Source organism: Devosia faecipullorum, assembly GCF_015158295.1.
Classification (GTDB): domain Bacteria; phylum Pseudomonadota; class Alphaproteobacteria; order Rhizobiales; family Devosiaceae; genus Devosia; species Devosia faecipullorum.
Map to the genome: position 1 here is coordinate 589,625 of NZ_JACDXV010000002.1, position 163,880 is coordinate 753,504.

The 163,880-nt window shown below is 62.7% G+C and carries 158 protein-coding genes, 2 tRNA genes, 1 other RNA gene, 2 pseudogenes and 1 riboswitch (1 of these 164 cut by a window edge); of the genes and pseudogenes, 66 read left to right on the plus strand and 97 right to left on the minus strand.

All coding sequences use genetic code 11. The annotated features are described in order from the left end of the window. Nucleotides 1-13 carry the 3' portion of a SlyX family protein gene (locus tag H0482_RS08520; protein WP_193729592.1) on the plus strand. Its footprint begins 200 nt before the window's first position, so the window shows 13 of its 213 coding nt (coding positions 201-213); its start codon lies off the left edge, out of view; its stop codon occupies nucleotides 11-13. A gap of 42 nt (nucleotides 14-55) precedes the next feature. On the opposite strand, the gene H0482_RS08525 is transcribed toward H0482_RS08520, so the two are convergent. The 9 genes from H0482_RS08525 to H0482_RS08565 form a co-directional block, all read right to left on the minus strand. Next, on the minus strand, nucleotides 56-1,618 hold the full coding sequence (locus tag H0482_RS08525) for a hypothetical protein (RefSeq protein ID WP_193729593.1): 1,563 nt from the start codon (nucleotides 1,616-1,618) through the stop codon (nucleotides 56-58). Nucleotides 1,619-1,671: 53 nt separating this feature from the next. Next, nucleotides 1,672-2,280, minus strand: a complete 609-nt coding sequence (locus H0482_RS08530; protein WP_193729594.1) for a LysE family translocator — start codon at nucleotides 2,278-2,280, stop codon at nucleotides 1,672-1,674. 36 nt (nucleotides 2,281-2,316) lie between these two features. Next, a complete protein-coding gene (locus H0482_RS08535) occupies nucleotides 2,317-3,720 on the minus strand; it encodes an NAD(P)(+) transhydrogenase (Re/Si-specific) subunit beta (RefSeq protein WP_193729775.1) in 1,404 nt (467 codons plus the stop codon). 10 nt (nucleotides 3,721-3,730) lie between these two features. Then, complete coding sequence (locus tag H0482_RS08540; protein ID WP_193729595.1) at nucleotides 3,731-4,039, minus strand: proton-translocating transhydrogenase family protein; 309 nt, start codon at nucleotides 4,037-4,039, stop codon at nucleotides 3,731-3,733. Nucleotide 4,040: 1 nt separating this feature from the next. Further along, entirely contained in the window at nucleotides 4,041-5,420 is a 1,380-nt protein-coding gene (locus tag H0482_RS08545) for a Re/Si-specific NAD(P)(+) transhydrogenase subunit alpha (protein ID WP_193729596.1), read from the minus strand. A gap of 67 nt (nucleotides 5,421-5,487) precedes the next feature. Next, complete coding sequence (locus H0482_RS08550; protein WP_193729597.1) at nucleotides 5,488-5,652, minus strand: aa3-type cytochrome c oxidase subunit IV; 165 nt, start codon at nucleotides 5,650-5,652, stop codon at nucleotides 5,488-5,490. Nucleotides 5,653-5,703: 51 nt separating this feature from the next. Beyond that, nucleotides 5,704-7,506: a M3 family oligoendopeptidase gene (locus tag H0482_RS08555; RefSeq protein WP_193729598.1), complete on the minus strand. Its 1,803-nt coding sequence runs from the start codon at nucleotides 7,504-7,506 to the stop codon at nucleotides 5,704-5,706. Nucleotides 7,507-7,618: 112 nt separating this feature from the next. After that, nucleotides 7,619-8,377: a sulfite exporter TauE/SafE family protein gene (locus tag H0482_RS08560; protein WP_193729599.1), complete on the minus strand. Its 759-nt coding sequence runs from the start codon at nucleotides 8,375-8,377 to the stop codon at nucleotides 7,619-7,621. A gap of 285 nt (nucleotides 8,378-8,662) precedes the next feature. Further along, nucleotides 8,663-10,471, minus strand: a complete 1,809-nt coding sequence (locus tag H0482_RS08565) for an ABC transporter ATP-binding protein (protein ID WP_193729600.1) — start codon at nucleotides 10,469-10,471, stop codon at nucleotides 8,663-8,665. A 210-nt stretch (nucleotides 10,472-10,681) separates the two neighbouring features. On the opposite strand from H0482_RS08565, the gene rpmE reads away from it, so the two are divergent. Next, on the plus strand, nucleotides 10,682-10,903 hold the full coding sequence (gene rpmE / locus H0482_RS08570) for a 50S ribosomal protein L31 (RefSeq protein ID WP_193729601.1): 222 nt from the start codon (nucleotides 10,682-10,684) through the stop codon (nucleotides 10,901-10,903). A 122-nt stretch (nucleotides 10,904-11,025) separates the two neighbouring features. On the opposite strand, the gene rcdA is transcribed toward rpmE, so the two are convergent. Then, nucleotides 11,026-11,550, minus strand: coding sequence for a protease adaptor protein RcdA (gene rcdA / locus H0482_RS08575; RefSeq protein WP_330998237.1), 525 nt, complete (start codon nucleotides 11,548-11,550; stop codon nucleotides 11,026-11,028). 316 nt (nucleotides 11,551-11,866) lie between these two features. Beyond that, a complete protein-coding gene (locus H0482_RS08580) occupies nucleotides 11,867-12,049 on the minus strand; it encodes a DUF1192 domain-containing protein (protein ID WP_193729602.1) in 183 nt (60 codons plus the stop codon). A 79-nt stretch (nucleotides 12,050-12,128) separates the two neighbouring features. Here H0482_RS08580 and H0482_RS08585 point away from each other — a divergent pair, with 79 nt between their 5' ends. Together H0482_RS08585 and H0482_RS08590 are read left to right on the plus strand one after the other, a co-directional pair. Beyond that, entirely contained in the window at nucleotides 12,129-13,151 is a 1,023-nt protein-coding gene (locus H0482_RS08585) for an NAD(P)H-quinone oxidoreductase (RefSeq protein WP_193729603.1), read from the plus strand. A gap of 116 nt (nucleotides 13,152-13,267) precedes the next feature. Beyond that, nucleotides 13,268-14,002 carry a DUF1013 domain-containing protein gene (locus H0482_RS08590; protein ID WP_193729604.1) on the plus strand — a complete coding sequence of 245 codons (735 nt, stop codon included), beginning with the start codon at nucleotides 13,268-13,270 and terminating at the stop codon, nucleotides 14,000-14,002. Nucleotides 14,003-14,249: 247 nt separating this feature from the next. Here H0482_RS08590 and H0482_RS08595 read toward each other — a convergent pair whose 3' ends face one another. Next, nucleotides 14,250-14,939 (minus strand): thiamine diphosphokinase, encoded by a 690-nt coding sequence (locus H0482_RS08595; RefSeq protein WP_193729605.1) that lies wholly within the window; start codon nucleotides 14,937-14,939, stop codon nucleotides 14,250-14,252. A 27-nt stretch (nucleotides 14,940-14,966) separates the two neighbouring features. After that, nucleotides 14,967-15,065, plus strand: a riboswitch (TPP riboswitch). Nucleotides 15,066-15,134: 69 nt separating this feature from the next. Between H0482_RS08595 and H0482_RS08600 the strand changes: the two genes are divergently transcribed. The 3 genes from H0482_RS08600 to H0482_RS08610 all read left to right on the plus strand — a co-directional run bounded on the left by H0482_RS08600 (nucleotide 15,135) and on the right by H0482_RS08610 (nucleotide 18,557). After that, nucleotides 15,135-16,139, plus strand: a complete 1,005-nt coding sequence (locus tag H0482_RS08600) for a thiamine ABC transporter substrate-binding protein (protein WP_193729606.1) — start codon at nucleotides 15,135-15,137, stop codon at nucleotides 16,137-16,139. Between the two features lie 206 nt (nucleotides 16,140-16,345). Continuing rightward, the gene (locus H0482_RS08605) at nucleotides 16,346-17,938 is read left to right on the plus strand and encodes an ABC transporter permease family protein (RefSeq protein ID WP_193729607.1); all 1,593 of its coding nucleotides are present in this window, start codon (nucleotides 16,346-16,348) and stop codon (nucleotides 17,936-17,938) included. After that, the gene (locus tag H0482_RS08610; protein ID WP_193729608.1) at nucleotides 17,922-18,557 is read left to right on the plus strand and encodes an ATP-binding cassette domain-containing protein; all 636 of its coding nucleotides are present in this window, start codon (nucleotides 17,922-17,924) and stop codon (nucleotides 18,555-18,557) included. The genes H0482_RS08605 and H0482_RS08610 overlap by 17 nt, the downstream gene beginning before the upstream one ends. 15 nt (nucleotides 18,558-18,572) lie before the next feature. Here H0482_RS08610 and H0482_RS08615 read toward each other — a convergent pair whose 3' ends face one another. Continuing rightward, on the minus strand, nucleotides 18,573-20,501 hold the full coding sequence (locus H0482_RS08615; RefSeq protein ID WP_193729609.1) for a hypothetical protein: 1,929 nt from the start codon (nucleotides 20,499-20,501) through the stop codon (nucleotides 18,573-18,575). Nucleotides 20,502-20,549: 48 nt separating this feature from the next. After that, on the minus strand, nucleotides 20,550-21,839 hold the full coding sequence (locus H0482_RS08620; protein ID WP_193729610.1) for an adenylosuccinate synthase: 1,290 nt from the start codon (nucleotides 21,837-21,839) through the stop codon (nucleotides 20,550-20,552). Nucleotides 21,840-21,993: 154 nt separating this feature from the next. Between H0482_RS08620 and H0482_RS08625 the strand changes: the two genes are divergently transcribed. Further along, on the plus strand, nucleotides 21,994-22,935 hold the full coding sequence (locus H0482_RS08625; RefSeq protein ID WP_193729611.1) for a DMT family transporter: 942 nt from the start codon (nucleotides 21,994-21,996) through the stop codon (nucleotides 22,933-22,935). 48 nt (nucleotides 22,936-22,983) lie between these two features. On the opposite strand, the gene serA is transcribed toward H0482_RS08625, so the two are convergent. From serA to H0482_RS08650, 5 genes are all read right to left on the minus strand, one after another. Beyond that, nucleotides 22,984-24,567, minus strand: a complete 1,584-nt coding sequence (serA, locus tag H0482_RS08630) for a phosphoglycerate dehydrogenase (RefSeq protein WP_193729612.1) — start codon at nucleotides 24,565-24,567, stop codon at nucleotides 22,984-22,986. Between the two features lie 146 nt (nucleotides 24,568-24,713). Beyond that, nucleotides 24,714-25,889, minus strand: coding sequence for a phosphoserine transaminase (locus H0482_RS08635; protein ID WP_193729613.1), 1,176 nt, complete (start codon nucleotides 25,887-25,889; stop codon nucleotides 24,714-24,716). A gap of 113 nt (nucleotides 25,890-26,002) precedes the next feature. Continuing rightward, the gene (locus H0482_RS08640; protein ID WP_193729614.1) at nucleotides 26,003-26,563 is read right to left on the minus strand and encodes a biotin transporter BioY; all 561 of its coding nucleotides are present in this window, start codon (nucleotides 26,561-26,563) and stop codon (nucleotides 26,003-26,005) included. 12 nt (nucleotides 26,564-26,575) lie between these two features. Then, on the minus strand, nucleotides 26,576-27,184 hold the full coding sequence (locus H0482_RS08645; protein WP_230989513.1) for an energy-coupling factor transporter transmembrane component T family protein: 609 nt from the start codon (nucleotides 27,182-27,184) through the stop codon (nucleotides 26,576-26,578). Between the two features lie 2 nt (nucleotides 27,185-27,186). Further along, a complete protein-coding gene (locus tag H0482_RS08650) occupies nucleotides 27,187-27,864 on the minus strand; it encodes an energy-coupling factor ABC transporter ATP-binding protein (RefSeq protein WP_193729616.1) in 678 nt (225 codons plus the stop codon). On the opposite strand from H0482_RS08650, the gene H0482_RS08655 reads away from it, so the two are divergent. After that, entirely contained in the window at nucleotides 27,857-28,000 is a 144-nt protein-coding gene (locus H0482_RS08655) for a hypothetical protein (protein ID WP_193729617.1), read from the plus strand. The two genes, H0482_RS08650 and H0482_RS08655, sit on opposite strands and share 8 nt — an antisense overlap. Before the next feature lie 46 nt (nucleotides 28,001-28,046). After that, nucleotides 28,047-29,348, plus strand: coding sequence for a PQQ-dependent sugar dehydrogenase (locus tag H0482_RS08660; RefSeq protein WP_193729618.1), 1,302 nt, complete (start codon nucleotides 28,047-28,049; stop codon nucleotides 29,346-29,348). Between the two features lie 87 nt (nucleotides 29,349-29,435). On the opposite strand, the gene H0482_RS08665 is transcribed toward H0482_RS08660, so the two are convergent. The 5 genes from H0482_RS08665 to H0482_RS08685 all read right to left on the minus strand — a co-directional run bounded on the left by H0482_RS08665 (nucleotide 29,436) and on the right by H0482_RS08685 (nucleotide 36,130). Then, complete coding sequence (locus H0482_RS08665) at nucleotides 29,436-30,167, minus strand: outer membrane beta-barrel protein (protein ID WP_193729619.1); 732 nt, start codon at nucleotides 30,165-30,167, stop codon at nucleotides 29,436-29,438. Between the two features lie 230 nt (nucleotides 30,168-30,397). Next, nucleotides 30,398-31,741, minus strand: coding sequence for a phosphoglucosamine mutase (gene glmM, locus H0482_RS08670; RefSeq protein ID WP_193729620.1), 1,344 nt, complete (start codon nucleotides 31,739-31,741; stop codon nucleotides 30,398-30,400). A gap of 122 nt (nucleotides 31,742-31,863) precedes the next feature. Further along, nucleotides 31,864-33,795, minus strand: a complete 1,932-nt coding sequence (ftsH, locus tag H0482_RS08675) for an ATP-dependent zinc metalloprotease FtsH (RefSeq protein ID WP_193729621.1) — start codon at nucleotides 33,793-33,795, stop codon at nucleotides 31,864-31,866. 263 nt (nucleotides 33,796-34,058) lie between these two features. Beyond that, nucleotides 34,059-34,925, minus strand: a complete 867-nt coding sequence (gene rpoH / locus H0482_RS08680; protein WP_193729622.1) for an RNA polymerase sigma factor RpoH — start codon at nucleotides 34,923-34,925, stop codon at nucleotides 34,059-34,061. Nucleotides 34,926-35,161: 236 nt separating this feature from the next. Next, complete coding sequence (locus H0482_RS08685) at nucleotides 35,162-36,130, minus strand: RluA family pseudouridine synthase (protein ID WP_230989547.1); 969 nt, start codon at nucleotides 36,128-36,130, stop codon at nucleotides 35,162-35,164. A 61-nt stretch (nucleotides 36,131-36,191) separates the two neighbouring features. Here H0482_RS08685 and H0482_RS08690 point away from each other — a divergent pair, with 61 nt between their 5' ends. Then, nucleotides 36,192-36,539 carry a DUF6476 family protein gene (locus H0482_RS08690; RefSeq protein ID WP_193729624.1) on the plus strand — a complete coding sequence of 116 codons (348 nt, stop codon included), beginning with the start codon at nucleotides 36,192-36,194 and terminating at the stop codon, nucleotides 36,537-36,539. 164 nt (nucleotides 36,540-36,703) lie between these two features. Here the strand turns inward: H0482_RS08690 and H0482_RS08695 are convergent, their stop codons facing one another. Together H0482_RS08695 and H0482_RS08700 are read right to left on the minus strand one after the other, a co-directional pair. Beyond that, a complete protein-coding gene (locus tag H0482_RS08695) occupies nucleotides 36,704-37,873 on the minus strand; it encodes a hypothetical protein (protein WP_193729625.1) in 1,170 nt (389 codons plus the stop codon). A 179-nt stretch (nucleotides 37,874-38,052) separates the two neighbouring features. Continuing rightward, entirely contained in the window at nucleotides 38,053-38,649 is a 597-nt protein-coding gene (locus H0482_RS08700) for a DUF1134 domain-containing protein (protein WP_407925710.1), read from the minus strand. A gap of 98 nt (nucleotides 38,650-38,747) precedes the next feature. On the opposite strand from H0482_RS08700, the gene H0482_RS08705 reads away from it, so the two are divergent. From H0482_RS08705 to H0482_RS08715, 3 genes are all read left to right on the plus strand, one after another. After that, on the plus strand, nucleotides 38,748-39,215 hold the full coding sequence (locus H0482_RS08705) for a YHS domain-containing (seleno)protein (protein ID WP_193729627.1): 468 nt from the start codon (nucleotides 38,748-38,750) through the stop codon (nucleotides 39,213-39,215). 75 nt (nucleotides 39,216-39,290) lie between these two features. Beyond that, nucleotides 39,291-39,971 carry a histidine phosphotransferase ChpT gene (gene chpT / locus H0482_RS08710; RefSeq protein WP_193729628.1) on the plus strand — a complete coding sequence of 227 codons (681 nt, stop codon included), beginning with the start codon at nucleotides 39,291-39,293 and terminating at the stop codon, nucleotides 39,969-39,971. A gap of 79 nt (nucleotides 39,972-40,050) precedes the next feature. Beyond that, nucleotides 40,051-40,422 carry a response regulator gene (locus tag H0482_RS08715; protein ID WP_193729629.1) on the plus strand — a complete coding sequence of 124 codons (372 nt, stop codon included), beginning with the start codon at nucleotides 40,051-40,053 and terminating at the stop codon, nucleotides 40,420-40,422. A gap of 45 nt (nucleotides 40,423-40,467) precedes the next feature. Here the strand turns inward: H0482_RS08715 and H0482_RS08720 are convergent, their stop codons facing one another. Both H0482_RS08720 and ctrA read right to left on the minus strand, forming a co-directional pair. Then, the gene (locus H0482_RS08720; protein WP_193729630.1) at nucleotides 40,468-41,730 is read right to left on the minus strand and encodes an RNA polymerase sigma factor; all 1,263 of its coding nucleotides are present in this window, start codon (nucleotides 41,728-41,730) and stop codon (nucleotides 40,468-40,470) included. A 115-nt stretch (nucleotides 41,731-41,845) separates the two neighbouring features. Continuing rightward, complete coding sequence (gene ctrA, locus H0482_RS08725; RefSeq protein WP_193729631.1) at nucleotides 41,846-42,553, minus strand: response regulator transcription factor CtrA; 708 nt, start codon at nucleotides 42,551-42,553, stop codon at nucleotides 41,846-41,848. Between the two features lie 452 nt (nucleotides 42,554-43,005). Between ctrA and fliI the strand changes: the two genes are divergently transcribed. Together fliI and fliJ are read left to right on the plus strand one after the other, a co-directional pair. Continuing rightward, nucleotides 43,006-44,334, plus strand: a complete 1,329-nt coding sequence (fliI, locus tag H0482_RS08730; RefSeq protein WP_193729632.1) for a flagellar protein export ATPase FliI — start codon at nucleotides 43,006-43,008, stop codon at nucleotides 44,332-44,334. Between the two features lie 61 nt (nucleotides 44,335-44,395). Continuing rightward, nucleotides 44,396-44,809, plus strand: a complete 414-nt coding sequence (fliJ, locus tag H0482_RS08735) for a flagellar export protein FliJ (protein WP_193729633.1) — start codon at nucleotides 44,396-44,398, stop codon at nucleotides 44,807-44,809. Nucleotides 44,810-44,873: 64 nt separating this feature from the next. Here fliJ and H0482_RS08740 read toward each other — a convergent pair whose 3' ends face one another. Beyond that, nucleotides 44,874-45,509: a PRC-barrel domain-containing protein gene (locus H0482_RS08740; RefSeq protein WP_193729634.1), complete on the minus strand. Its 636-nt coding sequence runs from the start codon at nucleotides 45,507-45,509 to the stop codon at nucleotides 44,874-44,876. A 657-nt stretch (nucleotides 45,510-46,166) separates the two neighbouring features. Further along, nucleotides 46,167-46,625: a GNAT family N-acetyltransferase gene (locus H0482_RS08745; RefSeq protein ID WP_193729635.1), complete on the minus strand. Its 459-nt coding sequence runs from the start codon at nucleotides 46,623-46,625 to the stop codon at nucleotides 46,167-46,169. A 118-nt stretch (nucleotides 46,626-46,743) separates the two neighbouring features. Here H0482_RS08745 and H0482_RS08750 point away from each other — a divergent pair, with 118 nt between their 5' ends. Next, nucleotides 46,744-46,938 (plus strand): DUF2934 domain-containing protein, encoded by a 195-nt coding sequence (locus H0482_RS08750; protein ID WP_193729636.1) that lies wholly within the window; start codon nucleotides 46,744-46,746, stop codon nucleotides 46,936-46,938. Between the two features lie 58 nt (nucleotides 46,939-46,996). Here the strand turns inward: H0482_RS08750 and flhA are convergent, their stop codons facing one another. The 6 genes from flhA to fliF form a co-directional block, all read right to left on the minus strand. After that, complete coding sequence (flhA, locus tag H0482_RS08755) at nucleotides 46,997-49,147, minus strand: flagellar biosynthesis protein FlhA (protein WP_193729637.1); 2,151 nt, start codon at nucleotides 49,145-49,147, stop codon at nucleotides 46,997-46,999. Between the two features lie 71 nt (nucleotides 49,148-49,218). Continuing rightward, nucleotides 49,219-50,586, minus strand: coding sequence for a sigma-54-dependent transcriptional regulator FlbD (gene flbD, locus H0482_RS08760; RefSeq protein ID WP_193729638.1), 1,368 nt, complete (start codon nucleotides 50,584-50,586; stop codon nucleotides 49,219-49,221). Between the two features lie 12 nt (nucleotides 50,587-50,598). After that, nucleotides 50,599-50,889 (minus strand): flagellar motor switch protein FliN, encoded by a 291-nt coding sequence (fliN, locus tag H0482_RS08765; protein ID WP_193729777.1) that lies wholly within the window; start codon nucleotides 50,887-50,889, stop codon nucleotides 50,599-50,601. A gap of 50 nt (nucleotides 50,890-50,939) precedes the next feature. Continuing rightward, complete coding sequence (locus H0482_RS08770) at nucleotides 50,940-51,617, minus strand: FliH/SctL family protein (protein ID WP_193729639.1); 678 nt, start codon at nucleotides 51,615-51,617, stop codon at nucleotides 50,940-50,942. 4 nt (nucleotides 51,618-51,621) lie between these two features. Beyond that, nucleotides 51,622-52,704 carry a flagellar motor switch protein FliG gene (gene fliG / locus H0482_RS08775; protein WP_193729640.1) on the minus strand — a complete coding sequence of 361 codons (1,083 nt, stop codon included), beginning with the start codon at nucleotides 52,702-52,704 and terminating at the stop codon, nucleotides 51,622-51,624. A 5-nt stretch (nucleotides 52,705-52,709) separates the two neighbouring features. Continuing rightward, on the minus strand, nucleotides 52,710-54,347 hold the full coding sequence (gene fliF, locus H0482_RS08780) for a flagellar basal-body MS-ring/collar protein FliF (protein WP_193729641.1): 1,638 nt from the start codon (nucleotides 54,345-54,347) through the stop codon (nucleotides 52,710-52,712). 192 nt (nucleotides 54,348-54,539) lie between these two features. On the opposite strand from fliF, the gene H0482_RS08785 reads away from it, so the two are divergent. Further along, on the plus strand, nucleotides 54,540-55,163 hold the full coding sequence (locus H0482_RS08785; RefSeq protein ID WP_193729642.1) for a glutathione S-transferase family protein: 624 nt from the start codon (nucleotides 54,540-54,542) through the stop codon (nucleotides 55,161-55,163). Nucleotides 55,164-55,263: 100 nt separating this feature from the next. Here the strand turns inward: H0482_RS08785 and sciP are convergent, their stop codons facing one another. From sciP to H0482_RS16900, 3 genes are all read right to left on the minus strand, one after another. Next, nucleotides 55,264-55,542, minus strand: coding sequence for a CtrA inhibitor SciP (gene sciP, locus H0482_RS08790; protein WP_035085775.1), 279 nt, complete (start codon nucleotides 55,540-55,542; stop codon nucleotides 55,264-55,266). Nucleotides 55,543-55,715: 173 nt separating this feature from the next. Beyond that, a complete protein-coding gene (locus H0482_RS08795; RefSeq protein WP_193729643.1) occupies nucleotides 55,716-56,462 on the minus strand; it encodes a flagellar hook assembly protein FlgD in 747 nt (248 codons plus the stop codon). An 11-nt stretch (nucleotides 56,463-56,473) separates the two neighbouring features. After that, nucleotides 56,474-58,015 carry a flagellar hook-length control protein FliK gene (locus H0482_RS16900; protein WP_193729644.1) on the minus strand — a complete coding sequence of 514 codons (1,542 nt, stop codon included), beginning with the start codon at nucleotides 58,013-58,015 and terminating at the stop codon, nucleotides 56,474-56,476. A 252-nt stretch (nucleotides 58,016-58,267) separates the two neighbouring features. Here H0482_RS16900 and mnmA point away from each other — a divergent pair, with 252 nt between their 5' ends. Then, on the plus strand, nucleotides 58,268-59,419 hold the full coding sequence (gene mnmA, locus H0482_RS08805; RefSeq protein ID WP_193729645.1) for a tRNA 2-thiouridine(34) synthase MnmA: 1,152 nt from the start codon (nucleotides 58,268-58,270) through the stop codon (nucleotides 59,417-59,419). Between the two features lie 90 nt (nucleotides 59,420-59,509). Here mnmA and H0482_RS08810 read toward each other — a convergent pair whose 3' ends face one another. Then, entirely contained in the window at nucleotides 59,510-59,695 is a 186-nt protein-coding gene (locus H0482_RS08810) for a hypothetical protein (protein ID WP_193729646.1), read from the minus strand. 144 nt (nucleotides 59,696-59,839) lie between these two features. Here H0482_RS08810 and H0482_RS08815 point away from each other — a divergent pair, with 144 nt between their 5' ends. Then, nucleotides 59,840-60,361: an RNA polymerase sigma factor gene (locus H0482_RS08815; RefSeq protein ID WP_193729778.1), complete on the plus strand. Its 522-nt coding sequence runs from the start codon at nucleotides 59,840-59,842 to the stop codon at nucleotides 60,359-60,361. A gap of 200 nt (nucleotides 60,362-60,561) precedes the next feature. Then, complete coding sequence (locus tag H0482_RS08820) at nucleotides 60,562-62,388, plus strand: vWA domain-containing protein (protein WP_330998239.1); 1,827 nt, start codon at nucleotides 60,562-60,564, stop codon at nucleotides 62,386-62,388. A gap of 122 nt (nucleotides 62,389-62,510) precedes the next feature. On the opposite strand, the gene H0482_RS08825 is transcribed toward H0482_RS08820, so the two are convergent. Beyond that, a complete protein-coding gene (locus tag H0482_RS08825) occupies nucleotides 62,511-63,461 on the minus strand; it encodes a ring-cleaving dioxygenase (RefSeq protein ID WP_193729648.1) in 951 nt (316 codons plus the stop codon). Nucleotides 63,462-63,863: 402 nt separating this feature from the next. Between H0482_RS08825 and H0482_RS08830 the strand changes: the two genes are divergently transcribed. The 12 genes from H0482_RS08830 (at nucleotide 63,864) to H0482_RS08885 (ending at nucleotide 77,809) form a co-directional block, all read left to right on the plus strand. Then, a tRNA-Met gene (locus H0482_RS08830) sits at nucleotides 63,864-63,940 on the plus strand. 368 nt (nucleotides 63,941-64,308) lie between these two features. After that, complete coding sequence (locus H0482_RS08835) at nucleotides 64,309-64,752, plus strand: pseudoazurin (protein ID WP_330998240.1); 444 nt, start codon at nucleotides 64,309-64,311, stop codon at nucleotides 64,750-64,752. An 82-nt stretch (nucleotides 64,753-64,834) separates the two neighbouring features. Then, nucleotides 64,835-66,256, plus strand: coding sequence for a hypothetical protein (locus H0482_RS08840; RefSeq protein ID WP_193729649.1), 1,422 nt, complete (start codon nucleotides 64,835-64,837; stop codon nucleotides 66,254-66,256). Next, complete coding sequence (locus H0482_RS08845) at nucleotides 66,257-70,504, plus strand: vWA domain-containing protein (RefSeq protein WP_193729650.1); 4,248 nt, start codon at nucleotides 66,257-66,259, stop codon at nucleotides 70,502-70,504. A 16-nt stretch (nucleotides 70,505-70,520) separates the two neighbouring features. Continuing rightward, nucleotides 70,521-71,537, plus strand: coding sequence for an AAA family ATPase (locus H0482_RS08850; RefSeq protein WP_230989514.1), 1,017 nt, complete (start codon nucleotides 70,521-70,523; stop codon nucleotides 71,535-71,537). Beyond that, nucleotides 71,534-72,409: a DUF58 domain-containing protein gene (locus H0482_RS08855; protein WP_193729651.1), complete on the plus strand. Its 876-nt coding sequence runs from the start codon at nucleotides 71,534-71,536 to the stop codon at nucleotides 72,407-72,409. Before H0482_RS08850 ends, H0482_RS08855 begins: the two co-directional genes overlap by 4 nt. Continuing rightward, the gene (locus H0482_RS08860; protein ID WP_330998242.1) at nucleotides 72,406-73,386 is read left to right on the plus strand and encodes an ABC transporter ATP-binding protein; all 981 of its coding nucleotides are present in this window, start codon (nucleotides 72,406-72,408) and stop codon (nucleotides 73,384-73,386) included. Before H0482_RS08855 ends, H0482_RS08860 begins: the two co-directional genes overlap by 4 nt. Then, the gene (locus tag H0482_RS08865; protein ID WP_193729652.1) at nucleotides 73,383-74,135 is read left to right on the plus strand and encodes an ABC transporter permease; all 753 of its coding nucleotides are present in this window, start codon (nucleotides 73,383-73,385) and stop codon (nucleotides 74,133-74,135) included. Before H0482_RS08860 ends, H0482_RS08865 begins: the two co-directional genes overlap by 4 nt. A gap of 28 nt (nucleotides 74,136-74,163) precedes the next feature. Continuing rightward, nucleotides 74,164-75,177 carry an ABC transporter substrate-binding protein gene (locus H0482_RS08870; RefSeq protein WP_193729653.1) on the plus strand — a complete coding sequence of 338 codons (1,014 nt, stop codon included), beginning with the start codon at nucleotides 74,164-74,166 and terminating at the stop codon, nucleotides 75,175-75,177. After that, on the plus strand, nucleotides 75,174-76,046 hold the full coding sequence (locus H0482_RS08875) for an ABC transporter ATP-binding protein (protein WP_230989515.1): 873 nt from the start codon (nucleotides 75,174-75,176) through the stop codon (nucleotides 76,044-76,046). Before H0482_RS08870 ends, H0482_RS08875 begins: the two co-directional genes overlap by 4 nt. 108 nt (nucleotides 76,047-76,154) lie before the next feature. After that, nucleotides 76,155-76,955 (plus strand): ABC transporter permease, encoded by an 801-nt coding sequence (locus tag H0482_RS08880; protein WP_193729654.1) that lies wholly within the window; start codon nucleotides 76,155-76,157, stop codon nucleotides 76,953-76,955. Nucleotides 76,956-76,957: 2 nt separating this feature from the next. Then, complete coding sequence (locus tag H0482_RS08885) at nucleotides 76,958-77,809, plus strand: substrate-binding periplasmic protein (RefSeq protein ID WP_193729655.1); 852 nt, start codon at nucleotides 76,958-76,960, stop codon at nucleotides 77,807-77,809. 6 nt (nucleotides 77,810-77,815) lie between these two features. Here H0482_RS08885 and H0482_RS08890 read toward each other — a convergent pair whose 3' ends face one another. From H0482_RS08890 to H0482_RS08910, 5 genes are all read right to left on the minus strand, one after another. After that, the gene (locus H0482_RS08890; RefSeq protein ID WP_193729656.1) at nucleotides 77,816-78,424 is read right to left on the minus strand and encodes a zinc metalloprotease; all 609 of its coding nucleotides are present in this window, start codon (nucleotides 78,422-78,424) and stop codon (nucleotides 77,816-77,818) included. Then, nucleotides 78,421-79,263: a substrate-binding periplasmic protein gene (locus tag H0482_RS16905; protein WP_193729657.1), complete on the minus strand. Its 843-nt coding sequence runs from the start codon at nucleotides 79,261-79,263 to the stop codon at nucleotides 78,421-78,423. Before H0482_RS16905 ends, H0482_RS08890 begins: the two co-directional genes overlap by 4 nt. A gap of 102 nt (nucleotides 79,264-79,365) precedes the next feature. After that, nucleotides 79,366-81,123 (minus strand): pyrroloquinoline quinone-dependent dehydrogenase, encoded by a 1,758-nt coding sequence (locus tag H0482_RS08900; protein WP_193729658.1) that lies wholly within the window; start codon nucleotides 81,121-81,123, stop codon nucleotides 79,366-79,368. Nucleotides 81,124-81,191: 68 nt separating this feature from the next. Then, a complete protein-coding gene (locus H0482_RS08905) occupies nucleotides 81,192-81,716 on the minus strand; it encodes a c-type cytochrome (RefSeq protein ID WP_193729659.1) in 525 nt (174 codons plus the stop codon). 395 nt (nucleotides 81,717-82,111) lie between these two features. Next, nucleotides 82,112-83,401, minus strand: a complete 1,290-nt coding sequence (locus H0482_RS08910) for a glycosyltransferase family 4 protein (protein ID WP_193729660.1) — start codon at nucleotides 83,399-83,401, stop codon at nucleotides 82,112-82,114. A gap of 312 nt (nucleotides 83,402-83,713) precedes the next feature. Here H0482_RS08910 and H0482_RS08915 point away from each other — a divergent pair, with 312 nt between their 5' ends. Next, the gene (locus tag H0482_RS08915) at nucleotides 83,714-85,060 is read left to right on the plus strand and encodes an oligosaccharide flippase family protein (RefSeq protein ID WP_193729661.1); all 1,347 of its coding nucleotides are present in this window, start codon (nucleotides 83,714-83,716) and stop codon (nucleotides 85,058-85,060) included. Between the two features lie 43 nt (nucleotides 85,061-85,103). Here H0482_RS08915 and H0482_RS08920 read toward each other — a convergent pair whose 3' ends face one another. The 12 genes from H0482_RS08920 to H0482_RS08975 all read right to left on the minus strand — a co-directional run bounded on the left by H0482_RS08920 (nucleotide 85,104) and on the right by H0482_RS08975 (nucleotide 98,271). Further along, nucleotides 85,104-86,039, minus strand: a complete 936-nt coding sequence (locus tag H0482_RS08920; protein ID WP_193729662.1) for a glycosyltransferase family 8 protein — start codon at nucleotides 86,037-86,039, stop codon at nucleotides 85,104-85,106. Nucleotides 86,040-86,075: 36 nt separating this feature from the next. Then, nucleotides 86,076-86,642 (minus strand): class I SAM-dependent methyltransferase, encoded by a 567-nt coding sequence (locus tag H0482_RS08925; protein ID WP_193729663.1) that lies wholly within the window; start codon nucleotides 86,640-86,642, stop codon nucleotides 86,076-86,078. A gap of 343 nt (nucleotides 86,643-86,985) precedes the next feature. Then, on the minus strand, nucleotides 86,986-88,695 hold the full coding sequence (locus tag H0482_RS08930) for a hypothetical protein (protein WP_193729664.1): 1,710 nt from the start codon (nucleotides 88,693-88,695) through the stop codon (nucleotides 86,986-86,988). Next, entirely contained in the window at nucleotides 88,692-89,840 is a 1,149-nt protein-coding gene (locus tag H0482_RS08935; RefSeq protein ID WP_193729665.1) for a protein-glutamate methylesterase/protein-glutamine glutaminase, read from the minus strand. Before H0482_RS08935 ends, H0482_RS08930 begins: the two co-directional genes overlap by 4 nt. A gap of 8 nt (nucleotides 89,841-89,848) precedes the next feature. After that, nucleotides 89,849-90,706 carry a CheR family methyltransferase gene (locus H0482_RS08940; protein ID WP_193729783.1) on the minus strand — a complete coding sequence of 286 codons (858 nt, stop codon included), beginning with the start codon at nucleotides 90,704-90,706 and terminating at the stop codon, nucleotides 89,849-89,851. Between the two features lie 80 nt (nucleotides 90,707-90,786). Next, nucleotides 90,787-91,251 carry a chemotaxis protein CheW gene (locus H0482_RS08945; protein WP_193729666.1) on the minus strand — a complete coding sequence of 155 codons (465 nt, stop codon included), beginning with the start codon at nucleotides 91,249-91,251 and terminating at the stop codon, nucleotides 90,787-90,789. Between the two features lie 76 nt (nucleotides 91,252-91,327). Further along, entirely contained in the window at nucleotides 91,328-93,409 is a 2,082-nt protein-coding gene (locus H0482_RS08950) for a HAMP domain-containing methyl-accepting chemotaxis protein (RefSeq protein WP_193729667.1), read from the minus strand. Beyond that, nucleotides 93,406-93,903, minus strand: coding sequence for a chemotaxis protein CheW (locus H0482_RS08955; protein WP_230989516.1), 498 nt, complete (start codon nucleotides 93,901-93,903; stop codon nucleotides 93,406-93,408). Before H0482_RS08955 ends, H0482_RS08950 begins: the two co-directional genes overlap by 4 nt. Then, the gene (locus H0482_RS08960; protein WP_193729668.1) at nucleotides 93,900-95,945 is read right to left on the minus strand and encodes a chemotaxis protein CheA; all 2,046 of its coding nucleotides are present in this window, start codon (nucleotides 95,943-95,945) and stop codon (nucleotides 93,900-93,902) included. The genes H0482_RS08955 and H0482_RS08960 overlap by 4 nt, the downstream gene beginning before the upstream one ends. After that, the gene (locus tag H0482_RS08965; protein WP_193729669.1) at nucleotides 95,942-96,310 is read right to left on the minus strand and encodes a response regulator; all 369 of its coding nucleotides are present in this window, start codon (nucleotides 96,308-96,310) and stop codon (nucleotides 95,942-95,944) included. Before H0482_RS08965 ends, H0482_RS08960 begins: the two co-directional genes overlap by 4 nt. Before the next feature lie 12 nt (nucleotides 96,311-96,322). Further along, the gene (locus H0482_RS08970; protein ID WP_193729670.1) at nucleotides 96,323-96,643 is read right to left on the minus strand and encodes an STAS domain-containing protein; all 321 of its coding nucleotides are present in this window, start codon (nucleotides 96,641-96,643) and stop codon (nucleotides 96,323-96,325) included. Between the two features lie 575 nt (nucleotides 96,644-97,218). Next, a complete protein-coding gene (locus tag H0482_RS08975; protein WP_193729671.1) occupies nucleotides 97,219-98,271 on the minus strand; it encodes an HD domain-containing phosphohydrolase in 1,053 nt (350 codons plus the stop codon). A 132-nt stretch (nucleotides 98,272-98,403) separates the two neighbouring features. On the opposite strand from H0482_RS08975, the gene H0482_RS08980 reads away from it, so the two are divergent. After that, nucleotides 98,404-99,612: a TIGR03862 family flavoprotein gene (locus H0482_RS08980; RefSeq protein WP_193729672.1), complete on the plus strand. Its 1,209-nt coding sequence runs from the start codon at nucleotides 98,404-98,406 to the stop codon at nucleotides 99,610-99,612. Nucleotides 99,613-99,615: 3 nt separating this feature from the next. Here H0482_RS08980 and H0482_RS08985 read toward each other — a convergent pair whose 3' ends face one another. From H0482_RS08985 to H0482_RS09065, 17 genes are all read right to left on the minus strand, one after another. Continuing rightward, nucleotides 99,616-100,581, minus strand: coding sequence for a cation diffusion facilitator family transporter (locus H0482_RS08985; RefSeq protein WP_193729673.1), 966 nt, complete (start codon nucleotides 100,579-100,581; stop codon nucleotides 99,616-99,618). A gap of 103 nt (nucleotides 100,582-100,684) precedes the next feature. Further along, nucleotides 100,685-101,005 carry an ArsR/SmtB family transcription factor gene (locus H0482_RS08990; protein ID WP_193729674.1) on the minus strand — a complete coding sequence of 107 codons (321 nt, stop codon included), beginning with the start codon at nucleotides 101,003-101,005 and terminating at the stop codon, nucleotides 100,685-100,687. Between the two features lie 61 nt (nucleotides 101,006-101,066). Beyond that, entirely contained in the window at nucleotides 101,067-102,944 is a 1,878-nt protein-coding gene (locus tag H0482_RS08995) for an ABC transporter ATP-binding protein (protein WP_193729675.1), read from the minus strand. A gap of 41 nt (nucleotides 102,945-102,985) precedes the next feature. After that, a complete protein-coding gene (locus H0482_RS09000; protein WP_193729676.1) occupies nucleotides 102,986-103,684 on the minus strand; it encodes a pyrimidine 5'-nucleotidase in 699 nt (232 codons plus the stop codon). 74 nt (nucleotides 103,685-103,758) lie between these two features. Further along, the gene (locus tag H0482_RS09005; RefSeq protein WP_193729677.1) at nucleotides 103,759-104,973 is read right to left on the minus strand and encodes a hypothetical protein; all 1,215 of its coding nucleotides are present in this window, start codon (nucleotides 104,971-104,973) and stop codon (nucleotides 103,759-103,761) included. A 168-nt stretch (nucleotides 104,974-105,141) separates the two neighbouring features. Then, nucleotides 105,142-106,659: a threonine ammonia-lyase, biosynthetic gene (gene ilvA / locus H0482_RS09010; RefSeq protein ID WP_193729678.1), complete on the minus strand. Its 1,518-nt coding sequence runs from the start codon at nucleotides 106,657-106,659 to the stop codon at nucleotides 105,142-105,144. Between the two features lie 68 nt (nucleotides 106,660-106,727). Further along, nucleotides 106,728-107,504 carry a sulfite exporter TauE/SafE family protein gene (locus tag H0482_RS09015; protein WP_269144672.1) on the minus strand — a complete coding sequence of 259 codons (777 nt, stop codon included), beginning with the start codon at nucleotides 107,502-107,504 and terminating at the stop codon, nucleotides 106,728-106,730. 68 nt (nucleotides 107,505-107,572) lie between these two features. Further along, the gene (gene argB, locus H0482_RS09020) at nucleotides 107,573-108,487 is read right to left on the minus strand and encodes an acetylglutamate kinase (RefSeq protein ID WP_193729679.1); all 915 of its coding nucleotides are present in this window, start codon (nucleotides 108,485-108,487) and stop codon (nucleotides 107,573-107,575) included. Between the two features lie 107 nt (nucleotides 108,488-108,594). Continuing rightward, on the minus strand, nucleotides 108,595-109,869 hold the full coding sequence (gene tilS / locus H0482_RS09025) for a tRNA lysidine(34) synthetase TilS (RefSeq protein ID WP_193729680.1): 1,275 nt from the start codon (nucleotides 109,867-109,869) through the stop codon (nucleotides 108,595-108,597). After that, a complete protein-coding gene (gene ybgF / locus H0482_RS09030) occupies nucleotides 109,854-110,822 on the minus strand; it encodes a tol-pal system protein YbgF (protein ID WP_193729681.1) in 969 nt (322 codons plus the stop codon). The genes tilS and ybgF overlap by 16 nt, the downstream gene beginning before the upstream one ends. A gap of 174 nt (nucleotides 110,823-110,996) precedes the next feature. Beyond that, nucleotides 110,997-111,461, minus strand: a complete 465-nt coding sequence (pal, locus tag H0482_RS09035; protein WP_193729786.1) for a peptidoglycan-associated lipoprotein Pal — start codon at nucleotides 111,459-111,461, stop codon at nucleotides 110,997-110,999. A 368-nt stretch (nucleotides 111,462-111,829) separates the two neighbouring features. Beyond that, nucleotides 111,830-112,855 (minus strand): peptidoglycan -binding protein, encoded by a 1,026-nt coding sequence (locus tag H0482_RS09040; RefSeq protein ID WP_193729682.1) that lies wholly within the window; start codon nucleotides 112,853-112,855, stop codon nucleotides 111,830-111,832. A 3-nt stretch (nucleotides 112,856-112,858) separates the two neighbouring features. Beyond that, complete coding sequence (locus H0482_RS09045) at nucleotides 112,859-113,845, minus strand: flagellar motor protein MotA (protein WP_193729683.1); 987 nt, start codon at nucleotides 113,843-113,845, stop codon at nucleotides 112,859-112,861. Between the two features lie 114 nt (nucleotides 113,846-113,959). Continuing rightward, nucleotides 113,960-114,754, minus strand: coding sequence for an inositol monophosphatase family protein (locus tag H0482_RS09050; RefSeq protein ID WP_193729684.1), 795 nt, complete (start codon nucleotides 114,752-114,754; stop codon nucleotides 113,960-113,962). A 127-nt stretch (nucleotides 114,755-114,881) separates the two neighbouring features. Beyond that, on the minus strand, nucleotides 114,882-115,967 hold the full coding sequence (locus H0482_RS09055; protein WP_193729685.1) for a tetratricopeptide repeat protein: 1,086 nt from the start codon (nucleotides 115,965-115,967) through the stop codon (nucleotides 114,882-114,884). Continuing rightward, nucleotides 115,964-116,569, minus strand: coding sequence for a thiamine phosphate synthase (locus H0482_RS09060; RefSeq protein ID WP_193729686.1), 606 nt, complete (start codon nucleotides 116,567-116,569; stop codon nucleotides 115,964-115,966). Before H0482_RS09060 ends, H0482_RS09055 begins: the two co-directional genes overlap by 4 nt. Nucleotides 116,570-116,747: 178 nt before the next feature. Then, nucleotides 116,748-117,776 (minus strand): class I fructose-bisphosphate aldolase, encoded by a 1,029-nt coding sequence (locus H0482_RS09065; RefSeq protein ID WP_193729687.1) that lies wholly within the window; start codon nucleotides 117,774-117,776, stop codon nucleotides 116,748-116,750. A 199-nt stretch (nucleotides 117,777-117,975) separates the two neighbouring features. Between H0482_RS09065 and H0482_RS09070 the strand changes: the two genes are divergently transcribed. Next, complete coding sequence (locus H0482_RS09070) at nucleotides 117,976-118,806, plus strand: aldo/keto reductase (RefSeq protein ID WP_193729688.1); 831 nt, start codon at nucleotides 117,976-117,978, stop codon at nucleotides 118,804-118,806. Between the two features lie 167 nt (nucleotides 118,807-118,973). Here the strand turns inward: H0482_RS09070 and H0482_RS09075 are convergent, their stop codons facing one another. The 5 genes from H0482_RS09075 to tkt form a co-directional block, all read right to left on the minus strand. Further along, nucleotides 118,974-119,405 (minus strand): GNAT family N-acetyltransferase, encoded by a 432-nt coding sequence (locus tag H0482_RS09075; protein ID WP_193729689.1) that lies wholly within the window; start codon nucleotides 119,403-119,405, stop codon nucleotides 118,974-118,976. Nucleotide 119,406: 1 nt separating this feature from the next. Continuing rightward, nucleotides 119,407-120,609, minus strand: a complete 1,203-nt coding sequence (locus H0482_RS09080) for a phosphoglycerate kinase (protein WP_193729690.1) — start codon at nucleotides 120,607-120,609, stop codon at nucleotides 119,407-119,409. Nucleotides 120,610-120,710: 101 nt separating this feature from the next. Beyond that, on the minus strand, nucleotides 120,711-121,547 hold the full coding sequence (locus tag H0482_RS09085) for a division plane positioning ATPase MipZ (RefSeq protein WP_193729691.1): 837 nt from the start codon (nucleotides 121,545-121,547) through the stop codon (nucleotides 120,711-120,713). 338 nt (nucleotides 121,548-121,885) lie between these two features. Then, a complete protein-coding gene (gene gap, locus H0482_RS09090; protein ID WP_193729692.1) occupies nucleotides 121,886-122,893 on the minus strand; it encodes a type I glyceraldehyde-3-phosphate dehydrogenase in 1,008 nt (335 codons plus the stop codon). Between the two features lie 49 nt (nucleotides 122,894-122,942). Further along, a complete protein-coding gene (gene tkt, locus H0482_RS09095; protein WP_193729693.1) occupies nucleotides 122,943-124,916 on the minus strand; it encodes a transketolase in 1,974 nt (657 codons plus the stop codon). Between the two features lie 239 nt (nucleotides 124,917-125,155). Here tkt and H0482_RS09100 point away from each other — a divergent pair, with 239 nt between their 5' ends. From H0482_RS09100 to H0482_RS09135, 8 genes are all read left to right on the plus strand, one after another. After that, on the plus strand, nucleotides 125,156-125,443 hold the full coding sequence (locus tag H0482_RS09100) for a DUF4164 family protein (protein WP_193729694.1): 288 nt from the start codon (nucleotides 125,156-125,158) through the stop codon (nucleotides 125,441-125,443). Nucleotides 125,444-125,446: 3 nt separating this feature from the next. Beyond that, complete coding sequence (locus H0482_RS09105; protein WP_193729695.1) at nucleotides 125,447-125,818, plus strand: cell division protein ZapA; 372 nt, start codon at nucleotides 125,447-125,449, stop codon at nucleotides 125,816-125,818. Nucleotides 125,819-125,866: 48 nt separating this feature from the next. Then, nucleotides 125,867-126,130, plus strand: a complete 264-nt coding sequence (locus H0482_RS09110) for a type II toxin-antitoxin system ParD family antitoxin (RefSeq protein ID WP_193729696.1) — start codon at nucleotides 125,867-125,869, stop codon at nucleotides 126,128-126,130. A 1-nt stretch (nucleotide 126,131) separates the two neighbouring features. Beyond that, nucleotides 126,132-126,419 (plus strand): type II toxin-antitoxin system RelE/ParE family toxin, encoded by a 288-nt coding sequence (locus tag H0482_RS09115; protein WP_193729697.1) that lies wholly within the window; start codon nucleotides 126,132-126,134, stop codon nucleotides 126,417-126,419. Nucleotides 126,420-126,455: 36 nt separating this feature from the next. Next, nucleotides 126,456-126,613, plus strand: a non-coding RNA gene (gene ssrS / locus H0482_RS09120) — 6S RNA. A 22-nt stretch (nucleotides 126,614-126,635) separates the two neighbouring features. Next, complete coding sequence (locus H0482_RS09125; RefSeq protein ID WP_193729698.1) at nucleotides 126,636-127,223, plus strand: 5-formyltetrahydrofolate cyclo-ligase; 588 nt, start codon at nucleotides 126,636-126,638, stop codon at nucleotides 127,221-127,223. Then, on the plus strand, nucleotides 127,220-128,041 hold the full coding sequence (locus H0482_RS09130; protein ID WP_193729699.1) for a TIGR00282 family metallophosphoesterase: 822 nt from the start codon (nucleotides 127,220-127,222) through the stop codon (nucleotides 128,039-128,041). Before H0482_RS09125 ends, H0482_RS09130 begins: the two co-directional genes overlap by 4 nt. A 68-nt stretch (nucleotides 128,042-128,109) precedes the next feature. After that, on the plus strand, nucleotides 128,110-128,856 hold the full coding sequence (locus tag H0482_RS09135; RefSeq protein WP_193729700.1) for a YebC/PmpR family DNA-binding transcriptional regulator: 747 nt from the start codon (nucleotides 128,110-128,112) through the stop codon (nucleotides 128,854-128,856). A 48-nt stretch (nucleotides 128,857-128,904) separates the two neighbouring features. Here the strand turns inward: H0482_RS09135 and H0482_RS09140 are convergent, their stop codons facing one another. Continuing rightward, nucleotides 128,905-129,687: a GGDEF domain-containing protein gene (locus tag H0482_RS09140; RefSeq protein WP_193729701.1), complete on the minus strand. Its 783-nt coding sequence runs from the start codon at nucleotides 129,685-129,687 to the stop codon at nucleotides 128,905-128,907. 154 nt (nucleotides 129,688-129,841) lie between these two features. Here H0482_RS09140 and ruvC point away from each other — a divergent pair, with 154 nt between their 5' ends. The 15 genes from ruvC (at nucleotide 129,842) to H0482_RS09215 (ending at nucleotide 141,462) form a co-directional block, all read left to right on the plus strand. Next, the gene (ruvC, locus tag H0482_RS09145) at nucleotides 129,842-130,348 is read left to right on the plus strand and encodes a crossover junction endodeoxyribonuclease RuvC (RefSeq protein WP_193729702.1); all 507 of its coding nucleotides are present in this window, start codon (nucleotides 129,842-129,844) and stop codon (nucleotides 130,346-130,348) included. Next, complete coding sequence (ruvA, locus tag H0482_RS09150) at nucleotides 130,345-130,962, plus strand: Holliday junction branch migration protein RuvA (protein WP_193729703.1); 618 nt, start codon at nucleotides 130,345-130,347, stop codon at nucleotides 130,960-130,962. Before ruvC ends, ruvA begins: the two co-directional genes overlap by 4 nt. 61 nt (nucleotides 130,963-131,023) lie before the next feature. Continuing rightward, nucleotides 131,024-131,308: an AbrB/MazE/SpoVT family DNA-binding domain-containing protein gene (locus H0482_RS09155; RefSeq protein ID WP_193729704.1), complete on the plus strand. Its 285-nt coding sequence runs from the start codon at nucleotides 131,024-131,026 to the stop codon at nucleotides 131,306-131,308. Then, entirely contained in the window at nucleotides 131,305-131,703 is a 399-nt protein-coding gene (locus H0482_RS09160; RefSeq protein WP_193729705.1) for a PIN domain-containing protein, read from the plus strand. Before H0482_RS09155 ends, H0482_RS09160 begins: the two co-directional genes overlap by 4 nt. Further along, a complete protein-coding gene (gene ruvB / locus H0482_RS09165; RefSeq protein WP_193729706.1) occupies nucleotides 131,700-132,737 on the plus strand; it encodes a Holliday junction branch migration DNA helicase RuvB in 1,038 nt (345 codons plus the stop codon). The genes H0482_RS09160 and ruvB overlap by 4 nt, the downstream gene beginning before the upstream one ends. Beyond that, nucleotides 132,734-133,228: an NUDIX hydrolase gene (locus H0482_RS09170; RefSeq protein WP_193729707.1), complete on the plus strand. Its 495-nt coding sequence runs from the start codon at nucleotides 132,734-132,736 to the stop codon at nucleotides 133,226-133,228. Before ruvB ends, H0482_RS09170 begins: the two co-directional genes overlap by 4 nt. Before the next feature lie 73 nt (nucleotides 133,229-133,301). Next, entirely contained in the window at nucleotides 133,302-133,694 is a 393-nt protein-coding gene (gene ybgC, locus H0482_RS09175; RefSeq protein WP_193729787.1) for a tol-pal system-associated acyl-CoA thioesterase, read from the plus strand. 229 nt (nucleotides 133,695-133,923) lie between these two features. Continuing rightward, nucleotides 133,924-134,625, plus strand: coding sequence for a protein TolQ (gene tolQ, locus H0482_RS09180; protein WP_193729788.1), 702 nt, complete (start codon nucleotides 133,924-133,926; stop codon nucleotides 134,623-134,625). A 1-nt stretch (nucleotide 134,626) separates the two neighbouring features. Further along, on the plus strand, nucleotides 134,627-135,061 hold the full coding sequence (locus H0482_RS09185) for an ExbD/TolR family protein (protein WP_210319119.1): 435 nt from the start codon (nucleotides 134,627-134,629) through the stop codon (nucleotides 135,059-135,061). 9 nt (nucleotides 135,062-135,070) lie between these two features. After that, a complete protein-coding gene (locus H0482_RS09190; RefSeq protein WP_193729709.1) occupies nucleotides 135,071-136,180 on the plus strand; it encodes a cell envelope integrity protein TolA in 1,110 nt (369 codons plus the stop codon). Between the two features lie 65 nt (nucleotides 136,181-136,245). Continuing rightward, complete coding sequence (tolB, locus tag H0482_RS09195) at nucleotides 136,246-137,556, plus strand: Tol-Pal system beta propeller repeat protein TolB (protein ID WP_193729710.1); 1,311 nt, start codon at nucleotides 136,246-136,248, stop codon at nucleotides 137,554-137,556. Nucleotides 137,557-137,890: 334 nt separating this feature from the next. Then, the gene (locus tag H0482_RS09200; RefSeq protein WP_193729711.1) at nucleotides 137,891-138,457 is read left to right on the plus strand and encodes a fasciclin domain-containing protein; all 567 of its coding nucleotides are present in this window, start codon (nucleotides 137,891-137,893) and stop codon (nucleotides 138,455-138,457) included. A gap of 172 nt (nucleotides 138,458-138,629) precedes the next feature. Beyond that, nucleotides 138,630-139,109 (plus strand): peptide-methionine (R)-S-oxide reductase MsrB, encoded by a 480-nt coding sequence (msrB, locus tag H0482_RS09205; protein ID WP_193729789.1) that lies wholly within the window; start codon nucleotides 138,630-138,632, stop codon nucleotides 139,107-139,109. A gap of 82 nt (nucleotides 139,110-139,191) precedes the next feature. After that, nucleotides 139,192-139,911: a type 1 glutamine amidotransferase gene (locus H0482_RS09210; protein WP_193729712.1), complete on the plus strand. Its 720-nt coding sequence runs from the start codon at nucleotides 139,192-139,194 to the stop codon at nucleotides 139,909-139,911. Nucleotides 139,912-139,971: 60 nt separating this feature from the next. Then, nucleotides 139,972-141,462, plus strand: a complete 1,491-nt coding sequence (locus H0482_RS09215; protein ID WP_193729713.1) for a methyl-accepting chemotaxis protein — start codon at nucleotides 139,972-139,974, stop codon at nucleotides 141,460-141,462. A 24-nt stretch (nucleotides 141,463-141,486) separates the two neighbouring features. Here H0482_RS09215 and yihA read toward each other — a convergent pair whose 3' ends face one another. The 4 genes from yihA to rpmH all read right to left on the minus strand — a co-directional run bounded on the left by yihA (nucleotide 141,487) and on the right by rpmH (nucleotide 144,588). Next, nucleotides 141,487-142,131, minus strand: a complete 645-nt coding sequence (gene yihA / locus H0482_RS09220; RefSeq protein WP_193729714.1) for a ribosome biogenesis GTP-binding protein YihA/YsxC — start codon at nucleotides 142,129-142,131, stop codon at nucleotides 141,487-141,489. A 67-nt stretch (nucleotides 142,132-142,198) separates the two neighbouring features. Further along, entirely contained in the window at nucleotides 142,199-144,034 is a 1,836-nt protein-coding gene (yidC, locus tag H0482_RS09225; RefSeq protein ID WP_193729715.1) for a membrane protein insertase YidC, read from the minus strand. Continuing rightward, entirely contained in the window at nucleotides 144,031-144,438 is a 408-nt protein-coding gene (gene rnpA, locus H0482_RS09230) for a ribonuclease P protein component (RefSeq protein ID WP_193729716.1), read from the minus strand. Before rnpA ends, yidC begins: the two co-directional genes overlap by 4 nt. Nucleotides 144,439-144,453: 15 nt before the next feature. Continuing rightward, entirely contained in the window at nucleotides 144,454-144,588 is a 135-nt protein-coding gene (rpmH, locus tag H0482_RS09235; protein WP_193729717.1) for a 50S ribosomal protein L34, read from the minus strand. Between the two features lie 224 nt (nucleotides 144,589-144,812). Here rpmH and H0482_RS09240 point away from each other — a divergent pair, with 224 nt between their 5' ends. The 3 genes from H0482_RS09240 to H0482_RS09250 all read left to right on the plus strand — a co-directional run bounded on the left by H0482_RS09240 (nucleotide 144,813) and on the right by H0482_RS09250 (nucleotide 148,219). After that, nucleotides 144,813-146,252 carry an FAD-dependent oxidoreductase gene (locus H0482_RS09240; RefSeq protein WP_193729718.1) on the plus strand — a complete coding sequence of 480 codons (1,440 nt, stop codon included), beginning with the start codon at nucleotides 144,813-144,815 and terminating at the stop codon, nucleotides 146,250-146,252. A gap of 119 nt (nucleotides 146,253-146,371) precedes the next feature. Continuing rightward, the gene (locus tag H0482_RS09245; protein WP_193729719.1) at nucleotides 146,372-147,793 is read left to right on the plus strand and encodes a sensor histidine kinase; all 1,422 of its coding nucleotides are present in this window, start codon (nucleotides 146,372-146,374) and stop codon (nucleotides 147,791-147,793) included. A 349-nt stretch (nucleotides 147,794-148,142) separates the two neighbouring features. After that, nucleotides 148,143-148,219, plus strand: a tRNA-Arg gene (locus H0482_RS09250). Here the strand turns inward: H0482_RS09250 and H0482_RS09255 are convergent. The 7 genes from H0482_RS09255 to H0482_RS09285 form a co-directional block, all read right to left on the minus strand. Next, the gene (locus tag H0482_RS09255; RefSeq protein ID WP_193729720.1) at nucleotides 148,190-149,857 is read right to left on the minus strand and encodes a recombinase family protein; all 1,668 of its coding nucleotides are present in this window, start codon (nucleotides 149,855-149,857) and stop codon (nucleotides 148,190-148,192) included. The genes H0482_RS09250 and H0482_RS09255 overlap by 30 nt on opposite strands. Before the next feature lie 701 nt (nucleotides 149,858-150,558). Next, complete coding sequence (locus tag H0482_RS09260) at nucleotides 150,559-151,587, minus strand: hypothetical protein (RefSeq protein WP_193729721.1); 1,029 nt, start codon at nucleotides 151,585-151,587, stop codon at nucleotides 150,559-150,561. Nucleotides 151,588-151,722: 135 nt separating this feature from the next. Then, nucleotides 151,723-152,172, minus strand: coding sequence for a M41 family metallopeptidase (locus H0482_RS09265; protein ID WP_330998246.1), 450 nt, complete (start codon nucleotides 152,170-152,172; stop codon nucleotides 151,723-151,725). Next, nucleotides 152,169-153,668, minus strand: coding sequence for an AAA family ATPase (locus H0482_RS09270; RefSeq protein ID WP_193729723.1), 1,500 nt, complete (start codon nucleotides 153,666-153,668; stop codon nucleotides 152,169-152,171). Before H0482_RS09270 ends, H0482_RS09265 begins: the two co-directional genes overlap by 4 nt. An 85-nt stretch (nucleotides 153,669-153,753) precedes the next feature. Continuing rightward, nucleotides 153,754-155,004 carry a class I SAM-dependent methyltransferase gene (locus tag H0482_RS09275; protein ID WP_193729724.1) on the minus strand — a complete coding sequence of 417 codons (1,251 nt, stop codon included), beginning with the start codon at nucleotides 155,002-155,004 and terminating at the stop codon, nucleotides 153,754-153,756. A gap of 414 nt (nucleotides 155,005-155,418) precedes the next feature. Continuing rightward, on the minus strand, nucleotides 155,419-155,745 hold the full coding sequence (locus H0482_RS09280; RefSeq protein ID WP_193729725.1) for a hypothetical protein: 327 nt from the start codon (nucleotides 155,743-155,745) through the stop codon (nucleotides 155,419-155,421). Then, nucleotides 155,738-156,364 (minus strand): ParA family protein, encoded by a 627-nt coding sequence (locus H0482_RS09285; protein ID WP_193729726.1) that lies wholly within the window; start codon nucleotides 156,362-156,364, stop codon nucleotides 155,738-155,740. Before H0482_RS09285 ends, H0482_RS09280 begins: the two co-directional genes overlap by 8 nt. 107 nt (nucleotides 156,365-156,471) lie before the next feature. Here H0482_RS09285 and H0482_RS09290 point away from each other — a divergent pair, with 107 nt between their 5' ends. After that, nucleotides 156,472-157,341, plus strand: a complete 870-nt coding sequence (locus H0482_RS09290; RefSeq protein WP_193729727.1) for a hypothetical protein — start codon at nucleotides 156,472-156,474, stop codon at nucleotides 157,339-157,341. Between the two features lie 221 nt (nucleotides 157,342-157,562). Here H0482_RS09290 and H0482_RS16910 read toward each other — a convergent pair whose 3' ends face one another. Further along, entirely contained in the window at nucleotides 157,563-157,835 is a 273-nt protein-coding gene (locus H0482_RS16910) for a hypothetical protein (protein WP_330998247.1), read from the minus strand. Between H0482_RS16910 and H0482_RS17060 the strand changes: the two are divergent. Further along, nucleotides 157,725-158,039, plus strand: a pseudogene (locus H0482_RS17060) (DEAD/DEAH box helicase family protein); the annotation flags it as partial. The gene H0482_RS16910 and the pseudogene H0482_RS17060 sit on opposite strands and share 111 nt — an antisense overlap. Before the next feature lie 198 nt (nucleotides 158,040-158,237). Here the strand turns inward: H0482_RS17060 and H0482_RS09300 are convergent. From H0482_RS09300 to H0482_RS09315, 4 genes are all read right to left on the minus strand, one after another. Continuing rightward, a complete protein-coding gene (locus H0482_RS09300) occupies nucleotides 158,238-160,196 on the minus strand; it encodes a ParB/RepB/Spo0J family partition protein (protein ID WP_230989517.1) in 1,959 nt (652 codons plus the stop codon). Nucleotides 160,197-160,310: 114 nt separating this feature from the next. Continuing rightward, a complete protein-coding gene (locus H0482_RS09305) occupies nucleotides 160,311-160,787 on the minus strand; it encodes a JAB domain-containing protein (protein WP_210319120.1) in 477 nt (158 codons plus the stop codon). Between the two features lie 132 nt (nucleotides 160,788-160,919). Continuing rightward, the gene (locus H0482_RS09310) at nucleotides 160,920-161,324 is read right to left on the minus strand and encodes a DUF2958 domain-containing protein (protein ID WP_193729729.1); all 405 of its coding nucleotides are present in this window, start codon (nucleotides 161,322-161,324) and stop codon (nucleotides 160,920-160,922) included. Further along, nucleotides 161,321-162,280 carry an ArdC family protein gene (locus H0482_RS09315; protein WP_193729730.1) on the minus strand — a complete coding sequence of 320 codons (960 nt, stop codon included), beginning with the start codon at nucleotides 162,278-162,280 and terminating at the stop codon, nucleotides 161,321-161,323. The genes H0482_RS09310 and H0482_RS09315 overlap by 4 nt, the downstream gene beginning before the upstream one ends. A gap of 96 nt (nucleotides 162,281-162,376) precedes the next feature. Between H0482_RS09315 and H0482_RS09320 the strand changes: the two genes are divergently transcribed. Further along, entirely contained in the window at nucleotides 162,377-162,898 is a 522-nt protein-coding gene (locus tag H0482_RS09320) for a hypothetical protein (protein ID WP_193729731.1), read from the plus strand. Nucleotides 162,899-163,085: 187 nt separating this feature from the next. Then, nucleotides 163,086-163,880, plus strand: a pseudogene (locus H0482_RS09325) (transposase); the annotation flags it as partial.

Here is a 163,880-nt window from a genome sequence, read left to right on the forward strand (position 1 = left end):
ACCGCATTATTGAGGGCATTGCGGCGCTGTTCTCGGGCATGGCAGGCCGCTCCGCTCAGCTGCGCTCCAGCCCCACAGCGGCGCGGAAGGCGGTGATATGGGGCGCGGGCGGCGCGCCTTTGCGGGCGGTATCGGTCCAATAGAGATTGTGGGTGAAAATCCGCCAATCCAGCCGCCCCCAATGGATTTCCACATCCATGTCCATGATGCCCGGCCCGAAGCGGCTCGCGCCTGCCAACGGGCCGGAAATGGCGTCGCCGAGCAGGAAAAGCGGGGAATCGAAGCGGTCATAGAGATTGGTCCAGCGCGTCGCCGAGAACACTGCCGCGTGGTGGGCGGCATCGCCCCTTTCGGCATCGGCATAGATGGCGCCATGCGTCCTGTCGTAATTCTGCGCCGGAGCGGTGGGCAGAACCCGTTCGGCCTTCATGCGGGCAAAGTCTTCGGCGCCATCGGTGATGAGGAATTCAGCGCTGGAAAGCGGCGAGCCCAGGGTGATGAGATCGGAGACTTTCCATCCCGATTTTCTTGCCTCGCCCACGGCCTTCTGGCGGCGCAGGGCGTCGAAGGCGGCCCATTGCAGGCGCTGGAATTCGGCGACATTGGCATTGTCCCAGCTGTCCTTGGGCGCGCTGGCGACGAAGGCGTCCACGGCTCTGAGCGCTGCCACCGCATCGGGGCCGGGGGGATTGTCCTTGGTGGGACCGACCTCGCGCCAGAGAATATGCAAAAGGTCATAGGCGAGGACCGAGCCCAGCGAGTGGGCGATGACGATCACCCGGTCATATTCGGGGTCGTCGTGAAGCGCCTTGAGCAGGGCGAGCCCGCGATTGCGCACGCCCTGGCGGCTCTGCACCGTCTCGGTATGGGCCGAGAGGTAGCTGGCGGCGTCGCCGAAATAGGGCAGGAGCAGCGTGTCGGCGAGATAGGCGAGCCAGAAGAGCAGCATCAGGTTCACCACATGCAGGTTCCAGCCGAAACTGTCGAGCACGCCGACGGCGATGACGAAGATCAATAGCGGTATGGGCAGGCGCTTGATCACGGCCAATTGACGGATGAATTTGGGCAGCATGATCAGCGCCAGCCCGACGAGGCTGATGACATGGCCACGCCGGGCGGCGGGCGACAGGAAATGCTCGTACCAGTCGAAGGTGAAGAGCCTGGGCAGGGCCAGCAGCGCCGCCAGAGCGGTGATGATGCTGATAATGGTCAGTCCCCAGAACACCGCCCAGGGCCAGCGCATATGGCGCGGCACATAGCCCGGATCGATCCATAGGAGGCGCTTGATCCAGCGCCAGAGATTGCGCAGCGGCGTCGCGTTCAAAAGGTCGGCGTAATAGAGTTCGAAAAAGTCGCTGCGCCGACCATTATGCTCGGGCGTGGTGATGCGCTGGAGCTCGTAAAGTCCGCTCTTGTCGTCGGGCACGATCCAGACGGGGCGCGGTCGGGCATGGGTTTCGGCCGGGGCGTCGAGTTCGGGATTGTCCTGCCAGAGCACGCGCACGAAATCGCGGATCGTGCCCATGGGGCGCTGCTCGCCCTGCCCGTGGACGATGACCACGGCCTGCCGTTTGATGGGGGCTCTATTGCCCGCCTTCTTGCGGATTGCTTTGGTCATTCTGTCCCTCCCGGCGCCAGATTAGGGCAAGGCGGCTTCGCTGGAAACCTGTTCTAGCCAGCCGTGGTGAAGGCGACCCAAAGGGCCACGGCGAGCAGCAGGAACGCGAAAATCGTGCCCATTTGCCGGCGGCGATGGTCGATGGTGAGGAGAGGCTGCACGGTTCCGGCCAGCAAGACCACTCCGGCATGAACCAGGGTCGCGATCAGCACATAGACGGCGCCGAACAGCAGGGCGTTGCCCAGCCTCGCCTCGGGCAGAAAACCGGGCATGATGGTGATGTAGAACAGCGCCGCCTTGGGATTGAGCAGGTTGGTGACGAGGCCGCGCCGGAAAAAGCGCCAGCTGCCCGCCAGCGGATCGGGGGCTTCGATGGGCTTGCGCGAATCGGTCCAGGCTTCCCAGGCGAGATAGACCAGATAGGCAACGCCGGCCCAGCGCAGCGCCTGATAGAGCCAGGCATGATCCAGAACCAGCGTGCCGAGCCCGGAAACGGCAAGAAAACCGAGCAGGATCAGTCCGAGCGCCACCCCGGCCACAGCGGCAAGGCCCGGCAGGCGGCCGCGATCGGCGGCGAGAATGGCGAGATAGGCCATGTTCGGCCCGGGCGTCAGCTCGATGAGCAGGCTCGCCAGCGCAAAAGCAAGAAGCGCGGCACTCATGGCCGCGCTTCCCGATATTTCATTATGGCGGGGATGTTAGTGACCCAGCGCCTTGACGATGTCCTCGGTGACTTTCTTGGCGTCGCCGAACAGCATCATCGTATTGTCGCGGAAGAACAATTCGTTCTGCACGCCGGCATAGCCAGCGGCCATGCCGCGCTTGATGAACAGGACCGTGCCTGCATCCTCGACGTTGAGGACCGGCATGCCATAGATGGGCGAGGTCTTGTCGGTCTTGGCGGCGGGATTGGTCACGTCATTGGCGCCGATGACGAAGGCGACGTCGGACTGGGCGAATTCGGAATTGATGTCTTCCAGTTCGAACACTTCGTCATAGGGCACATTGGCCTCGGCGAGCAGCACGTTCATATGGCCCGGCATGCGGCCGGCGACGGGGTGGATGGCGTATTTGACTTCCACACCGGCGGCCTTGAGCATGTCGGCCATTTCGCGCAGGGCGTGCTGGGCCTGCGCCACAGCCATGCCATAACCGGGCACGATGATGACCTTGCCGGCATTCTTCATGAGGAATGCCGCGTCGTCGGCCGCGCCCTGCTTGACCGGGCGGTCGTCTTCCTCGCCGCCCGAAGCGGACGAGGTTTCGCCGCCAAAGCCGCCCAGGATCACCGAGATGAACGAGCGGTTCATCGCCTTGCACATGATGTAGGAGAGGATGGCGCCCGAGGAGCCGACCAGCGCGCCGGTGATGATCAGCGCCGTATTGCCCAGGGTGAAGCCAATGCCTGCCGCAGCCCAACCCGAATAGGAATTGAGCATCGAGACCACGACCGGCATGTCGGCGCCGCCGATGGGAATGATCATCAGCCCGCCCAGGATGAGGGCGAGAATGGTGATCAGCCAGAACAGCCAGGGTTCGCCGGTGATGGTAAAGGCCCAGACCAGCGCCACGATGGCGACGCCGAAGGCGATATGGATCAGGTGGCGCGCCGGCAGGATGATTGGCTTGCCGCTCATATTGCCGTTGAGCTTGGCGAAGGCGATGACCGAGCCGGTGAAGGTAAAGGCGCCGATGGCGGTGCCGATGCTCATTTCAACCAGCGCCTGGGCATGGACATGGCCGATGGAGCCAATGCCGAAGGCTTCCGGCGCATAGAGGGCGGCGGCGGCCACGAAGACGGCGGCCAGGCCCACCAGCGAGTGGAAGGCGGCGACCAATTGCGGCATGTCGGTCATTTTGACATTGCGGGCCATGAAGGCGCCGATGCCGCCACCGATGCCCAGACCGCCCACGATCAGCAGCCAGCTGGTGATATCGGTCGGGGCGGCCACGGCCAGCGTGGTCAGGATGGCGATGCCCATGCCCACCATGCCAAACGTATTGCCCTGGCGGGCCGAGGACGGATGGGAGAGGCCGCGCAGGGCCAGGATGAACAGAACGCCCGAGACGAGATAGAGAAGGGCAGCGATATTTGCGTCGATCATTTTTAGATCAGCCCTTCTTCTTGTACATGGCCAGCATGCGCTGGGTCACAAGGAAACCGCCGAAGATATTCACGGAAGCGAAGATCAGCGCGATGAAGCCGAAAATCTTGGAGGCCCAGCCGGCATCGTTGACCAACTGCACGCCCACGGCGAGCAGGGCGCCCACCACGATCACCGAGGAAATGGCGTTGGTGACGCTCATCAGCGGCGTGTGCAGGGCCGGAGTGACGCTCCAGACCACGAAATAGCCGACAAAGATCGCCAGCACGAAAATGGCGAGCCGGAAGGTGAAGGGGTCGATTGCGGACATATCCATCTTATTTGCCTTCCTTGGGAGCGGCGGGCTTTTTCGCGGCGGGCTTTTTGGCCGGAGCCTTCTTTTCGGGGGCAGGCGCGGCGGGAGCTGCGGTCTCAGCCTTGGGTGCAGCCTTGGGAGCCGCCGCCTTCCTGGCCGGCGCATCCTTGGCGTCGGCCTTGGCTGCCGGTTTTTTCGGCGCTGCCTTGGGCTTGGCGCTGATCACCTCGCCCACGACGGCGTCTGCTGGTGGCGTGACGATGTCGCCGACCTTGGGCGCGGCAACGAAATTGGGGTGCACCACCGCGCCATCGCGGGTGAGGACGGTGGCCTTGACCAATTCGTCGTCCCAGTTGATGGCCAGCTTCTTTTCCTTCTTGTCGATCAGGGTGTCGATGAAGGCGAGCAGGTTGCGGGCGTAAAGCTGGCTGGCAGTGGTGGGGATATGGCCGGCCAGATTGGTGTGTCCGACAATGGTCACGCCATTATGGACGATCACCTTGCCGGGCTGGGTCAATTCGACATTGCCGCCGCGTTCGGCGGCCAGATCGACGACCACCGAGCCGGGTGCCATGGATTCGACCATGGCCCTTGTCACCAGCTTGGGAGCGGGACGACCGGGGATCAGCGCCGTGGTGATGACGATGTCCTGCTTGGAAATATGCCCGGCGACCAGTTCGGCCTGGGCCGCCTGCTCGTCCTTGGTCAATTCGCGCGCATAGCCGCCAGTGCCCGAAGCGTCTTTGAGCGCATCGGTCATGATGAATTTGGCGCCCAGCGATTCCACCTGCTCGCCGGCCGCGGCGCGCACGTCGGTGGCCGAAACCACTGCGCCGAGGCGCTTGGCCGTGGCGATGGCCTGGAGGCCCGCGACGCCTGCGCCCATGACGAAGGCCTTGGCCGGGCGAACCGTGCCGGCGGCGGTCATCATCATCGGCATGGCGCGGTCGAACAGCCCCGCCGCTTCGATCACGGCCTGATAGCCGGCCAGATTGGCCTGGGAGGAGAGGATGTCCATGACCTGGGCGCGGGTGATGCGCGGCATGAATTCCATGGCGATGGCGGCGATGCCGGCCTTGGCGAGCGCGGCGATGTCGCTTTCATTGCCATAGGGATCGAGCGCGCCGATGAGCAGCGCACCCTTGTTGACCCCGGCCAGATCGGCGGCAGCAGGGCGGCGCACGGTGAGCACGATATCTGCGCCCTTGAGCGTTGCCGCCGCATTGGCGCCGATGGCGGCGCCGGCTTCGACATACAAGTCGTCGGCGATGCGCGAGCCGGTGCCCGCGCCTTTCTCGACAATGATCTCGGCGCCCAGACCGATAAGTTTGGCGACGGTCTCGGGGGTGGCGGCGACGCGGCTCTCCCCCTCGAAACGCTCGCGCAAGACGGCAATTTTCATGGAAACTCTCCTACCGCCTGCCGACGGCAGGCATGTTTCGCGGGGGGCCTGCTTGCTTGGGATCAGCTTAGTGGATGATCAGGAAATAGAGCACGACCATCAATGCCGCGCCGCCATAGATCGCCCACTTCACGCCCTGGACGAAGCCGCTGAAGGTTTTTTCGTGTTCGGCATAATCCATCGCGGATTCCAGCACGGGAGCGGGATGGGGTTCGGCGGTCTTTTTGGCCATGAGGTCCTCGAAAAGATAGGTGTCTAAAGGTTTTAAGCCGAAAGTAGCACCTCAGTGCGCGCTGGCTTCCAGCTCGTCGATCAGCCCCTCGATCATCGAGAGGCCAAGCGACCAGAATTGCGGGTCTTTGGCATCGAGCCCGAAAGGCGCGAGAAGTTCGGAATGATGCTTGCTCCCCCCGGCCTTGAGCAGCGCGAAATAGCGCTCCGCAAAGCCGTCGCTGGCCTTCTCATACTGCGCATAGAGCGAGTTCACAAGGCAGTCACCGAATGCATAGGCATAGACGTAGAAGGGGGAATGGATGAAGTGCGGGATATAGGTCCAGAACACCTCATAGCCGTCATTGGCGAGGATGGCCGGGCCCAGCGATTCCGCCTGCACCTCCATCCACATGGCGTTGATTTCCTCGGTCCGCAATTCGCCGTTGCGGCGGGCGGTATGGACCTTGCGCTCGAAGGTGTAGAAGGCAATCTGCCGCACCACCGTATTGAGCATGTCTTCCACTTTCGAAGACAGAAGGGCGAAGCGCTGCTTCGGATCGGTGGTCTTGTCGAGCAGCGCCCGGAAGGTCAGCATCTCGCCGAAGACCGAGGCGGTTTCGGCCAGGGTCAGCGGCGTATTGGCCAGGATCGGCCCCTGCGCGGCGGCGAGGCGCTGGTGCACGCCATGGCCCAGTTCATGGGCGAGGGTCATGATGTCCCTCGTGCGGCCGAGATAGTTGAGCATCAGATAGGGATGGGCGCTGGGCACGGTGGGATGGGCGAAGGCGCCTGAGCGCTTGCCATTGCCGGCGGGCGCGTCGATCCAGCCCGAATTGAAGAAGGGCCGGGCCAGTTCTCCCAGTTCGGGCGAGAAACGGTCATAGGCGTCGAGCACGGTGGTCACGGCGCTGTCCCAGTCCCAGATGCGCTCGTCGCTGGTGGGCAGCGGCGCATTGCGGTCCCAGGCATTGAGCTTTTCCTTGCCGAACCATTTCGCCTTCATCTTGTAATAGCGGTGGGAGAGGCGCGGATAGGCTTCCTGCACCGCCGCTTGCAGCGCGTCGACCACTTCGCGCTCGATGGAATTGGCCATGTGCCGGCTGTCGGCAATATCCTGGTAGCCGCGCCAGCGGTCGGAGATTTCCTTGTCCTTGGCCAGCACATTGGTGATGTGGGTGAAGAGCCGCACATTGTCCCTGAAAGTCTTGCCCAGGGCCTTGAACGCGGCTTCGCGCTTTTTCTCGTCCGGTTCGGACAAGAGGTGCAGCGTGGTTTCAAGGTCGAGCGCCTCGCCATCGACCTCGAAGGACAGGCTGGACAGGGTTTCGTCATAGAGCCGGTTCCAGGCCGAAAAGGCGGTGACCGACTTGTCGTGGAACAATTCCTCGAGCTTGTCCTCGAGCTGGTGCGGCTTGGCCTTGCGCAGGTCGGCGAACCAGATGCGATAGCGCGCCAGTTCGGGATCGGCGGCGAAGGCGGCTTCGAGATCGGCGTCCTCGATGCGGTTGAGCTCGAGGGTGAAGAACAGCGTTCGGGTGGAAAGGCTGGTCAGCGCCTCGTTGATGTCGCCCATGAATTTGGCGCGGTCGGGATCGGCGGTGTTCTGGGCATAGTGAAGAAAGGCGAAGGAGCCGATGCGCCCGCCCAATTCCTCCATGGCCTCGCTGTCGCGGATGGCCTCGATCAGCTTGCCGGCCTTGGTCAGCGCGATCAGCTTGCCCTTGTAATCGGCCTCGAACTTGACGGCCTGGGCCTTGGCTTCTTCCATCGCCGCCTTGAATTGCGGGCTGTCCTTGCCGGGATAGAGATCGTTCAGATCCCAGACCGGCAGGTTTCCGAACTGGTTATGGCCCTTGGGCGCACTATCGGACATGGAACGCGACTCCGAAGAAAAGTTTCGGCGCGGACCTTAGCCAGTGGGCTTGTGGATGTGAAGGCGCTGCGGTGAGGCGGAATGTCTCCGGTCCGGGCCGCAATCCATGTCCTTACCCTGCCAGCAGCCGGTTCGTGCCTTCCCAGATCAATTGCAGCGACAACAGGAAAACCAGCCAATAGGCAATGCGGTAGAACAGCCGCGCATCGATGCGGCGGACCAGCGAGACCCCGACAAAGACCGCCAGCACGCCGAGCGGCGCCAGCGCCGCCGACAGCGTCAGATTGGCGACGTTGAGCTGGCCAAGGAAATAATAGGGCACCAGCTTGGCGCTGTTGACGATGGCAAAGAAGAAGGCGGTGGTGCCGGCGTAAACGGTGGGTGCGAGCTTGCGCGGCAGCACATAGATCTGGAAGGGAGGGCCGCCGGTATGGGAGATGAAGCTGGTAAAGCCGGCAATGCCGCCCCAGAACGTGCCCCATGGCTTTGAGGGCGGCAGGCCTGCCAATTGCTTGCGGATCGGAAACACGGCGTCGAGCACGAAGAGCAGGGTGACCACGCCGACCATGAGCAGGACCACCGCGTCGCTCACCACGGCCCAGAGCGCCCAGCCGATCAGCGTGCCGATGGCGGCGCCGGGCAGCATGACCCGAATGAGGCTCCAGTCGCATTCCTTGCGATACATCCAGACCGCCACCGCATCCATGCAGAGCAGCACCGGCAACATGATGCCGGCGGCATCGCGCGGGGCCATGACGAGGGTCAGAAGCGGCACCCCGACCACGCCGAGGCCGCCGAGCAGGCCCGCCTTGGACAGGCCGACAAGCGTGATGGCGGCGACGCAGACCGCGATGAAAACAGGATCTGGCATGGAAAAACGAATCCGGCGGGGAGAGTTTTCTATACCGAGCCCGCAGACCCGATTTTGTCAACTCCGGGCATGCGCCGCGATGGAATAATGCAAAATGCCAGTGGCCAGTCGCCGATGGTATTGGTGTGGTGTGGGGTCCAAAACAGGACCTTCCTCCGTTCCGAGGCCGCGTTCCTGCGCCTCCCTCCCCCTTGAGGGGAGGGATCGAGGGTGGGGGTTCTGGACTATCCGCAACCTGATAAAGGCAAAACCGGAGCCGATGGCCGCGCCTGGCCGCCTGAACCCCTAAGCCTCGCGGAACTGCAATTTCGCCAGTTCGGCATAGCGACCGTCCTTGGCGACCAGTTCGCCATGGGTGCCCTGGTCGATGATGCGCCCGCCTTCGAGCACGAGGATCGTGCTGGCATCGCGAATGGTGGCGAGGCGGTGGGCGATGACGAGGGTGGTGCGGCCCTTCATCAGATGTTCGAGCGCCAATTGCACCAGATATTCGCTCTGGGCGTCGAGCGCCGAGGTCGCTTCGTCCAGCAGCAGAATGGGGGCATTGCGCAGGATGGCGCGGGCAATGGCGAGGCGCTGTTTCTGGCCGCCCGAAAGCATGACGCCGCGTTCGCCGACAATGGTGTCATAGCCGGCCGGCAGGTCGGCGACGAAATCGTCGACCAGGGCGGCCTTGGCGGCGGCGATCACCTCCTCATGACCGGCTTCGGGTTTGCCGAACAGGATATTGTCGCGAATGGTGCCGGCGAAGATGATCGGCTCCTGCTCGACATAGGCGAAGCGCTGGCGCAATTCGCCCAGGCGAAGATCGCGGACATCGATGCCATCGACCCGGATCGTGCCGCCATCGATGTCGTAGAAGCGTTGCAGCAGCGAGAGCGTCGTGGACTTGCCCGAACCGGACGGCCCGACCAGAGCCACGGTCTGGCCCTTAGCCACCGAGAAACTGACCCCGTCGAGCACCTTTTCGCCATTGGCGCCGTCATAGGCGAAGCTGACCTTGTCGAATTCCACCGTGCCCAGCGGCGGCTCGGGCAGGTCGAGGGGGCTGGCGGGATCCTTGATGGCCGGTTCGGTATCAAGGATTTCGGTCAGCCTTTCGGTCGATCCGGCAACCATCTGCAAGGTGCCCAGCACTTCCGAGACATTGGTGAGCGCACCGGACGCCATCAGCGCATAGACGAGGAATTGAGCCAATTGTCCCGCCGTGACCGCGCCGTCAAAGACCGAGCGGGCGCCCCACCAGACCAGTCCCACCAGCGCGCCGGTGCCGAGAAAGATCACCATGCCGACCATGACGGCGCGCGCGCCCAGGCGTCTGGTTTCGGCGTGGTAGGAGGCTTCGCTGCGCTGATCGTAGAGCGTGGACTGCACCTGTTCTTGGGTGAAGGCCTTGACGGTGCGGTTGGCGCCCAGCATTTCGGTGGCCATGGCGGAGAGGTCGGCCAGCGCGTCCTGGGTCTTGCGCGACATGCCGCGCAGCCGGCGCGAAAAGGCGATGACCGGCACCATGACCAGGGGCAGGGCGATGACTACGGCCAGCGTCAGGGCGGGGCTGGTGAGAATCATCATCACCAGCGCCCCGATAATGGTGACCATGGAGCGCAGCGCCAGCGACAGGCTGGAACCCACCGCGCCGCGGATGACGGCGACGTCGCCATTGAGACGGCTGGTCAGTTCGCCGATGCGGTTGCGGTCGAAATAGGCGGCGTCGAGGCGCAGCAAATGGCCGAAGACCGCCTGGCGCAGATCGGCCAGCACCCGCTCGCCGATCACCGAGATGAAATAGAAGCGCGCGCCGCTGGCAATGGCCATCACCAGGGCGATGGTGAGCACGATCCAGCCATAGCGGCCGACATTTTCGAGATTCTGCGCCACGAAGCCTTCATCGATCGCGCCGCCCAGGGCGGCGGGGATGGCGAGGGAGGTAATGGCCGAAATCAACAGGAACAGCAGGGTCAGCGACAGCCGCACCGGATAGGCGAGCACGAAGGGCACCAGCCGTTGCAGCGGGCGCAGCCGCCGCGGCTCGATATGGCCTTCGGGCACAATCTTTTCGGGATCGGCCTCAATGGGCAATGCCTGGTCTGTCATGGCTGTGGTTCGCCGTCTTGTGGGTGGGCTGCCGCAAGAGGCGACCGCCCCCATATAGGATCTGTCCCCGGCCCCGGCAACTGCTGGGGAACGGGCAAAATTGCCGCTGCGTCAGGCTTGCGGAAGCGCAACTTGTGCTGTAGTAAGCCGCCCAATACCAGTTTTCTGCTCTCCGGGCGCTGCGGCGCCCGTTTGATTTGAGGCGACGCCATGAAGAGTGACATCCACCCCGACTACCACCTGATCAACGTGGTCATGACCGACGGCACCACCTACCAGACCCGTTCGACCTGGGGCAAGGAAGGCGACACGCTTCAGCTCGATATCGACCCCAAGACCCATCCGGCCTGGACCGGTACGCAGGGTCAGCTGCTCGACCGGGGCGGCCGCGTGTCGCGCTTCAAGGAGCGCTTCAAGGGCCTGGGCATCTAAGCCCTCCGGCATTGGAATTCGATCAAGCCCGGCCCTCGCGCCGGGCTTTTTCTTTTTGGCTGCACCCACTCTTCCGTCACCATTGCCCCGTTTCTTCGGGCAATCTGGCGCAGCAATGGCGATCAGCTGCGGCCGAAAGCGGCCTTGAGGCGGGCGAGCTGGTCGGCGATGCCATTGGCGCGGGCTTCGGCGCTGTCCATGTCCGGCAGATTGCCCTTTTCCAGCGTGTCGAGCTGCATCACCCGCTCAAACAGGCGGTCGCCCTTGTCGATGAAGTCGCGCAGGGTCGGGGGCAATTGCTCATATCCGGGACCACCGCGCTGGCTGGGTGTGGCCGAGAACTTCACCTTTTCCTTTTCGGCGCGGGCATTTTCGCGGGTGATTTCGCCTTCATTGACGGCGCGCTGCAACAGCAGCCAGGAGGCCAATTGCATCAGCCGCGTGGTCAGGCGCATGGATTCGGTGGCGTAGAGGAAACCGGCTTCGCGCGGGAGCACGCGGCTCTCGATGCGGCCCAGATCGTCGAGATAGGCGGCGACAGCCTCGATTAGCCCCATGCCTTCGCGATAAAGCAGGTCAAAGCCGCCCGAGGCGACGATGCGCGGGCCGATCGCAATCGCGGATTTGGTCTCGCTGGTTTCGGCCACGCCTGATCCTCCATGCGCTTCATGCTAGGCGCAATCGCGCCAGCGGTCACGCAATGGTTCCGCCTATCCTAAAAATCCGGTTTAAGCGTGGCAGCCAGATCCCGTTGCACAAAAGAAAAAGAGCCACAAAAGATGCGGCTCTCGAAGTTAACAGGGAGGCGTCAAACAGAGGGAGAAACCACTCTGAAAAATTCAGAACAAACTGAATAATGAGAGATTACCGGCCAAGGATTAATTCGTTCTTAACGACGCGATAATTCTTAACCCTATGCGTTCACGACTTTGCGAGAAACCGGCGGGGCACGGTTCGGAAGGCTCAGAACTTGAATGCGGCTTCCGCCGCCTGGCGCGACTGGCCCTTGGACGCGATGGCGGCGCGCAGCCGCAGAATTTCGGCTTCCAGCAATTGTATCCGTTCGGCCAGTTCCTCGACCGAGAGGGCATCGAGCCCCATGCCGATATCGTGGCTGCTGATTTTCTGGCGCTCGTCCGGTTCCATTTTTCTGCTCCCGTGGCTTTTTCGGGAAGTTTAGCGCGGTCGCCTTGCGGGGCAAGCCGAATTGCGCGAACGTCGGGCCATGACCATAATTCCTGACATGCTTGCCGTGGACATCGCCGCTCCGGGCGGGCCCGACATGCTGGTGCCCCGCCGGCTGCCTTTGCCGCCGGTCGGCGTGGCCGATATCCTCATCCGCGTGGCGGCAGCGGGGGTCAATGGGCCGGACCTGGCGCAGCGGCGCGGACATTACGATCCGCCGCCGGGCGCATCGCCCTTGCCGGGATTGGAAGTGGCCGGCGAGGTCGCCGGTTTCGGGGCGGGGGTGTCCGGCTTTGTCCCGGGGCAGAGGGTGATGGCGCTGACCAATGGCGGCGGCTACGCCGAATATGTCGCCGTGCCGGCGGGGCAGGTGCTGCCGATGCCGGCAGGCTGGAATTTTGCCGAGGCGGCGGCTCTGCCCGAAACCTGGTTCACCATCACCCAGGCCCTGGTGCTGCGCGCCGGGCTCGAACCGGGCATGGTGGTGCTGATCCATGGCGGCTCGGGCGGCATTGGCGGCGCCGCCATCCAGATCTGCGCCATTATCGGCGCCAAACCCATTGCCGTGGTGTCCGATGACAGCAAGGGCCGATATTGCCTGTCGCTGGGGGCCATGGCCTATATCGTGCGCGACCGCGAAGACATTGCCGCGCGCGTCCGGGAATTGAGCGGCGGGCGCGGCGCCGACCGGGTGGTGGACATCATCGGCGGGGCGATGGCAGCGGTTAATGTCGCCGCCGCGGCGCCGGGCGGGCATATCGTGCAGATTTCGGCGCTGGAGGGCGGCAAGGCCCCGGTGCCGCTGCGCGAGATCATGTTCAAGGGTTTGACGCTTTCCGGCTCGACCCTCAGGCCGCAATCGAGCGCGGTCAAGGCCGAAATCGCCGCCTATATCGGCGCGCATTTTCTGGCCGCACTGGCCGCGCCCGGCTGGCCGCGCCCGCAGATCACCAGCTTTGCGCTCGAAGCGGCCCGGGCGGCCCATGAGATGATGGAAAGTCGCAGCCATCGCGGCAAGCTGATCCTGCTCACCGCGTTCGGAGCCGGTGAAACCGGCACTTAATCATTGCGGATCGCCGGCATTTTCTTTATATTCACCATCAGTTCCCCCTCAATTTTTGACCAAGAGGCGGAGCGGCCCGGAGGAAAACCGGCCGCGCCACCAGGAGAAATTTAGCCATGTCCCAGACCCTTCTGATGCCCAAGGCGACCGCCGTCTGGCTGGTGGACAACACGGCGCTGTCCTTTGAACAGATCGCGGCCTTCTGCACGCTGCATCCGCTGGAAGTGCAAGGCATCGCCGATGGTGACGTCGCCAGCGGCATCATGGGCGTCAATCCGGTGCAGAACGGGCAATTGGCCCGCGAGGAAATCGAAAAGGCCGAGGCCGATCCCAATTACCGCATGAAGGTGAGCGAGCCCAAGGTGCGCGTCGCCGCCGTCAAGCGCAAGGGCCCGCGCTATACCCCGATTTCGCGCCGCAACGAGCGCCCCAATGCCATCAAGTGGCTGGTGCGCAATCATCCCGAACTCAAGGACGCGCAGATCATGCGGCTGGTGGGCACCACCAAGTCCACCATTGAATCGGTGCGCGACAATTCGCACTGGAACTCGGCCAACCTGACCGCCATGGACCCGGTGACGCTGGGCCTGTGCAGCCAGATCGATCTCGATCTCGAGGTCAAGCGCGCCTCCAAGGACGCCCCGGCCCAGAGCGAATTCAACGAGGGCACGACCCTGCTCACGGCAGAGGAAGCAATGGCCCGCGCCGCCGCGCGCAATAGCTATGAAGGCGAGGAAGGGAGCGAGGATCAGGGCTATTCCGCCCCCAAGCCCTCCAACGAGGACATCGACGCGGATTCGGTCTTCGCCAAGCTCAAGTCGCTCAAGTCGAACACTGCCGACGAGGACTAAGTTTCCTCGAAAACCGGTTCTGCAAATCCCCGCCCGCCAGGCGGGGATTTTTGTTTTGGGGCCGGGCCGTAACCACAAATCCCTCGGCTCCATCTCTCCCTCCCCCTTGAGGGGAGGGCCGGGGAGGGGGTTCTGCGTGGTCAGCAGGATACGATGTACGTTGCGACCACCAATGGCCCGGCACTGGATTGCCCGGACAAGCCGGGCAACGACGATGGACTGAGAGATTTTCGACGAGCGTCCACGCTCAGGCAAACGCGGCCACCAGATCCCAGAGCCGGTTCCGGCCGAGGATCAGCAGCCAGGGCGTGCCGCCGCGGGGCACAATCTCTACCCTGCCGCCAGTGGCAGCATTGGAGGTACCCAGCCGTCCGACGGGGTCGAGCAGCAGGTCGTTCATCGGGTAGAGCAAGCCTTGGGTGCGCTCGAAGACCACCGGGGCCAGTGGATGGATGGACACCCGCTCGCCTTGATCGGCCATGAAGGCGAACGGCCCCGATACGGCCAGGGCCACATCCTCCTCATCGACCAGGATCACCCGTCGCCGATTGGCCACTTCATGCAGCGCGCTGAGCGCCGCCAATGTATGGTCGAGCCGCTTGCCGGTCATGCCCAGGGCCAGGGTCACCGGCGCCTGGGTGGAATAGAGCGCCTTCTGGAAATCGGTGGTGATCTGTTCGGGAATGTGGATCACCCTGGTGCGGCTTTCCCAGCCCTGCTTGTCGGCAAGCGAATCAAGATCGCCCAATATGGCCTCGGGCACCAATCCGGCGGCGCCGAGCGCGTCCGCCCCGCCATCGGCGGCGACCAGGGCGATGTCGCGCGCCACCAATTGGCGCAATATCCCGGCATCGACATGCCCGCCCCCGACAATGGCCAGCGGGCGCTCGAAGCTCAGCAGCGGCTTTGCCGCGTCATCGGAAGGGGGGGATTGCACTTGGGGGCGTCTCTCAATATGGTCCGCATCGTCTCGCTGGGGTGTTCCGGTTGCTGCCGGAGCTGAGAGTTACCCATTGAACCTGAACCAGGTCATGCTGGCGGAGGAAGTTCGAGATGGCAAGGGCGCATCTCGGCGCCCCCACCATTGACACAGCCCTTCTCCCATGACCGCAATTGAATGAAGGGATGACCCATGGTCAAGCTTTCCTCCATCGCGCTTGCGGTCCTCGTTGCCGGATTGTCCGGCACCGCGCTCGCACAGGACAAGCCCGTGCTCACCATCTACACCTATGATGGTTTCGCCTCCGAATGGGGGCCGGGCGTGCCGCTCAAGCAGGGCTTTGAGAGCCAGTGCGATTGCATTGTCAATTTCGTCGGCGCCGATTCCTCCATCGGCACGCTGCGCCGGGTGCAGCTTGAGGGCGAGAGCACCGAGGCCGACATCCTGCTCGGCCTCGATACCGCCATTGCCGGGGAAGCGCGCGCCACCGGGCTCTTTGCCGAACATGGGCTGGAACTGCCCGGACTGGTCCTGCCCGAACCCTGGAACGACGCGCAATTCGTGCCCTTCGATTATTCGCATTTCGCCTTCATGCACGATATCGACACCATGCCGGTGCCGCCCGCTTCCTTCGAGGAATTGATCGCGCTGCCCGACAGCGTCAAGATAGCCATTCAGGATCCGCGCTCGGCGACGCCGGGTCTCGGCCTGCTGCTCTGGGTCAAGGCGGCCTATGGCGAGCGTGCCCCCGAAATCTGGGCTGGCCTCAAGCCCAAGATCCTCACCATGACCCGCGAATGGAGCGAGAGCTACGCCCTGTTCCTCGATGGCGAAGCCGATATGGTGCTCTCCTATACGACCTCGCCCGCCTATCACATCTATGACGAGGACGATCACACGATCAAAGCGGCTCTGTTCCGCGAAGGCCATTTCCCACAGATCGAAGTGGCGGGAATTCTCAAATCCTCCGACCAGCAGGAATTGGCGAGGGACTTTCTGGCCTACCTGGCGTCTCCCGAGGGCCAGCAATATATCCCGACCACCAATTGGATGTTCCCGGTGGTCGATCTTGGCGACAAGCTCGATCCCGCCTTTGCCGGCCTGCCGCAGCCGGACAAGACGCTGACCCTGCCCGAGGCCGACATCATCGCCCATTCCGCCGAATGGATCGACGAGATGCTGGCGGCCCTGCAATAGCAGACCCCGATGCAATCCCCCTCCCCCTTGAGGGGAGGGCCAGGGGTGGGGGGTCAGAAGCATTCACGCGCCGAATGCGCGTTGCCATCATGGCAGGCCCAACCCCGCTCCCACCCCAAACCATGAATGGGCGCCAAAGCCAAATCGGTCCAGAGGATAAAAAGATGTGCCGAAGTTCCGACGCCGGGAGGCAATGACGTGAAGCCATGCTGACGCTCCCCCATCGCCCCTACCGCATCGCGCTGGCCATTGGCCTGTCGCTGGCCATAGCGGCCCTGATCGCTGTCGTCCTCTGGGCCATTCTTGCCGCTGCCGGCGAGGCGGGCGGGCAATCGCGGGTCGATATCGCCCATCTTTTGCGGATGACCGCGATACAGGCCGGGCTCACCACCATTTTGTCGCTAGTGGTCGGCATGGCGCTGGCCTGGGCGCTCAACCGGCTGCGCTTTACCGGCCGCGATCTGGTCGTCGGGCTCTTCGCCGCGGCCATCGTCACGCCGGGCATGGTGGTGGCCTTCGGCCTTTTGTCCATCTGGGGCCGCAATGGCTGGCTCAATCAGATCAGCCAGACCCTTTTCGGCGTCACTTTCGACAGCCCCGCCTATGGACTTTCCGGCATCCTGCTTGCCCATGTCATTCTCGACGGCGCCTTTGCCGCGCGCATCCTTCTGGCCCGGCTTGACGCCATCCCCGCCAACCGGCTGAAAGTCGGACAATCGCTCGCCTTGGGCGCCGTGCAGCGCTTTCGGCTGATCGACTGGCCCGCCATGGCCGGGAGCCTGCCGGGTCTGGGCGCGGTGATCTTCCTTCTGGCCTTTACCAGTTTTCCCATCGTGCTGCTTTTGGGCGGCGGTCCCGCCAACCAGACATTGGAAGTGGCGATCTATTCCGCCGTGCGTCTCGATTTCGACCTCAATGGCGCGGTGCGTCTGGCCATGACCCAGATCGGGGTCTGCGCAGTCGTCATCCTCCTCGCCTCCGCCTTCACCCCGCCGCCTGCCGCCCTTGGCCGCTCGCTGGCGCCGACCTGGCGTGACGGCGGCGCGGCGCGGATATTGCAATGGCTGGTGCTGCTCGTCGCCATTGTCGGCTTCGCCCTGCCGCTGCTCTCGGTGCTTTATGACGGCGTCATGGGCGGCTTCGGACGGGTGCTGGCGCAGCCCAATTTCTGGCGCGCCGCCGCCACCTCTGTCCTGATCGGTTCCGCCTCGGCGCTGCTGACCCTGCTGCTTGCCCTCATGCTGGCTTTGGGGCGCAGCGCCAGCGCGCAACCCTTGGCGCGCACGCTGCTCGGCATCCCCGCTTTTGCCTATCTCGCCGTGCCCGCCGTGGTGCTCTCGCTCGGGTTTTTCCTGCTGGTGCGCCGCCTTGGTGTGCCGACCGGGCTCGCCGCGCCCTTTGTTGTGGTCAGTGCTAACAGTCTGTTGGCACTTCCCTTCGCCATGGCGATTCTGGCGCCGCCTCTGGAGGCGATTGTGCGCAATCGGGGCAAGCTTATCCGCTCTTTGGGCCTTGATGGGTGGACGCAATTCGTCCGCATCGAATATCCCCTGCTGGGGCGCGATATCGGGCTGATGCTGGCTTTGGCCTTCTGCTTTTCCCTCGGCGATCTGGGGGTTATCGCCCTGTTTGGAACCCAGGATTTCCAGACCCTGCCGCTCATGATGTATCGGGCGCTCGGCTCCTATCGGTCCAACGATGCCGCCGCCATCGCCGCCATCCTCCTGATCGGCACCATCGCCGCTTTCATCTTCCTGCCGCGTCTGCTCGAAAGGCTTGCCCATGCTGGTCGTCGATAACCTCACCTTCGCCTATCCGGGACAGCCGCAATATTGCTTCTCCCTGCAGGCAAGCCCTGGAAAAGTAACGGCAATTTCGGGAATCAGCGGGTCGGGAAAATCCACCCTGCTCGATCTGGTCGCCGGTTTCCAGCGCCCGCAAAGCGGCGTTCTGTCCGTGGACGAAACCGATCTTTTGCCCCTCCGGCCCGAGGCCCGGCCGGTCTCGCTGCTGCTGCAATCGGACAATCTTTTCGATCATCTGAGTGCTGCGGAAAACACTGCACTCGGCCTGCCCAAAGGCACGGGGAAAATTGCAGGAAAACAATTGGTTAGCGCGGCGCTGGCCGAAGTCGGGCTGGCTGGCTTCGAGGATAAACCTGCCGCCACCTTGTCGGGCGGCCAAAAACAGCGGGTGGCCCTGGCCCGCACGCTGTTGCGCAATCGCGCCGTGCTGCTGCTGGACGAACCCTTTTCGGCGCTGGACGACGAGACGCGCCGAACCATTCGCGACCTCGTGGGGGAACTGACCCGCCAGCACGGCTGGCACACGCTTTTGGTCAGCCATCACGGCGACGACATCGTCGCCCTGGCGCACAAGCATTACCTCTTGAACGAAGGGCGGCTGGAGCGCGCTTAGGGCGCTCCACGCCTGTTATTCGCCCCAGGCCGCCAGCGCCTTGTCGAACAGAACCTGGGCGGTTTCGTCTTTTTCCAGCGTCAGGATGGCGTTGCGCCCGGTGCCATAGATGATCGCCAGGTCGATCCAGCGGCGGCTGCGCAAAAGCTCGGCATTGGCGGTGATATCATTGGGCGAGGCGCTGAGCGCAAAGAGGAAGGAATTCCCCACGACGCGCGCCGCCGCGCCGCTCAGGGCCGTGCCGGGGACCAATTCCTCGTCCTTGAGCAACACACCGGCCAGGGTGGCGATCGATCCGCCCATGAAAGTGTCGGGCACATTGAAGGTGATTTCCATCAAATGGCTGGCCGGCAGGATCGGGTCGCTGTTCTTGCGGATGGTGATCGACACGTCGAGATTGCGCGCCGGGATGCTGGCCCGGGCCAACAGGGTCGGCAGGCCGATCTCGTCGACGCCTTCGGTCCAGTCCACGGTGCCCGAGAAGGGCACGGCGCCGCTCTGGCCATTGGCTGAGGCCTCCAGCAGCAGCGATTGATTGCCGGCGAGATTGACCGGATCGACGCTGGCCGCGGGATCGTCCACGGCGGCGATGGAGGTATCCTGGCCGGACAGCCGCTCCTCGGTCTTGTTCTCGCCATTGCTAATGGAGGGGAGCACGCTTTCCGAGCCCGTCGGCGTCACCGGCGTCGGCGTGGGTTCGAGCCGATCGTCGGCCTCAAGACCTTCGAGTGCGCTGGTCGGCTCGGAAACCGTATTGGTGGCGGTATTGCCGGGTCCAGCGGACTCGGTATCCGTGCCGGGTTCGCTCGTATTATTGGCGTCCAACGTCGGCAGGGCAGGCTGATCGGCACCTTGTACCGTTTCGGCGACAGGCTGGCTGCGTCCGAACATCTGGTCGAGATCGACATAGCCTTCGCGCCAGGCCCAGAAACCGGCGCCGCCGGCACCCACCAGGAGCAGGGCGAAGACCACGAGGAAAATAGTGAGGCCCGCGCCGGAGCGGGGTTCGGCTTCGGCGGCGGCAAAGCCGGATTCATCGCCGCGCTCGTCGGAATGAGCAAGGCCCGAAGGCATGAGCAGAGAATCAGGCAGCGGCTCGCCGGCTTCGCCGCGCGCCTCGCGATCCAGCGTTTCGATGGCGCGTTCGATGGCGCCCTCGGCTTCGCGGGTCTCGATGGTTTCGACATCGACCTCGCGCACGCTGGACAAAGCCGGCTCGACCACCAGTTGCGGCTCGATGATGACCGGCTCGGTGACGGGTTGGCGGGCCAGAGCGGTGTCACCCATATGGGATGGCACGGCGATGGCGGGCTCGCGCGGCGGCGTGAAGAACGAGGGACGGCTGGGCGCCGGAGGGGGCTGAAGGGTCGGCACCGCGACAATGGCGGGCGCTTCTTCCATGACGGGAGCGATGACCGGCTCTTGACGATCCGGGACGACGCTCAGGGAGGCGCCGGAGGTCTCGGCAGCCTGGGCAATGATGTCTTCGATTGAGCTTGGCGCTGCCGGTGGCGGCGGGGCCACGCTCGCGGCTGGAGCGTCCGGCTGGGGGGCAGGGGCCGGATGAGGCTCGGGAGGCTGGGGCGCTGGGGGCGCAACATCTTCGTGCAAGGCGTCGGGTTCGGGCGCGACCTTTGGCATTGCCGGTTTTTCCGCCAGGGGTGGCGGCTTGGGCGCCGGAGCAGCCATGACCGGGCGCGTGACGTGGTTTTCACGGCCCAGATTGATGACGGCTTCGCTGGCCTCCTGCTCGACCTGGCGGATACAATCTTCAAGTTGCAGGCGATGTTGGGTGATGTCGCGCGCCGGCAAGGGGGGCTGGATGGCGCGCAATTGCCCGACCAGGGCCGAACGCGCCTTCTCATAGACCGCGCGCCGCGCGGCCCCGTTATTCTCGGGCAGCGCCGAGATCGCCCGACGCAGCAGCTCCTTGTAATCCGCCATTGGCTACTTGGTACTCACTCTGACAGCGCAGTCTTGTAACAAAATTTCTCAATCTTGGAATGGGTCAACCACAAGGATCGTGTCTGCCCGCTCGGGAGAAGTGGATAACAGGGCAACGGGCGTGCCGATAAGCTCTTCAATATAGCGGACATATTTGACCGCCTGTGCCGGCAATTCGGCCCAGGAACGGGCGCCTGCCGTGGTCTCGGACCAGCCTTCCAGCGTTTCGTAGATCGGCTTAACCCGCGCCTGTGCCCCCATTGAGGCAGGCAGATAATCAATCCGTGATCCGTCGAGCTCATAGCCGACGCAGACCTTGATCTCCTTGAGGCCGTCGAGCACGTCCAGCTTGGTCAGGGCGATGCCGGTAATGCCCGAGGTCTTGACCGTCTGGCGCACGAGTACGGCGTCGAACCAGCCGCAGCGGCGCGGGCGGCCGGTATTGACCCCCACTTCGCGCCCCACTGTTGCCAGGTGATGGCCGATTTCGTCATCGAGTTCGCAAGGGAAGGGGCCTTCGCCGACGCGGGTCGTATAGGCCTTGGTGATGCCCAGCACATAGCCGATGGCGGTGGGGCCGAGGCCCGAACCGGCGGCAGCCTGGCCGGCAACGGTATTGGAGGAGGTGACGTAGGGATAAGTCCCGTGATCGTTGTCGAGCAGTGCGCCCTGCGCGCCTTCGAACAGAATGCGGGCGCCGGCCTTGCGCTTGTCTTCGAGCACGCGCCAGACCTGGTCCATGAAAGGCAGGATTTCGGCGGCGATGGAGGTCAGTTCCTCGAAGATGGAATCGGCGGAAATCTCGGCGAGACCCATGCCACGGCGCAGCGCATTGTGATGGTTCAGCAGCCGCTCGATCTTGGGCATGAGCGTGTCGGGTTCGCTGAGGTCGACCAGCCGGATGGCGCGGCGGCCGACCTTGTCCTCATAGGCCGGTCCGATGCCGCGGCGGGTGGTGCCGATCTTGATGCCGGCATTGCCGTCTTCGCGGATGCCGTCCAGTTCGCGATGCAGCGAGAGAATCAGCGGTGCATTGTCGGCGATGCGCAGGATTTCGGGGGTGATCTTGACGCCCTGGCCGCGCAGCTTGGCCATTTCGGCGACGAAATGGTGCGGATCCACCACCACGCCATTGCCGATGACCGAGAGCTTGCCCTGGACGAGGCCCGAGGGCAGCAGGGCCAGCTTGTAGCTCACCCCGTCGATGACCAGCGTATGGCCCGCATTGTGGCCGCCATGGAAGCGCACGACGACGTCGGCGCGCTCCGAAAGCCAATCCACGATCTTGCCCTTGCCCTCGTCGCCCCATTGCGAGCCGACGACAACCACATTCGCCATAATCCAGTCTTCCCCAAGAAAACGCGATAACGGGCCCGGCGCCAGGGCGGGCCCCATAAAAGATCGGATGACCGCCCTCCGGCCAACCTTTGTTAGGTTTGATTGTGGCCGAATAACTGGTAAGTCCAATTGTCCTTACATCACCAAAGCGACGATGACAAAGCCGCACGACAACCAAAATAGCGGCATAATCGCCCGACTTCTCGATCAGCCCTATCTGCTGCTGGTTCTGGCGCCCCTGTTCTGGGGCGGCAATGTGGTCGCCGCCAAGATGGTGGTTGGGGAAATCGACCCGTTCCTGCTTCTGGCCAGCCGCTGCGTCTTCGCCACGGCGGTGATCCTGCCCTTTGCCTGGCGGCATCTGCGCAAGGATTGGGCCGTGGTGCGCCGGCACTGGCCGGTGCTGATGGCGTTCGGCGTCACCGGCTATGCGCTGTTCAACGTGTTTCTGTATTTGGGGCTGCAAACCACCAGCGCGGTGAATTCGGCCATCGAGCAGGCTTCGCTCCCCATGCTGATCCTGGGCGCAAATTTCATCTTTTTCCGCGTGCGCGCCCGGCTGATCCAGATCATCGGCGTGCTGCTGGCGATTTTCGGCGTCCTGCTCACGGCCACGCATGGCGATCCGGGGCGGCTGCTGACGCTCAATGTCAATGTCGGCGACGGCTTCGTCATTCTCGCGTGCCTGGCCTATACCGGCTATACACTGGCGCTGCGCTTCCGGCCCAAAATGCACATCATGAGCTTCATGGCCGTGTCCTTTTCCGGCGCAGCCATTACCGGCGTGATCATGCTGGCCCTGTTCGGCGGCGGTCTCGGACAGGTGGCAAAGCTCGCCGATGCCTCGCCGCTCGTCTGGGCGGTGATCGGCTATGTGGCGGTCTTTCCTTCCATGTTCAGCCAGGTCGCCTATGCGCGCGGGGTGGAACTGGTGGGGGCCAACAGGGCCGCACCCAGCCATAACCTGATCCCGGTTTTCGGCACGCTGGGCTCGGTGCTGATCCTGGGGGAGAGCCTGCAGCCCTACCATCTTCTGGCCGCCGCCATCATCGTGACCGGCATCGTGCTGGCCGAATGGGCGGCGCGGCGGGCATAAAAAAGGCGACCCGGAGGCCGCCTTTTTTGATGCTGTTCGGTTCTCCGCTCAGAACTTGAGCGCCTTGGCCTGCTTGACGCCTTCGAGCTTGGCGATCTGGCCGAGCTGTTCGTCGGCCAGGGTGCCGTCGATGGAAACGAGGGCAATGGCGTCGCCGCCGACTTCGGCGCGGCCGAGATTGAAATTGGCGATATTGATGCCGAGCGTGCCGAGCAGGGTGCCCAGTCGGCCGATATGGCCGGGCTTGTCCTCATTGGTCACATAGAGCATGGAGGGCGACAATTCGGCCTCCATATTGATATCCTTGACCTGGATGATGCGCGGCTTGCCATTGGCGAAGAGTGTGCCCGCCAGGCCCCTTGTCTGGCGCTCGGTGGTGACGGTGAGGCGGATATAGCCTTCATAGGCGCCCTGGCGGTCGCGGGTGGTGGTTTCGACATTGATGCCGCGATCCTTGGCGATCTGGGGCGCCGAGACCATGTTGACGTCGCCCAGCGAAGGCTTGAGCACGCCATTGATGGCGGCGGCGACCATGGGGCGGATATTGAGTTCGGCGGGCGTGCCTTCGAACTCGATCTTGATACCCGAGATCGCAGTCTCGGTGAGCTGGCCGGCGAAGGAGCCCAGCGCCTCGGCGAGCTTGACCCAGGGGGTGATGATTGGGGCTTCCTCGGCCGAAATCGAGGGGAAATTCAGCGCATTGGTGATTTCGCCGGTCATCAGATAGGCCGAGATCTGCTCGGCGACCTGCAGGGCGACATTTTCCTGCGCTTCGGTGGTCGAGGCGCCCAGATGGGGCGTGCAGATCACATTGGGCAGCTCGAACAGAGGATTGCTTTCCGCCGGTTCCACCAGGAACACGTCGAGCGCCGCGCCGGCGACCTGCCCCGATTTCAGCGCATCGTATAGGGCGGCTTCATCGATGAGACCGCCACGGGCGCAATTGACGATGCGGACGCCCTTCTTGGTCTTGGCCAGGTTTTCGGCGTTGAGAATATTGCGCGTCGCCTCGATCAGCGGCGTGTGCAGGGTGATGAAATCGGCGCGGGCGAGCAGGTCGTCCAGTTCCACCTTTTCGATGCCCAGCGTCTGTGCGCGTTCCGGGGTCAGGAACGGGTCATAGGCGATGACCTTCATCCTCAGGCCGATGGCGCGGTCGGCGACGATGGAGCCGATGTTGCCGGCGCCGATCAGGCCGAGCGTCTTGTTGGTGACTTCGACGCCCATGAAGCGGTTCTTTTCCCACTTCGAAGCGCGGGTCGAGGCGTCGGCTTCGGGCAATTGGCGGGCCAGGGCCATCATCATGGCGATGGCATGTTCGGCCGTGGTGATCGAATTGCCGAAGGGCGTGTTCATCACGATGATGCCCTTCTTGGTCGCCGCCGGAATATCGACATTGTCGACGCCGATGCCGGCGCGGCCGATAACCTTGAGATTGGTGGCGGCGGCGATGACCTTCTCGGTCACCTTGGTGGCCGAGCGGATGGCGAGGCCGTCATATTGCCCGATGACTTCGAGCAGCTTTTCCTTGTCCTTGCCGAGATCGGGCAGGTAATCCACCTCGACGCCGTTATCCTTGAAAATCTGGACGGCGGTGGGGCTGAGCTTATCCGAAACGAGAACTTTTGGCATTTTGGGATTGTCCCTGAATGTGCGTTTGAGCGTCGCGACGCGATGTCTTTGCGGTCGTCACCACCGGGCTCGTGCCGATGGTCCATGGATTGCCGGGACAAGCCCGGCAATGACGATCAATGAGAGGCCGGCGCTGACTTTTATTGTCAGGCCTTGAGGGCGGCTTTTTCTTCAGCGAAGGCCCAGTCGAGCCAGGGCGTCAGCTTGGCCAGATCATCGGCTTCGACCGTCGAGCCAGCCCAGATGCGCAGGCCCGCCGGAGCGTCCTTATAGGAGCCGAAATCATAGGCCACGCCGAGCTTGTCGAGACGGGCGACGATGGCCTTGGCGAAGGCCGCCTGGGCATCGGCATCGAGCGCGGCGATGGCCGGATCGACGATGGACAGGCAGACCGAAGTATTGGAGCGCTGCTCGGCATTCTTGGCGAGGAAATCGACCCAGTCGGTCTTGTCCACCCAATCGGCCAGAACCTTGAAATTGGCGTCGGCGCGGGCCTGCATGGCCTTGAGGCCGCCGATTTCGAGCCCCCATTTCATGGCGTCGATGGCGTCTTCGATGCAGAGCATGGAGACGGTATTGATGGTCTCGGCCTTGAAAATGCCCTCGATCAGCTTGCCGCCCTTGGTCAGGCGGAAAATCTTGGGCAGGGGGCGGTCTGGCTTATAGGATTCGAGCCGTTCGACAGCGCGGGGCGAGAGGATCAGGATACCGTGCGCGGCCTCGCCGCCAAGCGCCTTCTGCCAGGAGAAGGTGACGACATCGAGCTTGCTGAAGTCGAGCTTTTGCGCAAAAGCCGCCGAGGTGGCGTCGCAGATGGTCAGGCCCTGCCGGTCGGCCGAGATCCAGTCCGCATCGGGAACGCGGACGCCCGAAGTGGTGCCGTTCCAGGTGAAGACCACGTCGCGGTTGAAATCGACCTGGGTGAGATCGGGCAATTCGCCATAGGGCGCTTCGAGCACGCGTACATCGTCGAGCTTGAGTTGCTTCTGCACGTCGGTGACCCAGCCGGCGCCGAACGATTCCCAGGCCAGCATATCGACCCCCCGGGCGCCCAGGGCGCTCCAGAGGAACATCTCGACGGCGCCGGTATCGGAAGCGGGGACGATGCCGATGCGGTAATCGGCCGGGACTTCAAGGAGTTCGCGGGTCAGGTCGATGGCCTGCTGGATGCGCGCCTTGGCGGGCTTGGCGCGATGCGAGCGGCCGGTCAGCGCGCTGGCAAGCACGTCAATCGTCCAACCTGGACGCTTGGAGCACGGACCCGACGAAAAATTGGGATTAACCGGTTTGACCGCCGGTGCGGTTTGGGGCGTATCAGCCATTCTAAGCGGCCCTCCCAGGCCTATGCGTCTCGCGTTAGGGCGAGATGTCCTGAGGCGGGAAATACGCCTGGGGAGGGGGTGACGTCAATGGCTTATTTCGAGCGGCGCGCCTTTCACCCGATCCGCGCGCTTTTTCCGAAATTCCTGGTGATCAGCAGGCCGACATAGGCAGCGATGGCCGCCTTGGCGAGGTCGCCGGGCACGAAGATGAGATTGCCGATAATGGCTTCGGACAGCGTCAGGCCGGCGGCATAGGCCAGCCAGGCAATGCCGAAGACATGGTCGATGACCACGCCGATGGTGCCGGCGAGGAAGAAGCCGGCAACCAGTTTCCAGCTTGTGGTGGTGGACTTGGCGAAGCGGGTGGCGAGCCAGCCGGTAACAAAGGCGGTGGGCAGGAAGCCGACGAGATAACCTGCCGTGGGGCTGAGGAAGACCGCCAGGCCGCCCCGTCCACCGGAAAGGACCGGCAGGCCCACGGCGACCAGCACAAAAAGCAGCAGCACGGTCAGGGCGCCGCCGCGCGCCCCCAGTACCACGCCGGCCAGCAGCACGCCCAGGCTCTGGGCATGGATGGGGACCGGAAAGAGCCCCACCATGATGGGTGGCACTAGGCCCAGAACCACGATGATAGCGGTGAACAGGGCGATGAGAACGAGCGAGCGTGTAGGCATGGCGATAAACCTTTAGATACGGGGTCCGGTGTCGCGAAGATTGCGGGCGTCGATGGCATGGGCGATTTCATCGGCACTGAGCATCGTGGAGATGACCAGCGGCACGATGATGGTGGCGGGCCGCACTTTGAGGCCCCGGGCGCGATGCGCCGCGATAACGCCCGAATAGCGCGTCCTGATTTCGGGCACCAAGCGGATGACGAGGCCGATGGCGAGGCCGATATCGCGGGCATTGGCGAGGCCCAGCCGTTCCAGCGGCAGCGCCAGCCTGGCGATCGTGTCGATGAATTGCCCGATACTCGTCGTCACGGTGACGATGGTGGCGAAAAGGCTGAGCGAGCCAAGGCGCAAAACGGTAATGGCCGCCGCTTCGGGGCCGCGGGCAAACCAGGTCCAGAGGCCCAAAGTGGCGATGGTGAGGAGCAGGGGCCATGCCTTCATCCAGGCGACAAGTGCGGACCGGCAGAGCAGAAGTGTGGCGAGACACAGCAGGCCCGCCACAGCGGCAAGGGCGGGTGGCGAAGACAGCGAAAAGAGCAGCACGCTTGCGGCAAAGAGCGCCAGGAGCTTGGCTTCCGGCGGCACGCGGCTGAGCGGGCCGTCATCCTTTTGGAGTGGCATTATCATGCGGCGAGCCGGTAATAATGGTCGATCGTCTCGGCGGCAGGGCCGTCATGGACCAGTTGGCCATCGTGAAAAAGCAGCACGCGCGGAAAGTCGGCGATGAGCCCCAGGTCATGGGTCACGACGATAACATTTTCCTTGAGCGCATTGATAACCCGTTGCACGAGATTGCGATTGCGCAGGTCGAGCTGGTTGGTCGGTTCGTCCATGATGACGATGTCCGGCTCGGTAACGAGCACCGCCGCCAGCGCCGCGAGTTGCACTTCCCCACCCGAAAGCTCGTGCGCCCGCCGGTCCAGCAGATGGGCGATGTCGAGGCGCTCCAGCGCGGCGAGGACGGCGCGGTCACGGTCGTCCTTCGAGAGCCGGCGTGTGTGAAGGCCCAGTGCGATGTCTTCGCGAACCAGCGGCAGGACAATCTGATGGGCGGGGTTTTGAAAGATATAGCCCACTTCGGCACGGGCCTTTGCGGTATCGGTAGCGGTATCGTGGCCATTGGTGACGACGCGGCCCGATGAGGGCAGCAGCAGTCCGTTGATCAGGCGCGAGAAGGTGCTTTTCCCCGAGCCGTTGAGGCCGATGACGCCAATCCGCCTTTCGGTCAACCGCAGCGAAAGCGGCTGGAGCACCACGCGCTGGTCAAAACTGGCCTGGGCCTGGTCAAATACGATGTCCAATATCGCGATCCGGCAATTGCTCGTCTGCTTTGCGCTGTGGCGCTTGCAAGGTCAAGGCTTGATGCTCTCGGGACGCGGAATCGGAAAATATGATTTTTCCGCCATGCCTCTGGTCCTTGCCGGACAAAGCGATTAGCGTGACCTTCTTTCCGCTCTTACCCCTCCGCTTTTTGAGACGACCCATGGCCGAATCCTCGCTCTTTGCCCGTTTAGTAGCTCTCGTGGGCGGCGCTGCCGTTGCCATCCGCCATTCGGGCGACGGACCGCGTGAACCGGCCTATGGCCGCGCGCCCACCATTCCCGATCCCCGCCCGCAAGGCCGGATTCCGACGCTCAAGATGCCGACGGCCAAGGGCTGGCACGGCGATCACCAGCCGACGCCGGCCCCCGGCCTAAAGGTCAATGCCTTTGCGCGCGACCTCCTTCACCCGCGCAATATCTATGTTCTTCCCAATGGCGACGTGCTGATCGCCGAATCCATGGGCGAGGATGGCAAGTCCAGGTCGTTCTTCGATCACGCCATGAGCGCAACGATGAAGCGCGCCCGGGCGCGCGGCGTCAGCGCCAATCGGGTGACGCTTCTGCGCGATGCGGATGGCGACGGCGTTGCCGAAGAACGTCATGTCCTGATCGAGAATGTGCGCCAGCCCTTCGGCATGGCGCTGATCGGGGATATTCTTTATGTCGGCGCCTCCGACGCCGTGCTGGCCTATCCCTATGAAACCGGGACCACCCGGATCACCACGCCCGGCCGCAAGCTCATGGATCTGATCCCGGGCGGACATTGGACGCGCAATCTGATCGCCTCCAAGGATGGCAGCAAGCTCTATGTGGCGGTGGGCTCGCTCACCAATATCGGCGACCAGGGCATGGCGGCGGAGGAAAATCGCGCCTGTATCCATGAACTGGACCTGGCGAGCGGCACGTCGCGGATTTTCGGCGGCGGCCTGCGCAATCCGGTCGGCATGGCCTGGGAGCCGGAAGGGGGCCTATTGTGGACCGTGGTCAACGAGCGCGACGGGCTGGGCGACGAAACTCCGCCCGATTACCTGACCTCGGTGGTGGATGGCGGCTTTTACGGCTGGCCCTATTGCTATTGGGACCGGGTGGTGGACGATCGCGTGCCGCAGGACGACGCCATGGTGGCCTCGGCGCTGCAGCCTGATTATGCGCTGGGCGGCCATACGGCCTCGCTCGGCCTCTGCTGGCTGCCCGAAGGCACATTGCCGGGCTTTCCGCAGGGCATGGCCATCGGCCAGCATGGCTCGTGGAACCGCTCAAAGCTCTCCGGCTACAAGCTGACCTTTGTTGAATTCCAGAATGGCAAGCCGGTCGGCATGCCGCGTGAAATTCTCAAGGATTTTCTCTCCGCGGATGAGAAATATTCCTATGGCCGCCCGGTCGGGGTGGCGCTGGCTGGTGATGGCGCGGTGCTGATGGCTGACGATGTGGGCGATGTCATCTGGCGCGTTACCGCCGCCTGAGGTTTTGGCACGAAAAAGGCCGGCGCCACAAGGACGCCGGCCCGGATTATAGCATTCTGGCGGACGTGGCAGGCCGCCAGGATGTCGTCAATTGAAGCGGTAGCGCACCGTGCCGCGCACTTCGTGGACCCAATTGTTGTCCAGCGAATAAGGATGCGTCGCCGCCGTGTTTTCGATGCGATTGATATAGAGGGCGCGATAGCCGAGATCGGTGGTGAAGGCGCCGAAATCGTAGCCGAGGCCAACCATGCCGGCAGCGGCAAGGCTGGTATTGTTGCCCCAGGTGTCCGCAGCGCCGCCGGGAGGGGGCGTGGTAACCATCTGATTGTAGGCAACACCCAGGCCGCCGCCGATATAGCCGAAGGGACCGCCTGCGGCCGAATAGCCGTCGCCAAAACCGACATCGTAATAGGCATTGGCCAGGACGACGGTGGAGCGCAGGTTCAGCGAATGGGTGCCGATGGCAAGGTTGGAGGGTGCTGCCACGTTTGCCTTCAGCCCATCATTGTGGAGGCGGTCCACGGTCACGTCAAAGCGCATCCCGGTCCCGGTTTCGTAGCCGGCGCCCACGCCATAGGAATAGCCGTAACCGAAGCCGTCGGTGTCGAAAATATTGGTCGGGATCGCTGTCGGATGATTGACGCGGGGGGACCACATTGCGTTCAGCGCCGCACTGCCGCGCAGGTAGAACGAGCCGGTATAGCCGTAATCCACGTCAGGAATTTCGATGATGGGCGGATAGAAGGGCATGTCGGCCGCCAGGGCCGGCCCGGCAATAGCGGCTCCTGCCGCCAATAAAGCCATGGTGAGCTTGCGCATTAAAGTAATTCCTTCGGTTGCCACGAAATCATTTGATTTCTGCCAGTATCGAAGAAAATTCTTAAGGGCGGTTTAACCTAAAGATTTAACCATAACGCGTGTATGGTAACGATGATTACTGAAGCGTTACCATATATGATGGCGTTAGGGATTTGGTGAGGATTGCGGCGCGCGCATTCATCATGCCGCCGCGCCGCCTTTCGGGACAAATCGGGGCGACGCGATCCCTATTATGCCACTTCGCGGATCGCGGCTTCGATCTGGCCGACGACTTTTTCCACGAGGCCAGCATCGTCGGCTTCGCCCATGACGCGGATGACCGGTTCGGTGCCGGAGGCGCGCACGACGAGGCGCCCGCCATTGCCCAGCATGGCCTGGCCATCGGCAATGGCCTGCACGACCTGCTTGTGCTCGAGCGGCTTGCCCGACTTGAACTTCACGCTGCGCAGCAATTGCGGCACCTTTTCGAAGCGGGCACAGATCTCCGAGACCGGCACCCCCTTCTGCTTGAGCACGCCGAGCAATTGCAGCGCGGCGACGAGACCGTCGCCGGTGGTGGTGAAATCGGAGAGGATGATGTGGCCCGATTGCTCGCCGCCGACATTGAAGCCCTTTTCGCGCATGGCCTCGAGCACGTAGCGGTCGCCCACCTGGGTGCGTTCCAGCGTCAGCCCGAGCGCCGACAGGTATCGCTCGAGCCCGAGATTGCTCATGATGGTGGCGACGATGCCGCCGCCGGTCAGCATGTCGCGTTCGCGCCAGCTTTCGGCGATGACGGCCATGAACTGGTCGCCATCGACCACGTGCCCCTTTTCATCGACGATGATGACGCGGTCCGCGTCGCCATCGAGCGCGATGCCGATATCGGCGCGCATTTCCTTGACCTTGGCGGCGACGGCCTCGGGCGCGGTGGAGCCGACCTTGTGGTTGATGTTGAAGCCGTCGGGCTGGACCCCGATGGTGAAGACTTCGGCGCCCAATTCCCATAGTGCCACTGGGGCGACCTTATAGGCGGCGCCATTGGCGCAATCGAGCACGACGCGCAGGCCGCTGAGGTCGATATTGCGGGGCAGGGTGCGCTTGGCATATTCGATATAGCGCGTCCTTGCCTCCTCGTCGCGATGGGCGCGGCCAATGTCGCGGCCCTGCGCCAGGTGGCGGGACATGTCGCTGTCGATCAGCCGCTCGATTTCCTTTTCGAGCTCGTCGCTGAGCTTGTAGCCATCGGGCCTGAACAGCTTGATGCCGTTGTCCTCGAATGGATTGTGCGAGGCCGAGATCATCACGCCGAGATCGGCGCGCAGCGAGCGGGTGAGCATGGCGACCGCCGGGGTCGGCATCGGGCCCAGCAGATAGACATCCATGCCTACGGCGGTGAAGCCGGCAGTGAGCGCCTGCTCGATCATATAGCCGGAGCGTCGTGTATCCTTGCCGATGACCACGCGGTTGCGGTGATCGCCGCGCACGAATTTGGTGCCGGCGGCCATGCCGACCCTGAGCGCCAGTTCCGGGGTCAGCTTGTCGCCATTGGCGAGGCCGCGAATACCGTCGGTGCCGAAATATTTGCGGACCATTGCTGATCTCCCCGATTCACTGGAGTGCTTTTATCAATATCATTTTGCGGCGCAATAAAGGAGCTTTTCACAAAGAGAAAGGGCCACCTGCGGTGACCCTTCTACATTTTGTCGGTATGCGCTCAGCTTTCCGGCTGCGGTTCCATGCCCGGCTCGGGCGGGGCATCGGGGCGCTTCTTGCCGGCTTTTCCGGCTGAGGGGACGCCGCTGGCCTTGGGCGCGGCGGTGCCGTTGTCGTCGGGGCGCACCGGCTGCTTGCCGTCCATGAGGGCGCGCAGTTCGTCGCCGGTCAGGGTTTCGAATTCAAGCAGGGCCTGGGCGATGGCTTCCCACTGATCGTGATAGGTGGTGAGGATGTCGCGGGCCGAAGCTTCGCCGTCCTCGATCAGCTTGCGCACTTCCTGGTCGATCAGCCGGGCAGTGTCATCCGACATGTGCTGGGACTGGGTGACCGAATGTCCGAGGAAGACTTCCTGGTCATTGGACTTGTAGCGCACCCGGCCCAGCTTTTCGCTCATGCCCCATTCCATGACCATGGAGCGGGCAAGGCTGGTGGCCATCTGGATGTCGCCCGAAGCGCCGGAAGTGACCTTGGCGGGACCGAACTTGATGATCTCGGCCTCGCGGCCGCCGAACAGCATGGTGAGGCGGGCCAGGGCCTTTTCACGGCTGAAGGAATAGGTGTCGCTCTCGGGCAGGGTCATCACCATGCCCAGAGCGCGGCCGCGCGGGATGATGGTGGCCTTGTGGATCGGATCGATGCCCGCAACCTTGAGCGCGATGATGGCGTGGCCGGCTTCGTGATAGGCGGTCAGCTTCTTCTCGTCGTCGGTCATGGCCATGGTGCGGCGCTCGGCGCCCATCATGATCTTGTCCTTGGCGTCCTCGAATTCCTGATGGGTGACGAAACGCTTGTTGCGCCGCGCCGCCATCAGAGCGGCCTCGTTGACGAGGTTCATGAGGTCGGCGCCGGAAAAGCCGGGCGTGCCGCGGGCGAGAACCTTGAGATCGACGTCGGGCGCCAGCGGCACCTTGCGGACGTGAACCTTGAGCACCTTTTCGCGGCCGGAAACGTCCGGGTTCGGCACGACGACCTGACGGTCGAAACGGCCGGGACGCAGCAGGGCGGGATCGAGCACGTCGGGGCGGTTGGTCGCCGCGATGAGGATGATCCCCTCATTGGCCTCGAAACCGTCCATCTCGACCAGAAGCTGGTTCAGCGTCTGTTCGCGCTCGTCATTGCCGCCGCCGAGCCCGGCGCCGCGCTGGCGGCCGACGGCGTCGATTTCGTCGATGAAGATGATGCAGGGCGCGTTCTTCTTGGCCTGTTCGAACATGTCGCGGACGCGGGATGCGCCGACGCCGACGAACATTTCAACGAAGTCCGAACCGGAAATGGTGAAGAAGGGCACATTGGCTTCGCCGGCCACCGATCGGGCCAGGAGCGTCTTACCGGTGCCCGGAGGGCCGACCAGCAATACGCCGCGCGGAATCTTGCCGCCCAGGCGCTGGAACTTGCCCGGATCGCGCAGGAATTCGACGATTTCCTCGAGATCCTGCTTGGCCTCGTCCACGCCGGCAACGTCCTCGAAGGTGATCTTGCCCTGGGTCTCGGTCAACAGCTTGGCGCGCGACTTGCCAAAGCCCATGGCCCCGCCGCGACCGCCGCCCTGCATCTGGCGAATGAAGAAGAACCAGACGCCGATAATGACCAGGAAGGGCAGCCAGCTCGAGAGCAGGATCGACCAGAACGGGCTGGTTTCGGGGGCGCGGGCGGTGATGCCCACATTGCGGTTTTCCAGCTTGGAAATGACGTCGGCGCCGGTCGGGATGATGGTTTCGAACCGCGTGCCGTCATTGAGCTGGCCAGACACCACGTCATTGGTGATGGTCACGTTGGTGACGCGGCCCGCATCGATGTCGGAGACGAACTGGCTATAGCTCTTTTCGGCCACGGAAACAGAGCGCGTGGACGACTGGAAGACCTGGAACAGGCCCATCAGCATAAAGAGAATAACCAGCCAGATGGCAAAGTTGCGGAAATTTCCGTTCATCAAACCTGTCCCGGAGAGGCCGGCGAGGGAAGCGCCGGTATTAGGGGCGAATGTAAGGCCCACAATAGGGCGTTACAAGGGCATGTCCTGTGCTGTTAAGACGTCACCGTCCAGTCATTTTGTCGCGACGGGGTTAATTTCGGGTGCGCGCATGCCCTGCGCTTCCTGTTCCCCCGGAGCATTTCGGGGCCGGGATCACAATGCAGAAAAGCAAAACGCCCCGGCCAATGACCGGGGCGTAATTATCGGGCTTCGGGCGTTTCTTACGCGCCGGCAGCTTCCCTCACCGCGTCCTGAACCTTTTCGAAGGCGCGGACCTCGATCTGGCGGATGCGTTCGCGGCTGACGTCATATTGCTGGGCTAGTTCCTCGAGCGTCGAGGGATTGTCCTGCAGGCGGCGGGCCCGGAAAATGGCGCGTTCGCGGTCGTTGAGCACGTCCATGGCCGAATTGAGCATGGTCATGCGTTCATCGAATTCCTCGGTCTCGCCCAGGATGGTTTCCTGGTCCGGCGTGTCGTCGACCAGCCAGTCCTGCCATTCGGACGAACCTTCATCCGCCCGCATAGGCGAATTGAGCGAGGCGTCGCCCGAGAGCCGGGAATTCATCGACACCACATCCTCCTCGGAAACCTTGAGGGTGGTGGCGATCTGCTTGATCTGGTCGGGGTGCAGCGCGCCATCGTCGAGAGCGGCGATCTGGCCCTTCACCTTGCGCAGGTTGAAAAACAGCCGTTTCTGGGCGGCGGTGGTGCCGATCTTGACCAGGCTCCAGGAGCGCAGGACATATTCCTGGATGGCAGCGCGGATCCACCACATCGCATAGGTGGCCAGCCGGAAGCCCTTTTCGGGCTCGAAGCGCTTCACCGCATGCATGAGGCCCACATTGCCCTCGGAGATCACTTCGGAAATGGGCAGACCATAACCGCGATAGCCCATGGCGATCTTGGCGACCAGACGCAAATGGCTGGTGATCAGCTTCTGCGCCGCGCCGGGATCTTCATGCTCTTTGTAGCGCTTGGCCAGCATATATTCTTCGTCCGCTTCCAGCATGGGGAATTTGCGGATTTCCTGAAGATAGCGGCTGAGGCCCCCTTCGGATGAGAGGACCGGAAGATTGGACTGGGCCATTTACGCACCCCCTTTCGAGTATCCCCCGCATGACGCGGGCGGAAACGCTGTCCATGTCCACAAAGGCACATCGACAGATGTAATCATCATATAGGTCGCAATGTGATGAATTTAAGAGGCGGAACCCTGACTTGGATTACAAATTGTACAGGATCGCCGTCTGCGACTGCTTGTTCATCGGCATAATACGATAAAGGCAGCAACAGTTCAAACACGTTGGCGTGATGGGCGGGGAATCAGGGCCTGGGGGTCGCCTTGTCGTAATTGGCCAGCTGGTCCTCGAGTTCCTGCATGTCCTCGGGAAGCTCGGCTTCGAAAAGCATTTCTTCTCCCGTCTCGGGATGCTCGAAGCCCAGTTCGGCCGCATGCAGCGCTTGCCGACCTAGCTTGCGGACGATTTCGGCAAGCTCGGGGGGCAGTTTGTTGACCTTGGTGGCAAAGCCGGGGGCGTAAAGCAGGTCGGAGACCAGCGGGTGGCCGATATGGGCCATGTGCACGCGGATCTGATGGGTGCGGCCGGTTTCGAGCTGGCACTGGATGCGGGTAATGTCCCAACCCTCGCCGCCGAAGCGGGCTTCGACATTGTAATGGGTGATGGCGTTCCGGCCCGAGCGCAAAACGGTCTGTTTCAGCCGATTGCCCGGATCGCGGCCCAGGGGAGCATCGACAATGCCCATGCCGGACTGGGTCGAGCCCCAGGCATAGGCAATATAGGCGCGGTGCAGCGGCCCGGTGCGGCCATGATCGGCGAATTGCTCGCTGAGATGTTTGTGGGCCTTGTCGGTCTTGGCCGCCACCATGACGCCGGACGTGTCCTTGTCCAGCCGGTGGACAATGCCGGGGCGCCTGACCCCACCGATCCCCTTGAGGCTGGCGCCGCAATGGAAGATCAGCGCATTGACCAATGTGCCCGATGGCGAGCCGGGGGCGGGATGCACCACCATGCCGACCGGCTTGTTGATGACGATGAGATGGTCGTCCTCGTACAGGATGTCGAGCGGAATGTCCTCGGGCTGCGGCTCGGGATCTTCGGGGGGGGGAGCGACAAGAGTGATTGTCTCGCCCGCCTTCAACCGGTATTTGGGTTCGACAAGCGGTTTGTCATCGACGGTGACGGCGCCGCCCAGGATCAGATCCTTGATGCGGCTGCGGCTCAGCGCATCATGCGCCTTGGCCAGAACGGCATCGAGCCGCCCGCCGGCCATGGCCTGTGTGACCACAAATGCAACGGGCTCGCCCTCAAATTCGAAATCGGTATCTTCCGCCATGAGCAATCCTGATCAAAACCCGCCGCAAGCCGCCGACAATGAATTGACGCCGGAGGCCTTGGCCATGCTGGGGAAAGCCCGAAGGTCGTTCGCCATCTCGATGGGTATCCTGTTGCTGGGCTTTATGGCCATTGGCTTCGCGCTTGTCTATCGCGTCATGCGCGACAGCCCGCCGCCGGTCGTGGCGGAGATGGTGAGCATTCCGGCGGGCTCGGAAGTGGTGTCGGCCCTCAACACCGATGGCACGGTGCAGGTCACCTATCGCGCCGGCGGCGCGGTGATGCTGGCCATTTTCGATGCCGGAACCGGCGCGCTGCTGCGCAGCATCGAGATCGGAATGGAATAGGGCGGCCTCACATCGAGCCTCCCACATTCACCGATTGTCACCATCGGGCTTGACCCGAGGGCGTTTGCGGTGCGGAAAAAACCTTCGGGTCAAGCCCCGGGGGTGACGATCCGGAATGGAGAACGCTTGCGTTCTGTAGCTCTTGGGCAAGCTCCCGACGCGGATTACCGCCCCTGGATTTCCCGCAAGGCGGAGAGCCGGTCGGTCACCGTGCCGCGCTGGCTCTCGGTCGGGGTGGGCAGCATGTCTTCGCCCTCGCCGTCATCGGCAAAGCGCTGCACGCGATCGAACAGGCTTTCCTCGGGGAAAATACTGGCGGGGGCCTCATTGTCCACGGCATAGACCAGCCGGCTGACGCTGGCGGCGATGTCGTTGAGCCTTTCGCGCAGATGCGCCTCCTCGAAACGTTCGGTCTCCCAATCGGCCAGGATCGTGGCCTCGACATTGCTGACCTTGGCGCGGAGCGTTTCCAGCTCGTCTTCCATGGAGAGCTTGTCGGCCAGCAATTGCCCGGCCCGGTCTTCGCTGCGCGCGACGGTCTGGCTGGTTTCGGCCAGAAGTGCATTGAGCCGGTTTTCGGCGCTGGCAATGCGCGCTTCGGCGACGACCAATTCCTCGGCGCTGGTTTCGCGTTCGGCGGTGCGGCTGGCCAGGGCATCGCGCATCCTGGCGATGGCGTCATTGGCCTCGGCGCTGCGCCGGTCGGAATTTTCGAGGCGGCTGATCAGGCGGTGCGCCTGCTCTTCAAGGAAAGCGGCGCGCTGGCGCTCGATGGCGAGCGCGGTGGTCAGCCGGTCGATATCCTCGTCCGCATTGCCCGATAGCGCCACGCCATCGACAAGCGTGGCCGGGGCGAGGCCGCCGCGCAGCGAGGTTCGCAGCGTCTCGATTTCGCTGCCGCGGGTTTCCAGTTCCCGATCACGCATGCGCAGGCGCTGGGCGAGGTCCGCGCCTTCCTTTTCGAGGTCCAGCACCCGGGCGCGCAGTTCCGTCTCCCGGCTTTCCAGCTCGCGCACGATCTGCACATGCTTGTCGCGCTCGACCTTGAGTGCGCCCAGATCGCTGCGTTTCTGGTTGACGTCGCCCAATTGCTCGGCCAGCCGCTTGCGCAGCGTTTCCACGTTCATTTCGAGCCGGCGGGTGGAGAGGGCGAATTCGGCCCGCAACTGATCCTTGTCGGCGCGGAACTCGGCCATGGTGATGGGCGTGGCGGCCTCGATGCGCCGCTTGGTCAGCCGCACGGCCCGTTTCCACACCGCTGGCATGACCACGAGCGCCAGCAGGCCCGCCACCAGCAGGCCCAAGGCAAAATACATGATGTTCTCGATCAGCATCGAACATCTCTCCGGTGGCGCGGCCGATCTGCCTGCCGGTCATTCCGGTTCAATCTTTCAGCAAACATGGCGCGAGGCCATCTTTGCCAGAGATTAACCCTAACGGGTTTGGCGGCCGCAGTCACGACAAAGCCGGGGTTTTGGCCCCGGCTCGCGGCAAAGTGCAACCAAAAGGCGGATCAGAACGGGTTCCAGGTGGGCTGGCTGGTGAAATTGAGATAGCCCACATTGATGCCCAGCCGCGCGCCCACGCCCGAGCGGATCGGCACGACGACGACATTGCCGCGCTTGGTGACGGTCATGCCCAGCCCGCCAATGACATAGGCGGAGCCGTCGACGCCGGGATAGCGGCCAAGGATTTCTTGGATGGTGTTGAGATTGTAGACCAGCATCATGACCTTGGAGCCGTCGCCGCCAATGTCGAAGCCGATGGAGGGGCCCTGCCAATAGATCGAGAACTGGCCGGCATTGCGGGTATAGAGCGTGCCCTCGCCATATTTGGCGCCGACGATCAATGCGCCTCCGGCTTCCTCGCCCAGGATATAGCCATTGGGCAGACCGAACTGGCTGACCGCGCGCTCGACCACCGAGGCCAGGCCCTGCGCGGCGGAGCCGAAGAATTCGCGGCCGCTTTCCACCAGCTCGTCGCCGGAAAAGGTGTCGCTGAGCGATCCCTGAGCCAGGACCGGCGCCGTCGGCGCGAGCAGGGCGGCCAGGAATGCCGTCAACAGGGCAAGGCGCTTGAACATTGTTTGATCTCCCTCGGGTCGCGCAATTTACGAAGACCTTAAGGTCTCTTGCGTCAGAATTAGGACGCCAGCGCGCTGATCATTTGGTGATGATGATGAAGCAAATCTCTAAACAAATCTTAACCATGATCGCCCTTGTTTTGCCGCTTTTGGGGCTTTTTCCCGCCATGGTGGGCGAGAGTGCGGCGCAATCGGTGACCAGCTATGTCCTCTCCGACCCGCTGACCGGGCTCGCGATCGGCGGCATGGACCCGGTTTCATATTTCACCGAGCCCGCGCCCTTGCCGGGGCGGCCGGAACTGGAACAGGAATGGATGGGTGCGCCCTTTCTGTTCGCCAGCGAGGCCAATCGCGACATTTTCCAGCGCAATCCGGAGATTTATGCTCCCCAATATGGCGGGCACGGCGCCATGAGCATGGCGCGGGGCTTCGTCTCGGACGCCGATCCGGCAATCTACACATTGTTCAAGCAGCGCCTTTTCCTGTTCTATTCGGCCGCCAATCGCGAGGCGTTCCTGCTGGCGCCGGATGCGGCGGCGATCCGGGGCGGCGAGCATTGGCAGGTTCTGTCCAAAAACCTGTCGATCCGGTAGTGCCGGCCGAAAAGCCGCTCTAATGTCCCCTCTAATGATTCTCGCCGTCCGCCGGCGTCCTATGGAGAAAATTTCATGGCCGACATCATCGAGCTGAAGGCAACCGATCTGGCCGCCATGCTGTGTTCCAGGGTCTGCCACGACCTCATCAATCCCATCGGCGCCATCGGCAATGGGCTCGAAGTGCTGGCCGACCCGGCCCAGGGCGAGATGGCGGAGGGCGCGCGCGACCTCATCGCCAATGCCGCCAAGCAGAGCCGCGCCAAGCTGGAATTCGCCCGGCTGGCCTATGGCGCTTCCTCGACGGCGGGCACCGATATCGATACGCGCGAATGCGAGCGCGTCGCGCGTATCCTGTTCGAGGTGGAAAAGGCCGATCTCGAATGGAACGTGCCGCTGATCCTTTTGCCCAAGCACAAGGCCAAGCTGTTCATGAACATGCTGCTGATCGCTGCCAGTTCGGTGCCGCGCGGCGGCGTGGTCACCGCCTCGATCAGCGGGCCGGCCGGCGAGGAGAAATTCGAGTTCACCTCGCGCAGCGATCCGGAAAAGCGGCAGAAGACGCTGGTGCCTTCGGGTTCGGCGGGGCTGCTCTCGGGCATGCCCGAGGAAGGATCGGTCGATGCGCGGGGCATTCAGCCCTTCTATACCGGGCTTTTGGCGCGGATGACCGATATGGACCTCAATATCGGGCTGGAAAACGAGATGTTTTTCTTCACCGCTCTGCCGCAGGCCAAGCTGGACGCGGCGGAATAAAGCCGCGCCACTAACTATTCGCCAATCATTGGCCCGCATATTCGGCAGAGCGTTTCACCTCACAACGGGGTTCTTGCCCATGCGCACCTGCCTGATCGTCGATGATTCCAGCATCGTGCGCAAAGTCGCGCGCCGCATTCTGGAAGATCTCGATTATTTCGTGGACGAGGCCGAGGATGGGCAGGAAGCCATCGACAAGTGTCGCGAGCAGATGCCGGATGCGATCCTGCTCGATTGGAACATGCCGATCATGAGCGGGCTGGAATTTCTGAAATTGCTGCGCGCCTATATTGGCGGCGAAAACCCCCATGTCATCTATTGCACGGTCGAGAACGATATCGGCGCCATAGCGCTGGCGCTCAAGGCCGGTGCGAATGATTACATGATGAAGCCGTTCGACCGGGCCATTCTCGAAGCCAAGTTCGACCTGCCCGCGCCGGCGGTCGCCTGACGCCCGGCCAGGGCGGGGCCGCGCCTTGGCATTCTTCTTCTCCGCTCAATCGCACTGTGCCGCCCGGTCCAGCAGCAATGCCCGTTCCCGGCCATTGCGGGTCAAACCGGCGGCCTTTCTGAATTCGGCAGCCGCTTCCGCGTGACGGCCAAGCTTGACCAGCAGATCGGCGCGCACGCCGTGAAGCAGGTGGTAATTCTGCATGACCGGCGAAGCCCGCAGGGCATCGACCAGGCTCAGCGCTGCTTCGGGGCCCTGGAACATGGAAATGGCCACGGCGCGGTTGAGTTCGATGACGGGGGAGGGCGTTATCTGATTGAGCAAATCATAGAGCGTGGCGATCTGGCGCCAATCGGTGTCCGCGGGCGTTTCGGCGCGGGCATGGCAGGCGGCGATGGCGGCCTGGAGCACATAGGGGCCGGTCATGCCGCCCATGGATTGGGCCCGGGCGAGGCCGTCCAGCCCGCTTCGGATCATGGCCCGGTCCCAGAGCCTGCGGTCCTGATCGGGCAGCAGCACCGGAGCGCCGGCGGCATCGACGCGGGCCTCGACGCGGGAATGCTGAAGTTCCATCAGCGCCAGAAGGCCATGGACCTCCGGCTCTTCGGGGATCAGGCCGACGAGGATACGCCCCATGCGCAGGGCTTCCGTGCAGAGCTGGGGCCGCATCCAGTCCTCGCCGGACGTAGCTGAATAGCCTTCATTAAAGATGAGGTAGAGCACGCCCAGCACCGAGGCGAGGCGCTCGTCGCGGTCGGGGCCGCGCGGTACTTCGAAGGGCAGTCCGGCATCGGCGATCAGCCGCTTGGCGCGCACGATGCGCTGGCCGATAGCGGTGTCATTGGCGAGGAAGGCGCGGGCGATTTCCTCGGTGGTGAGGCCACCGATCAGCCGCAGGGTCAGCGCCACCCGGCTTTCCGGCGGCAGGATGGGATGGCAGGAGGTGAAGATCAGGCGCAAGAGATCATCGCCGTAATCGTCGTCCAGCCGGTCGTGGATGGCGGCTTCGGGATCGGCTGCCGCCTCATCGATGCCGCGTCCGATTTCCGCAAGCTTGCCGGCGGCCATCTTGCGGTGGCGGAAATAGTCGATGGCCTTGCGTTTGGCCGCCTGCATCAGCCAGGCGCCGGGATTGCGGGGGATGCCGGTTTCCGGCCAGGCCCGCAGCGCCGCCATCAAGGCGTCCTGCGCCAGTTCCTCGGCCAGCGAAATATCGCGCACCATCCGTGTCAGCCCGGCAATGACGCGGGCCTGTTCGGCGCGCCAGACCATATTGATGGTCCGGTCGGTCTCGGTGCGGTCGCTCATCTAACTATCCCTGTGGCCTGATGTGCCGAGGGCCGGGAGAGTGCCGCAGAATTGGCTGCGCGCAAACAAAAACCCCGCGCGGGGCGCGGGGTCGGAATTCTCTCGGACGGACGGCTTACGCCACGTTCTCGTTATAGACTTCGCTCTCGTCGGGCTCGCGCAGCACATAGCCACGGCCCCATACGGTCTCGATGTAATTCTTGCCACCGGTTGCGACGCTGAGCTTCTTGCGCAGCTTGCAGATGAAGACGTCGATGATCTTCAGTTCCGGCTCGTCCATGCCGCCATAAAGGTGGTTGAGGAACATTTCCTTGGTGAGCGTCGTGCCCTTGCGGAGCGAAAGCAGCTCCAGCATCTGGTATTCCTTGCCCGTGAGATGCACGCGGGCATTCTGAACCTCGACGGTCTTGGTGTCGAGATTGACCATGAGATCGCCGGTGGAGATCACCGACTGGGCATGGCCCTTGGAACGGCGAACGATGGCGTGGATGCGGGCCACGAGTTCGTCCTTGTGGAAGGGCTTGGTCATATAGTCGTCGGCGCCGAAGCCGAGACCACGGACCTTGTCCTCGATGCCGGCGAGGCCGGACAGGATCAGGATCGGTGTCTGAACCTTGGCGACACGCAGGGTGCGCAGCACCTCATAGCCGCTCATGTCGGGCAGGTTCAGGTCGAGAAGAATGATGTCGTAATCATAGAGTTTGCCGAGATCGACGCCTTCCTCACCCAGATCGGTGGTGTAGACGTTGAAGCTCTCGGACTTGAGCATCAGTTCGATGCTCTGCGCTGTCGCGCTGTCGTCCTCAATAAGGAGTACCCGCATTATATTCCCCTTGTCATTCGTTCCTGCTGGAACCCGCGGGAGGCAAGGCCAAATTGCCCGTCCCGCTCCAACCCTACTGGATATGACTGAAGCCTAAGCCCAACTAGTTAACAAAGTTTAATTCTGATCCGCAATACGCAAAGCGCGTTAGGATGAATTAATGTTAACTTATTGAAAAATCTACATAAATGCTACCTAAAAATCTTAATGTAAAACATTAAAAAGCAGTTTCAAGCGACTCACTTGACTCAAGCAATCAGGGCATTTGGGAGGGTTTTCGCCACAGAGGTGGCAAAGGGCGGATTTCGCCGATCTTCCATGCCAATAAAGCTTTTGAGTTAATGATCGGTTACATTCCGATTCGTGATATGGCCGATTCGAGCCGCCGCCGGAAACCATAATCATGGCATTCGGGGGGCGCTTGAGGATGGCCTCCTGGACGCCGGATGAACATGAAAGCACTGATCTCGGCCATCGAGGCCATAGAAGAGGTCGAGGTCTTTGGCCGGGTGAAGTCCGTGCAGGGCCTGCTCATCGAGGTGATCGGGCCGGTGCGCGAATTGCGCGTGGGCGGCCGGGTCGTCATCGAGGCCAGCGACGGCGAGCATCTCGATGCCGAAATCATCGGCTTCCGCGACGGAAGGGCGCTCTGTCTGCCCTTTGGCGAATTGCGCGGGGTGCGGCTCGGCTGCAAGGCGGTGTTCCGCCGTCATGACGGCTCGGTCAATCCCTCCGATGCCTGGCTGGGCCGGGTGGTCAATGCCAATGGCGAGCCCATCGACGGCAAGGGGCCGCTGGCGCGCGGCGCGGTGTCCTATCCGCTCAGGCAATCGCCGCTCGCCGCCCATGACCGCACCCGGGTGGGCGAGCCGATCGAATTGGGGGTGCGGTGCCTCAATACCTTCACCACTATGTGCGAGGGCCAGCGCATGGGCATTTTCGCCGGCTCGGGCGTCGGCAAGTCGGTGCTGATGTCGATGCTGGCGCGCAATACCGATGTCGATGTCTCCATTATCGGGCTGATCGGCGAGCGTGGCCGCGAGGTTCATGAATTCATCCAGGAATATCTGGGGGAAGAGGGCCTCAAGCGCGCCGTGGTGGTGGTGGCGACGTCGGACGAGGCGGCGCTGATGCGGCGGCAGGCCTGCTATATCTCCATGGCGCTCTCGGAATATTTCCGCGATTCCGGCAAGCGCGTGCTCTGCATGATGGATTCGCTCACCCGCTTCGCCATGGCGCAGCGCGAGATTGGCCTCGCCATCGGGGAGCCACCCACAGCCAAGGGTTATCCGCCGACCGTGTTCACCGAATTGCCGCGCCTGTTGGAACGGGCTGGCCCGGGCAAACCGAATTCGGGTTCCATTACCGGTCTATTTACCGTTTTGGTGGAAGGTGATGATCACAATGAGCCCATTGCGGACGCCGTGCGCGGCATTCTCGATGGGCACATCGTGATGGAGCGCGGCATTGCCGAGCGGGGACGCTACCCTGCCGTCAATGTGCTCCGGTCCATCTCGCGGACCATGCCAGGATGCGTGCCGGAAGCTGTCCGGCCCACCTTGAGCCGGGCGCGGGAACTCATGTCCATCTTTTCGGACATGGAGGAGCTGATCCGGCTGGGGGCTTACCGGAAAGGGTCAGATCCGAACGTGGACCGCGCCATCGCCATCAATCCCCGGCTGGAAGCCTTTCTGGGCCAGCGGCGGGATGAGGTGACGACGATTTCTTCGGGCTATAGCGAGCTCGCCGAGATCGTCGCCGAGGCGGATGCGGGGTTCTGATGGAGCGGCACCGTGTATCGGGCCGCTCCGGAACTGACTTGATGTGTAAGGAGTACAGGTCTTGAAATCGCGCAGCGAGAGCCTCATCCGGCTCAAGAAGTTCCAGGTGGACGAGAAGCGCCGACAGGTCGCGCAGATCGAGATGATGATCGCCGATTTCGAGCGCATGGCGTCCGAACTCGACCAGCAGATCGAAATCGAGCATACCAAGACTGGTATCGCCGACATCGCCCATTTCGCCTATTCCACCTTCGCCAAGGCGGCGCTGACGCGGCGAGACAATCTGCTCGCTTCGGCCAATGACATGAAGGGCAAGCTGGAAGCGGCGCAGGATGCGCTGGCTGAAGCGCTCGAGGATCTGAAAAAGGTCGAATTGCTCGACCAGCGCGAACATCAACGCGAACGCGACGAACAGAACAAGGCCGAGCAGGCCGATTATGACGAAGTGGCGCGGCTGCGCTTCCGTCGCCAGTAATCATCACCGATTTCCATGCGAAAAGGCCCGCCGAAGCGGGCCTTTTTTTATTCCATGATCCCTGTTACTGGGAGACGACCGGTGCCGGGGCCATCGAATCTGTAGCCGGAGCGACCGGAGCGCGCGGATTTTCCCAGATGAATTCGGGAGCCGCTTCCAGCGCCTCTGCCGTAGTCGGCAGCACCCAGCGCCAGGTATTGTCGGCCGCCATGACATTTTCGAGCGACAGGTAATCGACGGCGACGTTCTTTTCGCCGATGCCGAGGAAGCCGCCGACCCCGATCACCACGGCATTGATGTCCCCATCGGCGGTGATGATCAGGTCATTGACCTTGCCGATTTCCTGGGCGTCATCGGCACCGCTGGAATAGACCGGGGCGCCCAGCAGATCGTTGACGATGAAGTCATTGGCCCCGATGGTGTAGCCGGCGGAAAATTCCCATGGCGTACGAGTGGCATGCGCCAGATCGGCGCTGGCGTCATTGACGGCATTCTCTACTGCCTGCCCCGCATCCTGGGCGCCCTGACGCACGGCCTCGCCGGCATTGTCCAGCGCTTCGCCCGCATTTTCGAGCGTATTGTCGAGCTGCTGGCCGATCGTCGGCTCTGCGGGGGGCGGGGGGGGAACGGCGTCCTGGGCGATGGCGGAAATCGACAGGATTGCGGTGATGGCCGAGGTGGTCAAAAGGGTACGGATCATTGTAGGCTCCAATGGTTCATCTTTGCGGTGAACAGGGCCGTACGGCGCAAAACTTGCCGGTCGCGCGTCGTGCGGCCCATCTTGTTCATGCCTCGTCAACGCAACGAGACCGCGAGCCGTTCCCCAGCTTTTTTGCCCGATGCCGAACCGCAATGGTGAAAGATGGCCGTTCGCCGTCTCCACACCATCGTCATTTCTCGCCTCGTCCGGCCATCCATTTCCAATGGTTTGGTTCAGCGCTGTTCTGCCCGTGAGCGGCCCCAGCGCTTCAACTGGTCCATGTCGCGGCCTTTGGATTGCCCGGACAAGCCGGGCAATGACGTCAATTTGTGTGGCTTGTGGTCGCAAAGGAAACGACCCCAATCGCTACGGCCCCTCCCGTCCATCGTCGTGGCCCGGCTCGTCCGGGCCATGCATTTCCTATGGTTCGGTTTAGAGCTGTGCTGCTCTTATGCGGCCCCTTGCGCTTCAATTGGCCCGTGTCGCGGGATGTGGATTGCCTGGGCAAGCCGGGCAATGACGTCAATTTATGTGGCTTGTGGCCGCAAAGGAAGCGGCCTCCAATCGCCGCGGCCTGTCCTTTCCATCGTCATTGCCCGGCTTGTCCGGGCGATCCAGTTCACCGGCCGATGGTCTGCAAGGGCAGGCCTTGTCGCCCTAATCGATGAGAACGGCGCTGGCCTTGTCATAATCGCGCATGGCCCGATGCGGCATGCCGCCATCGCGGAATTCGGGGCCGAAAGCGACGAAGCCCAGGCTTTCGTAAAAGCCCAGCTTGTCCGATTGCGCGGTCAGGTAAAATCGCGAATGACCGTTTTGACGCGCATGGTCCATGGCGCGCCGGATCATGTTTCTGGCGATGCCACGGCCCCGGAACTGGCTGCGCACGGCGACGCGGCCGATTTTGACATGGACGTCCTGCTCGATCAGCCGCAGGGTGCCGACCACTTCGCCCTCGGCAATGGCGGCGAAATGGGTGGCGCTGAGATCGTCGGCGTCATGTTCTTCCGCCTCGGGCACTTTCTGCTCCCAGACGAAAACCTCGCGACGGAGCGCGAAGGCGGCATTGGCGAGGGTCGAGAAAACCGGGACGGGCATGATCAGGAGTTCGGACATGGCGCTATTTTAGCCGCAGGTCGGGCGCATCACAATCTCGGCTTTTTCCGGTCGCGGCGGTCCGCCGGCAACCGCCGGGCGACCATTACGTTTAGGCATGAGGATAAGGAGAAGTACCATGCACGAAATCGACGAGCAGAAAGTCCGCGACCGCGCCTTCCAGCTCTGGGATGCGGCCGGCCAGCCGGAGGGCCGCGAGCAGGAATTCTGGTATGCCGCCGAACAGGAACTGGCCGAGCAGGGCAAGGCCGACATCTCGCAGCACAATAGCGAGATGGACAAGCCGCCCCTGATGCCGGGGCGGCTCGGCTAGGCGGAATTTCAGCGGCGTCAGCGCGGCTTATATACCCCGGGGATTAAGCCGGGCCGTTTTATACACTGCCGACGGTCTTGAGGCGGATGCGGGGATGCACCTCGTTCTGGCTGAGGATCACCGTCTGCGGGCGGAAGCGCTCGATGATGGAGCGGACATGCGGCCGGATGGAGGGGGAGGTGATGAGCACCGGAATTTCGCCCTGCTGGGCCGCCTTTTCATAGGCGTTCTGCACCGCACCGATGAATTGCTGCAATTTGCTGGGGGCCATGGCCAGGTGCCGTTCCTCGCCGATTCCGGCCATGGCTTCGGCGAAGTCGCGCTCCCATTGCGGGGAAAGCGTGAGCAGGGGCAGATTGCCATCCGGGCCGAGATTGGCGGCACAAAGCTGGCGCGACAGGCGCGAGCGCACATGTTCGGTAATGGTTTGCACCGAGCGGCCATTGCCGGCGATCTCGGCCACGGCCTCGAGAATGGATGACAGGTCGCGGATCGAGATGCGCTCGGTGAGCAGCGATTGCAACACACGCTGCAACCCCGAAACGGTGATGAGGCCGGGCACGATGTCTTCCACCAGCTTCTGCTGGTCCTTGGGCAGGCCGTCGAGCAGGGATTGCACATTGGCATAGCTCAACAGGTCCGCGACATTGGCCTTGAGGATTTCGGTGAGGTGGGTGGAAATGACCGTCGAGGGATCGATGATCGAAAGGCCGCGCAATTCGGCCTCGTCGCGCAGGGCGGGCTCGATCCAGGTGGCGGGCAGCCCGAAAGTTGGCTCGGTCGTATGGGTGCCCGGCAGGTCGATCCGGTTGCCATAGGGATCCATGACCATGAGCTGGTTGGCATAGATCTGCCCGGCTCCCGCTTCGACTTCCTTGATGCGGACCTTATAGTCGTTGGGCTCCAATTGCATATTGTCCAGGATGCGCACCGGGGGCATGACGAAGCCCAGCTCCAGCGCCAGCTGGCGGCGCAGGGCCTTGATCTGTTCGGTAAGCCGGTCGGTGCCGCTTTCGTCTTCCTTGACCAGCGTCAGCAGGCCATAGCCGAGTTCGAGCTTGAGGTCGTCGATCTTGAGGGCATCGGTGATCGGCGGCTCGGCGGGCTGGTTGTTGGCCGGGGCACCGGGAGCGCCGGGTGACCCCATGGTGGCCTTGGCCAGGGTCTCGGCTGCTTCCTGCTGGTCGCGGACCTCCTTGGCCTTGCCGGCGCGGAAGGCAGCATAGCCCACGCCTGCGGCCAGGGACATGAAGGGCACGATCGGCATGCCGGGCAAAAGGGCGAGGGCGACCATGACGGCGGAGGACATGCCCAGCGCGCGCGGATAGCCGGCAAACTGCTTGGTCAGCGCCTTGTCGGCGGCGCCGGTCACGCCTGACTTGGACACGAGGATACCGGCGGCGGTGGAAACGATCAGCGCCGGGATCTGGCTGGTGAGGCCGTCGCCGATGGTCAAAAGCGTATAGACGCTGCCGGCTTCCTGAAAGCTGAGCCCTTCCTGGAGGATGCCGATCAGCATGCCGGCGGCGATATTGATGAAGGTGATGATGAGGCCGGCAATGGCGTCGCCGCGCACGAATTTGGAGGCGCCGTCCATATTGCCGAAAAAGGCGCTTTCCCCTTCGAGCTCGGCGCGGCGCTTTTTGGCCGTATCCTCGTCGATGAGGCCGGCGGAGAGATCGGCGTCGATGGCCATCTGCTTGCCGGGCATGGCGTCGAGGCTGAAACGGGCGGCGACTTCGGCGATACGGCCCGAACCCTTGGTGATGACGATGAAGTTCACGATCATCAGGATGAGGAAAATCACCGTCCCGATGACGAAATTGCCGCGCGTCACGAAATTGCCGAAGGCTTCGATGACGTGGCCGGCGGCGGCGGTGCCGTTATGGCCCTCGGCCAGGATCAGGCGCGTCGTGGCCAGGCTCAGGCCCAGCCGCAGCATGGTGGCGATGAGCAGCACCGTGGGAAAGGCGGAGAATTCCAGCGGCTTCTGGATGAACAGGGCGGTCATCAGGATCATGACCGAAAAGACGATCGAGATCGCCAGCAGCATGTCCACCAGGAGCGGCGGCATGGGCACGATCAGGATGACGATCAGCCCCATCACGCCCGCGGCGAGCGCGATGTCGCCCGAGCGCAGCATGTCGATGATGCTGCTCACCGAAGGCAGTTTGAAGCCGGGGCGGGAACTGGATGGGATGTCGGTCATGCTAGTTCAACAATTCCGATGTCATTCCGGCCTGCGCCGGACTGACTTTGTGGGTGTTGCAGATATTGCGTTCACGCCGCGCCCCGCTTCTCGCCGGGCTCGGGCACGTGCACGCCCTCATCGGCATATTGGTTGAGCTTGTTGCGCAGTGTGCGGATGGAAATGCCCAGGATATTGGCGGCGTGGGTGCGGTTGCCGAATGTATGGTCGAGCGTATCGAGGATGAGGTCGCGCTCGACATCGGCCACGGTGCGCCCGACCAGCGCCCGGTTCATGGCCTCGGCGGTCTGGGCGGCCATGGCGGCGGGCGAGGTGGCGCGGGCCGCTTCGCTGAGGCCCATGCCATCGGGCAGGACGATGGCCTCGGGCTCGATCGTGTCGCCCGAGGACAGGAGCACGGCGCGATGGAGAGTATTTTCCAGTTCGCGCACATTGCCCGGCCAGGGTGCCTTTACCAGCGCATCGCGGGCGGCGGGGGAGAGCGCCCGGGGCGGAATGCCATTGGCCTTGGCATATTTGGCCACGAAATGCTCGGACAGCGCGATGATGTCGCCGGGCCGGTCGCGCAGGGCCGGGAGCTTGAGATTGACGACATTGAGCCGGAACAGCAGGTCTTCGCGGAAACTGCCTTCGCGCACGGCCTCCGCAAGATTGCGGTTGGAGGTGGCGAGAATGCGGATATCCACCGGCACCGGCTTGGTGCCGCCGACGCGGTCGATGACGCGCTCCTGGATGGCGCGCAGCAGCTTGGCCTGCAACCGCACGTCCATTTCCGAGATTTCATCGAGCAGGAGCGTGCCGCCCGAGGCTTCCTCGAACTTGCCGATCCGGCGGGCAATGGCGCCGGTAAACGCTCCCTTTTCGTGGCCGAACAGCTCCGATTCCAGCAACGCTTCGGGGATGGCGGCGCAGTTGACGGAGATGAAGGGCCTGTTGGCGCGCTTGGAGCGGGCATGGACATATTTGGCCACGACTTCCTTGCCGGTGCCGCTTTCGCCGGTGATGAGAATGGAGGCTTCGGAGGGGGCGATCTGCTCGGCCATGCGCACCACGCGCTCCATGACCGGATCGCGATAGAGAAAGTCCGAGCTTTCCCGCGCCACGGCGGCGATGACGGCGGCGATCAGCTCGGCATCGGGGGGCAGGGGGATATATTCCTTGGCGCCGGCGCGGATGGCGTTGACGGCGGCGGCGGCATTGGTCTCGACGCCGCAGGCGACCACCGGAATGGCGATGCGCTCGGCTTCGAGCCCGGCAATCAGCCCGGTAATGTCCATCATCACATCGACCAGCAGCAGGTCGGCGCCCTTGCCGGCGCGCAGGGCGGCCAGCCCGATCTCGACGGAGGGGGCATGGGCGACCTTGGCCCCGCCATCCATGGCCATCTTGGTCGCGGTCGAAAGCTGGCCTTCCAGGGCTCCGATGATGAGCAGGCGCATGATTTTGCTCCCTTACTGGGGCTTGATGATTTCAGTCATGGTGACGCCGAGCCGGTTTTCGACCAGCACGATTTCCCCGCGGGCGACCAGACGGTCATTGATAAAGATTTCGACGGCTTCCCCGACCTGCCGGTCGAGTTCGATCACCGTGCCGGTATCGAGCCGAAGCAGGGAGGAAACCGGCATCTTGGTCCGGCCCAGAACCACCGAGACGCGCACCGGAACGTCGAACACGGCTTCCAGATCGGCGGCATTGCGCTCGATGTGGAATTCGTTGGGCTCATCGCGCTGATTGGGCTCCATCGTGTCGAAGGTGATGCCTTCGGCGGTGGTGATATCGTCTTCGGGATCGGTCAATGCCCGTTCTCCTCTTGCTCGTTGCGGCCATGGGCCGCGAGATAGGACGCGATCTGCCGGTCGATTTCGCGGGCGGTTTCGGCGATGTCGCGCACCACGCCGCCATCGACCCATTCGAGCCGTCCGTCGCCGAGCCTGATATCGGGCTCGCCCATGACGACGAGCCGGCCGGAAAAGCCGGAATGGGCCATCTGGGCGGTGGCGTTGTCGCGGATGCTGTCGGCCAGTTCGGGATGGCAGCGGATCACCAGATGCGGCACGCCACCGAGACTTGCGAGGCATTCGGCCACCAGGGCCTCGAGTTCGACCTCGGGATAGCGGGCCAGCAGATGCAGGGCCAGTTTGCGGCCGATGCCCAGCGCCAGCTCCACCGCTTCGCGGCGGTGATCGGCAATGGCGCGGTCGAGCGCCTCGGCCATGGACGCGCTCTGGGTGGCCAGCGTGCCCGAGGCGGCGGCGAGGGTCTGGGCCGCCATGGCGCCGGCATTGCGTTCGCCGGCGGCGACGCCCTCGGCATAGCCGTCCTCGCGGGCCGAGGCGACGAGCTGGGCCACCACATCTTCGGGAATGGTGGGCACGGGGGGCGGTGGCGGCGGAGCGTCATTGGCCGGCGCGGCGCTCATGGGCCGGGTTTCCAGGTTCAGATCGAAGGTGAAGCGTGCGAGCTGGGTCATGGCGTCACGCAACCATCTGATCGTCGGAATTGGTCTTGAGGATGACGATCTCGCCCTTGGCCGCGAGATCCTTGGCAATGCCCACCATGCGGGTCTGGGCCTCGTCCACATCCTTGAGACGCACCGGTCCCATATCGTTCATGTCGTCCTGCAGGAGCTTGGCGGCGCGGCCCGACATGTTCTTGAAGAAGCTTTCCTTGACGCTGTCATTGGCGCCCTTGAGCGCCAGGGCCAGTTCGCGCTTGTCGAGCCTGGCCAGCAGGGTCTGGATGGCGGCCATGTCGAGGCGGGCCAGATCCTCGAAGGTGAACATGAGCTGCTTGATGCGCTCGGCGTCGTCGCGGTTGACCTCCTCGAGATTGGTGATGAAGCGGGCTTCGGTCTGGCGATCGAAGGCATTGAAGATTTCGGCCATCTGCTCGTGGCTGTCGCGACGCTTGGTGTGGTTGAGCGTCGACATGAATTCGGTCCGCAGCGTCATCTCGATCTTTTCGAGAATTTCCTTCTGCACCGGATCGAGCCCCAGCATGCGCTGCACGACGTCCATGGCCAGTTCCTCGGGCAGGACGGCCAGAACCTGGGAAGCATGCGCAGTGTGAATCTTGGAAAGCACCACGGCGATGGTCTGGGGATATTCGTTCTTGAGATAGGCGGCCAGCACGTCGGCCTGCACATTGGAGAGTTTTTCCCACATATTGCGCCCGGCGGGCCCGCGGATCTCCTCCATGATGGCGTCCACCCGATCCTGCGGCAAAAAGCTGAGAAGCAGCCGCTCGGTGCTGTCGGTATTGCCCGAGAGCGAGCCGTTGGAGGAAATGGTGGTGACGAATTCGATCATCAGGTCGTCGAGCATTTCCTGGGTGATCGGACCCAGACGCGCCATGGCGCGCGACAGCTGGCGGATTTCCAGCTCGTCCAGTTCGTCGAAGATCGGCTTGCCGTAATCGGGGCCGAGCGCCAGCAGGAGGGCGGCGGCCTTTTCGTCGCCCTTGAGCAGGCGCTGTTCGCCGCCCACCTGCAATTGCGAGCCGGCGGAAGCAGGCTTTTCGAGATCTTCGGCGGATGCGGATTGAGAGACCAGGGCCATGAGGATTACGCTGCGCTACCAAGCCAGTCGCGCACGATGAGCGCGGCCTGCTTGGGGTTTTCTTCGACCAGCGTGCCGACCGTCTTGAGGGTCTGGAGCTGGGTTTCGCCCATGGATTTTGCATTGGCGACCCAGGCGGGGGTCTTGTCCCTGGGCAGAGCCGTCTCTTCCTCCGGACCGGGCGCGACGCTGCCATCGGCCAGCAGCGTGCCGTTCTGACCCAGTTCGGCAGCGGTCGGCAGGGCCAGCGGTTCGGTCTCGGGGGTCAGCACCTTCTTGAGCAGCGGGCGCATGACGAAGAAGACCAGGGCCAGCGCGATCAGCAGGGTCACGGCCATTTCGGCGCCGTTCATCAGGTCGTCGCGGGTGAAATCGAGCATGCCGCCATTCTGGTCGGTGCCCGGCGTGAGCAGGTCGGCCCGTTCGGCGAATTGCATGTTGATCACGTCCACCGTGTCGCCGCGTTCAGCCGAATAGCCGGCGGCCGAACGTACGAGGGTCAGAAGCTGGCTGATCTCGTCGGCGCTGCGCGGGGTATAGATCTGGTTGCCGGCGCCGTCATCGGCATAGGTGCCGTCGATCACCACGGCGACCGAGAGGCGCTTGATCGAACCGGCTTCGACCACGGCGGTCTGAGTGGTCTTGGAAATCTCGTAATTGATGATTTCCTCGGCGGACGTGCCCTGGTCGGTGAGACCTTGCCCTGCGGCCTGGCTGGCGCCGGGCAATTCATTGGCGACCGTCACCTGGCCATTATTGACTCCGGAGAGGTTTTCGCTCTCGCGCGTCTGGGTGGAGCGCACCACCTGGCTTTCGGGGTCGAACAATTCCTGGGTTGTGGTCGAGCGGTTGAGGTCCAGCTCGGCGGCAACTTCGACGCGGGCGCGTCCGGCGCCCACCACATTGGCCAGCATGTCCTCGATGCGGGTGCGCATGCGGTTTTCGATGCCGAGCCGTCGCTCATCGCTCTGGGCGGACATGAGGCCGGCCTGGTCTTCGCCGGAGCCCGAGGCCAAAAGATTGCCCTGATCATCGACAATGGAGACGCGGGCGGGCGTCAGGCCCTCGATGGCGGAAGCGACCAGATGCTGGACCGCGCGGATTTCGCCGCCCGAGAGCGCGCCGCGCACCGACAAGACGATGGAGGCCGAAGGCTCCTTGCGCTCGCGGCGGAACAATTCGCGCTCCGGCAGGACCAGATGCACGCGCGCGCCCTTGATGCGGTTGAGCGAGGCGATGGTGCGCGCCAATTCGCCCTCGAGGGCGCGGACATTGTTGATATTCTGCACGAAGCTGGTGGCGCCCAGCGTCGATTGCTGGTCGAAAATCTCGTAGCCCACCTGACCGCGCTGGGGCAGGCCCTGGCCGGCCAGGTTCATGCGGGTGGTGGTGATCTGATCGCGCGGAATGAGGATGGTGTCGCCTTCCCCGCGCAGGTCATAGGGGATGTTGAGCGTCTGCAATTCGGTGATGATGGCCGAGGAATCTTCGAGGCTGAGCCCCGAATAGAGCGGCGCCATCTGCGGGGTCTGCGCCCGCATGATGAGAAAGCCGAAGAAACCCAGCATCAGCACGGCCACCGTGGCCATGGCGGCAAGCCGCGCCATGCCGATCCGGTTCATGAGGTTGGTCAGACTTTCCACGCCACCACTCTGGATTCCAACCTTCGCAGCTGCCGGACAGGGCGGATGCTCAGGCGACTCATTGCGGTCGTGGAGCCCCCAGACCGATGGGCAAAAATTACCTAGCGGATGGTAAACAAGTTATTAACCGGCTGTTCCGAAATGCGAAATCGGGCAAGAAATGCCGGGCGTAGTTAACATCAGGTGATTCCGATGATGCGGGTTCTGGGGCGGCTGACCTCGATCAATGTGCGAAAAGTAGTCTGGGCGCTGGAGGCGATCGACCAGCCTTATGAGCAGGAAGACTGGGGTATGCCGCTGCGCGATCCCAAAGTGCCCGAATTTCTGGCGCTCAATCCCAATGGTCAGGTGCCGGTGCTGGTCGATGGCGATTTCGCGCTCTGGGAAAGTAATGCGATCCTGATCTATCTCGCCGACAAGGCGGGCGGTGGCCAGATCCTGCCATCCGACCCGCGGGAGCGGGCGCGGGCGCTGCAATGGCTCGGCTGGCAGGTCTCCGACCTCAATCCGGTCTGGATGTACGCGATATTTGCCCTGGTCAGGAAATTGCCGGGCCATGACGATCAAAAGCAGATCGACAATTCGATCCAGCGCTGGACGGCGCGGATGCAAATTCTGGAGGCCGAATTGGCCCGAGGCGGGCCCTTTATCGTCGGCGGGCAATTTTCCATCGCCGATATTGCGCTGGGCTTGTCGTGCCACCGCTGGTTCCAGACGCCGTTCGAGAAGGTGAAGCTGCCGGCGGTGGAGGACTATTGCCGCCGTCTCAAGGCGGACGGTCCCGGCTCGCGCTGGATGGCGGCCGAATACAATTGACGCGGCGAAAAGGCCCGCCGGATTGCTCCGGCGGGCCTGATTGTGTAAGCCGATTTCTCGGTCAGCCCCTTGCGGGGCTCAGGGCCTGATCCGTGGCGGATCAGCCCTCCCGGTAGTGCTGGATCCAGGTGGTCCGAAGACCAGCCAGACCATGCTTGTCGATCGCCGCCTGCCAGTTGAGGAATTCATCAACACTGAGCGTATAGCGCTCACAGGCTTCTTCAAGGCTGAGCAGGCCACCGCGCACGGCGGCAACGACTTCGGCCTTGCGGCGGATCACCCACCGTCTCGTATTGGCGGGCGGAAGATCTGCTATCGTCAGCGGACTACCATCCGGACCGATTACGTACTTTACGCGCGGACGCATCTGTACGGTCATTTTACTCTCTACTCAAACCTGACCATATAAAGGCAGAATAGAGGAGCGGCCTTAAAATACCCCTAAGGGGAAACTTACAACAGGTTAAGAAAGCGCAGGCGTTTCAAGGCATTGCCGTCATGCCGAAAAGCCGGCCATTGCCGATGGCCGGCCTGGCAAAGGACGCGGTGGCGTTATGCGGCCTGGCTGTCGTCCTCACCGTCTTCGGCATTGCCGCCGTCATCGCCATTATCAACCGGCGGCGGGGTGGTGGTGGGCGGCGCGGTCTCGGTCACCAGCCGCACATTGCTGACATCCTTGAGGGCGATCTTGTTCTTGCCCACGGTCAGCATCGGCTCGGCGCCGGAGAAATCGACGGCAGTGACGATCCCCACCGATTGGGTGGAGATGGCCACGGTATTGCCGTTGAGATTGGTGCCCTTGATTTCGATCGTATAGATGCCGTCGGGCTGCTGGCTGTTGTCCGAGCCCTTGCCGTCCCAGAGGAAGGCGCCGGCGCCGGCATTGAGCGAGCCCTGCTCGACATAGACCACGCTGCCCGCCGCATTCTTGATGGTGACGGTGGCATTGGCCACATTGGCGGCGGCGTTATAGGTCCAATAGGCGCCGCCATCCTTGAGTTCGGCGGTCTTGCCCGAGGCCGAGACTTCCTTGCCGATATAGGAGACCGCGTCGGAGCGGGCGGTGCTCTGGGTATTGAGCAGCAGCGCCTCGAGGAAATCATTGGTCTTCAATTGCTGCTCGACGCCGGTGAACTGCACCAATTGCTGGGTGAACTGGTTGGTGTCCAGCGGATCGAGCGGGTTCTGGTTCTTGAGCTGTGTGGTCAGGATCGACAGGAAGGTGTCGAAATTCTGCGCAATGGTCTGGCGCGACAGCGAGCTCTTGTCCGAAGTACCGGAAATGCCTGAAACCGACATCTTGCCTATCCTTACGCGATGATGTTGACGCCGCTGGCCTGAAGGGAGCCGCGATAGAGATTGACCGTGGGCGGGGCCTCCTCGGCGTCGCCGCCGGCCGGATCATTGCCCAGGAGAGAGGCTTCCCCGCCGCGATCATGCCTGTCGCCCTGTCCGGCAAAGGGGTTCTGCTTGAGGGAGAATTCGAGATTGGTCTTGCCGCTGTCGAGCCCGGCCTGTTGCAGGGCGCGTTCGAGGGCGCGCTGGTCGCGCTGCATCAGGTCCAGTGTTTCCGATTTTTCCACCGTCAGCCGGGCATGGACCTGTCCGGCCTTGTCGATGTCGAGCCGCACGTCGATCCTGCCCAGTTCGGGCGGATCGAGCCGGATCTGGAAGCGGGTATTGCCGTCCTGCACCTGCCGGGCCATTTCGAACGCCAATTGCGGCAGGTTGAGTTGCTGCTGGCTGGTCTGGTAGCCCGATTGCACTGCGGCCCGCGCGCCGATGGCCTCGATGCGGATCGTGGCCTGATCCTGCGGCGCCGTCGCCGCATTGGCATTGGTGCCGGCCGGCTCCTGCGCCGCCGGGGCGGGGGCAGGGGGGCGATTGTCGCGCTGCGGGCCTTCCGCCCGGCGCTCTTCGGCGCGCGGCTCGCTCGGGCGGGCCGGATTGGAAGCCTCGCTCTCACCGTCCGGCTTGGCCGTGGCTTCGCCGGTCCTGCCGGTCAGCACTTTTTCATCAATCTTGAGGCTGGCGGCGGCAAGCGCCGGTTCCTCTGGAATGTCGCTATCGGCCCCCAGGGGCGCGGCAAAGCGAGCCAGGGCCGCTTCGATTTCCTCGGCGGGGCTCGTGCCTTGTTTCATGCCGATCGCAGCCAGTTTGTCAGCGGCAACCGCGCCATCCTCGAGCGCCGACAATAGCGCGGCGAGCTTGTCGCCAAGGGCCTTGAGCCGGTCCTGCGCGGCTTCCGCTCCGGCAATGGCGGCGGGCGTTTCGGCCGGCTGGGCCCCCGCCAGCGCCTGGGCGAGGGGCGAGAGCAATTGGTTGAGCGCGCCGGCAAGGCCCCCATCCTCACCCTCCATGTCAGCAAGCAGGGCAGCGAAATCATCGGGGACCGGCAGCGCTTCGAGATCGAGGCCCAGCGCCTCGGCCAATTGGCCCAGCGCCTGCTCGGCCCGGGCCAGCAGGTCAGGATCGAGCGGCTCGCCGCGATCGAGACTGGCCTTGAGCGCGCTCAGCGCCTCGACGAAATTCACCATGGGCGCGGGATCGACCGGCGCCTCGGTTCCGAGATTGAGATCGAGCGCCGCGGCTATGGCCTCGGCATTGTCGGCTTCGCCCTCGCTGCCGCCGTCGGCCGCCGCTTCAAGGCCGAGCTGGAACAGGCTGGTGAGATCGGTCTCGCTCTTGCCGGCATCATTGGCCCTGGCGGGCGCGGCATCGGCGGGCTTGCCGCCGAGCAGAGCCGCGAAAAGCCCGGCCATGCCGGAATTTTCCGCTTCGCCCGCGCCGCCGAAATTGCGCGCATTGGCATTGCCCGGAGTGCCGCTGATGATGGTCAAATGTGATGCCACAATGGGCGTCCTCGAAAACAGACTGATCCAGCAGGGTCAATGCAATTGCCTTGCCAGTTTGGGTTTTGGGGGAAAATTGTTGAATTACAACGCTTTGCTGCTCGGAGCGCTCTTCTGAGCCGCGCCGGGGCCGGTGCAAAGCTGCCGCCGGACGGCAAAAGCTGCCGGGCTGAATGGACAGAACCGGGCGCGGGGCGTAAAAGCCGGGTTCATTGTTCCGCTGGCCCTTGAACCCAACCGGATGCAGGATAAATGTTGAACTCGCTTGATATTGCCAAGCGCCCGGAGGACACGCGCGTCGTCGTCGCCATGTCCGGGGGCGTGGATTCTTCAGTCGTTGCCGGATTGCTCGCCCGCCAGGGCTATGAGGTGATCGGGGTGACGCTCCAGCTTTACGATCATGGCGAAGCCGTGCATCGCAAGGGTGCGTGCTGCGCCGGGCAGGACATTCACGATGCGCGCCGCGTCGCCGCCCGGCTGGGCATTCCCCATTACGTGCTCGATTACGAAGAGCGCTTCAAGGCGTCGGTGATCGAGCCTTTCGCCAATGCCTATCAGCAGGGCGAGACGCCGGTGCCCTGCATTGCCTGCAATCAATCCGTCAAGTTCGTGGACCTGATGCAGGTCGCCCGCGAGCTTGGCGCCGACGTGCTGGCGACCGGTCATTACGTGCAGACCCGGCTGGGCGAGGATGAAAGGCGGCACCTGTTCCGCCCGGTCGATCACGACCGCGACCAGTCCTATTTCCTTTTTGCCACCACTCAGGAGCAGCTCGATTTCCTGCGCTTCCCGCTGGGCGGGATGGGCAAGCCAGAAGTGCGGGAACTGGCGCGCGAATTCGGCCTCGAAATCGCCGACAAGCATGACAGCCAGGACATCTGCTTCGTGCCGCAGGGCAAATATGCCGACATCATCGCGCGCATGCATCCCGAGGCGCTGTCCAGGGGCGAGATCGTGCATCTGGACGGGCGCGTGCTCGGCGAGCACGAAGGCATCGTCCATTACACGATCGGCCAGCGCAAGGGCCTGGGCATCGCCGCGGGCGAGCCGCTTTATGTGGTCAAGCTCGAACACCGCACCGGCCGCGTCATTGTCGGGCCGCGCGAGGCACTCAAAACCCATACGGTGCGCTTGCGCGACGTCAACTGGCTGGGCGCGCTGCCGCTGGCCGAGGCCAGCAAGGGCAATGGCGCCCCGGTCGAGGTCAAGGTGCGCTCGACGCGCGGCCCGCAGCCGGCCGTGATCCAGATGCGCGACGGCGAAGTCTATGTGACGCTGGTTTCGGGCGAATATGGCATTTCGCCGGGGCAGGCCTGCGTCTTTTATGCCGATGACGGCGAAGCCAGCGAAGTGCTTGGCGGCGGCTTCATCGCCGAAGCCGTGCCGCAGGCGCTGGTGGCCTAGGACTATATTGTTGGCGCAGCCGTTTCAGCGGCTGCGCCTATTCCGGTTTCTCGTCATTGCCGGGCTCGATGGCAAAACATGCAGCTGGCGCTATTCCGCGCTCAACTGCTCCGCTGTCGGCTCCTTGGCGGCGTTGGCCGCTTCCTTGAGCGCGTTATAGGAGCTCAGCCCGCCCATCATCATCGAGATGGTGATGAGCAATACCAGCCCCCCCATGGCGAGGATGAAGATACGGGTGCGGTTGAGCCCGAAAGGGCTCTTGTTCTCGTCCGTCATGACTGGACTTTCCAAAACAGCAAAAAATCTTGGGACCGGACCAAAGGAATGTCCCTTGCGCGGCGTCTTAGCTTCTAGAATAGCCCGGAGAGGCAAGAAGTGCATGCACAGATAATGGGACCGAGAGCCGCACCCCAGCCGGAAATGCCGCCGCCCATCGAGGCGCTGGCCGTGCGCGCCCGCAATGGCGACGCGCTGGCTTTTGCCGAGTTGATCGAGGCGCATTACGAGGGCATCTATCGCAGTGCCTGGCGCTGGTGCGGCAATCGTGACGATGCCGAGGACATTGCCCAGGAGGTCTGCGTCAAGCTCGGCCGGGCCATTGCCGGCTTTGACGGGCGCAGCGCCTTTTCTTCCTGGGTCTATCGCATAACGCTCAACGCGGTGCGCGACTGGCAGCGGGCGGGTCAGCGCCGGGGACGGCATCTTGACGCCTATTCCGAGATCACGCCCGCCGATCATCCGGCGGAGCAGGAGGCGGCGGCCATCCATGGCCAGCTCTGGGCGGCGGTGCGACGCCTGCCGGAGAAACAGCGCGACGCGGTGCTGCTGGTCTATGCCGAAGAGCTCAGCCATGCCGAAGCCGCCGACATCATGGGCATCAGGGAGGCGACCGTGTCCTTCCATGTGCACGAGGCCCGCAAGACATTGAGAAGTCTGCTATGAGCCAGAATAAAGATCCCTTCGAAAGCCTGAATTCCACCCCGCCAGCGCCGCGCCCCGAGGCCCGCGCCCGGGCGCTTGCCGCGGCAAGCGCTGCCTTCGAGGCGGCGGAGCAGAGCAAAAAATCTTCAAACCCGACCCAAGGAATTGCCGGGGGCAATCGTCTCACATCCATCTTCGCTTCCCTTAGAAGGATTTCGATCATGGATATGCGTCTTCCCATCGGCAGTGCCGTCATTGCGCTTCTGGTCCTGCCGCTCGGCGTGCAGCTCTATTATTCAACCGCCATGCGGCCGGACGATCTGGCTTTGCGCGCGCCGATGGCCCAGCCCGAGGAGAAAGACAACAATATCCTCACCGCGCCCGATGGCATGAGCGCCATGGCCGAGCAGGAAGTCGCTCACGAAGCGCCGCCGGTGCTGGCCGAGCCGGCGCCGCCGATGGTCAGCATGGATCCGGCGCCCGTGCCCATTTCCGCGCCCGCGCCGGCCATGGCCAATCGCGCCGGTGCGCCCATGGCCGAATATTCCCAGAACATGGCCGCCCCCTTCGGCGGGGCCATGCCGAAAAGCATGGGCATTGTCCCCCCGCTCTCCAATGCCGAGCCGAGCGGGGACAGTTTTTCCAGCTTTGACGAGCAGCGCCTCAAGGCCGTCGCCGAAGAGCCGGTTTCCACCTTTTCGCTCGATGTGGATACGGCCAGCTATGCCTATGTCCGCCGCATGCTCGAGGACGGGGTTTTGCCCGCGCGCGACGCGGTGCGCATCGAGGAATTGATCAATTATTTCCCCTATGCCTATCCGCTCCCGGCCAGCGCCGACATTCCGTTCCAGCCGCAGGTGCAGGTCTATCCCACGCCCTGGAACGATGCGACGCAGATTCTCCAGATCGGCATCAAGGGGTTCGAGCCGGTCCTCGCCGATACCAAAAGCAACCTCGTCTTTCTGATCGACACGTCCGGCTCGATGGATGCGCCGGACAAGCTGCCGCTGCTCAAGCGCGCTTTCGGCCTGTTGCTCGACCAGCTTTCGGACAATGACAGCGTTGCCATCGTCACCTATGCCGGTTCGGCCGGCATCGCCCTGCCGCCGACCAATGCGGGCCGCAAGGCCGACATCATGGCGGCGCTCGACCAGCTTTATGCCGGTGGCTCCACGGCAGGGGCGGAAGGCATCGAACTGGCCTATCGTCTGGCCGACGAGGCCCGGATCGCCGATGGCACCAATCGGGTGATCCTGGCCACCGATGGCGATTTCAATGTCGGCATCGATGATCCCGAACAGCTCAAGCATTTCATCGCCGACAAGCGGGCGAGCGGCATCGGCCTGTCGGTTCTCGGTTTCGGGCGCGGCAATCTCGATGACGCGACCATGCAGGCGCTGGCGCAGAACGGGGATGGCAATGCCAGCTATATTGCCAGCTTCGCCGAGGCGAAAAAGGTGCTGGTCGAGGAAATCGGCGGCACGCTCCACACCATTGCCCGCGACGTCAAGGTTCAGGTCGAGTTCAACCCGGCCATGATCGCCGAATATCGCCTGATCGGCTATGAAACCCGCGCCCTCAACCGCGAGGATTTCAACAATGATGCGGTCGATGCCGGCGATGTCGGAGCGGGCACCAGCGTCACCGCGCTTTACGAAATCACCCCTGTGGGCAGCGGCCGGATCGATCCGCTGCGCTATGGCGAGAGCGTGCGGCCCGAGAGCGGTTCGGACGAAATCGCCTTCCTCAAGATGCGCTACAAACTGCCCGACAGCGATGTCAGCCAATTGATCGAAATGCCGGTAACGCCGGATCTGGTCTATGGCGATATCGAGGACGCCGGTCTGGACGCCCAATTCGCCGCCGCAATTGCCGCCTTCGGCCAGAAGCTCAAATCGAGCGTCTATGGATCGTCCATAAGCTGGGACGAGATCAAGACGCTGGCCCGCGCCGGTCGCGGCCCTGATGAGGGCGGCTATCGCGCCGAATTCATCCGGCTGGTGGACATGGCGGCGATGCTGAAGCCGGATGCGCCGACGAAGCGATAGGGGCAAGATGGGGGACATTCACCCGTCCCTCATCCTGCTTTCGTCATTGCCCTGATCGTCCGGGCCATCCAGTTCGCCTTTTCATCGGCCAGGGGGACAGGCCCCCTGGTCGCGCCCATCTTCTATTCCAGAGGCTTCAAGCCCGCTTCGATCTGGGCTCGATGCGCTTCGAGGAAGGGCGGCAGCGACAGGCGTTCGCCCAGGCTCTCCATCGGTTCGTCGGCGGCAAAGCCGGGAACGTCGGTGGCGATCTCGAACAGGATGCCATTGGGCTCGCGGAAATAGAGCGAGGTGAAGTAGAAGCGCTCCACTTCGCCCGAAGAGCGGATGCCGAAGGAATTGGCGCGCTCGATCCATTCTCGCAAGCTGTCCTGATCCGGGGTGCGGAAAGCGACATGGTGGACGCCGCCCGCGCCGGGGCGGACGCGCGGCAGGCTCGGATCGACCGAGACATGCAGTTCCGCCCCCGGTCCGCCCGGACCCATTTCGTAGACGAAGACCTCGCCATTGCGTTCCCGCGCCGGATAATGGCGCACCTGGCGCATGTTCATCACTCTTGTCAGCATGGCGTCGGTCGGCTCGAGCGTCGGCACCGAGAGGGTGATCGGACCCAGCCCGATGATCTGCCGCTCCGCCGGCACCGGCGATCTGGCCCAGGGGATGACCTTATTGACCTCATCGACCACCATCCTGAAACGCTGGCCCTCGAAATCCTCGAAATCGAGCGAGACATGGCCCAGCCGTTCCTTGATCGAGGAGGTGGAAACGCCATTGGCCTCCAGATGCTCCTTCCACCAGTTCAGCGTTTCCTCGCTATCCACCCGCAGGCCGGTGCGGCCAACGCTGTGATTGCCCCGCTGCTCGCGCAGCGTTGGAAAGTCGAAAAAGGTCAGGTCGGCGCCCGGCGAGGCGACGCCGTCGCCATAGAAGAGATGATAGGCCGAAGTGTCGTCCTGGTTCACCGTCTTCTTGATGAGGCGCATGCCCAGCGTCTTGGTGTAGAATTGAAGGTTTTTCGGCGCATCCGCCGTCACCGCCGTCAGGTGATGGATGCCGCCAAGTTCGAGTGTCATTTGACCATCTCCGCATATGGCGCCGATGCGCCGTGTCGAGACCAATGTATGATCCCCGCCTGACGTTGCAAAGAAAGCCAGTCGCAACGGATTGATGTCGATTGTTGAACGATCGGGGCTGGAATTCGGATTGCCCGGTTTTCCGGTGGCAAGCGTTTCGCATTGCTCTGGTGTCAGCAGTCTGTTGACCAAGCGCCGGCGGCGTTACCGATAGGGATAGCATTGCGCTACCGCCAATGGCCCGAGCGGTTAAGGCGCGATACGTAGAAGCCGGTCCCGGTTTTTGCCCTCAGATCAGCCAGCAGATGGAAAACTCCACTTGCCCCACTAGTTACGCTTGACAGGGTAAGGTCGCCAACCTTAGTAAGGCGCGCATCAGCCGAAAGGCTGGCACCCCTATGGGGCGGAGTAGCTCAGTTGGTTAGAGCGGCGGAATCATAATCCGTGTGTCGGGGGTTCAAATCCCTCCTCCGCTACCAGTTTAACAATTACAGAAATCCCCGGAAATCCTGACATTCGCCCAAGGTGCGGGGCGGCGGGGCTGTTCTTTCCGGACCATCGAAAGCGCCCAATCATAGTTCGTTCGAAGAGTCTCGTTCGCTGGAGCACCTTTTCTTGCTTCGGTGCATGGAGTGGTGGCCGGCGCGGCGCCGTATTCTCCCTTTTGCTAACTGAAAATCCATGCGCACCATATTGATAGAGTCTAGGCAAGGGCCTAACATGCTAGCTGAAGGTCCGCTAAAAACGAGGCGGGCCAGCCGGACATTTCCGGGTCGCGCACGAAATCTGTACCCCCCGACGGACGCCGTAAAGCGACGCCTGTACACCTAATCTTGGAGTTAAAGACTTGAAGTTTCGTAGCATACTGATGGCCGTGTCGATTGCGCTGGCCTCGACCCTTTCCCTGTCGGCTGCCGAATATGAAGTGCACATGCTCAACAAGGGCACCGATGGCAAGGCCATGGTGTTCGAGCCGGCCTTTTTGCAGATCGAAGTGGGCGATACAGTCAAGTTCATCCCCACCGACAAGGGGCACAACGCCGAAGTCATCAAGGATATGTTTCCTGAGGGCGGCACCCAGTTCAAGGGCAAGATAAACGAAGAATTCAGTGTGACCTTCGACGTTCCAGGCGCCTATGGCTACAAGTGCGCCCCGCACTTCTCGATGGCCATGGTTGGGCTGATCGTGGTCGGCTCCGAGCCGGCAAACCTGGACGCCATCACCGATGCGCGCGGCCCGGCCAAGGTGAAGGACGCCTTCGCCGAACTCGCCGCAATGATCGGCCAGTAACACGGTCAACGCCGGTGGGGCCGCTCCGATGAGCGGCTGCAGGCAAGCGGTCCGGGAAAACGGTTCCGCCGGCGGACAAGGGATGTCTGAAGCACAGGTTTTCGGCTCACATCACGTATCCAGGGTTCTGACTGAAGTCGGACACCGCGCGCGACTGGCGCGATTGCTGCCATTGTCGATCCTGACTACAGCGATCGGTGTGGCAGCGCTGGGAGGGGCAATCATCATCCTGGGCCAGAACTGGTCCGGGGCCGCTTGGCTCATTGCCGGCGCTGTGCTCCTTTGCATCGGCGCATTGTGCGTCGTCGCCTTCAGCCGTCATCCACGCGCTGATATCCTGGCGCGGCGTCTCGATTTTTCTCTCGGACTTTCCGAGCAATTGTCAACGGCCACGAGCGCCGCGGCTCGGGCTCCGAACAGTCCCATCATTCGCTCGCTTCTCGCCCAGGCAGGACGCACGGCCGCCGGCATCGATGTCGTGCGGGCCATGCCTTTGGGTACAAAGGCCCTGAGCGTGAGTCTGGCCGCGCTCATGCTCGCGACCTGCGGCACGGCAATCGCCTATTCCCGGCTGACGGATTTGCCGTATGACGGCGTTGAGACGGTTGAAAGCGCCGAAATGCCGGACAATCCGCAAATTACCGCGGATGCTCTCGACGTGCTGGCCGAGCTGGTGGCCAGTGATGCGCAGCGGCGGAACAGCGATTACCTCAAGGCGCTATCCAATTCACTTGAGGCCCTGGCGGAAGCGGCGCGCGAGGGCGCCTCGCAGGCCGAACTGGAAACCCAGCTTCAGGCGCTGCTCGATCATGCTGAAACCGGCTATGGGGAGCAGATGCCGGATTGGCTGATGGGCGGGCGAGAGGAGCCGGCCGGTCAATTGCAGAATGCGGTGGCGTTCAGTCAGGCGCGGCAACAGGCGGCCGAAGAGCGTGCGCGCATGGCCGAGATGAGGGGCTCCGGTCCGAAGATTTCCTCGGCAGATATGTATTCGCTTTCGGACGATCGCCTGGCTCGCAGTGCGTCCGCCCAGCCGAATGGCGATGCGCCGCCGGGCAAGAATGCCATTTCCGATCGCGAGGGTGAGCTACAGAACGATATGCCGGCCGGTGGGGATGCCGTTGCCCGACCCATGGAGGATGAGGCATTTGCCAGCGCGGGGTCGCTGCCAGTGGGCGCGGCGGCGCAATCGGGCAAGGGCGAAAGCAACCGGGCAGGTGGCGGATCGCAGTCTCTGGCCGAGGACACAGAATTTCTTAAAACCATGGCCGATCCGACCCAGGCGATGTCGATTTCAGCCGATGAGGTGAGCGAAGGCAGCCGCATTCGCATGCATGTTCCGACCAGCGCTGATCTCAGCGAGGCGGGTGCGCTTGCCGGCGACGACGCAGCCGGCTGGAGCCGGCAGCGAGCGCAATTGGTGACCAGACACGCCATTGCCCCCGAAGCGAGCACGGTGGTGTCGCACTATTTCAACCGCCCCATGCCTGGTCAGGAACCATAGATGCAGTTCCTGTTCCCCCTTGCTTTGCTTTCAGGTGCCCTGGCCTTGGTGGTGCTTGCCTTCCATATCCGGCGGCGGCGCACCATAACGGTGCCCAGCCTGGTCATCTGGCGGCAATTGCAGGCCGGGCAGGTGCAGCGCAACCGCATATGGCAATGGCCGCGCATGAGCTGGTCCCTGCTGCTGCAATTGCTTGCTCTGGCCGCCATGGTCCTGGCGCTGGCGCAGCCCATCTTGAATCGCGGTCCGGTGGTGGATCACTGGATTTTCGTTGTCGACCGCTCCGGCACGATGCAGGCCGTAAATTCGGGTGGGACTTTGCTCGATGCCGCCAAGGGGGAGCTGACAGCGAGGCTGGCGGCGGCTACGGGCAGCGCGCGGCAATCGCTGATTGCCGTCGGTGCAGCGAGCCTGCCCGTCCTTGTCAACCAGCCGCTTGGCGGGCCGGGCATGGCGGATGCCCTCAAGTCTATCGGCCCGGAGGATGGTCCGGCCGATTGGAGCAAGCTCGACCTGGCCTTGGCCCCGCTCGTGAACGCGGACGAGCAGACCCGGATCGTCATTTACTCCGACCATGCCGTAACGCCCGCTCTGGTGAGCAAAAATACGGCGATCGAACCGGTCGTGCTGTCCACCGACGCCACCAATGCCGCGATCAGCGCGCAATTGACGCAGGACAAGTCCAATCCGCAGAAATGGACTTTGTCGGGGATTGTTCGTCTCGATCCGGGCCAGGCCAGCACTGAAGTCATCGTCGGTTTTGCGGGCAATGGCCGCGAGCAGCCGCTGGAATGGACGCGCCGGACCATCGGCGATCCGGAGGCCGTGCCTTCGGACGAAGCGATCCAGCGCAGTTTCCAGGTGAACCTCACCCTGCCGGGAGGCGGCATCGTCAGCGCCAGACTGGCCGACGACGGCAATGTCCACGATAATGTTATTCATTTCGTCGTCGGTGATGCGGCCAGTGGTCTCGATATCCTCTATATCGGCGCCGGCAATCAGCCGTTGCTGACCGCCTTGCGCGCCATCGAGGGTACGCAGATTTTCCAGGCGCCACGCCTGCCTGCCGATCTCCGCCAGTTCGGGCTGGTGGTCGTCGACAACCTTTTCGTCGAACGCCAGCCGGAAGGCAATGTGCTGTGGATCGGCAATGCCGGCATTGGCGGGCCAGAGCTGGCGCCGGGCAGCCATTTGCCGCCGACCGCCGCCGAAGCCGCCATGCCGCTGATGCGCGGCGTCGGTTGGACGACGATCGAGACAGGTGGCAGTTTCGTGCTTCCAGTTGCGGCTTCGTCCGAAGTGCTGCTGCGTTCGGGCGAGCAGCCGCTCATCACGACCGAACCGTCCCCTCATGGGCGCAATGTGCGGCTGGCCTTCGACCCCCGCAATTCGAGTTGGGCGCAACAGCCATCGCTGCCGATTTTTGTCTCCAACCTTGTGGACTGGCTGGGTATCGCGCCGCAGGGTCAGTTGCGGTCGCCTTGCCTTGTTGGTGCCACCTGTGCCCTGGACCGGCGCTATGAGGGGGGATCTTTGACACTTTTGGGCGGCGACACCCTTGCGCCCATTGCGGTCACATCCGCCGATTGGGTGCCGTCCCGCGCCGGTCTTTACGAATTGCGTCGGGACGGTCGGGCCGATCTGGTCGTGGTCAATGCCGCGTTGATGGAGCCAGTCGCCAAAGGTGAAACGGTCGAAGCCGAGCCACAGGCATTTCCTCTGCCGCTCTGGCCCCTTCTGCTGGTGCTGGCTGCGGTGATGCTGATCGCCGAGACCCTGGTATCCGGGCGCGGCGCAGAGCGATTCCTTACGCTGGATGGGTTGCGCCAGTCCAACAATCTGGCGCGCCGCCGGCGTGTGGCGCTTGCCTTGCATATTGTGACATTGGCGCTGCTCGCCGCCGCTTTTGTCAATGCGCCCCTGCCGTGGCGGCAGGCGGGCGAGACCCTGGTCCAGATTGTCGCCTCGGGCGGCACCGTGGACAGCGGGAGCGACGCGGTAATCATGGCCGGGCCAACGCCCGATCTCGACAATGGTGCGACGCCGGACCGTACGGGGCCCATTGGTGAGGCTTTGGTGCTGGCGGCAGCGACTGTGCCTTGGGATCGACCCGGCCATATCGTGGTGACTGGCGATACGGCAAGCGGCGAGGACGAGCTGGCGGGGCTTGCCGAAGTTCTTTCTCGCCGCGACATCGTTGTGGACGTGCAGGGTCTGAGCGGAAATGTCGACGCCATAAATGTGGCCGCCCTTGAAGCGCCCGAGCCGGTCTTTGCCGGCGACACTGTGCAATTGGTCGGGGTGGTACATGCCAGCCAGGACATGCAGGCCAACCTGCGGTTCGAGCGCGATGGGGAAATTCTGGTCGAGCAATCGCTGGCGCTGACCCGGGGCGACAATCGGGTGGAAACGATCCTCACCGATGTGACGCAGGGTAGCGCGAGCTATAAGCTGACCGTCACCAGCCCCAACGACCTCAACGTGGCCAATAACGGCCTGTCGCGGATCATCGATGCACGCGGCGCTGGCGAAATTGCCGTCATTGCCAATGATCCGGCGCGCGGCGATGCCTTTGTCGACTGGCTCGCCAGCCAGGACATTGCCGCCACTGCAATCGAGCCAAAGCGCGTGCCTTATCGGGCCAATGACTGGAAAGCCTTTGACGGCGCCGTGCTGCTCGATGTTCCGGCCATAGCCTTGACCACGCTGCAGCAGGAGCAGCTTGAACAGGCCGTCGCCGAACAGGGCCTGGGGCTGATGATCCTTGGCGGGCCGAATAGCTTCGGCCCCGGAGGCTATCTCGAGACGCCGCTGGAAAACGCTTCTCCCCTGTCGAGCCGCGTGCCGCGCGATGCGCCCGAGGCCACCCTGGTTTTCGTGCTCGACCGGTCCGGCAGCATGCAACAACCCGTTGGCAACGGCACCCGCCTCGATATTGCCAAGCAGGCAACTCTGGCGGCTATTCGCCTGCTCAATCGCAACAGCCAGGTTGGCATCATTGTCTTCGATTCCGAGCCGACCGTCGTGCTGCCGCTGTCGCGGATCGATAATGCCGATATGGTCACTGCGGCGCTTACCGGCGTCGATCCCGGCGGCGGCACTTCGGTCTATCCGGGTCTCGCGGCCGCCTATGATATGCTGCGCGATGTCGATACGCCGGCGCGCCATATCATCGTCATGACCGACGGGCTCAGCCAGCCGGCTGATTTCCCAAGCCTGCTCAGCCAGATTCGCGGCGCGGGCATCAGTGTCTCGTCGGTATCCATCGGCGAGGGCGCCGAGCGTGGACTGATTGAGCAGATCGCCCGGCTGGGCGGCGGCGCCTTCCACGCGACCGACGATTTTGCCGCCTTGCCCTCGATCCTGTCGCAGGAGGCTATGCTGCTGTCGGGCTCTCCTATCGAGTTGGGCCAAACCCAGCCGCTTTGGGCCAGCCGCAGCGAGCCATTCCTGCGCGGCCTGCCAGCGACCATGCCGATGATCGATGGGTTCGTTTTGACCACTGCCAAGCCGGAAGCCGCGCTCGCCATGGTCGTCCCGGACAGCAAGGGCGAGCCGATGCCGCTCCTGGCCTCATGGCGCTTTGGCGCTGGTCAGGTTCTGGCGCTCACCACCGAGGCGGTCGGACCGTGGTCGGCCAATTGGCAGAGAATGGATGCCTATGCGCCATTCTGGGCCCAGGTGGTCCGCCAATTCCTGCCCGGGGTCGAGCGCGGCCATGTGGTGCTCGATCTGGTCCGTCGCGGCGATGGCATCGTCGCCGATATTGCAGTGCGCAAGGAAGATCTGGGCACGCCCGTGTTGACCGTCTCTGGTCCCGATGGACTTGCGATGCCTCTGTCCCTGAGCAGGGTCGGTGCCCTGCAGTATCGCGCCACATTCCACCCCCCGACAGCCGATAATTATCGTTTCGAAGTCATCGCTGGCACAGTGTCTGCCAGTCGCACGTTCGCGATGAACTATCCCTACCATCTTGGTCCGACCGCTCCCGATCAGCCGCTGCGGCGTCTGGCGATTGCCAGCAATGGTCAGGTGGACATCGCGGCACCCGCCCGACGAGATGTACCCGATAGCTGGACGATGGTGCCAGCTGGCCTGCTGTGGCTGGGCCTTGCCATCGCCCTGTTCATGCTGGCGCTCACCGTGCGCTACACAAGGCTCTTCGTTCCGGTGTCGAGGCCGATTGCGCCACATTCCCATCCTTCAACCCCAGCGCGCTCCGTCGAGAGCGAGCCCGTCCATATCTAGTCCAGGAAAGAGCAAGATGCCGTCATCCGCCATGACCAATGAGCAAGTTGCCGATGCAGAGATGAACCGGCTGCTCACTGCCCTGCGCGCGGCGCAAGCCGAGATCGGCAAGGTGGTCCTGGGTCAGGACCGGATCGTCGAAGACCTGCTGATCGGCCTGATCGCGGGTGGGCACGTGCTTCTGGAAGGCCCGCCGGGCGTCGGCAAGACGCTGCTGGTCCGAACCCTCGCCAGCGCCACCGGGCTCTCCTTTGCCCGCGTGCAGTTTACGCCCGATCTAATGCCGGCCGATATTACAGGCTCGATGGTGCTGGTCCCCGGAGCCGATGGTCGCAATAGCCTGGAATTTCAGCGCGGCGCCATCTTTACCCAATTGCTGCTGGCCGACGAAATCAACCGCGCCACCCCGCGCACCCAATCAGCCCTGCTCGAAGCCATGCAGGAGCGCACCGTCAGCGCGGCGGGACAGACCATGAAGCTGCCGGAGCCCTTCTTCGTGCTGGCCACGCAGAACCCTCTGGAAATGGACGGCACCTATATTCTGCCCGAGGCGCAGATCGACCGTTTCCTGCTGCAACTCGATGTGCCGCTGCCGACCCCGGAAACGCTGTCGGCCATTCTCGACAGCACCACCGGCACTGCCGAGACCGCGATCCAGCAATTTCTCGCGCCGAATGACATCATTGCCATCCAGACGCTGGTGCGCAGCGTGCCATTGGCCGATCACGTCCGGCGCGCCATTGCCAATTTCACCATCTCGACCCATCCCGAAAGCGCCAATGCCAGCGCCGAGGTCAAGCGCTATTTCCGCTTCGGGTTGAGCCCCAGAGGCGCGCAGGCGCTGGTTCTCGCCGCCAAGGCGCATGCCCTGGTCAACGGCCGTTTCAATGTCAGTTTCGATGACGTCAAGGCCATGCTCCTGGCCACGACCCGGCACCGCGTCCATCTGAATTTCGAAGGTCGCGCCGATGGCGTGTCGCTGGAGGCGGTGTTGAACAGGCTCTTCGATTCCAGCATCAAGGGGGTGCTGTGAAACCCTCTCCCATCCTGCTCGAGCAATTGTCCACGGCCCGGTTCATGATGACAAGGGCCGCGCCGTCAGTTGGCATTGGCGAACGCCGGTCTTCGACCAAGGGAGTCGGCCTCGAATTTGCCGAGCATCGTCCCTATCGGGCCGGCGACGATGTGCGCCATCTCGATCCGCGCGTCATGGCGCGTCTGGGCGAATCCTATATCCGGCAATATTTCGTCGACCGGCAATTGCCGATCTACATCCTTCTTGATGGCACGCGATCCATGCTGGCGGGTCAGCCGCAGAAATTTGCCGTGGCCGCTCAGATCGCCCAACTCGCGGCCTTTGTCGGGCTCTCGGAGGGCGATCGCGTCTGCGTCGGGGTTTCCGATGCCGCCGGTTTTCACTGGTCGCAGAAGCTGCAGGGCGGTGCGCGAGCGGAAATTCTGTTCAAATGGTTCGAGGGCATCGTTCCCGGCGAACGCGGCGATTTCGGCCTCGATGTCGAACATGCGGCACGCGATATGGGCCGGGCCGCCTATGTGGTCGTGGTCAGCGACTGGTGGGACGAGCGGATGCAAAGGGCGCTCGACCTGCTGGAGGGGCAGGGGCATGAAGTCATCGGTATCCAGGTTGCTGCGCCCGAGGAGATCGATCCTTCGGCGCTCGGCCATGGCAGCGTGCTGCTGGTGGACGATGAAACCGGTGACGAGGTGGATACGGTGATCGACGAAGCAGTCCTTGCCGAATATCGAAACAGCCTGGATGCTTTCAAGGCAGGGCTGCGCCAGCGACTGATCAGCCGCGGCGGACGTTTCTTCTCGCTGTCGTCCAATGCCGACATTTCCAGGTTCTTCCTACGCGATTTGCGCGCGGCCGGAGTATTGCTGTGAACCAGACCAGTTCCGCCATCGAGGTTACAGGGCTCACCAAGCGCTATGGCAACATGACGGCGCTCGATGCCGTCAATCTCAGCGTGCCGAACAATGTGATGTTTGCGCTACTGGGACCGAACGGGGCCGGCAAGACCACCTTGATCCATATTTTGTGCACCATCATGGCCGCGGACGAGGGCACCGCCTTTATCGGGGGCGCTGACATTCGCCGCCAGCCCGTGCAGGCCCGGCGCAATATCGGCGTGGTGTTTCAGGAACCAAGCCTCGATGACCGTCTGACGGCGTTCGAAAATCTCGATTTTCATGGCCGGGTCTACAATGTAAAGGCCGCAGAGCGCCGCCAGGGGATCGACGAACTCCTGGCGCTGGTAGAACTGGAAGACTGGCGCCACGCCGTGGTGCGCACCTTCTCTTCCGGCATGAAACGGCGGCTCGAAATCGCCCGCGCCCTGCTGCACAAGCCAAAAATCCTGTTCCTCGATGAACCCACCGTGGGTCTCGACGCGCAATCGCGCGCCGGTATCTGGAGCTATCTCGACATTCTGCGCCGGCAGCGCGACCTGACCGTCGTGGTGACCACCCATTACATCGAAGAAGTTGAGAACTGCGATCAGGTGGCGATCATCGACCACGGCAAGATCATCGCCGACGGCTCACCGCTCGATCTCAAGCGGCAATTCGGCAAGGAAACCGCCCGTATCATGCCCCGCGATGCGGCCGTTGCGGCCGAGCTGACGCAAAAATATGGCTGCCTGCAGCAGGCCAAGGATGGCAGCATCGTCGTCGATGCGGGAGCGCCGGGCTTTGCCGACGGATTTCTGGCCGAATTCGGTACCCGAATCCGCCAGGTCTCCTTCGACACGCCGAGCCTCGAAAGCGTTTTCCTGACGCTGACCGGACGGGAATTGCGCGACCGTGGCGCCGACGAGCATGAAAAGCGCAATGCCGCCGCCCGGCGAGGTCGCCGCTCATGAAGATCGCCCTCTACAGGCTGATTTTTCTCGCCGGGCTCATCGCGCTATGGTGGCTGGCTTCGACCATGGTCGAGCGCAATCTGGTCCCCTCGCCTTGGGCGACCTTGCTGGCGGCTCGGCAATTGATTGCCGAGGGTCGGCTGGCCGGTGCCTTGTTCGACAGCATTTCCATCTATCTGAGCGGCTATGCTGTCGCCATTCTCGTCGGCATCCCGATCGGGCTGATTATGGGCACCATGCGTACGCTGGGCAAGACGGTGGAGGTCTTCGTCTATGCGCTTTCGGCGACGCCGCGCGTTGCCTTCATCCCCCTGATCATCGTCTTTCTCGGCCTCGGACCGCAGGCAAAAATCCTCATCATCTTTCTCGGTGCGGTCATGCCGATCCTGATCAACACCTATGCGGGTGCGCTGAATTCGGATCAGGAGCTGATCGAAATGGCCCGCTCGGTTGGCGCAAGGCGGCGGCGGATTTTCGGCAGCATCATCCTGCCCGGCGCCGTGCCCTTCATTCTTGTCGGTCTGCGTGTCGGCGCCACGATCGGTCTGATCAACACGGTGGTGGCCGAACTGTATACGGCCGTGAAGGGATTGGGCGGATTGCTCGCCATTTACGGCAACACATTCCGCATGGCGGAGTATTTCGTCATCGTGCTGACGCTGGCTCTGATCGGCGTCGTCGTCACCGAAGCACTTAGATTTCTGGAAATTCGCCTGGGCCGCTGGCGCCGGAGCGATGCAATCGCATGACCATGAAACCCACCCAAGGAGGAACACTATGACATCGAGAATTCTCGGAGCAATTGCGGCGGCTTTGCTGCTGACGACCCTGCCGGCCCAGGCCGAGCCGTTTCGCCTGATCGTGACCGATCTCGAGACCCCCTTGGTCCCGAATTCGGTCATGGATCTGGCCGTGCAACAGGGCTATTTTGACCGCGAGGGCGTCGAGGTCGAGCTGGTCCGCGTGCAGCAGACCCCCTCGGCGCTGGCCGCGATCCAGGCTGGCGAGGGCGAGATGGCCAATATCGGTGTCGATGCCTTGCTGCTGCTGGTGGCTGGTGGCGCATCTGACCTGCGCGCCGTGGTCTCGCCCAACAAGTCGCTGCCCTTCCTGATCGCCTCCAAGGAGGAAGTCGCCACCGCCGCCGATCTGGCCGGCAGGAGCTTCGGCGTGGGGCGCCCCGGCAGTCTCGATCAGACGCTGAGCGCCCGCGTCATGGCCGCCAATGGCATCGACACCGACGGGATCGAATTCGTCGCCCTTGGTCAGCCCAATGTCCGCGCCCAGGCCCTGGTGGCCGGGCAGGTGGACGCCACCACGATCTCAATCGGCGTATGGAGCTCCATTCCCGACAAGAGCGGCCTGCATGTGCTGATCGACCAGGACGCCTATTATCGGGCCGCTCCTCAGGTGAGCAAAGTGAACATCGTCACCGAAAAGGTGCTCGAAGAGCGCCGCGACGATGTCAAGAAGGTGATTACCGCGCTGATCAAGGCCTCGCGTGACTATGCTGCGGATTCGGGTGTCTGGGTGTCAGCCATGCAGGCGGCACTTCCCAATATCGAAAAAGCCACGCTCGATGAATTGGGCACCAGCTTTGCCAAGAGCTGGAGCGTCAATGGCGGCCTCAGCAAGGATGAGCTGGATGCAACGGTCATCGAACTCTACAAGGGCGAGGACTTCGCTTCGTTGCACCCAGTGACGCTCGATGAATGGGTCGATTTCTCGATCGTCGATGAAGTTCTGGCCGACCTCGGCACCGAGGACAGCATGGATCCGGCGACGCGATGATCGTTCCAATCGCCCCAGTTCAGCGTGATCTCACCGGCGTCCAGACAATGGAGCCGTACCGGATCGTGCTGGATGGGGTCTCCAAGACTTTTGGTGCCGGCGAAAAAACCGCCGGCACCGTCGCCCTCAAGGACGTGAACCTGTCGGTAAGAGACAAGTCCTTCATTTCCCTGCTCGGTCCCTCAGGCTGCGGCAAGACGACGATCCTGCGCATCGTCAACGGCCTGATCAAGCCCGATAGCGGTAAGGTGCTGATCTCCGGCGCCGAGCCTCGGCCCGGCCCCAATATGGGCTTCGTGTTCCAGTCCTTCCGCCTGATTCCTTGGTCCACCATTCGCGGCAATATCGAATTTGCCCTGGTGGAAACGATCAAAGACAAGGCGGAGCGGCGTGAGCGCGCCGATCGCTATATCGAGCTGGTCGGTTTGCACCGCTTCGCCGATGCCTATCCGAACGAGCTGTCCGGCGGCATGCGCCAGCGCGTGGCCCTGGCGCGGGCGCTGGCGGGTGAACCTGACATCCTGCTCATGGACGAGCCCTTCGCCAGCATCGATGCGCAGACGCGCGAATTGATGCAGCTGGAATTGATGCGGCTGTGGTCGGCGCGGCAATCGGTGGCGCTTTTCGTCACCCACAGTGTCGATGAGGCCATTCTTCTGGCCGACCAGGTGGTGCTGATGGGACCGCGCCCCGGCCGCATTCTGGAAGTCATCGATGTTGGCCTCGCGCGCCCGCGTTGGGAATACGATATTCGCGCCGAGAAGCGCTTCATCGAGTTGCGTGCCTATCTCTGGGACCGGATCCGCACCCTGGTGCTGACCGATCCCGAATCCGATTTTTACGGCCGGGATTTCGGAAACGGCGGCTAGAGCGCTTTCGGGGAAAGTTGCAGATTTTCCGTCTCGAAAGCGAGATAAATCAATAACCTGGAGCATTTCACAATGGTGACATGCTCCAGACGACTTGGGAGGATATCCTTGGGCCTGCTTGGGGGAATTTACGCGATCTGGCTGCGCGAAGTGAAACGCGCCTTGCGTGACCGTGGCCAGTTGATCGGCGGCGTGAGCCGGCCGCTGATGTGGGTATTGATCATGGGCATCGGCCTCAATCCCTATTTCCGGGGCGAGGTTTTCGGCGAAGTGCGTTTCGCCGTGCCCTATACCTATATCCAGTTCATCTTCCCCGCCATTGTCGTGCTCAACATCATGTATACGTCTGTGCAATCGGCCGTGTCAGTGATTTGGGACCGCGAATTCGGTTTCCTGCGGGAAGTGCTGGTTTCGCCCCTGCCGCGCTGGGCGGCCCTGTTGGGCAAGGTGCTGGGCGGCACGACGATTGCGGTTTTCCATGGCTGCCTCGTGCTTGTGCTGGCGCCTTTCGCCGATGTGGTGATCACCTGGGATCGGTTGGCGATGGGTCTGTTGCTGATGTTCCTCCTCGCCTTCGGCCTTACCTCGTTCGGCGTGGTCATCGCCTCGCGCATCCGCAGCTTTGAAGGCTTCGGCGTCTTCTCCAATGCCATCATCCTGCCGCTCTATTTCCTGTCCAGTTCGGTGTTTCCGCTCGATCCGGCATTGACCCGCGCGCAGACGCTGGTGGTCTATCCCGAATGGCTGGTGACGCTGGTGGAGTGGAACCCGGTCACCTATGCGGTCGACGCGCTGCGCGGCACCTTCATCCGCTTCAACCAGTTCGATCCCTCGATCGGGCCCATCCTCTTGTCCGCAATGGCCGTCGGCTTCTTCCTCTGGGCCCTGATCGATTTCCGGAAGGCTTGACCATGGCGAATGCCAATAAGTCTGCCACCAGACGGCCGCGCTGGGTCGGCGACATCGGAACGCTGGCGATGATCGGCACCCTCTTCGCCGGCGTCTATCTGCTGCCGCCCGATCGCTCGTTCCGATCAATCGAGGAGACGGGCCGCATCACCGCCTGCATGCCGACATATTATCCGCCGCTGGTGACAGGCGATCCCGATGCGCCGGGCTTCGATGTCGAATTGCTGGACAAGATTGCGCAAACGCTGGGCCTGCGGCTCAACGTGCTGTCCAACGCCGCGATGGCCAAGGATTTCAATCCGCGCAGCTGGCGGGTCACCCGGGCCCAATGCCAGGTGCTGGCGGGGGGCATTGCACTGACCAATCCGGTGCTCTCCTATCTGGATTCGACCCATCCCTATCTCTCGACCGGCTGGGCCATCGTCTCCAAGGCCCCGCTTGATAGTCTCGATGGCAAGGTTATCGGCTTTTACGCCGGCCTTAGCGGGCTGGATCGGGTGGCGGTCAGCCGCGGCCTGCGCGCCATGGGCCTGAGGCCGGTCATCGTCGCCAGCGCCGCGGCAATGGAAGAGGGCATTGCGGATGGCAGCTTCGACGCGGGGCTCAGCGAGGCCCTTGTCTCCCGGCAGATCGCCGGCGCCAATGATTGGTCGGTGGCCTGGACCCCGGGAACGGAGGAGCGCTATCCGCTCGGCATCGGTTTGTGGAAGGGCGATCTGACGCTCAAGCGCAAATTCATTGCGGCGCTCGACCAATTGCAGGCCGACGGCACGATCGATGCCCTCAAGGAAAAATACGACATTGCCGACATCGAAAGTGCTGTTGGCGGCGCGGTCCTACCGGCGCTGGAATAGCGCCGGTCAGGCCCCGGTAAAAGTGCGCAGATACGGCTCGATGGCGCGGAAGATCGCACCGCGATCGAGAACAGCCAGACCAACCAGCACCAGAGCGATGATGATCGTACGTGGCTGTACCATGGCATAGAGTTTCTGCGACAGGGCTTGCAGCAGGTATCCGCCGGCAAAGGGAGGCAGGGGGATAAGGTTGATGATCGCAAAGGTGATGCTCATCTGCGCGCAGATCCGCAGCGCCAGATTGATCATATTGGAATAGGATGCCGGCAGATAGGCAATGGTCAGCCCGCGCAATTGCAGCAGGGCCATGAACAGCGCCATCGGCACGATCAGACTGACCAACACCGCGCCAGCCAGCCCCGCCCGTCCATGGCGCAGATGCGCCGGATCGATGTCCAGCGGCCGGATCCAGCCGGCCATGCTCATCACGGCCGCGACGATGCCAAGCGGGGCGGCATGAACCAGCGGGTTGAGCGACAGGCGGCCCTCAAATCGGGCCCCCCTGTCGCCGAGCGCCGTTACCATACCGACCAGAGCGACCCCGTGGACCATGCCGACCAGCAGCAAGGCGATGATCCGCAGGATAATGATCTGCAGTGGTAGTTCGAAGCTCATTGCGGCAGGCTCGTCGGACCAAGGTGAAATTCATCGATCATGTCGGCCAGCGTACCATCGGCGATCAGTTCGGCAATCGCCTCGCCGAGTGCGGAATTGAGATAGGTGTTGTTTGAACGGGTTGCTAGACCGATATCGGTTCGCCGATCAACGAAGGGTAGTGGAAGGGTATGATAGCCCGCCGCTTCCGGATCGCCGTTGGTGGCAAAATAGACGGCCGGTTCCCAGATGACAGCAGCGCCGATCTCGCCGCTATCGAGCTGCTCCAGGATGCGCTGGTTGTGATAGAGGGTCGAGCGCTTCCAGCGCTGGTCCTGCGGCAGCGTGGACAGATAGGATTGCAGGCGGTTGTCCGAAACCGACATGCTGCGCGTGCCGATCCGCTGATCCAGCGGCAAATCCGCCAATTCTGCAATAGGCTGCCTGGTGATCAGCAGATTACCGGTGGAGAGATAGGGCCGCGTCAGCAATAGCCAGTCCGGCACCGAGCTGGCCAGAACATAACCCATGATGACGTCGCACTTTTCCGCCAGCAGGATGAACAGGGCATCTTCCAGATAGGGTAGGCGATAGTCGAGCGGATTGGTGGGGATGCGTGGATTGGTCATGGCCACCAATTGCGGCTCTGCCAGGAGCACCGATCCGATCACTTCCGCCAAGGCCTGCTCGAACGGGGCCATCATCCCATCGGGATTGTAGCAAAAAGAAATGCTGTTCCCGTCCTGGCGCAGAATATCGGTGTAGAGGTCACGCGGCACCACATCGACATTGGGCTGGGCCTGCGCCGCTGTCAGCCCCAGGCCTGCGGCAAGACATATCGATCGGATGAGGTTTTTCACGCTGGATGGTCCATTCTGCTCTCGTCATAAGAAGGGCCCGGCAAAGGTTTGCTTTGCCGGGCCCTGATTTAAACCGTCAGCCCATCACCGGGCTGGCGTTGTTTACTTGGTCTCAGGCAGGGCAAAGACGTAAACCGCATTGCTACCCGACACGACGTCGGCCGTAGAGGTCGAGCCTTCAAGCAGCGAGCTGGCATAGCCAGGGCCACCAGCCGGGATGGCGACGAACTGACGTCCACCGACCTCGTAGCTGATCGGGTGACCCGTGGCGCGCGACGCCAGCGTGGTTTCCCAAACGACCTCACCGGTTTCCTGATCGATCGCCTTGAACTTGCGATCGGTGCCACCGACGAAGATTAGACCACCGGCAGTTGCGGTGACCGGAGCATAGAGCGGAGTTGCGTCGGTCCAGCTCCAAAGGGTCTTGCCGGTTTCGACATTGATGGCGTCAACACGGCCGACATTGGTCACGCCTTCCGGCAGGACATATTCAAGCTCGGTGTTGTAGACGTCCAGCCCGGTGGGCTCCTGATCGAGCACCGAAACGTTGGCACACATGTTGTTCAGCGGAACGAACATGACCTTGGTTTCGGGGTTGAAGGCGCTCGGCGGCCAGTCACGACCGCCAAGATAGGTCGGGCACATGAAGGTCGGGGTATCGACCTCGGTCGGGATAGCCGCTTCGTTGACGAGGACCAGGCCGGTCTCGTCGACGGTGTCGATCAGGTTTTCCTGAACAGTGTCACGGGCATAGATGAACTCGCCGGTTTCGGCATCGAACTGCCACATCACGCCGGTCTTGCAGGGCACGCCGGTCAGGACGCGCTTGGCACCGGTCTCGGCCGTACCAATGGCCAGCAGGCCTTCCATGTCCGAAGCCGGATTGGAATTGATGTCGGCCGGGATCATCTCATACGTGCATTCCTGATCCCAGTTGTCGCGCGGCAGCACCTGGTGACGCCAGACGATCTCACCGGTCTTCGGCTTGACGGCGAAGCGGGTGTTGGAGCCGAACATGGTGCCGCCAACGGTGTTGCGCTGGAATTCGGCAGCAGGGCCTGCACCGGTCGAGCCGTAGAACACCAGATCGGTCACCGGGTCATAGGTCATCTGACCCCAGGCACCGGTCATCCAGCGCTGATCTTCGGTCGAATCGCCCCAGGTGTCGTCGCCCTCTTCACCCGCCTTGGGGATGAAGGAATTGCGCCACAATTCTTCGCCAGTGGCGGCGTCATGGCCGGTCACGTAGCAACCAAATTCGGAGAACTGGCAGGTGGAGCCGGCAACGACCACGCCATCGGCAATGATCGGGCCGGTGGTATTGGAAATCAGGTCGGAACCGCCGCCACGATCGCTTTCCCAGGATACCTGGCCGGTCTTGGCGTCGAGGGCAACAATGAAGTTATCCCAGGTCACCATGTAGATCATGTCTTCATAAAGCGCGATGCCGCGCTTGTTCTCACCCAGCGAGTTCATGGAATCGCGGTCGGGAAGCTGGCGGCGATATTCCCAGATCAGCTGGCCGGTGCCGGCATCGATTGCCTGTACCACGTCGCCCGGAGAGGCGATGAACATCACATCACCGAATTCGATCGGTGCCGATTGCAGGTTGCCGGGCTCCAGGGCGCGGGCCCAGACCAGCGTCAGCTGATGCACGTTGTCGCGATTGACCTGGTCGAGCGGGCTATAGCGATAGTTCATGATATTGCCGCCATAGGACGGCCAATCACCGGCATCGGGATTTGCCAGGATTTCGTCGGTCACCATCGGCATGGCATTGATGTCAGCCTGAGCAAAGGCCGCCGAATTCAAGCCAAGCATCGCGACGGATGCCAGCAGCATTGAAAGTGTCGTTTTCATTCTCTTCCCTCGGTAACGAGACGTCCAGCTCATTCCAGACGTCATTCTTGTTGGGTAGGCAGTTCAATTCAGTCGCGCGGCTTCCGCACAATATAGATGTTGCTAAGCTGATCCTCATTCCAAACCAACTTGCTTTCACCCGGCTCTGCGCCATGCATTTCCATGATGTAAGCAACGATATTCACATAGTCCTGCTCGTTGCCGATCCTGCCGGCATTGCCCGGCGGCATATTGCCATGGGCAAAAAGATAGAAATCGAGCAGCGAGGTTTCTTCCCAAGCCTTGTTGAGATTGGCGCCGGTCACGCCGGGGCCGCCGGGCGTGCCGCGACCGGTCTTGCCATGGCAACCCTGGCAATATTTCGTGTAAAGCGCGCCGCCAGCGACAGCCTGCTCGGCCGTGAAGACGCCGTCCCAAATGGTCCGCTCAGACGTGTCGATTTCGTCAGAAGAAATCTGCTCGCTCGCCGCTACCTCGGGAAGTTCTCCGAGATCGGGTGGGGCGGCGACGCCGCCTGCATGCTGTGCAGAGACTGGGAGTGCAATGGCAAGGAAGCCGACAACCGACGCGATGCCAAGAACTTTTTTATTCAAATCCATAACCTCCAAAGGCAATTTCTACTGGCAGAGGCCATTGGCCCGGCCGCGTTTTGTCGCCCGTGGTGGCCAAATTAAAACCCTGCGACGCGGTGACGCAAGGCACAATTGCCGGTTTTTGAAAAAAAATCTGGGCAGGGTAATACTTTAGGATAGCCTGTGGGTCTTGACAGCCCGCTCCTGGCGGAAATTTGGTTGCCAGCTTCCTCATTGCCCGCGCCGTACGGTGGGCATGCGCCGAGGCGTTGAATCGCCTATGATTCAATAGGTTCCGGCAAGGAAAAGTCTATCGGCTCCCCGCTTCCCTATAAAATCTGCGTGGCTTTGGTGCCGGCCTGCAGCGGAGCAGAATTTTGACCGTGGCGTTCAAAGGCGACCAATGGTTTTGTCGCTCAGCGATAGCCTACCCCTGCGGACAACGAGCCCCCGGCGAGCACGATATCGTAGATACGGGCGGTATGTTCCGCTTTCACGTCCCAGGGGTAATAGGCCATGGAATAGTCATGTGCCGTCTTTGCCATGGCTGCGTGGTTGGCCGGATCTGCGAGGCATGATTCCATGGCTGTGCGGTTTGCTGCTATCAACCCGTCCAGGGGCTGCAACGGCACTTGCACGCCGCGTCCGTTGGCCGTCAGATCACGGGGGGCTCCGTAGGCGGTGACGATGCAGACCGCGCCGCAGGCCATGGCCTCGACGACGACGCCCGCGCCGAGTTCGCGGATGGAAGGAAAAACGAAAGCGTCCGACTGGCGCATCATCTCGGCCAATTCGCCCTGGCTCTTGCGCCCCTCGAATATCACCCGGTCCTCCGCCTGCGCCTCCGCCACGATCTGGCGTAGACGCGGCTCTTCGGGGCCGTCCCCAACGATATGCAGGCGGTGCGGCCGCAATGCTTCGGAGCCGACGAAAGCACGGATTGCCGCTTCGGGAACTTTGTAGGGAACCAGACGCCCGGCATAGAGGAAACGATAGGGGCCTTCGCCCGAAAACGGCGGACGCCGGCCATGCGCGTTGAAGATTGCCGGATCGAATCCAATTTCGGGAAAGGGGACGACGCGGGAGCCGACTTTTTGCGGCAAATCATCGATCGTATGGTCAAAGGCTGCCAGGATGGCGGCGGCCTTGGTGAAAGTGGATCGGGCATAGGGCATCAGCTTGTATAGATTGCGCAGACGCCGCAAGCCTTCGCGCTCCCGTGTCTGTTCCGCTGCGAAGGCGCGCGGCCAATCGAGATTGCCGTTGAGCGGGCCGATCACGAAGGGGACGGGGCTGTGCCGCGCGGCAATGCTTGGCAGCGCCGGCGACATTGGGGTGATGCGATGGATGAGATCGAACTCGCCGCGGTCGAGCTCGGCCCGGAACCTGCGCAGCGCCCGGCGCTCAAATTCAAGATAAGGCAGATAGGCCATGATCTGATGCGTCGACCAAGCCACTTCCGAGCCGCCGCGCAGGATTTCGGAAAGCCGGTGCATGCCTGCGGCGATCCACTCATTGTCAATATAAACGACCTTGCCATTCAGTTCGCCCGCAGCTTCGATGGCCGGCCGATTGCGGATCTGGGTGGCGATAGTGATGTCGGCGACGGCGGCTAGGGCGCGCGCATATTTGTAACCAACCACCGGCAGGGATGGCCATTCGGGGTTGCAGATTTCCGCCAGAACAAGCACTCGGGGTTTTGTCACAAGCGTCAGATCCTATGGTTGAGAGCCCAGAGCGTTACGGAATGTTTTGGGGTCGTGCCACGGCAATGCCATCTGAGGCAGCGTGCCTGGTCCGGCCCTTTCACTGTCGCAAAGCATGCTTTAATTGCGGGTAAAACCTTGTAGCGCGTGCGGGCGTATTTTGTTTTCCTGGTCAAGATCAGCCCGTCTACCGGTTCGTGCTGATCCTGCGAACGCGTTCAATCTTTTAATAAAGCCTCACTGTTAGGAAGGAGGCAGTGCGGCCAGCGGCCGCCATGACTTCCCGATGAATACGAGTTTGGCACGATGCAAATGGCCTTTTCGCCCAAAAAGCTTGCGGGCAATGCCCTGTGGACCGTCGCGACTTATGGGATCAGCGTCGTGGTCCGATTCATCGTCAACGTCATCCTCACCCGTCTGGTAAGACCCGAAGTCATGGGCGCCATGATGGTGATCAACACACTGAAAATCGGCACCGAACTGATCACCGATGTGGGCATTGGCCAAAATATCGTCACCAATCCGAATGGCGAGAAACGCGAATTCCGGAACACCGCCTGGACATTGCAGGTCATCCGGGCCTGCCTGCTCTTCATTATCCTGTCGGTGGCGGCCTATCCGCTGGCGCAGCTTTACGGCATCGCGCCGCCGGAGCTTCAGGTCAGCGCGCTGACCTTCCTCATGGCCGGATTGGCCTCGACCTCGCTATTCTATCTGCAAAGACGCATGCAGGTCATTCGCAGCAATCTGTTCGAATTGAGCATGGACCTCGTCGGATCGGTGATTTTGGTGGTCTTCACCTTCCTGCATCCCAATATCTGGGGAATGATCGTCGCGGTTCTGGTCTCCACGGCGCTTCGGGTCGCAGCGACCTATCTGTTGCCCGATGCGCGGAACTGGTTCGCCTTCCACGCCAGCTATGCCAGGCAGATATTTTCCTTCGGCAAATGGATATTCCTGTCCTCGCTGCTTTCCTTTCTGAGCTTCAATTTCGACAAGCTGTTTCTGGCGCAGGCATTGCCGCTGGCGATGGTCGGGGTCTATTCCATTGCCCGTGGCATCGCCGATCTGCCGACCATCGGCATCGCCCGGCTGGGGCACCAATTGGTGTTCCCCCTGATCGCCAGGCACAATGCGCAGGACAGGAGCGAGTTGAAGGCACAGCTTGCGCCGCTGCGGCGGAAGCTGCTGCTGGTCGTGGGGGTAGGAGTGGCGCTCGGGGTGTCCTTTGGCGATATCGCCATCGGCATCGTTTATGATGATCGCTACAGCGATGCCGGCTGGATCCTGTCGCTGCTGATGTTCAGCGTCTGGGTGGCTGTTCTGTGCGTGATCAACGATTATACGCTGCTCGGGCTGCGCAAGCCTGTTTACAGCATGTTCGGCAATCTGCTGAAACTCGTCTCGCTTGTTGTTGCCATGTCGCTGGCTGCTGGCACCTATGGTCTGCCCGGTCTTTTGGTGACGATCATTCTGGGTGAAGTGCTGCGCTATGTGCCGACCATAATGGGATTGTGGCGCGAAAAGCTCTCATTCGTGGCCCAGGACCTTGCGATCACTGGGGCGATGTGTGTGCTCATCGGGCTTCTGCTTTACCTGCGTCAGGCATGGGGCCTGGGCTTGCCCTTCGATGCGATATTCGCTGTCACCGCTCTCTGAGCAGGAATAGGCCGACGGATTGATATGGGGGGGCGTGGCCGGGCTAGCCGGCACGACCCGCCATAAGCCGCTTGGCCGACCGCCTTATCTTTCCCGTGGCCATGTCCAATGTCGGGATATGGGAGACCAGCTTTTCCAAGAGGCTTCCGGCGCCCATCGGGTTCCAGGGGCGGTAGCCCCGATAGGCCGTTCTATCGAGGACAGCGAAAAAGCTGCCCAGTATCTGGTCGAAATAGGCATCGCCGATCTTGGACGTGTAGCGCGCGTTCCACGGTTTTACGCTGCCGATGAGATGGATGATATTGGCCTTCCCGATTTCCGGCTTCTCGTATTGAGACAGGTTCCAGGAGATGTCGAGATAGGCGATCTTGTCATAGAGCACGATGTTGATGGCATCCTGATCCTGGGAATCCATCTGGTCGAATTTGCTGATGGAAATCTCGACCAGGGCTGTTTCGATATCGTCCTGCCGCCATCTGGCAAGATCGATGATGATGACGCCGCTATTGACGTAGTTCAGTTCATTCTCGACGCCCAGCCGCTCCCGCAGCTCCGGCCAGGCGCCGCGGGTGCGGACCGATATATCCCTGACGGCGGCGGCAATGTTGGAGCCGAGGTCGACGTTGTGGACTTCGGAGAGGTCTTTGAAGACCAGCAGGTCAGTGTCGAGATAGACGCAGCGTTCGATATGATCCGGCAATGCCGAGATGAAGTAGCGGGAATAGGCCGCCTTGCTTTTCAGATATTGCGTCGAGCGGAAGCGCTTCGTCCTGTCGCTGGATATGGTGTAAAACGTCACCGTTCCGCACTTGTCATGCTGCCAGGATTGCCGCAGCGCCCGTTCGTCGGCGGGTCTGAAGCCCGTGGCGAGGACATGAATGTTCAAAGGCTCGGAGGCGTGTTCGAGCGCTGAACGGACGGTTACGGCAAGACCCCACAATATCTTGCGGTCGCCGGCTAGTACGACATCGACAGCCATCGGTTTCTCCCGTCCGTTCTCAGCAAAACCAAACAATCATCGGGCCAGATAGGCGACGTAGGATTTCGGGATGCCCCAGAAGCGTTCGACATAGATCTCGGCCTCTGGAAACAGCCGCCGCATCTCGGCCTTGGAGACGATGTCGGTGCCCTCCACCATCTCGGTCCAGGCCGGCAAGCTGCGTTTCCAGTGGCGGATCAGGGCAGCGCGCAGCCATTTGGGATAGAACCACCAGAACGGCATGCCGTTATGCGGCTCGATCGGGAAATAGCGGGAAGGGGTCTGCACCCAATAGGATTTTCCCAGTCTGCGGACTTCGCCGGCAAATCTGGCGCGGAAGTCGGCGGGGCCGACATGCTCGATCACGCTGTTGCTGAAGACGATGTCGAAGTCATCTCGCTGCATGCCGGTCACGTTGCAGGCATCGCCCTCAACGAAGCTGATATTGTGGTGGGTGGGCAGAGACGTTACCGCGATGCCCGGCAGGTTCAGGATGGTGATGTCCAGCTTGGCGTCGATCGAGTTCCAGATGGCTACTTGCCCGCCCAGGTCGAGTATTCTTTGCCCTTCGCGGATTTTCAGAATCTCGCAAAATTTCTGCATGCGTTTGCGCCGGGTCGCTGACGAGAATGGATGCAGCAGCGAGTAGAAAAGGTGTATTCTGAAATGGCGCGCACCCATAAACGGCCTCACGGGTCGAAAAACTGAATTCTCTTTCCGATGTTCCGGGACAAAGATCAAAAGGAACGGAGATGAATTTCCCGGACTGGTTAATTTTGAAAATCATTTGAAGCGGATTTTCTCCGCTGCAAATGGGCGCGTTTTGCGTCGCGGCAACCGCATTCAATCCGGAGAACACCTGCTCTGGCCGCCCGCCCACTATCTGCTGTGCATCATGGGGTCGAGCATGCGCTTTTCGGCGCGGCCTGGGGTGCCGGCCGGCGCATTACAGCATGAAGGCGTCAAGATCCATTTCAGGCTCAGCTTCCGGCCCGGATGTGGCTTCCGCCTGCGGGAACAGTCGGTCATGGATCATACGCTCGGCCTCCATCGTGTAGGATTTGCGCAGAGTGTCGAGGATCGGCTGGGCCGAGACCAGGGTCGTGGGCAATGGCGCATCGGAGAGGCCGGCAATGGCCAAGGCCGTATCGTCCAGGATCTCGGCCAGGGCGGATTGGCCGGACAGGCCCCGCGCTGCCGCTTCGAGCAGGCCGATCACCCGAGGACCGTCTGAATTGAGGTGGGCAAGGGCGAGGCCGATTCCCTGGTCGAGCTTGGACAGGATGTCGAGAGCCAGATTGGCTTGCTGCTCCAGCTCGGAAATGCGGCCGGCGCCATTGCCGCTGGCGGCCGCGCCGAAGGCACCGGCAAGAGCAGAGGATTGGTCGAGCTGGCTCATCGCGGCCTCCGCCGCGATTACGGTTTCGCTGGTCAGTTCGCGCAATTGCATGGCGATGACGGTCAGCGATGCGCCGCGCGGTCCCAATTGGGCGCAGCGCACCGCGGCGTTGAGGCTGACGAGGCGCATATTGGCCTCGATGTCCTGAACCGCTCCGACATGCTCGAGCAGGATGCGGACCGTTTCCTGCACAGCCCTGGCCACAATTTCCAGCTTGGCGCGTTCGGTCTCGAAATCCTTGAGAATGGTGAGCGCGGCGCGCAATTGCGCGCTGAGGCTGGCAATTGCCGAGGCCTGGCCGGCCTCCTCGCCATGAAAATCCCGGGCGCGGGCCATGATGGTGCCGGCATCGCTGGCCAGGGCCTTGAGATCCCGTTCGGCCTGCTCGACCTCCTGGGAGAAGGCGGCGGCAATGTCGGTCAATTGCGTCTGCTGTAATATCGTCAGCGCGGCGATGGCGCCGGGGCGCTCGTCCTCCGCAATCATCGACCCGCCGGCTATATCGGCCAGCGCGCCGAGGCCGGTTTCGACATGCTCGATACGCTGCCGGGTGGCGTCGCCGACCTGAAGGGACATGACGGCGCTGCCGATCCGCCCGACGATCTGGCGCGACACGCGGCCGGTTTCGGCGCTGCCCTCGAGGGCCTTGGCGCGCTGGCGGTCCAGTGCCTCGATGGTCTGGGTGAGGCTTTGGGCAAGGCGTGACAATGTATCGGCATGGGTCGATTCAAATCGGGCGCGCTGGGCGGCGGCGCGGTCCACTTCGGCGGTCAATTGCCGGTAAACCTGCGCGAATTCCTGGATGGTCCGGTTGGCCGAGTCCGAAAGGCTGGCAATATCGGTGGTGAAGACGTCGAAATCCTCGCCGTCCCCGACAATTCCGGCGGCGGTGACGCGGGCATTGACCGAGACGATGCCCATCATCTTGACCGCGCGGCGGAGACTGGAAATCGGCGTATTGGCCGCCGCCACGACATCCACCAGCCGCGAAAGGTCGGCTTTTTCCTGGCCGACAATGCCCGAGAGCGCTTCGGCGCGTTCGGCGACGGCTCCGAGATGCGCCATGGCGTCGGCCACGGCCTGGCCTTGCAGGGCTTCGGGCAGGGCCTCGAAGAGCCTGCTCAGGGTATTGAGCAGGCTCGCGCCTTCGGTGAGGCGGGCGCCGACGGCGACGAAGGCATTTTCGATCTGCTCCCGGGGGGCGGCCAGATCCTTGGCCAGGGCCCTGACCTGCTGTGGAGCGATGGACTTGGTCATGATCTTGCTCCTGCGGCGGACCTGGCCTCTTGGCCGAAGGCGATGATTTCGCTCGCCATTCTCCCCAGCGGCTGGACGCGGACTGCGGCGCCGCGCTGAATGGCTTCCTTGGGCATGCCGAAGACAACGCTACTCGCTTCGTCCTGGGCAATGGTGAGGCTGCCCATCTGGCGCATTTCCAGCATGCCGCGCGCCCCGTCATCGCCCATGCCGGTGAGCAACATGCCCATGGCGTTGTTTCCCGCTGTCTGTGCGGTCGAGCGGAACAGCACGTCCACCGAGGGGCGGTGGCGTGAGACATGGGGGCCGTCGGCGATCCTGACGCTGTAGCGTGGCCCGTTGCGGACCAGCAGCATGTGCAGGTTTCCCGGGGCAATCAGGGCCTGGCCGGCCTGAACCAGGTCGCCGTCCTCGGCCTCCTTGACGTGGATGGCGCAGGTGGTGTCGAGGCGGCGGGCGAAGGCGGAGGTGAATTTCTCGGGCATGTGCTGGACGATGAGAATGGCCGGGCTTACTGCCGGCAGCGCTTCGAGAACTTCCCGCAGCGCCTCGGTGCCACCGGTCGAGGCGCCTATGGCGACGAGCGGTTCCGTGACCGGCAGGCGGGCGATGACGCTGGCGCGCCGCGTATCGGACAGGGGCGGCAGGATGGCGTCGGCAGTCAGTTTGGTCTCGACCTTGATATCGGCCGGCGCGCGATGGGGCAGGGCGGATTTCTGCGCCCCGCCCATCCTGGCCTGGGCGGCGGCCTTGGCGGCGTCGCAGATGCGCATGCGCGATTCCTGCAGGAATAAAGCGGTGTCGACGCGCGGCTTGGCCACAACATCGACGGCGCCGGCCTCCAGCGCCTGCATCAGCGTTTCCGAGCCGGCCTGGGCGAGGCTTGAACAGATGACCACGGGAATGGGCCGCTGCGACATGATTTTGCGCAGAAAGGTCAGCCCGTCCATGCGCGGCAATTCGATGTCGAGGAAAATGACGTCCGGCACCTGCTGGCGAATGCGCTCGACCGCGACATAGGGATCGGAGGCGGTGGCCATGACTTCCAGATCGGGGTCGGCGGAGATGATGTCGCTGAGCGTCGTGCGCACCGACGCGCTGTCATCGACGATCAGAACCTGAATTTTTTCGCTGGACGCACGCATGGACGCACTCAGACCTTCTGGAATACCGCTGGCGCGACCTGGCGCATGGCGATTGAGGTGCCAACCATAGACTCAGAATGTCCAAGCAAGAGGTAACCGCCGGGACGCAAATGCTCGATCAGGCGTGAAATCACCGCCGACTGGTCGGGCTTGTCGAAATAGATGAGAACATTGCGCAGGAAAATCATATCGACGTCGCGATCGATGGCGTAATTTTTCGACATGAGGTTGAGGCGCTGGAACTGCACCAGCCGGCGCAGTTCGGGCACGATGCGCACTTCGGGCCGGATGCCGGGGCGGCGCGCGAACATCAGATAGCGCGACTGCATGCCCTGGGGCACGGGGGTGACCATCTCGGCCGGATAGACGGCGCGGCGACCCTGTTCGAGAACATCGGTGGAAATGTCGGTGCCCAGAACGGAAAAGCCGAAATTGTGCTGCTGAGCCACCATGTCGGCCAGCACCATGGCGATGGTATAGGCTTCCGCGCCGGTGGAACTGGCGGCGCTCCAGACCTTGAGCAGGGGATTGCGCTCCTTGGCGCGCCGGGCCAGCAGATCAGGCACGAGCAGCTTCTGCATCAGCTCGAAATGCTCGGCCTCGCGAAAGAAATCGGTCTTGTTGGTGGTGACGGCATTGATGAGAAAGGGCAGCTCGCCCTCCAGCCCGTCCTGGCGGAACAGATAATCGCCATAGGCATGCAGGCTGGCCAGGTTGAGCATGCGGATGCGTTTGCGCAGCCGGCCTTCGACCATCAGGCGCTTGGCGGGGGGCAGGCGAATGCCGACATGGTCGCCGATCAGGGTGGCGATGCGCTGAAAATCGCCGGCGCTCAGGTGATCGTCGTCCTGGGCGAAAGCGGGCATGGCACGGGCTGGACTGGTCAAGGCGAACTCCGGTACGCGAATACAGCCCCGCCGCCCTTGGGCGGCGAGGACGATCGAGGTCAGGCGGCCTGGCTGGCGAAAGTGGTGGCGTCGCCGAGCAGGCGGTCCAGGTCGAGCACGGTGACGAATTGCCCGTTGCGCCGACCAATGCCGCGAATGCAATGACCGCTCCAGCCAGCATGGGCCACGGGCGGCGGATCGAGGCTGTCGCTATCGAGAACGGTGACCTCGAATACCCGGTCGGCCCGCAGGCCCAGGATGGCCTCGCCCGCCTCCCCCGAAATCGAGAGCACCACGATACGTGTGTTCTCAGTGTCGGCGGCTCCGCCCATGCCAAGGGTGAGGCGCAGGTCGAGCACCGGCACGCCCTGGCCCCGCACATCGATCATGCCGAGCAGATGGGCAGGCGCCTGGGGCAGGCGGGCAATGGGCCGCATGTCCAGGATTTCCTGGACGCGGCTGACCGGGGCGGCGAGCAATTCCTCGCCAACGCCCAGAGTGACATATTGTGATCGTTCGGCCATGAGATCTTTCCCGACAGACGCCGATAAAAGGCTGGAACCGGCCGCCCGCAGGCGGCCGGGATGGCGCTAGTGCCGATCAGGCGGCCCCGCGGCGGGTGAATTCGCCGTCGAGATCGTCATGGTCGCCGCCGCCCAGGTCGAGATCGAAGCCGCCGCCCTGATTTGCCTTGGCCTTGCGCGGCTTCATATGTGGAGCCTGGGCCAGAATGGCCTGCTTGAGTTCGGCATTCCTGGCAGGGGCGTGCGCGGCCAGCGGAGCCGCACCGGCATCGATGCGGAAATAGCTGATCGCCGATTGCAGCTGCTCGGCCTGGCTGGCCAGTTCCTCGGAGGTTGCCGACATTTCTTCGGCGGCCGAGGTGTTCTGCTGGGTCACCTTGTCGAGTTGCTGGATAGCGGTGTTGATCTGCGCCGCGCCGGCATTCTGTTCACGGCTGCCGGCAGAGATTTCCTCCACCAGTTCGGCGGTGCGCTGGATGTCGGGCACGAGCTTGCCGAGCATTTCACCTGCCGATTGTGCGGCCTTGACCGTGGTGCCGGAGAGCGTCGAGATTTCGGCGGCGGCAGCCTGGCTGCGTTCGGCGAGTTTGCGCACTTCCGAAGCCACGACCGCAAAACCCCGTCCGTGTTCGCCGGCACGGGCCGCTTCCACCGCCGCGTTGAGGGCGAGCAGGTCGGTCTGGCGCGCGATTTCCTGCACGACCATGATCTTTTCAGCAATGGTCTGCATCGCGGTGACGGCATTTTCGACGGCCACGCCCGAGCTGATGGCATCGGCTGCCGACTGGCGGGCGATGGTTTCGGTCTGGGAGGCGTTGTCGGCCGACTGCTTGATGGTGGCGGCCATTTCTTCCATCGAGGCGGACGCCTCCTCGGTCGAAGCAGCCTGCTCGGTGGCACCCTCGCTCAATTGCTCAGCTGTGGCAGACATTTCCTGGGAGCCGGCGGCAACATTGCGGGCGGCGGCGGTGACTTCGGCTACCACTTCCCGCAGCTTTTGCGTCATGGCATTCAGTGTCCTGATCAGGTCACCTACTTCGTCGTCGGTCTTGCTTTCTGCGCTGGCGCTCAGATTGCCGGCGGCAACCTGTTCGGCCAGACGAACGGCACTGGTCAGAGCGCGGGAGATGGAGATGATGATCATGGTCGCGGCTATGGCGGCGACCAGCACAATGCCGACAAGCAATGCAATCAGCACAATGCGCGAGGTTTCATAGAGCGAAGAGGATTCGGCAACGGCGATCTGCGCGATCTCGCTGTTGCGCGCGATGATGTCGGCCAGCAGCGACGAGGCCTCAACCCGCAATGGGACAAGCTGTTGATTGATGAGCTGGCTCGCCGCGTGGTTGGAGCGGCGCATGCTGATCTCATTGCCCTTGTTCATGGCATCGACCATGACGCGGAAGTCGGCCTTGGCCGTCTCTGCCATTTGCACTTCCGAACCGGTCATGTTGCGGGTCAGCGCATCTACCTGTCCCGTCATGCGCCCGATGACACCTTGGAAGTCATTGTACCATTCGGCCTGCTTTTCCGGGTTGGAAGAAGCCAAAAGAATGTTGCGATGCTGGCGGAAAACGTCGGCCACATCAAGGAACAGGGTCGAAACCGTGTCATAGGCATTGATGGCGCTGGTGTCGCCGAGCTGCATCCTCTGGCGCGTGGCATCACGCAGGGCCGACAAGGAATTTTCGATAGCGGTGATCGAAGCGCTGCCTTCCGAAGTGGTTATTTCAAAAGCGCGGGTGTCACTGTTGAGAAGGGCCGCATCCTTGATCTGCAGCGCGGTGACCCAATAGCTATCCAGAATGGCGATCAACTTGTCCATTTTCTGGTTGAGTTCGGCTTCAGGCAATGTTCCAGCCAGGTTTTCTGCGCCGTCCCGCAGGGCGGCAAAATTTGTGGCGGATTGATCGACGAATTGCTGGATTTCGGCATCGTCTTTGCTCATGGCCAGGGTGCGCATGTCGAGTGCAAGGGTCACCAGGTCCGCGTCTAGCGTGCTGAGCGCGAAGGCCTGGGTGATGGGGCCATTGACCGTATTGTTCATCGAATCGTTCAAGGTGCCCAGGCCTTGAATGCCAAGGAACATGCCGACGCCGGTCAGCGCCACGACGGTGGTGAAGACCGCCGCCAATTTTGTCTTGATAGTCAGTCTCACGATGCTGGCCTTTCTTCTGATGCTGCCGGGGACGGTGTTCTTCCGCCCGAAGTTTCGAAAATGCGTTCCATGTCGGGAATGATGATGAAGCCGCCATTGCGCTTGCCGATGCCCTTGACGAATTCTGGGCGCCAGCGCATGCCGACCCTGGGGGCCTCCTCGATGGAGGCAGCTTCGATTTCGGTGACGTCGTGCACCTTGTCGGCGAGGATGCCAGCAATGGTGGGCTCGCCGTCGATATCGACTTCCATGACCACGATGCGGGTGTCCTGATCCGGCTCGGGCCTGTCCATGCCGAACATGACGCGCAGGTCGGTCAGCGGCACGACACGGCCGCGCACATTGATCAGGCCATTGGCAAAGGATGCTGCATTGGGCACTTCGGTGATGGGCACCAGATCGAGGATTTCGCGCACGCGGCTGGCTTCGACCGCGAACAATTCGTCTTCCAGCCTGATGGTCAACGCGTTCATGGCTGCGACGGAGCTGGTCATGCCGCTCTCCCTGTCTGGTTGCGTTCGACATAGGCCTGTCCGGCCGACACCAGATGCGCCGTGTCCAGGATCAGCGCCACGGTGCCGTCGCCCAGGATCGTGGCGCCGGAGAAGGATTTGATGGCCGAATGCAGCTTGGAGAGCTGCTTGATGACGGTCTGGTTGTTGCCGATGATCTGGTCGACGACCAGACCGACCCTGCCTTCGCCGGACGAGACGATGACCACTTTCTGGTGCAATTCGGCCGGGCCTGCGGTTCCGAACACTTCGCGCAGGCGCAGATAGGGCACGAGGCTGCCTCTGATATCGAGGAAATTGCGCCCTCTTGCATGGGCCTCGATGCCGTCGGGCAGTTCGACGCATTCCTCGACGGCCGTCAGCGGAATGGTGTAGCGGCCGTTGCCGACCCGCACGAGCATGCCATCGATGATGGCCAGGGTCAGCGGCAGGCGCAGCGTCATGGTCGTGCCCTTGCCCGGGGCCGTCGTGACTTCGATTGTGCCGCGCAGTCCGTCAATGGTGCGCTTGACCACATCCATGCCGACGCCGCGCCCCGACAGGGCGGTGATTTCTTTGGCGGTGGAGAAGCCCGGCGCGAAGATCAGCTGATGCAGCTCGGGGTCGGTCAGCTTGGTGTCGGCACTGATAAGGCCGTTTTCCTCGGCCTTGGCGCGGATGCGCGCCGCGTCGAGCCCGCCCCCGTCATCGGCGATGGAAATGGCGACTTCGGCGCCGGAATAGACCGCCGACAGGCGCACGACGCCCTTGGCCGGCTTGCCGGCGGCGATGCGCTTTTCAGCGCTCTCCAGTCCATGATCCACCGAATTGCGGATCAGATGCACCAGCGGATCGGCGAGGCGCTCGATCATGGTCTTGTCGAGCTCGGTGTCTTCGCCCGCAGTGACGAAGTCGATGGGCTTGCCCAGTTCGCTCGACAAGTCGTGGATCAGGCGGCGGAACCGGCCGAACAGGCTACCGATTGGCACCATGCGGATACCCATCGTGGTATCGCGCAATCCCGATGACAGGCGCTCGAGTTCTTCAGCGATGGTCTTGAGGCCGGAATCGGAGCTTTGGGCGGCGATCTGGCTGAGACGGGCCTGGGCGATGACCAATTCACCTACGCGGTCCATCAATTCATCGAGACGTTCGGCTGGCACCCGGAGCGAGGTGGCGGCCGCGCCTTCGGGTTTTTCAACGGCACGGGCGCGGGATGGCGCGGCATGCTCGATGCTGGCACCTGGCATGTCGTCGGCGGCCTGATTGCTCGGGGCGGCAACGGCTTCGGGTTCGGCTGGCATCGTGTCCGGCACGGCTTCGACTTCGGCATCGAGCGGAACCAGCGTCAGCTCCATGCTGTCGCGCAGGAAGAGGAACACATCGTCGATGGCGCCGGTCGGATCTTCCGCAACAATATCGACCTGCCAGCCGATATGCGGCGTTTCAGGATCGAGGACGTCGAGGCTTGGAACGCGACCGGTGAGTGCGGTGATGCTGAGCGGCCCGATCTGGGCCAGTTCCTCGAGCAATAATAGTGGATTGGTGCCATAGAGCAGCGCATCGCCGGGCAGATAGAAAACCAGGCGCCAGGTTTTTGGGGTGTCCGCACCTTTGGCCGCTGGCGCAGCAGAGGCGGGCGTGGCTGCGGGGGGCGCGGCAATAGCGGCAGCGCCGCCCTCCACGATCAGCCGTAGCTGCGCCAGGATTGCATCGCCGCCATCGATCCTGGTTTCGGGTTCCACGATCAGGCGATGGATATGGTCCTTGGCGTCGAGCGCCACCTGGATCAGCGCGGCATTGGCCTGACTCTGGCCCTTGCGGACCCGGTCAAATGCGGTCTCGAAGTCATGCACAAATTCGGCGACGGCGGTGAAGCCGAACATGGCGCCGGACCCTTTTATCGTGTGCAGGGCCCGAAAGGTCGAGTTGATGAGATCGCTGTTGGAAGGATCCTGTTCCAGATCGAGCAGACCGGCTTCAAGCTGGTCGAGCAGCTCGCGCGCCTCCTGGCGGAAGGTCTCAGTGGGATCGGAAATGTTCATGCTCCCACCACCTTCTTGATGATGGCCAGCAATTGATCCTGCTTGAACGGCTTGACGATCCAGCCGGTGGCGCCTGCCTCCTTGGCCTGGCGCTTGAGTTCTTCGTCCGATTCAGTGGTCAGCAGGATGATCGGGATGCCCTTGCTTGAAGGGTGCTGGCGATATTTCCTGATGAATTCGATGCCGTTGAGAACCGGCATGTTGAGGTCGGTGAGGATGGCGTGAACGGTATTGGAAGTGGCCTTGTCATAGCCTTCGGCGCCGTTGACGGCTTCGATCACGTCCAGCCCGGCCGACATCAGCGTCATCGACACCATCTGCCGGATGGAGGCAGAATCGTCGATGGTGAGAATGGTCTTGCTCATGCCTGTGCGTCCTTAGGGCTGGTCGGAAGAGGGAGCCCAGAACGTGGCATGTATCTGGGATGCGGACAGCAAACCGACGTCGCGCAGCACATCGCGCAAAGGTTCGCCGACGGGGGAAAGCAGGGTCAGGGTCTTGCCCTTCGCCTCGGCGGAGATCCGGGCGGCGAGCAGGGTTTGCACCGTGGTGATGTCAGCAGCAGCAAGCGCCCTGGTCTCGATGCCGATGGCATTGTGACTGTCGAGAGCCTGCTTGAGGCCGTTTGCGACTTCTGCCGCATTCCGGATACCGGCATCGACCGGCAATATGTGCGTGTGGGCTCGTTTGCCGGTCATGGGCATGACCGGATTGGGTGGAATCCGATGGACGACATTCTGTCTCGCTATCGTGGATCTATGCTGGGAAGTGCCAGTCGATATGGAATTTCGGGCGACGCAAACCCGTATGTTAGGTTACGGTAATTTCCTCACCGTATTCCCATCCGGCTTAGTACTATAATTGCACCGATAATTTAACCGATGGTTACCCATTTCCAAGTTTCATAAAAATTGATCAGCAAGTATTGTTGATTAATATTGAAATAATTACTGTAAATTCTTCGTTTTCCTGGAATCAAGTTAGAATCGACTTTGCCGCCTTGAGAGTCGATTCGGCGCGACCCTGAATCGAGCGACAAGAAAGCACTCCGTAATCATTTTGATTCAGTGCCTCGATGCCCGATGCAACCGGCCGTCTTTGCCCGCGGAAAAGATCGGCGGGTCACAGGCAGGTCATCTGCATCTGGCCGCAATTGGAAGGTCTTGCACTGCAATCGATTCTGAAAAGCGGAGCCCCGCCCGGCGCGGCTCGGCATGGGCACCGGTCGTGCGTGGCGTTGCAGATGGGCAGGAAGGTGAAGAAGGGGGGCGGGCTAGAAGCCGATGGCGCCGCTGCCGGTCTCACCCTGCATGATGGCGCAGATTTCCGGCCATTTGGCACTGAAGGCGGCGACGCAGGTGGGGTCGAAATGAGTGCCGCTGCACGCAACGATTTCGGCATAGGCCTTGTCGATTGGCCAGGCGTCCTTGTATGGGCGCTTCGAGCAGAGGGCATCGAAGACATCGGCAATGGCGACGATGCGCGCCTCGACGGGAATGTCGGTTCCCGACAGGCGGTCCGGATAGCCGCTGCCGTCCCATTTCTCGTGGTGGCTCTGGGCGATGAGTTCGGCCGTGCGGACGAGGTCCGACGAACCCCGTTCGAGAATGCGCGCGCCGATGCTCACATGCTCGCGCATGATGGCCATTTCCTCGGGCGTCAATTTGCCGGGCTTGGACAGGATGGCATCGGCGATACCGATCTTGCCGATGTCATGCAGGGGCGCCGCCAGATAGACCATGCGGCAGCGCTCTGGCGTGAGGCCGATGCCTTCGGCGATGAGCTGGCAGATCTGAGCGACGCGCGACACGTGTTCGCCGGTATCGCCGTCGCGATATTCGATAGCGCGGGCGAGGCGGTAGATGATTTCCTCCTCGCGGGCGAGCAGGTGGGCGGTGGCGCGCTCGACTTCGCGGGTCAGCCATTGCGCACGGTCGTCGAGTTCCACCTGCGCCTGGCGCAGGGCGAGAAGATTGGCGACGCGCGCCTGCAATTCAATGGGGTCGAAGGGCTTGTGCAGGAAATCGGTGGCGCCGGCCTTGATGGCGTCGATGCGCACGCTCTTGTCGAGATCGGAGGTGACCATGATCACCGGCACGGTACGATAGGCAGGGCGGGCGCGCAGGGCGGCGGTAAAGGCCACGCCGTCCATTTCGGGCATGATGTGATCGACGACGATCAGGTCGAACTGGCTGCCGGCGCACTTTTCCAGCGCTTCGATCGGGCTCAGGCAAAGCTCGGGCTCGTCAACCAATGGCGATTGCTGGACGATCGAACCGATCAAGGCCAGACTGGATCGGCTATCATCGACAATCAGGATACGCATGCTAGAGAATCCCCGTATCCCCGCTGGCGGTGAAGATAGGCAGGAAGGTCTTAGGCGAAACTTAACGCCTCTATGGTTCCGGACGCCGTATTTGTGCTGCTGCGCAGAGAATCTGAAGGGTGAAATCCGGGCATGATGGCGCCAAGGGTCGGAATTGTTGGGGGCGGGCCGGCGGGCCTGATAGCGGCCGAAGCGGCAGCCATGGCCGGTGCGCAGGTGGCCCTGTTCGATGCCATGCCCAGTGTCGGGCGCAAATTGCTGATGGCGGGCAAGTCCGGGCTGAATCTTACCCATTCGGAAGAACACGAAGCGCTGCTGGGCCGCTATGGCGCGGCGCGGCCTCGGCTCAAGGCGGCGCTCGATGCCTTTGACGGCGCGGCCTTGCGTCAATGGTGCGCCGAACTTGGCGTCGAGACATTCGTGGGCTCCTCGGGACGGGTCTTTCCCAAGGTCATGAAGGCGTCGCCGCTGCTGCGGGCCTGGATCAGCCGGCTGAACGATCTCGGCGTCACGTTTCGCACCCGGCATCGCTGGGTCGGCTTTGACGGCGCGGCCTTGCTGTTCGACACGGCGCAAGGCCGGGTGACCGAGCGCTTCGATGCGGTTGTGCTGGCGCTCGGCGGAGCGAGCTGGCCGCGTCTGGGTTCGGATGGCGCATGGGCGAGCCTGCTGGCGCCAAGGGGCATCGCCATTGCGCCGATGCGGCCGGCCAATTGCGGCTTCGAGGTGGCTTGGAGCCCACTCTTTGTCGAGCGATTTTCGGGTGCGCCGGTCAAGGCCGTGACCGCCACGAGCGCCGTGGGGACGTTGCCGGGCGAGTTCGTCGTCACGCGATGGGGCATCGAGGGCAGTCTGGTCTATGCCCATTCGGCGGCGCTGCGCGACGACCTCGAGCGGGATGGCACGGCTATGTTGCAACTGGATCTGGCGCCGGGACGCAGCATCGAGCGGCTGGCGCGCGATCTGGACCGCCAGCCCGTCAAGACCAGTTTTTCCAACCGGCTGCGCAAGGGCGCGGGGCTCGACGGGGTGAAGCTGGGTCTGGTGCGGGAGGTGGCCGCCGATGCCGCCGCGCTCGCTGCGGACGATCTGGCGCGGCATATCAAGGCGCTGGCCTTGCCGCTGCGCCGGACCCGGCCGATTGCGGAAGCGATTTCGACGGCTGGCGGGCTCGCTTTGGACGCGGTGGACGAGAATTTCATGCTCAAGGCGGCGCCGGGTCTGTTCGTTGCCGGAGAAATGCTCGACTGGGAGGCGCCGACTGGCGGCTATCTGCTGACGGCCTGCTTCGCCACCGGCAGGGTGGCGGGATTGGCCGCGGCGCGCTTTGCCGCCAATTAGCGATCAGCCCGCCTGGCTGTGACAGGCGGCCCCGCCCTTGCCGGTCCAGTCGATCTCGATAGTGGCGTGATTGACGCCATGCCCGTGTTCGAGCTTGTCGCGCACCATGGCCGTCACTGCAGCCGGGTCGGCATCGGGCTTGAGCTGGATTTCCAGCGTCGCCATGGTCTGCCCGGATGACAGCGACCAGACATGGAGGTGCCCGATGGCGGAGAGACCTTTGATCTCGGCGGGCAATTCGCGTTGCAGCCGCTCGATGTCGAAGCCGTCCGGCGCGCCTTCCATCAGGATGTTGAAGGTGCGCATCAGCAGGGCCCAGGCGCTACGCAGGATGAGCAGGCTGACAAAGACCGACAGGATCGGGTCGATGGGCATCCAGCCGGTGAGCCAGATGACGAGCGCGGCAATGATTGCGGCCACCGAGCCCAAGAGATCGCCCAGCACATGCAGCAGTGCGCCCTTGATGTTCACATGGTCCGCATCGGCTGTGGACAGGATGCGGAAGACCAGAAGATTGATCAGCAGGCCCAGCACGGCCACGATCATCATCGGTCCGGCCAGCACTTCCTGGGGCTCGAGGAAGCGTTGCACCGCTTCATAGGCGATCCAGCCGACCAGGGCGAACAGGGTCACGGCGTTGACCAGTCCGGCCAGCACTTCGAGCCGGGAATAGCCGAAGGAGCGGCGGGCATCGGCGGGGCGGCGACCGAGCCGGAACCCCAGCCAGGCGAGGAACAGCGCCACCGTGTCGGTGAGCATGTGGCCGGCATCGGCGATCAGCGCCAGCGAGCCCGAGAGCACGCCGCCGACGATTTCGGCCACCATGAACGTGCCGGTCAGCAAGAGGCCGATCAGGACGGCGCGCTCATTGCCGGCGCTGACCTTGGGCGCGTGGCTGTGGCCGGCATGGCCATGACCGGCGTGATCATGGTCCGCATGATCATGGTGCTCGTGGTGGTGACTGGACATGCCGACAACCTCTATCGAATGAACATATGAATATTAATTCATATAAAAATGTCAAGCCGACCGGAATTGCTTGCGCTGCCGGGCTTTCCGGGCGCTGAAATTTTCAGGGATCGTCGTCCTCGTGGGGCTCATGCTCCTCCATGGCATGGGCCACCATGTCGGCCAGCATATTGGCGATGTGGTCGTCGGCCGCCTGATAGAAGACCTGCTTGTTGCGTCTTGTGCCGCGCACCAGGCGCGCGGCGCGCAAGAGGCGCAGGTGATGGCTGACCAGCGATTGGCTCGCGCCCGTGGCCTTGGCGATGTCGCCCACCGCAATGGGGCCGTCGAGGCAGGTGAGCACGATCTTGAGGCGTGTGGGATCGCCGAGAAGTCGATAGGTCTCGGCGATGACGGAGAGGTGATTTTCGTCAGGCAGGGGCACGAGCGGCCTTCAATTGGTTGCGCTCATCAGGGTAGCGCAATTCTTGCGTCGTCGGAATGGCTCAGCGATAGCCGGCGGCCTGCAGCTCGAAAAATTCGGCATAGCGCCCGCCCAGCGCCACCAGTTCTTCGTGACTGCCTGCTTCGAGAATGGCGCCATTGTCGAGCACCAGGATGCGGTCGGCCATGCGTACGGTGGAGAAGCGATGCGAGATGATCACCGCCGTCTTGCCCTGCGCCAGGCCCTTGAATCGCGCAAAGACCTCAGCCTCGGCCTTGGCGTCGAGCGCAGCGGTGGGCTCGTCCAGAATGATCAGTTCGGCATCACGCATATAGGCGCGCGCAATGGCGACCTTTTGCCATTCGCCGCCGGAAAGATCGCGTCCCTGCTTGAACAGGCGACCCAATTGCTGGTCATAGCCCTTGGGCAATTTGGCGATGACGGCGTCGGCCAGGCTCTGTTCGGCCGCCTGGTCGATACGGGCCTGATCCTCGCGCGCCTCGATGCGACCGACCCCGATATTGTCGCGGGCGGTGAAGCTGTAGCGGATGAAATCCTGGAAAATGACGCCGAGATGGGCGTGAATGTCGCCCGGCGACAGCTCGCGCAGATCGATGCCGTCAATGGTGATGCGGCCTTCGCTGGGGTCGTAGAGCCGGGTCAGCAGCTTGACGATGGTGGTCTTGCCGGCACCGTTTTCGCCCACCAGAGCCAGCGTTTCGCCGGCGGGCAGGGTGAAGGAGAGATTGCGCACAACCCAATGATCGGTTTCCGGATAGCGGAAGCCGACGCCCTCGAAGGCGATGCCCCGCCGGATCGGTACCGGAAAAGGCTTGGGATCAGCGGGGGCGAGAATGGTCGGCTCGATCTCGAAGAAGGAGAACAGATCATCCAGATACATGGACTGGCCGGCGATCTGGGTGAAGCCGAGGAGGATTTTCTGGAACAGGCCGTTGAGGCGCAGGAAGGAGCCGGAGAGGAAAGCCAGATCACCCAGAGTGAATTCGCCGGCAATGGTGCGCCAGACGATATAGGCATAGGCGGCGTAATAGGCGAGGCTGGCAATGCAGGCAAAGACCGCGCCCCAGCTCGCCCGCAGCATGGCGACGCGGCGGTTCTCGATGAAGATGTCGTGGGCGAGCCGGCGGAAGCGGGTGATGAGATAATCGCCGAGGCCGAAAAGCTTGACCTCCTTGGCGGTTTCGGCGCTGGCCCCGATATGGCGCAGATATTCGATCTCGCGCCGCTCGGGCGTGCGCCAGCGGCTCAGCATATAGGCCAGGGTGTTGAAGCGGGTCTCGCCCCAGATGGCGGGGATGAAGCTCAGCGGCAGCAGCAGGATCAGCCAGGGCGCATAAAGGAACAGGCCCGCCGCCAGGGTGATGACGGTGAGGATGTCCTGCGCCTGGCCGAAGATCTGGCTTAGCAGCGCATTGCGCCCGGCCGCCTGACGCCGCGCCCGTTCCAGCCGGTCCTGATATTCGGCGCTTTCGAAATGCATGAGATCGAGCCGAGCGGCATGGGCCATGAGTTCGATGCTGACCTGGTTGGAATGCAGCTCGGAGAGCGTCGCATCGACCAGTCCGGTGGCCCGGGCCACGATGTCATTGGCCAGAACCAGCGCGAATTCGAACAGCAGCAGCAACAGGACCGGTTCGAGCAGGCCCGAATTCCACCAGTCCATGATGCCGGGGCCGGGCGCGGCGGTGCCGGAAAGGCGCACGACCTCATCGACGATCAGCTTGCCGACATAGAGAACGGCGACCGGCTGGAGCGCCGCAACGAGGCGCAGCACCAGGCTGGCCAGGGTCAGCCAGCGGCTGGTGCGCCAGATCTGGGCGATGAGCCGGCCCAGATGGGCGAGGTTTTCGAGGCGCTGTCTGAAGCTGGGATTGTCGTCGGGAAGGGGGGGCGGACGGCGCCCGGGAAGATCGGTCATGGCGTCAATGTAATGCGCGGGCAGCGCGGGGAAAATAGGGCCTATTTCAGATTGCGCAAAAAGCCCGCCAGATCGCCGGTGATGTGGTGCACATGCGGGCCGGTAGTGCGGCCCAGTTCCCAGGCATCGACCTGTTCATGCACGAAATCGTCGCCGGGCACGACCTGTACCGTGGCCATGCCCACTTCGTGGGGGACGATCAGGTTTTTTTCCAGATCGTCGAACATGATGGCGCGGGTCGGATCGATGCCATGGCGCTCAAAAAAGCCGTCATAGGCTTCCCGGTGCGGCTTGGGGACGTAATTCATGCCGCGAATGTCGTGCACCTGTTCGAACAGGTCAGCGCCGCCCAGCCGCGACAGCACTGAATGGGCGTGGCCGGTGTCGCCATTGGTGAGAATGAACTTGCGGCCCGGCAGGGCGCGGATAGCCTCGACCAGATCGGGATGGGGATCGACCGGGGAATAATCGATGGCATGGACGCTGTTGAGAAAATCATCGGGGTCGATGGCATGCCGCTGCATCAACCCGTTCAGCGTGGTGCCAAAATCCCGGTAATAGTCCTTTTGCAGCGATCGCGCGGCGGCGAAGTCGAGCGCGGTCACTGCCATCACATATTGGGTGATGCGAATGTCGATCTGCGCGAACAGATTGCATTCGCGCGGATAAAGCGTGTTGTCGAGGTCGAATACCCAATCGGTGATGTGGGTGAGGCTGGCGGTGATGGCGGTGATGGTCATGGCGCCATGATGCCACAAAAAGGCAGCGCTTCGCCAGAAGCAGAACGGGGGCCCGAAGGCCCCCGTCGCCAAGTTTACTGATTGGCCGTGATGGCGAGGCCGAGAGCGGTGATGAGGCCGGCCGGATTGGCGGCGGCGGCGGCCAGGACGAGGAAGCTGGTCGGGCTCGGGGGCGCGACCTTGACTTCAAAGCTCTGCGGATTGTCGAGGAAGGCGTTGATCTGGGGAACAGCCATTTCGGTCAGCGCCGGAATGCCCGCTTCGCCCACCATGGCAGGCGCCGTGGTCTTGAGCATTTCGACGAACTGGGCGCGCTCGACGCCAGCCTGGGCAGCGAACATGTCCAGCAATTTGCCGGCCAGACCGGCATCGTCATAGCGGATGGTCGCGCCGACAATGGACAGGGCCTGCGCCATTTCCATGCCCATCATCATCTGCTGGGCCTGGGCTTCCTCGCTCATCGGATCGAGGTCGGAGGACTGCATCGCATAGATCTTGTCCAGGACGGCGAGGGTGAAGCCGGTAATGTCGAAGGTGACGTTCAACGCGCCGATATTGGCGAAATCGAACCGCGATTCATCGACGCTGAGGCGCCCATCGGCCATGGTCCAGTTCATGGACTGGGTGATGTTGCCGCTGATCGTGGTCAGGCCCAGGGTCTCGATGACGGCGCCGGCCTCCGGCTCGTCTTCGCCGACCGTGGAAAGATCGGCCCAGATATTGGCAATGGCGACATTGGACTGGACGCTTTCGAGGCTGTCATCGTCGGCATAGGTGAAGTCCGAGACCATTTCCATGCTGTCGATTTTGACGATTTCGGCGCCGTCGCGCGACAGGACCAGCGGGCCGGTGGCGAGACGCCCCATGGTCTGCATCAGCGAGGCGGCGCTGGTATCGCCCTGGGGCGGCAGCCACAGATCCTGGGCCACGATGCCGGTGAGGCTGAGATGGCCGACCGGGTCTTCGGCGAATTCGGTGTCGATGTCGGGAATGGACAATTCTTCGGCGGTGAAGCTGCCGTCCTCATATTCGACGACGCCGGTAAAGGTCAGCGTGGTGTCGATCTGGCTGGGTGCTTCGGTCAGCCCTTCAAGGCCGATGGTAATGCCGTTGACGGTGATTGTGGTGCCGGCAACGCTGGCCGGTCCCAGGTCCAGGGCATAGCCCATGGCGCCGTAAACCGCCTCGATGCGATCGACGAATGCTTCGGCATCCAGCGCCATGGCCGGTTGCATCATCGCCAGCGTGGCAAGCCCGGTGGCGAGCATTAGGCCGGTCGTCTTGATCATAATCGCTTATCCCTCATTTTGAGCATGACGCCGGCAGGTGCACCCCGGCGCATTGTTGCAGCAAATTGCCCCTTGGCTGGCCATTTGCAATGGGTTCGGGGCCAAATTGCGTCGCTTGTTGTTAGAGGCGGTATATTTCAGCCTAATGTCGAACCCCGTTCGGGGGTATCAGGCCAGGTCGAGAAATTGCCGATAGGCCGGATTCTCGGTCTCGTCCCAATAGGGAAAGCCGATGGCGTCGATATGGGCGAACAGGTCGGAGCGGGTCTCTGGCGGCACTTCGATGCCGACAAGCACCCGGCCGTAATCGGCGCCGTGATTGCGATAGTGGAACAGGGAAATGTTCCAGGCATCGTTCAGCCCTTCGAGGAATTTGAGCAGGGCGCCCGGCCGTTCGGGGAACTGGAAGCGGAACACCATTTCATCTTTGAGGCCGGCTGCCCGTCCGCCCACCATGTGGCGGACATGGAGCTTGGCCACTTCGTTGTCGGTGAGATCGGTGACGCCAAGGCCATTGGCTTCGAGCATAGCGATCATGTCACGTTTTTCGCTGTCACCCCCCGAGAGCTTGATGCCGACAAAGATATTGGCGCTAGCGCCGGGGGCGTAGCGATAATTGAATTCGGTGATGGCGCGCGAGCCGATCAGCCGGATGAAGGCCCGGTAGGCGCCGGGCTTTTCTGGAATGGTCACAGCCAGCAGCGCCTCGGCGCGCTCGCCGATCTCGGCCCGTTCGGCGACATAGCGCAGCCGGTCGAAATTGACATTGGCACCCGAATTGATGGCGATGAGCGCGCCGTGCGGCGCATTGCCGTTCTCGATGTCGCGGCGCAGCCCGGCCAGCGCCAGGGCGCCCGCCGGCTCGGTGATGGCGCGGTGATCGTCGAAAATATCCTTGATGGCGGCGCAGATTTCATCGGCGGTGACGGTGACGATGTCATCGAGCAGGTCGCGGCAGAGCCGGAAGGTCTCATCCCCGACCTGTCGCACGGCGACGCCATCGGCGAACAGGCCCACCTGATCGAGCGGCACCGGCCGGCCGGCGACGATGGCGGCCTTCATGCTGGCCGCTTCCTCCGGCTCGACGCCGATGACGCGGATTTCGGGGCGCAGGAACTTGACGAAGCTGGCAATGCCGGCGGCCAGCCCGCCGCCGCCCACCGGCACATAGATGGCTCCGATCGGCTCGGGGTGCTGGCGCATCAATTCGAGCCCTACCGTGCCCTGTCCGGCGATGACGTCGGGATCGTCGAACGGATGGACGAAGACATAGCCATGCCGCTCCGCCAGTCCGGCGGCATGGGTGCGGGCGGCGTCGAACCCGTCGCCGAACAGCACCACTTCGCCACCCAGGCGCTTGACCGCATTGACCTTGATCAGCGGTGTGGTGGTGGGCATGACGATGACCGAGCGGATGCCCAGTCTTGTGGCCGACAGCGCCACGCCCTGAGCGTGATTGCCGGCGGAGGCGCAGATGACGCCGCGCGCGCGCTCGTCTTCGCGCAGATGCACGATGCGGTTATGGGCGCCGCGAATCTTGAAGGAAAAGACCGGCTGGAGATCTTCGCGCTTGACCATAATGTCGCGCCCCAGCCGTTCGGACAGCAATTCCATCGGCTCGAGCGGGGTCTGCACGGCCACTTCGTAAACCGAAGAGGTCAGGATCTTGCGGACATAATCGGTCATGGGACAAAGGCTCCGTCACTTCCGGGGTGAAGGACGCCCGGCACCGGGAAAAGTCAACACCCGCCCGGTCAGCTGAGCAATTGCCAGGCCTGGAAACAGGCCAGCGCCACGACCAGCGTGCCGACCAGCACCATGAGCTTTTGCGGTGGCACGATGCGCACGACGAAACCGGCCAGAGGCGCGGCCAGGACGCCGCCGACCACCAGCCCGGCCACCGACCAGAGATGGCGGTCGATGCCGCCGGCTTCTTCCCAATGGCCAGTGAGCAGGGCGGTGAGGAAGGCGACGGATATGGCGGTGGTGACGAAGAATTCCACCGTATTGACCGTGCCCACCACATAGCGCGGCGCGCCGCCCGAACCGATCAGGCTGGAGGTGACGATCGGTCCCCAGCCGCCGCCGCCCGCCGCATCGACAAAGCCCCCGGCAATGCCCAGCGGCACCACCATGCCGGTTCTGGGTTCATGATAGGCGGCGCGGAGGCGGAAGGCGCGATAAAGGATATAGATGCCCAAAAAACCCAGATAGACCGAGACGAAGGGGCGCAGGACCGCCCCGTCAATGGCGGTCAGCACATAGGTGCCCAGCACTCCGCCCAAAATTCCGGCGGGGGCCAGACGCCAGAACAGGCGCCAGTTCACATTGCGGTGACTGACATGGCTGGTGGCCGAAGCGGCGGTGGTGAACATCTCGGCGGCATGGACGCTGGCCGAGGCGGCGGCTGGCGGCACGCCGAAGGAGAGCAGCATGGTGGAGGAGACCACGCCATAGGCCATGCCCAATGCGCCATCCACCATCTGGGCGAAAAAGCCGATCGCGGCGAAGATGAAGAATTCCGGTCCCAAGCTCTCCGTGCTCCCCCGCCCGCCGTCCCGTCAGCGGTGACAAAGCGCCAGAGGGCGCAATGTTCCGCTCACCGCACGATCAACGTGCCGGCGCCATGTTCGGTGAACAATTCCACCAGCACCACATGGGGCGTCTTGCCATTGAGGATGACCACGCCCTCGACGCCATTGTCCAGCGCTTCGAGGCAGGTTTCGACCTTGGGGATCATGCCGCCCGAAATGGTGCCATCGGCGATCAGCGCCTTGGCCTCGCGCACGGTGAGTTCGGGCATCAGCTTGCCGTCGCGGTCGAGCACGCCGGGCACGTCGGTCAGGAACAGCAGCCGCTTGGCGCCGAGCGAGCCGGCAATGGCTCCGGCAAAGGTGTCGGCATTGATATTGTAGGTATTGCCGTCGCGGCCTGGCGCCACCGGGGCGATGACCGGGATCATCTCCGAGCGCGCCAGCAGGTCGAGCAGGGTGCGGTCCACCTCCACCGGCTCGCCGACAAAGCCGAGATCGAGCACGCGCTCGATATTGGAGCCGGGATCCTTGACGGTCTTTTCAGCCTTGCGGGCAAAGACCATATTGCCGTCCTTGCCGCACAGGCCGATGGCCCATTCGCCCTCGGCATTGATCAGCGCCACGATTTCCTTGTTGATCGAGCCGGCCAGAACCATCTCGACGATTTCCATGGTCCGCTTGTCGGTGACGCGCAGCCCGCCTTCGAACTTGGATTCGATGCCGAGATTTTTGAGCATGGAAGCGATCTGCGGGCCGCCGCCATGCACGACGATGGGGTTGACCTTGGATTGCTTGAGCAGGGCGATGTCGCGGGCAAAGGCCTGGCCGAGCTGAGCGTCGCCCATGGCGTGGCCGCCATATTTCACCACGACGGTCTTGCCCTCATAGCGCTGCATATAGGGCAGGGCCTGCGCCAGAATACCGGCATCATGGCTGAACCGGTCGGTATTGGGTGTGTCTGCGGGCTGGTTTGCGGACATGGGTTCAGCGTCTCCTGGGCAAGGCATCGGGGAAAGGGTCTAGTCGATTTCGGCGGGGGTTTAAATCGGCTGGGGAAAGAAATTTCTCGTGGCGGCGGGCGATGCCTTCAGTCGATCAGCAATTGCACCTTGAGGCTCTCGTCGAAAGACCAGCCGCCCAGCGCCAGCAGGCGGCCTTCGGCGTCGTGGACCATGGGGGCGGTGCGGATGGCTTCCGCGGGCGTCGTCACCTTGAAGCCCAAAAGCGGCTCGAGCCGGTGGCGCGGCATGAAATCGGCGGCGCTGACCGTGAGCGCGCCTTTCTCGCCGGTGCTGGCGATGTGGAAGCGGTCGTCCCAGACCAGCACGCTGCCGGCGGCAAGGCTTTGCGGTTCCGGCAGAGCGCGTCCGGGCTCGCGGGCGAGGGTGATCATGTCCCCCTTCAGCCGGATCACCGCGCCCATCAGCGTGGCGCCACGGGGCAGGTCACGGGCGACAAGCTGATCATAGAGCCGTTCGACCTGCCCGAGGGCGCGCGGTTTCTGGCGGCCGCCGACAATATTGAGAGCCCGTCCCAGAACGCGCCGGCCAATGGCCGGGCTCAGCGCCAGCAGCGCGGCATGGGCGAGCGTGGCGGCGCCGAACCCGTCGAGTCGCACCAATTCCTCGAAACCGGCTTCGGCCATCTGCGCGAGCGCGGCGTCGGCCTCGCCCATGCGGGCGGCGAAGCGGGCCAGGGCCGCGCCGTCCAGTCCCTGTGCAGCGAGCGATGGCAGCATTTTGCGCCAGCGCACCCGTTCATAGCGGACATCGTCGTTGGAGGGATCGAGGGCAGGGTTCATGCCCGCCGTTTCCACCAAAGCGGCGAGCGCCGAAGGCTCGACATCGAGCAGGGGGCGGAATACCCGCACGCCCTCAACGGTGGAAAATTGCGTCATGCCGCGCAACCCTTCGAGACCGCTGCCATGGGCAAGGCGCATCAGCACGGTCTCGGCCTGGTCCTGGCGATGATGGGCGGTCAGCAACAGGGTCGCGCCATCCGCGTGCATGGCCTCTCCGATCAGCGCATAGCGCGCCTGCCGGGCGGCTTCGGAAATGCCGGTAGCGGGCTTTTCTCCGGTCCAGACGAGGCCACGGGCGGGAATGTTCAGTTCGCCGGCCCGGGCCAGCACCATGGCGACTTCGTCGCCGCTTTCGGGGCGCAGGCCATGGTCGAGGCTATAGACGAAAAGCTCTGGCGGATGCTCGATGCCGCCGGCCCAGCGATGGGCCAGAAGCAGCAGCGCCAGGCTGTCCGGCCCGCCGGATACGGCCAGGCCAATGGCGGGCTCGCCTTGCGCCGGCGCGAATAGGCGCGCCAACGCTTCGGGATCACCCAGATCGGGGGTCAGGCCGGAGGACATTCGGCTCTGGTCTTCTCCTCGTTCACCCGCGCTCGAAACGCCGGAATGGTGTCGGTATAGCGCCGGTCGATCTCGGCAAAGGTGCGGCAGGCGGTTTCGCGTTCGCCGACGCCGGACAGCGACATGCCCAGCTTGAGCAGCAGGTCGGGCGCTCGGGGATGGTCGGGATATTTCTGATAGGCTTCCACCAGAATGTCGGCCGCCTCGGCATAGGCCGAGCGCGCCATCAGCGCCTCACCCAGCCAATTGGCTGCGTCCGCGCCCTGCGGGCTATCGGGGTAAAGCTCGATGAATTGGCCGAATTGCTGTTCGGCGAAGTCGTAATCGCCGCCGATCAGCGCTTCATAGCCGGCACGAAACTGCGCATCCGCGTCGGCATTGTCGGCGGCAGTGGCGCGCGGATCATAGCTCAGATTGAGCGGCTGGCCGGTGACGAGGTCGATGGCGCCGTCCTGGCCGGTGCCCAGAAGAGGGTCGGCGGACTCGCCCAGCGAGCCGTCGTCGAAGGAGGGGTCGAATTCCTGTTCGCCGGGCAGCGGCTTTACGCCCTGTTCGGGAATTATCGTGGGGCGAGCGTCGTCTTCGCCAAGGGGGGCCGGGTTCTGCGGCAACGCCTCAGGCCGCGTCGCGCCGCCTGCTTGGGTTGCCGCCTCAGTTTTTCCCCCAGCACCGCCTTCCAGTTGCTGGAAGCGGAATTCGCTGTCTTCGGACAGGCGGTTGAGGATTTCCTGCAATTGGGTGAGCTGGAAGGTCAGGCCCTCGACCTGGCCATTGAGCACGCGAATCTGTTCCTCGAGCTGCTGGATGCGCACCAGCAATTGTGCGCTGTCGGCCTGGGCGACCAGAATGCCGCCGGCGGGCAAGGGCTGGGCCTGCACCGCACCGGCCCCCAGACCCAGACAGAGCGTGCACAAAGCCACGCTGCCCCACTTCGTAAATCGTCCTCGTGTCAACGCATCAACTCCAATGCTGCCATTGCGGCCAAGATGGATACTTTCCGCTCGCCGATAAAGACCAATTTTGGTCAAAAGAAAGCGCCCGGGCCTTTTGAGGGGCTCCGGGCGCTCTTGCCTCCAGTTTGCACTGGATGGGGGCGGCTTTCCGGCGTGCCCGGAAAGCCTGGTCTTTTACTGGACCACGGTGACCGCGCGGCGGTTCTGGCTCCAGCAGGAGATGTCGTTACAGATGGCGACCGGGCGTTCCTTGCCAAAGGACTGACTGGTGATGCGCTGGGCGTTGACGCCGCGGCTGACCAAATAGTTGACCACGATGGAGGAGCGGCGGGCGCCCAGCGCGATATTGTATTCGCGGGTGCCGCGCTCGTCGGCATGGCCTTCGATCATGATGCGGTAATTGGGATATTGGTTGAGCCACTGGGCCTGCTTGTCGAGCGTGGCCATGGCTTCGCTGGTCAGCGAGCTGGAATCGGTGGTGAAGAACACCCGGTCACCGACGGTGACGATGAATTCCTGCTGGCTGCCGGGCGCGCCGGCGCCGGTATTGCCAACGCCGGTCAAGCCGACATTGTCGGTGGCGGAACGGGAACAGGCGGCAAGGACGACGACGAAAAGCATCATCGCGGCAGCGCGCATTACAGTATTGATAGGTGCGGGGATGACCACGTGAGGCTCCTGAAAGCTTGCAATCTTAGGCGCAGCATTTACCGCGCTTAATCTTAAAAGCGCGTGTCCTGGCATGGTTAATCTTTGCCTATTGCGGCGTGGATGTGGCGGGAATCCTGGCTTTTCTGTGGCGTTGCCGATTGGTCACAAAAGATGTGATCGCCGCCGTTAAGGTTAAGGGGCCGGGCCCGCGCGCTTCGCCCGATCCCCGGATCGCAATTTCCCCGCCCCTTTGTCATTGCCCGGCCCGTCCGGGCAATCCAGCTTTGCCGCGCGATCTCATGGGCCACCCGGGCAAGCCCTGCGGGACGCCAATGGGAGGCGGCGTTATGCAGGCATCACCCTTCCGTCAGCTTGAACTCGATGCGCCTATTGCGCCGATAGGCTTCGTCGTTCTCGGCCGGATCGAGGGGAGCGAATTCGCCGAAGCCGGCGGCGACCAGCCGGGCCGGGGGGACGCCGCGCGACACCAGATATTGGGCCACCGAAATGGCGCGGGCCGCCGACAATTCCCAGTTCGAAGGGAAGCGCGCATTGGAAATGGGGCGGATATCGGTATGCCCGTCGATGCGCAGCACCCAATTGATGTCGGGGGGGATTTCCTGTTCGAGCTGCAGAATGGCGTCGGCCAGGGCATCCAGTTCGGGCAGGCCAGTGGCGGCGATGTCGGCCTGTCCGGGCGCGAACAGCACTTCGGACTGGAAGACGAAGCGGTCGCCGACGACGCGCACATCGGCGCGGTTTTCGAGGATCTGACGCAGCCGTCCGAAAAAGTCCGAGCGGTAGCGTGAGAGGTCCTGCACTCTTTGCGCCAGCGCCAGATTGAGCCTTCGTCCCAGGTCGGCGATCTGGGTGCGGCTTTCGGTATCGCGCAATTCGGAGGCTTCGAGCGCCGCTTCGAGCGCGCCGATCTGCATGCGCAGGGCGGCCAATTGCTGGTTGAGCAGGGCCACCTGCGCATTGGCTTCTTCGGAGAGGCGTTCGGCGGCCAAAAGGTCCGATTGCAGGCCGGCAATGGCGTCATCGCGGTCACCAAGGCCCGAACCGATGCCGGCAAGCTGGCCCTGCAGGCTCTGGTTTTCCGCTTCGGCGCCGGCCAGAGTGGCGGTGAGCGTCGCCAATTGCGCGGTCAGATCGTCCGAGCCGGCGCGTTCGAGTTGCAGCAATTCGGTCAATTCGGCGATCTGGCTGTTGAGCCGGGCCAAAGCGGTGTCCCGCCCCTGGATTTCCTGGCCGAGGAAAAACTGGGTCAGCATGAACAGGCTGAGCATGAAGATGATGACGAGCAACAGGCTCGACAGCGCATCGACGAAGCCGGGCCAGTAATTGGCCTCCTGCCGGCGGCGGGAACGGGCGCCGGGCATGGGCTAGTTCCGCCGCTCGTTGTCGTCTTCGTTGAGCATGGCTTCGATCAGGTCGCGCAGGCGCTTGTTGGTCTCGCCCTGCTCATTGATATATTTGCGCAGGTCGTCCTGTTCGGTGCGGATATGCTTGACCAGCCCGTCAATGCCGCGGGCCAGTTCGGCCATGGCGCGAATGGCGTTCTGGGACGAATTCTGGTTCTGGTTGGAGGCGCCCAGCTTGTCCACCAGCGCCTGAATGTCGGGGCCGCCGGCATTGGCCTGCATGGCGGTGAGCGGGTGATCCAGTTCGGTCATCGAGGTCATCCAGTCCTCGAGGTCGGTGTAGAAGGCATTCTGCGCCTGGCTGGTCTGGAGATCGAGAAAGCCGAGGACCAGCGAGCCGGAAAGGCCGAACAGCGAGGAGGAGAAGGCCGTGCCCATGCCGCCGAGCGGGGCGACCAGGCCCTCGCGCAGATTGGTGAACAGCGTCGTCGAATCTCCCGCCGTCACGTCCAGCGCATTGATGACCGCGCTAACCGAGGTGACGGTTTCGAGCAGACCGTAAAAGGTGCCGAGCAGGCCGAGAAACACCAGCAGGCCGGTGAGATAGCGTGAAGTGTCCTTGGCCTCGTCCAGCCTGTTGCCCACCGAATCCAGGATCGAGCGCATGGAGGAGGGGGTGATGATGGCTTCCCCGATCCGCTCGCGCAGGATGCCAGCCACCGGGGCGAGCAGGATGGGCGGGCGCACATTGGATACAGTGCCGTCCTGCAGGGAATTGACCCATTTCACTTCCGGAAACAGGCGGAAAATCTGCCGGAAACTGAGGAAGATGCCGATCGCCAGGGTGAAGAAGATCAGCGAATTGATGAAGGGATTGGCCCAGAAGAAGGTGATGATGGTGGAAAACAGGATGGCCGCCACCAGCGCCACCAGCACCAGGAAGATCACGATCTTGACCAGGTAAACGGCCGGGCTGCCGAGATGATAGGGATCGTAAGCTTGCGTCATCTTGCCGAACCTTGCCCCTTCTCAGCAAATCAACCGCCCCCGAGTCTAGAGGCGGCTGAAAGGCGTGACAATGGAAAAGGTTAACGCCTCACAGCGGCGGCAATGCGGCCAGCGCTACTGAATGGGGCGCAGGGCCTTGAGCAGCGCGCCATGCAGGGCCTCGTTGCCCGCGACCACCTGGCCATTGGCCACCGAGCCGGGCTGGCCGGCATAGTCGGAGACGAGGCCGCCAGCTTCGCGGACCATGAGGAAGCCCGCGGCGACGTCCCAGGGCTTGAGGCCCGATTCCCACAAGGCGTCGTAGCGGCCGGTGGCAAGCCAGGCCATGTCGAGACAGATCGAGCCGGAGCGGCGAATACCGGCCACGGCGGGATTGATGGCGGCAAGCTGGCGCAATTGCAGCGTGTCATTGGCCGTGCCCTGGGTCTTGATGCCGGTGGCGACCACCGCGTCAGACAGGTGGCGGCGATTGGCGACGCGCAGGCGCTTGCGGTCGGCGAGCCAGGCGCCACCACCCTTTTCGGCGGTGAACAACTCGTCCATGATCGGATTGTAGATCACCGAAGCGACGATCTCGTCGCCGCGTTGCAGGGCGATGGCCACGGCAAAGAGCGGGATCGAGTGCAGGAAATTGGTCGTGCCGTCGAGCGGATCGATGATCCAGGTATGCTGGCCGTCGCTGCCCGCGACCTCGCCACCCTCTTCCATGAGGAAGGCATAGGTGGGGCGGGCCTTGCGCAGGTCATCGAAAATGATCTGCTCGGCGCGCAGGTCGGCCTTGGAGACGAAATCCGCCGGGCCCTTGCGCGAAACCTGCAAATTCTCGACTTCGTTGAAATCGCGGCTCAGCGACTTACCGGCCTTGATGGCGGCATTGACCATGACGTTGAGAAGGGCGGAACGCGCCATAGGAAGTGCTCATTGGCTCATGCGGCCCGGCCGGAACGGGGTTTTCCCTGCCGCCCGGCCATGGGATTGGGCATCCCGCCGCTGGTTTCAAGTGTGGCGGGCTTATTGCCCCAGAACGGGGCCCGGTTCAAGGGTCTTGCGTTTCGGTGGGCTCGGCGGGGATGTCCTCGACCGGCTCGGGGGCGTTTTGAGCATTGACCGGGCTGGGCAGGATCGGCGTCGATGTCGCCGGCGTTTCGACGGAGGGCGACGCTGTCGCCGTGGCACTGGGCGGGGAAGATGGCCAGAAGCGGGCGCGCTCCTCGGCGCGGGCCAATCCATCGCTGGGCAGCGAGACCAGCAGCCGGTCCAGCGCCGGGTCGGAGAAGCCCTGCCGTCGCGCCAGGGCGCGCCACATCGCAGCGTCCTCGAGGTTGAGCGTTACACCCTCGCCCACGGCCAGGAGCTTGGCATAGCGGTTCTGCGCCACGGCATTGCCGGCCTCGGCGGCGCGGGCATACCAGGACGCGGCCTGCTCGACGCTGCGCGCGACGCCCTGGCCGAGATAGAATAGGGTCGCATAATCGATCTGGGCGTCCACCAGCCCCTGTTCGGCGGCAAGCCCGACATAGCGAGCGCCTTCGGCGGGATTGGGCGGCAGGCCGGCGCCTTCGAGCAGCATGACGCCGAAATCATATTGGGCTTCGGGCAATTCGGCCTCGGCAGCCTCGCGCATCAATTCGGCGGCGCGCGCCAGGTTGGGCTCGGCATGGATGCCTTCGACATAGAGCAGCGCCATATTGTATTTGGCCGGGACATAACCGGCCTCGGCGGCGCTGGCGAACAATTCGGCCGCGCGCTCGCGATTGCGCGGCACGCCCTGGCCGTTCTGGTACAGCATGGCCAGTTCGAACATGGCCAGCCGGTCGCCATTGCGGGCGGCCAATTGATACCAGCCGGCGGCGCGTTCGAGGTTTTGCCCCACGCCCTGGCCCTTGGCATAGATTTCCGCGATCAGCGTCTGGGCGGCGGCGTCGCCTTTTTCGGCGCGGGGCAGGGCCAGTTCCAGGGCGCTGAGATAATAGCCCATCTGATAGGCGCCATAGGCGGCATCGATCGGATGGCGCGGCCCGAAAATGTCGGTGCTGATCTGCTCGGCGGCATTGTCCTGCGCCAGGGCCGGCAGTGCCAGGCCCAGCAGCAATGCGACGATCAGCGGCGACCTCGTGATCATGCCTGCTCCCGCGTCGCGTGATCGATGGCCAGCAGGGCGGCAGCGGGATTGTCGCTGTTCCAGATCGAATCGGAGAGGGCGACGAATTCGGCGCTGGTCCCCGCCAGTGCCGCTGCATCGGCGTCGGGCAGCGCATGAACGGCAGGAACTTCGAATGTGTCGGCCCACCATTGGGTCAGTTCCGCTGCCTGCGGATCGGCCTTGCCGTCGAGGGGGCCGAACAGGACGTAGTCGACATCCAGCTCGCCAAAGCTCATGGCGTCGTGGCGCGACTTGATATTGCCGGCCCCGACAATGGCGCCGGGCTTGAGGGCAGCCACCGCCTCCCGGATCGCCTGGACGCCGCCCTGGCTGACATGCACGCCATCGGCGCCGAGACCGCGCGCCAGCATGACTTCGTTTTCGAGCAGCACGGCGGCGCCCGCCGCCTGCCCGATCTGGATCATACGTTCCGCCAGTTCGGCATAGGCGGCATCGCCCAGCGTGCCGCGGCGCACCAGCAGGGCGGCAATTTCGGGGCCGGTCAATACCTGCATCAGCAGCCGCGAAAACGCGGCTGGGTCGGCATCGGCGGGAGTGATGAGGTAGAGCAGCGGCGCCATGGCGTTTCCCAATTGCAGGCAAGTTCCCTATTTGGCCATTTTGGCGACAAAGGGACAGAACCCATTAGGGGCTGCACGGTGCGGACGCAATGGTGGCGCGTGCTTTCCGCCAACGAGAAGGCGCGCGTTCCGGGAGGGAAACGCGCGCCTGTTCCGGCTTGGGAGAACCGGTAGGGGGTCAGGCGGCCTGGTCGAGAGCGTTATTCCATTCGCCCAGGGCAGCCAGTGAGTTCATATGGGCGCGGTGGGTGAAGGCACACCGGGCGTCGGTGAAATTCTCGCGGCGACCGCCCCATTGGCGCAAGGCGACGTTCTGCAGGGCGCGGCCATAGGAGAAGGTCAGCGGCCAGGGCTTGCCGGCGATCCGGTTCATGGCCGACAGGTGCGACGTGGCCTCTTCATCGGTCTGCCCGCCCGAGAGGAAGGCAATGCCCGGAACGGCGGCGGGGACATGCGCCTTGAGCACGGCCACCGTGCGCTGGGCCACTTCCTCGACGCTGGGGCGTTCGCGCGAATTGACGCCCGGCAGCACCATGTTGGGCTTGAGCAGCATGCCGGAGAGATCGACCCCGGCCAGCCGCAATTCCTTGAAGACGTTTTCGAGGACGTCGCCGGTCACCTGGGCGCAGCGCTCCATCGAGTGATTGCCCGGCTCGCCATCGCCCACCACTTCGGGCTCGACGATCGGCACGATGCCGGCTTCCTGGCACAGCATGGCATAGCGCGCCAGAACATGGGCATTGGCGCGGATATTGTTGCGGGTGGGGGCAATGTCGTTGATGGTGATGACGGCGCGCCACTTGGCAAAGCCGGCGCCCAGTTCGGCATAATGGGCCAGCCGCTGGCGCAGCCCATCGAGGCCCTCGGTGATCTTCTCGCCGGATTCGCCCGGCATGGGGAAAGCGCCGCGATCCACCTTGATGCCGGGAATGACATCGGCATCGGCCAGGATGGCGCGGAACGGCGTGCCGCCGGCCGATTCCTGCTTCAGCGTTTCCTCGGTGAGGATGACGCCGGAAATGTAATTGCGCATCGCCTCGGTGGCTCCGAACAGCATTTCGCGATAATCGCGCCGCAGTTCGAGCGTATTGGGCAGGTTGATCTTGTCGAAGCGCTTGCCGATCGTGCCCTCGGATTCGTCGGCGGCCAGGATACCCTGGCCGGGGGTCATCAGTTTCTGGGCAATCGCATTGAGCGATTTGGTCATTTGTCTTGCCTCGGGAAATGAACTGGTTTCGAGACTAAACTTTCGTCTGTGCGCTTGCGATTAGACCTGTGGTTATTAGACGAAAGGTGGACCTGATCAGGGGCGCTGGTTCAGCCCCTTGGCCGGCGGGACGCTGTATCGTAACTTGCCGATATTTCCCGGACGTCTTCCGGCGTTTTGCCCAGTACGAGGATCAATTATGAACGCGCAAACCCGTCTCGGATTTCACGATGGCCGCTCCATACCGCAGATCGGGCTGGGCGTCTGGCAGACGCCCAATGATGTGGCGATCAATGCCGTGCAGACCGCGCTCGAGGCCGGCTATCGCCATATCGACACGGCAGCCGTCTATCGCAACGAGGATGGGGTGGGTGAGGGCATCAGGCGCTCCGGCATCGGGCGGGACGACGTTTTTCTTACCACCAAGGTCTGGAACGACGATCAGGGTCACGACGAGACGTTGCGCGCCATGGACCAGAGCCTTAGGCGGCTCGGCACCGATTATGTCGATCTCTATCTTATCCACTGGCCTTCGGCCTATCGCGGCAAATTCCGCGAGACCTGGAAGGCGCTGATCCGGCTACGCGATGAAGGCAGGGCGCGCTCGATCGGCGTTTCCAATTTCGAGGGCGATTACCTCGACCAGATCATCGCCGACAGCGGGGTCACGCCGGTCATCAACCAGATCCAGCTGCATCCGCGCTTTCAGCAACGCGCCATGCGCTCGAGGCATGAAAAGCTCGGCATCCTTACCGAAAGCTACAGCCCTTTGGGGCAGGGCAGGCTGCTCGACGACACGGAGATCGCCGCCATCGCCGCCCGTCACAACAAGAGCGCGGCGCAGGTCATCATCCGCTGGCATCTTGATCAGGGGCTGGTGGTCATTCCCAAATCGGTGACCCCGAGCCGGATCGTGGAGAATTTCGACGTCTTCGATTTCACCCTTAGCGACGCCGACAAAGCCGCCATTGCCGCACTCGACACTCCGGACGGCCGCATCGGCTCGGACCCGGTGACGGCCCGGTTCTAGGGCGCGCCTCTCCGTGCGCGCTTCTTGGACGGATCGACCAAGACCTATTGGCTTCTGCGTTTCCTCCCCTTCTAAGGGAAGGGAGGCGCAAGGCCCAAAACCGCCGCTTGCTGGACCGATAGCGGCCAGATCACCAAGGCAATACCGGCTGCAAATCGGTGCCGCGATTAAACTTCGGCGTTCCCGATCCGGTAGATCAGCTCCGGATCGCCCGCATCCAGTCCTTCGATGATGCCGCTGCGCTGAAATCCCATCTGCGCGAGGAGCGCCTGCATGGGCAGGTTGGATTGATTGGTGGAGGTCCAGAGCACCGGCCCCGCCCTGCCGATGATATGCCGGATCAGCGCCCGGCCGATTCCCCGCCGGCGATAGGCGTGCCCGACCATGACCAGTTCCAGCATGGATTGGCCGAAGAAGTGGTTGTGGAGGACGCCATAGCCGAGAAGGTCATTGCCCATTCCGGCGCAGAAACATTGTCCGGCCACGACCCAACCTTCAATGGCTTTCGCGCGCGCCGGCTCCTTCGCCACCGAAGTGTCGAGCCCGACAAGGAGGGGGATGTCATCCGGCCCGGCAGGTCGGATGACGAGGTCCGTCACCTTACTTCTTCAGCGCTTCGACGCCGGGCAGGGGTTTGCCTTCCATCCATTCGAGGAAGGCGCCGCCGGCTGTCGAGACATAGGTGAGCTTGTCCTTGACGCCGGCATGGGCCAGCGCGCTCACCGTGTCGCCGCCGCCGGCCACCGAGACCAGGTGGCCGTCATGGGTGCGCTTGGCGACATGTTTGGCGATCGCGACGGTGCCGGCATCGAATGGCTCCATCTCGAAGGCGCCGACCGGGCCGTTCCAGACCAGGGTATGGGCGTCGTCGATGGCGGCGTTGACGCGCTCGATGGAGGATGGGCCCATATCGAGGATCATGCCATCGGGGTCGATGGCATCGACGCCATAGAGGCGGGTGGGCGAATTGGCCTTGAAGTGCCAGGAGACCACGGCGTCGATGGGCAGGATGATGGCGCAATTGGCCTTTTCGGCCTTGTCCATGATGCGGCGGGCAGTGTCGGCGAGGTCTTTTTCGCACAGCGACTTGCCGACGCCATAGCCTTGGGCGAAGAGGAAGGTATTGGCCATGCCGCCGCCGATGACGAGGCCGTCCACCTTGGTGACGAGGTTTTCCAGCAGGTCGATCTTGGAGGAGACCTTGGCGCCGCCGACAATGGCGACCACCGGCTTTTTCGGCTTGCCGAGACCGGCTTCGAGCGCCTTGAGTTCGGCCGCCATGGCGAGGCCTGCTGCGGCGGGCAGCAGGCGCGCCAGCGCTTCGGTCGAGGCATGGGCGCGATGGGCAGCCGAGAAGGCGTCGTTGACATAGACGTCGCCGAGGCTGGCCATGCGCTCGGCCAGTGCAACGTCATTGGCTTCCTCGCCGGGATGGAAGCGGGTGTTTTCCATGATGAGGACCGAACCGGCGGGGGCGGCGTCGATGGCCTGTTGCGCTGCGCTCACATCGACCCAATCGGTGGCGATGAAGCCCACCGGATGGCCGGTTTCATTGGCGACCGCTTCGCAGACCTGTTCGAGCGAGAATTCGGCGTTCACCTTGCCCTTGGGGCGGCCGAAATGGCTGAGCAGGATGGCCTTGCCGTCCTTCTTGACGATTTCGCGGATCGTGGGCACCAGCCGCTCGATGCGGGTGGCGTCGCTGACCTTGCCATCGGCGACCGGCACGTTGAGATCGGCGCGCAGCAGCACGCGCTTGCCGGTGAGATCGAGTTCGTCGAGGGTTTTGAAGCTGTCGCTCATCGTCCGGCCTCCAGGGTCTGGCTTATGGCCGTGGGGTAGCAGAGTGCGACGCCAGCCGGAAGCCGGGGGCGCAAAAAATCTCGCCGATGGACGGCCCAGTTCTATGCCGAAAGCGGCAGCTGGCGCGAGTCCGGCAATTGCAGGGCGGCGACCAGCGCCCGATATTCGTGCCGCGCATTGACATGGGACATCGACGGGGCCGCGCCCAGAATATCGGCCTCCAGCGGATCGAAGACCGTCATGCCGGTCAGGAACAGCGAGCGGAAGATGACGCGCTCGGCAATGCCTTCGGCGACGCGGCAATCGAGCCCCTGCGCCAGGCTTTCCACCAGGTTCTGCACGCGGGCGGCATTATGCGAGCCGAGATTGGAAATGCGGTTGCGCACCAGCACCCAGTCGATGCCCGTGCCGGTGCGCTGCTGCTTTTCGGCGCGGGCCTTGTGCACATTGCGGCTATAGGGGCTGGCTTCCAGCGGCTGGCCGGTCCTGGGATCGATACGCGCCAAAACGTCGAGATCGATCATGCTGTCATTGATCGGGGTGATCAGACTATCGGCGGCGCCGTGGGCCAGGCGCGCCAGATTGCCGTCGAAGCCCGGCGTGTCGATGACGATGAAATCGACCGTACTGCGCAATTGGGTCATAGCGCGGGTGAAGATGTCCAGCTCCACCCGCTGGTTCTCGGCGATGGAATCGCCCCAGGCGGTGGGGAGGTGAACATGCTTGGGCATCGGCACCGCGCGCCCGCCGGCCTCGGCGCTGGCGCGGCGATTGCGGATATAGCGGGTCAGCGTCTGCTGGCGGCTGTCCACGTCGATCGTGGCGACGCAATAGCCCTGATGCAGCAGATAGACGGCCAGATGCAGGGCGGTGGTGGATTTGCCCGAGCCGCCTTTTTCGTTGCCGACGGTAATGATATGCGCGCCGCCCCCGGCCATGGCCCGACTCCAAATCAGCGTTAAGCTCTTGACGACCATGAAGGGATTTCATGGTTAACAATGCGCTAACGCCCGCTGCCGGCGACAGAAAAGTCCGGGGGTAAAGTGCGCCTTTATGCCGTGCGCGCAAACAGGTCGAGATCGGTCGAGGTGTGCGCCTTTGTCCTTTGGTCGCACGATGTTCGCGTTGTCGTCATTGCCTGGCTCGTCCGGGCAATCCATCTTGCTGAACCATGGACCACCCGGACAAGCCGGGTCGTGACGACAAATTTCAAACGAACGCGTAAAAAAAAAGGGCGCCCCGAGGGACGCCCTTTTCCAGTCGATATTGGCTGCGCCTAGAGCGTCTTGGCCAAAGCCACGGCGGTGTCGGCCATGCGGTTGGAAAAGCCCCATTCATTGTCGTACCAGGACAGGATCGACACGAAATTGCCGCCCATCACCTTGGTCTGGTCCAGCGCCATGGTGGAGGAATGCGGGTCGTGGTTGAAGTCGATGGACACATTGGGCTGGTCGGTATAGCCGAGCACGCCCTTGAGTTCGCCATCGGCATATTTCCTGACGGCGGCGTTGATTTCCTCGGCGGTCACATCGCGGCTCGAGATGAACTTGAAATCGACGCAGGAAACGTTCGGGGTCGGCACGCGCACCGAGACACCGTCCAGCTTGCCCTTGAGTTCGGGCAGGACCAGGCCAATGGCCTTGGCGGCGCCGGTCGAAGTCGGGATCTGGCTGAGCGCCGCCGCGCGGCCGCGATAAAGATCCTTGTGCATGGTGTCGAGCGTCGGCTGGTCGCCGGTATAGGAATGGATGGTGGTCATCATTCCCTTTTCGATGCCGAATTCCTTGTGCAGCACATAGGCGAGCGGCGCGAGGCAGTTCGTCGTGCACGAGGCGTTCGAAATCACCACGTCGTCCTTGCTGAGCGAGGCGTGATTGATGCCATAGACGATGGTCTTGTCGGCGCCTTCGCCCGGAGCCGAGATGATCACCTTCTTGGCACCGGCCTTGAGATGAGCCGAAGCCTTTTCCTTGCTGGTGAAGATGCCGGTGCATTCGAGCGCAATGTCAACGCCCATGGCGGCATGCGGCAGATTGGCCGGGTCGCGTTCGGCGGTCACCTTGATGGGGCCGCGGCCGACATCGATCGTGTCGCCATCGACCTTGACCTCGTGCGGGAAACGGCCATGCACGCTGTCGAAGCGCAGAAGGTGGGCATTGGTTGCAACCGGGCCGAGATCGTTGATGGCCACGACCTCGATGTCGGTGCGGCCGGATTCGATGATGGCGCGGAGAACGTTGCGGCCGATGCGGCCAAAGCCATTGATGGCGACGCGAACTGCCATAGTGTGACGCTCCTAACGGGAGAGAGAAAAAAAGGGAGGCGGGGCTCTCTTACAACTGCTGGGTGGCGGCTTCAACAACGGCCTTTGGCGTAATGCCAAAGTGGGCGTAGAGCGCCTCGATCGGGCCGGAGGCGCCGAAGGACGACATGCCGACAAAGCGGCCATTGTCGCCGAGCAGCTTGTTCCAGCTCATTTCGATACCGGCTTCCACTGCCACGCGGGCCTTGGCCTTGCCGATGATTTCGGCCTTGTAGGCGTCCGATTGCGCGGCAAAAAGCTCCATGGACGGCACCGAGACGACGCGGGCGGAAATGCCCTTCTCGGTCAATTCCTTCTGCGCTTCGACCGCAATCGCCACTTCCGAGCCGGTGGCGAAGATCACCACATCGGCATCGGCCGGGCCGACCAGGCTATAGGCGCCCTTGGCCGATTTGTTCTCGGCCGAATATTCGGTGCGCAAGGCCGGCAGGTTCTGGCGGCTGAGCGCCAGGATCGAGGGGCGCTTGGCTTCCATGGCCAATTCCCAGCATTCGGCGGTTTCCATGGCGTCGGCGGGACGCAGCACCAGCAGGTTGGGAATGGCGCGCAGGGCGCTCAGATGCTCGACCGGCTGGTGGGTGGGGCCGTCTTCGCCGAGGCCGATGGAATCGTGGGTCATGACATAGATGACGCGCTGTTCCATCAAGGCCGAGAGGCGAATGGCCGGGCGGGCATAATCGGTAAAGACCATGAAGGTGCCGCCATAGGGAATGAGGCCGCCATGCAGCGCCACCCCGTTCATGGCTGCGCCCATTTCATGTTCGCGAATGCCATACATCATGTAGCGGCCCAGGCGGCTATCGGCCTGGAAGGGCGTGGTCTCGGGCGTATTGGTGAGGTTGGAGCCGGTGAGGTCGGCCGAGCCGCCCAGCGTCTCGGGGGTCACCTTGTTGATGATTTCGAGCGCCATCTGGCTGGACTTGCGGGTCGCGACCTTCGGCTTGTCCTCGGCCAGCTTCTTCTTGTAGTCCGCCATGGCGCCGGCAAGGGCGGCAGGCAGCTTTCCGGACATGCGGCGGGTGAATTCGTCCTTCTTGCCCGAGGCGGCGAGGCGGGCTTCCCATTCGCCGCGCAGGTTCTGGCTGCGGGTGCCGGCGGCGCGCCAGGCGTCGAGAATGGCGGCGGGAATTTCAAAGGCGGGATAGTCGATGCCCAAGGCCGCCTTGGCGCCGGCCAGTTCCTCGGCCCCGAGCGGGGAGCCATGCACTTTTTCCGAACCGGCCTTTTTCGGCGCGCCGAAGCCGATCGTGGTCTTGGCGGCGATCAGGGTGGGCTTGTCGGTCGAGGCCTTGGCGGCGAGCAGCGCCTGTTCGATGGCGTTCTGGTCATGGCCGTCGATTTCGATCGTGTTCCAGCCGACGGCCTTGAAACGGGCAATCTGGTCGGTGGAATCGGCGTTGGAAACCTTGCCGTCGATGGTGATGTTGTTGTTGTCCCAGATCACCACGAGCTTGTTGAGCTTGAGGTGGCCGGCGAGCGAAATGGCTTCCTGGGAAATGCCTTCCATCAGGCACCCGTCACCGGCCAGCACATAGGTATGGTGGTCAACGATGTCGGCGCCGAATTCGGCGGCGAGCTTGGCCTCGGCAACCGCGAAGCCGACCGAATTACCGATGCCGGCGCCCAGCGGGCCGGTCGTGGTCTCGATGCCGGTGGCGTGGCCGAATTCGGGATGGCCGGCGGTCTTGGCGCCGAGCTGGCGGAAATTCTTGACCTGGTCGATGGTCATGTCCTCGTAGCCCAGCAGGTAGAGCGAGGAATAGAGCAGCATCGAGCCGTGGCCGGCCGAGAGAATGAAGCGGTCGCGATCGGCCCAATGGGGGTTCGCGGGATCGAACTTCATGATCTTGGTGAACAGCACCGTGGCAATGTCGGCGCAGCCCATGGGCAGGCCGGGATGACCGGAATTGGCTTTTTCGACGGCGTCCATGGACAAGGACCGGATCGCATTGGCCAATTGGTTCTGCTGGGCTGTGTTTGTCATAGGCTGACCGCTCTCTCAGGAAGGCTGGATTTTCAGGGGAGCAGCGCCATCCGGCCTCCTCCCAAAGACGGGCTGAGCCATAACACGTTCGGCCTTGCTGTCAATGTTGCGCACCCCGTTTCCCGTTCGGCATATGGCGGATTTCCGGGGGTTTACCCTGCCAATGCGGTTGCAATGGCGCGCCGGCTGGGGCAGGTTTACTGCACTTGAATCGATGCGTCTTGAGGGCGATAGCGGCCATGAGTGAGACGGAACTTGAAGAGGGGCTGATTGCCGCTGCCGCCCGGTTCGACCGGGCTCTGGCGCGGCTCGAAACCAGCACGCGCGACCTGGCCGGGCGTTTGCAGCGCCAGCAGCGCATCGAGGTCGATACGCAGCGCCTAGTGCATGAGCGCGCCCGGCTCGCCACCGAACTGGACAAGACGGCGGCCCGCGCCAAACGGCTCGACGACAGCGCCCACGAAGTGTCGCGCCGGCTGGTCGAGGCCATGGAGACCGTTCGCTCGGTCCTGCAAAAGGCGGAGTAGGCCGTGCCCGAAGTCAATGTCGAGATCAATGGCCGCAAATATCGCATGGCCTGCGAGGAGGGCCAGCAGAGCCGCCTGCTCGGGCTGGCCGAGCGGTTCAATCTGCATGTCGAAAGGCTCAAGGGCGCGGTGGGCGAAATCGGCGATAACCGCCTCACCGTCATGGCCGGCATCGCCGTTCTCGATGAATTGTCCGAGGCCCAGCGCCGCATCGCCGCGCTCGAAGACCAGGTGGCGACCCTGACCCAGGCTGGGCAGGAGATCGCCAGCGAACTCGAACATACCGAGGCGCAATTCGCCCAGAAACTGACCGACGCCGCCCGGGCGCTGGAAAGCGTGGCCACTTCCCTGGACGGCGCCGCCATCTTGCCGTAGTTTTTGGCAAGGATTGGCAATCTTTGTCAAGAATGCCGGAGGCCGATCATGGCGACAATGAACATTTCCCTGCCCGACGCGATGAAAGCCTGGGTCGAAGACCAGGTCGCCACCGGCCGCTACGCCAATGCCAGCGACGTCATCCGCGACCTGGTGCGTCGCGAGCAGGAGCGGGCGCGGCAACGCGATGATCTGGGGCAGATGGCGCGTGAAGCGCTGGCGAGCGGGCGCGTCCGCATGAGCCGCGAAGAATTGCTGGAAAGGATGCGCCAAAAGGCGGCGGAAGCTGTCGAACAGGCGAAGGCAAGCTGAATTGGCCTGGATTCTCACGCCCAAGGCCGTCGATGACCTGGATCATCTTGCGGCCGAAGGCGTCCGCCTTTTTGGCCTCGTTCAGTCCGCCCGCTACCAATCATCGATTGTCGATGTATTTGACACTATTGCGGCGCATCCATTGCTGGTCGCGCCACATCTCGTCGACGGGATGGAATTGCGCCTCATGCCCTGCGGCCGCCATCACATCCTCTACGTGATCGAAAACGAGGACGTGGTGATCCTGCGTATCGTTCATGCTCTGCAAAACTGGCCGGATTTGCTTTGAGCCCCTTTGCAGCGGGCGCTGCATGCGCCTATATCTCATGCGCTGCCCGGTGCGTGAGGACCATCATATCCCCGGGGCCTTAATCGATCCTAAGGGAGCTGTCCCTGACCGGGCCCGTGGGCTCGGACACACGGCGCCCACCTACGTGAGTAGGTTCCCGGGATCGCATGTCCCACGGCCAGGGCGGCACCTGATTTTATGCTTGTATGAGGGCGCATGGCCGAGCTGGCATTGGAAGAAGCGAAGGCCGCATTGCGCAAGCAGGCCCATGTGGCCCGCGCGGCCTTGTCCGCCGAGGCGCGGGGGGAAGCCGCGAGCACGGTGGCGCATCTGTTCTTCGAGGACATTGCCTATGGGCCTGAGGACGTCATTGCCGGCTATTGGCGCATCCGCGACGAGCTCGATTGCCAGCCCATCCTCATCCGCCTGATGGATGGCGGCCAGAAAGTGGTGCTGCCGGTGGTGGAAGGGGAAGGCAAGCCGCTCGACCTGCGCGTCTGGGAAGCCGACCAGCCGCTCTACGAAGCCGGGTTCGGCACCCTGGCGCCGTCCGATTTGGCCCCCAGGGCCGAACCCGATCTCGTCTTGATGCCGCTGCTTGGCTTCGATGCCGCCGGCACGCGGCTGGGCTATGGGGGCGGCTATTATGACCGCACGCTCGCATCCATCGGCAAGAAGCCCTTGCTGGTGGGACTGGCCTTCGCCTGCCAGGAACTTCCTCATATTCCCCGCGAGCCCCATGACGTGCCGCTCGATGCGGTGATCACCGAACAGGGCGTGCGTTTCTTCGAGGCCCGGACATGAGGCTGCTATTTCTGGGCGATGTGGTCGGCCGTGCCGGCCGCGATGCCGTGGCCGAGCGCCTGCCGGGGCTGATCGCGCGCTACAAGTTCGATTTCGTCGTGGTCAATGGCGAGAATGCCAGCCATGGCAAGGGGCTGATCGAAAACCATTTTCAGGGTCTGCGCGATGCCGGCGCCGACATCGTCACCCTGGGCGACCATGCCTTCGACCAGCGCGAGGCGCTCTCCTATATCGAGCGCGAGCCGAGTCTGATCCGGCCGATCAATTACGCCCCCGGCACGCCGGGGCGCGGGGCCATGCTGGTCGAGGGCCGCAATGGCCATCGGGTTCTGGTGGTCAACGCGCTGGGCCGGGTATTCATGCCGCCCATTGACGATCCGTTCCGCGCCGTCGAAGCGGCGCTTGCCGACGCGCCGCTGGGCGAGGTCGCCGATGCCGTCATCGTCGATTTCCACACCGAGGCGACTTCGGAAATCCAGGCCATGGGGCATTTTCTGGACGGCCGGGCCAGTCTCGTCGTCGGCACCCATACCCATATTCCCACCGCCGACCACCGCCTGCTCAAGGGCGGTACGGCTTTGATGGCCGATGCCGGCATGTGCGGGGATTTCGATTCCATCATCGGCACCGAGACCGAAGAGCCGCTCAACCGTTTCCTCACCGGCATTCCCAATGGCCGCTTCACCCCGGCCGAGGGCGAGGCGACCTTGTGCGGAGTGGTGGTGGAGACCGATCCGCGCAGCGGCCTCGCCACTTATGTGGCGCCGCTCAGGGTAGGGGGCGTTCTTGCCCAGGCGCTGCCCGACTTTCCCGGCTGACGCTTCCTTTTTGCCCCCCCGCGCCCTATAAGCGGGCCGATTTCAGAAATAGGACCTTCGAGGGACACATGGCTGGCCATTCCCACGCCAAGAATATCATGCACCGCAAGGGCAAGTCGGACGCGATCCGCTCCAAGATCTTTTCCAAGCTGGCGCGCGAAATCACCGTCGCCGCCAAGATGGGGCAGCCCGATCCGGCCTTCAATCCGCGCCTGCGCCTGGCCATTACCAATGCCCGCGCCCAGTCCATGCCCAAGGACAATATCGAGCGCGCGGTCAAGAAGGCGCAGGGTGGCGATGCGGAGAATTATGACGAAATCCGCTATGAAGGCTATGGTCCTGGCGGGGTTGCGGTCATCGTCGAGGCGCTGACCGACAATCGCAATCGCACCGCCTCCAATGTGCGCTCCTACTTTTCCAAGAATGGCGGCGCGCTGGGCGAAACCGGCTCGGTCGGCTTCATGTTCGACCGCGTCGGCGAAATCACCTATCCGGCCAGTGCCGGAACGGAAGACAAGGTGATGGAAGCCGCCATCGAGGCCGGTGCCGACGATGTCGAGAGCGACGAAGACGGCCATTACGTCTACACATCGTTCGAATCCATGGCTGAAGTCGCTGCCGCGCTCGAGGCGGTCCTCGGCGAAGCGGAATCGGTCAAGGCGATCTGGAAGCCGCAGAATTCGACGCCCATCGACGCCGAAAAGGGCGCGACGCTGATGAAGCTCATCAATACGCTCGAAGAAGACGACGACGTGCAGAACGTCTATTCCAATTTCGACATGAGCGATGAAGACGCGGCCAAGCTGGCCCAATAGGTCGATCAGCTATCGATTTCGAGAAGGCGGCCTAATGGGCCGCCTTTTTCATGCGCTGCGCCGGAGCGTGGCGACCGGTTCGGGGCTGAGCGGGGCGACGGCGGCCATGTTGCGCCCGGCATTTTTCGCGCAATAAAGGCGCTGGTCGGCGATGCGGAACAATTCGGCAAAGTTGGCGCCGCAGGCAAAGGTGGCGCCGCCTATGCTGACCGAAAGATGCCGCTGCTCGCCTGCCGGGGCGAAGCGCGCCCGGTTGACAGCGGCGCGAATGCGTTCGGCGGTCAGTTCCGCCTGACCCTGGCCGGTCCCGGGCAGGAAGACGCCGAATTCCTCGCCGCCCATGCGCCCGATCAGGTCGCCCTCGCGCAGGATCGAGCGGATGGAACGGGCGATGACGGTCAGCGCGACATCGCCGATATCGTGCCCATAGAGGTCGTTGATCGCCTTGAAATTGTCGGCGTCGATCATCAGCAGCGTTCCGGTGCCGCCCGCCCCGGTCCCGGCCAGCCAGGAATCTACCCTGGCGGCGAAGGCGCCGCGATTGAGGCAATCGGTGAGGAAGTCATAGGTGGCCAATTTCTGCAATTGCAGATTGGCCTGCCGCAATTGCTCCTGCCGGATCACGACAATGGCAACCGAAGGTCCACCTAGCGCCAGGGGCGTGATGATGGCCACCAACAGGCCTTGCACATTGATCCCTTGCGCAAAGGTTCCCATGATCGAATTGGTGATGATTATGGAAAGAATGACGGCGATGGACGTGATCAGGCCGGTAAGTCGATAGACCCGCAGCCATGACCGACTGCTGAGCTTGCTGCTTGCTCCGTGCATTCCTGAATCTTGCCCCTGCGTTCCGGCGGCCAAACTAGGGTCGTGTTGTGAACGGAAGGTTGCCGGCTTCGACAAAATTGAAAATGTCGCACCTGTTTCTGCTTTGTTCACTTTGGGCTTGGTAGGTTCCGACAAGCCCCTTACAAGGAAGAACATGACGAAACCCGTGCGAATCATTGGCATTGATCCCGGTCTGCGGCGCTGTGGCTGGGGCATAATCGAGGCTGTGGACAACAGGCTGCGCTTTGTCGCGTGCGGAACGCTGACCCCGCCGGCGGACGGCGCGCTCTCGGTCCGGCTTGCCGCCCTGGCCGCTGGGCTGAGCGAATTGCTCGACCTGCATGGTCCCGACGAGGCGGCGGTGGAGGAAACCTTCGTCAATGCCGGCGTCCGCTCGGCACTGACCCTCGGACAGGCGCGCGGCGTCGTATTGGTGATGCCGGCCTTGCGCGGTCTGCCAGTGGCCGAATATGCGGCCAATCTGGTGAAAAAATCCGTGGTCGGCACCGGCCATGCCAGCAAGGAGCAAATTGGTGTCATGGTCAGGACATTGCTGCCTTCGGCCAGCTTCAAGGGCGCCGACGCGGCCGACGCCCTGGCTATTGCCATCTGCCACGCCCATCATCGGGTATCGGCGCGCCGCATGGGGGTTCTGGCATGATCGGCAAGCTCAAGGGCTTGGTGGATTCGTTCGGCGGCGATTGGGTGCTGATCGATTGCGGCGGCGTCTGCTACGAAGTTTTCTGTTCCTCCCGCACGCTGCAGGCGCTGCCGCGCGTCGGCGAGGCGGCGGTGGTCTTCATCGAGACCATCGTGCGCGAGGATTTCATCCGCCTCTATGGCTTTGCCAATGAGGCAGAAAAAAGCTGGTTCAACCTGCTGACCTCGGTTCAGGGCGTGGGGGCGCGCGTCGCCCTCGCCATTCTCTCGGTCATGGGGCCGTCCGAATTGTCGAGTGCGGTGGCCTTGCAGGACAAGGCCATGCTCGGCCGCGCCAATGGCGTCGGTCCGAAGCTGGCCCTGCGCGTCGTCACCGAACTCAAGGGCAAGGTGCCTGCTATCGGCGCCGTGGATGCGGGCACACTCGGCCTGCAAACCGCCCTCGGGGAAGGCGTCGCCGCGGGCAATGTCGCCGATGCGGTCTCCGCGCTCACCAATCTGGGCTATTCCGCCGCCCAGGCCTCCGCCGCATTGGCGCGCGTCGTCGCCCGCGACGGCGAAGATACGCCGACCGAAAAGCTGATCCGGCTGGGCCTGCGGGAATTGAGCCAGTGATCCTTGCATGTCTCATAATTCCTTACTATTTTTGTAAGTAAGGATTTTTTGGATTGTACGAATGGAAACCCGGAAAAAGGAATCCTTTCTCGGGAGGATGACCAGCAAGGGCCAAACCACTATTCCCAAGGAAGTGCGGGATCTGTTGGGGCTGAGTGAGGGGGCGCAGGTGGAATGGATCGTGGAAGACGGCAAGGCTATGGTGAAGCCTCGGACGCGGCGGGCTATTGATCTGGCAGGATTTCTGGGCGAGCCGCCCAATGGCAGGCATGTGTCGATCGAGGAAATGGATGACGCGGCAGCCGAGGCCGCTGCAGAGCGGTTTAAGCGTGCGACCCGGCGATGATCGGAGTTGATGCCAATATTTTGTTGCGGCTTTTGGTTCGCGACGACCCGCCCCAACACGAGCTGGCAAAGGCTTTTTTTGCGGCGCGCTCGGAGAACGACCCGGCTTATGTCAGTCTCGTCGTTATTGTCGAAACCACATGGGTGCTTCAGAAAAGCTATGGCTATTCCCGGGGACAGGTCGCCGACATGTTGGATGCGCTTCTCGAAAGCCCCGATCTGGTGATCGAAAACGCCGCGGCTGTAAGACAGGCCGCCTCTTGGTCCAGGCAGCCCAAAGTGGGCCTGATTGATGCGCTTGTGGCGCTGCTGGCGGGCAATCAGGGCTGCGTCACCACTTTTACGTTTGACAGGGATGCTGCCAAGCGCATCCCCGGCATGGAATTGCTCTCTTGACCGACCTTACCTCCGCATCCGCCGGGCGCGACGACAATCTCGATGTTTCCCTGCGCCCTTCCGGCTTTGCCGATTTCGTCGGTCAGGCGGCGGCGCGAGCCAATCTGGAAGTCTTCATCCAGGCCGCAAGGCAGCGCGGCTCGGCGCTGGACCATGTGCTGTTCGTCGGCCCGCCGGGCCTGGGCAAGACCACTTTGGCCCAGATCATTTCGCGTGAACTGGGCGTCGGTTTTCGCGCTACGTCCGGTCCGGTCATCGCCAAGGCCGGGGATCTGGCAGCATTGCTCACCAATCTCGAAGAGCGCGACGTGCTGTTCATCGACGAGATCCATCGGCTCAACCCGGCCATCGAGGAAGTGCTCTATCCGGCGATGGAGGATTTCCAGCTCGATCTCATCATCGGCGAAGGCCCCGCCGCCCGTTCGGTGCGCATCGATCTGGCCAAATTTACCCTGGTCGGGGCCACGACCCGCGCGGGCCTTTTGACCACGCCCCTGCGCGACCGTTTCGGCATCCCGGTGCGGCTCAACTTCTATACGCCCGAGGAATTGGTACAGATCGTCACCCGCGGCGCCCGGCTCATGAACATGCCGATGGCGCCCGATGGGGCCATGGAAATCGCCCGCCGCTCACGCGGCACGCCGCGCATAGCCGGGCGGCTTCTGCGCCGGGTTATCGACTTCGCCATGGTGGATGGAGCCTTGGAAATCGACCGGGCCATTGCCGACAAGGCGCTGATCCGGCTCGATGTCGATGCGCGCGGACTCGACCAGCTCGACCGGCGCTATCTCACCACCATTGCCGATTTCTACAATGGCGGCCCGGTCGGCATCGAGACCATCGCTGCCGCCCTGTCCGAGCCGCGCGATGCCATCGAGGAGATTGTCGAGCCCTATCTCTTGCAGCAGGGTTTCATCCAGCGCACGCCGCGCGGTCGCATACTCACCGCCATCGCCTTTCAACATCTCGGTAAAATCGTGCCGCAGGGCTTTGTCGGCATGCAATCGAGCCTGTTCGAGGACAATGAACAATGAGCCGTCACGTCATCAGCTTTCCCATCGAGGGGCAGCGTTTCAACTATCGCGTGGCCGCGATCATCGTGGTCGATGGCCATGTCCTGCTCTGCCGGGAGGATGACGATAGCTACACCATGCTGCCCGGCGGCCGAGTCGAGCTTGGCGAGCCTAGCCTTGTCAGCCTCGAGCGCGAGATTGCCGAGGAACTGGCCATGCCTGCCCATATCGGACCGCTCATGGCCACATCGGAAAGTTTCTATCGCCGCGAGGATCAGGATTTCCACGAGCTGGGCTTTTTCTACGAAGTCGATTTGCCGGGGCAGGGACCGAACGGGCAATCGCCCTGGCTGGTACGCCAGGACGAGGGACACGATCTCTCGTTCCATTGGGTAAAGCTGGCGGGCGCCGATCTGGAAAAATTCAACCTGCTCCCCTCCTGGCTGCCCGACTTCCTGCGCAATCTCCCGGCAGGTCCGGTCCACATCGTCCACGAAGCGCCGACAAAATGACCATGGCCGACGACCGCATTGCCGATTGCCTTGAACTCAGCCGCCCGGCCATGGCGGAGCGCAAACGGTGACCATGCATACCTTTCCCATTCGCATCTATTACGAAGACACCGATTTTTCCGGAAATGTCTATCACGCCGCCTATCTCAAATTCTTTGAGCGGGCGCGGACCGAATTTTTGCGGGACGCCGGCATTCATCATTCAGAGCTGGCGGCAGAGGGTCTGGCTTTCGCGGTGCGCTCGATGCAGATCGATTTCATTGCCCCCGCCCATATCGACGATTTGCTCAGGGTCGAGACCGAACCGGTTTCGGCGACCGGGGCGCGTCTCACCCTCCGGCAGACAATTCTGCGTGATGGGAAAATATTGGTCGGGGCCGAGCTGATCGTCGTCGCCATCAGGACGTCCGGGGGTGCGGCGCGGCTTCCGGCGGCCTTGCGGGCGCTGTGCGCGGCCAAAGGTTAGCAGTCTGCTAACGAATGGCTTGGGAAGGCGACGGGAATGCGTTTCCCGGATTCTCTTTGTTAACGCATTGGTGACCATAAAGGGCGCAAAGGCGGAAGTGCCGTGCGCCGGGTCTCCTATTGCCCGTAAATGCAGGCATTTCTCTTAATTTTGACAGATTTCGCCCCCATCGCACCGAGGATGGGGCCGAGCGGATGAGCCGGGCCGAAAAGGAAATTTCATGGAAGCCATGGATGCAGTTGGAGCCGCCGCTCCCCATACCGACCTGTCCATCTGGGGCCTGTTCTGGATGGCCGACATCGTCGTCAAGTCGGTGATGCTGGGCCTGCTCGGCGCATCGGTCTGGTGCTGGGCGATTATCATCGACAAAACAATAACTTACCGGCGCATGAAGGCCGAGATGAACCGCTTCGAGCGCACGTTCTGGTCGGGCCAGTCGCTGGAGGAACTCTATCAGCAGCAATCCGAAAAGCCCTCAGGCGGGCTGGGCGCGGTCTTCGTCGCCGCCATGAAGGAATGGAAGCGCAGCCACGAGCAGAACGCCGCCAGTTTCGTGGGCATGCAGCAGCGCCTGGACAAGGTGCTGGACGTGGCCATTGCCCGGGAAAGCGAATATCTCGAAAAGCGTCTCGGGTTCCTGGCCACCATCGGTTCTGCCGGCCCGTTCATCGGCCTTTTCGGTACGGTCTGGGGCATCATGAACGCCTTCACCAATATCGCGGCCTCGTCCGATACCAATCTCGCCGTGGTCGCCGGCCCGATCGCGGAGGCCCTGTTTGCCACGGCCATCGGCCTGGTTGCGGCCATTCCGGCCGTTATCGCCTATAACAAGCTTTCCTCCGATGCCGCCAAGCTGACGGGGCGTTTGGAAGGCTTTGCCGACGAATTCTCCACCATTCTCAGCCGCCAGCTCGAAGCGCGGAGCCGCTGATATGGGCATGGGCATGGCATCAGGCGGCGGCGGGGGCCGACGCAGACGTCGCAAGAAAAATGCGGTGATGAGCGAAATCAACGTGACGCCGATGGTCGACGTCATGCTGGTGCTGTTGATCATCATGATGGTGGCGGCCCCGATGATGACCTCGGGTGTCTCGGTGGATCTGCCGCGCACCGCAGCCGGCGAAATGCCCAGCCAGACGCGGCCGATTACCGTGGCGGTGACGCCGGAAGGCGCGATTTTCGTTGACGAGACGCCCGTCTCCGAGGCCGATCTGGTCAGCGTCGTCGGCGGTCTCGCGACCCCGGAAGACCGGCTTTATCTGCGCGGCGACACCACTGCCAATTATGGCACGGTCATGCGCGTCATGGGCATGCTGTCGGCGGCGGGCTATACCAAGATCGGGCTCGTCACCGAGCGTGAGAGATAGGCCGGGCGTATGCGGACCGGGCTGACCGTTTCGATTTCTGCACACGTCCTGCTGCTGGTCCTGGGTCTCATCAACCTTGGAACCACCCAGAAGCTGGAAACCAGTGTGCAATCCATTTCGGTCGATCTCGTCCCCATCGAGGAATATTCCAATATTCGCATGGGGCAGCTCGACAGCGAAGTGGTGGAGACCGATGCGCCGTCCATCGTCGATACCGATACGCCAGCCGAACTGGCCCAGCCAACGGGCAATACGACTGAAAATCAGGTAACGCCTTCGCCCGCGGATGTGCCGACCCCGTCGCCGGTCACTGAAACCGCCCCGGCTCCGGAACAGCAGCCAGATCCCGAACCCGCGCCGGAACCCGAACCCGAGCCCGCTCCGGTACCAGAACCCACGCCTGCCCCCACCCCGATTCCGGTGCAGCCCTCGCTGCCGGAAACGCGCCCTGCCGATCTCGTTCCCGCTCCGGCCCCTGCGCCTGAGCCCACGCCGGAGCCGGTGCCGGAACCGGTGCCAGAGCCTGAGCCGGCGCCTGAACCTACACCCGCTCCGGCGCCGCAGGTTAATGTGGCGATGCCGACGTCGCGCCCCAACGACCTGGCCCAGATCCGCGAACAGGCCCAGGCCGCCGAACGCCGCCGTCGGGAGGAAGAGGAGCGTCAGCGTCAGGCTGCGGCTCAGCAGCCGCGTCCGACCCCGCCCTCAACGACCCCAAGCCAGACAGCTGCGGATCAGATCAACAATATCATCAACAATGCGCCCACGACCGGCGGTGTGACGGGGCAGGGCGGCTCGACCACTTTGGGCGACACGACCGGCACCTCGGCCCGCCTCAGCCAGACCGCCATTGACGGGCTGGTGGCGCGGATCAAGACCTGCTGGAACCTGCTGCCCAGCGATTTCAACAGCGGCATGAATGTGACGCTGCGGGTGTCGATGAACCGCGATGGCAGCGTCAGCGGCACGCCGCAAATCGTTTCGTCCGATCCCTCGCCGGCCGGGCAAGGCATTGCGCGCGCCGCCCAGCGCGCCGTCATGGGCTGCGCGCCCTATTCCATGCTGAGTGCTGACGCCTATGATCAATGGCGTCAGATCGAGATTGAACTGAGACCGTGATCATGAATTTGCCCGTTTGCTGGCCAAGTAAGGGCCCGAACGGCGAAACTGGAGACCAGACCGAGATGACTCTTGTGAACCGGCGCACCGCGTTGAAACTTGGATTGGCGGGCGGCGCCCTTTTGGCCACCGCGCCCATGGCCCTGGCTCAATTGCGTATCGTGGTGGAAGGCGCCAATTTCCAGCCCCTGCCGATTGCCATCCCCGACTTCGCCTCGTCCGATCCCAATTTCGGGCGCGAGATTGCCGACATCGTGCGCAACAATCTGCGCCGGTCGGGGCTGTTCCTGCCGCTCGATCCTGCGTCGCTGCCGGTGCGGGTGGGCGACGTCAACGCCACGCCTGACTTCAATGTCTGGCGCACCGCCAATGTCGATGGCGTGGTGATGGGTGCGGTCGAGCGCGGCGGGCAGATCAGCGCCTCGGTGCGCGTCTGGGATACCCAGCAGGCCAGCCAGGTCGTGGGCAATAGCTATGCGACCGACCCCAATTCGGCGCGCCGTATTGCTCACCAGATTTCCGATGCGATCTATTCCCAGCTATCGGGCGGCACAGGCTATTTCGATACCCGTGTCGTCTATGTTGCCGAGAGCGGCCCCAAGGCCAATCGTACGCGGCGGCTGGCGATCATGGATCAGGACGGGGCCAATGTGAGCTACCTCACCGATGGTTCGTCCATGGCGCTGACGCCGCGCTTTTCGCCCAATGGCGACATGCTGACCTATATGAATTTTGCCGATGGCAATCCGCAGGTCTATCTGCTGCAACTCTCCACCGGCCGCCAGCAGCGCCTGGCCTCGGTGGGTGCGATGACCTTCGCGCCCCGCTTCTCGCCCGACGGCGGCACGGTGGCGTTTTCGGTCGAGCAGAGCGGCGCGACCAATATCTATGCGGTTTCGACCAGCGGCGGACAGCCGACGCAATTGACCTCTGGCGCGGCCATCGATACCGGCCCGTCCTATTCGTCCGATGGCAGCCGGATCGTTTTCGAAAGCGATCGGGGCGGCTCGCCGCAAATCTATCTGATGGGTGCCGGCGGCGGTAATCCGCAGCGCATCAGCTATGGACAGGGCTCGTATTCGACCCCGGTCTGGTCGCCCAGCGGCAATCTGATCGCCTTTACCCGCCAGTCGGGCGGCCAGTTCCATATCGGGGTCATGAATGCCGATGGCTCGGGCGAACGCCTGCTTTATTCGGGCTATCATGCCGAGGGACCGACCTGGGCTCCCAATGGCCGGGTGATCATGTTCTTCCAGGATCCCGGCGGCAATGATGGTCCGCGCCTGATGAGCGTTGATATCTGGGGACGCTCGGTTCAGACCATTCCCACCGAAAGCTATGCTTCCGACCCGGCCTGGTCGGGGCTGCGCCGCTAAGTCCGGCGGCACTCTGCGCCAACGAGCCATCCCGGCGGACGGGATGGCTCTTTTTGTTGGCTGCGCCGCTATTGCCGGAACCCTGGCGACCAGGGCTGGTTTTTACGCCGATCCCGCGCTGCTGGATCAGCGCATCTTTTTGCCGACACAATTACGCAAATAGCGCGCCGATCGCCTTTATATCTTTGATTTTTAAGGGTTAAATTTTTCTGACACGCGGCAGGTCAGGAAATGATCCAATAAAATGTGATGCCAAACTGTTTTCGGCCCCGGGCCGTAACTGCTCTGTCCCGTGCGAAAACGGGATCAGATTGAAACAGGTAGGAACCACAAAATGACCCTTTCTCTTCGTGCGCTCTCGGTTGCCGCAATTCTTTCGTTCACGTCGCTGACCGGCGCCGCCGTCATCGCTCAGGACGCGCCCATGGTTGGCGGTGCCGCCATGCCGGCAACCAACAACATCATCGAAAACGCTGTCAACTCGGCCGATCACACGACGCTTGTCGCCGCAGTGCAGGCCGCTAGTCTGGTCGAGACGCTTTCCGGCCCCGGCCCGTTCACCGTGTTCGCGCCGGTCAATGCCGCGTTCGAAGCACTGCCCGCGGGCACGGTTGAAACGCTGCTGATGCCTGAAAACAAGGATCAGCTGACGGGCGTGCTCACCTATCACGTCATTGCCGGCGACATCCATTCGGCCGATCTGGTGAAGATGATCAATGACAATGGCGGGAGCTACAAGGCTGCCACCGTGCAGGGCGGCGAGCTGACCTTCAGCCTCGATGGCGACATGGTCAAGATCACCGATGCCAATGGCGGCACCGCGACCGTCACCATTGCGGATGTGGACCAGTCCAATGGCGTGATCCATGTGATCGATGCCGTGTTGCTGCCGGCCTCCTGACAGGTCACTCGAACCCTGGTGCCGCCTAGCCGGCACCGGGGCTCGCCGGAGCCGTCCTCAATATGGCGTGACGCAATGGACGCTTGCTTGCATATGTGGTCACCTCGTTATGTCCGGTATTGCCCTATTGCCGCCAGCAGATGACTCCCTCTTGTGGAGATTGCCGATGTCCATGACCCGCCGCACACTTCTGGTCTCCAGCGCTTTTGCCGGCCTTGCTGTCGCTCTCGGTCTGGAGCGCGCCAGTGCTATCGAGGGCGCGTTTCCCTTTCAGTTGAGTGATGCCGAATGGCAGGCGCGGCTTGAGCCCGCCGCCTATCAGGTGCTGCGTCACGAAGATACCGAAAGGGCCTATTCGTCGCCGCTGAATGATGAAAAGCGCCCTGGCACCTTCCACTGCGCCGGCTGCGATCAGGCGCTGTTCGCGTCCGAGAAGAAATATGACAGCGGCACGGGTTGGCCGAGCTTCTGGGACTTCATCGCCGGAGCGATCGGCACCTCCATCGACAATTCGCTCTGGATGACCCGCACCGAAGTGCATTGCGCCAATTGCGGGGGGCATCAGGGGCATGTCTTCGAGGATGGTCCGGAACCCACCGGATTGCGTTATTGCATCAACGGATTGGCGCTGCGCTTCGTGCCTGCTGGCTAGGGCAGGTCAATGGTCGGTCAGGCGCCGGTCTTGATCGGCGCGCCTGTCCTCCGCTAAAAGCGGGCAAGAGCAGAGCGCGCAGATGAAGATTTCCATTGTCGAAGTCGGCCGGGTTCCAGCCGCCTTTCAATCCCGGTTTGATCCGTTCCCCACCATGTTCCGCGCGATGTTCGAGGAAGCGGGCCAAAGCTTTGCTTTCGAGACTATTCATGTGCTGGACGGGCAAAGTCTGCCGGAGCCGGGAAATCTGGACGGCATCGTCATCACCGGCTCGCCCGCAGGTGTCTATGAAGATCATGCCTGGCTGGAGCCATTGCGCGGTTTCATTCGCGAGGCCTATGCGGCGGAAACTCCCATGGTGGGGATTTGCTTCGGCCACCAGATCATGGCCGACGCGCTGGGGGGCGTCGTGGAAAAATCCGCCAAGGGCTGGGGGCTTGGGCGACACAGCTATGATGTCGTCGCGCGGCCCGTCTTTTTTGAAACAGCGCCTGAGCGCCTCAACCTGCTGTGCTCACATCAGGATCAGGTCATCGTCGCGCCGCCCGAGGCCGAGGTCATTCTGGCATCCGAATTCACACCCAATGCAGGCTTCGCCTATAGGAGCGGTAAGGCCATCAGTTTCCAACCGCATCCCGAATTTTCCGATGAGTTCACCCGGGCCTTGATCGACCTTCGCCGGGACCACGTGGCCGCGCCGGAACTGGAAAAGGCCATGGACTCTCTCACAGCGCCCTCGGACAGCGGGCTTGTACGTGGCTATATCGCGCATTTTATGCGCTTGGCGGCGCGCCGGCAATAATAAGGGCTTAACCATATATGGGCGAAGGTCGGCGCTAACCTTTCAGCGTCGGACCTTGGCATGCGTTTCGATAGTCTCTCCATTACTCAGAAATTGGTTCTCGCCTTTCTCGCCTTTGGTGCTTTAGTCGTCGGGTTCGGGGGCTATGCGCTGGCGCAATTGCTGTCCCGGGGCGATATGGCGGTCATGGTGCCGCTGGTAATTGCCGGTGCGGCAGCGGCCGCCGGGTGCCTTTCCGTCTTCCTGCTGTTCCAGCGCGTGGTTTCGCGACGGCTGGCTCGTCTGGTCGAGATCACCGGGGCGCTGACCGCCGGAGAGACCGAGATCGAGATACCGGCGCAGCGGGCCCGGGATGAACTCACGGTGATGTTCGACGCCTTTGGCCGCTTCCGCGAGGCCCTGCTGCAACAGGCCGCCATGGAAGCAAGCGAGCGGCAATATAACGAAGAGGCGGGGCAGCGCCGACGCGCCTCCGACCGGCTGACCGCCGATCTGCAATCCACCTTGCAGGCGGTGATGCGAGGTGATCTGACCCGGCGTGTCGAGGCCGATTATCAACAGGCCGAGCTGCGCCAATTATCGGCGGAAGTGAATGCGCTGCTGGCGGCGCTGGATGAGGGGCTCACGGCGACCGGCCGAGTGCTCTCCGGCGTGGCCCGTGCTGATCTGACGCGGCGCGTCAGCGGCAATTTTACCGGGGCATTCGCCGAACTGCGCGACAATACCAATGCCGTGGCGGACCGGATGGCGCAGGTTATGGGGGATCTTCAGGAAACGTCGCGGCGCCTCAAGACCGCGACCGGCGAAATTCTGGTCGGCTCCAACGATCTGTCCGAGCGCACCAGCCGCCAAGCGGCCATGGTGGAGCAAACCTCGGCGACCGTCGAACAGCTCGCCCAGACGGTGAGCGCCAATGCGGGCCGTGCCGAGGATGCCAACCACGCCGTCGGATCCGCCTCGACGATCGCGGTTGAAAGTGGCGCGGCCATGGATGCGGCGACTCAGGCGATGGAGAAGATTTCGGCCTCTTCGGCCAAGATTTCCAACATTATCGGGCTGATCGACGACATCGCCTTCCAGACCAATCTCTTGGCCCTCAATGCTTCGGTGGAAGCGGCGCGGGCAGGGGAGGCGGGCAAGGGCTTTGCCGTGGTCGCGGTGGAAGTGCGCCGCCTGGCGCAAAGCGCCGCCGAGGCCTCCGCCGACATCAAGCAATTGATCGATATTTCCGCCAAGGAAGTACAGGCCGGCACGCAGGTGGTGCTGCGGATCGGCGAGCGGATCAGCGCCCTCAATATTTCAGTGACCGAAAGCGCGTCCCTGATCGGCCAGATCACTGCCGCCAGCCGCCAGCAGGCTCTTTCCATCGAGGAGGTCAACGTGGCGGTGCGGCAGATGGATGAGATCACCCAGCACAATGCGGCGCTGGTGGATCAGACCAATGCCGCGATCGCCCAGACCGAGGCGCAGGCCGGTGAACTGGACCGCATCGTTGCGGTGTTCCAGCTCGATGCGGGCCGGAAGCAGGTCGGCAAACGACAGGCTGCCTGATCGGAGGAGGGCGCGCGAGCGCCCTCAGTCTTCCAGCAGCATGGCGATCTCAGTGCGCAGCTGGCTGAGGCCAGTGCCCTTCTCGCTTGACGTCTGGATGATGTCGGGATGGGCGGCGGGCCGCTTGGCGATGATTGCCGCCGTCCTGGTCACGGCGCTTTCGAGATCCTTGGCGGAGGGCTTGTCCACCTTGGTCAGCACCACCTGATAGCTGACTGCGGCGCGGTCCAGCTCGTTCATGACGCTGAGGTCATTATCCTTGGGGCCGTGGCGGCTATCGACCAGAACATAGACGCGGCGCAGATTGGCGCGACCGGTCAGATATTTGTGGACGAGCTGGGTCCAGGCTTTGACCTTGGGCTCCGGGGCCTTGGCAAAGCCATAGCCGGGCATATCGACCATGCGCAGGTTTTCGCTCTGGCTCTCGAAGATGTTGAGCTCCTGCGTTCGGCCCGGCGTATTGGAGGTCCGGGCCAGCCCCGAAGTGCCGCATAGCGCGTTGATCAGGCTGGATTTACCCACATTGGAGCGGCCGGCAAAGGCGATCTCGATCCGATCCATGGGGGGCAGGTCGGGAATGCTGACGCAGCCTTTGGTGAAGATGATGGGCCGCGCGAAGAGCAGCCGGCCACGCTCGATGACGTCGGGTGAATAATCGGGCTGGGCCATGTTTTCTTTTCCATAAAGCTTGGGCCCGCCGGGTTCAGCGGCGGGCCCATCATTGTGTGGTTCCGGCTTAGCTCTTGCCGGCTTCGTCCGCCGGCTTGGGCTTGCGGCGGAGGAGGCTGTCAACAATATTGCCGAACAGGTTCACCTCGACGCCATGGCGCTTCATGATGAACCATTGCTGGGCGATCGAGAGCGTATTGTTCCAGGCCCAGTAGATCACCAGGCCCGCCGGGAACGTGCCCAGCATGAAGGTGAAGATAACCGGCATCCAGTTGAAGATGGCCGCCTGGGTGGGGTCCGCCGGCGGCGGGTTGAGGCGCATCTGCACCCACATGGTGACGCCCATGATGACGGGCCAGACGCCCAGATGCAGGAAGGAGCCAAGCAGCGGAACAGCTGTTGGATTCCATGGGATCAGGCCGAACAGGGTGAAAATATTGGTGGGATCGGGCGACGCCAGATCCTGAATCCAGCCAAAGAATGGCGCGTGGCGCATTTCCAGGCTGATGAAGATGACAGTATAGAGCGCGAAAAACACCGGGATCTGGATCAGCACCGGCCAGCAGCCGGAGAGCGGGTTGATCTTCTCTTTCTTGTACAGCTCCATCATCGCCTGCTGCTGGGCCGCACGGTCGTCCTTGAGGCGTTCCTGCAGGGCCTTCATTTCCGGTTGCACGCGGCGCATGGCGGCCATGGAGGCATAGGAGCGATTGGCCAGCGGGAAGAACAGGGCCTTGACGATAACGGTGACGGCAAGCACGGCGAGGCCGAAATTGCCCAGGATGCCGTAGAGCGTCACCAGCAACCAGTGCATGGGCTTGGTGAGGAAGTGGAACCAGCCCCAGTCGATCAGCAATTCGAGGCGGTCGAAGCCATATTGTTCCTGATAGCCATTGATGACCCGGTCTTCCTTGGCGCCGGCGAAGACATAGGCTTCATGGCTGACGGAGCCGCCGGCCGGAACCACGATCGGCTGGGTCTCGACATAGTTGGACTGGTAAACGGGGCTGCCTGTGGGGGCATTGAAGGCAAAGCGCGCATTGATCGCAGTGCCGGCCTTGGGCAGAACGGCGGTCGCCCAATATTTGTCGGCCATGCCCAGCCAGCCGGTGGTGGCGGAGAAATCGACCTGCCGTTCGTTCTGGAGGTCATGATATTTGCGGGCGACATAATTGTTCGCACCCAGCACGCCGATCGGGCCTTCATGCTGGATGAAGAAATTGGCCACCTTGGGATCGCCGTGGCGAACGACACGCGCAAATGGGAACAGCGCTATGTCGCCGGTGCCCGTATTCTCGACCGTCTGGGTGACGGTGAAGAGATAGTAGTCGTCCAGTGCGAAGGTGCGGCGGAAGACGAGGCCCTGGCCATTGTCGTAGCGCAGTGTCACAGGCGTATGGGCGGTCAGCGTCGTTGCCTCGCCGTCCACGCTCCAGACGCTGTTGCTGTCGGGCAGGGCGACATTGGACCCGGCGGCGGCGACCCAGCCTTGCTCGATGAAATAGGCGTCGGGCAGGCCGGCCGGCTTGAGCAAGGCAATGATGGGGGAATTCGGCTCGACGGTTTCGCGATATTGCTTGAGCTCAAGATCGTCGATGCGGGCACCGGTCAGGTTGATGGAGCCTTCGAGGTCCTGCGTCGAGATTTCGACGCGTTGGCTTGCAGCCAGGGCGGTGTCGCGATCGGCAAAGGTGGGGGCGCCGGTGGCGGTCTCGTTTGCCCCTGGCTCGGCGCCGGCCTGCGGCATGGCGAGCTGTTCGGCTTCCGCCTGTTGGGCCGCCCGGATTTCGGCCTGGCGCTGCGCCTGTTCGAGCTGCGGCCCGGCAACGAAGAACTGCCAGCCGAAAAGCACGATCATGCTCAATACGACGGCCAGGATCACATTGCGATTGTCAGAATTCATGGTCTCGTGTTCCGTTGGCCGTGGCCTGGATTATTGCGTTTCTTGTCCGCGTTCTCATCATGCACGCGAACGATAAGGCCGCTCAAATCGGCGACAAGTCTGGCGAAGGGCAGGCTCAGCGCTTCCCGCCGCGCCAGAAGCACATAGTCATGTCCTGGCCGAAAGTCACGCGCACAGGCCGCCGCAGCAGCCCGAAGGCGCCGTTTTATACGGTTTCTTTCGGGGGAATTGCCGATTTTCTTGGTGACGGTATAGCCGATACCGGGTTCTGCGTCATCGGCTGCAATGGCCTGCAAGCCAAACGCAGAGCGCCCGGCGCGATTGCCCCGGGCGGCTTTGAGAAATTGCGAGCGCCGCTTGAGACGGCGCAATGTCGCTTCAGGCTTGGACGTGTCGGCCGTCATCCGGCCAGCAATCCACTAGGCCGACAGCTTCTTGCGGCCAACGGCACGGCGGCGATTGAGAATCACACGACCGTCCTTGGTTGCCATGCGGGCACGGAAACCGTGACGACGGGCACGCACGAGCTTGGAAGGCTGGTATGTACGCTTCATAACATCAGACCGCGCTTCAGCACGGTTCCTCTTATTGATACTGCTTTACCGCAGAATTGGTCATGCAGGCGAGCAGGTCGTGCCGCCTTCGGGTTGGGGGGTCTATAGGGAAAAGCGCCCCGCAAGTCAACGCGCCATGCCTGCTTTCTAGGTGCAGTCCCGACAGTTGTCACATGCACCATTCCCCCGCATAAGTGAAGGAGCGTTTCTCGTCCAGGCGGGCCATGACTGACCAAATTAGACCCGATCTCTGCATAGTCGGCGCCGGCGCGCTGGGAATTGCGCTGGCGCAATATGCCAAGGGGCTGGGCGCGCGCGTGACATTGGTGGATCGAGGCGAGCAGGAGCCTGGCGATGGCCCGCAGCAATCGCTGCGCCTGGCCGCTTTGCAGGCCAGTGCCGCTTGCGCCCACGCTTTGCGGCATGCTGGGGAATTTGGCCTCGCCAATGCCGATCCGAAAGTCCGCATGAAGGCGGTGCAGGAGCGCGCCGCGGTCCTCGCCGCCGAACAGGCCCCGATGACCAGCAGGGACCGGCTGACCGCGCTGGGGATCGAGATCGTCGGCGGCGCCGCCGCGTTCCAGGACAGCAACAGCCTTTTGGTCGGCGGCATAAATATCCGGCCCCGTGGCGTGATTCTGGCCTTGGGTGCTTCCCCCTTCATCCCCGCTATCCCTGGCCTCGACCGGATCGACTATTTTACCCCCGACAGCATTCTCGAAAACAATCGCAAGCTGACCCATTTGCTGGTGATCGGCGGCGACGCGGCGGCCCTGAGTCTGGCGCAGGCACTCGCCCGGCTGGGCTCGGAAGTGACGCTGGTGCCGCAGGGCGGCATCCTGCCCGGCTGCGACGCCGAAATCACCGCAATGCTGGTGGCGGCTCTGACGGCGGAGGGGGTCCGGATTGTGGATGGTGGAAGCGTCCGCGAAATCTTGCCCCGGGCGCAAGGCACCGGCGCGGTCGTGGACCTGGCTTCGGGGGAGAGCGAGGCGCTCGATCTGTCCCACGTTCTGGTGGCCATGGGCCGCAGCGCCGATCTATCGCCGCTCCAGCCGGAAAAGGCGCGGCTGCGCGTCGTTTCGGCTTCGTCAGGGCAATATGGTCGTGGTGTGCTGGGGGAGACCAGCAATCGCCGTGTCCGGCTTGTTGGGGCAGCTGCCGGGTTTGAGCAATGGAATCACGCCCTTGCCCATGGGCGGGCGGTGGTCGAGACTGCGCTGTTCGGCGCGCCTTTGGAAAAACTTGCCCCGCAGCCATTTCTTGTCTTGACCGACCCACCCCTGGCGCAGATCGGCAGGCTGGCGGCCCCGGCCAAAAGAGATCATGGGGGGCATCTGCTCAGGGCCAGCCTGGTCGAGAACGAACAAGCGAGGGCCCTGGGAGTGTCGGAGGGATTGGTCAAAGTCGTGCTGGCGTCGGACGGCCAGATCAAGGGCGCCGGGCTGATCGGGCCGGGTGCGTTGGAGATGGCCGCGTTACTGGCATTGGCGATGGAGAAGCGGCTGGGGCTCGCGTCACTGGCGCGGCTTTCCCTGCCGTCTCCAAACCCGCTTGATAATATTGTTGCGCTCGGGGCGGAGGCTGCTGCCCTTCGGCCCGTTTCGCCGTGGACGAGGCGCTGGCGCCAGGCGAGGCGGTGGGGCACGGTCTGGAACAGGTGATCCGCTTCCCGCGCAGAATCGTATCTCCTCGATGATGTGGGCGAGGGCGCAGATCATAGCGCGCCTCTTTGCGCCGGGGGCTGACGTTCGTCGCATCCCTGGACTATGATCGAGGCGAGATGAAAGAGCCGTTCACCGCCATCAACAGCCGGTTCTCCGGCCTGTCCAGCAAACTGATCATCACCATTATCGGGGTGATCATGCTGGTCGAGATCGTCATCTATCTGCCCTCCCTCGCCAGTTTTCGTACCACCTGGCTCGAAGATCGTCTGCGCGTCGGCGTGGTGGCGGCGCGCGTGCTGGACGCGGTGCCCGACGTGATGGCCCTGCCGCGCGAATTGACCGACAGATTGCTGCTGTCGGCGGGTGCGGACGCCATCGTCTACAGGCGCGCCGGGCAGAGCCAATTGATCGAGATGACCGAACCGGTCACGCCCGCGCGTGCTGTCACCGCCGATCTACGGCAGCGGGATCTGCCCAGCCAGATTGTCGGCGCGCTCGATACGCTTTTGGCTGGACCGGGTCGCACGCTGCGTATCGTGGGCGAAGGCGATATGGATGAGAGCCTGCTCGAACTGCTTATGCCGGAAGATCCACTGCGGCGTGACATGCTGGATTATTCGCGCAGCATTGTCCTCGTCTCGCTCGGCATTGCGGCCGTAACGGCTTTTGCGCTCTATATGGTGGTCTCCAATCTGTTCATCGACCCTATTCTAAGGGTCACGGCCAATATGCTGGCGTTCCGGAAAGCCCCTGAAAACGGCACGCTAATTCTCAATCCGTCCTCGCGCCGCGACGAGATCGGCATTCTTGAACGGGAATTGGCGGCCATGGAGAGCGATCTTTTCGCCATGCTGCGCCAGCGCCGGCACCTGGCCGATCTGGGCCTGGCCGTCGCCAAGATCAATCACGATCTGCGCAACATGCTGACTGCGGCGCAATTGCTCTCCGATCAGGTCGCCACGCTCGATGATCCCAAGGTACAAAGCCTGGCGCCAAGGCTGGTGATGACCCTCGACAAGGCCATCGGCTTCGCCCAGTCGGTTCTTGATTACGGTCGTGAGACCGTCGTGCCGCCCAGCTTCACCCTGGTCCCGTTGCGGGCGCTGGTGGACGATGCCGGTTTCGAGGCGCGGCTGACCAACAATCCCCATATTGTTTTCGCCAATGAGGTTCCCGAGGATTTTCAGATCGAGGCCGACGCCGGCCAGATCAGCCGATTGCTCGTCAACCTGCTCAAGAATGCGCGCGAGGCACTGGACAACAGTGCGGGGGAGGGGCGGGAGAATCGCGTCTCCGTTCAAGCCGAAATGCGCGAGAAGGATGCCATCATTTCCGTTATCGACAACGGCCCCGGCCTGCCGATTCGGGCGCGCGAAAATCTCTTTGTGGCTTTCGAGGGCTCGGCCCGCGCGGGAGGCACCGGCCTGGGCCTGGCGATTGCCCGGGAGATCGCCGAGGCGCACGGCGGCAGCCTGGCGCTGGCCGAGACCATGCAGGGTACGCGCTTCGACATCACGCTGCCGCTCGCCGCGCGCTAACGATAAGGCAAAACCGGCAGGAGCGGAAATCTAGGCATCAATCGGTTCGCTGCTCACAATGAGAAAGATTGCGAATCGATTTCTCGACAAGGGTGTGAGGTCATCGAGACGGAGCCATTGCTATCGGCGTCGCTTTCGCAGTTTTTCTTCTTCCATGCAGGCCGTTTTGATGGCGATTGCCGATTGCACCGCACTCGAGTCGGCAGTTTTCAAAGGATATTTTGCGCATCCCCGGAAAATCGTATTCGTCCGCTTGCAATGGCCTTCTGGCCCATGTATGGGTTGCCCCGCTTCGGGATTGGAAGCGAAGTTTTCCTGATCCCGAACATTGGTCACGACGTTGACATGCGCGCCCGTAGCTCAGCTGGATAGAGCACCAGACTACGAATCTGGGGGTCAGAGGTTCGAATCCTTTCGGGCGCGCCATTTCGGTCCAAAAGACTGAACACCGTTCTGCTTCAGATTTTTGTTGGCAATTGCGGCTTGCAAGACATCTTTGCTGCCAAGAAGACGCACTTTGTCGGGATAGACCTCGACCGCGCCGAGAATGGTACGCAGATAGTTTTTGCGGAACACGACATCGCCCGTGGAGAGTTTTTCGCGCATCAGCTTGGCGAAAGCGGTGATCTTATCCGCAGTGATGGTGGAGCGAGCGCTGGCCAGATTTCGGGCACGGTCCAGTGCCCCCTTGGCCAGATTCCGTTCCTTTTGCAGTTCGCCGATGCGTTCGCCAAGCGGGGCATCCATTTCAGCGATGCCATCTTCGACGAGCTTATAGAGACGCCGCAAGCGCTCGTCGGCATCATCAGCTTTCTTCTTCAAATCGGCGATACGGCGGTCGATGGCGCCGACGCGCTCGGTTTGGCGAGACATCAGGTCTTCGAGCAGGACAGCGAGGCGTTCGGGACGCAGCAACTGGCTGTTGACGGCATCGACTACGAGATCGTCGAGCAGAGGCATAGGAATGGCGTTTCCGGGGCACGCTGTCTTCCCCTTCTGAGCACGGCTACCACAGGTATAATAGGTATAGACGCGGCCGTTCTTGGATGTGCCGGTCCTTTGCGTCATACCGGCGCCGCAATGGGCGCAGACGGCGAGACCCGTCAGCAGAATGGGTCCGGCATTGGCCCTCACTGCGGTCATGCGGGGATTATGGGCCTTGAGCTTGGTCTGAGCGCCGTCGAACACGGCATCGTCGAGAATGCGCGGAACGGTAATTTCGACCACGCTCTCTTCTGGATGCTTCGCCCTCGTCTTGCTGTTCCGGACCCCATATTTCCACCGCCCGACATAGGCTGTGTTGGTGAGAACATGATGCAAGGAGCCGACGCCAAAGCTACCACCCTTGCGGGTCTGATAACCCTTGGCGTTGAGCCAGGAGACCACCTCCTTGATGCCCATCGGCGGCATTCCAGATTCAGGATCGCCCTCAAGATATAACCGGAAGATCAAATGAACGAGTTCGGCTTCGACAGCATCGACGGCGAGCTTTTTCTTGATCTTTTGCCCGCGCTGTTCGGCTGCGACAATAGCGTAGCCGAGTGGTGCGGTGGCGCCGTTCCAGAACCCTTGAGCAGCGTTTTCTCGCATGGCCCGCGTCACCTGCTTGGCGTTCTCCTTGCTCGAATACTCGTCGAACAGGCCGATCATTTGCCGGACGAGCTGGGAACTCGGGTCCTCGCCGACGACCTGGGTCATCGAGATCACTGTCACGCCGTGCTTGCGCAGTTTCCTGACGGTCAATTCCATGCCGATATGGTCGCGATAGAACCGGCTGAAGGCATGCACGAGGATAATGTCGAAGGGTCTGTCCGGGTCGCAGGCGCGTTCGATCATCTGCTGGAAGACTGGACGGCGGTCGTCGGCGGTGAGGCCGGGTTCGACATATTCCTCGACAACGTCCCAGCCCTGCTGAAGGCAATGCGTGCGCGTGAGCTTGCGTTGCGAAGGAAGACTGACATCGCCCTTGACCTGCCGGTCCGTGCTGACGCGGAGATAGAGCGCGACTCGGGGCGCTCCATGGGCAACCTGTAAAGGTTCAGCAATCTTCCTGCTCGACGTCATGGTTTCCCATTACTTCTGTTCACATGCTCAGGATCTCTTCGATCGAGGTCCGCAGATATTGCTCCAGCACCTCCAGCTCTCGCCGGGTGACAGGCAGGGGCTTGGGAAGAGTCCAGTCGACGGAATAGACCTTATCCTTGCCGGCCGACCTGCCGCGTTTGACGCCCCTTTCGCGTGAGCGCCGGGAGGTCTCTTCTCTATCATGTGCGCCGGTGCACAGGCGCTGTTCTTCTACTGCCGGCCTTTGCGTGCAATCCGCACTTGGCGCCGGCGAGCCGGAGGGTTTCGACGCCATGAAGACCGTGGTGTCCCGCACCAACCCGCGGCCTACGCATCAGGGATCGACCGCGGGTCGATGCGGGAGATTTTCGGCACCTGCCCCTGAGCGGCATCCTCCGGATCGAAACGATCAATTCGAGGGATGCAGCTATAGGCTTGTCCACTTTCCGATTTAGCGCAAACGTATTTTTGTAGAAAAAATCAGATATTTACGAGATCGGCTTTCCTGAGTCTGCAACCGAACGGACAAGGTTGCTCCTCACGTGTCGAAGCTAAGGCCACGTTCGGCAATAAAGGTCCTTGCCTGATCCGGCGCGCAATCTGCAGGAATTGACGCCAGCGCCACGACACTGTGGCCAAGAAAGCAAAGGCTCTTACCGTCATGGGTGGTTTATTTCCTGTCGTCGTTCACCCACGCCAGCCTATTTCGGTTTCGGTCCTCTCAGCTGCTGAGCAGTCCAGCCGCGCGATCGGTTGCCCGCCCTGACTTTGGCGGCCAGATCGGGATCGACGGCCAGCGGCTTCATGCCACGGGCACCCCTCCAGGCACTGCGCGCCGGGGCATAATGGGACTGCGCGGTCATGGCACTGGCATGGTTCATCACGACAGCGACCTCTTCAGGCGTCATCCCCGAAGCCGCCATATTGGCGCGGGCTTGATGACGGACGGTATAGGCGGTGACTTTGCGGGAGCGCCCGCCAACGGCTTTTCGGGCCTCTCGAATGGCATGCTGGCAGCGGCGCAAAAGGCTGGCAATTGTCGCTCCCTTGTCGCGCTCGATCAGAAGCAGCGCCGCAATTTCCTTGAGCTCGGAGATCTCGAAGGGCGCAAGATTGTCGAGGATGAGCATGCGGGCTGGCTGCAAGCCTTTTGCGTTGGTTCTGGAATATTTGGCGGAGCGAACCCACAGCCTGCCGAGCGGGTCCTCGCGCATGCTCAAGAACTCGCCAGGACGCGTGGCAAGTTCGACGCCATATTCGAGCAGGGCTGCGGCAATGCGACGGGTGGCGGTAGCACTGAACAGAAGTTCGGTGACCAAGGACGACAGGGTTTCTGGCTTTATCGATTTGGCCCGCCCCGCCGAGCTCCTACCGCCTGCTTTGCCCTTTGCAGATTTCGACATGGGCGTCTGCTGACGGAACAATGCATCCACGCGCTCGACCTCACCCAGGGTGATTGTGCCCTCGTTCCAGAGATCGCGAAGACACTGGCGGATGGCAGCGTGGTACTGTCGGAGGGCATTTGCGCTGAGGTCTGATGATCGGTAGCCAATATCTTGTGCCAGCTCAAAAGGGGTCACCTCGTCCATCCGATGCTGGCGGCACCAGGTCTTCGCCATCCCCTCATACCGTTTCCGGTAGCGTTTCTCAGTCTGCGCTGTCCGCGTCTGCACATGGCCACCAGCATCACCGCGTCGAAGGCATTCTGGATAGTTCTCGTCTTTGGTCATTTCTATCTGCCGGCTATGTTACAGTAGAGCGACTGTAACCGCGCGCCTTGCAAGAATCCCGCCCCGATCCTGGCCCCCAACTTTTCGGCAGTTGGCCCGGTTACATTTCCGAGCAATAGCGGCCAAGAACTCACGCTATGAAGTCTTCACACCGTGGCGGGGGGGAGCCGGGGCCTTCGCCCCGATATTGCGGCGTTTTGCAGGCAGATCGAGCGTTCGCGTACCCAATCCATTTGCGACATCCTCGCCAGAGAGCACTCTATCTTCGATCAACTTTTCAACCAGTTGCGCCACCTGTTCACGATCGGCCCTGACGATTGTCATGGCGCGACGGAGCTGACGACGCAGTTCACTATCCACTGCCAGGAATGTGTCGGCGGCGCGCATGCTCAGCACCGGTGCAGACACCAGGCTGTCGCGCAGCCCCTGACGCTCGTAAGCGGACAGAATGAGTGCGGTAGCATTGGCCAGATCGCTCTCGGCACCCGCATTGGGGCCGTCACCCAACACGATATCGGCGGCCCGTCCGCCAAGGTTCACGGCAGCAATATCGAGCAGACCCTGCCAGGTGGGAATGGTTGTCACGAGCTTGCTCCACACCCGACCGCCCGTTTCACCAGCGGGAATAATAAAACGCTTTCCACGGTATGGCCGAGACGATGAGCAACAACAGCATGACCCATTTCATGGATTGCGATTGTCCGAATGTCCTCGGGAGTACGGTGATCGTCCGGCACAATCTGGACCAGAAGGTCACCGGGCTTGAGAGGGCGGTTTTCGGCGCGCGCCAAACTGCGCGCCTGCTTGACCCAGCCTTCCACCATTGCCGGCGTGGCCCCCCTGCCAATGCGGGCCAGACGGCCAAGATCGGCATCGGTCAGATCGGACTTTAGATAATGCCGTAAGACAGCGCAGACCTCGGCGTCGGTTTGCGGCGGCTGCACACTGACGCGCTGCTGCATGCGTCCTGGTCGGATGAGCGCCGCATCGAGGCGCTCATAGTAATTGCTGGCGCCGAGCAGCAAAATCTGGCGCCCAGAACTGCGCAGCCGATCGATTTCGGTGAGGAAAAGCGTAATCACGGGGGTCCACCAGTCGCGCCCACGATTGTCAATCGTGGCTCTGTTGGGGAGCGCATCCAATTCGTCCAGGAAGCCGATCGCCGGTTCACTGGCGAGGACCTGATCGACAAAGGCCTTAAGATTTTTGGCCACGCCACCAAGCGCGCCGTCTCCAGTAGCAAACCATGCGCCGACAGAGCTCGGAACAAAAGTCCACCCGGACGTCTGCGCCAGACTCTCGGCAATCAACGTCTTGCCGGTGCCCGGCGGGCCTTCCAGCAGAGCAAAAACCAATTGCGCTGGCGCAAGGCTTCCGGCACCGACGGCATCGAGGTCCGACAAAGTTTGGTCAGCCCAAGTACGAACCGCTTTGGTCAATGGGAGGTCAGTCAGCATAGGCACCGCCGATCTCGTCGGCTCGGGTCGACGCGACACAGCACGGCGCAGATTGGCGACACATTCTCCCGCCGTAAGTTCAGATCGAACCGTGCTCAGGATCACTGACAGATCAAGTTTTACCATGTCATCGTTCACGCCACGCGCTACGCCCCCGGTAACGCGGCGGATCAGTTTGCGCAGCATGGCCTGGGTCATATCTGGAATGGTGACGGTGACATCGACCGACGACAGCACCGCTTCATGGAGCAGACCCTTGGGATTCTGCGAGATATAGAGCACGCTGAGCCCCTGACGCAGATAACTAAGTTCCTCTTCACCCATACGGTGGTCGACACCCCCCTTACGCACACGCTCGATGACGCTGCGCACCACCGGCGCCCGGTCCATGCGCTTGACCGCTGCCGCAATGATGTGGGTCCAGTCGGAGCTGGGCACCTGCATGATGACCAAGGTCGGCTGACGCTTGATTGCCGCCCTCGCCTGTCGCGCGAGCGCTGTTTCCAGAGCAAGCGCTGCAAGGGCCTGTGCAGCGTTCTCCCGCGATGGTTCGGTTGCGCCGTCTGCGTCAAACTCTGGAATCTCGTCGTCGATATCGTCGTTATTGTCGAACAAGCCGGACATAGTATGAATCTCCAGGCGCCAGACCGGTTCGTCATGACCGGTCGGCGTATTCAGGATGGAAGCGATTGAGCGATGCGTGTTTCCGCTACCCGGCGATGAGCGCTGCGGTATTCGGGTCGTAGCCACCATCGGGGTCGATGGGTTTCCAGCTGGCAAGCCCCCGGCCCTTGGCGCCGCAACAGAACTGGGACACCGCGCTACCGCTTGCAAACACGAGATCGCGCTTGACCACAAAGCTCCGGCCATCCGGGGACGCCGCCAAGAGCCCGCTATGCAACCACGAGGCACGGAGGTAGCGGGTGCTGGCATTGGCGCTGGCCACCGCTTCGGGCCGCACATCGGATCCTTGCAGCAAAGTCCAGCGATCCTCGGCGTGGCGTGCCGCCAAGGCGACAAGGCCATCGCCGAAGCACAGTTCCAGAATCTCGCCGTCGGGAATGTTGTTGAGCGGACGCAGCGGGGCGACCCGGCCCGGTTCCGTGCGCGGCCCGGCGAGCACCGAACGAGCGGAACCCTGGGTGAACAGGATGCCGGCATGGCGCAGAGCAAGGCAAGCCTGGGCGACAAAGGCATCGATCTCGCTGTAGCGCTGCGGATCAACCGCGATCCCATCAGGGACGCCGTTGATCACCACCCGTTCACGGCTGGCTTTGGCGCGCGACCACAGAATTCGTTCCGCGACGCGGGCATCATCAGTGGAGAGATTGCCGTTGGCATCGGTGATCGCGAAGATGGTGTCGATATTCTCGATCGGCTGCTGGCCGGAGGCGATCCGCAGGCCGGTGTCACCGCCCATGCCGATATAAATGGCAGAAGCGCTCACCAGCCCGTAGATGCCGGGACGACGCAATTTTTCCATACGGGCGAAAGCGCGGCGCTCGGACCCAACCACGAGGCTCGCACGGAACGGACTGACCTCTATATGTTCCATACCAACCGGGATGGCGGACGCGGCGGACGAGACGATGGGAGAGCCCGATCCGCCGGGAACCTTGGAAACCGGTCCGGCGGCGCCATCGGGATCCGGCTCGGGATCGGCCCGGCGGACCAGTGTATGGGCGTCCAGCACGCCACACGGGTCCAGCACCAGAATTTTGAGACCGACCATGACCATGACGGCTCCGACCGGATCGGGGTGATCCGGTAATTCGTCAGTGATATCACCAATGGTGGCACTGCCGGTTTCGTCCACGATACTGAGAATCTGGACCTGGATGGAAGGCGAAACCAGCGCGTGCTGCACCATTCCGTCAATCAGCGACGGCGCTTCGGTCTGGAAAGGATGCGGATAAGACTTGCCCAGCGCACCAGCGCCGGTAGAAGAAGAGTTAGCCATGTAAGCCTCGCTGTTATGGCAGTGAGATGCATGGTCAGGCTGGCGGAAGTGTTGGAAGCGCTTCCGTCGGCCGCCCTTTGGAAGAAGGCGGTGCCGACCATATCGAGCCGTTTGGTCCCGACGCTGTTGAAGATCAGGAACCGGTTCAAAAAAATCAAGACGCCCGGCGATCGCATGGTTAACGCTTGGCGATATGGAGACACCAACGGCCCTGCCATGTCCTTTTTCGGTAGGCAGCCAAGCTCCACGCTGTCCAGCAAGCCGCCGCAAACAAAGGCCGAACACCGTTCACCTCCGGATCAACCAATCCCATGAGGCCATGAGGCCATGAGGCCATGAGGCCATGAGGCCATGAGGCCATGAGGCCATGAGGCCATGGTTTTGGGTATGGGAGCGCTTGTCAACCGGATCGGTTCAGAGGGCGCCGCGCCGGCCGCGTTGGAGATAGGCAACATATTCAGGATGGCGCGCCGCAATACCCGGGCGCCCGCGCGCCTGCAACCCCAGATCAACCAGCCCAGCCATCATCGCATTGACTGTACAACCCTGGTTGCGGGCCATCTCGCGGATCTCATCGAGAACCGCGGGCGGTAGGCGGAAGGTAAAGTCCACCACAATCCGCACATTGTTTCCATCTGCTGGATCGGTGTGCTGGATCGGCCGGATCACCGCGTCAAGCAGCGCGCTGCTGGATCCAAGATCGAGCATGTCATCAATATCCAGCAGGGACCGATCAGCCATGAGCGCCTCCTCCGGTCTCTTGCAGGACATAGTCGAAAAGCGCTGCAACCTCGGCGGCAGCGACACTCGTCGGATAGGTTTCCTGAACGCCTTCGCCAAGCGCATAGCTATCGGGATAAGCCACCAAGTACCGCAAGGCCACACCGGCAAAGTGGTCTGGATGTGCCGCGATCGCAGTGCGCGTGCGCCGAGCCTGAGGGTCCGTAGTCCTGACCAGGACAATCCTGGACTGTTTACCTGAGGCAGCCACCATGCGCCGTACCGGCTTTGTCACACGCAGCTCGATATTGAACGGCGCTGACGGCACCAGCACAAAATCCACCTGCCGGAACAACCCGAAAAGTCCCGCATCGTCCCGCCCGGCAACATCGATCAGAACCAGATCGTATCCATCGGACTTTGCCTTGGCGATCGACTTCGGCAAATCCCGGAGATCATGCGCCAGCACAAGCGGCCCTTCCCGCGTCCGCATCTCGCCCCAATCCCTGACCGTTCCCTGTGGATCGCAGTCGATCAGCATGACCGTCATACCAACTCTAAGGGCGGCGACGGCCAGATTGATGGAAAGCGTGGATTTACCGCAGCCGCCCTTAGAGTTCGCAATGGCGATGATGCGCATTGTGGATTCCTTCCCTTGCTGGTTTGGTAACATATTTGTACTAAGTACTAAATTTACCCGAACTACCTATCTTCATCCCTTACGCCATCGGTCTTAAGGCCCTGCCAATGGAACCGTTAAAATTTGCTCGAAAACGCAACGTTCCGTGGGTCGAAGTTGCCCGTAATGTGCGCCAGTTGGAGGCCGAACCTGACAGTTCCGGCATGTCGCCAATCCATCGGGCAGAGCAATTGTCGGGCTATTCCGCAAATCAGCTCCGCCGGATGATTGCCGGGATGGTATTCCTTAATGAACTTGCCCGGACCGACCCAGTTACGGCCGAATGGCTGGGCGTCCCCAAATTCTCTCATGCCGAAATGCTGGCGAAGCTTTGGCGCCGCGACCGGGAAGCGACCTTGCGCCTTTTGAGATCAAAGCCGGTACTGCGTTATGAAGGGCTTTCACGGCTCTTTGACAACATGGCACCGCAAACCGCCTCACCTATGTCGGCAGGCAAGCGAGCGCAAAAGAATTTCGAGCAGAAATGCCTCGATGTACTCCTCGACAAGGAAACGCCGTTCGCCCCATTCGGCGCCGGCTCCTATCAAATCTTGCGAGCTCGTGTGCACCACCCCTATTGTCGGCCCGCCCTGCTGGTCCGGATGGAAAACGACGCCCGCCGGGTTCAGTGGGGCGGTCTGGACTTTGTGGCGCGACAAAACTGGGATGACGCCACGCTTCGCCAGATCATGATCATCGGCGTCGAAGCAGGGTTTCTCGATCGTCATTTTGTGGTTTTTTCCGATGGTTATACCGCCGACCAGGCCCTTCGAGCTATTCGGGAACTCGGTTTCGGCAATGTTCAAACCGCAGTTCTTCACGACAACGAGATCGCGTTCAGCCCACTTGAAACTGACACCCAATCGTCCGAACAACGCAGGCGATGGGCCCCGCCAAGCCTAAATGAAACAATCGCCCAGTATAGCGTTGACGGGTAACCCTCCGTCCAACTCAACATAGAAAAGGCTGGTGCATGCGTGCCGGGGTCTGTTCGTTCAGGGATAGCTGCCGTCAACTCACTGCACCAAGAGGCCATAACACGGATCAGGCCGACGGCAACTGATCGGCAACACTCTACTTAGCGAGATCAGCGGCAAATTTGGGGTGAGAATCAAACCGTCTGGTTTAGTTATGCGCAATTGCATACGCGGTCATCAAACTAGAGGAAGCAATCGATCTTATCAAAAGCCATGGAGCAGTCGCCGATCTGGAGGATCTGCGCGAAATCGGCTTGGCACTTCCCGCGGACGTATCCTTCCAGGGCGAATTGCGACGGCCGCAGTTGGCGGCGTTCGATGCTCTTGTCGCCCATGAGAACGGCGTGCTCGCCGCGACAACCGCGTTTGGCAAGACAGTCGTCGCGGCGGCGCTCGTTGCGCACCGTGCCCGAAACACGCTCATTCTGGTCCATCGACGAGAGTTGCTCACTCAATGGGTGGAACGTCTACGAACTTTCTTGCGGATAGATCCAAAGCAAATCGGCATTATTGGCGGCGGGAAAAGAAAACCGACGGGTGTCATCGATGTTGCGCTCATCCAGAGCCTGGTGCGCAAAGGAGAAGTCGATGATATCGTTGCTGATTACGGTCATTTGATCATCGATGAGTGTCATCACTTGTCCGCAGCCAGCTTTGAGCTTGTCGCCCGGCGGTCAAAGGCGCGATACGTCGCCGGCCTGTCGGCGACGGTTGCTCGGAAGGACGGACACCATCCGATCATCTTCATGCAATGTGGCCCTGTTCGCCATAGGGTCGATGCACGGGTTCAGGCCGCAGAGCGTGGTATCCGCCATCGCGCGCGCGATCGCGCGACGCAGTTTGAACTTCCGACATCGCTAGCCTCGGCCGAACGGCCGTCGATGCCTGCGATCTATGCGGCGCTGGCGCAGGACAGTGCCCGGAATGATCTGATCTTCGATGATGTGCTGAAATCGCTTGAGGCCAAGCGTTCGCCCATCGTTCTGACGGAGCGGAAAGACCACCTCGATTATCTTCAGAAGAGGTTCTTGCCATTCGTGAGAAATCTCGTGGTCCTGCGCGGCGGCATGTCGGCGACCGATCGCAAGACCGCCAGCACTGCCTTGAATGTCTCCGATGATCATGAGCGCCTGATCCTCGCGACAGGCCGCTATATCGGCGAAGGCTTTGATGATGCTCGCCTCGACACTTTGTTCCTGACGATGCCGATCGCCTGGAAGGGGACCCTGGCGCAGTATGTCGGGCGGCTGCATCGTGAGCACGACGGAAAGAGGGATGTCCTGGTCGTGGACTATGTCGATCCGACGGTTCCGGTTCTCGCCCGGATGGCCGCGAAGCGACGGGCGGGTTATCGCGCGCTGGGCTACGTGATCGAGTAGCGGCACCGCCCGTATTGAGCGGCGCCGCAGTGTAGTGGCATCCCGCAGCGCCAAGGTGCGATGCGCGGTCAGTTCACTCACCAGCCGGTCGGGCAGCGGCTTGATGGCATCGGTCTCGTCTTCCTCTTCCGGCTCGGGGGACTGCCCGCCGAGCATGATGACCGCGCGCTGGTGGCTGGCCTGCGGTTCGGCCCGCTGGAGGACTTCCCCGGTTTCGGGATCGACGACTTCCGCCTCCGGTTCCGCCGGTGCTTCATCGTCGGGGCGAACATGGCCGCGCTCGACCAGCAAGGTGCCATCGGCGTCGATGCTGACGAAGACGCCTGCCTTGCCGATCTGGTCCGGGTCAAAGGTCATCGGACGACGCTCGAAAACCTCCAGCGCCTGTTCGATCTCGCCCAGACGGGTATCGACCTCGTCGGGCAGTTCGTCGGCCTCGGCATATTCCGCTTCGAGCCGGTCATATTCGTCGCGCAGCGCCTCGCGGACGGCACGCTCGTCCTCGGTCAGATCGACCGTGGTGCCGACAAGCGGGCGAAGGCCGTGATCGTGACCATAGGGGAAGGTCATGGCGACCTCGATCCACTTCCAGCCCTCGGCGGCAATGGTTTCCGCTTCCGCCTTCAGCTTTTCGCCGACCAGTCGGTCGAGCAGCACCGGGTCCTGGAGCCAACCGCCATCGTCCTGCTGGAAGAGATCGCGCAGTACACAGCCACCGGCTTCCTCATAGGCGTCGATGCCGACAAACACCGCCCGCTTGTCGGCGGCGCGCACCGTGGTCTCGGTCAGCAGGCGGCGGATGGTATAGGGTTCTTTCTGCCAGCCGTCCTTGATCACCTCCCAGACCTGTTCCTGACGGGCATGGTCAGAGCTGACGGTGAAGGCCATGAGCTGTTCCAGCGTCATGCCATCCTCGGCGTAAGTCTCGAGCAGCGTGGGCGAAACGGATGCGAGGCGCAGGCGCTGTTTCACCACCTTCGCGTCAACGAAGAAGGCAGCGGCGATCGCTTCCTCGGTCATTCCCTTCTCGCGCATGGTCTGGAAAGCGCGGAACTGGTCGAGCGGATGCAGCGGGGCGCGCTCGATATTCTCGGCCAGCGACACCTCGTCGATCAGCACATCCCCGGTTGCCTCCGACACCACGCAGGGCACCGGGGCGATCTTGGCGAGGCGCTTTTGCTTGACCAGCAGTTCCAGCGCCCGGAAGCGGCGGCCGCCGGCGGGCACCTCGAACATGCCGGTCTCCACGCCATCGTCATCCAGTACCGGGCGGACATGCAGGGACTGGATCAGACCGCGACGGGCAATGGACTCGGCCAGTTCCTCGACCGAGACGCCAGCCCTGACGCGCCGGACGTTGGACTGGCTCAGCACCAGCTTATTGAATGGAATGTCGCGCGACGACGACAGGGTGATCTTCTGAACGGCAGTGGCCATGTCAGTTACTCCATGACGGACGCCGGGGAGCCTCTCTCTCCGGCTATCAGCCCGTCACGAAATCCCATCCCTCCTTTCCCTCTCCTGGCGGCCCACCGACCACATCATCGTCCTTCAGATATCACCGCGGGCGCGCAGGCTGGTCTCCCGACCGGCACCGGTGATGATGTGGTCGTGCAGCGTCACCCCCAAAGCCGCGCAGGCCTTCTGGATCTCCTTTGTCATCGCGAGATCGGCGGCCGAAGGCTTGGGATCGCCAGAAGGATGGTTGTGGACGATGATCAGCGCGGAGGCGTTAAGTGCGAGACCCCAACGCAGCACTTCCCGGGGGTAGACCGGGGCATGATCGACCGTACCAATGGCAAGGCATTCGTCCGAGATGAGCCGGTTCTTGCGGTCAAGATAGAGGACATGGAAGCGCTCGACATCACTGCGGATGGTCAGCGCACAATAGTCCAGAACCGCCTGCCATGTGGACAGAACCGGATTCTGGTTGAGATGGCGCAGCAGGATCTGGCGCGCCTCGTAGACAACGGCCCGCTCCTGCGCTGAAAACTGGCAAGGCTGCGGATTGATGGCGAGTTTCCTCATGTGTCGCATCATGGTCGTGGTTCCCGACGGGCAGCCGGCACGGCACCGGAACTTTCACCACGTCACGACGAGAGGCGCCGCCCTCTACCTCAGAGAGAGCGGCGCAAAAGCGCAAAGCCAGACAGCCGGATTTCAGGCTTTCCGGTTTTCTGTATCGGCGGGGTCCAATTGCCGCGCAGCACCACTGCGGAACCGGGCGGACAGGATTTGCTCGGCTGCGCGAATGCTGCCAGCCATGCGCGCCGCTTCTGCCCAAATCGAGATCGGGAACAGGCCGGTAAAGAGCACGTCCCGCTCGATCCCCATGCCCAAGGGGAGCCGGATCGCCTCCAGTTCACCGAAGCACCAGCTGCCGAGTTCGGGATAGCCGATATCGGCGAGACCGAACATGATGTCGCCGTCCTCATCCAGCTCGGTCGCGAGCCAGACACCCGTGCCAAGGGGATTGTAGAATTTGACGACGGGGATGTGATCCACATCGCTCTGCCGGCCATTGGCGAGGAGCTGCGCGCGCTGTGTGCGTGTCAGGAGGATCATGCCGCAGCCCTCCGCTCGATGAGATTATCGCGCGGTTCGGCACGCTCCTCGTCGGGCAGATGTGCGAGCAGCCAGTCGGCAGCCTTGCTGGCCTGAGAGGCGGCACGGACGATGGCGCGATTGTCCTCGCGCAGCACTTCGAGCCAGGAACCGATATAATCGGCATGGCGCACGGTCGGCACGATTCCGAGCGATGCGCAGCAGAAAGCCGCGTTCATCTCGGCTACCAGTTCCTCGAAGGCGTATTTCTTGGTGCCGAAGCTGCCCGAAAAATCCCGCCCCAACCGCGAAACATGACCGGTGGCGTGTCCCATCTCGTGCAGGGCCGTCCTGTGCCAATTGATCGGCTCGAAATAGGCAGCCGGCGGCGGCACCTGGACGTAGTCGAGCGACGGGACATAGAAGGCACGACCGCCGCCGATGCGGACGTCGATGCCGGTTGCGCCGATCAGTGCCTCGACTCTCGGCTCGATCATGCCGGGCGGCGGTGGTGGCGCTTCAACGGCAATGTCCTCGGGCAAACCCTCGCATTGCGCCGCGTTGAACACGGTAAAGCGCTTCAGGAAGGGAATGCTGCCTGCTTCTTCGCCTGTTTCCCTGGCGCGGCGTTTCTCGTCCTCGGGGGTGAAACGGTCGGCATAGACCACGGTGGTGCCACGCTCGCCCTTGCGGACATTGCCGCCGAGCGACAGGGCCTGGCGGAAGGTGAGCCAATGTTGGGTCGGGTAGCCGTATTGGACCACGGCGCCCCAGAGGATCAGGACGTTGATCCCGGAATACTGCCGCGCCGTCGCGGCGTTCCTCGGCATGGCCAGCGGTGCTTTCGCCGCTGCCGTCCCCCAGGGCTGGACCCAGGGCAGCCGCCCGCCCTCCAGCTCGCCGATGATCTTGTTGGTGATGTCGTCGTAGAGATTGCTGCGGGCGCCGGCTGCGCGAGCGCGGTCCTGTCTGGCCATCGGGATGTCTCCGCGACGGGCACCGGAAGCCTCTCTCCCAGTCCTCAACCCGTCACGGAAAACCCCTCCGCACTCTCACTCCCGGGGCGTTGCGGGGTGCCCCCGCAGAAGGGCTCGGCCGCAGGGGAAGGCTTTCCCCCACAAGTTTCGCCAGCCTTGGTGCGCTCACGGGCGGATTCCTCCCTCTACAGGAAACTGGCAGTCGCATCAGGTTCCGCCGACAACCTGAAGCCCACCGCGCAACACGCCAACTGGCATAGGTGGGATATCCGCAGCGGTCAGGACGCTCGTTGCGCCTTCCGGCCCGAGGTCGATATCGAATCTTCGACCGGGCTCGTCGGTTGTGCTGACCAAGCGTCGGCAAAGCAAATCGGCGAGGGCGGGGTCCTCAACCGCGCAAATGATTTGCCGGCTATCGAGGCGGAGCGCTGCAAGCACCTCAACAAGATGGAGCGCCCGGAAGTCGTCGATGTGCTGGACTGGATCATCAAGAAGGAGGGAACGGAAAGGGGTCCAGGCGCGAGCCAGATGGACAGACAGCAAGAATGCCAATCCCGCCGCGCGCCGCTGACCACTGCTGAACACAAACTGAGGGTTCAGGCCATCTCCGACCCTTAAGCTGAGGAACCGCCGGACATCGCCGCGGATACTATAATCGATCGTCCGCCAGTCCGCATGAGGGCGCAGACGCTGGTAAAGTTCATTGAGCAAGGGGCTGATCTGTTCCCCGTCAGCGCCCATGGCACAGATTGAGGGTTGAGCTTTAAGGAGTGTTTTGGTCTCGTCGTCTGACGAAGGAACCAAGATGACTGCTAAATCCCCGAGCACCAAAAAGCCTGCCGAGCAGGTGGTGAAGGACATTCGCCGGGCGACCCGACGGCACTTTTCAGCTGAAGACAAGATCCGGATTGTTCTCGATGGTCTGCGCGGCGAAGACAGCATTGCCGAACTGTGCCGCAAGGAAGGCATCGCGCAGAGCCTGTATTACACTTGGTCGAAAGAGTTCATGGAAGCCGGCAAGCGCCGACTGGCGGGCGATACTGCTCGTGCTGCGACCAGTGATGAGGTCAAGGATCTGCGCCGAGAGGCTGGTGCGCTCAAGGAATGCGTTGCCGACCTGACGCTGGAAAACCGTCTGCTTAAAAAAAGCATGATCGCGGATGGGGACGAGCCAGAATGAGATATCCCGCATCCGAAAAGCTCGAGATCATCAATCTGGTTGAGCAGTCGCACCTGCCCACAAAACGCACGCTGGACCGGCTGGGCATCCCGCGCCGGACCTTCTATCGCTGGTATGACCGCTACCTCGGTGGCGGTCCTGAAGCACTAGAAGATCGGTCTTCGGCACCCAGTCGGGTGTGGAACCGGATCCCGACTGCCGTCCATGATCAGCTCATCGAGATGGCGTTGGAAGAGTCCGAACTCTCGCCTCGGGAGCTGGCTGTGAGCTTCACCGACCAGAAGGGGTACTTCGTGTCCGAAGCCAGCGTTTACCGGCTTCTCAAGGCCCACGACCTGATCACCAGCCCGGCCTATGTGGTGATCAAGGCGGCAGATGCGTTCCACACCAAAACGGTGCGGCCCAACGAGATGTGGCAGA

What these genes read in the sequence shown, in the direction of transcription:
- H0482_RS08525 (WP_193729593.1), bottom strand. Translation starts at nt 1,618, where the DNA reads ATGACCAAAGCAATCCGCAAGAAGGCGGGCAATAGAGCCCCCATCAAA.
- H0482_RS08530 (WP_193729594.1), bottom strand. Translation starts at nt 2,280, where the DNA reads ATGAGTGCCGCGCTTCTTGCTTTTGCGCTGGCGAGCCTGCTCATCGAG.
- H0482_RS08540 (WP_193729595.1), bottom strand. Translation starts at nt 4,039, where the DNA reads ATGGATATGTCCGCAATCGACCCCTTCACCTTCCGGCTCGCCATTTTC.
- H0482_RS08545 (WP_193729596.1), bottom strand. Translation starts at nt 5,420, where the DNA reads ATGAAAATTGCCGTCTTGCGCGAGCGTTTCGAGGGGGAGAGCCGCGTC.
- H0482_RS08550 (WP_193729597.1), bottom strand. Translation starts at nt 5,652, where the DNA reads ATGGCCAAAAAGACCGCCGAACCCCATCCCGCTCCCGTGCTGGAATCC.
- H0482_RS08555 (WP_193729598.1), bottom strand. Translation starts at nt 7,506, where the DNA reads ATGTCCGATAGTGCGCCCAAGGGCCATAACCAGTTCGGAAACCTGCCG.
- H0482_RS08560 (WP_193729599.1), bottom strand. Translation starts at nt 8,377, where the DNA reads ATGCCAGATCCTGTTTTCATCGCGGTCTGCGTCGCCGCCATCACGCTT.
- H0482_RS08565 (WP_193729600.1), bottom strand. Translation starts at nt 10,471, where the DNA reads ATGACAGACCAGGCATTGCCCATTGAGGCCGATCCCGAAAAGATTGTG.
- rpmE (WP_193729601.1), top strand. Translation starts at nt 10,682, where the DNA reads ATGAAGAGTGACATCCACCCCGACTACCACCTGATCAACGTGGTCATG.
- H0482_RS08580 (WP_193729602.1), bottom strand. Translation starts at nt 12,049, where the DNA reads ATGGAACCGGACGAGCGCCAGAAAATCAGCAGCCACGATATCGGCATG.
- H0482_RS08585 (WP_193729603.1), top strand. Translation starts at nt 12,129, where the DNA reads ATGACCATAATTCCTGACATGCTTGCCGTGGACATCGCCGCTCCGGGC.
- H0482_RS08590 (WP_193729604.1), top strand. Translation starts at nt 13,268, where the DNA reads ATGTCCCAGACCCTTCTGATGCCCAAGGCGACCGCCGTCTGGCTGGTG.
- H0482_RS08600 (WP_193729606.1), top strand. Translation starts at nt 15,135, where the DNA reads ATGGTCAAGCTTTCCTCCATCGCGCTTGCGGTCCTCGTTGCCGGATTG.
- H0482_RS08605 (WP_193729607.1), top strand. Translation starts at nt 16,346, where the DNA reads ATGCTGACGCTCCCCCATCGCCCCTACCGCATCGCGCTGGCCATTGGC.
- H0482_RS08610 (WP_193729608.1), top strand. Translation starts at nt 17,922, where the DNA reads ATGCTGGTCGTCGATAACCTCACCTTCGCCTATCCGGGACAGCCGCAA.
- H0482_RS08615 (WP_193729609.1), bottom strand. Translation starts at nt 20,501, where the DNA reads ATGGCGGATTACAAGGAGCTGCTGCGTCGGGCGATCTCGGCGCTGCCC.
- H0482_RS08620 (WP_193729610.1), bottom strand. Translation starts at nt 21,839, where the DNA reads ATGGCGAATGTGGTTGTCGTCGGCTCGCAATGGGGCGACGAGGGCAAG.
- H0482_RS08625 (WP_193729611.1), top strand. Translation starts at nt 21,994, where the DNA reads ATGACAAAGCCGCACGACAACCAAAATAGCGGCATAATCGCCCGACTT.
- serA (WP_193729612.1), bottom strand. Translation starts at nt 24,567, where the DNA reads ATGCCAAAAGTTCTCGTTTCGGATAAGCTCAGCCCCACCGCCGTCCAG.
- H0482_RS08635 (WP_193729613.1), bottom strand. Translation starts at nt 25,889, where the DNA reads ATGGCTGATACGCCCCAAACCGCACCGGCGGTCAAACCGGTTAATCCC.
- H0482_RS08640 (WP_193729614.1), bottom strand. Translation starts at nt 26,563, where the DNA reads ATGCCTACACGCTCGCTCGTTCTCATCGCCCTGTTCACCGCTATCATC.
- H0482_RS08645 (WP_230989513.1), bottom strand. Translation starts at nt 27,184, where the DNA reads ATGCCACTCCAAAAGGATGACGGCCCGCTCAGCCGCGTGCCGCCGGAA.
- H0482_RS08655 (WP_193729617.1), top strand. Translation starts at nt 27,857, where the DNA reads ATGTCCAATATCGCGATCCGGCAATTGCTCGTCTGCTTTGCGCTGTGG.
- H0482_RS08660 (WP_193729618.1), top strand. Translation starts at nt 28,047, where the DNA reads ATGGCCGAATCCTCGCTCTTTGCCCGTTTAGTAGCTCTCGTGGGCGGC.
- H0482_RS08665 (WP_193729619.1), bottom strand. Translation starts at nt 30,167, where the DNA reads ATGCGCAAGCTCACCATGGCTTTATTGGCGGCAGGAGCCGCTATTGCC.
- glmM (WP_193729620.1), bottom strand. Translation starts at nt 31,741, where the DNA reads ATGGTCCGCAAATATTTCGGCACCGACGGTATTCGCGGCCTCGCCAAT.
- ftsH (WP_193729621.1), bottom strand. Translation starts at nt 33,795, where the DNA reads ATGAACGGAAATTTCCGCAACTTTGCCATCTGGCTGGTTATTCTCTTT.
- rpoH (WP_193729622.1), bottom strand. Translation starts at nt 34,925, where the DNA reads ATGGCCCAGTCCAATCTTCCGGTCCTCTCATCCGAAGGGGGCCTCAGC.
- H0482_RS08685 (WP_230989547.1), bottom strand. Translation starts at nt 36,130, where the DNA reads ATGGCCGGCGGGCGGCTCGATGCCGTTCTGGCCAAGGCGCATGATGCG.
- H0482_RS08690 (WP_193729624.1), top strand. Translation starts at nt 36,192, where the DNA reads ATGAGCAATCCTGATCAAAACCCGCCGCAAGCCGCCGACAATGAATTG.
- H0482_RS08695 (WP_193729625.1), bottom strand. Translation starts at nt 37,873, where the DNA reads ATGCTGATCGAGAACATCATGTATTTTGCCTTGGGCCTGCTGGTGGCG.
- H0482_RS08705 (WP_193729627.1), top strand. Translation starts at nt 38,748, where the DNA reads ATGATCGCCCTTGTTTTGCCGCTTTTGGGGCTTTTTCCCGCCATGGTG.
- chpT (WP_193729628.1), top strand. Translation starts at nt 39,291, where the DNA reads ATGGCCGACATCATCGAGCTGAAGGCAACCGATCTGGCCGCCATGCTG.
- H0482_RS08715 (WP_193729629.1), top strand. Translation starts at nt 40,051, where the DNA reads ATGCGCACCTGCCTGATCGTCGATGATTCCAGCATCGTGCGCAAAGTC.
- H0482_RS08720 (WP_193729630.1), bottom strand. Translation starts at nt 41,730, where the DNA reads ATGAGCGACCGCACCGAGACCGACCGGACCATCAATATGGTCTGGCGC.
- ctrA (WP_193729631.1), bottom strand. Translation starts at nt 42,553, where the DNA reads ATGCGGGTACTCCTTATTGAGGACGACAGCGCGACAGCGCAGAGCATC.
- fliI (WP_193729632.1), top strand. Translation starts at nt 43,006, where the DNA reads ATGAAAGCACTGATCTCGGCCATCGAGGCCATAGAAGAGGTCGAGGTC.
- H0482_RS08740 (WP_193729634.1), bottom strand. Translation starts at nt 45,509, where the DNA reads ATGATCCGTACCCTTTTGACCACCTCGGCCATCACCGCAATCCTGTCG.
- H0482_RS08745 (WP_193729635.1), bottom strand. Translation starts at nt 46,625, where the DNA reads ATGTCCGAACTCCTGATCATGCCCGTCCCGGTTTTCTCGACCCTCGCC.
- H0482_RS08750 (WP_193729636.1), top strand. Translation starts at nt 46,744, where the DNA reads ATGCACGAAATCGACGAGCAGAAAGTCCGCGACCGCGCCTTCCAGCTC.
- flhA (WP_193729637.1), bottom strand. Translation starts at nt 49,147, where the DNA reads ATGACCGACATCCCATCCAGTTCCCGCCCCGGCTTCAAACTGCCTTCG.
- flbD (WP_193729638.1), bottom strand. Translation starts at nt 50,586, where the DNA reads ATGCGCCTGCTCATCATCGGAGCCCTGGAAGGCCAGCTTTCGACCGCG.
- fliN (WP_193729777.1), bottom strand. Translation starts at nt 50,889, where the DNA reads ATGGAGCCCAATCAGCGCGATGAGCCCAACGAATTCCACATCGAGCGC.
- H0482_RS08770 (WP_193729639.1), bottom strand. Translation starts at nt 51,617, where the DNA reads ATGACCCAGCTCGCACGCTTCACCTTCGATCTGAACCTGGAAACCCGG.
- fliG (WP_193729640.1), bottom strand. Translation starts at nt 52,704, where the DNA reads ATGGCCCTGGTCTCTCAATCCGCATCCGCCGAAGATCTCGAAAAGCCT.
- H0482_RS08785 (WP_193729642.1), top strand. Translation starts at nt 54,540, where the DNA reads ATGATGCGGGTTCTGGGGCGGCTGACCTCGATCAATGTGCGAAAAGTA.
- sciP (WP_035085775.1), bottom strand. Translation starts at nt 55,542, where the DNA reads ATGACCGTACAGATGCGTCCGCGCGTAAAGTACGTAATCGGTCCGGAT.
- H0482_RS08795 (WP_193729643.1), bottom strand. Translation starts at nt 56,462, where the DNA reads ATGTCGGTTTCAGGCATTTCCGGTACTTCGGACAAGAGCTCGCTGTCG.
- mnmA (WP_193729645.1), top strand. Translation starts at nt 58,268, where the DNA reads ATGTTGAACTCGCTTGATATTGCCAAGCGCCCGGAGGACACGCGCGTC.
- H0482_RS08810 (WP_193729646.1), bottom strand. Translation starts at nt 59,695, where the DNA reads ATGACGGACGAGAACAAGAGCCCTTTCGGGCTCAACCGCACCCGTATC.
- H0482_RS08815 (WP_193729778.1), top strand. Translation starts at nt 59,840, where the DNA reads ATGCCGCCGCCCATCGAGGCGCTGGCCGTGCGCGCCCGCAATGGCGAC.
- H0482_RS08820 (WP_330998239.1), top strand. Translation starts at nt 60,562, where the DNA reads ATGGATATGCGTCTTCCCATCGGCAGTGCCGTCATTGCGCTTCTGGTC.
- H0482_RS08825 (WP_193729648.1), bottom strand. Translation starts at nt 63,461, where the DNA reads ATGACACTCGAACTTGGCGGCATCCATCACCTGACGGCGGTGACGGCG.
- H0482_RS08840 (WP_193729649.1), top strand. Translation starts at nt 64,835, where the DNA reads ATGTCTGAAGCACAGGTTTTCGGCTCACATCACGTATCCAGGGTTCTG.
- H0482_RS08845 (WP_193729650.1), top strand. Translation starts at nt 66,257, where the DNA reads ATGCAGTTCCTGTTCCCCCTTGCTTTGCTTTCAGGTGCCCTGGCCTTG.
- H0482_RS08850 (WP_230989514.1), top strand. Translation starts at nt 70,521, where the DNA reads ATGCCGTCATCCGCCATGACCAATGAGCAAGTTGCCGATGCAGAGATG.
- H0482_RS08865 (WP_193729652.1), top strand. Translation starts at nt 73,383, where the DNA reads ATGAAGATCGCCCTCTACAGGCTGATTTTTCTCGCCGGGCTCATCGCG.
- H0482_RS08870 (WP_193729653.1), top strand. Translation starts at nt 74,164, where the DNA reads ATGACATCGAGAATTCTCGGAGCAATTGCGGCGGCTTTGCTGCTGACG.
- H0482_RS08875 (WP_230989515.1), top strand. Translation starts at nt 75,174, where the DNA reads ATGATCGTTCCAATCGCCCCAGTTCAGCGTGATCTCACCGGCGTCCAG.
- H0482_RS08885 (WP_193729655.1), top strand. Translation starts at nt 76,958, where the DNA reads ATGGCGAATGCCAATAAGTCTGCCACCAGACGGCCGCGCTGGGTCGGC.
- H0482_RS08890 (WP_193729656.1), bottom strand. Translation starts at nt 78,424, where the DNA reads ATGAGCTTCGAACTACCACTGCAGATCATTATCCTGCGGATCATCGCC.
- H0482_RS08900 (WP_193729658.1), bottom strand. Translation starts at nt 81,123, where the DNA reads ATGAAAACGACACTTTCAATGCTGCTGGCATCCGTCGCGATGCTTGGC.
- H0482_RS08915 (WP_193729661.1), top strand. Translation starts at nt 83,714, where the DNA reads ATGGCCTTTTCGCCCAAAAAGCTTGCGGGCAATGCCCTGTGGACCGTC.
- H0482_RS08920 (WP_193729662.1), bottom strand. Translation starts at nt 86,039, where the DNA reads ATGGCTGTCGATGTCGTACTAGCCGGCGACCGCAAGATATTGTGGGGT.
- H0482_RS08925 (WP_193729663.1), bottom strand. Translation starts at nt 86,642, where the DNA reads ATGCAGAAATTTTGCGAGATTCTGAAAATCCGCGAAGGGCAAAGAATA.
- H0482_RS08930 (WP_193729664.1), bottom strand. Translation starts at nt 88,695, where the DNA reads ATGACCAAGTCCATCGCTCCACAGCAGGTCAGGGCCCTGGCCAAGGAT.
- H0482_RS08935 (WP_193729665.1), bottom strand. Translation starts at nt 89,840, where the DNA reads ATGCGTGCGTCCAGCGAAAAAATTCAGGTTCTGATCGTCGATGACAGC.
- H0482_RS08940 (WP_193729783.1), bottom strand. Translation starts at nt 90,706, where the DNA reads ATGCCCGCTTTCGCCCAGGACGACGATCACCTGAGCGCCGGCGATTTT.
- H0482_RS08945 (WP_193729666.1), bottom strand. Translation starts at nt 91,251, where the DNA reads ATGGCCGAACGATCACAATATGTCACTCTGGGCGTTGGCGAGGAATTG.
- H0482_RS08955 (WP_230989516.1), bottom strand. Translation starts at nt 93,903, where the DNA reads ATGACCAGCTCCGTCGCAGCCATGAACGCGTTGACCATCAGGCTGGAA.
- H0482_RS08960 (WP_193729668.1), bottom strand. Translation starts at nt 95,945, where the DNA reads ATGAACATTTCCGATCCCACTGAGACCTTCCGCCAGGAGGCGCGCGAG.
- H0482_RS08965 (WP_193729669.1), bottom strand. Translation starts at nt 96,310, where the DNA reads ATGAGCAAGACCATTCTCACCATCGACGATTCTGCCTCCATCCGGCAG.
- H0482_RS08970 (WP_193729670.1), bottom strand. Translation starts at nt 96,643, where the DNA reads ATGACCGGCAAACGAGCCCACACGCACATATTGCCGGTCGATGCCGGT.
- H0482_RS08975 (WP_193729671.1), bottom strand. Translation starts at nt 98,271, where the DNA reads ATGCGTATCCTGATTGTCGATGATAGCCGATCCAGTCTGGCCTTGATC.
- H0482_RS08980 (WP_193729672.1), top strand. Translation starts at nt 98,404, where the DNA reads ATGATGGCGCCAAGGGTCGGAATTGTTGGGGGCGGGCCGGCGGGCCTG.
- H0482_RS08985 (WP_193729673.1), bottom strand. Translation starts at nt 100,581, where the DNA reads ATGTCCAGTCACCACCACGAGCACCATGATCATGCGGACCATGATCAC.
- H0482_RS08995 (WP_193729675.1), bottom strand. Translation starts at nt 102,944, where the DNA reads ATGACCGATCTTCCCGGGCGCCGTCCGCCCCCCCTTCCCGACGACAAT.
- H0482_RS09000 (WP_193729676.1), bottom strand. Translation starts at nt 103,684, where the DNA reads ATGACCATCACCGCCATCACCGCCAGCCTCACCCACATCACCGATTGG.
- H0482_RS09005 (WP_193729677.1), bottom strand. Translation starts at nt 104,973, where the DNA reads ATGATCAAGACGACCGGCCTAATGCTCGCCACCGGGCTTGCCACGCTG.
- ilvA (WP_193729678.1), bottom strand. Translation starts at nt 106,659, where the DNA reads ATGACCGATTATGTCCGCAAGATCCTGACCTCTTCGGTTTACGAAGTG.
- argB (WP_193729679.1), bottom strand. Translation starts at nt 108,487, where the DNA reads ATGTCCGCAAACCAGCCCGCAGACACACCCAATACCGACCGGTTCAGC.
- tilS (WP_193729680.1), bottom strand. Translation starts at nt 109,869, where the DNA reads ATGTCCTCCGGCCTGACCCCCGATCTGGGTGATCCCGAAGCGTTGGCG.
- pal (WP_193729786.1), bottom strand. Translation starts at nt 111,461, where the DNA reads ATGCGCGCTGCCGCGATGATGCTTTTCGTCGTCGTCCTTGCCGCCTGT.
- H0482_RS09040 (WP_193729682.1), bottom strand. Translation starts at nt 112,855, where the DNA reads ATGCCCGGCGCCCGTTCCCGCCGCCGGCAGGAGGCCAATTACTGGCCC.
- H0482_RS09045 (WP_193729683.1), bottom strand. Translation starts at nt 113,845, where the DNA reads ATGACGCAAGCTTACGATCCCTATCATCTCGGCAGCCCGGCCGTTTAC.
- H0482_RS09050 (WP_193729684.1), bottom strand. Translation starts at nt 114,754, where the DNA reads ATGGCGCGTTCCGCCCTTCTCAACGTCATGGTCAATGCCGCCATCAAG.
- H0482_RS09055 (WP_193729685.1), bottom strand. Translation starts at nt 115,967, where the DNA reads ATGATCACGAGGTCGCCGCTGATCGTCGCATTGCTGCTGGGCCTGGCA.
- H0482_RS09060 (WP_193729686.1), bottom strand. Translation starts at nt 116,569, where the DNA reads ATGGCGCCGCTGCTCTACCTCATCACTCCCGCCGATGCCGACCCAGCC.
- H0482_RS09065 (WP_193729687.1), bottom strand. Translation starts at nt 117,776, where the DNA reads ATGACCAAATCGCTCAATGCGATTGCCCAGAAACTGATGACCCCCGGC.
- H0482_RS09070 (WP_193729688.1), top strand. Translation starts at nt 117,976, where the DNA reads ATGAACGCGCAAACCCGTCTCGGATTTCACGATGGCCGCTCCATACCG.
- H0482_RS09080 (WP_193729690.1), bottom strand. Translation starts at nt 120,609, where the DNA reads ATGAGCGACAGCTTCAAAACCCTCGACGAACTCGATCTCACCGGCAAG.
- H0482_RS09085 (WP_193729691.1), bottom strand. Translation starts at nt 121,547, where the DNA reads ATGGCCGGGGGCGGCGCGCATATCATTACCGTCGGCAACGAAAAAGGC.
- gap (WP_193729692.1), bottom strand. Translation starts at nt 122,893, where the DNA reads ATGGCAGTTCGCGTCGCCATCAATGGCTTTGGCCGCATCGGCCGCAAC.
- tkt (WP_193729693.1), bottom strand. Translation starts at nt 124,916, where the DNA reads ATGACAAACACAGCCCAGCAGAACCAATTGGCCAATGCGATCCGGTCC.
- H0482_RS09100 (WP_193729694.1), top strand. Translation starts at nt 125,156, where the DNA reads ATGAGTGAGACGGAACTTGAAGAGGGGCTGATTGCCGCTGCCGCCCGG.
- H0482_RS09110 (WP_193729696.1), top strand. Translation starts at nt 125,867, where the DNA reads ATGGCGACAATGAACATTTCCCTGCCCGACGCGATGAAAGCCTGGGTC.
- H0482_RS09125 (WP_193729698.1), top strand. Translation starts at nt 126,636, where the DNA reads ATGGCCGAGCTGGCATTGGAAGAAGCGAAGGCCGCATTGCGCAAGCAG.
- H0482_RS09130 (WP_193729699.1), top strand. Translation starts at nt 127,220, where the DNA reads ATGAGGCTGCTATTTCTGGGCGATGTGGTCGGCCGTGCCGGCCGCGAT.
- H0482_RS09135 (WP_193729700.1), top strand. Translation starts at nt 128,110, where the DNA reads ATGGCTGGCCATTCCCACGCCAAGAATATCATGCACCGCAAGGGCAAG.
- H0482_RS09140 (WP_193729701.1), bottom strand. Translation starts at nt 129,687, where the DNA reads ATGCACGGAGCAAGCAGCAAGCTCAGCAGTCGGTCATGGCTGCGGGTC.
- ruvC (WP_193729702.1), top strand. Translation starts at nt 129,842, where the DNA reads ATGACGAAACCCGTGCGAATCATTGGCATTGATCCCGGTCTGCGGCGC.
- ruvA (WP_193729703.1), top strand. Translation starts at nt 130,345, where the DNA reads ATGATCGGCAAGCTCAAGGGCTTGGTGGATTCGTTCGGCGGCGATTGG.
- H0482_RS09155 (WP_193729704.1), top strand. Translation starts at nt 131,024, where the DNA reads ATGGAAACCCGGAAAAAGGAATCCTTTCTCGGGAGGATGACCAGCAAG.
- H0482_RS09160 (WP_193729705.1), top strand. Translation starts at nt 131,305, where the DNA reads ATGATCGGAGTTGATGCCAATATTTTGTTGCGGCTTTTGGTTCGCGAC.
- H0482_RS09170 (WP_193729707.1), top strand. Translation starts at nt 132,734, where the DNA reads ATGAGCCGTCACGTCATCAGCTTTCCCATCGAGGGGCAGCGTTTCAAC.
- ybgC (WP_193729787.1), top strand. Translation starts at nt 133,302, where the DNA reads ATGCATACCTTTCCCATTCGCATCTATTACGAAGACACCGATTTTTCC.
- tolQ (WP_193729788.1), top strand. Translation starts at nt 133,924, where the DNA reads ATGGATGCAGTTGGAGCCGCCGCTCCCCATACCGACCTGTCCATCTGG.
- H0482_RS09185 (WP_210319119.1), top strand. Translation starts at nt 134,627, where the DNA reads ATGGGCATGGGCATGGCATCAGGCGGCGGCGGGGGCCGACGCAGACGT.
- H0482_RS09190 (WP_193729709.1), top strand. Translation starts at nt 135,071, where the DNA reads ATGCGGACCGGGCTGACCGTTTCGATTTCTGCACACGTCCTGCTGCTG.
- tolB (WP_193729710.1), top strand. Translation starts at nt 136,246, where the DNA reads ATGACTCTTGTGAACCGGCGCACCGCGTTGAAACTTGGATTGGCGGGC.
- H0482_RS09200 (WP_193729711.1), top strand. Translation starts at nt 137,891, where the DNA reads ATGACCCTTTCTCTTCGTGCGCTCTCGGTTGCCGCAATTCTTTCGTTC.
- msrB (WP_193729789.1), top strand. Translation starts at nt 138,630, where the DNA reads ATGACCCGCCGCACACTTCTGGTCTCCAGCGCTTTTGCCGGCCTTGCT.
- H0482_RS09210 (WP_193729712.1), top strand. Translation starts at nt 139,192, where the DNA reads ATGAAGATTTCCATTGTCGAAGTCGGCCGGGTTCCAGCCGCCTTTCAA.
- H0482_RS09215 (WP_193729713.1), top strand. Translation starts at nt 139,972, where the DNA reads ATGCGTTTCGATAGTCTCTCCATTACTCAGAAATTGGTTCTCGCCTTT.
- yihA (WP_193729714.1), bottom strand. Translation starts at nt 142,131, where the DNA reads ATGGCCCAGCCCGATTATTCACCCGACGTCATCGAGCGTGGCCGGCTG.
- yidC (WP_193729715.1), bottom strand. Translation starts at nt 144,034, where the DNA reads ATGAATTCTGACAATCGCAATGTGATCCTGGCCGTCGTATTGAGCATG.
- rnpA (WP_193729716.1), bottom strand. Translation starts at nt 144,438, where the DNA reads ATGACGGCCGACACGTCCAAGCCTGAAGCGACATTGCGCCGTCTCAAG.
- rpmH (WP_193729717.1), bottom strand. Translation starts at nt 144,588, where the DNA reads ATGAAGCGTACATACCAGCCTTCCAAGCTCGTGCGTGCCCGTCGTCAC.
- H0482_RS09240 (WP_193729718.1), top strand. Translation starts at nt 144,813, where the DNA reads ATGACTGACCAAATTAGACCCGATCTCTGCATAGTCGGCGCCGGCGCG.
- H0482_RS09245 (WP_193729719.1), top strand. Translation starts at nt 146,372, where the DNA reads ATGAAAGAGCCGTTCACCGCCATCAACAGCCGGTTCTCCGGCCTGTCC.
- H0482_RS09255 (WP_193729720.1), bottom strand. Translation starts at nt 149,857, where the DNA reads ATGACGTCGAGCAGGAAGATTGCTGAACCTTTACAGGTTGCCCATGGA.
- H0482_RS09260 (WP_193729721.1), bottom strand. Translation starts at nt 151,587, where the DNA reads ATGACCAAAGACGAGAACTATCCAGAATGCCTTCGACGCGGTGATGCT.
- H0482_RS09270 (WP_193729723.1), bottom strand. Translation starts at nt 153,668, where the DNA reads ATGTCCGGCTTGTTCGACAATAACGACGATATCGACGACGAGATTCCA.
- H0482_RS09275 (WP_193729724.1), bottom strand. Translation starts at nt 155,004, where the DNA reads ATGGCTAACTCTTCTTCTACCGGCGCTGGTGCGCTGGGCAAGTCTTAT.
- H0482_RS09280 (WP_193729725.1), bottom strand. Translation starts at nt 155,745, where the DNA reads ATGGCTGATCGGTCCCTGCTGGATATTGATGACATGCTCGATCTTGGA.
- H0482_RS09285 (WP_193729726.1), bottom strand. Translation starts at nt 156,364, where the DNA reads ATGCGCATCATCGCCATTGCGAACTCTAAGGGCGGCTGCGGTAAATCC.
- H0482_RS09290 (WP_193729727.1), top strand. Translation starts at nt 156,472, where the DNA reads ATGGAACCGTTAAAATTTGCTCGAAAACGCAACGTTCCGTGGGTCGAA.
- H0482_RS09300 (WP_230989517.1), bottom strand. Translation starts at nt 160,196, where the DNA reads ATGGCCACTGCCGTTCAGAAGATCACCCTGTCGTCGTCGCGCGACATT.
- H0482_RS09305 (WP_210319120.1), bottom strand. Translation starts at nt 160,787, where the DNA reads ATGAGGAAACTCGCCATCAATCCGCAGCCTTGCCAGTTTTCAGCGCAG.
- H0482_RS09310 (WP_193729729.1), bottom strand. Translation starts at nt 161,324, where the DNA reads ATGATCCTCCTGACACGCACACAGCGCGCGCAGCTCCTCGCCAATGGC.
- H0482_RS09315 (WP_193729730.1), bottom strand. Translation starts at nt 162,280, where the DNA reads ATGGCCAGACAGGACCGCGCTCGCGCAGCCGGCGCCCGCAGCAATCTC.